Origin of the sequence: Sodalis sp. RH22 (assembly GCF_047324165.1) — a bacterium.
Classification (GTDB): Bacteria; Pseudomonadota; Gammaproteobacteria; order Enterobacterales; family Enterobacteriaceae; genus Acerihabitans.
The window spans coordinates 918,567-1,149,252 of sequence record NZ_CP178731.1 but is presented as its reverse complement, the minus strand read 5'-3'; the positions used below and the strand labels follow the sequence as shown (position 1 = coordinate 1,149,252).

The 230,686-nt window shown below is 56.8% G+C and carries 200 protein-coding genes, 3 tRNA genes, 1 other RNA gene, 6 pseudogenes and 1 other annotated feature (2 of these 211 only partly in view); of the genes and pseudogenes, 92 read left to right on the top strand and 118 right to left on the bottom strand.

Annotated features, from left to right (window positions below):
• Nucleotides 1–196, top strand: partial view of a YdgA family protein gene (locus tag ACL2XN_RS05245; protein ID WP_410015060.1) — the 3' portion only. The gene continues 1,322 nt to the left of window position 1, outside the view; the window shows 196 of its 1,518 coding nt (coding positions 1,323–1,518); its start codon lies beyond the left edge, outside the window; it ends in the stop codon at nucleotides 194–196.
• 93 nt (nucleotides 197–289) lie between these two features.
• Nucleotides 290–829: pseudogene (locus ACL2XN_RS05240) on the top strand (adenosine deaminase family protein); the annotation flags it as partial.
• Between the two features lie 232 nt (nucleotides 830–1,061).
• Here the strand turns inward: ACL2XN_RS05240 and ACL2XN_RS05235 are convergent.
• The 3 genes from ACL2XN_RS05235 to ACL2XN_RS05225 form a co-directional block, all read right to left on the bottom strand.
• Nucleotides 1,062–2,744, bottom strand: a complete 1,683-nt coding sequence (locus tag ACL2XN_RS05235; protein WP_410015059.1) for a S8 family serine peptidase — start codon at nucleotides 2,742–2,744, stop codon at nucleotides 1,062–1,064.
• Nucleotides 2,745–3,046: 302 nt separating this feature from the next.
• On the bottom strand, nucleotides 3,047–4,798 hold the full coding sequence (locus tag ACL2XN_RS05230) for a S8 family serine peptidase (protein ID WP_413730419.1): 1,752 nt from the start codon (nucleotides 4,796–4,798) through the stop codon (nucleotides 3,047–3,049).
• Between the two features lie 129 nt (nucleotides 4,799–4,927).
• Nucleotides 4,928–6,691, bottom strand: a complete 1,764-nt coding sequence (locus ACL2XN_RS05225) for a S8 family serine peptidase (RefSeq protein ID WP_413730418.1) — start codon at nucleotides 6,689–6,691, stop codon at nucleotides 4,928–4,930.
• A gap of 337 nt (nucleotides 6,692–7,028) precedes the next feature.
• Between ACL2XN_RS05225 and ACL2XN_RS05220 the strand changes: the two are divergent.
• A pseudogene (locus ACL2XN_RS05220) lies at nucleotides 7,029–7,568 on the top strand (YdgA family protein); the annotation flags it as partial.
• A gap of 230 nt (nucleotides 7,569–7,798) precedes the next feature.
• Nucleotides 7,799–8,794, top strand: coding sequence for an adenosine deaminase (add, locus tag ACL2XN_RS05215; RefSeq protein WP_413722883.1), 996 nt, complete (start codon nucleotides 7,799–7,801; stop codon nucleotides 8,792–8,794).
• Nucleotides 8,795–8,924: 130 nt separating this feature from the next.
• On the opposite strand, the gene ACL2XN_RS05210 is transcribed toward add, so the two are convergent.
• The 8 genes from ACL2XN_RS05210 to ACL2XN_RS05175 form a co-directional block, all read right to left on the bottom strand.
• Nucleotides 8,925–10,721, bottom strand: coding sequence for a S8 family serine peptidase (locus tag ACL2XN_RS05210; protein WP_413722884.1), 1,797 nt, complete (start codon nucleotides 10,719–10,721; stop codon nucleotides 8,925–8,927).
• A gap of 113 nt (nucleotides 10,722–10,834) precedes the next feature.
• A complete protein-coding gene (locus ACL2XN_RS05205; RefSeq protein ID WP_413722885.1) occupies nucleotides 10,835–12,613 on the bottom strand; it encodes a S8 family serine peptidase in 1,779 nt (592 codons plus the stop codon).
• Nucleotides 12,614–13,245: 632 nt separating this feature from the next.
• A complete protein-coding gene (locus ACL2XN_RS05200; RefSeq protein ID WP_413722886.1) occupies nucleotides 13,246–14,259 on the bottom strand; it encodes a bile acid:sodium symporter family protein in 1,014 nt (337 codons plus the stop codon).
• A gap of 66 nt (nucleotides 14,260–14,325) precedes the next feature.
• Nucleotides 14,326–15,372 (bottom strand): oxidoreductase, encoded by a 1,047-nt coding sequence (locus ACL2XN_RS05195; RefSeq protein ID WP_410015051.1) that lies wholly within the window; start codon nucleotides 15,370–15,372, stop codon nucleotides 14,326–14,328.
• 95 nt (nucleotides 15,373–15,467) lie between these two features.
• Nucleotides 15,468–16,403 carry an arabinose operon transcriptional regulator AraC gene (gene araC / locus ACL2XN_RS05190; RefSeq protein WP_410015050.1) on the bottom strand — a complete coding sequence of 312 codons (936 nt, stop codon included), beginning with the start codon at nucleotides 16,401–16,403 and terminating at the stop codon, nucleotides 15,468–15,470.
• Nucleotides 16,404–16,518: 115 nt separating this feature from the next.
• Entirely contained in the window at nucleotides 16,519–17,502 is a 984-nt protein-coding gene (araH, locus tag ACL2XN_RS05185) for an L-arabinose ABC transporter permease AraH (RefSeq protein ID WP_410015049.1), read from the bottom strand.
• Nucleotides 17,503–17,519: 17 nt separating this feature from the next.
• Entirely contained in the window at nucleotides 17,520–19,049 is a 1,530-nt protein-coding gene (gene araG / locus ACL2XN_RS05180) for an L-arabinose ABC transporter ATP-binding protein AraG (protein WP_410015048.1), read from the bottom strand.
• 156 nt (nucleotides 19,050–19,205) lie between these two features.
• Complete coding sequence (locus ACL2XN_RS05175) at nucleotides 19,206–20,195, bottom strand: arabinose ABC transporter substrate-binding protein (RefSeq protein ID WP_413722887.1); 990 nt, start codon at nucleotides 20,193–20,195, stop codon at nucleotides 19,206–19,208.
• A 377-nt stretch (nucleotides 20,196–20,572) separates the two neighbouring features.
• On the opposite strand from ACL2XN_RS05175, the gene ACL2XN_RS05170 reads away from it, so the two are divergent.
• Together ACL2XN_RS05170 and araA are read left to right on the top strand one after the other, a co-directional pair.
• A complete protein-coding gene (locus tag ACL2XN_RS05170; protein WP_413730417.1) occupies nucleotides 20,573–22,258 on the top strand; it encodes a ribulokinase in 1,686 nt (561 codons plus the stop codon).
• Nucleotides 22,259–22,331: 73 nt separating this feature from the next.
• The gene (gene araA, locus ACL2XN_RS05165) at nucleotides 22,332–23,837 is read left to right on the top strand and encodes an L-arabinose isomerase (protein ID WP_410015045.1); all 1,506 of its coding nucleotides are present in this window, start codon (nucleotides 22,332–22,334) and stop codon (nucleotides 23,835–23,837) included.
• A gap of 126 nt (nucleotides 23,838–23,963) precedes the next feature.
• Here araA and ACL2XN_RS05160 read toward each other — a convergent pair whose 3' ends face one another.
• Nucleotides 23,964–25,001 carry a S66 peptidase family protein gene (locus ACL2XN_RS05160; protein WP_413730415.1) on the bottom strand — a complete coding sequence of 346 codons (1,038 nt, stop codon included), beginning with the start codon at nucleotides 24,999–25,001 and terminating at the stop codon, nucleotides 23,964–23,966.
• A gap of 239 nt (nucleotides 25,002–25,240) precedes the next feature.
• Here ACL2XN_RS05160 and ydgT point away from each other — a divergent pair, with 239 nt between their 5' ends.
• From ydgT to gstA, 11 genes and pseudogenes are all read left to right on the top strand, one after another.
• Nucleotides 25,241–25,456 (top strand): transcription modulator YdgT, encoded by a 216-nt coding sequence (gene ydgT, locus ACL2XN_RS05155; protein WP_331120310.1) that lies wholly within the window; start codon nucleotides 25,241–25,243, stop codon nucleotides 25,454–25,456.
• Entirely contained in the window at nucleotides 25,453–25,896 is a 444-nt protein-coding gene (locus tag ACL2XN_RS05150) for a DUF2569 domain-containing protein (protein ID WP_413722889.1), read from the top strand. The genes ydgT and ACL2XN_RS05150 overlap by 4 nt, the downstream gene beginning before the upstream one ends.
• 109 nt (nucleotides 25,897–26,005) lie before the next feature.
• A complete protein-coding gene (gene rsxA, locus ACL2XN_RS05145; protein WP_410015042.1) occupies nucleotides 26,006–26,587 on the top strand; it encodes an electron transport complex subunit RsxA in 582 nt (193 codons plus the stop codon).
• Nucleotides 26,587–27,165 (top strand): electron transport complex subunit RsxB, encoded by a 579-nt coding sequence (gene rsxB / locus ACL2XN_RS05140; protein WP_410015041.1) that lies wholly within the window; start codon nucleotides 26,587–26,589, stop codon nucleotides 27,163–27,165. The genes rsxA (ACL2XN_RS05145) and rsxB overlap by 1 nt, the downstream gene beginning before the upstream one ends.
• Nucleotides 27,158–29,014, top strand: a pseudogene (gene rsxC, locus ACL2XN_RS05135) (electron transport complex subunit RsxC); the annotation flags it as partial. The gene rsxB and the pseudogene rsxC (ACL2XN_RS05135), both read left to right, overlap by 8 nt.
• Nucleotides 29,015–29,038: 24 nt before the next feature.
• Entirely contained in the window at nucleotides 29,039–30,091 is a 1,053-nt protein-coding gene (rsxD, locus tag ACL2XN_RS05130; RefSeq protein ID WP_413722890.1) for an electron transport complex subunit RsxD, read from the top strand.
• Nucleotides 30,092–30,100: 9 nt separating this feature from the next.
• On the top strand, nucleotides 30,101–30,736 hold the full coding sequence (gene rsxG, locus ACL2XN_RS05125; RefSeq protein ID WP_413722891.1) for an electron transport complex subunit RsxG: 636 nt from the start codon (nucleotides 30,101–30,103) through the stop codon (nucleotides 30,734–30,736).
• Nucleotides 30,729–31,421, top strand: coding sequence for an electron transport complex subunit E (locus ACL2XN_RS05120; RefSeq protein WP_410015038.1), 693 nt, complete (start codon nucleotides 30,729–30,731; stop codon nucleotides 31,419–31,421). Before rsxG (ACL2XN_RS05125) ends, ACL2XN_RS05120 begins: the two co-directional genes overlap by 8 nt.
• Nucleotides 31,422–31,425: 4 nt before the next feature.
• Nucleotides 31,426–32,070, top strand: coding sequence for an endonuclease III (nth, locus tag ACL2XN_RS05115; RefSeq protein ID WP_413722892.1), 645 nt, complete (start codon nucleotides 31,426–31,428; stop codon nucleotides 32,068–32,070).
• A gap of 306 nt (nucleotides 32,071–32,376) precedes the next feature.
• Complete coding sequence (dtpA, locus tag ACL2XN_RS05110; protein ID WP_413722893.1) at nucleotides 32,377–33,912, top strand: dipeptide/tripeptide permease DtpA; 1,536 nt, start codon at nucleotides 32,377–32,379, stop codon at nucleotides 33,910–33,912.
• A gap of 170 nt (nucleotides 33,913–34,082) precedes the next feature.
• Complete coding sequence (gene gstA / locus ACL2XN_RS05105) at nucleotides 34,083–34,688, top strand: glutathione transferase GstA (protein WP_410015035.1); 606 nt, start codon at nucleotides 34,083–34,085, stop codon at nucleotides 34,686–34,688.
• Nucleotides 34,689–34,729: 41 nt separating this feature from the next.
• On the opposite strand, the gene pdxY is transcribed toward gstA, so the two are convergent.
• From pdxY to anmK, 5 genes are all read right to left on the bottom strand, one after another.
• Complete coding sequence (pdxY, locus tag ACL2XN_RS05100; protein WP_410015034.1) at nucleotides 34,730–35,593, bottom strand: pyridoxal kinase PdxY; 864 nt, start codon at nucleotides 35,591–35,593, stop codon at nucleotides 34,730–34,732.
• Between the two features lie 82 nt (nucleotides 35,594–35,675).
• Nucleotides 35,676–36,950: a tyrosine--tRNA ligase gene (gene tyrS / locus ACL2XN_RS05095; protein ID WP_413728401.1), complete on the bottom strand. Its 1,275-nt coding sequence runs from the start codon at nucleotides 36,948–36,950 to the stop codon at nucleotides 35,676–35,678.
• A 65-nt stretch (nucleotides 36,951–37,015) separates the two neighbouring features.
• Nucleotides 37,016–37,666 (bottom strand): pyridoxamine 5'-phosphate oxidase, encoded by a 651-nt coding sequence (gene pdxH / locus ACL2XN_RS05090; RefSeq protein WP_413722894.1) that lies wholly within the window; start codon nucleotides 37,664–37,666, stop codon nucleotides 37,016–37,018.
• A gap of 72 nt (nucleotides 37,667–37,738) precedes the next feature.
• Nucleotides 37,739–38,047: an MliC family protein gene (locus tag ACL2XN_RS05085; RefSeq protein ID WP_410015031.1), complete on the bottom strand. Its 309-nt coding sequence runs from the start codon at nucleotides 38,045–38,047 to the stop codon at nucleotides 37,739–37,741.
• Between the two features lie 148 nt (nucleotides 38,048–38,195).
• Nucleotides 38,196–39,299: an anhydro-N-acetylmuramic acid kinase gene (anmK, locus tag ACL2XN_RS05080; protein ID WP_410015030.1), complete on the bottom strand. Its 1,104-nt coding sequence runs from the start codon at nucleotides 39,297–39,299 to the stop codon at nucleotides 38,196–38,198.
• A 331-nt stretch (nucleotides 39,300–39,630) separates the two neighbouring features.
• On the opposite strand from anmK, the gene slyB reads away from it, so the two are divergent.
• Entirely contained in the window at nucleotides 39,631–40,098 is a 468-nt protein-coding gene (gene slyB / locus ACL2XN_RS05075) for an outer membrane lipoprotein SlyB (protein ID WP_410015029.1), read from the top strand.
• A gap of 109 nt (nucleotides 40,099–40,207) precedes the next feature.
• Here the strand turns inward: slyB and slyA are convergent, their stop codons facing one another.
• Together slyA and ACL2XN_RS05065 are read right to left on the bottom strand one after the other, a co-directional pair.
• Nucleotides 40,208–40,642 (bottom strand): transcriptional regulator SlyA, encoded by a 435-nt coding sequence (slyA, locus tag ACL2XN_RS05070; RefSeq protein WP_162365814.1) that lies wholly within the window; start codon nucleotides 40,640–40,642, stop codon nucleotides 40,208–40,210.
• 574 nt (nucleotides 40,643–41,216) lie between these two features.
• The gene (locus ACL2XN_RS05065; RefSeq protein WP_410015028.1) at nucleotides 41,217–41,462 is read right to left on the bottom strand and encodes a DUF1289 domain-containing protein; all 246 of its coding nucleotides are present in this window, start codon (nucleotides 41,460–41,462) and stop codon (nucleotides 41,217–41,219) included.
• A gap of 226 nt (nucleotides 41,463–41,688) precedes the next feature.
• On the opposite strand from ACL2XN_RS05065, the gene gloA reads away from it, so the two are divergent.
• Nucleotides 41,689–42,096: a lactoylglutathione lyase gene (gene gloA / locus ACL2XN_RS05060; protein ID WP_413722895.1), complete on the top strand. Its 408-nt coding sequence runs from the start codon at nucleotides 41,689–41,691 to the stop codon at nucleotides 42,094–42,096.
• Nucleotides 42,097–42,215: 119 nt separating this feature from the next.
• Complete coding sequence (rnt, locus tag ACL2XN_RS05055; protein WP_410015026.1) at nucleotides 42,216–42,881, top strand: ribonuclease T; 666 nt, start codon at nucleotides 42,216–42,218, stop codon at nucleotides 42,879–42,881.
• A gap of 73 nt (nucleotides 42,882–42,954) precedes the next feature.
• On the opposite strand, the gene ACL2XN_RS05050 is transcribed toward rnt, so the two are convergent.
• On the bottom strand, nucleotides 42,955–43,302 hold the full coding sequence (locus ACL2XN_RS05050; RefSeq protein ID WP_410015025.1) for a Grx4 family monothiol glutaredoxin: 348 nt from the start codon (nucleotides 43,300–43,302) through the stop codon (nucleotides 42,955–42,957).
• A 411-nt stretch (nucleotides 43,303–43,713) separates the two neighbouring features.
• On the opposite strand from ACL2XN_RS05050, the gene ACL2XN_RS05045 reads away from it, so the two are divergent.
• Nucleotides 43,714–44,607, top strand: coding sequence for an NlpC/P60 family protein (locus ACL2XN_RS05045; RefSeq protein ID WP_410015024.1), 894 nt, complete (start codon nucleotides 43,714–43,716; stop codon nucleotides 44,605–44,607).
• Nucleotides 44,608–44,670: 63 nt separating this feature from the next.
• Here ACL2XN_RS05045 and ACL2XN_RS05040 read toward each other — a convergent pair whose 3' ends face one another.
• A complete protein-coding gene (locus ACL2XN_RS05040; protein WP_162365808.1) occupies nucleotides 44,671–44,760 on the bottom strand; it encodes a YnhF family membrane protein in 90 nt (29 codons plus the stop codon).
• Nucleotides 44,761–44,997: 237 nt separating this feature from the next.
• On the opposite strand from ACL2XN_RS05040, the gene purR reads away from it, so the two are divergent.
• Together purR and cfa are read left to right on the top strand one after the other, a co-directional pair.
• Nucleotides 44,998–46,014: an HTH-type transcriptional repressor PurR gene (gene purR / locus ACL2XN_RS05035; RefSeq protein ID WP_410015023.1), complete on the top strand. Its 1,017-nt coding sequence runs from the start codon at nucleotides 44,998–45,000 to the stop codon at nucleotides 46,012–46,014.
• Between the two features lie 445 nt (nucleotides 46,015–46,459).
• Nucleotides 46,460–47,611 carry a cyclopropane fatty acyl phospholipid synthase gene (gene cfa / locus ACL2XN_RS05030; protein ID WP_413730414.1) on the top strand — a complete coding sequence of 384 codons (1,152 nt, stop codon included), beginning with the start codon at nucleotides 46,460–46,462 and terminating at the stop codon, nucleotides 47,609–47,611.
• A 150-nt stretch (nucleotides 47,612–47,761) separates the two neighbouring features.
• On the opposite strand, the gene ACL2XN_RS05025 is transcribed toward cfa, so the two are convergent.
• Nucleotides 47,762–48,403, bottom strand: a complete 642-nt coding sequence (locus ACL2XN_RS05025) for a riboflavin synthase subunit alpha (RefSeq protein ID WP_413730413.1) — start codon at nucleotides 48,401–48,403, stop codon at nucleotides 47,762–47,764.
• Between the two features lie 205 nt (nucleotides 48,404–48,608).
• Between ACL2XN_RS05025 and ACL2XN_RS05020 the strand changes: the two genes are divergently transcribed.
• The 5 genes from ACL2XN_RS05020 to ACL2XN_RS05000 all read left to right on the top strand — a co-directional run bounded on the left by ACL2XN_RS05020 (nucleotide 48,609) and on the right by ACL2XN_RS05000 (nucleotide 52,864).
• On the top strand, nucleotides 48,609–49,982 hold the full coding sequence (locus ACL2XN_RS05020; protein WP_410015020.1) for an MATE family efflux transporter: 1,374 nt from the start codon (nucleotides 48,609–48,611) through the stop codon (nucleotides 49,980–49,982).
• A gap of 150 nt (nucleotides 49,983–50,132) precedes the next feature.
• Nucleotides 50,133–50,209 (top strand) — tRNA-Val (locus ACL2XN_RS05015).
• 8 nt (nucleotides 50,210–50,217) lie between these two features.
• Nucleotides 50,218–50,294 (top strand) — tRNA-Val (locus tag ACL2XN_RS05010).
• A gap of 576 nt (nucleotides 50,295–50,870) precedes the next feature.
• Nucleotides 50,871–52,283: a pyruvate kinase PykF gene (gene pykF, locus ACL2XN_RS05005; protein WP_410015019.1), complete on the top strand. Its 1,413-nt coding sequence runs from the start codon at nucleotides 50,871–50,873 to the stop codon at nucleotides 52,281–52,283.
• 341 nt (nucleotides 52,284–52,624) lie between these two features.
• The gene (locus ACL2XN_RS05000) at nucleotides 52,625–52,864 is read left to right on the top strand and encodes a major outer membrane lipoprotein (protein ID WP_410015018.1); all 240 of its coding nucleotides are present in this window, start codon (nucleotides 52,625–52,627) and stop codon (nucleotides 52,862–52,864) included.
• Between the two features lie 300 nt (nucleotides 52,865–53,164).
• Here the strand turns inward: ACL2XN_RS05000 and ACL2XN_RS04995 are convergent, their stop codons facing one another.
• The 7 genes from ACL2XN_RS04995 to sufA all read right to left on the bottom strand — a co-directional run bounded on the left by ACL2XN_RS04995 (nucleotide 53,165) and on the right by sufA (nucleotide 60,241).
• Nucleotides 53,165–54,235, bottom strand: a complete 1,071-nt coding sequence (locus ACL2XN_RS04995) for a L,D-transpeptidase family protein (RefSeq protein ID WP_413730412.1) — start codon at nucleotides 54,233–54,235, stop codon at nucleotides 53,165–53,167.
• A gap of 361 nt (nucleotides 54,236–54,596) precedes the next feature.
• Entirely contained in the window at nucleotides 54,597–55,010 is a 414-nt protein-coding gene (gene sufE, locus ACL2XN_RS04990) for a cysteine desulfuration protein SufE (RefSeq protein WP_410015016.1), read from the bottom strand.
• A gap of 25 nt (nucleotides 55,011–55,035) precedes the next feature.
• Nucleotides 55,036–56,262 (bottom strand): cysteine desulfurase SufS, encoded by a 1,227-nt coding sequence (sufS, locus tag ACL2XN_RS04985; RefSeq protein ID WP_413730411.1) that lies wholly within the window; start codon nucleotides 56,260–56,262, stop codon nucleotides 55,036–55,038.
• Complete coding sequence (sufD, locus tag ACL2XN_RS04980) at nucleotides 56,246–57,547, bottom strand: Fe-S cluster assembly protein SufD (protein ID WP_410015014.1); 1,302 nt, start codon at nucleotides 57,545–57,547, stop codon at nucleotides 56,246–56,248. Before sufD ends, sufS begins: the two co-directional genes overlap by 17 nt.
• A complete protein-coding gene (sufC, locus tag ACL2XN_RS04975; RefSeq protein WP_410015013.1) occupies nucleotides 57,522–58,268 on the bottom strand; it encodes a Fe-S cluster assembly ATPase SufC in 747 nt (248 codons plus the stop codon). Before sufC ends, sufD begins: the two co-directional genes overlap by 26 nt.
• A 79-nt stretch (nucleotides 58,269–58,347) precedes the next feature.
• On the bottom strand, nucleotides 58,348–59,853 hold the full coding sequence (gene sufB, locus ACL2XN_RS04970) for a Fe-S cluster assembly protein SufB (RefSeq protein ID WP_410015012.1): 1,506 nt from the start codon (nucleotides 59,851–59,853) through the stop codon (nucleotides 58,348–58,350).
• 13 nt (nucleotides 59,854–59,866) lie between these two features.
• Entirely contained in the window at nucleotides 59,867–60,241 is a 375-nt protein-coding gene (gene sufA / locus ACL2XN_RS04965; RefSeq protein WP_410015011.1) for a Fe-S cluster assembly scaffold SufA, read from the bottom strand.
• A gap of 757 nt (nucleotides 60,242–60,998) precedes the next feature.
• On the opposite strand from sufA, the gene ACL2XN_RS04960 reads away from it, so the two are divergent.
• On the top strand, nucleotides 60,999–62,204 hold the full coding sequence (locus ACL2XN_RS04960) for an MFS transporter (RefSeq protein WP_413722900.1): 1,206 nt from the start codon (nucleotides 60,999–61,001) through the stop codon (nucleotides 62,202–62,204).
• Here the strand turns inward: ACL2XN_RS04960 and ACL2XN_RS04955 are convergent.
• The gene (locus ACL2XN_RS04955; protein ID WP_413722901.1) at nucleotides 62,182–62,631 is read right to left on the bottom strand and encodes a hotdog fold thioesterase; all 450 of its coding nucleotides are present in this window, start codon (nucleotides 62,629–62,631) and stop codon (nucleotides 62,182–62,184) included. The genes ACL2XN_RS04960 and ACL2XN_RS04955 overlap by 23 nt on opposite strands.
• Nucleotides 62,631–65,753: an FAD-binding and (Fe-S)-binding domain-containing protein gene (locus ACL2XN_RS04950; protein WP_413730410.1), complete on the bottom strand. Its 3,123-nt coding sequence runs from the start codon at nucleotides 65,751–65,753 to the stop codon at nucleotides 62,631–62,633. The genes ACL2XN_RS04955 and ACL2XN_RS04950 overlap by 1 nt, the downstream gene beginning before the upstream one ends.
• Nucleotides 65,754–66,063: 310 nt before the next feature.
• Between ACL2XN_RS04950 and ydiK the strand changes: the two genes are divergently transcribed.
• Nucleotides 66,064–67,170: an AI-2E family transporter YdiK gene (ydiK, locus tag ACL2XN_RS04945; RefSeq protein ID WP_410015007.1), complete on the top strand. Its 1,107-nt coding sequence runs from the start codon at nucleotides 66,064–66,066 to the stop codon at nucleotides 67,168–67,170.
• 157 nt (nucleotides 67,171–67,327) lie between these two features.
• An RNA gene (rprA, locus tag ACL2XN_RS04940) (antisense sRNA RprA) lies at nucleotides 67,328–67,432 on the top strand.
• A 135-nt stretch (nucleotides 67,433–67,567) separates the two neighbouring features.
• Here rprA and ppsA read toward each other — a convergent pair.
• A complete protein-coding gene (ppsA, locus tag ACL2XN_RS04935; RefSeq protein ID WP_410015006.1) occupies nucleotides 67,568–69,943 on the bottom strand; it encodes a phosphoenolpyruvate synthase in 2,376 nt (791 codons plus the stop codon).
• Nucleotides 69,944–70,150: 207 nt separating this feature from the next.
• Here ppsA and ACL2XN_RS04930 point away from each other — a divergent pair, with 207 nt between their 5' ends.
• The 4 genes from ACL2XN_RS04930 to ACL2XN_RS04915 all read left to right on the top strand — a co-directional run bounded on the left by ACL2XN_RS04930 (nucleotide 70,151) and on the right by ACL2XN_RS04915 (nucleotide 85,042).
• Nucleotides 70,151–70,972 carry a pyruvate, water dikinase regulatory protein gene (locus ACL2XN_RS04930; RefSeq protein ID WP_410015005.1) on the top strand — a complete coding sequence of 274 codons (822 nt, stop codon included), beginning with the start codon at nucleotides 70,151–70,153 and terminating at the stop codon, nucleotides 70,970–70,972.
• 107 nt (nucleotides 70,973–71,079) lie between these two features.
• Nucleotides 71,080–72,126, top strand: a complete 1,047-nt coding sequence (locus ACL2XN_RS04925) for a 3-deoxy-7-phosphoheptulonate synthase (RefSeq protein ID WP_410015004.1) — start codon at nucleotides 71,080–71,082, stop codon at nucleotides 72,124–72,126.
• A 296-nt stretch (nucleotides 72,127–72,422) separates the two neighbouring features.
• A complete protein-coding gene (locus ACL2XN_RS04920) occupies nucleotides 72,423–78,266 on the top strand; it encodes a hypothetical protein (protein ID WP_413730409.1) in 5,844 nt (1,947 codons plus the stop codon).
• Nucleotides 78,267–79,183: 917 nt separating this feature from the next.
• The gene (locus tag ACL2XN_RS04915) at nucleotides 79,184–85,042 is read left to right on the top strand and encodes a hypothetical protein (RefSeq protein WP_413730408.1); all 5,859 of its coding nucleotides are present in this window, start codon (nucleotides 79,184–79,186) and stop codon (nucleotides 85,040–85,042) included.
• Nucleotides 85,043–85,093: 51 nt separating this feature from the next.
• Here the strand turns inward: ACL2XN_RS04915 and ACL2XN_RS04910 are convergent, their stop codons facing one another.
• The 16 genes from ACL2XN_RS04910 to thrS all read right to left on the bottom strand — a co-directional run bounded on the left by ACL2XN_RS04910 (nucleotide 85,094) and on the right by thrS (nucleotide 100,097).
• Complete coding sequence (locus ACL2XN_RS04910) at nucleotides 85,094–86,545, bottom strand: protein adenylyltransferase SelO (RefSeq protein ID WP_413722905.1); 1,452 nt, start codon at nucleotides 86,543–86,545, stop codon at nucleotides 85,094–85,096.
• 122 nt (nucleotides 86,546–86,667) lie between these two features.
• On the bottom strand, nucleotides 86,668–87,684 hold the full coding sequence (locus ACL2XN_RS04905) for a lipoate--protein ligase A (protein ID WP_413730407.1): 1,017 nt from the start codon (nucleotides 87,682–87,684) through the stop codon (nucleotides 86,668–86,670).
• A 35-nt stretch (nucleotides 87,685–87,719) separates the two neighbouring features.
• Nucleotides 87,720–88,178, bottom strand: a complete 459-nt coding sequence (locus tag ACL2XN_RS04900) for a C40 family peptidase (protein WP_410014999.1) — start codon at nucleotides 88,176–88,178, stop codon at nucleotides 87,720–87,722.
• A gap of 44 nt (nucleotides 88,179–88,222) precedes the next feature.
• Complete coding sequence (gene btuD, locus ACL2XN_RS04895) at nucleotides 88,223–89,029, bottom strand: vitamin B12 ABC transporter ATP-binding protein BtuD (protein WP_413722907.1); 807 nt, start codon at nucleotides 89,027–89,029, stop codon at nucleotides 88,223–88,225.
• 14 nt (nucleotides 89,030–89,043) lie between these two features.
• Nucleotides 89,044–89,595 carry a glutathione peroxidase gene (locus tag ACL2XN_RS04890; protein ID WP_413730406.1) on the bottom strand — a complete coding sequence of 184 codons (552 nt, stop codon included), beginning with the start codon at nucleotides 89,593–89,595 and terminating at the stop codon, nucleotides 89,044–89,046.
• A 54-nt stretch (nucleotides 89,596–89,649) separates the two neighbouring features.
• Nucleotides 89,650–90,651 (bottom strand): vitamin B12 ABC transporter permease BtuC, encoded by a 1,002-nt coding sequence (gene btuC / locus ACL2XN_RS04885; protein WP_410016822.1) that lies wholly within the window; start codon nucleotides 90,649–90,651, stop codon nucleotides 89,650–89,652.
• 241 nt (nucleotides 90,652–90,892) lie between these two features.
• Nucleotides 90,893–91,369 carry a DUF2502 domain-containing protein gene (locus tag ACL2XN_RS04880; protein WP_413730404.1) on the bottom strand — a complete coding sequence of 159 codons (477 nt, stop codon included), beginning with the start codon at nucleotides 91,367–91,369 and terminating at the stop codon, nucleotides 90,893–90,895.
• A gap of 181 nt (nucleotides 91,370–91,550) precedes the next feature.
• Complete coding sequence (locus ACL2XN_RS04875; RefSeq protein ID WP_413730403.1) at nucleotides 91,551–92,675, bottom strand: DUF2502 domain-containing protein; 1,125 nt, start codon at nucleotides 92,673–92,675, stop codon at nucleotides 91,551–91,553.
• A gap of 289 nt (nucleotides 92,676–92,964) precedes the next feature.
• Nucleotides 92,965–93,261 carry an integration host factor subunit alpha gene (ihfA, locus tag ACL2XN_RS04870; protein ID WP_011411244.1) on the bottom strand — a complete coding sequence of 99 codons (297 nt, stop codon included), beginning with the start codon at nucleotides 93,259–93,261 and terminating at the stop codon, nucleotides 92,965–92,967.
• Between the two features lie 4 nt (nucleotides 93,262–93,265).
• On the bottom strand, nucleotides 93,266–95,653 hold the full coding sequence (gene pheT / locus ACL2XN_RS04865; protein ID WP_410014994.1) for a phenylalanine--tRNA ligase subunit beta: 2,388 nt from the start codon (nucleotides 95,651–95,653) through the stop codon (nucleotides 93,266–93,268).
• 14 nt (nucleotides 95,654–95,667) lie between these two features.
• On the bottom strand, nucleotides 95,668–96,651 hold the full coding sequence (gene pheS / locus ACL2XN_RS04860; protein WP_410014993.1) for a phenylalanine--tRNA ligase subunit alpha: 984 nt from the start codon (nucleotides 96,649–96,651) through the stop codon (nucleotides 95,668–95,670).
• Between the two features lie 47 nt (nucleotides 96,652–96,698).
• Nucleotides 96,699–96,821 (bottom strand) — a sequence feature (Phe leader region).
• The gene (gene pheM, locus ACL2XN_RS04855) at nucleotides 96,772–96,816 is read right to left on the bottom strand and encodes a pheST operon leader peptide PheM (RefSeq protein ID WP_001386830.1); all 45 of its coding nucleotides are present in this window, start codon (nucleotides 96,814–96,816) and stop codon (nucleotides 96,772–96,774) included. It overlaps the preceding feature by 45 nt.
• A gap of 107 nt (nucleotides 96,822–96,928) precedes the next feature.
• Nucleotides 96,929–97,285: a 50S ribosomal protein L20 gene (gene rplT, locus ACL2XN_RS04850; RefSeq protein WP_162365778.1), complete on the bottom strand. Its 357-nt coding sequence runs from the start codon at nucleotides 97,283–97,285 to the stop codon at nucleotides 96,929–96,931.
• 43 nt (nucleotides 97,286–97,328) lie between these two features.
• Nucleotides 97,329–97,526 carry a 50S ribosomal protein L35 gene (gene rpmI, locus ACL2XN_RS04845; RefSeq protein ID WP_162365777.1) on the bottom strand — a complete coding sequence of 66 codons (198 nt, stop codon included), beginning with the start codon at nucleotides 97,524–97,526 and terminating at the stop codon, nucleotides 97,329–97,331.
• 96 nt (nucleotides 97,527–97,622) lie between these two features.
• On the bottom strand, nucleotides 97,623–98,165 hold the full coding sequence (gene infC / locus ACL2XN_RS04840) for a translation initiation factor IF-3 (protein WP_162365931.1): 543 nt from the start codon (nucleotides 98,163–98,165) through the stop codon (nucleotides 97,623–97,625).
• A 3-nt stretch (nucleotides 98,166–98,168) separates the two neighbouring features.
• Entirely contained in the window at nucleotides 98,169–100,097 is a 1,929-nt protein-coding gene (gene thrS, locus ACL2XN_RS04835) for a threonine--tRNA ligase (protein WP_410014992.1), read from the bottom strand.
• Nucleotides 100,098–100,541: 444 nt separating this feature from the next.
• Between thrS and ACL2XN_RS04830 the strand changes: the two genes are divergently transcribed.
• The 4 genes from ACL2XN_RS04830 to ACL2XN_RS04815 all read left to right on the top strand — a co-directional run bounded on the left by ACL2XN_RS04830 (nucleotide 100,542) and on the right by ACL2XN_RS04815 (nucleotide 104,334).
• Nucleotides 100,542–101,453 carry a glycosyltransferase family 2 protein gene (locus ACL2XN_RS04830; RefSeq protein WP_413722910.1) on the top strand — a complete coding sequence of 304 codons (912 nt, stop codon included), beginning with the start codon at nucleotides 100,542–100,544 and terminating at the stop codon, nucleotides 101,451–101,453.
• A gap of 134 nt (nucleotides 101,454–101,587) precedes the next feature.
• Nucleotides 101,588–101,764 carry a hypothetical protein gene (locus tag ACL2XN_RS04825; protein WP_410014990.1) on the top strand — a complete coding sequence of 59 codons (177 nt, stop codon included), beginning with the start codon at nucleotides 101,588–101,590 and terminating at the stop codon, nucleotides 101,762–101,764.
• A gap of 449 nt (nucleotides 101,765–102,213) precedes the next feature.
• The gene (pfkB, locus tag ACL2XN_RS04820) at nucleotides 102,214–103,155 is read left to right on the top strand and encodes a 6-phosphofructokinase II (RefSeq protein ID WP_413728389.1); all 942 of its coding nucleotides are present in this window, start codon (nucleotides 102,214–102,216) and stop codon (nucleotides 103,153–103,155) included.
• Between the two features lie 315 nt (nucleotides 103,156–103,470).
• Nucleotides 103,471–104,334: a fructosamine kinase family protein gene (locus ACL2XN_RS04815; protein ID WP_410014988.1), complete on the top strand. Its 864-nt coding sequence runs from the start codon at nucleotides 103,471–103,473 to the stop codon at nucleotides 104,332–104,334.
• Between the two features lie 40 nt (nucleotides 104,335–104,374).
• Here the strand turns inward: ACL2XN_RS04815 and ACL2XN_RS04810 are convergent, their stop codons facing one another.
• Nucleotides 104,375–104,920: a YniB family protein gene (locus ACL2XN_RS04810; RefSeq protein ID WP_410014987.1), complete on the bottom strand. Its 546-nt coding sequence runs from the start codon at nucleotides 104,918–104,920 to the stop codon at nucleotides 104,375–104,377.
• 125 nt (nucleotides 104,921–105,045) lie between these two features.
• Between ACL2XN_RS04810 and hxpB the strand changes: the two genes are divergently transcribed.
• The gene (hxpB, locus tag ACL2XN_RS04805; protein WP_410014986.1) at nucleotides 105,046–105,711 is read left to right on the top strand and encodes a hexitol phosphatase HxpB; all 666 of its coding nucleotides are present in this window, start codon (nucleotides 105,046–105,048) and stop codon (nucleotides 105,709–105,711) included.
• An 88-nt stretch (nucleotides 105,712–105,799) separates the two neighbouring features.
• Here hxpB and ACL2XN_RS04800 read toward each other — a convergent pair whose 3' ends face one another.
• Complete coding sequence (locus tag ACL2XN_RS04800; protein WP_413728388.1) at nucleotides 105,800–106,132, bottom strand: cupin domain-containing protein; 333 nt, start codon at nucleotides 106,130–106,132, stop codon at nucleotides 105,800–105,802.
• Between the two features lie 278 nt (nucleotides 106,133–106,410).
• On the opposite strand from ACL2XN_RS04800, the gene kduI reads away from it, so the two are divergent.
• From kduI to katE, 4 genes are all read left to right on the top strand, one after another.
• On the top strand, nucleotides 106,411–107,247 hold the full coding sequence (gene kduI / locus ACL2XN_RS04795) for a 5-dehydro-4-deoxy-D-glucuronate isomerase (protein WP_410014984.1): 837 nt from the start codon (nucleotides 106,411–106,413) through the stop codon (nucleotides 107,245–107,247).
• 81 nt (nucleotides 107,248–107,328) lie between these two features.
• On the top strand, nucleotides 107,329–108,090 hold the full coding sequence (kduD, locus tag ACL2XN_RS04790) for a 2-dehydro-3-deoxy-D-gluconate 5-dehydrogenase KduD (RefSeq protein WP_410014983.1): 762 nt from the start codon (nucleotides 107,329–107,331) through the stop codon (nucleotides 108,088–108,090).
• 1,241 nt (nucleotides 108,091–109,331) lie between these two features.
• Nucleotides 109,332–109,901 (top strand): metal-dependent hydrolase, encoded by a 570-nt coding sequence (locus ACL2XN_RS04785; RefSeq protein ID WP_413722913.1) that lies wholly within the window; start codon nucleotides 109,332–109,334, stop codon nucleotides 109,899–109,901.
• 165 nt (nucleotides 109,902–110,066) lie between these two features.
• Entirely contained in the window at nucleotides 110,067–112,340 is a 2,274-nt protein-coding gene (gene katE / locus ACL2XN_RS04780; RefSeq protein WP_413722914.1) for a catalase HPII, read from the top strand.
• Between the two features lie 120 nt (nucleotides 112,341–112,460).
• On the opposite strand, the gene osmE is transcribed toward katE, so the two are convergent.
• Nucleotides 112,461–112,793, bottom strand: a complete 333-nt coding sequence (gene osmE, locus ACL2XN_RS04775) for an osmotically-inducible lipoprotein OsmE (protein WP_410014980.1) — start codon at nucleotides 112,791–112,793, stop codon at nucleotides 112,461–112,463.
• A gap of 230 nt (nucleotides 112,794–113,023) precedes the next feature.
• Here osmE and nadE point away from each other — a divergent pair, with 230 nt between their 5' ends.
• Complete coding sequence (nadE, locus tag ACL2XN_RS04770) at nucleotides 113,024–113,848, top strand: ammonia-dependent NAD(+) synthetase (RefSeq protein ID WP_410014979.1); 825 nt, start codon at nucleotides 113,024–113,026, stop codon at nucleotides 113,846–113,848.
• A 50-nt stretch (nucleotides 113,849–113,898) separates the two neighbouring features.
• Here the strand turns inward: nadE and spy are convergent, their stop codons facing one another.
• The 4 genes from spy to ACL2XN_RS04750 form a co-directional block, all read right to left on the bottom strand.
• Nucleotides 113,899–114,390: an ATP-independent periplasmic protein-refolding chaperone Spy gene (gene spy, locus ACL2XN_RS04765; protein WP_410014978.1), complete on the bottom strand. Its 492-nt coding sequence runs from the start codon at nucleotides 114,388–114,390 to the stop codon at nucleotides 113,899–113,901.
• Nucleotides 114,391–114,793: 403 nt separating this feature from the next.
• Nucleotides 114,794–116,134: an N-succinylarginine dihydrolase gene (gene astB, locus ACL2XN_RS04760; RefSeq protein WP_413730401.1), complete on the bottom strand. Its 1,341-nt coding sequence runs from the start codon at nucleotides 116,132–116,134 to the stop codon at nucleotides 114,794–114,796.
• Nucleotides 116,118–117,218, bottom strand: a complete 1,101-nt coding sequence (astA, locus tag ACL2XN_RS04755; protein ID WP_410014976.1) for an arginine N-succinyltransferase — start codon at nucleotides 117,216–117,218, stop codon at nucleotides 116,118–116,120. Before astA ends, astB begins: the two co-directional genes overlap by 17 nt.
• A gap of 493 nt (nucleotides 117,219–117,711) precedes the next feature.
• Nucleotides 117,712–119,130, bottom strand: coding sequence for a YchO/YchP family invasin (locus tag ACL2XN_RS04750; RefSeq protein ID WP_413730400.1), 1,419 nt, complete (start codon nucleotides 119,128–119,130; stop codon nucleotides 117,712–117,714).
• Between the two features lie 240 nt (nucleotides 119,131–119,370).
• Between ACL2XN_RS04750 and ACL2XN_RS04745 the strand changes: the two genes are divergently transcribed.
• Nucleotides 119,371–120,666 (top strand): acyltransferase family protein, encoded by a 1,296-nt coding sequence (locus ACL2XN_RS04745; protein ID WP_413730399.1) that lies wholly within the window; start codon nucleotides 119,371–119,373, stop codon nucleotides 120,664–120,666.
• A gap of 140 nt (nucleotides 120,667–120,806) precedes the next feature.
• On the opposite strand, the gene ACL2XN_RS04740 is transcribed toward ACL2XN_RS04745, so the two are convergent.
• Together ACL2XN_RS04740 and chaB are read right to left on the bottom strand one after the other, a co-directional pair.
• Nucleotides 120,807–121,514, bottom strand: coding sequence for a gamma-glutamylcyclotransferase (locus tag ACL2XN_RS04740; RefSeq protein WP_410014973.1), 708 nt, complete (start codon nucleotides 121,512–121,514; stop codon nucleotides 120,807–120,809).
• A 259-nt stretch (nucleotides 121,515–121,773) separates the two neighbouring features.
• Nucleotides 121,774–122,004: a putative cation transport regulator ChaB gene (gene chaB, locus ACL2XN_RS04735; RefSeq protein WP_413722917.1), complete on the bottom strand. Its 231-nt coding sequence runs from the start codon at nucleotides 122,002–122,004 to the stop codon at nucleotides 121,774–121,776.
• A 414-nt stretch (nucleotides 122,005–122,418) separates the two neighbouring features.
• On the opposite strand from chaB, the gene chaA reads away from it, so the two are divergent.
• A complete protein-coding gene (gene chaA, locus ACL2XN_RS04730; RefSeq protein ID WP_410014971.1) occupies nucleotides 122,419–123,513 on the top strand; it encodes a sodium-potassium/proton antiporter ChaA in 1,095 nt (364 codons plus the stop codon).
• A 299-nt stretch (nucleotides 123,514–123,812) separates the two neighbouring features.
• Complete coding sequence (gene dauA / locus ACL2XN_RS04725) at nucleotides 123,813–125,507, top strand: C4-dicarboxylic acid transporter DauA (protein WP_410014970.1); 1,695 nt, start codon at nucleotides 123,813–123,815, stop codon at nucleotides 125,505–125,507.
• A gap of 497 nt (nucleotides 125,508–126,004) precedes the next feature.
• On the opposite strand, the gene kdsA is transcribed toward dauA, so the two are convergent.
• From kdsA to hemA, 6 genes are read right to left on the bottom strand one after another with little or no spacing between them, the layout of a single operon-like run.
• Nucleotides 126,005–126,859, bottom strand: a complete 855-nt coding sequence (gene kdsA, locus ACL2XN_RS04720) for a 3-deoxy-8-phosphooctulonate synthase (protein WP_410014969.1) — start codon at nucleotides 126,857–126,859, stop codon at nucleotides 126,005–126,007.
• 59 nt (nucleotides 126,860–126,918) lie between these two features.
• Nucleotides 126,919–127,728, bottom strand: coding sequence for an invasion regulator SirB1 (gene sirB1, locus ACL2XN_RS04715; RefSeq protein WP_410014968.1), 810 nt, complete (start codon nucleotides 127,726–127,728; stop codon nucleotides 126,919–126,921).
• The gene (locus ACL2XN_RS04710; protein ID WP_410014967.1) at nucleotides 127,725–128,123 is read right to left on the bottom strand and encodes a SirB2 family protein; all 399 of its coding nucleotides are present in this window, start codon (nucleotides 128,121–128,123) and stop codon (nucleotides 127,725–127,727) included. Before ACL2XN_RS04710 ends, sirB1 begins: the two co-directional genes overlap by 4 nt.
• A 31-nt stretch (nucleotides 128,124–128,154) precedes the next feature.
• Nucleotides 128,155–128,988 carry a peptide chain release factor N(5)-glutamine methyltransferase gene (gene prmC / locus ACL2XN_RS04705; protein ID WP_410014966.1) on the bottom strand — a complete coding sequence of 278 codons (834 nt, stop codon included), beginning with the start codon at nucleotides 128,986–128,988 and terminating at the stop codon, nucleotides 128,155–128,157.
• Nucleotides 128,988–130,070, bottom strand: a complete 1,083-nt coding sequence (prfA, locus tag ACL2XN_RS04700; RefSeq protein WP_410014965.1) for a peptide chain release factor 1 — start codon at nucleotides 130,068–130,070, stop codon at nucleotides 128,988–128,990. The genes prmC and prfA overlap by 1 nt, the downstream gene beginning before the upstream one ends.
• Before the next feature lie 32 nt (nucleotides 130,071–130,102).
• Complete coding sequence (gene hemA / locus ACL2XN_RS04695) at nucleotides 130,103–131,359, bottom strand: glutamyl-tRNA reductase (protein ID WP_410014964.1); 1,257 nt, start codon at nucleotides 131,357–131,359, stop codon at nucleotides 130,103–130,105.
• Between the two features lie 221 nt (nucleotides 131,360–131,580).
• Here hemA and lolB point away from each other — a divergent pair, with 221 nt between their 5' ends.
• The 3 genes from lolB to prs all read left to right on the top strand — a co-directional run bounded on the left by lolB (nucleotide 131,581) and on the right by prs (nucleotide 134,161).
• Nucleotides 131,581–132,204 (top strand): lipoprotein insertase outer membrane protein LolB, encoded by a 624-nt coding sequence (lolB, locus tag ACL2XN_RS04690; RefSeq protein WP_410014963.1) that lies wholly within the window; start codon nucleotides 131,581–131,583, stop codon nucleotides 132,202–132,204.
• Nucleotides 132,201–133,061, top strand: coding sequence for a 4-(cytidine 5'-diphospho)-2-C-methyl-D-erythritol kinase (gene ispE, locus ACL2XN_RS04685; protein ID WP_410014962.1), 861 nt, complete (start codon nucleotides 132,201–132,203; stop codon nucleotides 133,059–133,061). Before lolB ends, ispE begins: the two co-directional genes overlap by 4 nt.
• Before the next feature lie 152 nt (nucleotides 133,062–133,213).
• Complete coding sequence (gene prs, locus ACL2XN_RS04680; protein WP_331122568.1) at nucleotides 133,214–134,161, top strand: ribose-phosphate diphosphokinase; 948 nt, start codon at nucleotides 133,214–133,216, stop codon at nucleotides 134,159–134,161.
• A 366-nt stretch (nucleotides 134,162–134,527) separates the two neighbouring features.
• On the opposite strand, the gene ychH is transcribed toward prs, so the two are convergent.
• Complete coding sequence (ychH, locus tag ACL2XN_RS04675) at nucleotides 134,528–134,797, bottom strand: stress-induced protein YchH (protein ID WP_410014961.1); 270 nt, start codon at nucleotides 134,795–134,797, stop codon at nucleotides 134,528–134,530.
• Nucleotides 134,798–135,180: 383 nt separating this feature from the next.
• On the bottom strand, nucleotides 135,181–135,654 hold the full coding sequence (locus tag ACL2XN_RS04670; protein WP_413730398.1) for a GNAT family N-acetyltransferase: 474 nt from the start codon (nucleotides 135,652–135,654) through the stop codon (nucleotides 135,181–135,183).
• A gap of 262 nt (nucleotides 135,655–135,916) precedes the next feature.
• Here ACL2XN_RS04670 and pth point away from each other — a divergent pair, with 262 nt between their 5' ends.
• Nucleotides 135,917–136,501, top strand: coding sequence for an aminoacyl-tRNA hydrolase (gene pth / locus ACL2XN_RS04665; RefSeq protein WP_413722920.1), 585 nt, complete (start codon nucleotides 135,917–135,919; stop codon nucleotides 136,499–136,501).
• A 188-nt stretch (nucleotides 136,502–136,689) separates the two neighbouring features.
• Entirely contained in the window at nucleotides 136,690–137,781 is a 1,092-nt protein-coding gene (ychF, locus tag ACL2XN_RS04660; RefSeq protein ID WP_410014958.1) for a redox-regulated ATPase YchF, read from the top strand.
• 170 nt (nucleotides 137,782–137,951) lie between these two features.
• Here ychF and ACL2XN_RS04655 read toward each other — a convergent pair whose 3' ends face one another.
• Both ACL2XN_RS04655 and ACL2XN_RS04650 read right to left on the bottom strand, forming a co-directional pair.
• Nucleotides 137,952–138,551, bottom strand: coding sequence for an NADPH-dependent F420 reductase (locus ACL2XN_RS04655; RefSeq protein ID WP_413730397.1), 600 nt, complete (start codon nucleotides 138,549–138,551; stop codon nucleotides 137,952–137,954).
• A 170-nt stretch (nucleotides 138,552–138,721) separates the two neighbouring features.
• The gene (locus ACL2XN_RS04650; protein ID WP_410014956.1) at nucleotides 138,722–139,456 is read right to left on the bottom strand and encodes an SDR family NAD(P)-dependent oxidoreductase; all 735 of its coding nucleotides are present in this window, start codon (nucleotides 139,454–139,456) and stop codon (nucleotides 138,722–138,724) included.
• 151 nt (nucleotides 139,457–139,607) lie between these two features.
• On the opposite strand from ACL2XN_RS04650, the gene ACL2XN_RS04645 reads away from it, so the two are divergent.
• Nucleotides 139,608–140,183: a TetR/AcrR family transcriptional regulator gene (locus tag ACL2XN_RS04645; protein ID WP_413730396.1), complete on the top strand. Its 576-nt coding sequence runs from the start codon at nucleotides 139,608–139,610 to the stop codon at nucleotides 140,181–140,183.
• 113 nt (nucleotides 140,184–140,296) lie between these two features.
• On the opposite strand, the gene ACL2XN_RS04640 is transcribed toward ACL2XN_RS04645, so the two are convergent.
• Together ACL2XN_RS04640 and gcvA are read right to left on the bottom strand one after the other, a co-directional pair.
• The gene (locus ACL2XN_RS04640; RefSeq protein WP_413730394.1) at nucleotides 140,297–141,124 is read right to left on the bottom strand and encodes a DMT family transporter; all 828 of its coding nucleotides are present in this window, start codon (nucleotides 141,122–141,124) and stop codon (nucleotides 140,297–140,299) included.
• Nucleotides 141,125–141,204: 80 nt separating this feature from the next.
• A complete protein-coding gene (gcvA, locus tag ACL2XN_RS04635; protein WP_410016821.1) occupies nucleotides 141,205–142,110 on the bottom strand; it encodes a transcriptional regulator GcvA in 906 nt (301 codons plus the stop codon).
• 307 nt (nucleotides 142,111–142,417) lie between these two features.
• Between gcvA and ACL2XN_RS04630 the strand changes: the two genes are divergently transcribed.
• Entirely contained in the window at nucleotides 142,418–143,251 is an 834-nt protein-coding gene (locus tag ACL2XN_RS04630; protein ID WP_413731069.1) for an EamA family transporter, read from the top strand.
• A gap of 136 nt (nucleotides 143,252–143,387) precedes the next feature.
• Here the strand turns inward: ACL2XN_RS04630 and ACL2XN_RS04625 are convergent, their stop codons facing one another.
• The gene (locus tag ACL2XN_RS04625) at nucleotides 143,388–143,792 is read right to left on the bottom strand and encodes a winged helix-turn-helix transcriptional regulator (RefSeq protein ID WP_410014953.1); all 405 of its coding nucleotides are present in this window, start codon (nucleotides 143,790–143,792) and stop codon (nucleotides 143,388–143,390) included.
• 223 nt (nucleotides 143,793–144,015) lie between these two features.
• On the opposite strand from ACL2XN_RS04625, the gene ACL2XN_RS04620 reads away from it, so the two are divergent.
• The gene (locus ACL2XN_RS04620; protein ID WP_413730393.1) at nucleotides 144,016–144,354 is read left to right on the top strand and encodes a nuclear transport factor 2 family protein; all 339 of its coding nucleotides are present in this window, start codon (nucleotides 144,016–144,018) and stop codon (nucleotides 144,352–144,354) included.
• Between the two features lie 63 nt (nucleotides 144,355–144,417).
• On the opposite strand, the gene ACL2XN_RS04615 is transcribed toward ACL2XN_RS04620, so the two are convergent.
• The 4 genes from ACL2XN_RS04615 to ACL2XN_RS04600 form a co-directional block, all read right to left on the bottom strand.
• On the bottom strand, nucleotides 144,418–144,636 hold the full coding sequence (locus ACL2XN_RS04615; protein ID WP_413722925.1) for an alpha/beta fold hydrolase: 219 nt from the start codon (nucleotides 144,634–144,636) through the stop codon (nucleotides 144,418–144,420).
• Between the two features lie 259 nt (nucleotides 144,637–144,895).
• Nucleotides 144,896–145,489: an ATP-dependent Clp protease proteolytic subunit gene (locus ACL2XN_RS04610; RefSeq protein WP_413728379.1), complete on the bottom strand. Its 594-nt coding sequence runs from the start codon at nucleotides 145,487–145,489 to the stop codon at nucleotides 144,896–144,898.
• Between the two features lie 51 nt (nucleotides 145,490–145,540).
• The gene (locus ACL2XN_RS04605; RefSeq protein ID WP_413728378.1) at nucleotides 145,541–145,900 is read right to left on the bottom strand and encodes an SRPBCC family protein; all 360 of its coding nucleotides are present in this window, start codon (nucleotides 145,898–145,900) and stop codon (nucleotides 145,541–145,543) included.
• Nucleotides 145,897–146,211: an ArsR/SmtB family transcription factor gene (locus ACL2XN_RS04600; RefSeq protein ID WP_410014948.1), complete on the bottom strand. Its 315-nt coding sequence runs from the start codon at nucleotides 146,209–146,211 to the stop codon at nucleotides 145,897–145,899. Before ACL2XN_RS04600 ends, ACL2XN_RS04605 begins: the two co-directional genes overlap by 4 nt.
• A 189-nt stretch (nucleotides 146,212–146,400) precedes the next feature.
• Here ACL2XN_RS04600 and ACL2XN_RS04595 point away from each other — a divergent pair, with 189 nt between their 5' ends.
• Nucleotides 146,401–147,264, top strand: a complete 864-nt coding sequence (locus ACL2XN_RS04595; protein ID WP_413730392.1) for a helix-turn-helix transcriptional regulator — start codon at nucleotides 146,401–146,403, stop codon at nucleotides 147,262–147,264.
• Between the two features lie 36 nt (nucleotides 147,265–147,300).
• Here ACL2XN_RS04595 and btsR read toward each other — a convergent pair whose 3' ends face one another.
• From btsR to ACL2XN_RS04580, 3 genes are all read right to left on the bottom strand, one after another.
• Nucleotides 147,301–148,026 carry a two-component system response regulator BtsR gene (btsR, locus tag ACL2XN_RS04590; RefSeq protein ID WP_413722927.1) on the bottom strand — a complete coding sequence of 242 codons (726 nt, stop codon included), beginning with the start codon at nucleotides 148,024–148,026 and terminating at the stop codon, nucleotides 147,301–147,303.
• Complete coding sequence (locus ACL2XN_RS04585; protein WP_410014945.1) at nucleotides 148,020–149,711, bottom strand: LytS/YhcK type 5TM receptor domain-containing protein; 1,692 nt, start codon at nucleotides 149,709–149,711, stop codon at nucleotides 148,020–148,022. Before ACL2XN_RS04585 ends, btsR begins: the two co-directional genes overlap by 7 nt.
• 244 nt (nucleotides 149,712–149,955) lie before the next feature.
• Nucleotides 149,956–150,963: a zinc-binding alcohol dehydrogenase family protein gene (locus tag ACL2XN_RS04580; RefSeq protein WP_413730391.1), complete on the bottom strand. Its 1,008-nt coding sequence runs from the start codon at nucleotides 150,961–150,963 to the stop codon at nucleotides 149,956–149,958.
• A gap of 281 nt (nucleotides 150,964–151,244) precedes the next feature.
• On the opposite strand from ACL2XN_RS04580, the gene ACL2XN_RS04575 reads away from it, so the two are divergent.
• Nucleotides 151,245–151,925, top strand: a complete 681-nt coding sequence (locus tag ACL2XN_RS04575) for a GntR family transcriptional regulator (RefSeq protein WP_410014943.1) — start codon at nucleotides 151,245–151,247, stop codon at nucleotides 151,923–151,925.
• Nucleotides 151,926–151,945: 20 nt separating this feature from the next.
• Here the strand turns inward: ACL2XN_RS04575 and ACL2XN_RS04570 are convergent, their stop codons facing one another.
• The 6 genes from ACL2XN_RS04570 to ACL2XN_RS04545 form a co-directional block, all read right to left on the bottom strand.
• Nucleotides 151,946–152,677 (bottom strand): SDR family NAD(P)-dependent oxidoreductase, encoded by a 732-nt coding sequence (locus tag ACL2XN_RS04570; protein WP_413730390.1) that lies wholly within the window; start codon nucleotides 152,675–152,677, stop codon nucleotides 151,946–151,948.
• 110 nt (nucleotides 152,678–152,787) lie between these two features.
• Nucleotides 152,788–153,627 (bottom strand): ABC transporter permease, encoded by an 840-nt coding sequence (locus ACL2XN_RS04565; RefSeq protein ID WP_410014941.1) that lies wholly within the window; start codon nucleotides 153,625–153,627, stop codon nucleotides 152,788–152,790.
• An 8-nt stretch (nucleotides 153,628–153,635) separates the two neighbouring features.
• A complete protein-coding gene (locus ACL2XN_RS04560) occupies nucleotides 153,636–154,904 on the bottom strand; it encodes an ABC transporter permease (RefSeq protein ID WP_410014940.1) in 1,269 nt (422 codons plus the stop codon).
• 43 nt (nucleotides 154,905–154,947) lie between these two features.
• The gene (locus ACL2XN_RS04555) at nucleotides 154,948–155,976 is read right to left on the bottom strand and encodes an ABC transporter substrate-binding protein (protein WP_410014939.1); all 1,029 of its coding nucleotides are present in this window, start codon (nucleotides 155,974–155,976) and stop codon (nucleotides 154,948–154,950) included.
• Nucleotides 155,977–156,232: 256 nt separating this feature from the next.
• Nucleotides 156,233–157,690 (bottom strand): NAD-dependent succinate-semialdehyde dehydrogenase, encoded by a 1,458-nt coding sequence (locus tag ACL2XN_RS04550; RefSeq protein WP_413731068.1) that lies wholly within the window; start codon nucleotides 157,688–157,690, stop codon nucleotides 156,233–156,235.
• Nucleotides 157,691–157,711: 21 nt separating this feature from the next.
• Nucleotides 157,712–158,980, bottom strand: a complete 1,269-nt coding sequence (locus tag ACL2XN_RS04545) for a 4-aminobutyrate--2-oxoglutarate transaminase (protein ID WP_410014938.1) — start codon at nucleotides 158,978–158,980, stop codon at nucleotides 157,712–157,714.
• 129 nt (nucleotides 158,981–159,109) lie between these two features.
• Between ACL2XN_RS04545 and ACL2XN_RS04540 the strand changes: the two genes are divergently transcribed.
• Together ACL2XN_RS04540 and ACL2XN_RS04535 are read left to right on the top strand one after the other, a co-directional pair.
• Complete coding sequence (locus tag ACL2XN_RS04540; protein ID WP_413730389.1) at nucleotides 159,110–160,600, top strand: PLP-dependent aminotransferase family protein; 1,491 nt, start codon at nucleotides 159,110–159,112, stop codon at nucleotides 160,598–160,600.
• 428 nt (nucleotides 160,601–161,028) lie between these two features.
• Nucleotides 161,029–162,129, top strand: coding sequence for an ABC transporter ATP-binding protein (locus tag ACL2XN_RS04535; protein ID WP_410014936.1), 1,101 nt, complete (start codon nucleotides 161,029–161,031; stop codon nucleotides 162,127–162,129).
• 54 nt (nucleotides 162,130–162,183) lie between these two features.
• Here ACL2XN_RS04535 and ACL2XN_RS04530 read toward each other — a convergent pair whose 3' ends face one another.
• The 3 genes from ACL2XN_RS04530 to ACL2XN_RS04520 form a co-directional block, all read right to left on the bottom strand.
• Nucleotides 162,184–166,755: an Ig-like domain-containing protein gene (locus ACL2XN_RS04530; RefSeq protein WP_413730388.1), complete on the bottom strand. Its 4,572-nt coding sequence runs from the start codon at nucleotides 166,753–166,755 to the stop codon at nucleotides 162,184–162,186.
• Nucleotides 166,756–167,425: 670 nt separating this feature from the next.
• The gene (locus tag ACL2XN_RS04525) at nucleotides 167,426–167,674 is read right to left on the bottom strand and encodes a GlsB/YeaQ/YmgE family stress response membrane protein (protein WP_410014934.1); all 249 of its coding nucleotides are present in this window, start codon (nucleotides 167,672–167,674) and stop codon (nucleotides 167,426–167,428) included.
• Nucleotides 167,675–167,847: 173 nt separating this feature from the next.
• Nucleotides 167,848–168,528, bottom strand: coding sequence for a metallophosphoesterase (locus ACL2XN_RS04520; protein WP_413731067.1), 681 nt, complete (start codon nucleotides 168,526–168,528; stop codon nucleotides 167,848–167,850).
• A gap of 169 nt (nucleotides 168,529–168,697) precedes the next feature.
• Here ACL2XN_RS04520 and ACL2XN_RS04515 point away from each other — a divergent pair, with 169 nt between their 5' ends.
• A complete protein-coding gene (locus ACL2XN_RS04515; protein WP_413730386.1) occupies nucleotides 168,698–169,573 on the top strand; it encodes a DMT family transporter in 876 nt (291 codons plus the stop codon).
• 79 nt (nucleotides 169,574–169,652) lie between these two features.
• Here ACL2XN_RS04515 and hutU read toward each other — a convergent pair whose 3' ends face one another.
• From hutU to ACL2XN_RS04480, 7 genes are all read right to left on the bottom strand, one after another.
• A complete protein-coding gene (hutU, locus tag ACL2XN_RS04510) occupies nucleotides 169,653–171,338 on the bottom strand; it encodes a urocanate hydratase (RefSeq protein WP_410014932.1) in 1,686 nt (561 codons plus the stop codon).
• Between the two features lie 17 nt (nucleotides 171,339–171,355).
• Nucleotides 171,356–172,915: a histidine ammonia-lyase gene (gene hutH, locus ACL2XN_RS04505; protein ID WP_410014931.1), complete on the bottom strand. Its 1,560-nt coding sequence runs from the start codon at nucleotides 172,913–172,915 to the stop codon at nucleotides 171,356–171,358.
• A gap of 135 nt (nucleotides 172,916–173,050) precedes the next feature.
• On the bottom strand, nucleotides 173,051–173,836 hold the full coding sequence (locus tag ACL2XN_RS04500) for an ABC transporter ATP-binding protein (RefSeq protein WP_413730383.1): 786 nt from the start codon (nucleotides 173,834–173,836) through the stop codon (nucleotides 173,051–173,053).
• Nucleotides 173,833–174,609, bottom strand: coding sequence for an ABC transporter permease (locus tag ACL2XN_RS04495; protein ID WP_413731066.1), 777 nt, complete (start codon nucleotides 174,607–174,609; stop codon nucleotides 173,833–173,835). The genes ACL2XN_RS04500 and ACL2XN_RS04495 overlap by 4 nt, the downstream gene beginning before the upstream one ends.
• Before the next feature lie 91 nt (nucleotides 174,610–174,700).
• Complete coding sequence (locus ACL2XN_RS04490; RefSeq protein WP_410016816.1) at nucleotides 174,701–175,591, bottom strand: ABC transporter substrate-binding protein; 891 nt, start codon at nucleotides 175,589–175,591, stop codon at nucleotides 174,701–174,703.
• A gap of 428 nt (nucleotides 175,592–176,019) precedes the next feature.
• Complete coding sequence (locus ACL2XN_RS04485) at nucleotides 176,020–176,616, bottom strand: HutD family protein (protein ID WP_413722932.1); 597 nt, start codon at nucleotides 176,614–176,616, stop codon at nucleotides 176,020–176,022.
• A complete protein-coding gene (locus ACL2XN_RS04480; RefSeq protein WP_413730382.1) occupies nucleotides 176,613–177,986 on the bottom strand; it encodes a formimidoylglutamate deiminase in 1,374 nt (457 codons plus the stop codon). Before ACL2XN_RS04480 ends, ACL2XN_RS04485 begins: the two co-directional genes overlap by 4 nt.
• A 176-nt stretch (nucleotides 177,987–178,162) precedes the next feature.
• On the opposite strand from ACL2XN_RS04480, the gene hutC reads away from it, so the two are divergent.
• From hutC to hutG, 3 genes are all read left to right on the top strand, one after another.
• Entirely contained in the window at nucleotides 178,163–178,873 is a 711-nt protein-coding gene (gene hutC / locus ACL2XN_RS04475) for a histidine utilization repressor (protein ID WP_413723444.1), read from the top strand.
• 92 nt (nucleotides 178,874–178,965) lie between these two features.
• Nucleotides 178,966–180,186 carry an imidazolonepropionase gene (hutI, locus tag ACL2XN_RS04470; RefSeq protein ID WP_413730381.1) on the top strand — a complete coding sequence of 407 codons (1,221 nt, stop codon included), beginning with the start codon at nucleotides 178,966–178,968 and terminating at the stop codon, nucleotides 180,184–180,186.
• Nucleotides 180,187–180,225: 39 nt separating this feature from the next.
• Nucleotides 180,226–181,026, top strand: coding sequence for an N-formylglutamate deformylase (gene hutG / locus ACL2XN_RS04465; protein ID WP_410014926.1), 801 nt, complete (start codon nucleotides 180,226–180,228; stop codon nucleotides 181,024–181,026).
• A gap of 97 nt (nucleotides 181,027–181,123) precedes the next feature.
• Here the strand turns inward: hutG and ACL2XN_RS04460 are convergent, their stop codons facing one another.
• From ACL2XN_RS04460 to ACL2XN_RS04450, 3 genes are all read right to left on the bottom strand, one after another.
• Nucleotides 181,124–181,669 (bottom strand): nitrogen fixation protein NifQ, encoded by a 546-nt coding sequence (locus ACL2XN_RS04460; RefSeq protein WP_413730379.1) that lies wholly within the window; start codon nucleotides 181,667–181,669, stop codon nucleotides 181,124–181,126.
• The gene (gene nifB / locus ACL2XN_RS04455) at nucleotides 181,669–183,072 is read right to left on the bottom strand and encodes a nitrogenase cofactor biosynthesis protein NifB (RefSeq protein WP_410014924.1); all 1,404 of its coding nucleotides are present in this window, start codon (nucleotides 183,070–183,072) and stop codon (nucleotides 181,669–181,671) included. The genes ACL2XN_RS04460 and nifB overlap by 1 nt, the downstream gene beginning before the upstream one ends.
• 182 nt (nucleotides 183,073–183,254) lie before the next feature.
• Nucleotides 183,255–185,225, bottom strand: coding sequence for an ArnT family glycosyltransferase (locus ACL2XN_RS04450; protein ID WP_413730377.1), 1,971 nt, complete (start codon nucleotides 185,223–185,225; stop codon nucleotides 183,255–183,257).
• A gap of 292 nt (nucleotides 185,226–185,517) precedes the next feature.
• Between ACL2XN_RS04450 and rlmF the strand changes: the two genes are divergently transcribed.
• On the top strand, nucleotides 185,518–186,483 hold the full coding sequence (gene rlmF / locus ACL2XN_RS04445) for a 23S rRNA (adenine(1618)-N(6))-methyltransferase RlmF (protein WP_410016814.1): 966 nt from the start codon (nucleotides 185,518–185,520) through the stop codon (nucleotides 186,481–186,483).
• An 87-nt stretch (nucleotides 186,484–186,570) separates the two neighbouring features.
• On the opposite strand, the gene nifA is transcribed toward rlmF, so the two are convergent.
• Together nifA and ACL2XN_RS04435 are read right to left on the bottom strand one after the other, a co-directional pair.
• Nucleotides 186,571–188,154 carry a nif-specific transcriptional activator NifA gene (nifA, locus tag ACL2XN_RS04440; RefSeq protein WP_410014922.1) on the bottom strand — a complete coding sequence of 528 codons (1,584 nt, stop codon included), beginning with the start codon at nucleotides 188,152–188,154 and terminating at the stop codon, nucleotides 186,571–186,573.
• Nucleotides 188,151–189,662, bottom strand: a complete 1,512-nt coding sequence (locus ACL2XN_RS04435) for a PAS domain S-box protein (RefSeq protein WP_413730376.1) — start codon at nucleotides 189,660–189,662, stop codon at nucleotides 188,151–188,153. The genes nifA and ACL2XN_RS04435 overlap by 4 nt, the downstream gene beginning before the upstream one ends.
• 339 nt (nucleotides 189,663–190,001) lie before the next feature.
• On the opposite strand from ACL2XN_RS04435, the gene rsxA (ACL2XN_RS04430) reads away from it, so the two are divergent.
• The 8 genes from rsxA (ACL2XN_RS04430) (at nucleotide 190,002) to ACL2XN_RS04395 (ending at nucleotide 195,827) form a co-directional block, all read left to right on the top strand.
• Nucleotides 190,002–190,580: an electron transport complex subunit RsxA gene (gene rsxA, locus ACL2XN_RS04430; protein ID WP_162365699.1), complete on the top strand. Its 579-nt coding sequence runs from the start codon at nucleotides 190,002–190,004 to the stop codon at nucleotides 190,578–190,580.
• Between the two features lie 10 nt (nucleotides 190,581–190,590).
• A complete protein-coding gene (locus ACL2XN_RS04425) occupies nucleotides 190,591–191,133 on the top strand; it encodes an RnfABCDGE type electron transport complex subunit B (RefSeq protein WP_410014920.1) in 543 nt (180 codons plus the stop codon).
• Entirely contained in the window at nucleotides 191,126–192,574 is a 1,449-nt protein-coding gene (gene rsxC / locus ACL2XN_RS04420; protein ID WP_413730375.1) for an electron transport complex subunit RsxC, read from the top strand. The genes ACL2XN_RS04425 and rsxC (ACL2XN_RS04420) overlap by 8 nt, the downstream gene beginning before the upstream one ends.
• Nucleotides 192,568–193,545 (top strand): RnfABCDGE type electron transport complex subunit D, encoded by a 978-nt coding sequence (locus ACL2XN_RS04415; RefSeq protein WP_410014918.1) that lies wholly within the window; start codon nucleotides 192,568–192,570, stop codon nucleotides 193,543–193,545. The genes rsxC (ACL2XN_RS04420) and ACL2XN_RS04415 overlap by 7 nt, the downstream gene beginning before the upstream one ends.
• Complete coding sequence (gene rsxG, locus ACL2XN_RS04410; protein ID WP_413730374.1) at nucleotides 193,542–194,207, top strand: electron transport complex subunit RsxG; 666 nt, start codon at nucleotides 193,542–193,544, stop codon at nucleotides 194,205–194,207. Before ACL2XN_RS04415 ends, rsxG (ACL2XN_RS04410) begins: the two co-directional genes overlap by 4 nt.
• Nucleotides 194,204–194,908, top strand: a complete 705-nt coding sequence (locus ACL2XN_RS04405; protein WP_413730373.1) for an electron transport complex subunit E — start codon at nucleotides 194,204–194,206, stop codon at nucleotides 194,906–194,908. The genes rsxG (ACL2XN_RS04410) and ACL2XN_RS04405 overlap by 4 nt, the downstream gene beginning before the upstream one ends.
• A complete protein-coding gene (locus ACL2XN_RS04400) occupies nucleotides 194,908–195,168 on the top strand; it encodes an RnfH family protein (RefSeq protein ID WP_413728366.1) in 261 nt (86 codons plus the stop codon). Before ACL2XN_RS04405 ends, ACL2XN_RS04400 begins: the two co-directional genes overlap by 1 nt.
• A gap of 131 nt (nucleotides 195,169–195,299) precedes the next feature.
• Nucleotides 195,300–195,827, top strand: a complete 528-nt coding sequence (locus tag ACL2XN_RS04395) for a flavodoxin (RefSeq protein WP_410014914.1) — start codon at nucleotides 195,300–195,302, stop codon at nucleotides 195,825–195,827.
• 16 nt (nucleotides 195,828–195,843) lie between these two features.
• On the opposite strand, the gene ACL2XN_RS04390 is transcribed toward ACL2XN_RS04395, so the two are convergent.
• The 3 genes from ACL2XN_RS04390 to ACL2XN_RS04380 form a co-directional block, all read right to left on the bottom strand.
• Nucleotides 195,844–196,164: a PTS sugar transporter subunit IIB gene (locus ACL2XN_RS04390; protein ID WP_413722943.1), complete on the bottom strand. Its 321-nt coding sequence runs from the start codon at nucleotides 196,162–196,164 to the stop codon at nucleotides 195,844–195,846.
• Between the two features lie 149 nt (nucleotides 196,165–196,313).
• Nucleotides 196,314–196,937, bottom strand: coding sequence for a pyridoxamine 5'-phosphate oxidase family protein (locus tag ACL2XN_RS04385; RefSeq protein ID WP_410014912.1), 624 nt, complete (start codon nucleotides 196,935–196,937; stop codon nucleotides 196,314–196,316).
• 73 nt (nucleotides 196,938–197,010) lie between these two features.
• On the bottom strand, nucleotides 197,011–197,670 hold the full coding sequence (locus tag ACL2XN_RS04380; protein ID WP_413730371.1) for an O-methyltransferase: 660 nt from the start codon (nucleotides 197,668–197,670) through the stop codon (nucleotides 197,011–197,013).
• 106 nt (nucleotides 197,671–197,776) lie between these two features.
• On the opposite strand from ACL2XN_RS04380, the gene ACL2XN_RS04375 reads away from it, so the two are divergent.
• On the top strand, nucleotides 197,777–198,679 hold the full coding sequence (locus ACL2XN_RS04375; protein ID WP_413730370.1) for a LysR substrate-binding domain-containing protein: 903 nt from the start codon (nucleotides 197,777–197,779) through the stop codon (nucleotides 198,677–198,679).
• Nucleotides 198,680–198,748: 69 nt separating this feature from the next.
• Here ACL2XN_RS04375 and nifM read toward each other — a convergent pair whose 3' ends face one another.
• The 16 genes from nifM to nifH form a co-directional block, all read right to left on the bottom strand.
• Nucleotides 198,749–199,606, bottom strand: coding sequence for a nitrogen fixation protein NifM (gene nifM / locus ACL2XN_RS04370; RefSeq protein ID WP_413730369.1), 858 nt, complete (start codon nucleotides 199,604–199,606; stop codon nucleotides 198,749–198,751).
• 73 nt (nucleotides 199,607–199,679) lie between these two features.
• Nucleotides 199,680–200,123, bottom strand: coding sequence for a nitrogen fixation protein NifZ (locus ACL2XN_RS04365; RefSeq protein ID WP_410014907.1), 444 nt, complete (start codon nucleotides 200,121–200,123; stop codon nucleotides 199,680–199,682).
• Nucleotides 200,120–200,479, bottom strand: a complete 360-nt coding sequence (locus ACL2XN_RS04360; RefSeq protein ID WP_410014906.1) for a nitrogenase-stabilizing/protective protein NifW — start codon at nucleotides 200,477–200,479, stop codon at nucleotides 200,120–200,122. The genes ACL2XN_RS04365 and ACL2XN_RS04360 overlap by 4 nt, the downstream gene beginning before the upstream one ends.
• Before the next feature lies 1 nt (nucleotide 200,480).
• Complete coding sequence (gene nifV, locus ACL2XN_RS04355; RefSeq protein WP_413728359.1) at nucleotides 200,481–201,641, bottom strand: homocitrate synthase; 1,161 nt, start codon at nucleotides 201,639–201,641, stop codon at nucleotides 200,481–200,483.
• An 18-nt stretch (nucleotides 201,642–201,659) separates the two neighbouring features.
• Entirely contained in the window at nucleotides 201,660–202,868 is a 1,209-nt protein-coding gene (gene nifS, locus ACL2XN_RS04350) for a cysteine desulfurase NifS (protein ID WP_410014904.1), read from the bottom strand.
• 9 nt (nucleotides 202,869–202,877) lie between these two features.
• Nucleotides 202,878–203,750 (bottom strand): Fe-S cluster assembly protein NifU, encoded by an 873-nt coding sequence (nifU, locus tag ACL2XN_RS04345; protein WP_413730368.1) that lies wholly within the window; start codon nucleotides 203,748–203,750, stop codon nucleotides 202,878–202,880.
• A 68-nt stretch (nucleotides 203,751–203,818) separates the two neighbouring features.
• Nucleotides 203,819–204,139, bottom strand: a complete 321-nt coding sequence (locus tag ACL2XN_RS04340; protein WP_413722948.1) for a hypothetical protein — start codon at nucleotides 204,137–204,139, stop codon at nucleotides 203,819–203,821.
• 170 nt (nucleotides 204,140–204,309) lie between these two features.
• Entirely contained in the window at nucleotides 204,310–204,765 is a 456-nt protein-coding gene (locus tag ACL2XN_RS04335; RefSeq protein WP_410014901.1) for a NifB/NifX family molybdenum-iron cluster-binding protein, read from the bottom strand.
• Nucleotides 204,762–206,141, bottom strand: coding sequence for a nitrogenase iron-molybdenum cofactor biosynthesis protein NifN (nifN, locus tag ACL2XN_RS04330; protein ID WP_410014900.1), 1,380 nt, complete (start codon nucleotides 206,139–206,141; stop codon nucleotides 204,762–204,764). Before nifN ends, ACL2XN_RS04335 begins: the two co-directional genes overlap by 4 nt.
• Before the next feature lie 10 nt (nucleotides 206,142–206,151).
• On the bottom strand, nucleotides 206,152–207,534 hold the full coding sequence (gene nifE, locus ACL2XN_RS04325; protein ID WP_413730366.1) for a nitrogenase iron-molybdenum cofactor biosynthesis protein NifE: 1,383 nt from the start codon (nucleotides 207,532–207,534) through the stop codon (nucleotides 206,152–206,154).
• Between the two features lie 163 nt (nucleotides 207,535–207,697).
• The gene (locus tag ACL2XN_RS04320) at nucleotides 207,698–209,314 is read right to left on the bottom strand and encodes a carboxylesterase/lipase family protein (protein ID WP_413730365.1); all 1,617 of its coding nucleotides are present in this window, start codon (nucleotides 209,312–209,314) and stop codon (nucleotides 207,698–207,700) included.
• 250 nt (nucleotides 209,315–209,564) lie between these two features.
• Complete coding sequence (locus ACL2XN_RS04315; protein WP_410014897.1) at nucleotides 209,565–210,242, bottom strand: NifB/NifX family molybdenum-iron cluster-binding protein; 678 nt, start codon at nucleotides 210,240–210,242, stop codon at nucleotides 209,565–209,567.
• 24 nt (nucleotides 210,243–210,266) lie between these two features.
• The gene (nifT, locus tag ACL2XN_RS04310) at nucleotides 210,267–210,482 is read right to left on the bottom strand and encodes a putative nitrogen fixation protein NifT (RefSeq protein ID WP_410014896.1); all 216 of its coding nucleotides are present in this window, start codon (nucleotides 210,480–210,482) and stop codon (nucleotides 210,267–210,269) included.
• A gap of 48 nt (nucleotides 210,483–210,530) precedes the next feature.
• Nucleotides 210,531–212,102 carry a nitrogenase molybdenum-iron protein subunit beta gene (gene nifK / locus ACL2XN_RS04305; protein ID WP_413730363.1) on the bottom strand — a complete coding sequence of 524 codons (1,572 nt, stop codon included), beginning with the start codon at nucleotides 212,100–212,102 and terminating at the stop codon, nucleotides 210,531–210,533.
• Between the two features lie 62 nt (nucleotides 212,103–212,164).
• On the bottom strand, nucleotides 212,165–213,613 hold the full coding sequence (gene nifD, locus ACL2XN_RS04300; RefSeq protein WP_410014894.1) for a nitrogenase molybdenum-iron protein alpha chain: 1,449 nt from the start codon (nucleotides 213,611–213,613) through the stop codon (nucleotides 212,165–212,167).
• Nucleotides 213,614–213,688: 75 nt separating this feature from the next.
• Nucleotides 213,689–214,573 (bottom strand): nitrogenase iron protein, encoded by an 885-nt coding sequence (nifH, locus tag ACL2XN_RS04295; RefSeq protein WP_410014893.1) that lies wholly within the window; start codon nucleotides 214,571–214,573, stop codon nucleotides 213,689–213,691.
• Nucleotides 214,574–214,971: 398 nt separating this feature from the next.
• On the opposite strand from nifH, the gene ACL2XN_RS04290 reads away from it, so the two are divergent.
• A tRNA-Asn gene (locus tag ACL2XN_RS04290) sits at nucleotides 214,972–215,047 on the top strand.
• 202 nt (nucleotides 215,048–215,249) lie between these two features.
• A pseudogene (locus tag ACL2XN_RS04285) lies at nucleotides 215,250–216,047 on the top strand (tyrosine-type recombinase/integrase); the annotation flags it as partial.
• Nucleotides 216,048–216,167: 120 nt separating this feature from the next.
• Here the strand turns inward: ACL2XN_RS04285 and ACL2XN_RS04280 are convergent.
• Nucleotides 216,168–217,091 (bottom strand): LysR family transcriptional regulator, encoded by a 924-nt coding sequence (locus ACL2XN_RS04280; RefSeq protein ID WP_410014836.1) that lies wholly within the window; start codon nucleotides 217,089–217,091, stop codon nucleotides 216,168–216,170.
• A gap of 243 nt (nucleotides 217,092–217,334) precedes the next feature.
• On the opposite strand from ACL2XN_RS04280, the gene ACL2XN_RS04275 reads away from it, so the two are divergent.
• The 16 genes and pseudogenes from ACL2XN_RS04275 to ACL2XN_RS04200 all read left to right on the top strand — a co-directional run.
• Nucleotides 217,335–218,222, top strand: a complete 888-nt coding sequence (locus ACL2XN_RS04275) for an NmrA family NAD(P)-binding protein (protein WP_410014835.1) — start codon at nucleotides 217,335–217,337, stop codon at nucleotides 218,220–218,222.
• A complete protein-coding gene (locus ACL2XN_RS04270) occupies nucleotides 218,219–218,911 on the top strand; it encodes an SDR family NAD(P)-dependent oxidoreductase (protein ID WP_410014834.1) in 693 nt (230 codons plus the stop codon). The genes ACL2XN_RS04275 and ACL2XN_RS04270 overlap by 4 nt, the downstream gene beginning before the upstream one ends.
• Nucleotides 218,912–219,359: 448 nt before the next feature.
• Nucleotides 219,360–219,635, top strand: a pseudogene (gene tnpB, locus ACL2XN_RS04265) (IS66 family insertion sequence element accessory protein TnpB); the annotation flags it as partial.
• Nucleotides 219,636–219,818: pseudogene (locus tag ACL2XN_RS04260) on the top strand (IS66 family transposase); the annotation flags it as partial. It abuts the pseudogene before it with no gap.
• Entirely contained in the window at nucleotides 219,816–220,049 is a 234-nt protein-coding gene (locus ACL2XN_RS04255) for a TrbM/KikA/MpfK family conjugal transfer protein (RefSeq protein ID WP_413731065.1), read from the top strand. The pseudogene ACL2XN_RS04260 and the gene ACL2XN_RS04255, both read left to right, overlap by 3 nt.
• Nucleotides 220,050–220,136: 87 nt before the next feature.
• Nucleotides 220,137–220,409 (top strand): antitoxin, encoded by a 273-nt coding sequence (locus ACL2XN_RS04250; RefSeq protein ID WP_410014833.1) that lies wholly within the window; start codon nucleotides 220,137–220,139, stop codon nucleotides 220,407–220,409.
• Nucleotides 220,409–220,783, top strand: coding sequence for a type II toxin-antitoxin system PemK/MazF family toxin (locus ACL2XN_RS04245; RefSeq protein ID WP_413722955.1), 375 nt, complete (start codon nucleotides 220,409–220,411; stop codon nucleotides 220,781–220,783). The genes ACL2XN_RS04250 and ACL2XN_RS04245 overlap by 1 nt, the downstream gene beginning before the upstream one ends.
• Before the next feature lie 426 nt (nucleotides 220,784–221,209).
• Nucleotides 221,210–221,374: an IS66 family insertion sequence element accessory protein TnpA gene (tnpA, locus tag ACL2XN_RS04240; protein ID WP_413730362.1), complete on the top strand. Its 165-nt coding sequence runs from the start codon at nucleotides 221,210–221,212 to the stop codon at nucleotides 221,372–221,374.
• A gap of 599 nt (nucleotides 221,375–221,973) precedes the next feature.
• Complete coding sequence (tdh, locus tag ACL2XN_RS04235) at nucleotides 221,974–223,002, top strand: L-threonine 3-dehydrogenase (protein WP_410014830.1); 1,029 nt, start codon at nucleotides 221,974–221,976, stop codon at nucleotides 223,000–223,002.
• Between the two features lie 70 nt (nucleotides 223,003–223,072).
• Nucleotides 223,073–225,490: a GNAT family N-acetyltransferase gene (locus tag ACL2XN_RS04230; RefSeq protein WP_413730361.1), complete on the top strand. Its 2,418-nt coding sequence runs from the start codon at nucleotides 223,073–223,075 to the stop codon at nucleotides 225,488–225,490.
• Between the two features lie 395 nt (nucleotides 225,491–225,885).
• A complete protein-coding gene (locus ACL2XN_RS04225; RefSeq protein WP_410014828.1) occupies nucleotides 225,886–226,632 on the top strand; it encodes a GntR family transcriptional regulator in 747 nt (248 codons plus the stop codon).
• Between the two features lie 71 nt (nucleotides 226,633–226,703).
• Complete coding sequence (locus ACL2XN_RS04220; protein ID WP_410014827.1) at nucleotides 226,704–227,177, top strand: PTS sugar transporter subunit IIA; 474 nt, start codon at nucleotides 226,704–226,706, stop codon at nucleotides 227,175–227,177.
• A complete protein-coding gene (locus ACL2XN_RS04215) occupies nucleotides 227,174–227,461 on the top strand; it encodes a PTS sugar transporter subunit IIB (protein ID WP_410014826.1) in 288 nt (95 codons plus the stop codon). The genes ACL2XN_RS04220 and ACL2XN_RS04215 overlap by 4 nt, the downstream gene beginning before the upstream one ends.
• Before the next feature lie 75 nt (nucleotides 227,462–227,536).
• Nucleotides 227,537–228,895 carry a PTS galactitol transporter subunit IIC gene (locus ACL2XN_RS04210; protein WP_413722957.1) on the top strand — a complete coding sequence of 453 codons (1,359 nt, stop codon included), beginning with the start codon at nucleotides 227,537–227,539 and terminating at the stop codon, nucleotides 228,893–228,895.
• Complete coding sequence (locus ACL2XN_RS04205) at nucleotides 228,888–230,369, top strand: FGGY-family carbohydrate kinase (protein WP_413730360.1); 1,482 nt, start codon at nucleotides 228,888–228,890, stop codon at nucleotides 230,367–230,369. Before ACL2XN_RS04210 ends, ACL2XN_RS04205 begins: the two co-directional genes overlap by 8 nt.
• A gap of 144 nt (nucleotides 230,370–230,513) precedes the next feature.
• A protein-coding gene (locus ACL2XN_RS04200; RefSeq protein ID WP_410014823.1) for a class II aldolase crosses the window boundary here: on the top strand, nucleotides 230,514–230,686 show its 5' end (the start). The gene runs 688 nt beyond the window's last position; only the first 173 of its 861 coding nucleotides appear in the window; the start codon lies at nucleotides 230,514–230,516; its stop codon lies beyond the right edge, outside the window.

The following is a 230,686-nucleotide window of genomic DNA, read 5'->3' as shown; positions in this document are numbered from 1 at the left end:
GGCCATGGGCCAGATGTTTAAGCTGACCACCGTCAGCGATAATACCCTGACCAGCAGCTTTCAATATGCCGATAACCAGGTCAACCTGAACGGACAGAAGATGTCGCTGCAAAGCTTTATGGGCCTGTTCGGCCTGTTCGGTTTACCGGAAGGCGAGACACCACCGGCCCAGCCGCAGGCGATACCGCAACCTTAAACCTTTCAGCCTGATGACCGCCCCGGCGCCGGGGCGGTCTGTTTAATCCAGACGTTACCCTCCCTATCCGCCGCGCCGCGGGCGCGATCCTATTTGGAGGCCTTCCTGGCCTGCCGCGACGGTATCACCGCGCTGGATCTGGCCGGCGATGAACTGGGGTTTCCCGGCAGCCTGTTCCTGAGCCATTTCACCCGCGCCCGCGACGCCGGGTTGCACATTACCGTGCACGCCGGAGAGGCCGCGGGTCCCGAGAGCATCTGGCAGGCCATTCATGAACTGGGGGCGGAGCGTATCGGCCACCGTGTAAAGGCCATTGAAGATCCGGCGCTGATGGATTTTCTGGCGCAACATCGCATCGGTATAGAAAGCTGCCTGACGTCCAATGTGCAGACCAGTACCGTGCGCTCGCTTGAAGAGCACCCGTTAAAGCAGTTTCTTGAACATGGCATTCTCGCCACCATCAATTCGGACGATCCGGCGGTACAGGGTATTGATATCGATTATGAGTATCGAGTGGCCGCGCCGCGGGCCGGCCTTAACCCACAGCAGATCCAGACCGCCCGGCGCAACGGTTTGGTTATTGCTTTTTTAAACACAGCCGAAAAACAAGCGATTTTAAACCGCAACGGGTAAACCATAGCTTGACCACCCGACCATAAGCAACTTGCCTGCAGGTGCTTATGGTAATATCTGAATGATTGATATCTATAATTGAATAATCGAGCATTATATCCATGACGGTGACACTTAATTACTTATAAGTTGTTATGTGTTATTTAGCGGTATTAATCAATAACATCTGAAATTCTCACTAAACAATGATATGTTTCACTAATGTTTTTTAGACGCTCGTGATTATGCTTTATTATGGGATTCTCGTCCATAACGTTACCGCCAGCTGCGGTTGCCAGCCGATATTGGAAACATGGCGTGACCTGCAGACATAGTTTAATCCCAAATGGCTGACCCTGTCGCCCACTTCATATTGTACCCCTACCCGCCACAAGGGATATTGCGGCGGCGGCGGGCCGGCGATTTCATCCACCCGCGCCAGCGCGGCGGCGACGTTCGGCCGTACGCCGATATCTTGTCCATTCGCCTCCCGACCGCCGGTCTGGGTAATAATCTCGAATATTTGCCGCGCATTAAACGTAAGGTGGTGCCTGGCGCGCGCATAGCCCAGCACCAACGCCAAAGCGCCCGTCACCAGGGGCGTCGCGCTGGAAGTGCCGTTAAATGCAGAGGTGTAAAGCCGGTTAGGCGGGTCAAAATTCTGCAGATCCCCCCATCCTAGTGTAGTGACATTCCACCCCCAGGAGTTAAGGGTGGAGTAAAGATTATAATTCGAAAAAGAAGTCCTCCGGCCGGTCTCTGGGTAGCTGGCGCCAATCATAAACCCGCCGCTATCGCCAAAATCATTAAACAAAGGATGGTTCCTGACGCTTACCCCTCCGTTACCGGCGGCAAAAGCCACCGTCGCGCCGGCGCGCACGCACCAGTTTATCCGGTCCCACCATTCGATGACTAATACCATAGGGAATGGAATTGAATCACCCACCGAAAGATTGATGCCGATCACATCACCAGGTGATAAATCCCCCATGATCCGGTCCAGGCTGTGAATATCGTTATAATGGAAAAAGAATCGGCAACCGAAGGCAATGCCCGTCACGCCAAAACCGTTATTGGCGGCGACGATACATCCGGCCCCCGCGGTACCATGCTCCCTATTACCCTCCGGACGATTGGAATTTACGGTGATATTACCGATTAAATCTTCATGCTGGGGATTGACGCCAGAACCCATATACCTGACGGTGGCGCCATTGCCGGTGGCTCCCCTGGCCCAGGCATTCCTGACATTCATGCCGTTCCCCGGATTCAGGTAGCCTTGCAGCGGCGTGAAATCGGGCGTCGGACCATTCAAGGGAGTATCAAATGACGGGTCCTTGTCGCCGTACCAAGGTGCCGGCAGATGGGGCGAGGCATGGCGCGCTTCGTCATAAGGGCGCGGACCGTCGTCGTCGGGCCGCGGCGCAAATTTATTTTTACTTGCAAGCGCGCAATATTCCACATAGTCCAGGCATTCAAGCTCCTGCGCCAACGCCAGTAGTTCGTCATTGCAGAGTTCGCTATCAATCCGGTAGAAATTTCGCAATTCATTATAGATTGGCGATAATTTTCTTTTTTTATTTATCATCTCCCGGTCAAAACAGGGCAGGAAATGAATACATTTCCGATATTTATAAAATAATACGGCATTATGTTTTTTTTCCTCGAAAAGCTGTTTTTTTCCTTTATCATAAAACTTAATTTCTATATAGTTATCCACACCCTCGATAATTTTCAGCTTGCCTTTCGGGTTGTTGATTTCCCGTTTTTGCGGCTGAGGTTGCCAGTGGCACTCCGGGACAATAATAGGGTCTGTCCATAATACACCGCACTTATCGTACCCCGATAAGACTTCAGCGGAAATCCTGTATTCCGACGGAAAAGGGATGCTGAAGCCGACCAGTTCATCGCCTTCGGCCTCCTTGTTATCTATCATGCCATCCAGCCCATATAGGGTAAATTTCACTTTACATTCGGGCGCCGCACCTTCACAGCGAATATAGAGAGGGCCTTCAGGGGAATAAGCCCTGTAGTATTCGATAGTCAAACCCATGATTGTCACCTACATAAATTTATTGGATCTTAATCGGTTTTGGGCGTAAACACGGCATTTCCTCCCGGCCAGCACCGACATTTGGATATAAACACATCTCATTTGTCATGATTCTGATCTATTTAAGTCCAAGATCAATTTCCTACATTCACTAATATTTTTTAGACGTTCGTGATTGTGTTTTATTATGGGATTCTCGTCCATAACGTTACCGCCAGCTGCGGTTGCCACCCGATATTGGAAACATGGCGTGACCTGCAGACATAGTTTAATCCCAAATGACTGACCCTGTCGCCCACTTCATATTGTACACCTACCCGCCACGGGGGATATTCAGGCTCTGGGGGCGGCGTTCCGCCACCGGCCATTTCATCTACCAACTCCAGGGCGGCGGTGACGTTAGGCCGGACACCAATACCTTGTCCTTCCCCCTCCCGTCCGCCGGTAAGGGTGACGATTCTGAACATTTCAGCGGCGTTTAATGGACGATAAAGCCGGCGTATGGCATAACCTTGAACTACCGTTAAAGCTCCGCACACTAAAGGCGTGGCGCTGGAAGTGGCGCTAAAGGTAGCGGTATAAGTGCGGTTCGGCGGATCGAAATTTTGTAAGTCACCCCATCCGATCGTAACAACACTATCACCCCAGGAATTTAGCATTGAATAAAGATTGAAATTACTGCTATGTCTAATCAGACCAGAGTGTGAGTCAGCACTGCAAATCATAATACCGCCACTGTCGCCAAAATTATTAAATTGAGGAAATTGACGGAGATTGAGCCCGCCGTTACCCGCGGCAAATACCACCACCGCCCCGGCCCGGGTACATAAATCTATCCGATCCCACCAAGATGCCAGATGTACCATGGGCAACAAGAAACCATTGATGTTAAATTGATTATTTATAATGATCAAATCACCCGCCGATAATTCCACTAAAATGCGGTCCAGATTTTCTATACCGGTATCATGAAAAATCAATTTGCAGCCATAGGCTATACCTGTTATGCCAAAACCATTGTTGATACCCCTAACGGCGCCTACTCCCGCAGACCCATGATTCCGGGCACCTGGACGATTGGAATTTACAGTGATATTACCTATTAAATCTTCATGCTCTTGATAAACACCAAACCCCATATATCGTACTGTCGCGCCAACGCCGAATGCCCCCCGGCTCCAGGCATTTCTGACATTCATACCCAACCCAGGATCCAAATACCTTTGCAATGGCGTAAAATCAGGCGTCTGTCCAATAAATGGCGCTTGCGGTTGATAGCATTGGTGTTCAATATTATCAGGCGGTGGCGGGTATTTGTTTTTACTTAACAAACAGCAATATTCAACATAATCCAGGCTCTCCAACTCCTGGGCTAATGCCAGTAGTTGGTAATTATCGAGATTAATCTTTAGTCGGTAAAAATTACGCAGCTCATTATAAATAGGTAACAAACAACATTTTTTATCGATTTGATTTTTATCAAAACAGGGTATGAAATCCAGATGCCGTCTATATCTATAAAAAAGCGGTATCTTATACGATCTTTCCTCAAATATCTGTATTATTCCGCCATCATAAAATTTAACCTCAATGTAATTATCCTCTCCTGGAAAAATCTCAAGATTACCTTTCAGACTTTTAATATCCAGTGTTTTTTCACATTGCCGCTCGCGGAAATCGGGAATATCGATAGGGTTAGTCCACAATAAGCAGCACGCATCGTCTCCCTGGCTAATTTCAGCGGAAATTTTATACCATGAGGGAAACGGCACGGTAAAACGCGCCTGTTCATCTCCGTTGGCCTCTTTTTTACAAATAATATTGTCCTGCTCATACAGGCTAAATACCACCTTAGCCCCCGATTCAGCACCTTTACATCGAATAGAAATAGTTCTTTCAGGAAGATCTTCAGTTGAATAATTGAGCATTATATTCATGACGGTGCCCCTTAATCACTTATAAGTTGTTATGTATTATTTGGAAAGATTAATCAGTAATATCTGAAATTCTCACCAAATAATGATATGTTTTACTAATCTTTTTTAGACGTTCGTGATTATGTTTTATTATGGGATTCTCGTCCATAATGTTACCGCCAGCTGCGGTTGCCAGCCGACGTTGGAAACATGGCGTGACCTGCAGATATAGTTCAACCCCAAATGACTGACCCTGTCACCCACTTCATATTGTACACCTACCCGCCACAAGGGATATTCTGGCGGCGGTGGCGTCGGCTCGCCCGGTCCTAACAGGTAGTCCACATATTCCAGTGCGGCATGCACATTAGGTCTGGGACCAATTAAATCAGCTTCGCCTTCACGATGGCCCGTCACGCGGATAATCTGATACAGTTGGTCGCCACTAAAAATCACATGATAAGCCGATTTTGCATAGGATTGGATAAGGGCCAGAACGCCCGCGATTTGGGGGGCCGAGGCGGAGGTGCCGCCATAATTGGCGGTATAAGTCCGGTTGGGATGACCCAGGTTGAGCAAATCGCCCTCGCCGGTGGTAGCGACATCCATTCCCCAGGCGGCAATCATCCGGGTGAAATTGTAATTTGAGAACTCCAGCCGCCTCCTGTTGTCTGGATGACTGGCGGTGGCGAGGATAACGCCGCTATCGCCAAAATTATTAAATTCGACCGATTGACTCAGATCTAATCCTCCATTGCCGGAGAGTAGCACCACCACTACACCGCTGCTTACCAGCAAACGATACATACTCCACCAGGCTTGATGGTGCACCAACGGTAAAGCTGAATAATCCCAGCCTAAAGAGGCAGTAACAATATCCCCCGGAAGGGCATCACGTACAATCTTTTCAAAATCGGTGAATGTATTTATGTAGGCAAACAAGCGACAGTCGTAAGCGATCCCCATCATGCCGATCCCGTTATTGCTGGCGGCGATAACGCCGGCCGACCATGTGCCGTGATCTCTATTCTCATATGAATTGTTAACGACGGTAATATTACCGATCAAATCTTCATGGTCCGGCCATACGCCGGTATCCTGCATATGTACCGACACGCCTCTTCCCGTAACATTCCTGGCCCACGCCGCCCTGACGCTCATGCCTCTCGCTGTATTGTCAAGATATCCCTGATACGGGGTTAAATCCGGCGTTATGGTGGCAGTGTCTATCTCCTGCGGGTATGTCTCCCATTCAGAGGGTAACGATTCCGACGTCGGATCGCCCGATAAGCTGCAGTATTCCACATAATCCAGCCGTTCAATTTCTTGCGCCAGCTGCAGTAAATCATCATTTACCAGGTTTTGCCGCACCCGATAAAGTTCACGCAATTTTTTGCTCAACGGGAATTTTTTTATGATACCGCTTAGCGTTTTTTTATCAAAACAAGGCGCGAAATCAATATAACGCCTGGCTTTGAAAAACAAAGGAACGTTATGCCTGGCTTCACACTGAAGTCTTTTATATCCACCTGGATAAAATTGTATTATAAAATCCTGTCTACCCTCTGAGGTTATTTTCAGCTTGCCTTTTATGTCTGTCATATCTTCAATTTTGCAATTTGTCGGCGGTAGAAAATGCGAGGAGGGCAATGTGGAGATTATGTCAGAACATAGATCAACATCCTGTCCATTAGACAATTTTAATTGAGCATGTAAATAATAGTCGCAACCTGATGTAAGCTTAAAAGTCACCAACTCATCGCCATAAGCTTTCTTTTTTATAGAAAAATGCTCTTTTTCTTTCCCTTCGAATAAGGTGTAGATTATATCAAAATCAGACTCTTCACCAATGCATCGCGCATAAACATTGCCATCTGAAGCATTGTTTCTAAAGTAATCTAATTTTATATTCATAACAACCCTCTACGGTTTCTCACAGGATTATGTTATTTAAAATAGACGATATAGCGAAATGCCAGTGTAAAATGACATACAAAATGTAATAGACATCACCGATTGATTTATAATAGCCACCATTTTCCATACAGGCAATTGCCTATTTTAACTGGTATCATCCTATGTCTTGATACGGTTTATCTCATTAATACACTGAGTTAATGGAATGATATCCAGCTTTGACAAAGCTTGCCCCCTCTACTTTGCTAAAAATTGGCAATCTTGACCACAGAGTAAAGGCAGCATCCAACCTATATCGGTGGTTATTATAAAAACTTAGAAAAAATAACGGCATTTAGATCCTGCGACTCAGCAGCAGTTGATAAGCCAGGCGCTGTTCCAGAACCTGCCGCTGGCGCTGAAAGGCAGCCCGTACCTGACCATTGCGCCGTTCAGCTGGAAAAACAGCAAAGGAGAAAGCGCGTTTAACCTGACGCTCAATCTTAACGACCCGTCCCAAGCTCCCGCCACGCCGGCGACGCCGGATCAGCTGTGGGCGCGGTTTGTCAACAAGCTGGATGCCAAGCTGACCGTGCCGCTGGACATGGCCACCGAAACCACCACCCAGTTCGCCAGACTCCAGGGCTATAACGACGAGGATGCCCAGAAACTGGCTAAACAGCAGGTACAAGGACTGGCGGCCATGGGCCAGATGTTTAAACTGACCACCGTCAGCGATAATACCCTGACCAGCAGCTTTCAATATGCCGATAACCAGGTCAACCTGAACGGCCAAAAAATGTCGCTGCAAAGCTTTATGGGCCTGTTCGGCCTGTTCGGTTTACCGGAAGGCGAGACCCCACCGGTCCAGCCGCAGGCGATACCGCAACCTTAAACCTTTCAGCCTGATGACCGCCCCGGCGCCGGAGCGGTCTGTTTAAGACGTTACCCTCCCTATCCGCCGCGCCGCGGGCGCGATCCTATTCTTTTGCGCACGCTGCATTCCTCAATGTCTCCGTTTGTTCCTGAAGCGTAATCCCACCCAGGCCGGCTAACCAATCTCTGCTAACTCTTCGCAAACACGTTATAATCAGGCTATATTTCACCAGAATAAGACTGTTGCCGATGATTGATAAACACCTTCCCCTGACCGATCTCCATCGCCACCTTGACGGCAATATCCGTGCGCAAACCATCCTCGATCTGGGCCGCCAATTCGGCATGGCGTTGCCGGCCGATAATCTAGAGGATCTGCGGGCGCATGTGCAGGTCACCCAAACCGAGCCGGATCTGGTCAGTTTCCTGCAAAAGCTGGACTGGGGCGTGGCGGTGCTGGGTTCTCTGGAGGCTTGCCGCCGCGTGGCCTATGAAAACGTCGAGGATGCCGTCCGGGTGGGGCTGGATTATACCGAATTGCGCTTCTCACCTTATTATATGGCGATGAAACACCAGTTGCCGTTGCAAGGGGTGGTGGAAGCGGTTATCGCGGGAGTCAGCGACGGCTGCCGTGATTTTGGCACCCAAGCCAGGCTGATTGGCATTATGAGCCGCACCTTTGGCGAAGACGCCTGTTTGCAAGAACTGGAGGCCCTTCTCGCCTGCCGCGACGGTATCACGGCGCTGGATCTGGCCGGCGATGAGCTGGGTTTCCCCGGCAGCCTGTTCCTGAGCCATTTCACCCGCGCCCGCGACGCCGGGCTGCGCATTACCGTGCACGCCGGCGAGGCCGCGGGTCCCGAGAGCATTTGGCAGGCCATTCATGAACTGGGCGCGGAGCGTATCGGCCACGGCGTAAAGGCCATTGAGGATCCGGCGCTGATGGATTTTCTTGCGCTGCATCGCATCGGTATAGAGAGCTGCCTGACGTCCAATGTGCAGACCAGCACCGTGCGCGCGCTGGGAGAACACCCGTTAAAGCAATTCCTTGAGCACGGGATCCTCGCCACCATTAACTCGGACGATCCGGCGGTCCAGGGTATCGATATTGATTATGAATACCGGGTGGCGGCGCCGCAGGCCGGGCTGACCCCAAGCCAAATACAGACCGCCCGGCGCAACGGTCTGGAGATTGCTTTTTTAAACGCGACGGAAAAAAAGTTGCTCCTTGACAAGGTACGTTGAAACTACAGCCCTAGCCCTAGCCTTGGCATTGGCATGGTTTCTCCCCCTTAGCGCCTGTTTCCAGGAGGTGCTAAGGGGGTTCTGCCATAATTCATATCCCTAAAGATTAAAGCCCCAATCCGCAATTTCGTTAGATTATCAATTGCCATAATGAAACGGCTACCCCAGGCTCCCAGCTGATAATCGAACGATGGGCTTGTCTACACCGATAAACGCTCCAAAAATAGGACACCCGATCGTTTACCGCGTATTGCGTATTGGGAGCCCAGGCGGGATAAGGCAGCACCGGAGGGGGCGGCGGTGACGGCAGTGGCGGCGGCACAATGCCGCCGCTGACCAATTCATCCACCCGCGCCAGGGCAGCGGCAAGATTCGGTCGGAAGCCTATTCCCTGCCCCGCGGCTTCGCGCCCGCCGGTTTGGCTAAGGATATCGAAGATAAAATCCCGGTTAAAAATAATATGATACTGATTACGGGCATAGGCTTGAACGACCGCCAGGCATCCACCCACCATTGGGGTAGCACTGGAGGTCCCGCTAAATGTCCGGGTATAAGTGCGATTAGGTGGATTTAAATTTTGCAAGCCTCCGTAGCCGGTAGTAGTGACGCTATCGCTCCAGGCGTTTAACGTTGGATGATTTAAATTAAAATTGGTTCTGGTCCCCCGGAGGCCGCTAAAAGAATCACAACCGCCAATCATAATGCCATTACTATCGCCAAAATCATTGAACCGGGGAAACTGGCTCAGGTTAACCGAGCCATTGCCGCCGGCGAATATCACCACCGCGCCGGCCTGCGCGCACCAGCGGATCCTGTCCCACCAAATAACGTTATGGACAATTGGCAATACTATTGAAAGATCATTTTCAAGCATGGTTTGTGTATTAAGCACGACGATATCACCAGGAATTAACTCCATCATAATTCGGTTCATATCTGAAATGAGCGATTCATAGACAAATAGCCGGCTTTGATAGGCAATTCCAGTAACGCCAAAACCGTTGTTAACTCCCCGGATAATGCCCGCCGCCGCGGTACCATGGTCGCCGCCTCCGGGTCGATTGGTCCGTACGGTGATATTACCCCATAAATCTTCATGATTAGGATGTACCCCATAGTCCAATAAGCGAACGCCCGCACCATTGCCTGCGGCACCCCGACTCCATGCGCTCCTGGCATTCACCCCTAAACCGGCGTTTAGATATCCTTGCAAGCCAGTGAAATCTGGCGTTTGATTATTCAATGACGCCCCGTCATCCTGATGAATGCCGTCGTGCTCAGTTAGCGACGGCGGCGGTGGTTCAACCAGTGTGTTCGATAACCCGCAGTATTCAACATAGTCAAGCGCTTCCAGTTCTTGCGCTAATGCTAGTATTTCTTGATTATCAACATCAATGTTGAGGGTATAAAAATTTTTAAGCTCCTGATAGACCGATGAAATTTCGCATTTTTTTTCCACCCCTTGAGGATCAAAGCAAGGCGTCAATAAAATGTGCCGTCGGTATTTTTGAAATAAAGGCACTGTACACACCTCTTCATTGTACAGTTTATCAATACCTCTAGGATAAAACTTTACCTCAATATAATTCCCAGGAGCATTAATATACGCTAATTTACCTTTTAACCATGGTCTTGATGATTTTCTATCCTCCGCCTTCAAACTGAATTCCGACATAACAATATAGTCCGTCCAAAGCACATGACATTGACCTTGTGCCGAAGAGATTTCTGCTGCTATTCTATATACTGAGGGATAAGGTACGGAAAAAATTACCAGCTCATTTTCCTCAGCATACTTATGTTGAATGATATTATCCTGCGCATACAGCGAAAAATTAACGTTGCATCCACGTAAATCGCCTTCACATTTTATAAAAATGAGGCCGTCAGAACAATATTTACTAAAATAATCGAGAGTTATATTCACAATCATTATCCTTATGTCGTTAGCTGCTAATAATCACTCTATCAACACATTCCGTTTCACTTATTGAAATAAAAATTTTGAGTGATGTAATTTTCTTGCAAAAATAATCACTATTATTGTATCTGTCGCCATAATGTCGGAGCCAAGTTTGGCTGCCAGCCGATATTGGCAACATGCCTCGTTGTAGATACGTAAAACAATTCTAAATGAGTGACCCGATCGCCTACTTCATATTGCCGTCCGACCCTCCAGAAAGGATATCTCGGTGGTATTTGTGGGGGAAGAGGAGAGAGAGGCGGTGGCAGCAATCCTTGACTCAACAGGTTGTCAACATAGTTTATCGCAGCCTCTGCATTTGGCCTGGGGCCGATTAAATCAATTTCACCTTCGCGATGGCCCGTATCCAGGATGATCCGATACAATTGATCGGCGTTAAATATAATGTGGTAAACAGATCTGGCATAGGATTGTATCAAGGCCAGCACGCTTGCCACTTGAGGCGCCGCGGCAGAAGTGCCGCTATAATTGTCACGATAGGTTCGATTTGGCGATCCCAAATTGAGTAAATTACCACCTCCGGTGGTGGCGACATTTTCTCCCCAGGCGGCAACCACCCGGTGAAAATTAAAATTTGAAAATGGTAATCTTCTGCCCGTGGCGCGATGACTGGAGGTCGCCAGAATAACGCCGCTATCACCGAAGTCATTTATTCCAGATCGGAACAAATTTAACCCTCCGTTTGAGGCGGATATCACTACCACACCGCCGCTTTGAATCAATAGTTGGAAAAGACTCCAGCGATGTGGGTCATCTATCAGCGGGAAGTTTCCAGTACTTAAGGAAATTGTGACTATCTCCCCCGGTAAGGCGTCACGGATCATTCTTTCAAATTCATTCAGTTGACCAGCATAGGCGAACAAACGGCAGTCATAAGCGATGCCCGTCATACCAAAGCCATTATTAAGCGCAGCAATAATCCCGGCGGTTGAGGTTCCGTGTGTTCTATTGCCCGTTGAATTGGATACTACAGTTATATTTGTAACGAGATCCTCATGAGTATTATAAACACCAGTATCCTGCATGCGGACCCCCACGCCCCTGCCGGTGATATTTCTTGCCCAAACCGCCCTGACGCTCATGCCCCAGGGCGAGTTATCCAAATAACCCTGGTGTTGGGTTAAATTTGGCGTCACGTTGGCCGGCTCAATTTCCTCTCGCCAACTATCCTCATCATAGGAGGAAGCGTCTTCCTTCGCCTCGCCAGATAAACTACAGTATTCCACATAGTCCAGTTGCTCAAGTTCTTGCGCCAACAGCAATAATTCATTATTGTTGAGGTTTTGCTCCACCCGATAAAGTCCACGCAGTTTCTCAAACTGCGGCAATATTTTTATCTTTGCACGTATATCTTCTTCATCAAAACAGGGGATAAAACGAACAATCTCACTGAGTCCGTAAAAGAAAGGAACATTATTATCTTCCTCGCGCTGTAACTGTTCGAAACCGCAGGGATAGAATTGTATTCTAAAATTTTGTTTTTCATTTGTGGTTATGTTTAGCCTGCCTTTTAAATTATTTATATTTGTTATCCCACATCTTTGCTGGCTTGTAAATTCCGGCGTGTAAACGGTTGAGAATATATCCGACAATAATTCTTCAGTCCCATGCCCCTCCCCTTTTACCAACGCACGCAGCTGATAAAGCGTACCTGAGCACAGCTTGAATATTACCAGCTCATCACCCCATGCGCTTTGCTCAGCAGCAAGCTTGCCAGGTTCGCCACAGTCATAGAGGCTATATTCAATGAAAAAATGTTGCTCCCCACCAAGGCACCGAGCATACAAATTCCCGTCGGGCTTATAATCTCTATAATATTCAAGCTCAATATTCATATTATATATCTCCAAAATTCCTATTTTATTGAGAGGTCCGACTATAAATCGCTTGCACGCGGACGCTTAAGGTAATGCCTGATACATTAAGAGAGATGGGGTCGACACACGAAGTCTATTTAAAATAATCGATTTCTAAATTCATGCACGACGCCCAAGGTAAAACCCATGGCAAAATAGTGAGTTACCCTTGATATAACCCTCCGCAGGATGGCATATAATCATTCAATCAGACGATAGAGCGAAATACCTGTCTAAAATGACATACAAAATGTAATAGGCATCGCGGATTAATTTATACTAGCCAACATGTCCCATACAGGCAATTGCCTATTCTGATTAACCTCACCCTATGCCTATATACGGTTTATCTCATTAATACATTGAGTTAATGGAATGACATCCAGTTTTGACAATACTTGCCTCGCTAATTTGCTTAAAATTGGCAATCTTTACCACCGTGTAAAGGCAGCCTCCAACCTATATCGGGGGCTTATTATATAAACCTAGGAAAAATAACGGCATTTAATTTGAAAATGCCTGTTTCTGTATGGTTACAGCTTATGCCCACCAGACGGCATCATCGGCCCGGACAATGTATTGTCAAAGCCAATGAATGCTCATTACTAGTGTTATTTATTAACGGCGGGATTGGAAGGAATGTTTTTCATCTGCTGTGCCTGCCGGCGGGCATATCGCGCCGCCAGCACCGCGCACACCATCAGCTGCACCTGGTGGAAGATCATCAGCGGCAGCACCATGGTGCCCACCATGGCGGCGGGAAACAGCACGTTGGCCATAGGGATTCCGTTGGCCAGGCTTTTCTTGGAGCCGCAAAAGACGATGGTCACCTCGTCGGCGGTGTTGAATCCCAGCAAACGCGCGGTCCAGGTATTGACCACCAGGACGATGGCCAGCAGCACCAGTGAGAACACCAGGATGGAGACCAGCGACCAGCCGGTGATCTGATGCCAGATCCCCCCCACTACCGCCTCGCTGAAGGCGGTATACACCACCAGCAATATTGATGACCGGTCTGTAATATTCACCAGCTTTTTATGCCGCGCCACCCATTTGCCAATCAGCGGCCGCGACAAATGGCCCAGGACAAAAGGCACCATCAGTTGCAGGATAATGGAACCTATGGCATGCAGCGTATTGGTCGCGCCGCCCTCCTGGGTATGCATCAGCAGGCCCACCAGCACCGGCGACAAAAATACGCCCAGGATGCTGGAGGCCGACGCGCTGCAGATGGCGGCGGCCACGTTGCCGCCGGCCACCGAGGTAAACGCGATGGCCGACTGCACGGTGGCCGGCAGCGCGCACAGATACAGAAATCCCATATACACCGGCGAGGATAACAATGAAGGCACAAACACCTTCATGGCGATGCCCAGCAGCGGAAATAACGCAAAGGTACTGAGGAACACCACCAGATGCAGCCGCCAGTGGCTCATACCGCCTACGATCGCTTCACGCGACAGCTTGGCGCCGTGCATAAAAAACAGCAGCGCAATCGCCGCGGTGGTGAGATATTCAAAAAAGACCTTGATCAAACCCCGGCACGGAAAGAGTGACGCCAGAATCACCACGGTGACTAAAACCAGCAAAAACTTATCAATCTTTAAACGCTGAAACCACGCCATGTCACTGCCCTTACCACTGTAAAAACCAAAGGCGCCGCCGGGCGCCCGCAAAAATCCACCTTGGCATTAACCGTTCTTCACCGCCAATGTTTTTTTCTGTGCCGACGACAGCACGCCCAGCTCGATCAGCTCCATTACCTGGATGGCCGAGGCCGCGGTAACCGGGTTTTCGCCCACGCCGAGGATGGCGTCGCGAATGCCGGCATAATACGCGGGATAATTGCCCGGCTGGGTGCGCACCTGATGTTCGGTCAACGCATCGCCGTCGGCCAGCGTCAGCATACCGTCCTGGGCATCGACGCCCCATTTCGGCTGCGGCGGATAAACGCCCGCTTTCAGTTGCGCTTCCTGGGGGTCCAGTCCGAACTTGACGAAGCTGCCCTTGGTGCCGTGCACGGTAAAACGCGGTGTCGCCGCCGCCGCCAGCATGCCGCCGTGCAGCACCACGCGCCGCTGCGGGTAGATAAGCGTGGCATGGAAGTAATCATCGGTCAGCGCGCCGGGGCGCAACAGGGCCAGGTCGACGTTAACCGCCACCGGCATGCCGAACAGCTGGATGACCTGATCGACCAAATGCGGCGCCAAATCATACCAGATGCCGCTGCCGGCCCCCGGCTGTTCACGCCAGCGCGGCATCACCTGCGGCCGGAAACGGTCGTACTGCGAGGACAAATAGACCACGTCGCCGAGAACGCCGTCTTTAATCAGCTGCCGCACGGTGAGGAAATCGCTGTCCCAGCGCCGGTTGTGGAACACCGACAGCAGCACCCGCTGGTTTTCGGCCAGTTGTTTAAGCTCATAAGCCTGCGACAGCGTCACGGTAAAGGGTTTATCGACGACCACATGCTTGCCGGCCGCAAGCGCCTGTTTGGCGAGGGGAAAGTGGGTTTCGTTCGGCGTGGGGATAATCACGAGATCAACCGCGGGATCGTTAATCACAGCACCCGGATCGGCGGCGACCTTCATGCCCGGAAAGTCAGCCAGCACCTTGCCGGCGTCGCTCGATGAGACGGCTGCCAGGGTCAGTCCAGGCGTGGCGTTAACCAACGGCGCGTGCAATGTTTTGCCGGCAAAGCCGTAACCAATAAGTCCGATACCGATATTTTCAGCCATTGTCGTTCCTCTTTTTTGGCTAACACAGCAATGTCCCCACTGCCTTATATTAGCGCTGGGGACATTATTATCGGACTCACATTAACAATAAATTATCAGCCTCCGATAGCCTTTTCGCTTTGCAACTGCCAATTATGAGACGCCTGGATACTGCGGCCGGGATAATTAATCTCGCTGCTGCGGCGGCGGAAGTCGCTGGGGCTGACCCCGACGCGTTTACGGAATACCCGCGAAAAATAGAGCTGGTCGTCATACCCCACCACGCGGCCGATGGTGGCGATGGATTCCTGCGTGGTCTGCAGCAGCAGTTTGGCGCGGATTACCCGCTGGTCCTCGCGCCAGCGCAGGATATTGATGCCAACCTGCTCGCGAAAGAGATGCGCCAGCCTGGAGGGGGATAAACAGACATGCCGCGCCACCTCGTCGATGCGCAGTTCGCCGGAGAGATTGCCGGTGATAAACTGGCAGGCCTCGATAATACGCGGATCCATGATTTTGCTTGGGCTTTGCGGGTCCTCCTCCATGGCGCGCAGCAGCATGCGCTCCAGCAGATTCATGCCCAGTTCTTCCGAGAAACGGCGTCCGGAACGTTGGGTTTGCTCGATATTGGCCAGCAACCGGTCGAATTCGGTCAACAGATTATCATTGCCGAGCCGCAGGCGGCCGACGTCATGGATTTTGCTGTGCCATTCCAGCCAGTCGGCCCAGTACGCACGCGGGCGAAAATACACCCAACGATGATACCAGCAGTCGCTGTCCGGGGAGCGGCCGTAATAATGGGCGGATTTGGGTGGAAACAGCAGCAGGTCGCCCGGATTACAGACGAAGGAACGCTCGCCTTCAAAAATCTTACCCTGCCCCTTGATGGTCAGATTAAGAATATATCCCTTCATGCCGTCGGGCCGGTCGATAAAGAAGTCCAGCGGCCCGCCCGCTATAATCGGCGTCAGGCCGGCAACCAGATAGGCATTGAACATATAGCCCGGTAATAAGGGATTGGATTGCGTCTCGTGAGTCATTCGATGATACATCTCACCTCCGGACAGGTTGTCGTCTGATTGAGAATATCCTAAAGCGCGGACAATAGCGTGCCAGGGTCGTAAAACTGTGAGCGGGCCGGCCGCGATGCGACCGGTCCGCGTCGGTTTATACCGTACGTTTGGCTTTTTGTTTGTAGCGGTCGAAAATCACCGCCGCCAGCAGGATGACCCCACGCACCACGTATTGCGAGAACGGCGAAATATTCAGCAGATTCATGGCGTTTTCCACGGTGCCGAGGATCAGCACCCCGGCCACCACATAGGAAATCTTGCCAATGCCGCCTTTCATCGATACCCCGCCCAGCACGCAGGCGGAGATGACGATCAGTTCATAACCCAACGAGGTCATGGGCTGGCCGCTGGTCATCCGCGAGGCGAGGATAATACCGGCCACCGCCGACACCAGTCCGGACAGGATAAAAATAATGATCTTGGTGCGCACCACCGGCACCCCCGCCAGCCGGGCGGCTTCTTCATTACCGCCAATGGCCAGCGTGTTGCGCCCGAAGGTGGTTCTGTTGAGCAGGAAACCAAAGATGGCCATGCACAGCGCCATGATCCAGATGGGCGCGGGCAGGCCCAGCCAGTTGGCGTAGCCCAGCACGAAAAAGCGTTCATCTTCGATGCCCACCGCTTTACCATCAGAAATAATATACGCCAGACCGCGCACGATTTGCATGGTGGCCAGGGTGGTTATCAGGGCATTGATTTTCAGCTTGGCGATAACAAAACCGTTGACCAGGCCGCACAGTACGCCAAGCACCAGTCCCGCCGCCACGCCGAGCCACAGGCTTTCGGTGGAATTGATGACCACGGCGGTGGTGACGCCGGCACAGGCGATAACCGAGGCGACCGACAAATCGAAATCGCCGGAAGCCAGGCAAAACAGCATGCCGCAGGCGACGATACCGGACATGGAAATAGCCAGGCCGAGGCCCTTCATATTGATAAAACTGGCAAAGTTCGGCACAAAAAACGAGCAGGCGATAAACAGCACCACGAACACCACCAGCATGCCAAAATTATCCCAGACGCGGCCAAAGCCCAGCGTTTTTTTCGCTTTCGGGGAGGGGGTAGTAACAGTCGACATCTTAGACTCCTTCACAATCAGGCAACCGCGTCAGCGGGGCTGGTATCGGTTGTGTGCAACATTGCCAGACTTAACGCTTTCTGTTCAGTGGCATCGGTGTGGGTGAGCTCGCCGGAAATGGCGCCTTCGCGCATCACCACGATCCTGTCGGCCAGCCCCAGCACTTCAGGCAGATCGCTTGAGGCGAACAGCACGGCGATACCGCGTTTGGCCAGCTCATATATCACGTGGTAAATTTCGTGCTTGGCGCCGACGTCGATTCCGCGCGTCGGTTCGTCGAGCATGATGACTTTCATATCCTCCGACAGCCAGCGGCCGAGAATGGCTTTTTGCTGGTTGCCGCCGGACAGGTTCATGATCAGTTGCTCGGCGGAGGGCGTCTTGATATTCAGGGAGCGGATATGTTCTTCGGCGTTTTCCTTTTCCCAGCGGTCGTTAATCAGGAAACCGGCCTTGATGGTCTTGCGCCGGGCGCTGATATTGATATTTTCCCTTACCGAATGCACCGGTATCAGGCCGTCGGCTTTGCGATCTTCCGGGCACAGCAGCAACCCTTCGCGGATGGCGTCGATGGGCGAGCGGATATTAAGCGGCTTGCCGTCCAGCAGCAACTGCCCGCCGGTAATCAGCGTACCGCCGAACAGCCCCTTCATCAGTTCGCTGCGTCCTGCGCCCACCAGGCCGAACAGGCCGACGATTTCACCGGCGTGCACCGACAGCGTAATCGGCGTTTTCACGCCAGCGGCCTTGATGCTGTCCAGCTGCAGCCGTACCGCGCCATGATCGCGCGGCTGGTAACCGTAGATATCACCGAGATTGCGTCCCACCATGGCCTGCACCAGCTTGGTGTGATCGACCTGGGTCATATCGTCGAACGTGCGGACGTACTTGCCGTCCTTGAATACCGTGATGGCATCGCCGAGGGTAAAAATCTCCTCCATGCGGTGCGACACGTAGAGTATTACCCTGCCCTCGGCCCGCAGTTCGCGGATCACCCGGAAAAGCTGTTCGATTTCACGCGCCGACAGCGAACTGGTCGGCTCGTCAAAGGCAATAATTTTGGCATTGCGGGTCAGCGCCTTGGCGATTTCCACCATCTGCCACTGGGCGATGGACAAATATTTGAGCGGTGTGTCCGGCGCGATATCCAGCCCCAGGTGTTCCAACTGCAGTTTGGTTTCATAATGCAGGATGGCGCGGTTAACCATGCCGTATTTATTGGGCAACTGGCCGAGGTAGATATTTTCCGCCACGGTCATTTCCGGCACCAGGTGCAACTCCTGGTAGATAATGGCGACGCCGGCATCCAGCGCATCGGCGGTGGAATTAAAATGGACCGGCTGGCCTTTGATAAGGATTTCACCCTGGGTCGGCGTATAGCTGCCGCTGAGAATTTTCAGCAACGTGGATTTGCCGGCGCCGTTCTCGCCCATCAGGGCGTGGATCTGGCCCGGATAGCAGTCAAAACTGATATCATCCAGCGCCTTTACGCCGGGAAACGTTTTTCCGATGCCGCGAAACGACAGATAGGGTGTCTGAATTGTCATGAACACATCCTCGCGTTAACTGATACGAACGGTGCGCCGGCAATCCCACGGCTGTAACCATCAGGGGTCTTGGCTGACACGTGCACATCCTCTTGATGAATGACATCGTCATGGACAGGGACGGCGCATAGCCGTCCCGGGAAACAGGCGCCGCGGTTATTTACCGCCCAGCCCTTTCTTCGCCAATTCTTCTTTAAAGTTGTCGCGGGTAATGACCACCACATCGGTCACTTCGGTGAATTTGGGCGGTTCAACGCCTTTGGTTACCCAATCGTTAAGCATCTGGATGCTCTTGTAGCCGTGAACGTCCGGACTTGGCAGCAGAGACCCGTAGAAGCCGGTCGCATTGGCTTTGGAGAGTTCGCTTACCGCATCCACGCCGTTGATGCCGATGCCGATAACGTTGGGCGCCTTGAAGCCCTGGCCTTCGGTGGCGCGCACGCCGCCGAGCACGGTATTGTCGTTCATGCCGATGATCAGCCAGTTTTTCACGCCGGAATGCTGTACCAGCAGTGAGTTGGCTGCGTCAAAGGCGCCAGGGATATCGTTGGATTTCGTCGGGACGGTATAGATTTGTTTTGCCGGGAAACCGGCGGCTTTTAATGCGTCCATCGAACCGGTAGTGCGGCGGCGGGCGGTATCGAGCTCATCGGCGGTAATAGCCATGACGCCGGTGTCAGCCACGTTCCAGCCGCGCTTGTTCATTTCTTTCCACAGTTCCTGGCCCTGGCGTTCGCCAATCTTGGTGGCCGCCATCATGACCAGGGGAACGGTGTCCATCGGTTTGCCTTTGGCGGTGACGAACTGATCGTCAACGGCAATGACCTTCATATCATAGCTGCGGGCCTTGGCGACAATGGCCGAGCCCAGTTTTGGATCCGGGGTACAGATAACAAAACCCTTGGCGCCGCTTGCCGCCAGGCTGTCGATAGCGTTAAGGGTTTTCTCGCCATCGGGCACGGCGATTTTAATCACATCAAATCCCAGGTCCTTGCCGGCTTTATCGGCAAAACGCCATTCGGTCTGGAACCAGGGTTCTTCCGGCTGTTTAACCAGAAAACCCAGTTTCAGATTTTCCGCCATAGCCGATTGAGACATAACGGCAGCCAATCCGATTGCCGCCAGTGCCTTAGTGAATTTATGCATGTAACTCTCCGGTATTTTTTATCGCCTCGCTTCAAAATGCTGAAGCGTGTAAGCGTTATCAGTCGGGAAGATGAATCCGCTTGGAACGTCTAAGCGGCGGATTTATCGCCGTTAGTCCGACCAGGCCCTTTAGACGGGAGTAGTTTTAGCCTTAATGTGTTACTAAAATGTAGAGCGTTATCACAGTTCTCAATAACAGCTGATTTGTGCATAGATACAGCAAATTCCACCTCCCCGCGCGTTTTTGAACACCATCACATTTCAGCCATCAGCGACAGGAATGTGCATACTTCCAGCCAACCGCTCCTCACGGCCGGCCCAAAACCCCCTTATGGTTGTGCACATCATCCGTTTTCGGGTAAACAGGAGAGAACAGCATGAATGAAGAGGCCATCAGCCTCGGGCTTGATTTCGGCAGCGACTCGGTACGCGCCCTGGCGGTAGGATGCCAAAGCGGTAAAGAGCTGGCGACCGAAGTGGTCTGGTACCCGCGATGGCGCGAGGGCCAGTATTGCAAACCCGCGCACAATCAATTCCGCCATCATCCCAATGATTATCTTGAATCCATGGAACAGGCGATCCGCGCTGTGGTAAACGCCCTCACCCCGGCCCAGCGCCTGCGCGTCGCCGGCATCGGCGTCGATACCACCGGCAGTACCCCCGCCCCTATTGATGATGAGGGCCGGATACTGGCGTTGCGCCCGGAATTCGCCGACAACCCGAACGCCATGTTTATCCTGTGGAAGGATCATACCGCCATAGAAGAAGCCGAGGCGATAAACCGGCTGTGCCACGACGGCGCGCATCCTGATTACACGCGCTACATCGGCGGCGTGTACTCCTCTGAATGGTTCTGGGCCAAAATCCTGCATATTACCCGCCAGGACGCCCAGGTACGCCGGCAGGCGGTATCTTGGATTGAGCTTTGCGACTGGATACCGGCCGTGCTGTCCGGGACCACGCGGCCGCAGGACATCAAGCGCGGCCGCTGCGCCGCCGGACATAAATCCCTTTGGCATCCCGACTGGGGCGGCGTGCCGCCGCGAGACTTCCTTGAGGCGCTCGATCCGGTTCTGACCGAACGGCTGCAATATCCGCTCTTCACCGATACCTATACCGCGGAAGCGCCGGTCGGGCGCATCACCGCCGCATGGGCGCAGAAGCTTGGCTTGCCGGAGACCGTTACCATTGCCGGCGGCGCCTTCGACTGCCATATCGGCGCGGTGGGCGCCGGCGCGCAGCCCTATACCCTGGTTAAAGTCATCGGCACATCGACCTGCGATATCCTTATCGCCGACGAACAGCGTGTGGGCGATCGCACTATCGCCGGCATCTGCGGCCAGGTCGACGGCAGCGTGGTACCGGGATTTATCGGTCTCGAAGCCGGTCAGTCGGCCTTTGGCGACATTTATGCCTGGTTCGGACGTTTGCTGGGCTGGCCGCTGAAACAGGCGGTGCAACACAACCCGGCCCTGAAACCCGCTCTCGACGGTATCCAGGAACAGATGCTGAACGCGCTGGCGCAGGCCTGGGCCAGCGAACCGTCCCTTGAGCATCTGCCGGTGGTGCTGGACTGGTTCAACGGCCGGCGCACGCCTTACGCCAACCAGCGCCTGCAGGGCGTGATCACCGGCCTCAATCTGGGCACTGATGCGCCGGCGCTGTTCGGCGGACTGATTGCCGCCACCGCCTTCGGCGCCCGCGCCATCATGGAATGCTTTGAAACCCAGGGCATCCCGGTGGAAAACGTGCTGGTGATGGGCGGCATTGCCCGCAAATCGCCGATTATCATGCAGGTATGCGCGGATGTGATGAATCGTCCGCTGCAACTGGTGGCCTCCGATCAATGCTGCGCCCTCGGCGCGGCTATCTTCGGCGCGGTGGCGGCCGGCGTTTATCCGGATATCGCGGTGGCGCAGCAGGCCATGGCCAGTCGGATTGAACGCACCCTGCAGCCGGACCCGGCCAGGGTCGCGCAATTCGAGCGGCTCTACCAGCGCTATTTGGAATGGAGCGAGCTTGCGGAACCGGCTTACGCGGCGGCGGCGCACAGCGATCGCTGATTAATAATTTACCGGGCGGCACGCTACGCGCCCGCCCGGCCCCTCCCTTAAACGGAGACGCACAGGAGTCATCATGGATAATTTTAAGCAGCACGAAGTCTGGTTCGTCATCGGCAGTCAACATCTTTATGGCCCGGAAACCTTGCGCCAGGTCGCCGACCATGCACAAACGGTGGTCCAGGGTCTTAATAACGAGGCCGGCCTGCCGGTCAAGCTGGTCTTGAAACCTTTGGTCAAATCGCCCGATGAGATTCTCGCGCTGTGTCGTGAAGCCAATTACGATACCCACTGTATCGGCCTGCTCACCTGGCTGCATACGTTTTCACCCGCCAAGATGTGGATCGGCGGCCTGAGCATCCTCAACAAGCCCCTGCTGCAGTTCCATACCCAATATAACGCGCAGATCCCCTGGGAAACCATGGATATGGACTTTATGAACCTTAACCAGACCGCCCATGGCGGCCGCGAGTTCGGGTTTATCGGCGCACGCATGCACCTTAATCACCAGGTGGTGGTCGGCCACTGGCAGGATAAGCAGGCGCATCTGACCATCGCCAAATGGATGCGCGCCGCCGCCGCCAAACAGGAAAGCCAGCAGCTGATCGTCGCCCGTTTCGGCGACAATATGCGTGAAGTGGCGGTAACCGAAGGCAACAAGGTCGGCGCGCAGATCCAATTCGGCTACTCGGTGACCGCGTACGGCCTGGGCGACCTGGTCAGCGTGGTGAACGAAGTGTCCAAGGGGGATATCGATACCCTGGTGGCAGAGTACGAAGCGTCCTATATCCTTACCGATAAAATCAAGGTCAACGGCGAAAAACGTGAAAACCTGCTGGACGCCGCACGTATTGAACTGGGGCTGAAACGTTTCCTGGAACAGGTGGGCGCCAAAGCCTTTACCTCCAACTTTGAAAACCTGCACGGGCTGAAGCAGTTGCCTGGCCTGGCGGTACAGCGCCTGATGCAGCAGGGATATGGCTTCGGCGGCGAAGGGGACTGGAAAACCGCCGCGCTGCTGCGCATCCTGAAGGTGATGGCCAGCGGTCTGCCGGGCGGCACCTCCTTTATGGAGGATTACACTTATCACTTCCAGCCGGGTAATAACCTCGCCCTCGGATCGCACATGCTGGAAGTGTGCCCAAGCATCGCCAAGGAAGAAAAACCCACGCTGGACGTGCAGTTCCTCGGCATCGGCGGCAAAGCCGATCCGGCGCGGCTGCTGTTTTCCACCCCGGCCGGCCAGGCGGTTAACGCCTCGGTAATCGATATGGGCGATCGTTTCCGCATGCTGGTAAGCGTCGTGGACGCCATCGAACAGCCGCATCCGCTGCCTAAGCTGCCGGTCGCCCGGGCGGTATGGAAAGCGCAGCCGTCGCTGGAAGTGGCGGCCGAAGCCTGGATCCTGGCCGGCGGCGCGCACCACACGGTATTCAGCCAGGCGCTCGATCTCGACCATATGCGCTTATACGCGGAAATGAATAATATCGAGCTGCTGGTGATCGACAACGACACGCGCATCCCGGCGTTCAAGGACGCATTGCGCTGGAATGAGCTTTACTACAAGCTCTGCGCTAAATAGCGACGACGTCAGTCCTGCCGCGGCTCGCTCGCGGCAGGGTTTATATCGCCTCTGCGACGGTTTCGTCGGCGGGGTTGCGCCTGCCTGTTGTGTTATTATAGCGACTGCCTGGACGTGCCTTTTGACTTACAACTGCTGAGTGACTGAACTCCCCTTTTCAGTGAAAAGGACCGTGGCACTTGCGCCGTTGACCAGAGAAATTTGAGGCGGAATATGGCCTATATCCACGTCATACAGCACAGGAACGGCAAGGTCCCCAAGGGCGGCATGTAGGGCATCCAAATAATTTTGTTGTGTTGGGTCGTTCACGGCCGGCGCCGCACTTCTGCCTATAAGCACACCCTTTAAGTCACTGAACCAGCCATGCAAGCGTAAACTAAATAATGCCCGCGTTAACTCGCAGGGGCCCATTTCCACATTTTCAAAATACAGGATCACCCCTTCGTTACTATTTTGTGCCTGGAACAAGGGTAGATTACCGAAGGAGGTACCTGCTAACCTCGATATGATTTCCAGACATCCGCCAATCAGACGGCCTTGAAAACGGGCGGAAGAAGTGACGCCATCAAGGCGCTGCCACTGTGTTTTTTGTGTCAGATGAAAACCAGCATCTGATGCCGGGCCCAATTGATTTTCGTTCATTTGAAATGCTGCTGACGCGTGCTGTTCACATACAGCCCCCCGGTCACTCTCCAGAATGCTCCATATCGCTTGCGTGGTCGAATCTAACTCTTTCGCACCAAGATCCATCAGGTTTGGTCCATGCACTGTTGCCCAGCCAGAAAGCGTTGTCAGCGGGAAATGAAATGTACATAAATCTGAAAAACCGACAAACCATTTGGGTTCAGTCCGGGCTAACCGTTCGAAATCAAGTAACTCGAGTAATTCGATTGCCAGATCGCCTCCCCATGGGGGCATAACCGCCTTTACCTCAGGATGGGTTAGATAAAACATCAGTTCTTCCGCCCGCGAAATTTTGCAGGCGCTTTTATTTTTATACTGCGACCGTAAGCAATCGCCTTCAACTACCCTAAATCCTTTTTTTATAAGGTTATTTATGGCGAGGTCCAACCGAGGATGCAAATGCTGCGGCACCCCAGATGATGGGGCGGTTATAGCAATCAAATCCCCTGGAACCAGTTTGGGCGGAAAGCGAATCTTCATGTATTGATCCTTATTTGCAAAGTAAATCCATCGTCCACAGTTCGAGATTAAATGCCAAGCCTGGCTGGCTGGCAAAGTTCACATACTCATACAAGAAAGACGGGAGATTGCCAGCAGTCCCAGGCGTTGCCTATGCGCTTGCCGCCGCGTTTTTTCATATTTAACCCAGGAATATCTAGACACCCCGACAGCAGTGAATATACTACTTTGCTATTATTCCCTTCCCTGAACACCAAATCATGACTGCGTACGACTATTTATTAACATTCCGCCGTGTCAGCACGCCGGAAAGCCTGGAAAAACTATTCGATCATCTCAATTATTCGCTGGTTGACGATGCGGAAATCATCAATATGTACCGCGCGGCGGATCACCGCCGGGCCGAACTGGTCTCCGGCGGCCGTTTATTCGATTTGGGCCAGGTGCCGAAGTCGGTCTGGCGGTACGTCGTTTGAGCGCGATCAACACCGCGCCGCGTATCGGCGGCTGGTTATGGCTGCCGGCCGCCTACCTGCTGATGGCCCTGCTCAGCGCCAGCATAATGCTGGTGATTTTCCTGCTGGCCCTGCTGCAACGCCCGACGGCGGACAGCACCACCATCGCGGCGGTCTTTACCCTGCAGTGGTATGCGTCCATGGCCACCACGCTGGTCATGTGGGGGTTCACCTTTTGGACCCTGCGCCTGTTGTTTCGCCGTTCGACCCGCTTTCCCAAAATTTTTATCCTCTGGCTGCTGGCGGGCGTGCTGCTGGCGCTCAAGGCTTTCGCCTTTTCCCCGGTCACGGATGAACTGGCGCTGCGCATTTTATTCTGGCCGCTGCTGGCCGCGGCGACCATGGTGCCCTATATTAAACGTTCGCGCCGGGTTAAAAACACCTTTATCCACGCCTCATAGCACCGCCGTTGTCCTTATCGGTCTCCCGATAATAACCCTACAATTACTATGTTGTTGAAATGGACTTGATGCCGGATAATACGTCGCTTCTTTTTAATTAGGTACGGCAATGAATGGTTACCTGTTACTGTTTATCGGCACCATGCTGGTAAATAATTTCGTTCTGGTTAAATTTCTTGGGCTTTGCCCCTTCATGGGTGTGTCCAAAAAACTGGAAACGGCAATGGGTATGGGCATGGCCACCACCTTCGTCATGACGCTCGCCTCGATTTTTTCCTGGCTGATTAACAGTTTTATCCTGCTGCCCCTCGACATCACCTATTTGCGCACCCTCTCGTTTATTTTCATTATCGCGGTGGTGGTGCAGTTCACCGAACTGGTGGTGCGCAAAACCAGCCCGTCGCTGTATCGCCTGCTGGGCATTTTCCTGCCGCTTATCACCACCAACTGCGCGGTGCTTGGCGTGGCCCTGCTCAATGTTAACCTCAATCATAATTTTCTGCAGTCCGCCGTCTACGGATTCAGCGCGGCGGCGGGCTTTTCGCTGGTCATGGTGCTGTTCGCCGCCATTCGCGAACGCCTGGCGGTGGCCGATGTGCCGGCGCCGTTCAAGGGCTCATCCATCGCCCTGGTCACCGCCGGTCTGATGTCGCTGGCGTTTATGGGCTTTACCGGTCTGGTGAAATTCTGATGCTGTCGCTATGGTGGGCTATTGGATCGCTAAGCGTTCTGGCATTGGTGGCGGGCGCCCTGCTGGGCTACGCCGCCCGCCGCTTCAGGGTGGAGGGCGACCCGCTGGCCGGGCAGATTGATGCGCTGCTGCCGCAAAGCCAATGCGCCCAGTGCGGTTATCCCGGGTGCCGTCCCTATGCCGAGGCGGTGGCGGGCCAGGGTGAAAAAATCAATAAATGCGCGCCCGGCGGCGAACAGACGATGCTCAAGATTGCCGGACTGATGAACATCGAACCGCAATACCTGGACGACGAAACATCGGCAGGCCAGCCGGCGGCGACGGTGGCCTGGATCGATGAGGGCAATTGTATCGGTTGCACCAAATGTATCCAGGCCTGCCCGGTAGACGCCATTATCGGCGCTACCCGGGCGGTGCATACCGTGGTCAGCGACCTGTGCACCGGCTGCGATCTCTGTGTCGCCCCCTGCCCGACCAATTGTATCGAAATGCGGCCGGTGGCGGTTTCCACCGACAACTGGAAATGGGATCTGAACACCATACCGGTCCGCCTCATCCCCATGGAACAGCATGTTTAAGCTCTTTGCCGCGTTGCGTAAGGATCGCCTCTGGGATTTTCCCGGCGGCATCTATCCGCCGGAAATGAAAACCCAGTCAAGCGGCGTGCCGCTGCGCCGTCCGCCCCTGCCGGCCAAATGCATTATTCCCCTTAAGCAGCACCTGGGGCCGGAGGGTGAACTGTGCGTAACCGCGGGTGACCGCGTGCTGCGCGGACAGCCCCTGACCGAGGGGCGGGGTCGCACCCTGCCTATCCATGCGCCCACCTCGGGAACGATTGAGGCCATTACGCCCCATACCACCGCCCATCCGTCGGCGCTGGCGGAACTCAGCGTTATCCTCACCCCCGATGGCGAAGATCGCTGGTGCGAACGCCGGCCCGTGGCGGATTACCGTCAGCGGGACGCCGGCTATTTGCTTGAACGCATCCATCAGGCCGGCATCGCCGGCCTGGGCGGCGCGGGCTTTCCCACCGCGGCCAAGCTACAGGGCGGATTGGGCGCGGTAAATACCCTGATTATCAACGCCGCGGAATGCGAACCTTATATTACCGCCGACGATCGGCTGATGCAGGAGCACGCGCTTGAGATAGTCGGCGGCATCGATGTGCTGGTCCATATTCTGCGGCCGGCGCGGGTTATCATCGGCATTGAGGACAATAAACCGGCCGCCGCCGCCGCGATGGCCGCGGCCATTGCTGATGGCGCCGGCTACCTGCTGCGCGTCATCCCGACCAAATATCCGTCCGGCGGCGCCAAGCAGCTCACGAAGATCCTCACCGGCCGGGAAGTGCCGTTCGGCAGCCATTCAGCCGCCATCGGTGTTGTCATGCTGAATGTCGGCACCGTCTTCGCCATTAAACGGGCCATTATCGATGGCGAAGCCCTGACCGAACGGGTGGTGACGCTGACCGGCGACGCGCTTAAGCGTCCGGGCAACGTCTGGGGACGTCTGGGCACGCCGGTCGGTCATCTGCTGCGCGACGCCGGCTTTACACCGCAGCCGGGCCAGCTGGTGATCATGGGCGGACCGCTGATGGGTTTTACGCTGCCGGTGCTGGATGTGCCCATCGTCAAGATCAGCAACTGCATCATGGCCCCCGCGGCCAGCGAAATGGCCCCGCCGGAGCCGGAACAAGCCTGTATCCGCTGCGGCCTGTGCGCGCAGGCCTGTCCCGCCGGTTTGCTTCCCCAACAGCTCTATTGGTTCAGCCGTGGCCAGGAGCACGAAAAAGCCCGCGGCCATCATCTGGCGGACTGCATCGAATGCGGCGCCTGCGCCTATGTCTGCCCCAGCAATATTCCCCTGGTGCGCTATTACCGGCAGGAAAAGGCGGAAATACGCGCCTTGGATCTGGAAGCGCAGCGCGCGCGGGCGGCCAAGGCGCGCTTTGAAGCCAAGCTGGCGCGGCGCGAGCGGGAAAAACAGGCGCGTGAAGCGCGCCACCGGCAGGCCGCTGTCAAGCTTGACGCGCGGGACGAACCGATGATAGAAGCGGCGCTAAACGCCTTGCCCGACGCCGGCCATGACGCGGCGGCGGTAGCAGAGCCGTCGGGGCCGCCTGCGGCGACCGTCATGCCGGCTTGCGCCGAAGAGGCTACGCCGGATCTGCGCAAAGCGGCGGTAGCGGCGGCCATCGCGCGCGTGAAAACGCGCAAAGCCGTGTCCGGCGCGCAGCCAATAAGTGACAACGTAGCGAAAAATGCCGCAAGCGACAGTACCGGCGCAACCGCCCGTCCGGCGCAGGCCGGCGCAGACAACAGTACGGCGACGTCGCATCCCGCGACCGCCGATGCCGCCGATGCGCGCAAAGCCGCGGTGGCGGCGGCCATCGCCAGGGTCAAGGCCCGCAAGGCCGCAGCAGAGGCAACCATAGGGTCCCACGAGGAATAAATGGCTTTCAGGATCGCAAGTTCCCCCTTTACCCACAACCGGCAAAGCACCCGGCGCATCATGCTGCAGGTCATGGCGGCCTGCCTGCCGGGTCTGCTGGCCCTGAGCTATTTTTTCGGCTACGGCACCCTGGTGCAAATCCTGCTGGCCGCGTTGGCCGCCTGCCTGGCCGAAGCCGCAATGGTGGCGCTGCGCCGCCAGCCGGTCGGTCCGCGGCTTGCCGACGGCTCCGCGCTGCTGACCGCGGTGCTGCTGGGGCTGAGCCTGCCGCCGCTGGCGCCCTGGTGGATGATCGTGCTGGCTACGGCGTTTGCCATCATCATCGCCAAGCAGCTTTACGGCGGCCTGGGACAAAATCCGTTTAACCCGGCCATGGTCGGGTATGTGGTGCTGCTGATCTCGTTCCCGGTGCAAATGACCAGTTGGCTGCCGGAATCGGGGCTGCGGCTGCATACCGCTTCGCTTGCGGACACCTTATGGCTGATCTTCGCCGGCCACACGCCGGGCGGCCTGGATGTGCAGCAGCTGCGCGCCGGGTTCGACGGCATGACCCAGGCGACGCCGCTGGATAATTTTAAAACCGGTCTGCGCGGCGGGAAGGATGCGCTGGCGATGCTCGGGCAACCGCTTTACAGCGGCCTGATGGGCGGATTGGGGTGGCAATGGGTCAATATCGGCTTCCTGGCGGGGGGCCTTTATCTGCTCTGGCGCAAGGTGATCAACTGGCAGATTCCGGTCAGCTTCCTGGCGGTGCTGATGATTTGCGCCAGCCTGGGCTGGTGGTGCGATGCGCGCGCCAGCGCCCCGCCGCTGCTGCATCTGTTCTCCGGGGCCACCATGCTGGGCGCTTTTTTTATCGCCACCGATCCGATCACCGCCTCGACGACAGATAAAGGACGGTTGATTTTCGGCGCCCTGGCGGGTCTTCTGACCTGGCTCATCCGCACCTATGGCGGTTATCCTGAGGGCGTGGCCTTTGCGGTGCTGCTGGCCAATATCTGTGTGCCGCTGATTGATTATTTTACGCAACCCCGCGTATACGGCCATCGCTAAGGAGCGCCGATGTTCAGGATGATGCGCAAACACGGTATTACCCTGGCGCTGTTCGCCGCGCTCACCACCGGCCTGACGGCCCTGGTGCATGGGCTGACCGAACCCGGCATCGCCCGCCAGGCCGTATTGCAGCAACAGCAGCTATTGGATCAGGTTGTGCCGCCGGCGCTGCATGATAATGATATGCTGGCTGAATGCTATCTGGTGGTCGACGATGCCCTGGGCAACGCGCAACAGCACCGGGTCTATCTGGCGCGCAAAAACGGCAGGCCGGCGGCGGCGGCCATCGAATCCACCGCCCCGGACGGCTATTCCGGCGCCATCCAGCTCTTGGTCGGGGCCGACTTTGCCGGCAACGTGCTGGGCACTCGGGTTACCGAACACCATGAAACGCCGGGACTGGGCGATAAAATCGAGCTGCGCGTTTCCGATTGGATCACCCATTTCAGCGGGAAAAAGGTCGGCGCGGCGCAGGACAGGAACTGGGCGGTAAAGAAAGACGGCGGGCAGTTCGATCAGTTCACCGGCGCCACCATTACCCCGCGCGCCGTGGTAAACGCGGTTAAACGCACCGCTGACTATTTACAGAGTATGCCGGGCGACATCGACCAGTTGCCCCGCTGTGGAGAAAACGCCGATGAGTGAAGCCGGACGCCTGATGCGCCAGGGGCTGTGGACCAATAACTCCGCCCTGGTGCAATTATTGGGATTATGCCCCCTGCTGGCGGTGTCCAATACCGTCACCAACGCGCTGGGGCTGGGGCTGGCCACCACGCTGGTGCTGGCTTGTACCAACGGCTGGATTTCCGCTTTCCGCCGCTGGGTGCCCGCCGAGATCCGGATTCCTGTTTATGTGATGATCATTGCCGCCGTGGTGTCCATCGTGCAGATGCTGATGAATGCCTACGCCTTCGGCCTATATCAGTCTCTGGGGATATTTATTCCGTTGATCGTCACCAATTGCATCGTGGTGGGACGGGCGGAAGCCTACGCCTCCCACAATCCGGTGGCCCTGTCGCTGCTTGACGGGGCGGCCATGGGCCTGGGCGCGACCTGCGCCCTGCTGGTGCTGGGCGCCATGCGCGAGGTGCTTGGCAACGGCACGCTGTTCGACGGCGCCGACCTTCTGCTGGGCAGCTGGGCCAAAGGGCTGCGGGTGCAAGTGTTCCATTTGGACAGTCCCTTTTTGCTGGCCATGCTGCCGCCGGGCGCGTTTATCGGCCTGGGATTCATGCTGGCCGCCAAATACCTGATAGACCAGCGGATGAAGGCCCGCCAGCGGCGCGCGGCGGCGGAGCGCGTGCCAAACGCCGGACAGGCGCGGGCATAATCTGATGAATAAACTCAAACGACTGGCTATCCTGAGCCGCCTGCGCGCCAACGATCCCAACCCGACCACCGAGCTGAATTATACCTCGCCGTTCGAACTGCTGATCGCGGTGCTGTTATCGGCGCAGGCCACCGACGTCAGTGTTAATAAGGCCACCGCCAAACTGTTCCCGGTGGCCAATACTCCCGAGGCCATGCTGGCGTTGGGGGTGGACGGCATCAAGTCCTACATCAAATCCATCGGCCTGTTTAACAGTAAAGCGGAAAATATCATCAAGACCTGCCGGATGCTGATTGAGCTCCACCAGGGCCAGGTGCCGCAGGATCGGGCGGCGCTGGAAGCCTTGCCCGGCGTTGGCCGCAAAACCGCCAACGTCGTGCTCAACACCGCCTTCGGCTGGCCGACTATTGCGGTGGATACGCATATTTTCCGGGTGTGCAACCGGACGCGGTTCGCTCCCGGCAAGAACGTCGAGGAGGTAGAGCAGGCTTTACTGCGGGTGGTACCGGCGGAATTTGTCGTTAACTGCCACCATTGGCTGATCCTGCACGGCCGGTACACCTGCGTCGCCCGCAAGCCGCGCTGCGGCGCCTGCCTGATAGAAGACCTGTGCGAATACAAAGACAAGGTCTATGGCGACACCGCGTAAATATCCCGCCATCGGCCCAGGCCGGTGCCCTTAACCCGGTACACGCAGGCGCCTGTCTTCAGCACGATAAACCACTGCCTTCCCGTGGCGTTTCATGATGAAACGCCATTGCCAGGCCGCGTTCACCCGGCATCGTGCTTTTTTATTTAATTGTAACGGGATATTATTCAAGCCTTGCCTATTGAGCTGAAACCCGGAAGATCCCCCCTCAGACTAATCTTATAACAATGCAGACGGGGCGCGGGCAACGGCGTCACCCCTGCTTATTTTTGCCGCTAACGCGGTGAAAACGGCAACGAGGTATTTGTGTCTACGGCAAACCACACCGCACCACCGGAAAAAATCAGCGTCAACGCATTTAAACAGCCCAAATCGTTTTATCTTATTTTCTCCATTGAGTTATGGGAGCGCTTTGGCTATTACGGCTTACAGGTCATCCTGGCCGTCTACCTGGTCAAGATGCTCGGCATGTCCGAAGGACAGTCCATCACGCTGTTCGCCTCGTTCAGCGCACTGGTGTACGGTTTTGTCGCCATCGGCGGCTGGCTGGGCGACAAGGTGCTGGGGACCAAGCGCGTGATCGTCATCGGCGCGCTGGTGCTGGCGGTGGGCTATACCATGGTCGCCTATTCCAGCCATGCCGTCGCCTGGGTGTACCTGGGCATGGCGACCATCGCGGTCGGCAGCGGGTTGTTCAAGGCGAATCCGTCTTCGCTGCTCTCGACCTGCTACCGTAAAGACGATCCGCGCCTGGACGGCGCCTTCACCATGTATTATATGGCGATCAATATCGGCTCGTTTGTCTCCACCCTGGCGACGCCGTGGCTGGCGGTCCGTTTTGGCTGGGGGGTCGCGTTTTCGCTCAGCGTGGTGGGGATGTTGATCACGCTGGTGAATTTCCTCGTCTGCCGCAGCTGGGTGCGTGATTACGGCTCCAAGCCGGATTTCGCCCCGCTGCAATGGGGACGGCTGGCGGCCGTTATCGCCGGCATCGCCGCCGCCATCGCCCTGTCGAGCTGGCTGCTGCATCACCAGACCATCGCCCGCTGGGTACTGGGCCTGATTTCCGTGGGGATCATCCTGGTGTTCGCCAGGGAGACCTTCGCCCTGCATGGCGCGGCGCGCCGGCGGATGCTGGTGGCCTTTTTAATGATGATGGAAGCAGTGGTGTTTTTTGTGCTTTACAGCCAGATGCCGACGTCGCTGAATTTTTTCGCCATCCACAATGTGGGGCACAGCCTGTTCGGCTGGTCGTTCCAGCCGGAACAGTTCCAGGCCCTGAATCCGTTCTGGATCATGCTGGCCAGCCCGCTGTTGGCGGCATTGTACAACGCCATGGGCGATCGTCTGCCGATGCCGTTTAAATTCGCCGCCGGCATGGTGCTGTGCTCGCTGGCCTTTTTTGTCCTGCCGCTGGGCGCCCGTTTTGCCAATGACGCCGGTATCGTCTCCATGAACTGGCTCATTCTCAGTTATGCCCTGCAAAGCATCGGCGAGCTGATGATTTCCGGCCTGGGCCTGGCCATGGTGGCGCAGCTGGTGCCGCAACGGCTGATGGGTTTCATCATGGGCGCCTGGTTCCTGACCACCGCCGCCGCCGCGCTTATCGCCGGCTACGTCGCCAACCTGATGGCCGTGCCCGCCGACGTGACCGACGCCCGGCTTTCGCTGGCGGTGTATGGCCACGTGTTTATGCAAATCGGTATCGTCACCGCCGTGATCGCGCTGCTGATGCTGGTATTCGCCCCACGGCTTAACCACATGTCGCGCCCGGACGACGTTCCCGCCGCCGCCCCGCCCCACGGCCCACTGACGGACGATACCCCCGCCATCGTTGGCTGATCCCTATCGTATTATCGTTATCATCATGTTCCGCCATAGGGCGAAACATGATGATATTTTTTTGTCCCATCCCTGCCAAGACGCTATCTTGCCGCCATGGTTAAACGTATCCTGTCATGATGAAATATCCTGCGATATCACACCGCGCCCATCCCGTTAAGGAGTGCCCCATGAAACTTTTTTATAAGCCCGGCGCCAGCTCGCTGACCGTGCATATCGCCCTGCGTGAGGCGGGAGTGGACTTTACGATAGAAAAAGTGGATTTGGCCAATCTCAAAACCGAACACGGCGAAGATTACCGGGCGATAAATCCCAAGGGACAGGTGCCGGCCCTGCTGCTCGATGACGGCACCGTGCTCACTGAAGTGGTGGCCATCGTCCAATATCTGGCGGATTTGGTGCCGGATCGCCATTTGATCCCGCGGGCGGGCACCTTGTCCCGCTATCAGGCGATGGAATGGCTCAATTACGTGGCCAGTGAAATGCATAAAAGCCTTGGCCCGTTGCTGCAGCCCGATATGCCAGAGGATTACAAAAGCCTGCTGCGCCAGCAGCTGGACGCCAAATTGCTTTATCTGGATCGGGAGTTGGCCGATGGCGATTACCTGCTCGGCACCCGCTTCACGGTGGCCGACGCCTATCTGTTCACCATGCTGACCTGGGCGCAGGCCCTGAAGTTTGATTTACCGGCGACGCCGGCGGTGGCGCGGTATTTTAAACGGGTGGCGGCGCGTCCCACGGTGGACGCGGCGCTGGCGGCGGAAGGGCTGAAATAGCGTTCACGGCGGCATGACGCCGCCGGTAAAGATGACTAACCCTATTTGATCTCTTTGGCGGGAAAGTGATGCTGCGGCAAGGCTATCTGATCCTGCGCCGCCACCACCTGCAGCTCATACTCATTCATCTCTTTGGTCAGTTTCATGACCTCGTACACCGCGGCGGTAACATGCTCCAGCGCCTTGACGGGCGACAGCCCCTTCAGCAGGTTGACCAGCAGCAGGCCGCTGGTTAAATCACCGACGCCCACCGGCTGGCGATCGCCAAAATCCACCAGCGGACGGCTGGTATGCCAGGCATGCTCCTTGCTCACCAGCAGCATTTCAAAATTGTTTTTATCATAGCCGGCATAGCTGAGGTATTTTACCAGCACCAGCTTCGGTCCTTGGGCGCACAGTTCGCGGGCGGTGGCGATGGCTTCATCGATATTATTGACCGCATGGCCGCTGAGCTGCTCCAGCTCAAGCAAATTGGGCGCGATGATATCGGCGTTCGGCAGGCCGCGCTTGCAATGAAATTCCGCCACCCCGGGAGCCACGATACACCCTTTTTCCGGATGGCCCATTACCGGGTCAAGGAAATACCAGGCGTCGGGATTGGCTGCTTTTACCTGGCGCACAATCTCCAGGATATGTTCGCCCTGCTCGGGCGCCCCGATATAACCGCTCAGCACCGCGTCGCAGTTTTTCAACTGGTCCACGGCGGCAATACCTTTCACGATTTCGGTTAAGTGCGCGGCGGGCATCACGCAACCGGTCCAGTGACCATACTGGGTATGATTGGAAAACTGGACGGTATTAAGCGGCCAAACATTGACCCCCATGCGGCGCATGGGAAACACCGACGCGCTATTACCCGCATGCCCGAACACCACATGGGACTGGATAGACAGAATATTCTTCATTACGTTGCCTTAAAGCCCTTGGCCTGGCGGCCGCATCGACACAAAGCAGGAGGCCGGCGGCCTCCTGTAGCAGTTATAAAAATCATTCCCAGCAAATCAGGCAGTAGTTTTTCTTGCCGCGGCGCAGCAAGGTATAACGCCCATACAAGCGATCGGCGGCGCTGAAGACATACTCCGCCGAAGATTGTTTTTCGCCATTCACCGCGATGGCATTAGAGCCGATCAGGGTTCTGGCCTGGCCCCGGGACGGCACCAGTCCCGCATCCACCAGCGCCTGCTGCAGATCCGCGCCGTCGCTCAGGGCGATGGTGGGCATGCCGTCCTGCGCCAGTTGCGCCAGATCGTTGGCCGTCAGGGCCTGCAGTGAGCCGGAAAACAGGCTGTCGGTAATCCGCACCGCCGCCGCCAGCCCGGCTTCGCCGTGCACCATCCGGGTCACCGCCTGCGCCAAGACATACTGCGCGCGCGGCGCGCCGTCGGTGTTACGGTCTTCCTCTTCCAGGGCGTTAATCTCTTCCATGGGCATAAAGGTGAAGAACTTCAGGAAGCGGTAGACATCCGCGTCGGCGGTGTTAATCCAGAACTGATAGAATTTATACGGGCTGGTCTTGGCGGGATCCAGCCATATCGCCCCGCCTTCGGTCTTGCCGAATTTGGTGCCGTCCGCTTTGGTGATAAGCGGCACGGTCAAGCCGTAAACCTGCTTCTGGTTCATGCGCCGGGTCAGGTCGATGCCGGAGGTAATATTACCCCACTGATCCGACCCGCCGATCTGCAGCTCGACGCCGTATTGCTTGTTCAGCGACGTGAAGTCATACCCCTGCAGCAGGTTGTAGGAGAATTCGGTAAAGGAGATGCCGCTGTCGTCGCGGTTAAGCCGCTGCTTGACCGCTTCCTTGTTGATCATCTGGTTAACCGAGAAATGCTTGCCGATGTCACGCAGGAAGGTCAACACATTCATGCTGCCGAACCAGTCGTAGTTGTTGGCGGCCACGGCGCTGTTTTCGCCGCAGTCAAAATCCAGAAACGGTGACACCTGGCGCTTGATTTTATCCACCCATTCCTGCACCGTTTCGGCGGTATTTAATTTACGTTCGACGGCCTTGAAACTCGGATCGCCGATAAGTCCCGTGGCGCCGCCCACCAGCGCCACGGGACGGTGGCCGGCCAGTTGAAAACGCTTCAGGCACAATAGTGGCACCAGATGTCCCAAGTGCAAGCTATCGGCGGTCGGATCGAAACCGCAATACAGCGACAGCGGCCCCTGAGCCAGGCGCTCGGACAGCGCGGCCTCATCCGTGACCTGGGCAATCAGGCCCCGCTCTTGCAATTGTTGTATCAGGTTGCTGCTTGCCATCAAAAAACTCCATTATTGCTGTAAGTATCGGTGCCCAGGCACCCTAAAGTCATGTGCCGGCGGCGTCAGGGCGCCAGACGGTCTATCGCCCATCCCTCGTCCCGGCGCTGGTAGATAAACCGGTCATGGAGCCGGTGCTCGCCACCCTGCCAGAATTCCATTGTATCAATATTCACCCGGTATCCCCCCCAAAAACTGGGCAACGGCACTTCACCCTGCTGAAATTTCTGCTTTAACTCGAGAAATTTGCTTTCCAACACCCCGCGCGCGGATATCCGGCTGGATTGACGGGAAACCCAGGCACCGATTTGGCTGTCTTTGGGCCGGCTGTGAAAATATTTCATCACTTCCACCAGCGACAATCGCTCGGCGCGTCCCAGCACCATGACCTGGCGTTCGAGCGCATGCCAGGGAAAATGCAGGCTGATGCGGGAGTTATGCGCCAGGTGCCCGGCCTTGCGGCTGCCGAGGTTGGTGTAAAACACCATGCCGCGGCTGTCGAAATGCTTGAGCAGCACCATGCGCTGATAGGGCTGGCCGTGTTCATCCACCGTCGCCGCGCACATCGCGGTGGGGTCGGGAAGCTGCGCCTCGCAGGCCTGTTGCAGCCAGCGCTCAAACAGAGTCAGCGGTTCAGACGTCAGATCCGCGCGCCGCAAGCCCCCGCGGGTATATTCGCGGCGCAAAGCGGCGATATCGATTTTTTGTTCAGTCATAGTGATATTCTGCGTCGGGCCAGGGCGTTATTGTGCGCCGCGTGGCTAAAAATCTCAATCATTTAGCACCGTTCAACCGGCGATAATACAGTCGTTTATGATGACTTTACCTTCGCGTTCGACAAACGCGTTCGGGCCTTTCGACCAGAACGTATAGTGCCCATCGCTATAGCGCGTCCCGGAGGCGGACATCACCTGCGGCAGGTTAAGCTGTTTGCCGTCGAGAATAAAACTGACCTGCGCCGGTTCCGTGCGTTGGCGTACCGTCAGCGGCGTGGTGCCGCATTGATAACGCAGCGTTTGCTCGCCCGGGCCGCGATTGAACTGGCTACAGGCGGTAACGGTAATCACACAGGCAAATATAATAAGCCGATTAATCATAGTTTCCCCTTGGTTTACGCCGCCGTCATGCGGCGGGATAGGTCGTCCGGGCCGCGCGTCGTGCCGCGGCTCCTGGCCACCTTAATCAACCCGGCCGCGCCGCTGAAGCGGACCTGTCTGAAAAGCGCGGCGGCGGGGACGCAAACCTTTATACCGGATAAATGGCCCCCAGCAGCGTTTCCCTGCTGGCGCCGGTAACCGACGGCAGATTGCCCGGCAAACCCGATAAAGTGCGAAAGGCCAGCCAGGCAAAGGCCAGGGCTTCCATATCATCGCCGCTCACGCCGTATTTATCGGTGGAACTGACCTCCATACCGGGCAACAGCGCGGACAGCCGGGCCATCAGCAGCGGATTGCGCGCCCCGCCGCCGCAGACCAGAAGACGTTCGCAGCCGCCCGATAGCAGCACTTGTTCCGCAATGCTCATGGCCGTTAATTCCAGCAGCGTCGCCTGCACATCCCGGGGCGGTATCGGCACGAAATGGGTGAGCTGATACGTCAGCCAGCCAAGGTTAAAATATTCCCTGCCGGTGCTTTTCGGCGCCGGCTGGGCAAAATAACCGTCCGCCAGCAACTGCTGCAGCAGCCCCTGGTGCACCTTGCCCCCCAGGGCCCAGACCGCATCCTTATCGTAAGGAACGGCCTGGTGGCGCCAGGCCCAGGCATCCATCAGGATATTGCCGGGACCGGTGTCGTAGCCGCGGATCGGTTGGCCGGGCAGCAATAACGACAGATTGGCAATGCCGCCGATATTGAGCACCATGCGCCGCTCGCCGGGATGCGCCAGCAACGCGTGGTGGAAACCGGGCACCAACGGCGCGCCCTGGCCGCCGAAGGCCATATCGCGGCGGCGGAAATCCCCCACGGTGGTAATGCCGGTCAGGGCGGCGATGCGATTATTGTCGCCGATTTGCATCGTGCAGGGCGCCTCGGCGTCCGGCTGATGCCAGACGGTTTGTCCATGGTTGCCGATGGCGGTGATCTCGTGCGCCGCCACGCCGGCGCTCTCTAGCATGGCCAGCACCGCCTCGCTGAAAAGTATGCCCAGGCGGGTATCCAATTGCCCCACCTGTGACAAGGTCACGGATTGTCCCTGGCATATGGCCAGAATTTGATGTTTGAGTTCCTGTGGTATGGGATGCCCGTAACTGTATTGCTGCGCCACAGTATGCTCGTCGATGGCGGCAAGCACCACATCCACGCCGTCAAGGCTGGTTCCGGACATTACGCCTACATAGCGACCTGTTCTCATTGGCCTGCCCTTTTCCTTCGCAAAAATTTCATTTATCGATTCCGGATGTCTACGTTAAACAGGTTTGATGAATCAGGCTATGAAAAGCCGTCAAATTTTGGAAGTTGTTACAATAAAATAACCTGGCGGGCAAAAGCTTAGCGTTAAAATCATTGCTATAATTAAGAAAAGAGGTCTGTTGATTCATTGTTTATGAATTCTACAATATTATCGACTACAGTAGGCTATCGAAGTAGCGCCTGGAAACAGATACTATTGACGATTGCAACAACATTGGCATTTGTTCTGTCTCGGTTTGCCTTGACGAACGGCGTATAACAGGAGTTTTTCAATGATGAAACGTTTGCTCGTGGTCACCCTGGCTGGATTGACGCTGGCGGGCTGTGCCAGCAACAACAGTCTTTCCGGTGATGTCTATTCCGCCAATGAGGCTAAACAGGTACAAAGCGTGACGTACGGTACGCTGGTAGGCGTAAGGCCGGTACAAATCCAGGGCGGAGAGGATTCAAACGTTATCGGCGCCATCGGCGGCGCGGTCTTGGGCGGGTTCCTCGGCAATACCCTCGGCGGCGGCACCGGCCGCAACCTGGCTACGGCCGCCGGCGCGGTGGCGGGCGGCGTGGCGGGCCAGGGCGTCACCAGCGCCGCCAGCCGTTCGCAGGGCGTGGAACTTGAAGTGCGCAAAGACGACGGCAATACTATCATGGTGGTGCAAAAACAAGGAAATACGCGGTTCAGCGTAGGACAACGCGTGGCTATCGCCAGCAACGGGCGCAACGTGACGGTTTCTCCGCGTTAATTACCGCCCCGCCGCATAACGCAGCGGCGCAGGCGAAAGACCTTGGCATAAAAAAACCGGCGCTATTTGCCGGTTTTTTATAGAGAACATGTCGTTGAACCACGCTATGTCAGGACTTATTATAAAGCTCGAGGATATTCTTCTCCAGCCGTGCAATCATATTACTCAGAAAATGAATCTCCTGCTCTGAAATACCCGTCAGGATTTCATCCCGGGTACTATTGATGACATGGTTCACTTCTTTGATGATGGGCTCTGCGGACTCCGTCAATTTAATACGTTTCGCCCGCCGATCGTTCGCACAGGTATGGCGAGTGATCAGCTTTTTCTCTTCAAGCTGATCAAGCGTTCGAACCAATGAGGGCTGCTCAATGCCGATAGCCTTTGCCAACTGAATTTGCGACTGCTCCGGCGGAAGCTGGCAGATATTATGCAACGTGATCCAATGCGTTTGTGTCAGTTCTAGCGGTTTTAAGCGATGGTCAATCAAAGCGCGCCAAACACGAACAAGTCGCGCCAAATCAGATCCTAATGGCGATTCCAATTCTCTCTCCTTATAATTAAGCTGATTAAGCTTGTTCCCTGGATTCCCATCCATTCTAATGGGTGGAATGGCAAATTACAAATATATATATATATGAATAAGGTTGAAGTTAAGTTGAGCTAGATGTAATACCCATGTTGTTCCTTTGAAATATGGGACAGCACCGCTGAGCGCATTACTCCTTGCCGGTCGTCAGCCTTGACGAGGGTTGCGGCCCTTCATTGCGTAAAACTTTCCGCTTAGTATAGGGTAAGCGTTGGAAACCTCATATAATCCGTCCCTGGCACTGGTTGCCCCGGCATTCTCACATCAACGCCTATAGTATGCCAAGCGGATTATTCATGACTGTATCACTATTATTGTCATTCATCGTGATTTATTGTTAATTTAAGTTAAATGAAGACATAACAAATATCATTATGTCATGTATTCGGTCTAATAATGTAATAACAATATATAAATAACAAGTTATTAGCGTGCATATTAATAATTAACTATGAGTGCCGGGGTTGTGATAATCGCCATCCCGACGTTCAAGATACTCAGTGGAATAAGGTTGCACGCCTGCGGGGTGTTAAAAAAGCGAGGGCTGTTCCGGACCTGCGGGTTCTGCGGGCGTGCTCTTGCCGGCCCGCAGCTGGCGCAGGTAGCGTTGATGACATAGCCGCAGCACTTCGCGCTTTTGGCCGTCGTTCATCGTGATCCAGTCGAAACGTTCCTGGCGGGAGCGCAGGCAGCCACGGCAAAAGCCACGGTCATCGGATTGGCAGACGCCGCGGCAAGGACTGGTTATGATGAAAAACTCAAGCTGTTCCGGCACGTGCCCTCCTGTTTAACTTTTATTGAAGACGTTATTTCACCGGCTGGCAAGCTTATGACGGCAAAAATCGCTTGCCCGGGGGAAATCGACACGGTTATCCGGCTGCCAGGTCAAGCAAGGCAGGACTACTTTTCCTCCACCGCGCCGAAGGTCTGGGATATACTGTTAAACCACGATCTCACCAAAGGCGATGGATAAAACGTCGTCATTGTCTATAGAGGATATCATGCGCCTGCTTCATACCATGCTCCGCGTCACCGATTTACAGCAATCAATTGATTTTTATACAAAAATACTAGGAATGCGCCTACTGCGCACCAGCGAAAATACGGAGTACAAATACACCCTGGCCTTTGTCGGCTACACCGAGGAGACGGAAGGCGCGGTGATTGAATTGACCTATAACTGGGGCGTCGATAGCTACGAGCTGGGTACCGCCTACGGCCATATCGCGCTCGGGGTTGACGATGTGGCCGCTACCTGCGACCGCATTCGCCAGGCCGGCGGCAAGGTGACCCGCGAAGCGGGACCGGTCAAGGGCGGCACGACGGTTATCGCTTTTATCGAAGATCCCGATGGTTATAAAATCGAGCTGATTGAACAAAAACATGCCGGCAAGGGCCTGGGCAAATAAAGTACCAGCCCGGCCCCGCCAAATCCGCTATCCTGGGGAGAAGGGAGCGGATTCGCCATGCATCCGGCGCTAAAATTTGCCATAATGCGGGCTGTTTTCCTTAAAAATTAAGAACAGGCATGGCTGAACTTGATGATGTAAATACCCTTCGCGGCCGTTTTCGCGGCTTTTATCCAGTGGTAATCGATATTGAATCCGCGGGCTTTAACGCCGCAACCGACGCCTTGCTCGAAATCGCCGCCGTCACCCTCAACATGGACGATGAAGGCTGGCTGGTCACCGACCAATGCCTGCATTTCCATGTCGAGCCTTTTCCCGGCGCGCAACTGCAGCCGGAAGCCCTGGCCTTTAACGGTATCGACCCGACCAACCCGCTGCGCGGCGCGGTGAGCGAGTACGAGGCGCTGCATGAAATTTTCAAAATGGTGCGCAAAGGCATTAAGGATCGGGGCTGCAACCGCGCGATTATCGTCGCGCACAATGCCGGGTTCGACCACGGATTTCTTATGGCGGCGGCCGGACGGGCGGCATTAAAGCGTAATCCTTTCCATCCGTTTGCCACCTTCGACACCGCTGCTCTCAGCGGGCTGGTGCTGGGCCAGACGGTGTTGGCCAAAGCCTGCGCGGCCGGAGGCATCGAATTTGACGCCGGCCAGGCGCATTCCGCGCTCTATGACACCGAACGCACCGCTGAATTATTTTGTGAGCTGGTTAATCGCTGGAAACGTCTCGGCGGCTGGCCTGTTCCCCCCGTCGGCGAGCCTGCCGCCGGCGAGCACGCCTAGCCGATGCTTGCGTCCGGCGGTTAAAAACCCCCGCCGCAAGGGGCGGGGGTTATCCGCAGGCGTCCCGGGGAACTCAGGAAGGGGTCTGGTTTTCCTGGGAGTTGTATTTTACCGCGGTCTCTTTGATCAACGGTTGCAACTCGCCGTGCTGATACATTTCGATAATGATATCGCAGCCGCCGACCAGTTCGCCGTCCACCCACAGCTGTGGGAAGGTCGGCCAGTTGGCGAATTTCGGCAACTCGGCGCGAATATCGGGATTTTGCAGGACATCCACATACGCGAAACGCTCACCACAGGCGGAAAGCGCCTGTACTGCCTGTGCGGAAAAACCGCAGCCGGGCAATTTTGGCGAGCCTTTCATATAAAGAAGAATCGGGTTCTCAGCTATCTGCTGCTGAATTTTTTCAATCGTCGTCATTGTCTCGCTTCCTCAAGCCAGCATCTGGCCTTATCTGCACTGTGCGGGATTACACGCAGTCTCTTCATTTTAGCCACTACCGGCTAAACAAATAAACGTTTTTTTGCCGGCCCGCGCGGTAAAGGCGCGTCAATTCACTCCCGGCCCGCCCACGTAGGACAGGCAATACTATCACTGTAGCGGCTTTTACCCCCTGCCGCCGAACAAAACGGGCTGAAACATTCGGTGCACACCCTCAAAATATGTTGAATAAAGCGCCGCTGAACGCTGTTAAATGCAGCAAAATCGAACTTATTCACGTTTATACACAATAAGTAGTGAATTGATGATGCAATGACGAGGTAAATAGCTTAAATTCCTGTGAGGTGTTGATAACCCCCTATTTTGGGCCACATAAGGATAGCGTTTATCATGCGTTTATGCTTTACGCTTTTTGTGTTGCTTTTTACCCAGTTGTTTTTGAACCTGGCACATGCCGCGCCGAGCGCCGGCGTCAATGCCGATCAGCGCAAATCCCAGGCAGCGGCGGCAAAAACCGGCGACCGGCGCAAACGCAAACCGGTAAAAATAGCCAAGAAAAGCAAACCTGTCGCCAGCGCGCCCGCCGTCAGTGAAAAAGCCAGCATTAAAAAATCGCCGGAACCGGCGCATGAAAAAGCCGGCGTGAAACGGCCTTTGGAACCCGCGGTGGCGAAAACCGGCGCGAAGAAAAGCAAAACCTCCCCTCTTGCCAAGGCATCAAAAACCACGGCGACGAAAAAAATAGCCTCCTTCACTCCGCCGAAAAAAGGCTATAAAAAAGGTTACGGCCGGCACCGGATGATAAAAGATCAGGCGGCGGTAGAACTGGTGGCCAACGATCAGCCGATAAAGATGAGCGAGAGCCATAAGAAACGCTACCAGACCGCCAAGCTTACCGCCATGAATAAACTCCTCTCCCAAATGGGCAAGCCTTACCGTTGGGGCGGCATGTCGCCTAATACCGGCTTTGACTGCAGCGGCCTGATTTATTATGCCTACAAGGATGTGGTACGCATCCATATGCCGCGCACAGCCAACGAAATGTACCACCTGCGCGACGCAGCGCCGGTTAAGAAAGACGAGCTGGAAAGCGGCGACCTGGTCTTTTTCCATATTTCCAATCGCGGCGCGGCGGATCACGTCGGCGTCTATCTTGGCAATGGTCGCTTTATCCAGTCGCCCCGCACCGGCAGCGATATCCGTATCAGCTATCTGAGTGAGGATTATTGGCAGGATCATTACGTGGGCGCCCGCCGGGTGGTCACGCCGAAAAATATCCGCTGAAGGCGCGCCGGAAAAAAAAGAGGAGCCAAGGCTCCTCTTTTTTATATCTGAACCGAGAGGGTGTCAGTTCATGACGGCGGTAAAGCTGAAGACAATAATCACCAGCAGCGAGAACACCGTGGTCAGTAACGACATTTTTAAATCGCTGTCCATTCTATCTCCTTAACGTAAACCAGGGCGCCGGCCTTATCCACCGGCCCGCAGAGCAGTTATCGTCAGTTTGCCATAACAGCGATGAAAAAGCTTGCTCCCAACCTGTAGCCGCCACATTTAACACTTTCACTTTGGCGCGGGATGAACGAAAATTAACGGTTAATTCCACAGCGTCGGAAAGTGCTTGCGCCTTCGACAGACATTATTCCAGCCAGGGCGTACGGGAGTATCAAAGGCATGGCAACCATTAAAGATGTGGCAAAACGCGCTAATGTATCGACAACCACCGTTTCGCATGTGATCAATAAAACCCGTTTTGTTGCGCAAGACACTCAAATTGCCGTGCTGGACGCCATTAAACAACTGCATTATTCACCCAGCGCCGTGGCGCGCAGCCTGAAGGTCAATCGCACCAAGTCCATCGGCCTGCTCGCCAGCACCAGCGAGGCGCCCTATTTCGCCGAAATTATCGAGGCGATTGAGCACCATTGCTTTGCTCGCGGTTATACCCTGATATTGTGCAATTCGCACAATGATCTCGAAAAACAGCGCGCCTATCTGGCGATGCTGGCGCAAAAGCGCGTCGACGGCCTGCTGGTGATGTGCGCCGAGTATCCCGAAACGCTGCTGGATATGCTTGAGGAATATCAGCATATCCCCATGGTGGTCATGGATTGGGGTGAGGCCCGCCGTGATTTTACCGACACCATTATCGATAACGCCTTTGCCGGCGGTTATATGGCGACGCAATATTTGCTTAAACGCGGCCATCGCGCCATCGGCGCCATTCCCGGACAGCTGGCGCGCAACACCGGCGGCGGCCGCCACCGCGGCTATCTGCATGCCATGGCGGAGGCCGGCATCCCGTTAAACGACCGCTGGATTGTGCAAGGCAATTTCGAGCCTGAATCCGGCTACCTGGCGATGAAACAAATCCTGGCGCAAACGCCGCGTCCCACCGCGGTCTTCTGCGGCGGCGACATTATGGCCATGGGCGCACTGTGCGCCATTAATGAAATGGGCCTGAGCGTACCTGAGGATATTTCTATCATCGGCTACGACAACGTGCGCAATTCGTGCTTTTTCAGCCCGGCGCTGACCACCATCCATCAGCCTAAAGAGGATTTGGGCGAGGCGGCGCTTACCATGCTGCTCGATAGGATTACCAGCAAACGCGAGAACGCCAAAACCATCGAAGTCCATCCGTCGCTGATTGAACGCCGTTCGGTCGCAGACGGTCCCTTCCCCGCTTAAGGCCACGCGCCAGGCCCGGGCAACGGGCTGGCGCCTCCAGGGTCTGTTGCTATGTAAAGCGCCGTCCGCCTCGGACACAAGATTTTTCATATAATGATCTCTGTGCAAAGAGTTATTGTTTCAGCGAGAAATCATTAAGTTATAATGGGAAATACATTAGCGCGTTAGCTATTGTCTAAATTAAAATGCAGGCTTATACTCAATATCGTTAACAATTATAACGAGTTGTCTAATAAATTTGTATAAAAGTATGTCGTGTTTTCCAACATGACATCACCCTTTTATAAAGCGCCCGGCTAAGTCGCAGTCTAAGGTTTACTTTATATTCCTCTGTTGATGGTGATACTTCAGACACCACGGATAACCGTGGATTCTTATAAAGCCCGCAGGCATGGTGAGTGCTTTTCCTGACGGGGCACTGCAGAAGAAAGGTGATGGAGAAGCTATGAGTTCCTCGTGCGTTGAAGACCTGAGCTTTCATGATAATGATTGGTACCGTATCGTCCATGAATTGCTCTCTGAAGCCGGTATTGAACTCAATGGTTCAAGACCATTTGATATCCGAATCAAGAATCCGGGATTTTTTAAGCGCGTATTGCAGGATGGATCTTTGGGATTGGGCGAGAGTTACATGGATGGCTGGTGGGAGTGTGAGCGGCTGGACATTTTTTTCCAGCGTGTTCTCAGGGCGGGTCTGGAGAATAAACTTCCGCATCATTTAAAAGATACCTTACGCATTGCCGCCGCCCGGCTGATGAACCTCCAGTCGCGCAAGCGGGCCTGGATCGTGGGCAAAGAACATTACGATTTGGGTAACGATCTGTTTGAAAAGATGCTCGATCCCTATATGCAATATTCCTGCGGCTACTGGAAACAGGCGACCACCCTCGAGGAAGCCCAGCAGGATAAGCTGAAGATGATTTGCGAAAAACTGCAGCTGCGACCCGGCCTGACGCTGCTGGACGTGGGCTGCGGCTGGGGCGGGCTTGCCGCCTACGCGGCCAGGAATTATGGCGTATCGGTACAGGGCGTCACTATCTCTGCCGAGCAGCAAAAGCTGGCGCAAACGCGCTGCGAGGGACTGGATGTCACCATTTTGCTGCAGGACTATCGCGATCTGGATATGCAATTTGACCGTATTGTTTCAGTCGGCATGTTCGAACACGTAGGCCCCAAGAATTACGCCACCTATTTCAACGTTATCGATCGCAACCTGAAACGGGATGGCCTGTTCCTGCTGCATACCATCGGCTCGAATATCACCGATATGAATGTCGACCCGTGGATAAATAAGTATATTTTTCCTAACGGCTGCCTGCCGTCGGTACAGCAGATTGCCCATGCCAGCGAAAAGCATTTTGTTATGGAAGACTGGCATAACTTCGGCTCTGATTACGACAAAACGCTCATGGCCTGGTATGAACGTTTTGTCGCCGCCTGGCCGGCGCTGTCCAACAAATACTCCGACCGTTTTTACCGAATGTTCAGTTATTACCTGAATGCCTGCGCGGGGGCATTCCGCGCGCGCAATATCCATTTATGGCAGGTATTGTTCAGCCCGGAAGGCGTGGATGGCGGTATTCGCGTACCCCGTTAATACCATGGAACGCCAGGCCCTTTAACACCGCACTCAAGGCAGGCGTGTTAAAGGGAGAGCGCGCCGATGGGGTCGAAGCGGCCATCTCCTGGCCGCCAGAGCGCCCCATGGCACGCCTGGCTCGCCAACACCGCACTCAAGGCAGGCGTGTTAAAGGGTATTTAACGTCGCGGCAATCGCCGCCTCCCGCTGCGCCAGCACACGCTCCACCGTATCCACCACCGCCTGGGTCTGGGGATCGATTTCAATATTGATTTGCTGCCCCAGCCTTTTTTTACCCAACGTGGTGCGCATCAGGGTTTCCGGTATTAAATGCACGCAAAATTTATCGGCCGCCACCTCGCCGATAGTCAGGCTGATGCCGTCGATGCCGATATATCCTTTATACAGGACATATTTCATCAGCGCTTTGTCCGGCATTCTGAACCAAATCTGCCGATTATTTTCCGACGTCACGATTTTCACAATCTCGGCAGTGCACATGATATGCCCGGACATCACATGTCCGCCGATCTCGGCGTTAAAGGTGGCGGCGCGTTCTACGTTCACCTCATCCCCCACCTGCAGATCGCCCAGATTGGTCACCCGCAGCGTCTCTTTCATCAAATCAAACGCCACCACGTCGCCGTTAATGCCGCTCACCGTCAGGCAACAGCCGTTGTGCGCCACGGAGGCGCCCTCCTCCAGACCGGACAACATCGCCGCCGGCAGGGAAACGAAATGCGTGCGAAAATTCGCTTTTTCTTCAATTGCCACAATGGGCGCGGTGCCCTGAACAATACCCGTAAACATAACCTTGGCCTCTGTAAACCACCGCTGGAATCAGTCAGGCTAGTGTGCACGATTTCCCCAGGAAATCCAAATCCGCCGCCGCACGGATTTGTGTCGTCCCGCACTGGTATAACCGGACAAATGCTTTACACTATGCCGCAGATTTTTAACCTTTATGTTAACTTTCGCCTGCTTATTCCATACACATAAAACCATAGGTGCCTACGTGCAGAAGTACTTCCTGGAAGCGCGTACATTAATGTCCTTGGCCATACCGGTTATTTTCGCGCAAATAGCCCAAACGTCGATGGGCGTGGTCGATACCATCATGTCCGGCTCCGTCAGCGCGACGGATATGGCGGCGGTTGCCGTCGGCACGTCCATCTGGCTGCCCACCATCCTGTTCGGCCACGGTCTGATCCTGGCCCTCACGCCGGTTATCGCGCAGTTGAACGGGTCCGGGCGGCGCGAACGTATCGCCCATCAGGTACGCCAGGGATTCTGGCTGGCGGCGGCCGCGGCGATTTTGGTTATGGCGGTGCTGTATAACTGCCGCCTGGTCATCGAGAGAATGCGCCATGTCGATCCCGTGCTGGCGCAAAAAGCTGTCGCCTACCTGCATTACCTGCTGTGGGGCGCGCCCGGCTATTTGTTTTTCCAGGTGCTGCGTTGCCAATGCGACGGTCTGTCCAAAACCAAGCCCGGTATGGCGATAGGTTTTCTCGGCCTGCTTGCCAACGTGCCTATCAATTACATTTTCATCTACGGCAAATTCGGCATCCCGGCCATGGGCGGCGTGGGGTGCGGCATCGCCACCGCATCCGTCTACTGGCTCATGTATGTGGTGATGTGGCTTTATATGCGCCGGGCCGGCAGCTTTCAGGATTTGCATCTGCCGGGCGGGTTTTCCCGGCCCGACTGGACGGCGCTGCGCCGGCTGGCCGGCCTGGGTTTACCCGTCGCCCTGTCGCTGTTCTTTGAAGTGACCCTGTTCGCCGTGGTTGCGCTGTTGGTGACGCCGCTTGGCATCGTCGCGGTGGCGGGACATCAAATAGCCTTGAACTTCAGCTCCCTGATGTTCGTGCTGCCGCTGTCGATGGGCGTCGCTGCCACGATCCGCGTCGGATTCCGCCTGGGGCAAAATGATGTGGAACAAGCGCGGGTCGCCGCCTGGACCAGCCTGGGCATGGGCGTTATGCTGGCCTGCGTGACCGCGGTATGCACTTTCCTGTACCGGGTGGAAATCGCCCGGCTGTATAACGATACGCCGGCGGTGGTGGCGATGGCCTCCCATCTGATGGCGCTGGCGGCCATCTACCAGATCTCCGATTCGATCCAGGTGATTGGCAACGGCGTACTGCGCGGATACAAAGACACCCGTTCGATTTTTTTCATTACGTTTACCGCCTACTGGTTGCTGGGCCTGCCGTGCGGATATGTGCTGGCGCTGACGGATTATGTCGTGCCGGCCATGGGGCCGAGCGGTTTCTGGACAGGCTTTATCATCGGCCTGACGTCGGCGGCACTGCTGATGACGCTGCGTATGCTTTGGCTGCAGCGCCAGCCCTCACGGCTGATTCTCAATCGGGCGGCGCGCTGACGGCGCCCTGGCGGTTAAAAAACCGGCACGCTGTGTATTAGATGGGCAGTTGTCGGTCGCGGGCGGTAAAAAACGCTTTTTCCTCTTGCATGCGGTGATATTGCCCGTTAATATTCGTCCCGCTGTCAGGCAGATGGCGATGTGTAAAATGCGTTCTTAGCTCAGCTGGTTAGAGCACCACCTTGACATGGTGGGGGTCGATGGTTCGAGTCCATTAGAACGCACCACTTCTTGTGCGTCCGTAGCTCAGCTGGTTAGAGCACCACCTTGACATGGTGGGGGTCGGTGGTTCGAGTCCACTCGGACGCACCATATTATTTTCCTCCCTGGTCTGTACCCCGCTGGTGAACGCAGTTACCTGCATTTTCTTCTTTTTTTCTCTCCGTTACGTCAACCTAAAAGCGGCCGGCAAAACAAACATCCGGGATCCCGTGGTGTTAATCCCTCATGGCGTTATTGTTATCTGTTGCTGGTATTTACGTCCATTGTTGCGCACCGGTTACCGATTTTATTGTGCATCTGCGCAACACTTGATACTAAAAATTTGCATATTTACCACAAATGCACTCTTTTTCACGGCTTACGCATTATTTGTGCTGTTTTTATCTTGTTTCCGCCGGCCCAATAACTATAATACAAAACGTTATTTCAATTGAATGGCTTAAGCCCCGTTGATTTGCCAAATACTAATTAAAACAGACTTATCCACTACCGCTTGCCGGCACGTTCGGCCAGATAATTTAGCTATATTTTCATCATTTTCTCACTTTTGTCTCCTATCCTTGAACATGGGGAACAGGCTCGCAAGGCTGCACAATTTTTCGTCGTCGATATTCACCGGCGATATATCAGATTTATCATCCAACACAACTTGCAGATATCATTGTTATGAAAAAGACAAAAATCGTTTGTACCATCGGTCCAAAAACTGAATCGAAAGAAATGCTGTCAAAGCTGCTGAACGCGGGCATGAACGTCATGCGCCTTAATTTCTCCCACGGCGACTTTGAAGAACACGGCAACCGCATTACCAACCTGCGCGCCATCCTGCAGGAAACCGGCAAGAAAGCCGCCATCCTGCTCGATACCAAAGGGCCGGAAATCCGTACCATGAAACTGGAAAACGGCAACGATGTTTCCCTTACCGCCGGCCAGACCTTTACGTTCACCACCGACCAGACGGTAGTCGGCACCAAAGAACGCGTCGCGGTCACCTACCCGGGCTTTGCCAAGGACCTGTCGGTCGGCAATACCGTGCTGGTGGATGACGGCCTGCTGGGCATGGAAGTTATCGACGTTACCGATACCACCGTGGTCTGCAAGGTGTTAAACAACGGCGACCTGGGCGAAAACAAAGGCGTTAACCTGCCGGGCGTTTCCATCGCCCTGCCGGCGCTGGCGGAAAAAGACAAAGGCGATTTAATCTTCGGCTGCGAACAGGGCGTGGACTTCATCGCCGCCTCGTTCATCCGTAAACGCTCCGATGTCCTGGAAATTCGTGAACACCTGAAACAGCATGGCGGCGAACATATCCAGATCATCTCCAAGATTGAAAATCAGGAAGGCCTGAACAATTTTGACGAGATTCTGGAAGCCTCCGACGGCATCATGGTTGCCCGTGGCGACCTGGGTGTGGAAATACCGGTGGAAGAAGTGATCTTTGCCCAGAAGATGATGATCGAAAAATGTAACCGCGCACGTAAAGTGGTCATTACCGCCACCCAAATGCTCGATTCCATGATCAAGAATCCCCGCCCGACCCGCGCTGAAGCCGGCGACGTGGCCAACGCCATCATCGACGGCACCGATGCCGTAATGCTGTCCGGTGAAAGCGCCAAGGGGAAATATCCGTTGGAAGCCGTGACCATCATGGCCACCATCTGCGATCGTACCGACCGCGTCATGCCCAGCCGCATCGACAGCATTAACGACAGCCGCAAACTGCGTATCACCGAAGCCGTATGTCGCGGCGCGGTGGAAACAGCCGAAAAGCTGGAAGCCCCGCTGATTGTCGTGGCGACCGAAGGCGGCAAATCCGCCAAAGCGGTGCGTAAATACTTCCCTAAGGCGGAAATCCTGGCGCTGACCACCAATGCCATTACCGCGCGTCAGCTGCTGCTGTCCAAAGGCGTAACCTGCCAATTGGTGGATGAAATCGCCTCTACCGATGATTTCTACCGCATCGGCAAAGCCATGGCCATCGAAACCGGCCTGGCTAAAAAAGGCGAGATCATCGTCATGGTGTCCGGTGCCCTGGTACCGAGCGGCACGACCAATACCGCGTCCGTTCATCTGCTGTAAATCCGGGTTTACCCACCTGCGCCTCCGGCTTGCCGGAGGCTTTTTTTTGCCCGCAGAGAATGCCGCGCCCGGTAATTCTGTTGTACCGCTCCGACGGCGTGCAATAATTCTATCGCAATAGCACAAAAAGGGCCTGGTTTTTACCCCGACTTAATCGGAGTTTTCTTATGGAAGGTGATGGTTTATCCTTTTTTTTTAACCTCCCTGTAAAACAAGGTGTTTCTTTGAGCATTCAATCGAATTTAATCGCTTTATTGCTAAAAATTGTTCTCCTTAGAAAATACTTTGTGTAATACTTGTAATGCTACATGGAGATTAACTCAATCTAGAGGGTATTAATAATGAATCGTACTAAACTGGTACTGGGCGCGACACTTCTTGTTTTATCTATGGGTATGACTGCCTGTTCAAGCAACGCTAAAATCGATCAGCTGTCCTCTGACGTTCAAACTCTGAACGCGAAAGTTGACCAGCTCAGCAACGATGTCACCGCTATTCGTTCTGACGTTCAGGCCGCTAAAGACGACGCTGCCCGTGCTAACCAACGTTTAGATAACCAAGCTCACTCTTATCGTAAATAAGAGTCATAGACTTGTTTAGAAAATGGCGCACTCACGTGCGCCATTTTTTTTGCCTGAGAAACTGTACGCACAGCCCCCGTATCTTCCCCTCGCCGCCTTCCGCCAGCCATGCCATTCGTTTCTTGGCGCCCGGCGCTACCTTTCCGGTTCTGCGTCATCCAGTGGATGCTCCTGGGGCGGCGCACAGACCGTTTTCACCGCACACCGGGCGTACGACGGCGGTCCCCCGCCCATACCCGCTGAAATCATCTCTGTACCGCCGGCGACGGGCCGTTAATGCCGCCGGTGGACTCGGAGGCCTTATTGCGTCGACAGCGCGCTGTCGCCCGCACCAGCGCCATTTTGAGTGATGCTGGCGACAGGCGCGGCCTTAACCGGTGCTTTAGCGCTTTGTACCGCCGGCGCGTCGGATGGCAGGCTGGTTTGCGCCTCACCGCTGGAAATCAGCACCGGCATGCCGGAACGGCGCGCGATGGCCTCGTCGGCCACGGCGCGGTCGGTAGCGCCATCGGCGAGGAATTTCTTCACCTTGGCGCTGTAGGCGATGCGCATCGTCTGCGGATCGTCGCGATCGTTGCGCGACAGCGGCTGATGGACCTCAATATACCGTTTGCCATCCGGTTCCTGGGCCACCTTGATCGCATCGTTGACCACCTGTACCCGGGTTCCCACCGGCACCGTGTCGAATAAGGCCTGGATATCATCGGGCCGCAGCCGCATGCACCCCGAGCTGACGCGCATGCCGATACCAAAATTAGCATTGGTGCCATGGATGAGATAGACCCCTTTGCCGGCCGCCAGGCGCAGGGCGAACAGCCCCATGGGATTGTCCGGCCCCGCCGGCACGACGGCCGGCAGGGTGATGCCCTGCTCTTCCAGGTAATGCTTGCGGATATTGGGCGTCGGCGTCCAGGTAGGATTGGCGATTTTCTGGGTAATGGTGGTGGTCATCACCGGCGTGGTGCGTCCCAACTGGCCGATGCCAATCGGATAAACGATCACCTTGTTTTCGTCTTTTGGATAATAATAAAGCCGCAGCTCGGCCAGGTTGATGACAATGCCTTTGCGCGGGGTGTCCGGCAGCAGCATTTGCGTCGGTATGGTCAGGACCGACCCGGCCTGGGGCAGATAAGGGTCCGTGCCCGGATTGGCCTCCAGCATGGCAAGCAGGCCGATTTTGTGCGCCGCGGCGATGGCTTCCAGCGAACCGCCGTCATTGGCGACGGTGGCGGTAATATTTTCCCCGATTAAACGGCTGTTTTCCGCCGGCAGGGCATATTCGGTGGCGCCGGCGGAGGAGCTCCCCAGCAGAAGTCCCCCGGCGAGGCTGGTAACGAAAGCGAAGCATTTAAGGGTCCGCGCATAGTTCATATTGATTTCCCGCATTGTTTTTATCGTAAGCCGAAGACCCTGTTCCGTTGTCGCGGCGGCGACAGTCCGGGGTCCGGCTCCACGTTTAACAGCCAAACCTCGCGCTCGCTATCAGATAACGCTGATAATGTGAGTTTAGCAAAGGAACAAAATGATGGCGGGTTAAGCGCAGCGGCAAGGACATCTTTCGCCCGGGGGTAATAGGGGCGGCAGGCAATGCGGTGTCGCGGGCGGGGATGGGCGTAATGGCGCAGATGGCGCAACCCCAGGCGCGCGATTCTGGCTCACGAGACGGCGCAACCCGCCGCAGGCTATGACCGGCGGCGGGTTGCGGACGCGCAGGGGGCGGCGGCAATGGGTATTACAGGTTGGCAGCCTTGGCCCTGATGCTGCGCACCATGGCTTCCAGGCCCTGCGAGCGGGACGGCGTCAAATGCTGGCCGAGCGCCAGTTCGTTAAAAAATGGCCGCACGTCCAGCGCCACGACCTGCTGCGGCGTCAATCCCTGGTAAAGAATAAACACCGTGGCGATCAGGCCTTTGACAATGGCCGCGTCGCTGTCGCCCAGCAGCCGGACATTGCCCCGGTCGTCGGTGGCGATAACAATCCATACCTGGCTCTGGCAGCCGGCGATAAGGTTTGCGGCGCTGCGCGCGCCCTCGGGGAGCGGCGGCAACTGAGCGCCCAGCTCGATGATATACATGTACTTCTCTTCCCAGTTGCCGCAGCGGGAAAAGTTACGCAGCAGTTTCTCTTTGTCCGGCAAATTTGCCATCAACGGTTCTCCCTGGCTATCAGTATTAACCCAGCAATTGACGCACGCGGATCAAACCGGCCACCAGCCTGTCGATATCTTCCCGGGTGGTATAGAGCGCCAGCGAGGCGCGGCACATGCTAGGCACCTGATAATACGCCATCAGCGGCATTGCGCAATGGTGCCCGGTACGGATGGCGATCCCATACTGATCGAGGAAACTGCCCACGTCGTAGGCATGATGCTTGCCCAGATTAAAGGCGATCACCCCGGCCCGGTCGGCGGGACCGTACAGGATCAGATCCGGCACCTGCGTCAGCGCCTCAAGCGCGTAGCGCATCAGTTCCCGCTCGTAGACGTGGATATTCTCGATGCCCAGGCTCTCCACATAGCTCAGCGCCGCGCCCAGCCCCATCATCCCGCCGGTATTGGGGGAGCCCGCCTCAAAGCGCCACGGCGCTTCCAGAAAGGTGGTGCCTTCGCTCAGGCTGACGGTGCGAATCATCGAACCGCCCCCTTCCCATGGCGGCATCAGGTCCAGCAGCTGTTTTTTGCCATACAGTATGCCGATGCCGGTGGGACCGTAGATCTTATGGCCGGAAAAGACGTAGAAATCGCAGCCCAGCACCTGCACATCCACTTTCTGGTGCATAATGCCCTGGGCGCCGTCCACCAGCACCACCAGATCGGCGGCGGCGGCCCGCGCCCGGGCGATCAGGCGCTCAAGCGGGTTCACCGTGCCCAACACGTTGGAAACCTGGGTGATCGCCAGCAGCCGGGTACGGTCGTCCACCAGCGCATCCAGGCGCGATTCATCCAGCGTGCCGTCGGGCAGCAGCGGCAATACCCGGATTTCCACCTGTTTTTCCTCGGCGATAATCTGCCAGGGAACGATATTGGAATGATGCTCCATCTCGGTGATGACGAGGTTGTCGCCGGGCTTGAAAAAATGGCGTCCGTAGCTGTTGGCCACCAGGTTGATGCCTTCGGTGGTGCCTTTGACAAAAATGATTTCATCCGTCGAGGCCGCGTTGATAAAACGCGCGGCCTGGGCGCGGACATCTTCCATCCGGCCGGTGGCTTCGGCGCTCAGGGTGTGGATGCCGCGATGCACGGCGGCGTATCCCTGGCGGTAATAGTCACTTTCGGCATCGATGACAACACTGGGTTTCTGGGCGCTGGCGGCGCTGTCGAGATAGGTTAGCGGTTGTCCGTTAACCTGCCGCGCCAAAATCGGGAAATCCGACCGTACACGTTCAATGGGATACGACATTTATTCCCCCCTGCAATGAATCGGCAATACGCGTCAAGACCGTTTCCCGCACCGTCTGGTTATCAATCGCCTCGGTAATGGCGGCGGCGAAGGCATGGATAATCATTTTTTCAGCATCCTCCCGTTTAATGCCCCGGGATCGCAGGTAGAACATCTGCTCTTCGTCGATGCGCCCCACGGTGGCGCCGTGGCTGCATTTCACGTCGTCGGCATAAATTTCCAGCTGCGGTTTGGTATCCACCTCGGCGAGGCGATCCATCAGCAGATTGTTATTGGTCATCTGGCCGTCGGTCTTGATGGCGTGTTTGGCCACTTTGATCAGGCCGTTAAAGACCCCTTTGCCACGCTCGCGCGCGATGATCTTATGGAGCTGGCGGCTCAGGCAATAGCCTTTATTATGTTCAAGATAGGTACGGGTATCCGCCACGTCGTTGCCCGACGGCAACAGCAGGCTGTTGATAGCCAGATCGGCGCCTTCGCCGTCGAGGCGGGCGCTGGTCTGGTGGCGGGCCAACCCCGCCCCCAGCAGGAAGCTGCTGCTGCGCACCACCGCGTCGCGGCCGATATGGATATCGTTATGGGCGAAGTGGTAGCTCACACGGTTTTCAAACGCCAGCTTGATATGCGCCAACCGGGCATTATCGCCTACCGCCAGCGTCAACCGCGACCCGGTGAAATGGGCCAGGGTTTCGTCGACGCTTGCGAAATGCTCGATAATCTGTCCCTGCGCGCCGCCGCCCACATCGATATGGTGGCGATAGTGGAGAGTATTCAATTCTTCCGGGTTCGCCCCGCCACTGCTCAGGTGCAGCAGATACAGCGGTTTTTCGGCCGTTTTACCCGCCGGAAGGCGAATGCGCGTGGTTTCGCAACTCAGGCTCTCGGTCAGGTGCAGGAAGATTTCCGGCTGGATGGGCGCCGGCAACGGCAGGCGTTCGGCGCCCTGCTCGACCGTCACCTGCCAGAAGCCGGTGTCGCTATCGCTCAGATGCGGCGCAAAACGGCCGTTGACGAACACCAGGCGCACGGCATCCAGATCCAGACTCAGCCGGTCGCGCTCATCCAGGCTAAGGCGTTTGCCCGCCGCAAAGGCGAATCGGTGCGCTAACAGGCCGTCCAGCGGCGTGTATTTCCAGTGTTCGTGTTTACGCGTCGGCAGGCCGAGGCGCTCGACGCTTTGCCAGTGTTCATAAGCCTGGGCGGAGCGGCTCAGGCTCTGCCCTTCGAACAGATGGTGCCATTGTTGCAACGCCTGGGCATTATTGTTGTTCGGTAAGCCAGCCATAGCCTTGCTCCTCAAGCTGTTTCACCAGGGAAAAATCGCCGGATTTTACGATGCGGCCCTGGTAAAGCACGTGCACGTGATCCGGTTTTATATAATCCAGAATACGTTGGTAATGGGTGACGATAATAAAAGAGCGCTGTTCATTGCGCAGCGTATTGACGCCGTGCGCCACCACTTTCAGCGCATCGATATCCAGCCCGGAATCGGTCTCGTCCAGGATGCACAGGTCCGGCTCCAGCGCCGCCATTTGCAGAATATCGTTACGTTTTTTTTCACCGCCGGAAAAGCCGACGTTTACCGATCGGGTCAGCAGATCGGGGGGCATTTTCAACAAGGCGATTTTTTCTTCGATAAAATCGGCAAAATCAAAGCGGTCCAGGGGTTCTTGCTGCCGGTATTTACGCACCGCGTTCACTGCGGTCTGCAAAAAGAACTGATTACTGACGCCGGGAATCTCCACCGGATACTGGAAGGCCATGAAAATACCTTCGCCCGCCCGCTCTTCCGGCTCCAGCGCCAGCAGATCCTTGCCTTTGAACAGCACTTCGCCGTCGGTGACCTGATAGTCATCCCGCCCGGCAAGCGTGGCCGACAAGGTACTTTTGCCGGACCCGTTAGGTCCCATGATCGCATGCACCTCGCCGGGCCTGACTTCCAGGTTCACTCCCTTGAGGATGACGTTATCTTCCACACTGACGTTTAAATTGCGAACTGTTAACATATTTTTTCCTTTACCCGACTTTCGGTGCGCCCGTACGGGCAGCACATGCTGGTGCGCAGTCGGCAACTAAAAAGCGGGATTAGCCCACGCTGTGTTCCAGGCTGATAGCCAAAAGTTTTTGCGCCTCGACGGCGAATTCCAGCGGCAGTTCCGAGAACACATCCTTACAGAACCCGTTTACGATCATCGAGATGGCGTCATCCTCGCTGATCCCGCGCTGGCGGCAATAAAACAGCTGATCTTCACCGATGCGCGAGGTCGTCGCCTCATGTTCCAACTGGGCGGTATTGTTGCGCACTTCCACATAAGGGAAGGTGTGCGCACCGCAGTCCGCGCCGATCAGCATCGAGTCGCATTGCGTGAAATTACGCGCATTGGTGGCGCTGGGCATGATTTTCACCAGCCCGCGGTAAGTGTTCTCGCTTTTCCCCGCCGAGATACCCTTGGAAATAATGGTCGAACGGGTGTTCTTGCCGATATGGATCATCTTGGTGCCGGTATCGGCCTGCTGGCGTCCATTGGTCAGGGCCACCGAGAAGAACTCGCCCACCGAATTGTCGCCGCGCAGAATAACGCTGGGGTACTTCCAGGTAATGGCCGAACCGGTTTCCGACTGCGTCCATGACATCTTGGAGTTTTCGCCGGCGCACAGCGCCCGCTTGGTAACGAAGTTCAGGATGCCGCCTTCGGATTCGCTGCCGGCGAACCAGTTCTGCACCGTGGAATATTTCACCTCGGCGTTTTTGTGGGCGATAACTTCCACCACCGCGGCGTGCAGTTGATAGCTGTCGCGCACCGGCGCCGAGCAGCCTTCGATATAACTGACGTAACTGTCTTCGTCGGCAATCAGGATGGTGCGCTCGAACTGCCCGGTTTTCGCGGCGTTAATGCGAAAGTAGGTGGACAGCTCCATCGGGCAACGCACGCCTTTGGGGATGTAGACAAAGGTGCCGTCGGAAGCCACGGCGGAATTCAGGGCCGCGAAAAAGTTATCGTTGGGCGGCACCACGCTGCCCAGGTACTGCCGCACCAGATCCGGATGTTCATGGATGGCTTCGCCAAACGAACAGAAGATAATGCCTTCCTTCGCCAGCTTGTCGCGATAGGTGGTCGATACCGACACCGAGTCGAAAATGGCGTCGACCGCTACCTCGGCGCCTTCACGCACCGGTACGCCCAGTTGGTTGAACGCTTTTTCCACTTCATCGGTCAGGTAATTCTTGGCCGCGTCCTGGCCTGGCTGCTGCATGGCGCCGGGCTGGGAACCGCAGTTGTCGTCGCAGCTGCCGCAGGAAGGGGCGGAATAATAGCTGTAATCGTTATAATCCAGTTTTTTATAATGCGCTTTCAACCAGTGCGGCTCTTCCATTTCCAGCCAGGCGCGGTAGGCATTAAGGCGAAACTCCAGCATCCATTCCGGTTCATTACGTTTAGCCGAGATTGCCCGCACCACGTCTTCACTGATGCCATGTGCCAGCTCGTCGGTGACCAGTTGGGTAAAAAAGCCTTCTTTATAACGTTCGCTTTTTATCCAGGGCTGCGCGGCGTCAATCGCCTCGGGAGTTTCAATAGTGCTTCGTGCCATAATGGTTCATCGCTCAAAGGCCAAAACTTTCGCCACACCCGCAGGCATGTTGAGCTTTGGGATTGTTGAATTTAAATACGTGATTCAAGCCTTCCTGCACGAAGTCCACTTCCGTGCCGTCGATAAAAGGCATGGCTTTCAGCGGGACAAAAAGCCGCGCGCCGTCACGCTCATAAACCAGTTCGCTTTCTTCGGCCGCAGCGGTCGCCACGTCCATCACATAACCGAAACCGGCGCAGCCGGATTGTTTCACGCCAAGCCGTAACCCTTGCATGGCGGAATTTTGTTCCATCAGATGACGGATTTGCCTGGCGGCGCTGGCGCTGAGGGTCAGGCCTTGCCAGATGTTTTCTTCCAGTGAAAACGTTTCAACCGTGTCCATTTGCATAAAACTTACCTCTCAATGTTTCAAGACGATAAACAGCAATCTCTCTATGTTAGTGATATGAATATTCACTGCAACCTTGCACTTTGCATGGGAATAGCTAAAAACGGCGGTTAAAACAGGCATTAAGTTAATTATAGTCGCTATATTACTGCCCGGCCCGCCGCACCCTCGGCAGGCTGTTTTTATAATCCACTGAAATAAAAGGCATTTTATCTCGAATACCCCTATTAAAAATATCAGAACTTTTCGGCGCGCGAATATAAAAATAATCATCGAAAAAAACTATTTTTACGAGAGGTTTAAACAAAAATATCATTACCGCGTCAGGTTAGCGCAATTGTTACCCATTTTTTAATAGCCCAGCGCCGGTGGACGCGCCTCTATTTGCTGAAAACAGCGCCGCCCCAATTGATAATGATAACCATCTCGATTTTAATTAGCATTAATTGCGCATAGGTATTCATAATAATGCAATTTTGACGCCTAAAAAGGCCGGCCCCGCGCAACGATAATCGGGTTTACCATACCCCTGCGCAAGGGTAGCGGCACAAGCAATACGTGCGGTACGTCACACGCGGCAGCATCGTTCCATTCACATTTATTATACAATTATATCACAGTTAGAACCAGATATCGCCGGCGCTGTCGATCCGACGCAGGCGGGTCAACCCGCGATATTTTTTTACATCATTTCGCGCGCCTCCCGGCATGGCGGGCGGTATGCTAAGGCTCACGTTTTTTTCCGGAATAGTCCTTTATGCCCTCCCCAGCCGTTTCTCCCCCGGTCCTGTCCTCGCCGCAGCTGAACCGGCGGATATTTCCCATTATCTTTTTCACCTTTATCTGCTACCTGACCATCGGCATACCGCTGGCGATCATTCCCGGATTTACCCATAACACCCTGGGCTACAATCAGGTGATCGCGGGTTTTGCCATCAGCATCCAATATGCGGCAACCCTGCTCAGCCGCCCTTACGCCGGGCGTTACGCCGACCTGCTGGGGCCAAAAAAAGGGGTGCTGCTCGGACTGGGATGTTGCAGCCTGAGCGGGGTGTTTTGCCTGCTGGCCAGTGGGTCCGAGAGCCTGCCGTGGGCCAGCCTCGGCCTGCTGTTCGCCGGGCGCCTGATATTGGGCGTGGGCGAAAGTTTCGCCAGTACCGGCGCCATCTTATGGGGTATTGCCAGCGTCGGGCAGCGCCATACCGCCCGGGTGATATCCTGGAACGGCGTCGCCACCTATGGCGCCATCGCCATAGGCGCGCCGCTGGGCGTGTGGCTAAACGCCATCGGCGGCCTGGGCGTCATCGGCGCGTTTATCCTGGTCGCCGCCCTGCTCGCCTGGGTGCTGGCGCTGCGTAAAACCCCGGTGGCGATTGTTCCCGGTAAACGCATCGCCTTTGGCATCGTGGTCGGCAAGATCTGGCTTTATGGCGTGGGACTGGGATTGGGTACCCTGGGGTTTGGCGTCATCGTCAGTTTTATCACGCTTTATTACGCCGAATATGCCTGGGACGGCGCCGCCTTCGCGCTGACCCTGATGAGCGGCGCTTTTGTCGGCGTGCGCCTGGTGCTCGGCAATGCCATCTATAAGTACGGCGGGCTGAACGTCGCGCTGGCGTCGTTTACCGCCGAGGCGCTGGGACTCTTGTTGATATGGGCGGCCCCCGGCCCGGTGCTGGCGGGTCTGGGCGCCCTGCTGACCGGCGCCGGCTTTTCGCTGGTCTTCCCGGCCCTGGGCGTAGAAGCGGTCAAACAGGTCGCGCCGCAAAACCAGGGCACCGCCCTCGGCACCTTCTCGGCCTTTCTGGACCTTGGGCTCAGCCTGGCCGGACCGGCGGCGGGACTGGTGATGTCGCACCTGGGCATGTCGAGCATTTATCTGTGCGCGGCGGCGATGGCCGCCCTGGCCGCGGTATTGATGCTCAGGCTGAAAGCGCGGGTTAGCCCCGGGCAACCGGGTTAGGCAACTCTTCCCCGGCCCTGAGCACCACCGTGGTCAGGCGGGAAATACAGTTAAGCCTGCCGCGGCCATCGGATATCAGGATCTCCCATACCTGATGCGTTTTCCCCAGATGAATGGCCCGGCACACGGCGCGCACCTGGCCGTCGGTAACCGGGCGCAGGTGGTTGGCGTTGATATCCAGGCCCACCACGATGTCCTCGCCCTGCGTGCACAGATAGCCGGCCACCGATCCCAGGGTTTCGGCTAACGCCACCGAGGCGCCGCCGTGCAGCAGGCCGTACGGCTGGCGGGTGCGCTCGTCCACCGGCATCACCGCCTCCAGTTCATCCGCGCCAATACGGGTGAAGACGATGCCCAGATGCGCGGCCAGGGTGCCCGCGCTTTTCTGGTTAAGCGCGTCCAGGGACGCGGGACGTTTCCAAATCATCAGATAATCTCCAGCAAGGCTTGCAGGGGGTGGCGGATGCCTTCCCCTTCGATACGTTTCACCTGGCTGCGACACGAATAGCCGGTCGCCAGGCAGCGGGCGCGCGGCAAGCGCTGCAAGGCCTGCTGCCAGGACAGGGCGTAGATGCCCAGTGAATTATCCAGGTTGGCGCTTTCATGGCCATAGGTGCCGGCCATGCCGCAGCATCCGACGCCGACGGTTTCAAGACTGGCGCCGTAACGGGCAAAAATAGCGGACCACTGCTGACCGCTGACCGGCAGCTCGGTGGATTCGGTGCAATGGCCGAATAAATACCACCCCTGCGGGGGCTGAGCAACCGGCTGCGCGCCGCCGGCATCAGGTCGGCCAGCGGGTACCGGTAACCCGGCGGTATCTTGTGACGTTGTCACTGATACCGGCGGCGGCAGCGTCATCAGCCATTCATGTACCAGCTGTACCTGGAAGTCTCCGCGCCGGTCGCCGAGGATCTCGCGATACTCATCCCGGTAACACAGCACCAGCGCGGGATCCACGCCCACCATGGGCAGCCCCAGGCGCGCGGTGCGGTTAAGGAAATCGGCGGTTCTGGCGGCGGTTTTGGCGAAGCGCTGTAAAAAACCCTTGATATGCTGGGCCTTGCCGTTGGGTGAGAACGGCAGCAATACCGGAATCCCGCCCAGTTTTTCCACCAGACGGACAAAATCCGCCACCACGGCGGCATCGTAATAGCTGGTAAAGGGATCCTGTACAATCAGGACATGGCCCCGGCGCTGCGCGGCCGTCATCGCCTCCAGCTGTTCCAGGGTGATGCCGGCGGCGCGATGCCCCATAAGACGTGTGCGCAGCGAGGGCGTCGACAGCAGGGGTAAATCCACCATGCCGATGCGCGTCCGGCTCAGTTCGCGCAGCCAGGGCTGCTGCAGGAAAAAGTTAAACAGCCTGGGCGCGCGTGCCATCAGCGGCGCGTAGCTTTCGACGCCGGCCACCAGGTGATCGCGCGCCGGACGGAGATAACGGCTGTGATACAGCTGGAGAAAACGGGAACGGAAACCCGGCACATCGATTTTAATCGGGCATTGCGTCGAGCAGGCTTTGCAGGCCAGGCAACCGGCCATCGCCGCCTTGACCTCATGGGAAAAATCATACTCGCCCTGTTTCGCCCGCCGGCTGTTGCGCACCCTGCCGGCCAAATCGCGCAGCGTGGCGATACCGCTGGGCAGGTTTTTTTCCAGCAGCAGCGGGTCGACCCCCTGCACGGCCAGCAGCCTGAGCCATTCCCTGACCAGCGTGGCGCGGCCTTTTGGCGAGTGGATACGGTCGCCGGTGATTTTCATGGACGGGCACATCGGGCTGCGCGCGTCGAAATTGAAACACAGGCCATTGCCGTTGCATTCCAGCGCGCCGCGAAATGACCCGCGCACCGCCACCGGGATCTGCCGGTCGTAGGTGCCGCGTTTGACGGCATCGATTTGTTTCATCGGCGCGTCGCTGTCCACCGGCGCGCATATCTTGCCGGGATTGAGGCGGTTGCCGGGGTCGAAAGCCGATTTTATACACCGTAGCTCATGATAGAGCGTCGCGCCGAAAAACGCCGGGCTGTATTCGGCGCGAAACCCCTTGCCATGCTCCCCCCACAGCAGGCCGCCATATTTTGCCGTCAGTTGTACTATGCGATCCGACAACTGTTTCATTAATATTTCCTGGGCGGGATCGCACATATCCAGCGCCGGACGAACGTGCAACACGCCGGCATCCACATGGCCGAACATGCCGTAGCTGAGGTGATGTTCGTCCAGCAGTTGGCGGAACTCGGCGATATAATCGGCCAGATGCTCGGGCGGAACGCAGGTATCCTCGGCGAAAGGTATGGGTTTGGCCGCGCCCTTGCTATTGCCCAGCAGGCCCACCGCCTTTTTGCGCATGGCGTAGATGCGTTCGATGTCGGCCAGCCGATCGCAGATCTGGTAGCCGATGACACCGCCGCCGCCTTCAGCCATCAGCCGATCAAGGCCCTGGCATAACGCCGCCACCCTGGCGGCGACAAGGGACGCGTCGTCTCCGGCGAACTCAACGATATTCAGTCCCAGCATCTCCCGCGCTGGCACATCCCGGATCAGCTCGCGGACTGAATGCCAGACAATATCCTCGCGGGCCAGGTTCAGTACCGTCGAGTCCACCGTTTCCACCGACAACGCATGGGCCTGCAGCATAAACGGCGCGTTGCGCAAGGCGGAGTTGAATGAATCATATTTTACATTCACCAAGCGGCGCACCTTCGGCAAAGGCGTAATATCCAGCCGCGCTTCGGTGATGAAGGCGAGCGTTCCCTCCGAACCGGTCAGGATGCGCGTCAGGTCAAACGTTTGCAGGTCGTCGCTGTAGACATGGCGCAAATCGTAACCCGTCAGGAAGCGATTTAACTTGGGAAATGAGTCCAGGATCAGCTGGCGCCGCTCGCGGCAGCGATCCAACACCGTGCGGTAAATCCGCCCTGCCGCGCCCGCTTCCCCGGCTATCTTTTCCGCCTGCGCGGTAGGCATGGCGCAGGTATCCAGCACTTCGCCCGCCATCAGCACCGCGCGCAGGCCCAGGACATGATCGGACGTTTTGCCGTACACCAGCGACCCCTGGCCCGACGCGTCGGTATTGATCATGCCGCCAAGCGTGGCGCGATTACTGGTGGACAGCTCGGGGGCAAAAAAATAGCCCAGCGGGCGCAGATATTCATTGAGCTGATCCTTGATGACGCCCGCCTCGACCCTGACCCATCCCTGTTCGGGATTAACTTCGAGGATATGGTTCATATGTCGCGACATATCCACCACTACGCCGCTATTAAGCGCCTGGCCATTGGTGCCGGTGCCGCCGCCGCGCGGGGTAAAGGCCAACGAGGCAAAACGCGGCTCCCGCGCCAGCCGGCTGATTAACAGCACATCATCGGTTGAACGCGGAAACAGCACGGCGTCGGGCAACAACTGGTAAATACTGTTATCGGTCGCCATGGTCAGGCGATCGGCGTAGGACGTGGCGCTGTCGCCGGTAAAGCCGCTGCGTTGCAATTGGGCAATAAACTCGAGAACCGGTTGGGCAATTCCCGGCGCCTGGGAGATCTGTGGGATCATTAACTCTGAGCCTGCTTTTCAAGTGTAAAGGGGGCCGGCATAAGGATTTTTATGAAGGTCCGACCCGATTGTTTTATCATATTTTTTTTGGACGCGCGCGTGGACGGAGAAATTTTTTGCCCCAGGCGATGATACCCCGGCGCTGCCGGCAACGCCGGTTGGCCCTGGCGGGCGTTAAAATTGTTGTTATGGCCTGTTAAAAAACGGGGAAATAACGCATCATTAAGACTATTGCTGAACAACGGATCCCCTTTCTCCGATCGTTGCCTTACCCTATTTACCCGCTGTTTATTGAGGTGAAAACTTTTTCATGGATTACCCGCGTCAACTGCTTGATCTGCCAAGGATGCTCTTTAGCGTAACTTTTATCGCGCTGATGACATTAGCCTGTTTCTGGGTGGTGCAGCCTTTTATCCTGGGTTTTGCCTGGGCCAGCATGGTGGTCATCGCCACCTGGCCGCTACTGATCAAAATCCAGGCGTTATTATGGGGACGCCGTTCGCTGGCGGTGCTCGTCATGACCCTGTTGCTGGTATTGTTGTTCGTCCTGCCGCTGTCCGTGCTTATCAGCAGCGTCATTGACAACAGCGCGCCGCTGGTGGCGTGGGCGACCGAGCCAAACCGGCTCACCCTGCCGGCGCTGCACTGGCTGCGCGATGTGCCGCTGGTCGGCCATAAGCTTTATTCCGGCTGGCAGGCGACGATTTCCGGTGGCGGCGGCCCGCTGGTGGCCAAGATACAGCCTTACATCGGCCAGTCGGCGACCTGGCTGTTGTCGCAGGTGGCGCAGGTGGGCAGTTTTCTTATCCATTGCGCCCTGATGCTGCTGTTCAGCGTACTGCTGTACATCCGTGGTGAACGGGTGGCTCTGGCGGTGCGCCATTTTGCCATCCGCCTGGGCGCCGAACGCGGCGACGCCTCGGTCCTGCTGGCTGCGCAAGCCATCCGGGCGGTGGCGCTGGGCGTGGTATTGACCGCCATCGTGCAAGCGGTATTGGGCGGCATCGGGCTGGCGGTATCCGGCATCCCCTTCGCCACCATTCTGACCATCATCATGTTTATCACCTGCATAGCCCAGTTGGGTCCGCTGCCCATCCTGATCCCAGCCATGATCTGGCTGTACTGGAGCGGCGATACCACCTGGGGCACGGTGCTGCTGGTATGGAGCTGCGTGGTCGCCACGCTCGACAATATTCTCCGGCCGATCTTTATCCGCATGGGCGCGGATTTACCGATCCTGCTGGTGCTGTGCGGCGTTATCGGCGGCCTGCTGGCGTTCGGGATGATTGGCCTGTTTATCGGGCCGGTGGTGCTGGCGGTATCTTACCGGCTGATCTTTGCCTGGGTGCACGAGGCGCCTTCGCCGAGTGAAATGCACGACCCCGAGAAACACCTCAGTGATTTGTCGGAATTCTAAGCTTAAATTTAATTCGCCAATATAATTTTTCCAGATGAGATAAAACTCATCTGGAAATTAATATACCAACATCATTAATTGTTAGCTTCTTTAACTTTTAATTTACTTATTCGGAGGATTCTTAATGACTCCGCCTCATGTAATTAATATTATTAGCACATCAATTAACTCAACTCACTGATTTTACATCAAGGTTTCCCCTGAGTTAAACGAATTGCTGTGTGTAGTCTTTGCCCGTCTCATAGGATGGGCTTTTTTTTCGCCTTTTTCCCCGCGCAGATAAATCATTGCCTTGGATATTGTTGCCATAAAAGGTGAGCTATAAATCTTTGGCTAAAACAAAAAAGCCGGGGGCGTCCCCGGCTTTTTTTTTCGGTGTTTTTCAGCGAACGGAATATCAGAGTTCGGCCAGGCTTAGCCAGGTCTTTACCACGGTATCCGGATTCAGGGACAAGCTGTCGATACCCTGCTCCATCAGCCAGGCGGCGAAATCTTCATGATCCGAGGGACCCTGCCCGCAGATACCGACGTATTTACCTTGCCCCTTGGCCGCTTTGATAGCCATCGACAGCAGGGCTTTTACCGCCTCGTCCCGCTCGTCGAACAATTCGGAGACTAATCCTGAGTCGCGGTCCAGGCCCAGCGCCAACTGCGTCATATCATTCGACCCGATGGAAAATCCGTCAAAGTGTTGCAGGAACTGATCCGCCAGCAGGGCGTTGGAGGGAATTTCGCACATCATGATGATTTTCAGCCCCTGCTCGCCGCGTTTCAATCCCTGGCGCGCCAGCTCATCCACCACCGCCTTGCCCTGGGCGACGGTACGCACGAACGGCACCATGATTTCCACGTTGGTCAGTCCCATGTCGTTGCGCACGCGTTTAATGGCGTCGCACTCCAGCGCAAAACAGGCTTTGAAATTCTCGGAAACGTAACGGCCCGCGCCGCGAAAGCCCAGCATCGGGTTTTCCTCGTCGGGTTCGTAGCGCTCGCCCCCCACCAGGTTGGCGTATTCATTGGATTTGAAGTCGGACAGGCGCACGATCACCCGTTTCGGCCAGAATGCCGCGGCAAGCGTGGAAACGCCTTCGGTAAGGCGGGCAATGTAGTATTCCTTGGGGCTGTCATAGCCCTGGATCAAATCGTTGATTTCCTGTTTCAGCTTCGGCGTCTGATCATCGAACTCCAGCAGCGCGCGGGGATGGACCCCAATCATACGATTGATGATAAACTCCAGTCGCGCCAGGCCCACACCGTCGTTGGGCAGCCCGGCAAAATCAAATGCCCGGTCGGGATTGCCGACGTTCATCATGATCTTCAGCGGCAGCGCCGGCATCTTATCGATGGCGGAACTGTTAACGGCGAAATCCAGCCGTTCCTGGTAGACGTAACCGGTATCGCCCTCGGCGCAGGAGACGGTAACCTCCAGGCCCTCGGCAAGGCGCTCGGTGGCGTCGCCGCAGCCCACCACCGCCGGGATGCCCAGTTCACGGGCGATGATCGCCGCATGGCACGTGCGCCCGCCGCGATTGGTCACGATGGCGGAGGCTTTTTTCATGATCGGTTCCCAATCCGGGTCGGTCATGTCGGTGACCAGCACATCCCCGGCCGCGACCCGATCCATTTCGCTGATATCATGAATCACCTTAACCGGACCGGCGCCGATGCGATGACCGATGGCCCGCCCTTCAATCAGCACCTCGCCGCGGGATTTAAGCTGGTAGCGCTCCATCACCTGGCCGCGCGAGCGTACGGTTTCAGGCCGCGCCTGGACAATAAACAACTGGCCGGTATGGCCGTCCTTGGCCCATTCGATATCCATCGGCCGCTGGTAATGCTGTTCGATTTGCAGCGCCTGACGCGCCAGATCCTGCACTTCCTCATCGGTAAGGGCGAAACGGCGACGCTCGCGTTCGGGAACATCCTCGATGCGCACCTGTTTACTGTGTTCCTGGCTATCGGCATACACCATGCGGATTTTTTTCGAGCCGATATTGCGCCGGACAATCGCCGGTTTGCCCGCCGCCAGCGTGGGTTTATGCACATAGAATTCATCGGGATTGACCGCGCCCTGCACCACCATTTCACCCAGGCCGTAGGCGGCGGTAATAAACACCACCTGGTCAAAACCGGATTCGGTATCGATGGTAAACATCACGCCGGCCGCCGCCAGATCGGAGCGGACCATGCGCTGTACCCCGGCAGAAAGCGCCACGCCGCGGTGGTCGTAGCCCTGGTGTACCCGGTAGGAAATGGCGCGATCGTTGAACAGCGAGGCGTAGACGTGCTTGATGGCCGTCATGACGGCATCAATGCCCTGGACATTGAGAAAGGTTTCCTGCTGGCCGGCGAACGAGGCGTCGGGCATATCCTCGGCGGTGGCGGAGGAACGCACCGCAAACGACGCCTCGTCGTCATCCGCCGACAGCTGCCCGTACGCGGCGCTGATGGCGTTTGCGAGTTCCGGCTGGAAAGGGGTATCGATAATCCATTGCCGAATCTGCTTCCCGGCCTGGGACAATGCGCCGATATCGTCGATATCAGTATGATCCAGCAGATCATAGATACGCTGGTTGATGCCGCTCTGATTGAGAAAATCATTAAACGCTTTGGCCGTGGTGGCGAAACCGTTCGGCACGGAAACCCCCAGGGCGGATAAATGGGTAATCATTTCCCCCAGAGAAGCATTCTTACCACCAACGCGGTCTACGTCATGCATTCCGAGCTGGTTGTACCATAATACGCTATCTGAATCATTGTCAGTCTGAGACATCTGATCATCCTTTTATAACTTATAATGAAATAGGGTATTGCTAGTGATAATGCCGGGTGTTAACGATTATTTGACAGAGCGTAGCATAAACTTTATTGCATCTGCCTAGGATGAATCGTGCCAGCGCCAAAAATCAGAGTTTGCCGCAATGGATTTATCGATAAAAACACCCTTAAAGCAACATGCGTACTACATCAGGAGAACATCATGGAACGCAGCGTATTCTTTATTTCCGACGGCACGGCCATTACCGCTGAAGTGGTCGGCCACGCGGTGCTGTCCCAATTTCCCGTCTCCACCACCAGCTATACCCTGCCGTTTGTGGAAACCGAGACCCGGGCCATGGCGGTGAGCGAGCAGATCAATGCGCTCTATAAACAGAGCGGCGTGCGTCCCCTGGTGTTTTATTCCATCGTATCGCCGGTTATCCGCACCATTGTGGAAAACAGCGCCGGATTTTGCCAGGACGTAGTCCAGGCGCTGGTGGCGCCGCTACAGCAGGAACTGGGATTGGCACCGGATCCGGTGGCGCATCGCACCCATGGGCTGACCGCCACCAACCTGACCAAATACGATGCCCGCATCGCCGCCATCGATTACACCTTGGCCCATGATGACGGCATCTCGCTGCGCAACCTGGATCAGGCGCAGATTATCCTGCTGGGCGTGTCGCGCTGCGGCAAAACCCCCACCAGCATTTACCTCGCCATGCAGTACGGTATCCGCGCCGCCAATTATCCCTTTATCGCCGACGACATGGATAACCTGCGCCTGCCGGCGGCGCTGAAACCCTACCATGATAAACTGTTCGGCCTGACCATCGATCCGGAGCGTCTGGCGGCCATTCGCGATGAACGCATGAACAACAGCCAGTACGCCTCGCTGCGCCAGTGCCGGCTGGAAGTTAACGAAGTCCAGTCGCTGTTTCGCAACCATCAGATCCCTTTTCTCAACTCCACCAATCATTCAGTAGAGGAAATGGCGACCAAAATAATGGATTTACTGGGCTTGAACCGGCGCATGTACTAATGCAAATTGCATTATTTTTTTTGAATTCATCTGCTTTTGGTTTATTGTGATCGGCATCACTTCCCGGTATTTCCACCGTTGCGAAGAAGCCATTTTAGAGATTGTCCATGTTTAACACAGATGAATTGCGCACCAGGCGCATTGGTCGTCTTATTGAGCCGGCGAAGCTTGCCGAACTTTTGCCTCTCACCCCGCAGATAACGGATCATGTCAACGGCGCACGCCGGCGCATTGAAAATATCCTTCACGGCAACGATCCGCGCCTGCTGGTGGTGGTGGGCCCCTGCTCCATCCATGATACCGACGCCGCCATCGATTATGCGCGCCAGTTGAATACCCTGCGCGTTCGCTACCAGGATCGCCTGGAGATCGTTATGCGCGCCTATTTTGAAAAACCGCGCACAGTGGTCGGATGGAAAGGCATGATTTCCGATCCTGGCCTGGACGGCAGCTATCGTGTCAATGACGGGCTGGCAGCCGCGCGCCGCCTGCTGCTGGCGCTGAATGAAATGGGGATGCCCACCGCCACGGAATTTCTTGATATGGTGATCGGCCAGTATATTGCCGATTTAATCAGCTGGGGCGCCATCGGCGCCCGCACCACTGAAAGCCAGATCCACCGGGAAATGGCGTCGGCGCTGTCATGCCCGGTCGGGTTTAAAAACGGTACCGACGGCAACACACAAATCGCCGTTGACGCCATTCGCGCCGCCCGCGCTTCCCATATGTTCCTGTCGCCGGATAAGCAGGGCCAAATGACCATTTACCAAACGTCCGGCAATCCCTACGGCCATATCATCATGCGCGGCGGGCGCACGCCTAATTACCACGCCGCGGATGTGCAGCAGGCCTGCGCCCATTTGCAGGAGTTCGGGCTACCGCCGCATTTGCTGGTGGATTTCAGCCATGGCAACAGCCAGAAGCAGTATCGCCGCCAGCTGGACGTGGCCGAATCGGTATGCGCGCAGATACGCGGCGGCTCACGGCGGGTGGCGGGCGTGATGGCCGAAAGTTTCCTGGTGGAAGGCAGCCAGGCCCTGCTACCCGGCCAGGCGTTGACCTATGGCCAATCCATTACCGACGGCTGCCTGGGCTGGGAAGATACCGAAAGACTGCTGGCCATGCTGGCCAACGCGGTGGATACCCGCTTTTGAGCGCATGGACCCCGTCAAAATAGCGCCGAGCTTAGTTAACGCGCCAAGGCCGCCTGAAGGCGGCTTTTTAGATAATAATCCCCACAAAAAACGACGGCAATAAAATCTCATTTTTTGTTAAACCGCCACAAAGTATTAAGTTTTGATTCACCCGCGCAGTGATATGATAAACCCATGCTGGCAAATATTAACATCATTGCACCCGCACGATATATCATTCACCGATCACGACCATAATCTTGCCCGCATAATAACCCCATTAATCATTGTCAATCATAATGAATAAGGAAGAATTCATGCCTAACATGACAAATGCAATAGATATTAACTCTCATGGCAATATGCGGTGCATCGATCAAAAATTGATGACACATAGTTCAAGACATCCTTATACCGAAGCGGTTATGAATGTCAAAAATATTTACTTAGAAGATAAAATCAATAAAACTGAAATAAATGGACACAGCACTGCCCGATATGGTGATGCACAAGTAGAAAAGAACCATGAGAAAAATATCGACTATTTATTTTGTTGCGTCAATGAACTCCGAAATAACCTGGATTGTTTATTGCGCCCCGGCAATACAAAATATATCGCAATTGAATTAATGGGGAACAAAAAATCCATACCCGCAAAAAACATCTCATTGCCCAGCGGCAGGTCAATTTATGCTGGGTATGTTGAGGAAAGATTAATTGTTTCGGACGGCCGCAATTATCATATCGAACACTCCTGGCACACACCATTAACCTGGAAAGCAACTTTTGCCAATTTGCTTGCTCACCTTACCTACGCAAGCGGTTGGTCGAACGCAAAGGACCGGCCCGGCTGGATGCATAAAGCGTTTAACTGGCTTGGCAGCATGGGCGACCCGTTAATTTTCCCACAGGCCGACGGCAAGCCGTTAGTCCCTACCAATTTCACTTCCGGTAATGTTATTTACGCCGCGCAGGCTGATTTTTCGGCGCAGTTAGGCCCGGCAGACACGATTTCACGCGAGGAAAAAGACATTGAGACCACCACCTTATCACCGCCGGTCAAGCAGGCCTTGTCTTCTTCATCTGGGACCGATAAGGCAGTGAAGACCGCCGTTATTCCCAGTCAGTTAATATTTATTATCGATAGCCATGAGTTCAAAATTGCACCCGCGAATCTGGAAGCCAAGGCTCAGCTGCAAAGCCTTATACATTATTTTTTTCAGCAAAACGCAGCGCAGGTGGCCAATCCCCTGACCATGCTACTTGAATTTGACGCGTATATCGGCCGCGAAATGGCGATTATGTTTCATCAGGGTTTATATCTTAAAGAAAAAAACAACTCGCTTAATATTATTATTTTCAAGATGATTTCCGAAAACATTATTTCCACCATGAACATATTGGCGTTAAAAGGCTCACCCACTGCCGATGACATCGCCAAATATTCTGAAGATCAAATAAGAATTGGCGATTACATTACTGATTTAGAACAAAGAGTGCTGGATGCCACTCGGCGTGTTGATACTAAAATCATCAAAGAGTTGGTGTCGCACATAAGAAATAAAGACTTCCCCACAGCCAAAAAGGAAATAATCGATAATATTAAGCAATCTACATTTGAGATGCGTGTTTATTACAAAAGATTACTGCATTATTTCATATTATTCACTCAGGCCCTTGATGAATACCGACACCAAATGACCCTGGACGATTTCCCTTCATTGGAAAAAGCTTTGTACATTAATTCCCAAGATATTTACAGTGCGTTGATTAGCGGCAACTCTGAACATTTGACAAACAGTTTAATAAAGCTAAAATTCCTTTATATCTTCGAATATACACGTTCCAATGGCATCAGTATATTTACATCAAATTTTATCGTACCGGGAGAAATATCAAACCTGTGGCATATTTTTGTTGAAGATGAAATTGAATTCGACAAAGAGGGGATGAATAAATTATTTGCCGAGGAATTAATAAGTTTCATTTATCAACACAAAACGTCGCACCTGCATTTCGATCAAGCTTTGGATTTAATCGAAATTTCCCGCCTAGATGAAATAAACACAAACGATAAAAGCAATTGGATGGAAAATAACATAAGCTATTTTTATCGTGCACAGGAAATATTATCAAATATTATCGAAGCTAACCAATTTGAAAAAGAAAAATTCCTTGAGAATATTTTTTGGTATAATGACTTCGTCAGCAGGCTTCACAATGACAAAACGCTATTCATTATGATGACATATTTAATTAATTTGCAAAAGTTATTTATTAATGAAGTGGTTAATTTTCGAAGCAATAAAAGACATATAGTTGCAACAACTCAAGAACAACGTATCGCAGCTGCAAAAATTGAAGCGGCACGAAATATATCCCTAAAGGAAACGCAAGAAAAAGATGATTATAGCTTAATACTGGAATATAATAATCTCGAATCAAACGGTCACTTAGAAGTTCTAACCAAGGCCGCGGTTGCCTGGTATATGTCACAACAAAATAATATCGATGATGGTTTTTTAAGCGCTATCAATGTACTCTATATACTCAAACACTTTATCTCGGCTCAACAGAAAATCTCACATGAGCATCACATTCGGCAGCAACAACCTTTCACCAGTGTTTTCCAGCTCAAACCTTCATCACAGATAGATTCGGCTGATGGATATTATAATCAATTCAGATACTACAAAATTCATGATTCTTTTTCTGAAGCACAAAAACTCACCATGATTGCCTTAAATAACTCAACTTTGAATTATTTAGATGTTATTTATCCACCAAAAGACATTATCTGCTTCAAGATATTTTCCCGCAATTACGTTACTAACCATTTATCCCCCTTTACAACGGTATATCTCCCTGCGGAAAATCTTGGCTATCTATCCATTGCAACATTACATAGCAACCGGCAGGTATTATTATCCACATTGAATGGTTTCCCATTCATCGCCGATATCGACACACCGGAAAAAACCGACATTATCCTTCAAATGAAATCATATTGGGCTAATTGCGATAGTATTTTTTCGTTACGCAATCGGCCTCAGTTTCCTATTAATGAAACGACACTAGCGTCGCTATTCCCCAAAATCGACGCCAATAGTAATAGACTAACGTCCATGGTTGAAATACTGCTGCGTCCTCCCGAGGAGGAATCAATCGACATCGCCGCGCCGGCATATGGGTTGGTTGCCGTAAAAGATAATGATATAAATTTAATCATCACACCTTATACACCTCAGCAACAGAATACATTCCAACCCTTAAGCATCAACCACTCTTTACTAACAAATTTTGACTATATGAATCAGGCAACATTGATATCCATTGCTGATGAGTTGAAAGAAAAGTTATATGAAGCCACTTGGTTGGAATACATTGCCGCTTTTATCCCATTTTTCACCACGCTTTGCCGTCACTGGCATGATGAAGAGCATGAAATAAAATTTGAAGACGTTATTTTTGATATTTATGATCTAATGTTGACATTAGCTTCTTTTACCGGCCAGTTTAAAAAAATATCTGAAAACACATTAAAACATGCCTTACATAAGGCCATCGAGCAGAAAATACGGCATGATCTTTTTAAAAAATTTGTCATCAACGAGTTAATCAACGCATCCCCGGAAATAGGGATAAAGTTTACCAAAACCGCTCTAAATGAATTCTTTTCTTACTTTAACGTTATCCATCCTTCAGGTAAGGCTTTATCGGTCTTTGTAGATAATATACAAGTTAACATTCTAGATTCAATAGCGATCGCTAATCGCGCCTTAAAATCCGATAGTGCATTTAAAAAAAAACTCCGCCAACCTTGGAGAGCAAATGTAAGTGATAATATATTAGAAACATTAAACACAGGAGTTGCCACAACAAATTCAACATCGGCTGAATTATTTTACGTCATCAATAATAATGACTACTTCCCGGTATTTTGGGATAAATATAACGGTGAATGGAGAATCATCAATTCACATGGCCCCAATTATAAAAACTTTGCTATTCCCGTTGCCCGCACCCATTCTGGCAACTGGGTTGCGAGCGCGGGGCAATTAGTGGACTTGAAATTTTCATCCTTCAGCATAAGTCCAATGAATCACAAGAAATTTGATAATAAAATAATCTTCATGGAGCCTATAAAAACAAGTAGTTATCAAAACATTTCAGATAATTATTTAATTGATTTCCATAAAAAAATATTACATTTTTATCTACAAAGGCATTATTACTCACAAAGGATAATTGGCGCCGAGATAGACATTAATGTTTTTCTGGATCACTCTTTTCATTTTTTTTCCATCAAGCAAGAAATACTGGCTTTACAAGAATTTAATGGATTTACTTATGATATAAAATCAAGCGAACTTGTGATAAAAACGTTAAGTGGCATTGATGATAGCAAAGTGCAATTCCGAGCAGTATGCGGCTGGCGCAGCAAGAACGACATGATGGCAGAAACATATTTCGCCTTGGCCATTAAGATAGGAGAGATGAAATACATCCTTGATTTAAATGAAATCCGTTCTATTTTTGGCTTCAATGACACAAGAGATGTTTTCACAGAAAACGAATGGGTCATGATGATGAATAACTCACCGTCTCCCTTTGAACTGATAAAATTTAAAGATTTTGAATTTATTGGTGATGCCAAATATTTTAATTATCGTGAGGCGACAGCACCGCACACTTATATAAAAAATGGGTTTTTACTAAAAGAGCCCTCTTGGTATAGATCATTAACTATAAAAACAAATACCAGTTTAAAGAACCTCAATGTTTTTCAAGAAACTATTGTTAATCCTGAAATTCATTTAGTAGCAAGAGTATTGCGAAATCATTTCGAAAGTTATAATTTTAATGAAGAATTTATTTTATATGTGTTACTAAAATCTGCAATAATTGATAATGCGGGCGCCGCAAGATTATTAAATCTAATCACCCAGGCCAAATCCAACAGGGTGATGAGTCTAGCCATTTTAAGTAATCAGCAAATAATACCCTCTACCTCCGCCTTATTAAAAATCAATAAAGGTAAACTGATTGCTGTTTTTAATTATCTCGATCAGCTTGAGCATTTATTGCTATGTTTGGGTAATGGACGTTTCATAGGTTTGGGCAATGATTTTTTTGGTTTTGCACCCCAGGCAAGAGCCACGTTAATTATCGCCGAGCAGATGGGTACCTTCATCCATGGTCTGTTAAAACCTCATCATGTGGAACAAACTTTTACAGTATTCGCCGGTGATGCGTTCGGCGCGAAAGACGATGCCCCGGTAATGCTGGACGATGTTCCCAGAGAGAAAATCCCTGAATATTTTATCGATGGTCGCATAAAAAAATATCGGGAACAACATATTCCCCGGGAACAGGTACTGTTGGGTAAAGATTGCCATATATCCCGCATTAACGGAGCCACGCCGCGTTTATCTATAAAATTGCGTGGCACACCTTTTATGGTTAATCATATGGACGTTGTCGAGTTTTCCGACATCCTTAAAGGACTGAAATATTTAGATGGTGAGAAATTTGATTTGCGTAGTATTAACAGCATCGAGTTGACATCCTGCTTCAGTGGCTATGGAAGCCGCTATTCTACCGCGCAGGCCCTGGCTAATGAACTGGGGATTAGGGTTTATACTGTACCACCTTATATCAGTGATACTGTAAGGTTAAGAAGGCCTGAATGGTTTCATGACTATTATCCCGAAGAAGTTAGTATGAGCACGAAGGGCACTCCCAGCGAACTGCCGCATTGGACTCACCACCAGGAATATATCAAAGTGCAAAATATGCAGCGCGCAATGCACGAAATTTTGTATGCCATGCGCGACGTTATTCGCCGATTGGAATTCATACAACGCGGGCAAAATATTACAGACAGTCCCTTTCATGGTGTGTCCCAACACGTTCCTTTTATTTACATCGACATATTGCGGTTATTCTACCCACCTAACCCTCACCACCCTCTTATTGTAGGGGATATAATATTGCGTCCCGATTCTCTTAAATTGCTTAAAGAAATTATCGCGGATTATACTATTGTCGCCGGCAACGAGGTTTTCATTATCGAACAAGCCTTTATGGATATTATCCTATCAATTGATGAGTATAAATATTTATCCAATCAATTTAATACTACCTCTCTTCAAGACTAAGCGCACGAGCACACTGTCTTAGCTCAAGCACAGAATCACTCAATGCCGGTCTCAGTCAGGCGGCGGCGCGGGAAAGTCGTTAAACGCCGGTCCGTCGTCAAACGGACGGCGCGGAGTCTGGTGTGGCCCGGCCAAATGTGGCGTTGTTTTGTTCGGCCCAGCTGATTATTTGCTGGGCCAGAGAGTGGCGCAGGATAAGGTGGCGATTTTAAGAGGTCACGCCCATGTCGTGCCGCTACCCAATAAATGCAGCGTCTCAAACGCCTGAAACCCGCGCCCTACGCAGCGGGGGGCTGCCATGGAGAAAGGAGAACCCTGTAATACCGGTGTCTGTGCCACGGCGCTAAGACGTTCAAGTGTCGAAAGACTGGCGGCATTTTTTTACTGGCGACGACGTCAAATCAACAGGCTAAATACGCCGCGCCCGCCTATCGGCTTTATGCCAGTTGACATTGCATATGTCGTCATAGCTGTCCGATGCATGGATAAGCATAGGCGAAAGACTATTTACCAAACGACGGGTAACCGTAGCGGCCATATCATTATACGCGGTGGCTACCTGGGCTGACAGTGAATAGCCACCTGAGCGGCTGGCCGGTGCGGTTGATTTGCGCAGCCGACGGCAAAAAGCAAGTTAAGCCAGCCTTTATGGGCCGGCATCAAAGGTTGCCCTTCCCTGCGGCTTTTTTATGGCGGATTATCACCGCGTGTCCCCGACTTAACCTCTCAATCAATTAAACAAAATCTTATTAAAGCTTAATTAAGCTACCCGTTTATATTATGGTAGGTCACTAACTCCTTGCATAACCAATAATACCAGCCGGAAATAGGTCATACACCCTTTATCATTGACGTTATCTGGCCCGTACTCATTTCGCCCTCAACCTCGTGAGCATCAGCACAACTTAAGGAAATATATGGTTAATTTAATCAATTACGGCACATCCAATGCCCCATCGGCGTCATCTTTTTATTTGAAACCAATAAATAGTTTGCATTCATTTTCAAAAGTTATCATTAAAGCTAGAAATATTAATCACCCAAAAGAGCCAGATATTCGCCATCAAGGAAACCAGACGGTTATTGCCGGCGACAAACAGCGGTCCACGCCGGGCTCAGATGATAGAATTAATTATTTATATCAATGTGCAAATGAATTAATTCGCAACAAAGACTGCTTACTCACGGCCGGCGGCGTACGTTATATTAATATCACGCTAATGGATACAACAATTAATCTCCCCGTCAGGCATATTACTTTGCCGAGCGGCCGGGCTATTCTAGCGGGATATTTGGACAGCCGGTTGGTTGTGGTCCACGAAAATAATTATTATATTGAAGATCTGCTGCAGGCGCCCCTCACTGTCACCTCGGCGCTGGGCCAATTGCTGGCGCACCTGGCTCAGGGATATAACACGGGGTATATCCTGGCGCGCCCGGCTTGGCTGGATACGGCTTTAAACTGGTTCGCCAACGCGCGGGATCCGCTGATATTCCCCCAGACGAGCGGCCTGCAGCTCCATGAGCCCGCAGGGCGCCAAACCCTTTATTCAGCCGCTGCCGAGATATCAGCGCATCCGGCCCCCGCGGGCGATAGCCCACGCCCATTAGAAGTCAAGCCGGCTCCGGCGCTTCCAACAGACGCCGTGATGCCCCATCCGCTCGGTGCGCGCGCTGATGGCTCGCCTGAGCTTGGCCGCTTTTTCATTGATGACCAGGAATTCAACCTTACACCCGCCAATCCCGCCGGCCGGGCGGTGTTACATGAGCTGGGGCGGGAATTGCAGGCGACGGGCGTTAACCTTGCCAACGGCAATCGCGAGACTTTAATAGAGTTAGACAAGCTTATCGCCGCCAAGGCTGAAGATATATTTTATTATGGGCTTTATTTTAAAGACAAAGCGTATGTACTGCACGTACTGATCCTTAAAACGTTAACCGAAAAACTCTTGACGTCGTTGCTGGGTTTAAGCGCAACAGACACCGACGGTCATCGCCTGATCAAACAGCATATGGCTGATTATAAAACTCTGCACGACTATATTCCGGATATAGAAGGAAAGCTTGTCGAGGCTTATGAAGATATCAATATCGATATCATTAGTCATACTGTAGCTTTGCTGAAAAACAGGGATTTCGCCTCAGTCGTAAATGAACAGATATTAAAAATAAAAAATACCTCATTTTATGATCATGCCTTTCATGTCGAAATATACAACACGCTCAAAGTCATGAAAATAGCTCATGATGAATATACCGCACAGCTTTTCCAAGCCGACCATACCACTTTGGAACGGGTCACTTACACGACCAATCAGGACATTTACACCGCTCTGATTGATAACAATAAAAAAGCCTTAACCGAGAGCCTGCTGAAATTAAGGTTTTATTATATATTTGAGTATACCCGTTTTAATGAAATAAGCGTTCATACTAATAACTTTTTATTGCCAGGAGAAATGACCAATCTTGGATACCCTTTCGTCGCTGATGAAACTATAATTGATATTGCGGATATGGAAAGACTCTTTATAAATGAGGCGGAAAATTACATCCATTTTAGACATAATAATCATACCCATCTAAATTTTATACTTAAAATGGTAGAGTTATCTCGGCTGAACGAAGTTCAACCTGAAGATGAGGCATCCTGGCAAGAAAAAAACATTGCACCCTGGGACCAGGCATATGCTATTTTATCGGAAATACTGATTGCAAATTACCAAGAGCAAGAAAAATTCCACACAGAGCAGAAATGGTATAACGACTTAAAAATAAACTCACATGCATATAAGTCAACGCTTATATTACTTGCTTACTTCAAGAATTTGCAAAGAATATTTATTAACATCATTGATTATTTTAGGGGCAAAAATATAACACTTGTAGCGGATAATGCTGAACAATATATTGCTGCGGCAAAAATTGAGGCGATGAGAACCGAAACTAAAAAAACGCAAGGCCACCATACAGATTATCAGATGCTTTTGTCATATCAGCGACGGGTTTTGGAAGGTGATGTTGAACTTATGATGAAAGCCTCCGTATTTTGGTATCTAAGCACAAAAAACAATTTTGATGAAGACCTATTGTCTTCATTACAAGCATTGTATATTCTAAGAAGTTTTGTCAGCGAACAACAGCATTTTTTCATTGAGTATAAAACGCGCGAACAAGTGGGCCATTTAAGCATTTATCAATTGTCACCTTCAGATAAAAAAGATTCTTTAGAAGATTATTATAAACAATTTTATGATTATAAGCATTTTTACGCCGGTCATGAAGCCCGTAAAAGCAGCCTGGCGGCGATTAACTTGTCCGCAATCGATTATGTCGACGCCATATACCCGCCAAAAGAAATATTTTGCTTTGAAGTTTTCTCGCGAAACTATGTTTCTAACAGCCTATCCCCGTTTAATTATGTTTATTTCCCCCATAAAAATATTGGCTACCTCTCACTTTTGCGATTACAAAGCGGCAAGCTTTTTCTTTTATCAACCCTTAGCGGTTATGTCTTTATCCATGACATTGATAAATTTGATAACCAGCCTTTTGTGCAACAGATGATGGCTTACTGGCGCGGCTATAACGCGAATAAGCAATCGGGGCGCCCAGAGCCGCTGGGGTGCGGGGCTGATTTCCTGGCGGGACTGTTTCCTGATATCGACGCTAACAGCGGCGATCTTACCACCATGATCGACCTGGTGCTTTCTCCTCCGGAAGACGAGCCCATGGGTATGCATGCGGCGCCCTTTACGCTGGTTGCAGTCAATAGTAGCGATATCATATCATTGATCAAACCCTATATTTCACAACCGATTGACTCGTCACCGCCGGTAAGTCTTGATACGCCGCTGATTACCAATATTGATTATTTGTCTCATGCGACACTGCTTACCATTGCCGATCGATTGAAAGAAACGCTGCGTAACCATAGTTGGCCTGAATATATAGCCTCGTTTATTCCTTTTTTCGATACGCTTTGCAAACACTGGTATGATAAAGAGCATGAAATAAAATTCAATGAAATCATGTTCGATCTATTTGATCTCATCACCACGATTGTATTTATGGGGGGGCAATTTAAAAAAATCCCTGAAAACACATTAAAACATGCATTATACAAAGCCATAAAAAACAATACACCGCGAGAGATGCTACAACGATTTATTCTTAATGAATTAGTGCTATCCGCACCTGAAGTGGGAAAAAAACTCGCCGCGGCGTCGGTTAAGGAATTTGCTTCTTTCCTTTTTCCGCTACAGCCTTACGGCAGCTTACTGTTTTTTCTTACCTTGAACATTAAAAATAAAATCACCGAAATTGTTTCAATCGTCAACGAAGCTATCAGAGCAGAATCACGGCGCAAGAAAAATTTGCGGCAGGCATGGAAAACAGATATTGATGCCCGTCTACTGGAAATAAAATCAACGGGTGTTTTGGTTGATAAAATCACGCAAAACAAATTATATTATGTTGTAAATGATAATGACTATTTCAAGGTTTTCTGGGATAAACATTATGGAGGATGGAGGATTATCAATAAAAAAATGACTAATGAAAAAGATTTTGCTGTGCCGGTAGTACGCAGCAGCACCGGCAATTGGATAGCCAGTGTCGGTAGTCGTTCCAGTCATTTCATTGCCTCCTACGATTTTTATGAAGTAGCAAAAAAAAACCGCAATCATATTGAGATAATACAATGTGAAGCTGCGCCCACCTTGTCAAAAAAACCGGATATCGATAACAGCACCATAGATTTCTATAAGCGCGTGATACGATTTTATCTTTATAAAAATGATTATGTGCGTGATATCATTAATCAAAACATACAGCATGAAAATTTTATTGGCAGATTTCATCGCAGCTTTTTCTTTCGGCAGGAGATTATTGATTCTTTAAAGTTTAACGGTTATAGCCAGGATGAAGAATTTCTGGTTTCCGCTATACGGGCCTTGACTGAAAAACAAGAAGGGATTATGCGTTTCCGTGCTATTTGCGGCTGGAAAAACAAGCATTCAACAGTACCTGAAACCTATTTTGCATTAACACTTGATATTGAAAATTATAAATTTATTATTGATCTTAAAGAAATGCGTGGTTCATTCATTTTACTGGATACCATGGATGTTTTCACCGAAAATGAATGGTTGAGCATGTATAATAAATCGCCATTAGAATTCGAACTCATTAAATATAAAGATATCGACTCATTAGAGGATGTTAATTATCTGACATACCGGGAGGCTACGTCGCCGTCCAGTATTCTTAAAAACGGTTTCTTGCTTAAAGAACCAACATGGTATTTTCCTTTGATTATCAGAAGCAATAATGCTCCTGGCAAACTAAAATATTCAACCGGTTATGTGCAATCATCCGATTTTCGTCTGGCCGCACGGGCATTACGCCATTCAACTTATACCTATACGTTTAAAGAAGAATTCCCCCTGCATGTTTTATACAAAACCAAAAAATTGGATAATGAAAGCGCAATAAAACTGACCCGAATGATAAACCAGGCAAAAATAGATAATTTTAATAGCCACGCCATTCTTTCCGACAAATTCAGGATAACATCCATAGAGAACATGCTCAAAATTAACGAAGGCAACCTTTTGGCGCTCTACAGCACGGCCAATTTACTTGAGCATCTATTGCTTTGTCAGGGCCACGGTCGATTTATCGGCATAGAAAATCACTTTTTTGATCCCGACCTGCCGGCAAGGGTTTCCATCGTTATCGCCGAACAAATGGGCACGTTCGGGCAAGGGCTGCTGACGCTGCGCCACAACGGCAAAAACCTCTTCGTCATGGCGGGCAAGGCCTTTGGCTCGAAGATTGAGATCCCCACATTAATGGATGAACTTCCTCGTGAAAAAGTGCCTATTTATCTGAGTGACGGCCAGCAAAGAGGCTACAGGGAGCAGCAGGTTTCGCGCGAAAAAATCCTGTTGGGAAAAGATTGTCATATCGACCTGATCAGTGATGCCAAGACGCGCTTAAGGATAAAACTGCATGGCGCGCCCTTTAATGTGAATAACATGGATGCCATTGAGTTTTCAGACATTGTCCGCGGGCTTTCGTATCTGGATAATGCCAAATTCAGGTTTCAGGATTTGGAAAGCATTGAACTTTTTTCCTGCTACAGCGGCTATGGCCACCGCTATTCGACGGGGCAAATCCTTGCCAATGAGCTAGGTCTGCCTATTAAGGCTTACCCGTATAAAATCAGCGACGATATCCGCCAGCGCAGGCCGGAATGGTTTACCTGGTTTCGACCGGGTAAGCAGCATATGAGCCCGGCCCGCGGCAGCGTCGATTCCTCTCATGGTTCCGAGGATGGAAGCTTCAGCCAAAGCCAGAGGATACATCGCCGGTTGCATGATTTGATAAGCTTCGTACTGAATATGCATAAAAGAATTTTAGTCCAGCGCAACAAGCGCGATCGTGCGGCGGCGCCAAATAACACCACGGCGACGGGCCCTATCCCGGCATCAGCCCCAAATGCTGGTCAAATGCCGTTAATCTATCTGGATATTTTGCAGCAATTATATGGCTATGCCCCGCCCAACGCGGATATCCCCCGTCATATACAATCCCTTAGTCCGCAGTCCTTACATATACTGGATGCCATTATCGCCGAATATCACTTAACCGGCGAGGAGGATCGCTTTATTGTCGAGCAGGCTTTTCTGGATGTCATACTCTCGCTGGACGAATATCGTTATCTGTCCGATTGGTTTGCTAATGAAATCAACCCGGGCGATCGGCACTGATGGCATAACCGGACGGATGACGGATAAAGGGCGCGCGCGCAGGCAATCACCTCAACTTGAACAGGATATCTCCAAATGCCTGCCCCACTCCGGCGGCGGCGCGGCCAGGTCGTTAAACGCCGCATCGCCATCAAACGGACGGCGCAGGGCCTGGTGAAGCCTGGCTAAAAAAGCGGTGTCGTTTTGTTCAGCGCCGTCGATAGCCTGCTGGGCCAGATAGTTGCGCAGGATGATGTTGGGGTTTTTAGCCAGCATGGCCTGCCTGCGCCGATCGTTATCGACGTCTTCCTGCAGTAGCCGGCGGCGGTAAGACTGATACCAGCTGTCAAAACCCGCCAGGTCTTTCATTTCATCGCGTAGCGGCGAGCGCGGATTGCGAGCCTCGCTTTCACTTAACAAGCGAAACACCTGAGTGTAGTCGCTGCCTTCACGCGCCATGAGTCCAAGCAGGCCGGTGAGAATATCATTATCTTGTCGATCGCGCGTGGTAAAGCCCAGTTTGGCGCGCATCTCCTCGCCATAAGCGTCCATCAGCGCCGGTTCATAGCAAGCCAGCGCCCGCTCAAGAGAGTCGACCGGCATCAGGCCGGATAACGCCTGCGCCAGTCGATGCAAATTCCATAAACCCACCGCCGGCTGGTTGTCAAACGCATAGCGGCCCTGATGGTCGGTATGGTTGCAGATATAATCCGGCTGGTACGCATCAAGAAAACCAAAGGGGCCATAATCTATGGTAATGCCCAAAATCGACATGTTGTCGGTATTCATCACGCCGTGGGCAAATCCCACCGCCTGCCACTGGGCAATCATGCGCGCCGTCCTTTCCACCACATCCGTCAGCCATAAACGGTAGCGATCTTCCAGGCCCAGCCATTGCGGCCAGTGGCGGCCGATAACATAATCCGCCAACTGGCGTACCTTATCGGGTTCGCGCCGGTAGTAGAAATGCTCGAAATGCCCAAAGCGCACATGGCTTGGCGCCACCCGCAGCAGCATGGCGCCCGGCTCCGCTTTTTCGCGCCATACCGGCTCGTCGCTGGTGACGATGGTCAGTGCCCGCGTCGTGCCGATGCCAAGATAATGCAGCGCTTCGGACGCCAGAAACTCGCGTACCACGGAACGCAGCACCGCGCGGCCGTCCCCCATGCGCGAATAGGGCGTGAGGCCGGCGCCTTTCAGATGCCAGTCCATCGACCTTCCGTCCGCCAGTTGCTGTTCGCCGAGCAGTATGCCGCGCCCGTCGCCCAGTTGGCCCGCCCAGGCGCCGAACTGATGGCCACTGTAAACCTGCGCCAGCGGCTGCATGCCGGGCAGCAGCTGTTCGCCGGACCATATCGCCGCATGCCGCTCGTCGAACAGTTCATCGGCAAGAGCCAGCTCGCCGGCCAATGCCGCGCTATGGTAAAGCAATCGTGCGCCGCGCAGCGGGGTGGGCGCAAGAGCGGTATAAAAACCGGGCAACTGGTGGAAATAGCTATTCTTGAATATCGGGGTCTGTGCCATGGTGCCTCCTTACTCAAGTGTAGAACGTCCGGCGACATACCTGTAGTGCGACCACCGGTCTCCCCGTCACCGCTTGCCGCCGCATGAGCCATGGCCGGCCATGCCGCCGGGAAAACTTCCTTTTAGCGCACGGCGTCGCTCAACCACGCGCTGACGTCTTCCAGCGCGTCGCGGTCCTGCGCAAAATCGGCCATTATCCGCCGGCAAGCCAATGCCATATCGGCGGGACGATAGGTTACGCCGGGCAATGCCCTGGCCAATGCCTCCAGGGGACTGGGATTCAAACTGTCGGTAAAGAGTTGGCAGCGGGTTATCACGCCGTGTTCCATGTCCATATGCAATTCCACCCCGCCCCAGGCAAAACGCGCATCCAGCGTATGGCTGAAGGCCGGCGCCTGGCCAAAATTCCATTCCCAACTGCTTTGTTTGGCAAATTGCGCGGCAAACCCGGGCAGGTCCGGCACCTTGTCCGGCGAAATGATTTCGGGCATCACCGGTTCGCCATACCATTGGCTGAACGCGTCGCTCAGGTAGCGGCATAACAGGTGATGCTCGATAGCGGGCAGCACCTCGACAAGATTGGCCACCCTGGCGCGCACCGAGGAAATACCCTTTGCCTGTAATTTTTTCACATCGGGATTAAGGTATAGCGCCAGTCGGTCCAGATCGGCGTTGAGCAGCAGAGTGCCGTGGTGAAATCCCCGATCAGCCGTTTCGCGATAGGCGGAGCCGGAGATTTTACGCTCGCCGTCGGAGGTGCCCAGCACCAGGTCGTTGCGCCCCGACGCGGTCGCCGCGATACCCATATTGCGCAGGCCATTGAGGATGATTTGGGTGGAAATGGATTTATCATAGCCCGGCTTGCCGGCCATAAAAGTGAAGCACGTATTACCCAGATCGTGAAATACCGCGCCGCCTCCGCTGCTACGCCGGGCCAGTTTGATATGGTCCTGCGCCATGCGCCGGGTATTGCATTCTTTCCAGGGATTCTGCGCGCGGCCAATCACCACCGTATCCGCATTGCGCCATAAAAACAGCACGCGTTGGGTGGCCGGCATCTGGCGGAAAATACACTCTTCCACCGCCAGGTTAAACCAGGGATCGTAGGAATCGGACAAAAATAGCCGCAGGGATGACATACTTTCTCCCGTCGTGACGACGTTAAATCAGCCGGTTAAATACGCCGCGCCTGCCAATAGGCTTTGCGCCAGTAAACATTGTCCAGCGATGAGCGTATGACGCCGCGGCTGGTCGAGGCATGGATAAACAGATCGTCGGTATCATAGATACCCACATGCAGTCCGTTGGCGCCGCTGCCCGTTTTGAAAAACACCAGATCCCCCGGCAATAGATCGTCACGAGAGATGCGCGTGCCGACTTTAGTCTGCGCCTCTGTGGAGCGCGGTAATATGATGTCAAACCGGTCCCTGAAGGTGCGATAGACAAAACCGGAGCAGTCCACCCCGTCCTGGTTCAGACCGCCATAGCGGTAGGGCGTGCCGTGCCATTGGCGCAGCTGCGCATGGAGACGGGATTGCACCACGCTGGCGTTGGCCAGCCGCGGGTCGGGACTGGGCGCATGGTGGCTACAGCCGGTAATCAATAACGTTACTGCCAACAGCCAAAAGGACATCCGTCTCATTTTCTACTTATGACTCTTTATATTGACCATGCTGATTAAGAAGCGCCCGAAATCATCCGCTGCGACGGTAAAGACGGGCCCGATGCCACCAGCCAGGGGCGCTCGCCGGCCTGGAGCAGGGTAAAATCCACGCCGAACACCGGCGAAAGGATCTCGGGACGCATAACCTGCCCCGCGCTGCCCTGCGCCGCCAGGGCGCCGGAGGACATAAGCCACACCCGGCCGGCATGATGCAGGGTATGGTTAAGATCATGGGCGCAGATCAGCACGCCGAGCCCCGCGGCCGCGACTTCCGCCAGCAGCGCATCCAGGGCCACGCGCTGGGCGATATCCAGGCTGGCGGCGGGTTCGTCGAGCAGCAGCAGCCGGCCAAGGGGGTTCACGTCCGGCCAGATCTGCAGAAATACCGCCGCTAGCCTTACCCGTTGCCATTCGCCGCCGGATAGCTGGCTTAACGGGCGGTCGAGTTTATCCGCCAGCGACAAGGCCGCGGCCAGATATGCCACGGTCCGATCAATCGCGGCCTCGTCGGCGTTGCGCGGCTGATGCAGCATCAGATACTGGAATACCGGCATGGCGGTGGAGGGCAGCGCCTGCTGGCATAAATAGCCCCGGCGCAGGGCCAGGTCGGCGCCATGCCACTGTCCCACCGGCCGGCCGAGCAGGCTGACGTCCCCCGCCGACGCCATCAGGCCGGCGATACAGGCCAGCAGCGTGCTTTTCCCCGCGCCGTTAGGTCCGATGATATGGATCAGGCTGCCGGTCGGTACTTGGACCGATATCTTCGCCAGGCGCCGCGGCACCGATACGCGCCGCAGATCCAGTAATAACGGCGGCTGCATGGCCGGTGCGCCGTTTATTGCGCCAGGGCCCGTTTGACGGCATCGAGGAGAATGGGATCCTGAGGCGTCATATCCGGGGCAAAGCGTTCGAGGACGGTACCGTCGCGCCCTACCAGGAATTTTTCAAAATTCCATAAAATATCCTGCGGCTGCTTAGGCGCGCGCCCTTTTCCCGCCAGGCGCTCATAAAATGCGCTGCCCTGCGGTTTTATCGCCGTGGGTTTCGCGGCGATCAGCGCCCGGTAAAGCGGGTGGCGCTGCTCGCCGTTGACTTCAATTTTACTGAACATGGGAAATTCGACGCCGAATGTCCCGCGACAAAAGGCCAGTATCTCTTCATCGCTGCCGGGTTCCTGGCCGGCAAACTCATTGGAGGGAAAGCCTAAAACCTCCAGCCCCTGGGCATGCCAGGTTTTATAAAGCGCTTCCAGTCCTTCGTATTGATCGGTCAGACCGCATTTCGAGGCGACGTTGACAATCAGCAGTACCGAGCCCCGGTAATTTTCCAGGGTGGTAACTTCCCCGGTAATGGTCTTCAGCGGCAGGGTATAAAGGGTATCACTCATCTGAATCTCCTACGGGTTACAGTTAAAATCAGCAGCTTAACGCCATACACCAGCTTATCCTCTTATCCGGATTAATAGCCAGATAAATATCGGCGAACCAAGGGTGGCGGTTACCACGCCTATCGGCAGTTCCGCGGCATACAGCGCGATGCGGGCAATCACATCCGCCAGCAGCAGTATGCCCGCGCCGGCCAGGGCGCAGCCGGGAAGCAGCCGTCGGTGATCGGTTAATCCCCATAAACGCAAGATATGCGGGACCACCAGGCCGATAAAACCAATCACGCCGGCCAGGGCTACGCTGATGCCCACCATCCAGCCGAAGGCCAGTACAAACACATTGCGCCAGACAAACACCGGTAAGCCCAATTGCATCGCCTGCTGTTCGCCCAAGGCCTGCAGGTTCATCACCCGGCCCTGCAGGCACAGCCAGAGAATAAAGGGCAGCAGGGACAATACCAGCCATTTGTCGCGCCAGTCCACGCCGCCAAAGCCCCCCATCATCCAATATAATAATTGGCGCAGATCCAGGCTGGTACTGAAATAGACCGCCCAGGTCATCACGGCGCTGCAAACAATGCCAAGCGCGACCCCGACCAGCAGTAGCCGGGCGTTGGAGGCGCGGCGTCTGGCAAACCACAGCAGCAGCAGCGTAATCGCCAGCGCGCCGGCCACCGCGCACAGACCCAGGCCCCACACCGGTATCGTCCCCCGGCCAAGCAGTACGCCGAGGGTAAGCGCTACGCCTGCGCCGTTGGCCACGCCCAGCAATCCTGGCTCGGCCAGCGGATTTTCAAAAATATTCTGCATCGCGGCGCCGGCCAGCGCCAGCGCCGCGCCGACGGCCATCACCGCCAGGGCGCGGGGCAGCCTCAGTTGCCAGATGAACATGCGGGGCGTGTCGTCAAGCCATTGGGTCGGCCAGTACCAGACATCGCCGGCGCACAGGCTCACCAGCAGGGCAATAAACACAAACAGCGCCAAAACGCGGACGCGCGCGGCATCGCGACGGGATTGCCGATATTTCAGATCGCTGAAAAGTGGACTGTTTGACGGCATCATCACTTAAGGTCCGGTAATACAAGGTTATCTGGGCACGGAAAACGGGCTTTTATCCTACCGGGATTAACGGCAAAGCGGTAGCGCCAATGGCGGGAAAATGAAGGTTGTGATATCGACGGGATAAACGGCGTTTTACCGGCGGGGCGGGAAGTACTGAAAGAAAAAAAACCGGCGCCATAAGTGGGGAATCAGATGGCGCCGGGTAAGGTGACCCATAGGGTCAATATTAACTCTGTTGTTATTGTTGCGGCTGTTTTATCGGTTCACCGCCGCTTCCCTGGTGTTGGTTTTCCTGACTTTTGCTCTCATGGCCGCTCTGTGCCTGTCCCTGCTTGCCGTTATCACCATTGGGCTGGGCGTGGGTATTATGATCGTCGCCGGTATTGCGGGACGTTGTTTTATGCGCCACCGGCTGCTGGCGCGCCTTGGCGGTTTTACCTTGTCCCGCGGGCGGCTTGGGCGACCAGCGGCCGCCATCCCAATATTCGCCGCGGGTGTTGCGTTCGCCTACATGCTTGCCCTTGTGTCCACGCCACCAGGTCGGAGTACGCCAGTCATAGCCATCCCAGTAATAGCCCCGATCGTTACGCGCGCCGATTTGCACCGAGACGCCCTGGGCAGAGGTATGGACCAGCATGCCCGCCATGGCGCCCGTGGGGATGACGCAAGGCGTTGCCAAAAGAGCCATGGCCAAAAATACTGCTTTTTGTTTCATATTCTGTGTCCCTGAATCCATTTGCAGTGGTTATAACAGCCGCGGCAAAATGCCACTATCAGACAAGCACGGATTTGCATTACTCTTACGCTAACCTGACGAAATACTCACACTGAGCCCCGATGCTTTACGGCGAACTGCCGCCCACTGCCCCGCATCCCTAAACGGGCTTTGGCCGGGTTTAATGCGGCTTCGGCCTGATTATTTCATTGCCGCCCTGGTGCGGCTGACCGCCGCCGTTCTGCTGCGGCCGGTTATCATTGCCGCCCTGGTGCGGCTGAACGCCGCCGTTCTGCTGCGGCCGGTTGTCATTGCCGCCCTGGTGCGGCTGCCCGCCGCCGTTCTGCTGCGGCCGGTTATCATTGCCGCCCTGGTGCGGCTGCCCGCCGCCGTTCTGCTGCGGCCGGTTGTCATTGCCGCCCTGGTGCGGCTGCCCGCCGCCGTTCTGCTGCGGCCGGTTATCATTGCCGCCCTGGTGCGGCTGACCGCCGCCGTTCTGCTGCGGCCGGTTGTCATTGCCGCCCTGGTGCGGCTGCCCGCCGCCGTTCTGCTGCGGCCGGTTATCATTGCCGCCCTGGTGCGGCTGCCCGCCGCCGTTCTGCTGCGGCCGGTTATCATTGCCGCCCTGGTGCGGCTGCCCGCCGCCGTTCTGCTGCGGCCGGTTGTCATTGCCGCCCTGATGCCACTGTCCGCCGCCGTTTTGCTGCGGCCGGTTATCATTGCCGCCCTGATGCCACTGTCCGCCGCCGTTTTGCTGCGGCCGGTTATCATTGCCGCCCTGATGCCACTGTCCGCCGCCGTTTTGCTGCGGCCGGCTATCGTGCCTGTCGTTATGATCCCAGGTGGAAAATTCCTGCCGCCGGCTCGGTTCATGATAGTTGCGCCCGCGCCGGCCATAGCCTGGCGGCGGCGCTATGGTCCAGATACCGTTATACCAATACTGGCCCCGGTCGTTGCGCATGCCGTCAGGCATTTCCTCTATCCAGCGCCCGCCGTCCCAGTACCAGCCGAAATCATTACGATCGCCGATATCATCATCCTCATGTTCGTACCACCACTGTGGCGTACGCCATTGGTAACCATCCCAAAACCACCCGCGCTCGTTGCGTTCGCCGACATGCCGGCCGCGGTGATCGTACCACCAGTGCGGCGGACGCCACTCGTCGCCATCCCAGAAATAACCGCGCTGATCCTGGCTGCCCAGGTTAATCACCATGCCGGGATTATTGGTGCTGATAAATACATCCGCCAGCGCGCCGCAGGGCATCAGCAGCGCCAGCGCACATAATAAGGTGGTCTTTCTCATGATATCTACCTGTGATACAGATACGATTTGCCGCCGTTATAGCAGCGGCCAACGGCCGCCACTATCAGACAATGTCGCCTTTACGATAAACAGGCGATCCCCTTACCAAAACCTGACAATCCGCCATCCCGCGGGGCGCCGGTACGGATTTCCCCCGGGTGCTAAAAGAAGCGGGCATGATGATAATGCCCTGACGGGTAACGCATGCCGCCCCTTTCCCGCCGGCACCCGCCATGTTGACGAAAAAAAAGGCCGCACGGGGCGGCCTTTTCAGAGAGAGGACAATACATCACTCTTTAGGTGAGGCATTCTCGACACGGCTTTTCAACTTTTGCCCCGGACGAAACGTCACCACCCGCCGGGCAGTGATAGGAATATCTTCACCGGTTTTCGGATTACGCCCTGGACGTTGATTTTTGTCGCGCAGATCAAAATTACCAAAACCGGATAATTTTACCTGCTCGCCATTTTCCAGCGCTCGCCGGACTTCCTCAAAAAACAGTTCCACTATTTCTTTGGCATCCCGTTTGCTCAGCCCGAGCTTTTCAAACAGGTATTCTGACATTTCAGCTTTAGTAAGCGCCATAGGTTCAATCCCTCAAGGATGCTTGGAATCGCTGTTTTAGTGCCGCCACACATTTTGCTACGGTCGCGGCAATAGCCTCTTCTTCCAGTGTACGAGCGGTATCCTGTAGTATCAGGCTGATAGCCAGGCTCTTAAAACCTTCCGCTACGCCCTTCCCCCGGTACACATCAAACAAGTTTACGCCAACTACCTGATTTGCGCCAACTTTCTTACACTCTGCCATAATATCTGCTGCAGGGACACTTTCAGCCACCACAATAGCGATGTCGCGGCGGTTGGCCGGGAAGCGTGAAATGTCACTGGCTTCAGGAACTTTACGCGCTGCAACCTTATCCCAGCGTAGTTCAAAGACCAGGGTACGGCCATTTAAATCCAGCTTTGCTTCAAGTTCAGGGTGTATAACGCCAATAAATCCAATATGTTCCCCTGCTAAATACAATGCCGCGCTCTGGCCCGGGTGTAAAGCGGGATTATGCTCAGGTTTGAATTCAATATCAGCAAGTTTGCCGGTAAGTTCAAGTAATGATTCAAGATCGCCTTTCAAATCGTAAAAATCCACCGGCTGGCGCGCAAGATCCCAATGTTCGTCAAAACGCGGACCGGTAATGACCCCCGCCAGCATAAGATCCTGACGAATGCCGAGGTCCGCTGTTTTATCAGGAACAAAGCGCAGTCCACTTTCGAATAAACGAATCCGGTTTTGCTGGCGGTTCTGGTTATAAACCACCGCGCCCAAAAGTCCACTCCACAGGGACAACCGCATGGCGGACATTTCCACCGAGATGGGGCTGGGCAGCAGCAGCGGCTCCTGGTCAGGATGCAGCAGTGATTGTATCTTCGGATCGACAAAGCTGTAAGTGATCGCTTCCTGATAACCCCGATCCACCAGCAGCGTTTTTACGCGATTAAGCGGCAATGCCGCCTCCTGGTGCCGGGTCATTTCCAGATTGGCGCGCACGGGCACATTCGGAATGTTGTTGTAGCCAAACACCCGGGCCACTTCTTCCACCAAATCTTCTTCGATCTCCATATCAAAACGCCAGGTCGGCGCCACCGCTTGCCAGTTGTCTTGCCCTGCGGTCACGGTACATCCCAGCCGTGACAGGATATCACCGACATCGGCATCGGGAACGCGGTGGCCTATCAGGCGATCGAGTTTTTCGCGGCGCAGGGTGATGGTGGCCTGGCGCGGCAGCGCGGACGGTGCGCTCACGTCCACAACCGGCCCAGGCCGGCCGCCGCAGATAGCCAGCAGCAGGCCGGTGGCGCGCTCCATGGCCCGGTGCTGCAACGCGGGATCCACACCGCGCTCATAGCGATGCGATGCGTCGGTGTGCAGGCCGTAGCGGCGCGCGCGGCCGGCGATAGCTAAGGGGCTGAAAAAAGCGCACTCCAATACCACATCCTGGGTGTCGGCGCTGATGCCGGAGAATTCGCCGCCGAAAATACCGCCCAGCGCCAATGCCTTTTCCCGATCGGCAATGACCAGCGTATCGGCCCGCAGGCGGGTTTGCGTCCCGTCCAGCAGCGTCAGGCTTTCGCCTTCTTCCGCCATGCGCACCACGATGCCGCCGTCAATGCGCTGCAGATCAAACGCATGCATCGGCTGCCCTAGTTCCAGCAGGACAAAATTGGTAATGTCCACCACCGCGTCCACTGAACGCAGGCCGCAGCGGCGCAGCTTTTCCTTCATCCACAACGGCGTGGGCGCGGCGACGTTTATCCCCTTGATCACGCGGCCAAGATAGCGCGGACAGGCGTCGGGGGCATCGACGCGGATCGGCAACCGGTCCTCGATAACCGGCGCCACGACCTCGATGGCCGGTATGTTCAGCGGCAGGCGGTTGATTAACGCCACGTCGCGGGCTATGCCGATAAGTCCCAGGCAATCGGCCCGGTTAGGCGTAACGCTGATATCGATAATACGATCGTCAAGCTGCAAATAATCGCGGATATCGACGCCCAGCGGGGCATCCGCGGGCAGTTCGATAATGCCGCTATGGTCGTCCGCCAGGCCCAGTTCGGTGAAGGAGCACAGCATGCCTTCGGACGGCTCGCCGCGCAGTTTAGCGGCTTTTATCTTAACATCACCCGGCAGCACGGCGCCGATGGTCGCCACCGCCACCGTCAAGCCTTCGCGGCAATTGGGCGCGCCGCAGACGATATCCAGCAGCGCGTCGCCGCCGATATCGATTTTGGTCACCCGCAGTTTATCGGCGTTGGGATGCTGGCGGCATTGCGCTACCCGGCCCACCACCACGCCGGTGAAGGCGGGGGCGGCGTCGGCGACGCCGTCGACTTCCAGGCCGGCCATGGTGATCTGTTCCGCCAGCTCATCGCTGGTGATAGCGGGATTCACCCATTCACGCAGCCAAAGTTCACTGAATTTCATGTGCTCGTCCCGTCCTATTTAAACTGTTTAAGAAAACGCAGATCGTTTTCGAAGAATGCGCGCAAATCTGTGACACCGTAACGTAACATCGTCAAGCGTTCCATGCCCATGCCGAAAGCAAAACCGGAGTAGACTTCGGGGTCAATACCGACATTGCGTAATACGTTCGGATGCACCATGCCGCAGCCCAACACTTCGAGCCATTTGCCATTTTTACCCATCACATCGACTTCGGCGGAGGGTTCGGTAAAAGGGAAATAAGACGGGCGGAACCGTACCTGCAGGTCTTCTTCAAAGAAATTGCGCAGGAAATCGTGCAAGGTTCCCTTCAGGTTGGTAAAACTGATATTGGTATCAATGATCAGCCCTTCCATCTGGTGAAACATCGGGGTATGGGTCTGATCGTAGTCGTTACGATAAACGCGTCCCGGGGCAATGATGCGGATCGGCGGCTGTTGATTTTTCATGGTGCGGATCTGCACGCCGGAGGTCTGGGTGCGCAACAACCGCGTGGCGTCGAACCAAAAGGTATCATGATCCGCCCTGGCCGGATGGTGGGCAGGGATATTCAGGGCGTCGAAGTTATGATAATCATCTTCAATCTCCGGGCCGGTGGCCACAGAAAAACCCAGTTCGCCGAAGAAGTGCTCAATGCGGGAAATAGTGCGGGTCACCGGATGCAGCCCGCCATTCTCCATACGTCTGCCGGGTAACGATACATCCAGGGTCTCCTGCGCCAGGCGGGCATTGAGCGCCTGCGACTCCAGGCTTTCCTTACGTTCATTCAGCGCCTGCTGCACCTCCAGCTTAACCTGGTTGATCACCGCGCCCGCCGCCGGCCGCTCTTCCGCCGGCAAATCGCGTAAGGTGGTCATTTGCAGGGTTAAATGCCCTTTTTTGCCAAGATATTCGACGCGCACGTTATCGAGCGCCGCGCTGTCCTGGGCTTGTGCGATGGCTGCTTTGGCTTGCACAACCAAATCTCTCAGATGTGGCATTGCTTTCCTCTTTTTCCGGCCTTAATGGCTTAATCGTTAATGGCGAGCAAAAAAAAACCTCCACACCGGGAGGCTTTAGCGCTATTTTTCGTTTCTTTTCTTACGCGCAAGCCCCCGGGATCAGGTGCTAAAGTAAAAAAAGAAGCGGAAAATGGCAGCATTCATGCTTGCATTACCTTAAACGTTGTCGGGGAAGTATCCGTTAGGTGATTGATACTAGCGTAATAAATAAATCCAAAAAATAAAAGAGGGAGTTAAACTCCCTCTCTCATTCATATCACGCCAGCGCGCCTTTCGCTTTTTCGGCAAGGGCGGTAAACGCCACTTTGTCGAATACAGCGATGTCTGCCAGGATTTTACGGTCAATTTCAATAGAGGCTTTTTTCAGGCCGTTAATGAAACGACTGTATGATATGCCGTTCTGGCGGGCAGCGGCGTTAATACGCGCGATCCACAGTTGACGGAACTGACGTTTCTTCTGACGGCGGTCACGGTAGGCATATTGGCCTGCTTTGATAACCGCCTGAAAGGCAACACGGTAGACGCGTGAACGGGCGCCATAATAACCTTTCGCTTTTTTCAGAATCTTTTTGTGACGTGCACGAGCTGTCACACCACGTTTTACGCGAGCCATATGCTCTCTCCTAAAGTCTTATTCGAACCAGTTAAAATGACGCTTATGCGTACGGCAGACATGCGATGACCAAACCCAGATCGCCTTTGGAGACCATGGATTTAGGACGCAGGTGACGTTTACGCTTAGTGGCTTTTTTGGTCAGAATATGACGCAGGTTAGCATGCTTGCGCTTGAAGCCGCCGGAAGCGGTTTTCTTAAAGCGCTTGGCAGCACCGCGTACTGTCTTGATTTTTGGCATTATCTATTTCTCTACTGCGCATTGTTGATAAAATGAAGCAATGAGGCGAAGGCAACTTACCGCCGTTTGGCGCCAGGCTGCCCTACTTGTCAGGCCTTATTGTTTCTTCTTGGGTGCGAGCACCATGATCATCTGGCGTCCTTCGATTTTACTCGGGAAAGACTCAACTACCGCCAGTTCACTCAAATCGTCACGAACGCGGTTAAGCACTTCGATACCGATCTGCTGATGCGCCATTTCACGTCCACGAAACCGCAGGGTGATTTTGGCTTTATCGCCGTCTTCCAGAAAACGAATCAGGTTGCGTAGTTTTACCTGATAGTCGCCTTCGTCGGTACCAGGCCGGAATTTGATTTCCTTAACCTGAATAACTTTTTGTTTCTTTTTCTGCTCTTTGGTGGACTTGCTCTTCTCATAGAGGAACTTGCCGTAATCCATGATTCGGCAAACCGGCGGCTCGGCATTAGGGCTGATTTCAACTAAATCAACACCCGACTCCTCGGCTTTCTCAAGCGCTTCGTTGAGGCTGACTATGCCGATTTGCTCGCCGTCGATTCCCGTCAGACGAACCTCTGCCGCGCGAATTTCTCGGTTGATACGATTCGGACGCGCCGGTTGAACTCGTTTTCCGCCTTTAATACTTTATACCTCCAGTTGATGAAGATTACGGCTGCGTATCTCTTGCTGCAGCTTTTCAATAATCTCGTTAACGTCGATGCTGCCCAAATCGATGCCGCGGCGTGTACGCACGGCAACTTTGCCCGCTTCGGTTTCTTTATCACCGCAGACCAGCATATAGGGCACCCGACGCAAAGTATGCTCGCGGATTTTAAAGCCTATTTTCTCATTTCTCAAGTCCGCTTTTACACGAATGCCGGCTGCGGACAATCTTTCTGTCACTTTTGCGACGTAATCAGACTGATTGTCGGTGATATTCATCACCACAACCTGGGTCGGCGCCAGCCAGGTAGGATAAAAACCCGCATATTCTTCGGTCAGGATACCGATAAACCGCTCCATCGAACCCAATATGGCGCGATGGATCATTACCGGTACCAAACGCTCGTTGTTCTCGCCTATATAAGAGGCGCTCAGGCGACCCGGCAAGGAAAAGTCCAACTGTACCGTGCCGCACTGCCAGGCGCGATCCAGGCAATCAAGCAGGGTAAATTCAATCTTAGGACCGTAAAACGCCCCTTCACCCGGCTGATATTCAAACGCGATGCCGTTTTCAGTCAACGCGGCGGCCAGGTCTTTTTCCGCCCGATCCCAGGTATCGTCGGTACCGATACGCTTAGCCGGCCGGGTGGAAAGTTTAACCAGGATATTATCGAAGCCAAACGTGCTGTAAATATCATACACCATTTTGATGCAATTGTTTACTTCATCCCGCACCTGGTCCTCGGTACAAAAGATATGGGCGTCATCCTGGGTAAACCCCCGCACGCGCATCAGGCCGTGCAGCGAGCCGGACGGTTCGTTGCGATGGCAACTGCCGAACTCGGCCATGCGCAGCGGCAGGTCGCGGTAGGATTTCAATCCCTGGTTGAAAATCTGCACATGGCCGGGGCAGTTCATCGGCTTAATGCAGTATTCGCGGTTTTCCGAGGACGTGGTGAACATATGCTCGGCATAGTTTTCCCAATGGCCCGTTTTTTCCCACAGGACACGGTCCATCATAAAGGGACCCTTTACTTCCTGATAGTGGTACGCCTTGAGCTTCATGCGCACAAAGGCTTCCAGCTCGCGAAAAATGGTCCAGCCGTCATTGTGCCAGAACACCATGCCCGGCGCTTCTTCCTGCATATGGTACAAATCGAGCTGCTTGCCTATTTTGCGGTGGTCGCGCTTGGCGGCCTCTTCCAGGTGCTGCAGATAGGTGTTGAGCTGTTTTTTATCGCCCCAGGCGGTGCCGTAGATGCGCTGCAGCATTTTATTTTTGCTGTCGCCGCGCCAATAGGCGCCGGACGTCTTCTGCAGCTTGAAATGATGGCAAAAGCGCATATTGGGCACGTGCGGACCGCGGCACATATCAACATATTCTTCATGGTGATACAGGCCTGGCCGGTCGTCATGGCTGATATTTTCATCCAGGATCGCCACCTTATACTGCTCGCCGCGGGCGACAAACGTATCGCGCGCCTGCTGCCAGCTCACTTTTTCCTTAATGACGTCATAGTCTTTATCGGCCAGCTCGTGCATACGCTTTTCCAGCAGGTCGAGATCTTCCTGGGTCAGCGTCCGCTCCAGATCCACGTCGTAATAAAAACCTTTGTCGATTACCGGGCCGATGGCCATCTTGGTGTCGGGCCACAGCTGCTTGATGGCGTGTCCCAGCAAATGCGCGCAGGAGTGGCGGATGATCTCCAGCCCGGCTTCGTCTTTAGCGGTGATAATGGCCAGTTGGGCATCATCGGTAATCAAATCGACGGCGTCGACCAGTTCGCCGTTCACGCGTCCGGCAATACAGGCTTTCGCCAGGCCGGGACCGATATCGCGGGCCACATCAAGGGGTGATACGGGATGATCGAACTGACGCTGGCTTCCATCAGGAAGAGTAATAACAGGCATGGTGGTTTCCTTAATTTGCAGTGGTGATCCATACGCAAGACCACATACAAATTTAATTTATATAGTAAAATCAGAAGGTTGATTGTGCTATCTCGTTATACCTTACGAAATATGGACACAAAGGCGCGCACAATTTCTGTTAGCGCCGCTGTATGACACCGCAACCAGGGCCTGATAGTAACACCATGAACTTATTGGCATCTACAAAAATTTCCCTTGTTCCGCGCCCCCGTCCCCAGGCTCCCCCACTGCTTTAAGCGCCGGGATACGCCGCCGGGCCCGGCGGCGTGCGAAAATCCAGCGCCTGCCGTGATAGGCGTAAACAAAAGGGTGATAAGCGCTAAAAATCCATAACAATTGTGTCCCTTTGTATCGTCCGTGGTGCTAAGCTCCCGCGCGGCGACGTTTGTTCTTCAACATGCTCCGTTTCGTTGGAAATGATTCATGAAAATATCACTGGTTGTCCCTGTTTATAATGAAGCTGAAGCCATACCGCTGTTTTATAAAGCGGTGCGGGAATTTGAGCCCCTGCGGCAATTTGAAGTGGAAATAGTGTTTATCAACGACGGCAGCCGGGACAATACCGCTGAGATCATCGACGCGCTGGCATTGGCCGACAGCCTGGTTAAAAAGGTTGACTTTACCCGCAATTTCGGCAAGGAACCCGCCCTGTTCGCCGGGCTGCGTTATGCCGGCGGCGAGGCGGTCATTCCCATCGATGTCGATTTACAAGACCCGATCGACGTCATCCCCCGGCTAATCGATAAATGGCGCGACGGCGCGGATATCGTCCTGGCAAAACGCTCGGACCGCATGACCGACAGCCGGATGAAACGCACAACCGCCGAATGGTTCTATAAACTGCATAATAAAATCAGTTCGCCCAAAATCGAGGAAAACGTCGGTGATTTCCGCTTAATGTCCCGCGAGGTGGTGGATAATATTCTCACCTTGCCCGAGCGGAACCTGTTTATGAAGGGAATTCTTTCCTGGGTGGGCGGACGCACCGCGGTAGTGGAATACTCCCGCGCCAGCCGCGTGGCCGGCGAATCCAAATTCAACGGCTGGAAATTATGGAACCTCGCTATCGAGGGCATCACCAGTTTTTCCACTTTCCCCCTGCGCATGTGGTCCTACATCGGACTGAGCGTCGCCCTGTCCTCTTTTTTCTACGCTATCTGGATGGTCATCGACAAATTGGTCTGGGGCAATAACGTGCCCGGTTATCCATCCCTGATGACGGCCATTCTGTTTTTAGGCGGTGTGCAGCTGATCGGCATAGGGGTATTGGGTGAATATATCGGCCGTATCTATATGGAAACTAAAAACCGGCCAAGGTATATAATAAAGAAATAAGCACAGCCCGATAGATGCCGGCAATCATGCCGGCGCTACGCCAGAAACGGAGGGCTATCTGGTGAAAACGGCGGGCGGCGTTTTTGCTACAGAATGCAAACATCTTTATAATCGTGGCTCAACAGAACATTATCATGGCGTATAAAGTGTCAAGTAAAAAAAATGGTTTTGCACCAAAAAGCAGCAAACCCGCCGAAGCGGGTTTGTTTGAATCAGCATGTCATCATGAGGTAAATTATACCAAAGCAGTAACGACAGCGACCCAAAAAGCCATGCATATCAATACTATGCTGGGCAACGTTAAACGATAGAACTGATCCATAACCACCTCACATTTACCTGACATCTTTTAAGAATAATCCTACGCCAATTCTTGTATAAAAAACAGGATCTGGATCATTCTTTAATACATTTAATCTATCAAAAACGCTTACTGGATCACGTAACGGACACCCTTTTCCCTCTTTTCAGCATGCCTTGCGGGTCGCTGGGCGTCAGTGCGTTACATCTGGCCGTTAACCTGCATCAAGACGCCTGACAATCCGGCTAAAACGACCAGTAAAAGCAGGCTAATCCACTTCCAACGTTGTTCTGATTTGCTATTCATCGCGTTCCCCCTCAATCGTCTATGCCTATATCGTCCGGCGGGGCAGAAACTTGAGCGAAAAAATAAAAATAATGACGGCGCCGCTTTTTACGCGCCTGGGACGGGTGGCGATTGGTGCTATGCTGGGAGCCATTTCATTATAAGGAGATTGTTATGACCCAAATAACGACCCTGACCCTGGCGCCTTCGCTGGATAGCGCCACCACCACCGACCGCATGTATGCCGAAGGCAAGCTGCGCTGCTCCGCGCCCCAGTTCGAGCCGGGCGGCGGCGGCATCAATGTGGCGCGGGCGATCGTGCATCTGGGGGGACGGGCCACGGCGCTTTTTCCCGTCGGCGGCCCTACGGGACGGCACCTGGCCGATCTGTTGACCGCGGAGGGCGTCACCGCCGTCGCGCTGGAAACCCAGGACTGGACGCGGCAGAACCTGCATGTCCACGTGGCGAGCACCGGCGAGCAGTATCGCTTTGTCATGCCCGGCGCACGATTGACGGCGGATGAATTCCAGCGGTTCGAAAGCCATCTGTCGGGACTGCCGCAAGGCTCGCTGCTGGTGATAAGCGGTAGCCTGCCGCCGGGTGTGAGCGTGGAAAACCTGCAGCATCTGTTGCGCGAGGCGCAACGCCTGGGACTGCAGTGTATCGTCGACAGCTCGGGTCCGGCGCTGAAAGCCTGCCTGGATGTCGGCAGCCTGGCGCTGGTCAAGCCGAATCAAAAAGAACTGGCCGAACTGGTCAACCGTGAACTGAACGATCCCGACGCGGTAAGGCAGGCGGCCCTGGAAATCATCAGACAGGGCAAAACCCAGCGGGTGGTGGTGTCGCTCGGTCCCCAGGGCGCGCTGGCGGTGGATAAGGATAATGTGTTCCAGGTGGTGCCGCCGCCGGTTAAAAAAATGAGCACCGTCGGCGCCGGCGACAGCATGGTGGGCGCCATGACGCTGAAACTGGCCGACGGCGCGGATTTGCTGGATATGGTGCGCTACGGCGTCGCGGCGGGCAGCGCGGCCACGCTGCATAAAGGCACCCGCTTATGTACCCTGGAAGATACCGGACGTATCTATGATTACCTGCGTCGGGAAAGTATGATCTAAGACCCTAAGCCCACGCCGCCGGATATCGGTTGCAGAATTAGCAGTTGACATCGGCGGCGTTCGCAACAACACTCTCTCAACGCTTGACGGAACGGCGCCCTGCGCTAGCCGCTCGTCCGGCTTTTTATATTAAGCCCTTTCTTTTGAACCCGGTACGCGCCGTTTCAGGCCGTGCAGTTGCCGGTTCGCTCCAAGGCTCATCGTCGCCGCATCGCCGGCGGTTGCGCCGCGCTGCTTGTTTTTGCGAAGTTGTCACCGAGTTGTCATCAAAAAATTCATACCTTATCGGCAAAACGACTGTAGGGGGATATGACGATGTGGCACGCCATTAGCACCATGTTGGCAGAAAAATTTAACAGGGATGAAATCAGCGAACGGCGGGAACTGCCCGGCGGGGAGTTACACGCCGCCTGGTATCTCCGTTACGGCGAACACGCGGTGTTTGTAAAGTCCGATACGCGCGAGCTGCTGCAAAAATTCACCAACGAGGCCGATCAGCTGGCGATGCTGGCCCGTAGCCATACGGTGCGGGTACCGGAGGTGTACGGCGTCGGCAGCGCCAAGGATGAAAGCTTTTTGCTGCTCGAATTCCTGGTGGAGCGCCCTTTTGACGCCCACGGGGCCTATTGCCTCGGCCAGCAGCTTGCCCGGCTGCATCAATGGAGCGAGCAGCCGCAGTTCGGCCTGGATTTTGACAATGACCTCTCCACCGTAACGCAGCCCAACGCCTGGCAGCGCCGCTGGTCGGTGTTCTACGCCGAACAGCGTATAGGCTGGCAACTGCAGTTGGCGGCGGAAAAAGGGCTCTATTTTGGCGATATTGATAAGATTATCGCCCAGGTCGCGGACCGCCTGCACGATCGCCAGCCCCAGCCTTCACTGCTGCACGGCGATCTGTGGCCGGATAATTGCGCCAACAGCGCTCAGGGTGGTTTTTTATACGATCCGGCGTGTTATTGGGGCGATCGCGAATGTGATTTGGCCATGCTGCCGCTCTACGATCGGCTGCTGCCGCAAATTTACGACGGTTATCAGAGCGTGTGGCCGCTGGATAAGGGGTTTATCGAACGACAGCCGCTTTACCAGCTCTATTACCTGTTGAACCGGGCCAACCTGTTTGGCGGCGAGCATATCGCCATCGCCAACGAAGCTCTGGATAAAATACTGAGCAGTGATTAAGCGGAGCCATGCGGGCGGCCCTGCGGCTGCCCGCGCGTCTTCAGAGCATGCCGAGAAGCTTGAGGACAAAATAGCCCACCACCGCCAGGATAATGGGCAGGATGTATAAAGGAAAAAATTGCAGCAAAATCGTATGCCGCGGCATCACGATCTTTTCCTCCAGCTGGGTACGACTCAGCCCCTGGCTGCCGCGGGCCTGCTCCAGCACCATCTGATCCTCGACCCCTTCGCGCACGTGCCTGACCTGGCGCGACATGCGCGCGCCGGAAGCCTGCAGGGCCAGGCCGACAAAAATCAGGAAATAAATGAGCCAGAACATCAGGTTAGCGCTAAACCCCTGGCCATCGAACACCGGTTGCGGCGAGTTGTACCAGAAAACATTCAGAAATGAGGTGTTAAAACGCAGCATATCTATCATGACATGGAAAAAATCAGCCATGACCGCATTGATTCCCTTATTTTGCTCACTATGCTGATAGAGAAATTTCAGGATAGAAATCACGGTAGAAAGTAAAGCCGGTATAAAAATAATCCATCCCGCGAGGCGTTTGATCACGGCCAGGCGGCCAGCTTGTTGATACGTCATGCGTTCCCCTTGTTAAACGACGCCAACCATAGCCCTTAAGTTTATCTATAATTTACCTTTTCTGCTGTGTTTTATTGGTGCTACCCTCTTTCCTCGCCCTTTTTTTGCAAACAGGAGCCCAAGGTATGGCGTTAACCCTACCCAAGGAAGCTGTAATATTTGATATGGATGGACTGATTATCGACTCCGAGCCCTTATGGCATCAGGCTGAGCTGGATGTCTTCGCCGCCATGGGCATGGACGTGTCGGTGCATGACGCGATTCCGGATACATTGGGTATGCGCATCGATCAGGTGGTGAAGGCCTGGTATCAGTTAAGTCCGTGGCAGGGGGCTTCTCTGGAGGAAGTCAGCAACAGCATCATTCAGCGCGCGTTGGCGTTGGTGGATGAACGCCGTCCGCTGCTGCCCGGGGTCGCCCATGCGCTGGAGACCGCCAGGGATTGCGGCATGAAGATTGGCATGGCCTCGGCGTCACCGCTGTTTATGCTGGAACATGTGCTGGAGATGTTTGACCTGCGCCATTATTTCGACCATCTGGCATCGGCGCAGAACCTGCCTTACAGCAAACCGCATCCTGAAGTCTATATCCAGGCGGCGTTAAGCCTGGGCGTCGCGCCTGAGCGCTGTACCACCCTGGAAGATTCCTTTAACGGCATGATTGCCACCAAAGCGGCGCGGATGCGCTCGATAGTCGTGCCCGACATCGCCTTTCGTGCCGACCCCCGCTGGGTGCTGGCGGACGTCAGGCTGGCGTCGCTGGCGGAAATAACACCCGAACATTTCCGTTAACCCGGCGCCGGCATCGCCGTCACTTCCGCCGCGCAGGGAGGCCGCCTGAAAATTCACGTGCGGGCGCCACGCGGCGGGATGGCGTGCTTCAGAGAAAATCGTCGCGCTTGGGCGTAAAGGTATCAATCAGCACGCTATTATCTTCCAGCGCCACCACGCCGTGCATCTCATGCTTTACCGCGCGGTAGGCATCGCCGGTTTTCAGTACCCGCTCATGGCCTTCGATGGTCACCTTGAAGCTGCCGGCGGCGACATAGGCAATCTGATCGTGGATGTCATGCTGATGCGGCGTGCCGATAGCGCCCTTGGCAAAATGCACGCAGACCATCATCAGGTCGTCGCTCCAGGTCATGATTTTGCGTTTAACGCCCTCGCCCACGGCTTCCCATGGCGTTTCTTCGTCAATATAAAAAGTCTTCATGCTTTGTTCTCCATTAACCAACCCATTCCGGCGCGATCCTGACGAAGGACGCGACGGGATACGACGTATTTCCACCGCTTTATTTTAAGGTCCGGCTTCTGGAATGAAACCGAAAAACATCAAAAGCATGACGCTCCTCATAAAATAAATAAAACAATATTTCATTTTTATTGAATTCACATCCCGGTAGCACTATCATTTCAGCAATAAAAGGACAACGCTTTCCCCCGGGTCAAAGCCATACTACGTACATATTCTGAAAGAGAGGCATTACGACTATGCAAGTTCGCCAAAGCATTCACAGCGATCACGCTAAACAACTGGATACCGAAGGCCTGCGCAGCCAGTTCATGATCGAAAAGATCTTCGAAGAAGATGCCTACACCATGACCTATAGCCATATCGACCGCATCATCGTCGGCGGCATCAAGCCGGTCACCAAAGCGGTGACCATCGGCGGCGAAGTCGGTAAACAGCTGGGCGTGAGTTATTTCCTGGAACGCCGCGAGCTGGGTGTCATTAATATCGGCGGCCCCGGGGTGATTGTCGTCGACGGCAAAACCTACGAGATCGGCCACCAGGAAGCCCTGTATGTGGGTATGGGCGCCAAAGACGTGCAGTTCACCAGCGTCGACGCCGCTAAACCCGCGAAGTTTTACTATAACAGCGCCCCGGCCCATATGACTTACCCAAGCCGTAAAATCACGCTGGCCGAAGCCTCGCCGCAGACCATCGGCGACAACGCTACCAGCAATCTGCGCACCATCAATAAATTTATTGTTCCCGACGTGTTGCCGACCTGCCAGCTGACCATGGGTTTGACCAAGCTGGCTGAAGGCAACTTGTGGAACACCATGCCGTGCCATACCCATGAACGCCGCATGGAAGTCTATTTTTATTTTGATATGGACGAAGAAACCGCGGTATTCCATATGATGGGCCAGCCGCAGCAAACACGTCACCTGCTGGTGCATAACGAACAGGCGGTGATTTCACCGAGCTGGTCGATCCATGCCGGCGTGGGCACGAAAAACTATACCTTTATCTGGGGCATGGTCGGCGAAAATCAGGTTTTCGACGATATGGACCACGTAAAAGTCAGCGAAATCCGCTAATTATCCCCGGCCGGCGTGTTCCGGCCCTTTAAACACACTACGCTGGCGATGTCCTACCGCCGCCAGCAATGAGGTTCTGGTATGATTTTAGATTCATTCAATTTGCAGGGTAAAGTGGCGCTGATTACCGGTTGCGACACCGGCCTGGGTCAGGGCATGGCTATCGGCCTGGCGGAAGCCGGCTGTGATATCGTTGGCGTCAACATCGTCGACCCTGAAGAAACCATCGCCAAAGTGACCGCCCTTGGCCGTCGTTTCCTGAGCCTGACCGCTGATTTAACCAAAATCGACGATATCCCGGGCATCATTGAGAAATCAGTGGCTGAATACGGCCATATCGATATCCTGGTCAACAACGCGGGCATTATCCGTCGCGAAGACGCCATCGAGTTCAGCGAAAAGAACTGGGACGACGTCATGAACATCAATATCAAAACCGTGTTCTTTATGTCGCAGGCGGTTGCGCGCCAGTTTATCAAGCAGGGCAAAGGGGGCAAAATCATCAATATCGCCTCCATGCTGTCCTTCCAGGGCGGGATCCGCGTGCCTTCCTACACCGCGTCGAAAAGCGCTGTCATGGGCGTTACCCGCCTGCTGGCCAACGAATGGGCTAAGCATAACATCAATGTCAACGCCATCGCGCCGGGTTACATGGCCACGAATAATACCCAGCAACTGCGTGCCGACGAAGGCCGCAGCAAAGAAATCCTGGAACGCATCCCCGCCGGTCGCTGGGGTTTGCCGGACGATCTGAAAGGACCGGCCATTTTCCTGGCCTCCACCGCGTCCGATTATATCAACGGCTATACCATCGCCGTGGACGGCGGCTGGCTGGCGCGTTAAGCCCGCGCCCACCCGCCCCCAAGGCGTGGTAAAGGGAAGGCGCGCCTTAGGGCGTGTTTTTCCCGTCCGCCCGGGTCACAGTATTGCGGTAGCTTGCGGTAGGGCATATGTCATCTCGGGAAGGTTTCGCTTGCCGTGCGTGAGGGTGTTTTATGTCCTGCCCGGTACCGGCAAGCGACAAGAAGGCCGTACCGCGACGGCCTCCTTGACCTCCACGCGTCCGGCAGTGCGTGCGCCGCTGCGCGGTTCCCGGCATCGCCCATCACGGCTTGTGGACCGCACGGGACGCGCTCCCGGCGCGGCCCTTAGCTTTCGCCGCTCCCGGCGGCTCATCCAGCCGCGATGCGCGCTGCCGGCGCACTCTATGCCGGCACCACGTCAACACCATCGTCTGTGAGTAAAATGGCGTTTTGGGTTCCTTAGTGGTATGTATTTACCGGGAAATCATAACGGTTACATACCCGACACCAGACACTATCCCAAGCAACAGCGCCGCTGTCGTTTCATAAAACGCATTGCCAACAGCGACATGTGGACCGGCATAAAGCGCGCTGACGGCGTCTGTGACCCCGGCATGAGCCGCCGGGAGCGGCGAAAGGCCCGGTTGCGCCGGGAGCGCATACCGGGCCGGTGCATCACGGGGGCATGGGCGACGGAAGGCATCGCACAGCGACGCGCGACCTGCCGGGCGCGCGGAGGTCAAGGAGGCCGTCGCGGTACGGCCTCTTTGTCGCTTGCCGGCGCCCGGCAATACATATGAACACCTCACGCACGGCAAGCGAAACCCTCACCGCGGCCACATACACCACCCCGTAAACCGCCAGCAAAACTCACGCTGCGGCCACAGACATCACCCTGAAAACCGCCAGCAAAACCCTCACCGCGGCCACAGACATCACCCTGAAAACCGCCAGCGAAACCCTCACCGCGGCGACCGCCATCTGCACGGCTGTCCAATATCACCAGACCCTATCGGCCGCATAACACCCCAGGGCGGCGATCGCCAAATCGACACACAGCGGATGAAACGGAATCTGCCCCTATGGCGTTTTATCGGGTGGGGTTTCCCCGCCCGAACGAGGCACCATGGCGCAAAAGGCCCGCTATCACCCGCACTGGATAAACCCGGTGGCAAGACCCCGCGCCGCGGGGTTTTTTATTTGTTACAAGGTAACCTATTCCCGCCGCCGACGGATTCCTTTATACTGGACAAATGACCAGTTTAACCGATCGCATCCGCTATGACCGCTGAAGGGCATCTTATCTTCGCTCTGGCGAGCACCATTTTAGCCAAAAAAATGGAGCTCTCGCCCGCGCTTGCCCACGGCGACTGGTGGCATATCGTGGCCGGCGGCCTGGTAACCTGCCTGCTGCCCGATATCGATCATCCCCGCTCCTTCCTCGGCCAACGCCTGCAGTGGATCTCGCTGCCCATCGCCCGCGTCTTCGGTCATCGCGGTTTTACCCATAGCCTGCTGGCCATCATCGCCGGCATCGTGCTCTTTACCCTGAAACTCGACCCGGGAATGCTTATCCCGCTGGACGCGTTCCACGGCATGATCATTGGTTATCTCAGCCATATCCTCGCCGATATGCTGACGCCGGCCGGCGTTCCGCTGCTCTGGCCCTGCCGCTGGCGGTTCCGCCTGCCGGTATTGTATCCGCAAAAAGGCAACCAGCTTGAGCGGGTGCTGTGCGTGGCGGTGCTGATTTTCGCCGTGCAGCATCCGCAGGGCGCGCCGCTTGGCACCCGCATGCCCATCCCGGATTCCGTTGCGGCGTTATGGTCCAAGGTGCGCGGTAATTTCTAATAGCCGTTTTGCAGACAATATCATCTTTTCAGAAAATACCGGGCAATTGCGCGCCGCGCGCCGATTCCCCGAAAAAACTGTTCTATAGTTGATCTACCGCTCAGATAACCATAACTGCGGACCAGCCACTGTTTGCCATTACACTGGTAAGAGGAGCAATCGACTATGTCAAAACCCACCGATCCTTCACAAGGCAAAACCCCCCTAACCCATCAGGCCCCCGCCCCCGACGGCAGTTCGGCGCAGCCCGGGCTGGGCCATCTCGCGCCGGACGACAACAGCCATCTGGCGCAGCCCGGCACATCGGAGCCGGGTAAACAACCCACCGTCTCGGGCTCGGTTAAAAGCCCGCAAAACAGCAATGCCAAGCTTGACGCGCTGCAGCCGCATCGTAAATCAGGGTATCAGCAACCCCTGACCACCGATCAGGGCGTAAAAATATCCGACGACCAGAATTCGCTGCGCGCCGGCAAGCGCGGACCGACCCTGCTGGAAGATTTTATCTTGCGCGAAAAAATCACCCATTTTGACCATGAGCGCATCCCCGAACGTATCGTCCACGCCCGCGGCTCCGCCGCACACGGCGTGTTTGAGGTCTACCGTCCGCTGACCGAGATCACCAAGGCCGGATTTCTCAGCGATCCGGCGGTGAAAACGCCGGTATACGTACGTTTTTCCACGGTACAGGGTTCCCGCGGGTCGGCGGACACCGTGCGCGATATCCGCGGTTTCGCCACTAAATTTTATACCCAGGAAGGCAACTTCGATCTGGTGGGCAATAATACGCCGGTATTTTTTATCCAGGACGCGGTTAAATTTCCGGATTTCGTGCATGCGGTCAAACCCGAGCCGCATAACGAAATGCCCCAGGGCGGTTCCGCGCATGACACATTCTGGGATTACGTCTCCCTTCAGCCGGAAACCCTGCACAATGTCTTCTGGGCCATGTCCGACCGCGGCATTCCACGCAGCTACCGCACCATGGAAGGATTCGGCATCCACACCTTCCGCCTGATCAATGCCCAGGGCAAAGCCACCTTTGTGCGTTTCCATTGGAAACCCCTGGCGGGTAAAGCATCGCTGGTCTGGGATGAAGCGCAAAAACTGGCCGGTAAGGATGCTGATTTCCACCGGCGCGACCTGTGGGACGCCATCGAGGCCGGCGACTATCCGGAATACGAACTGGGCCTGCAGCTGATACCGGAAGCAGACGAGCATAAGTTCGACTTCGATCTGCTCGATCCCACCAAGCTGATCCCCGAGGCGCTGGTGCCGGTGGAAATCGTGGGTAAAATGACGCTGAACCGCAATCCGGATAACTTTTTTGCGGAAACCGAACAGGTGGCGTTTCACCCCGGCCACATCGTGCCCGGCATTGATTTTACCAACGATCCGCTGCTGCAGGGCCGGTTATTCTCTTATACCGATACGCAAATCAGCCGGCTCGGCGGGCCGAACTTCCATGAAATCCCGATAAACCGTCCGGTCTGTCCTTATCATAATTTCCAGCGCGACGGTATGCACCGCCAGGATATAGACACCAATCCCGCCGCCCATGGACCCAACTCCATCAATGACAACTGGCCGCGGGAAACCGCGCCGGCGGCGGAAAACGGCGGTTTCGCGTCTTATCAGGAGCGGGTGGACGGCCATAAAATTCGCGAGCGCAGCGACTCGTTCCTGGAATACTTCTCGCATCCCCGCCTGTTCTGGCTCAGCCAGACCCCGGCCGAACAGCAGCATATCGTCGATGCCTTCAGCTTTGAGCTGGGCAAGGTCGGCCGCGCCTATATTCGCGAGCGAGTCGTGGATTTGCTGACCCGCGTCGACGTGGAGCTGGCCAAACAGGTCGCCGCCAAACTCGGCATCCGGCTTTCCGACGATGCGCTTAACACGCCGCCGCCCAAACCGGTCAATGGCGTAGCGCAAGATCCGACCCTCAGCCTGTATGCCACCGGCAGCGGCGCGCTGAAAGGCCGCCAGGTGGCGCTGCTGGTCAGCGACGGCGTCGACGCCGCCGACGTGCTGGAGGCATTGCAGGCGCTGAAGGCGGAAGGCGTGCATGCCAAAATACTGGCCTCGCACGGCGGCAACGTGGTGGCGAACGACGGCTCTACGCTGCCTATCGACGCCACCTTTGACGGATCGCCCTCGATTACGGTCGACGGGGTTATCGTGCCGGACGGCAACCTGGACGCCTTGCTGCTCAGCGGCGCCGCGCGGCATTATATTCTGGAAGCCTACAAGCATCTGAAAGTCATCGGCCTTAGCGGTGACGCCAATCGGTTTAAACAGCCCCTGGGGCTGACCGATCTGCCGGAGGACGGCATTTGTGAAGGCGCCGCCACACAAGGCCGGCTGATGCAGGATTTTCTGGATCAGCTGAAGCTGCACCGGGTATGGTCGCGGATTAGCAAAATTGACGGCGTGCCGGCTTAGCGGGCGCGGTCACCGCCAGGCGTCCATCGCGCGCGCCTGGCGGTGAAAAACGAAATGGGCGATAAGTGAAAAAATTCACTTATCGCCCATCACTTTTCCTACCCGGCGATCATTACAGCATTATTTTTGCGGGTTGGTATCGTATTCCTGGCAGCTCTGGAAGCCCTTATTCAGGACAATATTATTTTGGTCGTAGCTGACGAAATAGTTAATCGGCTTGCCGTCGCGTGTGCCCAGGACATAGGAGTCGCAGGTACCACGGGCGTTAATCATGGTGGCGGAGGTGGACGGAATGCCCCCGATAGCACGGGCCTGCTGTTTAGTCATGCCTTTTTTGACATCACTCACTACAGGTTTTTTCATATAACTGTCGGCACGATCGTAAACGGTACAACCGGAAAGAATGGTAAGCGCGGTAGCGGCGGTAAAGGCAATAACAATTTTCTTATTCATAAGTGTCACCTCATTTTGATATGTATGGATAAGTGTAGAAGACAAAAGGCTTTTTTACAAATCTAAGCGCAACGGTAAGTCACCTTTTTTTTCGTTCGCCCACGGCGGGGCCGTTAACCGTTTTTAGCCATGCTGATGCTTTCGCTAAATTCCAATTCGTTTTACAATCAGGAAATTAATCTTTTTTTTTGCGTCGAACTCGTTGCGACGCCTGCGAGGGAAATAGACACATGACTCGGCAACAAGACATTATTGCAGCGCTAGGGGCAAAACCCGTTATCGATCCGGCCGCGGAATTTCGCGTCAGCGTCGATTTCCTGAAACGTTATCTGCAGCGCTATACCTTTATCCACACGCTGGTGCTGGGCATCAGCGGCGGGCAGGATTCGACGCTTACCGGTAAGGTTTGCCAGGCCGCCATCAGCGAACTGCGCGGGGAAACGGGCGATGAGCGCTACCAATTCATCGCCGTGCGCCTGCCCTACGGCGCGCAGCAGGATGAGGCGGATTGCCGGGATGCCATCGCCTTTATCCAACCCGATCGCGTATTGACGGTAAATATCAAAAATGCCGTCCTGGCCAGCGAGGCCGCGCTGCTGGAGGCTGGCATCACCCTGAGCGATTTTATTAAGGGCAATGAAAAGGCCCGCGAACGCATGAAAGCGCAGTACAGCATCGCCGGCATGAACGCGGGTATCGTGGTCGGCACCGATCATGCGGCCGAGGCGGTAACCGGCTTTTTTACCAAATATGGCGACGGCGGCACGGATATCAATCCCATCTATCGCCTGAACAAACGCCAGGGTCGGGCCATATTGGCCTATCTGGGCTGTCCGCAGCACCTGTATCTTAAAGCCCCGACCGCCGATCTGGAGGAGGATCGCCCGGCGCTGCCGGATGAATCGGCGCTCGGCGTCACCTATGAAATGATTGATGATTACCTGGAAGGGAAAACCGTCGCGCCCGAGGCGGCGAAGATCATTGAAGGCTGGTATGCTCGCACCGAGCATAAACGGCATCCGCCAATCACGGTATTTGATGATTTCTGGCGATAAAAAAAAGCGGCCCGCGGGCCGCTTTTTTAACGATGATTTCTGGCTATCTTTTATTTAGTCGCGTCGCGCTGCTGCATTTTTTGCGCGCGTTCCTGGAATTTTTTATTAAATTCCGCTTTTTGTTCCGGCGTTAACACATTATACATCTTGTTTTGCATTTCCAGATTGGCAAGCATTCTTTGGTTTTGTTCCTGCGCCATGCTATTTACCAGGGCCTGGGCCTTGGCGGAATCAAAGCTGTCGGCGGCGATCACGTCATGCATCTGCTGATGCTCGGCGGCCGATGGCTTTTTCATATCTTTCATGGAATCGCGCGCAATGTCATGCATTTTCTGGCGCTGTTGTTCCGTGAGTTTAAGATCCTTAAACATATGGTCCATCATAGGGCCGCGCTGATGTTGCATACCGCCTTTATGATGCATTTCGCCTTGCGCGGTATCGCCGGCTGGCGCCGCGGTAGCGCTGCTGTCCGCGGCGACGGCTAACTGAGCTGAACCTAACACCAGGGTAGTAGCCATAAATAAAGCAGTTAATTTGCGCATAATTTCCTCATATCTGATTATTGTCTGCCGCAAAATAATTTCGCCGGCAGGGTTCGTTACAGATATAAGTGTACTCGCGTTATCTTCAAGTAATGCGAGTAAAAGTAAATAACTTAAAGCCTGAAACTCACTTTTAAGGCAATCATGGAGAAAATATGGATTTTATGTGTGGAAAGCGTTATTTTTCGTGGCAATAAAATGAGGTTTTAGCCACGTCAATATGATAACTCTTACTTTACTCACCGCCAACGAATATTCAGTAATTTCTCTAGCCGCCACGCCGCAATGATTATTTTCTGTATTTAACGATGGCAAATATTATAAATCAAGCCCACCGGTTGCGGGCCCGTGCAAGGCTACTTAGGCAAACGCGCCCCATGGCGCGGTTGCCTGAGCCATGGATTTATTGCTGGAATGGATAAATCGCGCCCAGGTCCAGCAACTGCGTCAGTTCGTCCAGCGCGGTGCGAACCTCGTTAAGCAGCGAGGGATCCGCCAGATCGTCCTGATTCAGCCGGTCGCGGTAATGCCTGTCGACCCAGAGGTTAAGGCGGTCAAACAGCGCCGGCGTCATCAGCGTGGCGGGATTCACCGCGCCCTGTTCCTGCGGGGTAAGGATCACGCGCAAACGCAGGCACGCCGGACCGCCGCCGTTACGCATGCTCTCGCGCAAATCGACGACGCTCACCCGGTCTATCGCCCGGCCTTCGGCCGCCAGCTCACTAAGATATGCCCAGACGCCATCATGCTCGCGGCACTCCTGCGGCACCACAATAGTCATCTTGCCGTCCCGGCGGCTTAATAACTGGCTGTTGAATAAATAGGTCGCCACCGCGTCGGCCACGGACACGCGCCGCGCCGGCACTTCGAGCGCCGTCAATTCCTGGCCGAGCTGCGCCAGCGCGCGGCTTAGCCGCTCACGGACCCCCTCTCCCCCGGCGAACGCCTGTTGATGATAAAACAACACCTGTTCATTGCTGACGGAAATCACGTCATTATGGAATACGCCCTGGTCGATGACGGCGGGATCCTGCTGGACCATCAGACAACGTTCCGGCGCCAGCAGGTGCAGGCGCGCCACGGCTTCGCTGGCCTCACGCGTCTGCCTGGCGGGATAACGCCCCGGTTCGCTGCCCGCCTCCAGGCCGCTTTTGCCATACACGAACATTTGTACCCCCGGGGAATCATAACGTCCCAGGCGATTATGGTTTGCCGCGCCCTCGTCGCCGAACAGCGCGGACTGGGGCAACGCCTCATGGTGGCGGAAAAAGCGCGCGTCTCGAAACACCGCCCGCAGGATAGCCCCTGTGGTTTCGGCCTCTATGGCGCGATGGAATTTATTATGCAGGTTGGCGGGGGTAAAGTGCACCCGGCCGTCGGCGCTGTCCGCCGACGGGCTGACGGTGGCCGCGTTGGCGACCCACATTGCCGACGCGGAACTGAGTATCGACAACAATTGCCGGTGGTCGCGCGCCACCTGCGCCAGGATCTGCGCGTCGCTGCCGGTGAAGCCCAGACGCCGCAAATACGCTAAATGCGGCCGTTCATGGGGCGGCAATACCCCCTGCATAAATCCCGCGTCGGACAACGCTTTCATTTTGGCCAGCCCTTGCCGGGCGGCCAGCCGCGGATTGGCATCTTCGCGCCGGTGGCGCGTCGAGGCTTCGTTGCCGAAGGAGAGGCCCGCATAATGATGGGTGGGGCCGACCAGGCCGTCGAAGTTCGCTTCAACACAATGCTGCATGGGCACATCCTGTTTGCTGTGGTGAGGTTGAGCCCGCGCGCGTGCGGCCGTCCGCATACAGCGTCGCCGCCCGCAGCGCTTGCCCCGGCGCCAGGCCGAGCGCGGCGGCCGTGGCAAGGTCAATTTCCAGTGATTCGCGGCCGATTTCACACCGGCAGGCCACGGCGCGAAAACCCTGGTAGTCCTCATTGGCCAACAGGCACCAGGCGGCGTCTTGATTGTGGCGCCCGGCGTCGCCATCCGCCATGATTTGCGCCGTCACCCTGCGGCTGTCGCGCACCGTGCGAATCTGATCAATTTCGGCCTCGAGCGTCGGGCCGCCGTCGAAAATATCGATATATCCCTGGTAACGCAGCCCCTCGGATTCCAGCAGCGCCCTGGCCGGCTCGGTCTGCGGGTGTACCCGGCCGATGACTGCGCGGGCCTCCGGCGCCAGGAAATCCACGTACAGCGGATGCTTGGGCATCAGTTCGGCAATAAACGCCTTGTTGCCGGTACCGCTTAAATAATCGGCGCGGGCAAAGTCAATGGAAAAAAACCGCTGGCCCAGATTGGCCCAGAAAGGAGAATAGCCCTGTTCATCGCAATAGCCGCGCATTTCGGCGAGTACGCGCTGGCCGAAATAATCGCGGAAGGCCGCCATAAACATCAGCCGCGCCTTGACCAGCAACTGGCCGTTGGCGCCATGGCGATAGTCGGGATCGAGAAATAACGTACAGAGTTCGCTCAGGCCGGTATGATCGTTGCTCAGGTAAAGGGTCGGCACGGCGTTATAAACATTTAACGCCGTGGAGGCATGCACCAGGGTGCCGACGCGGAAATTATACCAGGGTTCCTTGAGGCCCACCGCCACCTCGATGGCGCTGACCCCGACCACCTTGCCCCGGTCGCTGTCTTCCAGCGCGAACAGATATCCCTGCTCGCCGCGCGCGAGGCCGCCCTGCCAGGTGCGCACCGATCGATCGATGCGGGCCGCCAAAACCTCCTCATTCGCCGGCAGGGAGGTCAGTCCCGCGCCGGCCTTGCCCGCCAGCGTCAGGATATCCAGCAGGTCACGGTGTTCTACCGGTCGGATGATCATCATAATTACTACTCCTCGCCACGCCATGGGGCATAAAACGGTTTTCAACCGATCGCACGATAAACGGGCACCTAAAAGGGCGCCGGGTTGCCAATAACGTGCCGGGCCTTTCCCTGCCTGCAAGTCACGGGCAAACACGCCAGCTGATAATGAGTATAGATTGCACACAACGTGCCAGCTATAGCCAGATAAATGAATAAAATTTATTGGTGTCTTTAAAAACAATAAGTTACACGACATCATTATTCATTTTTAATGAATAAAAAATGAATATTATGCATTGCCGGCGGGGTTGCGCGCTTAAAGGGAATAATTTATGCACCCCGTCGCAGCGGGTGACAGTGGGGCCGGAGAGACGGATTAAAAGTGCGAAACGCCGGCGCGGCATCGCCCTCTTGGCGCCAGCGCTTTAAAAAAGTGCAGTAACGCACCATAGCAGGGCGCCGGCCCTGTGTTCCAGGCGCGCAATAATGCGCGGGCGGTAAGCCAGGCCCGGCTAATCGAAGACCGCGCCGGCGGTTCCGAGCGCTAACGGCGGGTCGACTTTCAGCACAATCCAGTTCGAGGTGACGCGCTGCTGTTTTTCATCCTCCACCGTCAGCGAGAGATGATATTCGTTGCTGGCTCCCGCCTCGTCATGCCATTGCGGCATGATAATCGTCCAGCCGTCGGGCTGATTGCTGCGGGGGGGCGGCGTCAGGCTCAGGGCGTGGGTATCGCCTTGCCAACTGACGGCGGTAATGGTATTGCGGGCGACGACCTCGGGTTTAAGCTCAAGGGATTCACCGCTGTGTAATGACCAGGGCGGGGTGGCGAGAAAAACCGACAGCGTTTTTCGTTGCCGGAACGCCAGCACCGGGGCATTGTTGCGCGCCACCAAATCATAGCGGCTGCCGCGCAGCGTGTGCGCCTGGGCAACGTTGCGTGATGAAAGCTGTTGTTCCAGGGGCACGCCCAGGCGGTAATTGACCGTCAGGGCATAGTTATCCTGCGATTCGCCGCTGTCGCCCTGCGTATGGCTGGCCGTCAGGGTCATCAGCGGCACCGGGGTATAATTAACGCCAAATGCAAACGCCGCGGGGTCGTTACGATAATTGCCGCTATCAAACAAATCCACATTATCGCCGTAGTAGCGCTCATATTTGACCGAGGCGCCCAGCTGCCGGTAAAAGGGCAGGTAACCGCGCGTCGTCAGGTCATAGCCGCCGGCCGTTTGGCGCAGGAACCTGGCGGAATTTTGTTCGGCTTTCATGGCGGACAACGGATAATAGAAATTAGTGGACAGGCTGAGATAATCGCCGCTGGCCTCGGCGCCGACGGCGCCGCGCCGCAGGGAGTCATGGGCGAGAAACTGGTCGTAAAACAGGTTATAGCCCACCTGCCAGCGGCCGGCGTTCCAGCGCTGCCCGAGGCCGATATTCGCCACCGCGCCCTGCGCCGACCCCTGCACGCCGACCTGGCTGAACGTCAGCGCCCGGTTGGGATTATCCCACAGCGGCAACAGCAGTTGTCCTGAACTGCCGGCCAGATCGCCCTGGGGCGAGACATCGAGCGAGATGCTGGAATACCCCAGCGGCTGCAGCATGCTTTCGCTTTGCTGCTGCAGTTGCGTCAACACTTTTTCTTTTGCCTGTTCGACCAGATAAGAACGCCACGACCGATAGCTGGCGTCATTGTTCGCCTCGGCCAGCTGTTTTGCCAAAGTGGCGAGTTTCTTTTCCGTTTCACTTTCGTTTAAATTCCCGCCGCCTAAATCGGGTAGGCTCTGGTGTTCGGAATTTACTGCAACGGAATTATTCTGTGAGGTGGACGAATCCGTGGTCAATGCCGCTGCGCTTAAAGAGAGCCACCCCAGGCATCCAACCACCAGCGGCAGAAAATAAGCGCATACCTGATCCAGACGCACATAGGGCATAAGGACAATATCCCTCTCAGTTCACACCCGGTAAACAAGGCATGGTGCTTTGATGACCGGCTCAATGCCGGACTGCTCATAAAGTAACCCGAGAAAGGCACTATACCATAAACCCGTGACGGTCATGAACCTCCTATCCAGCTCAGTATTTTAAACTACAATTATTAAGCTGCTATGCTTTAATCGGCACCTGCCCGCCACAAAAAAAGTCATATAAGACTAAGGCCCGGAGATAACGATATGAAACCCTTAGAAAAGGAACGATTCAATGGCTTAGAATGGCTGCGCTTTTTGCTCGGTTGTTATGTCATGCTTTACCATACCGCCCATACCTATCCCCAGCTACAAAGCATCAGGGGAATAGGCGAACTGACCAGCATGGGATTTTTCGCCACCAGTTCTTTTTTTGTCTTGTCCGGTTTCCTGCTGGCGCATGTCTACGTCCGCGGCAATCAGCTGCGCGAGCCGGCCACCACGTTCTGGGCCAAACGTTTTTTTAACCTTTACCCGATTCATATCGTGGCGCTGGTGTCCTCCATCCTGGTCATCGCCCTGATGCAATGGCTGGCGATCCCGCCGGACGGGCCCGGCGCCAGCGTGCGCTTCGTGGTCTACGATACCAATGACATACTCGGGCAAACCAATCCGGAGCTGTTCCGCCATTATATGGATAACGCTCAACTGGCGTTCAACAGCGTTTTACAATTGCTGATGCTCCAGGCCTGGAACCCCTACTTCCTGACCTTTAACGCGCCGCTGTGGTCGCTTTCCACGCTGTTTTTCTTTTATATCCTTTTCCCCTGGTTTGCGCCGCGGCTGATGAACGCGCGCAGGACCTGGCTCTGGCTGGCGGTGATCTGGGCGCTCTACCTGCTGCCGCCGGCCTGGGTGGTATGGCAACATTTATACGGCATTCCTTATACCGGGCTGCTGCAGCGGGTGCCGATTTTTCGCGTGCCGGAGTTTTTTGGCGGGATACTCGGTTATGCCTTGTTCCGCCGCGCCCGGTTAAAAGAACAGGTTCTCAGCCGCTGGCAGCGTCGCGCCATGGCCTGTTTCATCCTGGTCTGCTTCCTGGTTGCCGCCGCGCTGTTTACCCATGGCCCCAAGTACTGGTATTTCCTGCTGCATAACGGCCTGCTGCTGCCGTCGCAAATCGCGCTGATTTATCTTTGCGCCCTGGCGCGCACGCCTGACAGCGAATGGCTGCGGCATTGGTCTACACGCCTGGGAGCGGCGTCGCTGTCCATGTTTGCGCTGCATGTGCCGCTGTTCAATCTCGCGCGCACCCTGGAACAATTTTTTCGCGGCGATCCCAAAGCCTGTTTCAGCGATTGGCCCGGGTGCATCGCGGCGGCCGGCGACGTAAAGCCCTCCCTGGGCGGCTACCTTATTTATATGCTGACGACTATCGCGCTATGCGTGCTGTTCCAGGAACAGTTTGTGGCGCGCATGCGTAAACGCCTGGTGGCACGCTACCTGACCAAAGAGGCGCGGGTCGGGCGTATCGGCTCCCCCGACCGGTCCCATTCCTGAGCACGGCGAGGCCCTCCCGGTCAATGCCGGCCGGGAAAAGGTAAGCCGGACGTCGTCAAGGTAAGCCCCCGTAGCCGGGAGTCGCGGTTTTTAATATGCAGCGGTTGCGTAACCGGCGCCCCGCACCGGGGGCGGTGATGTCACAGCGCCAGCGGGGAGCCGTCAAAGGGATGACGGTTTATAGCGGAGCGCGCCTGCAGCAGTTGGCGGACGTGTTTTACTAATTCAACCATACATTCATCATGCATCCCGTGGTTATTCAGCTCTTGTTCCAGCGCAAACAAATACTGCGCATTGGTCCCGAGCGGACCGCTGGCACAGGCAATTAGCGGGGCGATAATCTGCGAACGGGTATCCGCTTCAAAAAAAGGATGCTTTGGATCCATCACAAACGCCAGCGCCGTGACTTTTTCATCCCCTTCAAGTTGAAGCTCCGTCCAGGTGGGAATATAACAGCCGGTAAGCATTTCCCGCTTCCATAACAGTTCGAGTTCCTCATGCAGTTTGGCTTCCGGCAACCTGAAGGCCAGGCCGGTGGTCTGGCCGCCTTCTTTGAGCGCCAGCATCCTGCCGGGCTGAGTGGCGGTGCCGCGCCCGGCGGTAAGGCGCAGGCAAAAGGCGCGATGCCACCCCATCAGCGTAGCGGGACTGACTTTATCGGCTTCAAATATCGGGTTCCACATTAAGGAGCCGTAACCAAAGATCCACACCGGGCTATTATCCGGCCTGCGGGAAAGCGTACATTGCAATGAGGCATGACGTTGTTCAGGGGACAGTAACAGCGCCTCGTCTATAATGCCGAAGGCGGTTTTACAATCGGCTTTCTGTAAAAAGTCACGTGTTAACACTCGTTTTTCTTCTCCCGGCTGACGATCGCCACACACTAAGGTAAAGCCGTTCACCCGACACTAACAATAAGAATTATGTAAGAGTCAATTATTTTATTGTGAACATTATGACATTATTCGTTTATCGGGACGCTGGCAAGTTTGATCTTTATCACGTTTAAAAAAGCAGCGGCCCTACCCGGCGCTAAAATCCGGCGCTAGGCGTCCGCCGCTGTCGGGAAGGAAGGTGGCGGGAACGGATGACGGCCGTCAGGTCCGGTTATTTCTTGGGATGCCATCGATCGTCATCGCCCTTCTGGTAACCGTGCTTTACCGCCGCCCAGGCGACCTTGTGCGCGGTCTCCTCGCGGGATTCATCCCCGCGCCGCTCCGACTTATCGGCATATTGATCCCAGGCGTGGTTGAACGCCTCGCGATAAATATCCTGGGCATGCTTGGGTAAAACGTTGGTCACGCTGTCCGGTAAGTCTGAATTGCTTTTATAGGGCATGGTGCGTCTCCTTGGCGAACATGGCTAAGTGTCACTTAAGTATAGAAACTTTGCGGGCACGCGCCAGGCCGGCCGGGGGAAAAACGGGACACATAAATTTATTTATAGATATCTGATAGGCACACTGCCACGAAACAGGCGGATAAAGACGATTAGATGAATAACATAAGATGATTAAAGGGGATATTTTTTGTATTTTACTAGCTTATAATGTGACTTGCCCGATAAAAATCATCTTATAGCCTGTTTTTCCCATCGCTTCCGGATTATTTTCTTCAAGACGGATATTTATACATAACTTGACATTTTATACAGCCGTTTTCTGGTAGGCTTATTCCATAAATTTTATCGTTGGCGCCTGGTTATAATGATAACCGGTAGCAAGCCTGACTCTTTGCAAGGAGATTACCTATCATGAAATCCGCCGATCAGGGGATCAAAACGCGTCACAAGGAATATACCCTGCTGTTTCCCATTGCAGCGCTGGCGGTATTGATAGTATGGGGCGCCACGCCCACTTTCGCCGTGACGGTCATCATCAATCTTATCGCCCTCATCGCCATCCTTGTCAGCGCGTTTAACGTCGTGCGCCATGCCGACGTGCTGGCGCACCGGCTGGGAGAACCCTTTGGTTCGCTGATCCTCAGCCTGTCGGTGGTGATCCTCGAGGTGAGCCTGATTTCGGCGCTGATGGCCACCGGCAATGCCTCGCCCGGCCTGATGCGCGATACCCTGTTTTCGGTCATCATGATTGTCACTACCGGCTTGGTCGGTTTTTCCCTGCTGCTGGGCGGGCGTAAATTCGCCACCCAGTCGGTGAACCTGGCCGGCATCAAGCAATACCTGATGGCCATCATCCCGCTGGTGGTGATTGTGCTGGTGCTGCCCACGGCCCTGCCGGATGGCAATTTCAGCATCGCCCAGGCACTGTTTGCCGCCGCTATCTCCGCCGCCATGTACGGCGTATTCCTGTTGATACAGACTAAAACGCACCAACGCTATTTTATCTACGAGCATGAAGACGGCGACGACGATGATTCCCACGGCAAACCCTCCGCACACAGCTCCAAATGGCACGGCATTTGGCTACTGTTGCATCTGCTGGCGGTGGTAACCGTGACCAAGTTCAACGCCGGTCCGCTGGAACAACTGCTCGGTGATTTGCATGCGCCCCAACAATTCACCGGCTTCCTGGTCGCGCTGCTGATCCTGTCGCCCGAGGGCCTGGGCGCCATCAGGGCGGTGCTTAAAAACCAGGTGCAACGCGCCATGAATTTGTTTTTCGGTTCAGTGCTCGCCACCATTTCCCTCACGGTGCCCACCGTCACCATCATCGCCATCCTGACAGGCCATCCGCTGGCGTTCGGCCTGGGCATGCCGCAAGTGGTGGTGTTGTTAACCGCCATGATCCTGTGCCAAATCTCCTTTTCAACCGGCCGTACCAATGTATTGAACGGAACCGCGCATCTGGCGCTTTTCGGTGCTTATGTGATGACCCTCATGCTGTAGGGCCGACGGCATTTCCTCCCTCATATTGAAGGGGTTAGCGGGCGTCCGCCGTTCCAGGGCCCCGTACTCGTCTACCGGCGAGATAAAAAAATCGAACCGGTATTTCCCTTACCCGGCGCGATAAAACCCTTTCTTCCGCTGATAAGAAAGAATTTTAAGCAAAATATTCGCCATATCGGTTCTTTTTCACCTATTTGATGATGTAGCGCTGGTGTTCCGTTCATCATAACTGGTATTTTAGTGTCTCTTTACGACGGACCGCACGGCCCGCCCTGCTCACGTTTTGGCTCGTTGTTTTAATGAAAAATCATCTCTTCACCGGTCTTCGCCCGTTCAGCGCGCTTATTGACGCCTGCTGGAAAGAACCTTACACCACCCAGCGCTTTATCAAAGACATCATCGCCGGTATTACCGTCGGCATCATCGCCATTCCCCTGGCCATGGCGCTGGCCATTGGCAGCGGCGTGGCGCCCCAGTACGGCCTGTATACCTCCGCCGTGGCGGGTATTGTCATCGCCCTGTGCGGGGGTTCCAGGTTTAGCGTGTCGGGTCCGACCGCGGCCTTTGTGGTCATACTTTATCCGGTGTCGCAACAGTTCGGGCTTGCCGGTTTGCTGATTGCCACCCTGCTTTCCGGCGTGATCCTGGTGATTATGGGTTTTGCCCGGCTGGGCAAGCTTATCGAGTTTATTCCGCTCTCGGTCACACTGGGCTTTACCTCGGGCATTGCCATCACCATCGCCACCATGCAAATCAAAGACTTTTTTGGTCTTACCCTGCCCGTGGTGCCGGAGGAGTATGTCGGCAAGGTAGCGGCGCTTTTCGCGGCGTTGCCGACGTTCAATCCCGGAGATACGCTGATTGGCATAGGCACCATGGCGGTGCTGGTCTATTGGCCGCGCCTGGGCATCCGTTTCCCGGCGCACCTGCCGGCGCTGATAGCCGGCTCCGGCATCATGGCGGTGCTGTGGCTATTTGATATGCCGGTGGCGACCATCGGCACCCGTTTCGGTTATATCCTGGCGGACGGCACCCATGGGCAGGGTATTCCCCCGATCCTGCCGCAGTGGCTGCTGCCGTGGACGCTGCCCGATGTGCACGGCGTGCCGATGGGCTTAAACTGGCATACCGTTTCCGCCCTGCTGCCCGCCGCATTCTCGATGGCGATGCTCGGCGCGATTGAGTCGCTGCTGTGCGCCGTGGTGCTTGACGGCATGACCGGCAAAAAGCATCAGTCTAATAATGAACTTATCGGACAGGGAGTGGGCAATATCATCGCGCCGTTCTTCGGCGGCATTACCGCCACCGCCGCCATTGCGCGTTCGGCGGCCAACGTGCGCGCCGGCGCCACCTCGCCGGTGTCGTCGCTGGTACATTCCCTGCTGGTGCTGCTGGCGCTGCTGGTGCTGGCGCCGGCCCTGTCCTATCTGCCCCTGTCGGCCATGGCCGCGCTGCTGTTGCTGGTAGCCTGGAACATGAGCGAGGCGCGCAAGGTCATTTACCTGCTGCGCCGGGCGCCCAGGGACGATATCGTGGTCATGCTGCTGTGCATGTCGCTGACGGTATTGTTCGATATGGTGATCGCCATTACGGTGGGCATCGTCCTGGCCTCGCTGCTGTTTATGCGCCGTATCGCCGCCATGACCCGTATCAGCGAATTGCCGCAAAGCACCAGCGGCAAGCTCAGGGCGCTGCGGGTCAACGGTCCGCTGTTCTTTGCCGCCGCCGAACGCATTTTTGAGGAAATCGCCGTGCTGACGGCGCAGGATGACGTGATTATTCTGCAATGGGATGCGGTGCCGGTACTGGATGCCGGCGGCCTGCAGGCGTTTGTGCACTTCAGCGAAAACCTGGCGGCGGGCAAACGCCTGGTGATAACCGATATCCCCTTCCAGCCGCTGAAAACGCTGGCGCGGGCCAATATCCACCCTATTCCCGGCCGGCTGGCGTTCTACAGCACGTTGGAACAGGCGCTGGCGGAGGAAGCCAAATAAGCCGACACCGGACTTAAAGCAGCCGTGTTAAAGGGAGAGCGTGCCTATGGTGTCGAATCGGGCGTGGTGTTCCCGCCCGACCGAGCGCCCCATGGCACGGTAAGCCCGCCAACACCGGGCTTAAAGCAGCCGTGTTCAAGGGAGACCGTGCCTATGGGGTCGAATCGGGCGTGGTGTTCCCGCCCGACCGAGCGCCCCATGGCACGCTAGGCCCGCCAACACCGGGCTTAAAGCAGCCGTGTTCAAGGGAGAGCGTGCCTATGGGGTCGCATCGGGCGTGGTGTTCCCGCCCGACCGAGGCCCCATGGCGCGGTATGCCCGCCAACACTGAACTCAACGCAGACGTGTTCAAGGGAGAGCGTGCCAATGGGGTCGAATCGGGCGTGGTGTTCCCGCCCGACCGAGCGCCCCATGGCACGCTAGGCCCGCCAACACCGGACTTAAAGCAGCGGTGTTCAAGGGAGACCGTGCCGATGGGGGTCGATGCAGACAGAACGTTAACTGCCCGTATCCAGCGCCGGAAAGCTTTTCACCAAATCGTCAATGGCTTTCATCTGCACCAGAAACGGCTCGAGCTTATCCAGCGGCAGCGCCGACGGGCCATCGCATTTGGCATGATCGGGATCGGGATGGGCCTCGATAAACAGCCCGGCAATACCCACCGCCATACCGGCGCGGGCCAGCTCGCCCACCTGCGCGCGACGACCGCCCGAGGCGGCGCCGAACGGATCTCGCGTCTGCAGCGCATGGGTCACGTCAAAAATCACCGGACAACCGCCGGAAACGCGGTTCATCACGTTAAATCCCAATATATCCACCACCAGGTTATCGTAGCCGAAATTACTGCCGCGATCGCACAGGATAACCTGCTCATTACCGGCTTCACGGAATTTATCAACGATATTGCCCACCTGCGACGGGCTGATAAACTGCGGTTTTTTAACGTTTATCACCGCACCCGTGCGGGCCATGGCCTCCACCAGATCGGTCTGGCGCGCCAGGAATGCCGGCAACTGTATCACGTCCACCACCCCGGCCACCGTCTGCGCCTGAGCCGCCTCATGCACGTCGGTAATGACCTTCACGCCAAACTGCGCTTTCAGCTCCTGAAAGATCTTCATGCCCTCTTCCAGGCCCGGACCGCGATAAGAGTGAATAGATGAACGGTTGGCTTTATCAAACGAAGCTTTGAACACATACGGAATACCCAGTTTTTGGGTCACGGTCACGTAATGCTCACAAATGCGCATGGCCAGATCGCGCGATTCAAGCACATTCATGCCGCCGAACAGCACAAAAGGACGATCGTTCGCCACCGGGATATCGCCGATATTCACCACAAGTTGTTTCATACCTGTACCTTATACTTTTTATCGACCTGCCGGCCGGGGTAATACCGTCCGGCATCGGGTTAATGTAGGGTCACCGACTTCTGCTCGATGGAATGTATCTGAACCTTGATCATTTCACTGATGGGATCTTCCGGACACTGCTCGACAAAATAATTCAGGTCCGAAAGCGCCACGTGATCACACTCCAGCTGGGCATAAATCAAACCGCGATCGCGGATTTCATAAGGATCGTCGGGATCAAATTCCAGCATCGCCTCGCTGGCGCCCAGGGCCAGCTCCATCTGTTTTTCGTCCATCAGCGCCGATTTTAAGGTGTCGAGCAATTTACGCACCACGGTATTGTTATCCGCTTCTTCCAGATCTTCATCCGCCAGCTCGATACCGGTCCCGATATTGCCGCGCAGCCAAATATCCAGCGTATGCTCATCAAGGGTATCGCCGTTAATCGGGTTGATAAGCCACATCTCGCCGTCAAGCCAGCCCGCGCGCAGTATCATCTGGGTAGGGAAAATCACCGGCAGCAGGGGAATGCCCATGGACTGCGCCACATGCAGCAGGATAATGCCCAACGACGCAGGCAGACCCTGGCGGCGCTCCAGCACATTATCAAGCCACAGGGCGTCCGACAGGCGATACACGCCGCCGACGCCGCCAAATCCCCAGGTACGATAAAACAGCTTGAGCAAAAGCCCCAGCTGTTCGTCCTGGTTCAGCTCCACCGAGATCTGCTCCCGCGCGTCCTCGGCCAGCAAACGCAACTGCTGGCGAACGCTATCGGCGGGAAAATCCTCCCGGATGGCGAGGGAAATACGTATGACACCCTCGCTAAGCGGTGAAAGATTATATTCAAAATCCGCAATATTACTCATAGAAATCCTGTCAGCAGGGGAAGCTTACTGCTAGCCAGCCGGTAAATAGTGTACAGACACGCCAGCCCGCAGATAAATGCCAGCCAGCGGATTTTTTCGCGCCGCGTATTGTTGCCCAGCGCAACAGAGCCGAGCAGGATATAAATAACGACCAACACCAGTTTATCCAGCAGCCAGCGGCCGTCGGCGGTGAAGGGAGAAATGCCCGAGAGGATAATCAGCGTGACGCCGGATATCAATAACAGGGTATCGTTGATATGCGGGACAATGCGCACCCACCCTTTGCTCAGCAGGGTGGAACCGCGCCAGCGCCAATAAAAACGGATGATAAACAGCGTAATGGTGATCCATACCGTTGTTAAATGTAAGTACTTGATGGTCATGTAAGCACTCATCACTGCTCCAGCATCCTATAACCGGCGGGTCTTAACCCGGCCATTGTCCCATTGTTACGCGTTCATTGCCGCCATAATCCCGCCGGGAACCCACCAGGACGAAACCGGCGCGCGCCAACAGGCCGCGCACCGCCTCGCCCTGATGCCAGCCATGCTCCAGCGCCACCCAGCCACCGGGATGCAGGTGGTCGGCGGCGCCCACGACGATGGCCGTCAAATCGGCCAGTCCGTTATCGTCCGCCACCAGCGCGCTTTGCGGCTCGAAACGCACGTCTCCCTGATGCAGATGCGGGTCGTCCACGGCGATATAGGGCGGATTACTCACAATAAGGGTATAGCGCATTCCCTGCAATGATTTAAACCAACTTCCCGTCGCGAAGCGCGCATTGGCGATACCCAGCTGCAGGGCGTTCTCACGCGCCAATGCCACCGCCTCGGGCCGCAAGTCCACGCCGGTCACCCGCCATGACGGCCTTTCGCTGGCCAATGCCAGGGCAATGGCGCCGGTGCCGGTGCCCAGATCCAGCACCTGCGCCGGCTGGTCGGGCAGCAGCGCCAGCGCCTGCTCCACCAAACATTCGGTGTCGGGACGCGGGATAAGCGTGGCGGACGAAACCTTAAGCTTCAGGGACCAAAATTCACGCTCGCCGGTCAGGTAGGCTATCGGTTCCCCCGCCGCACGCCGCAACAGCAGGGCGTCGAGCCGCGCAAGCTCCTCCGGCGTCAGGGGTGTTTCGCCAAAGGCCAGCAGCCAGGTACGCGCACGTCCGGTGACAAAACCGAGCAGGATTTCGGCATCCCGTCTGGGGCTGTCGCCGCCGGCGAGCCGGCGCGCGGCGCCATCAAGCCACTGGCCGCACTGCATCAGGATTGCTCTGCCAGCGCCGCCAGCTGATCCGCCTGGTACTCCTGCATGATCGGCTGGATCAGCATATCCAGTTTGCCTTCAATCACTTCATCCAGGCGATAAAGCGTCAGGCCGATACGGTGATCGGTCACGCGCCCCTGGGGGAAATTATAGGTCCGGATACGATCGGAGCGATCGCCGCTGCCCAGCAGGTTGCGGCGGGTCGACGCCTCCTCCAGCTGGCGCCGGCGCACCTCGGCCGCGCGCAGCCTGGCGCCCAGCACCGCCAGCGCCTTGGCTTTGTTCTTGTGCTGCGACCGTTCGTCCTGGCATTCAACCACCAGGCCGGTTGGAAGATGGGTAATGCGGATGGCGGAATCGGTGGTATTGACGTGCTGGCCGCCCGCGCCGGAGGACCGAAAGGTATCGATACGCAAATCCCCGGCATTGATCACCGGCAATTCCTCTTCCGGGATTGCGGGCATGACCGCCACCGTGCAGGCGGAAGTGTGGATGCGGCCCTGGGATTCGGTTTCCGGCACCCGCTGCACGCGATGGCCGCCGGACTCGAACTTCAGCTGGCCATAGGCGCCGTCGTTGTCTATTTTAGCGATCACTTCCTTGTAGCCGCCGTGCTCGCCGTCGCTGGCGCTGACGATCTCTACCCGCCAGCGCCGGGTTTCGGCGAAGCGGCTGTACATCCTGAACAGATCGCCGGCAAAGATGGCGGCTTCGTCGCCGCCGGTGCCGGCGCGCACTTCCAGGAAACAGCCGCGTTCATCATCCGGGTCTTGCGGCAGCAGCAGCAACTGCAACTGCTGCTCCAGCTCTTCCTGCAATGCTTTTAACTCTTTCAGTTCTTCTTGCGCCATATCGCGCATTTCCGGGTCGTCGAGCATCGTTTCCGCGGTGTGGATATCCTCCTGTACCTGCTGCCAGCGCTTAAAGGACGCGGTAACATCGGTCAGCTGCGCATATTCTTTCGACAGCGCGCGAAATCTATCCTGATCGTTAATGATGCCGGCGTCGCCAAGCAACACCTCGACTTCTTCTTGGCGCTCTTGCAACGCTTCCAGTTTGGCAACGATAGAAGGCTTCATAGGTGATGGTTTTACCTTATTAGTATAATGAGCTAGTCCAGTCCCAGACTGTCCCGCAGGATTTGCAGCCGTTCGACATCACCGTCACGGGCGGCCTGTTGCAGTGATTTGGTTGGAGCGTGGATAAGACGATTGGTCAGGCGGTGGGCCATGTCGCGGATCACCGCCTCGGGGTCGGCGCCGAGCCTGATGGCCGCCACGGCGCGCTCCTCTATTTCCGCACGCAGGCTATCGGCCTGGGAACGGAAATCGCGAATGGTTTCCACCGCGCTTTGCGCGCGCAGCCAGCCCATGAAATCCAGACATTCCTGCGCGACGATGGTTTCGGCCTGGACGGCCGCCGACTGTCGCTGGGCGAGGTTTTTTTCAATAATGGCCTGTAAATCATCCACCGTATAAAGATAGGCGTTGGGGACCTTGCCCACGTCCGGCTCGATATCGCGCGGCACCGCGATATCCACCAGCAACATCGGCTGGTTGCGGCGCTGCTTCATAGCCCGCTCGACCATGCCCTTGCCGATAATGGGAAGCGTGCTGGCGGTGGAACTGATAATGATATCGGCACTGGCCAGGCGGTCGTCGAGTCCGGCCAGGTCGATGACCTGCGCCCCGACCTCGTCGGCCAGCAGTTGCGCGCGCTCGCGGGTGCGGTTGGCGATGATCAGCTGCTTGACATGGTGCTCACGCAGATGACGCGCCACCAGTTCGATGGTTTCGCCGGCGCCGACCAGCAGCACCGTGACATCGGCCAGGGATTCAAAAATCTGCCGCGCCAGGGTACAGGCGGCAAACGCCACCGATACCGCGTTGGACCCGATTTCGGTTTCAGTGCGCACCCGCTTGGCGACGGAAAAGGATTTCTGGAATAAGCGTTCCAGCTCGCCGGAAACGGTATGCCCGCGTTGGGAATCCGCAAAGGCTTTTTTTACCTGCCCGAGGATCTGCGGCTCGCCCAGCACCATGGAATCCAGCCCGCTGGCGACCCGCATCAAGTGGCTGACCGCGCCGTCGTCCAGATGCCAGTAGAGGCTTTGGCGCACCTCGTCCGGCTGCAAATGATGATAATCGCATAACCAGCCTACCAGCGATTCCTTGAAATTTTCCTGCTGCGCCACGCTTAGGTATAATTCGGTCCGGTTGCATGTAGACAGCACGACGCCGCCCCGCACCAGCGGTTGCTGGAGCAGGCTGACCAGCGCCTGGTCAAGGGTTTCGGGCGAAAACGCTATCCGCTCGCGTAACGCAACCGGCGCCGTTTTATGATTAATACCTAATGCGAGCAGGGTCATGGAATACGGCTATTAAATAATACGAGTGTTAGTATGGTTATGGTTTGAGTGCATTCTACTTGATGCGCGTGATCAAGAAAAGTCACACCGCATTTTCGACCTATCAGGGCGTGGCGCCGGTAATGAAATAAATGCCGCTTAGCGTGAAAATTGACGCTATCATGGTGTTAAACACCGGACAAAACGCCTTACCCACGAGAAAATTAAGGAAGCAGTTCCCTATGCCGAAGCGTATTCCCGCCTACTACCGCGTATTGCCGCTGGCCGGCCTGCTATTGGCCGCCTGTAGCGTCCACACGCCCTCAGGCCCCGCTAAAAGCCAAACCTCCCCCGAGTGGCAACAGCATCAACGCTCGGTGTCGCAGCTGTCCAGCTACCAGACGCGCGGCTCTTTCGCCTATATTTCCGGCCAGCAAAAAGTTTATGCCCGCTTTAACTGGCAGCAAACCGGCGCCGATCGCTACCGCCTGCTGCTGACCAATCCGCTCGGCAGCACCGAAATGGATTTGAACGTGCAGCCCGGCGTGGCCCAGATTACCAATAACCAGGGTAAGAAGTATGTCAGCAACGATCCGCAGCAGATGATCCAAAAGCTGACCGGCATGAATATTCCCCTCGACAACCTGCGTAAATGGATGCTGGGGCTGCCGGGCGACGCCACCGATTTCACCCTCGATTCGCGCGGCTTGCTCAAACAGGTCAACTACAGCCAGGACGGCCAGCAATGGACGGTGGTTTACCTGGGCTACCATGACGACAGCCGGCCGGTGCTGCCGGCCAATCTGGAACTGCGCCAGGGCGAGCAGCGTATTAAACTCAAAATGGACAGCTGGACCCTGCAATGATTCATCAATGGCCGGCGCCGGCTAAACTCAATTTATTTTTATATATTACCGGCCGGCGGCCCGACGGCTACCATCAGTTGCAAACGCTGTTCCAGTTTCTTGACTACGGCGATACGCTGACCATCGAGCCGGTCGCAGGCGGGGATATCCGGCTGCTGACGCCCCTTGCCGGCGTACGCGACGATGATAACCTTATCGTCCGGGCGGCGCGGTTGCTGCAGCGTCGCCGGTGGGGGGCTAAAAATAATTCCGCCCTGCCCGGCGCCGATATTCGCCTGGTTAAACGCCTGCCGATGGGCGGCGGGCTCGGCGGGGGATCCTCCGACGCCGCCACGGTGCTGGTGGCCCTTAATCATCTGTGGCGCTGCGGCCTTGAGCAGGAAGCGCTGGCCCGTCTGGGCCTCGAACTTGGCGCCGACGTACCGGTGTTCGTGCGGGGCCACGCGGCCTTTGCCGAGGGAATCGGCGAAATATTGACCCCGGCCGATCCGCCGGAAAAATGGTACCTGGTCACCCTCCCCGGCGTAAGCATATCGACGCCGGCGATATTCGCCGATCCGGCGTTAAAAAGAGACTCGCCGGTACGCGCGCTGGAGGCGTTATTAGCGCAGCCTTTTCATAATGATTGTGAGCCAATCGCAAGAAAACATTTTTACGAGGTTGAACAGCATCTTTCATGGCTGTTAGAATACGCGCCGTCGCGACTGACTGGCACCGGCGCTTGTGTATTTGCCGAATTCGATACCGAGTCCGCCGCCCGTCAGGTGCTGGAGCATGCCCCGGCGTGGATGCGTGGTTTTGTGGCGCGAGGCGTTAACGTTTCGCCGCTGCACCGCGTGTTGACCGGGGCGCATTAAGGTAACCGGACCGTTATGCCGCCGCTAGGTGACGGTTCCGCCAGGTTATCTCGATTTATCTTTACCCGTGTGGCATTGCCCTGTATGGCGCTCCGGTCCCGAGTGTTATGCTGTGCAATACCTTCTCTGGACGCAAGCCTGAGGTTCTTCTCGTGCCTGATATGAAGCTTTTTGCTGGTAACGCCACCCCGGAACTAGCACAACGTATTGCCAACCGTTTATATACCAGTCTTGGTGACGCCGCTGTAGGTCGCTTTAGCGACGGCGAAGTCAGCGTGCAAATCAATGAAAATGTACGCGGTGGTGATATTTTCATCATCCAGTCCACCTGTGCGCCAACCAATGACAACCTGATGGAACTGGTGGTCATGGTCGACGCGTTACGCCGCGCATCCGCCGGTCGTATCACCGCCGTTATCCCCTATTTTGGTTATGCCCGCCAGGATCGGCGCGTGCGTTCCGCACGTGTGCCCATCACCGCGAAAGTGGTGGCGGACTTCTTATCCAGCGTAGGGGTTGACCGTGTCCTGACGGTGGACCTGCACGCGGAACAGATCCAAGGCTTCTTTGATGTTCCGGTCGACAACGTTTTCGGCAGCCCGATTCTGCTGGAGGATATGCTGCAGCAGGATTTGGAAAATCCGATCGTGGTATCGCCGGATATCGGCGGCGTGGTACGTGCCCGCGCCATCGCCAAATTACTGAACGATACCGATATGGCCATCATCGATAAACGCCGTCCGCGCGCAAACGTTTCCCAGGTGATGCACATCATCGGTGATGTGGCGGGCCGCGACTGTGTGTTGGTGGACGATATGATCGATACCGGCGGCACCCTGTGCAAAGCGGCGGAGGCGCTGAAGGATCGGGGCGCAAAACGTGTTTTTGCCTATGCCACCCATCCGATTTTTTCCGGTAATGCGTTCGACAACATCAAGAATTCGGTTATCGATGAGGTCATTGTTTGCGATACCATTCCGTTGGATCCCAAGATTAAAGCACTGCCCAACGTCCGTACCCTGACCCTGTCGGGCATGTTGGCCGAGGCCATTCGTCGCATCAGCAACGAAGAATCCATCTCCGCCATGTTCGAGCATTAATAGCCGCCGACGTCGCCGCCCCGGCGGCGCGCCTTGCTCATTCCACGCCACGGCGATCGGCCGGCGTGTGGTTTAGCCCCCGGATACGGGCCGCCCGGCCCGCCCGTATTACTGTTTCCCGCTTTTTATGCAAAAAAAATCCCGAACCCGTAAGCAGGTTCAGGACAGGAAATAAAACCAGTCATCGTTGATATTAATCTATGTCGTTGTTTTTTCAATTGTTATCGCCCGCGTTAACGGACAGTGAGAGACACAAGCCGCTGTTTCGACGGCGGCGTTAAATGACCGGTTGCCAACCAGCGGCGCCAATAAAGACCTCCGCCGGATCAGTGCATTTGTCAAAAACCTGGCTCAAGGTGCCGGCGCTTAATGATGTCCGGTACGACGGCAGCGGGAATCAAACCTGCGATGCCACCAGTAACGATCGCTGATGCGTTCGTGCCCGCCCATGCGCGCCCCTGCAACCCATAACAAGGCGCCGATAAAAATACCCATGATGGCGCTATGCGCGACCAATGGCGTAAAGTGCAATTGCGGAAGCTGATTTAATACTGAACAGGCAAGCCCTGCGAGCATCATTATCATACCTACGCCCATCAGGCTGTTGCCACATAAGAGTGCTGATTTGCGTTTCATCGTTCACCTCCGGGTTACTCAATGAAATCGTGAATTGTTCATTCGTCGTCCTTATCAATCTGTGTAAAGTATAGTCAATATCTTGCTAAAGGCATCGTGCCCGCGATCACAGAGTTGACAATAAGTCACACAAATCATAATTCCCTGTCATTCTGTTTTTAAAAGAAATTGATCTCGATCAATGAGGCGCGCAATAGCGTGCCGGCACGCGGGATTGCAGCTTTTTTGAACGGCCGGTCACAGCCTGGCGCCAGGGATTACCTCATGATCGGATCAGACGAGAGGAGGTGACTATGTACACTGACGATCTGGAAGTGATAACCAGCCTCGGACTTGCACTGACGATTATCATTCTGTTTTGCGCGTTGCTGTAACGGGCGGGTTTACAAATCGAGGCTCATGTCGACGCAAGACAGATAGCGTTGCGCCGAGGCGGAATAATATTGCCCCTCGCCCAGGATGCTGAAACCGCGGCGACGATAAAATTGCACGGCGTTCGGCGTCGAGGCCAAGGTTAAACGGGTTAACCCCCGGGTTTTCGCCTCGCTGATAATCCGCGCCAGGATACGCGCGGCATATCCCCTGCCCTGGTACGCCGGCAGGGTAAAGATGGCCTCCACCGACGCCCTGGTGACATCCAGGAACCCCGTTGCCACAGGCCCGCCGGCGGCTGTCGCGGCAATGACGAAAAAAGGATTTTGCGTGATGCAGGCAACAAAGCCCGCCGGCATGATGTCCGGGGTAAAAGCCATGATGGTGTCGGCATCATAGACGCCCACACAGCCCGCCCGGACGGCCTGATTGCGGATTAGCCATAATGCCTGCGCCTCCTGGGCGCGCGCCAGCCGCAGTTCCATAATGCTCCCATGACGTTTTCATGCGTTACACATCATCCCATTATTGCCATCAATCCGCCGGCAACGAAAGCGTGTTTTCGCGCGCCAGGGCACCCGCAAGGCCATGAGGCTTGCCCGACGGGGTGATGACACTTCGCTAAGCCGCTGCGGCGCAAATCTGTTAACATGACCGCGGGATCACCGGCGCAGGACCACGGCCGCCTGATTTCCCGTTGTGCGTTGGTCTGTTTAATCGAGAGCAATAGTTGAGAATGAAACCGTAATGACTATCAAGTTGATTGTTGGCCTGGCGAATCCGGGCGCGGAATATGCCGCCACCCGCCATAACGCGGGCGCCTGGTATGTGGATCTGCTGGCGGAACAGTTTCGCCAGTCCCTCAGGGAAGAGAGCAAATTCTACGGGTATACCGCCCGCCTGGCGATTGCCGGACAGGACGTCAGGCTGCTGGTCCCGACCACCTTTATGAATCTGAGCGGCAAGGCGGTCGCCTCTGTTGCCACGTTTTACCGTATCCTGCCGGAAGAAATCCTGGTGGCGCACGATGAGCTGGATCTGTTGCCGGGCAACGCCCGCTTGAAGCTGGGCGGCGGCCATGGCGGCCATAACGGCCTGAAGGATATCATCAGCCGGTTGGGCAATAATCCCAACTTCCATCGTCTGCGCATCGGCATCGGCCATCCGGGCGACAAAAGCAAAGTGGTGGGTTTTGTGCTGGGCAAGCCGCCGGCCAGCGAGCTGACCTTAATCGATCAAGCCGTGGCTGAGGCGGTTAAATGCACCGAGATCTTAATCCAGGAAGGCCCGGTAAAAGCGATGAATCGCCTGCACGCCTTCAAAGCCGCCTGATGGCTCTCCGATCCGGAGCAAAAACGACCTGCCGCCGCGTGCGGACCTATACCAGGCTATGACTCCGGTCGCCCCGGCGCCAATCGAGTTATGCGCGGTTTATGTGTATAATGGGGCATTAACGTATTGATGGTACGGTAAGACTAATTTAACCATCTGATAATAAAGCTATTTAAGGTGATATAACCATGGGTTTCAAATGCGGTATTGTGGGTCTGCCGAACGTGGGTAAGTCCACGCTATTCAATGCATTGACCAAAGCGGGAATTGAAGCGGCCAATTTTCCGTTCTGTACGATTGAACCGAATACCGGCGTGGTGCCGATGCCTGATCCGCGCCTGGACCAGCTGGCGGCCATCGTCAAGCCGCAGCGTATCGTGCCGACCACCATGGAATTCGTTGATATCGCCGGCCTGGTCAAAGGCGCGTCGAAGGGCGAAGGACTGGGCAACCAGTTCCTGACCAATATCCGCGAAACCGAGGCCATCGGCCATGTGGTGCGCTGCTTCGAGAACGATAATATCATCCACGTTGCCGGCAAAGTCGACCCGGTGGATGATATCGACGTGATTAATACCGAGCTGGCGCTGTCCGATCTGGAAGCCTGCGAACGCGCTATCTTCCGGGTGCAAAAACGCGCCAAGGGCGGCGATAAGGATGCCAAGATCGAGCTGTCCGCGCTGGAAAAATGCCTGCCGCACCTGGGCAACGCCGGCATGCTGCGCACGCTCGATCTCAATGAGGAAGAAAAAGCGGCTATCCGTTATCTCAGCTTCCTGACGCTTAAGCCGACCATGTATATCGCCAACGTCAATGAAGACGGCTACGAAAACAACCCCTACCTGGATAAAGTCCGGGCTATCGCCGCCGGGGAAGGCTCGGTTGTGGTGGCGGTTTGCGCCGCGGTGGAATCCGATATCGCCGAACTGGAAGAAGAGGAGCGCGCGGAATTCATGGCGGAACTGGGGCTGGAAGAACCGGGCCTGAACCGGGTGATCCGCGCCGGCTACGAGTTGCTGAACCTGCAAACCTACTTTACCGCCGGGGTCAAGGAAGTGCGCGCCTGGACCATACCGGTCGGCGCCACCGCCCCGCAGGCGGCCGGTAAAATCCATACTGATTTCGAAAAAGGTTTTATCCGCGCCCAGACCATCGCGTTTGAAGATTTTATTGCCTATAAAGGCGAGCAAGGCGCCAAGGAAGCCGGCAAGATGCGCTCCGAAGGCAAGGAATATATCGTCAAGGATGGCGATGTGATGAACTTCTTGTTTAATGTTTAATTAAATAGGTCACTCAACTTCGACGCGTCACAGGGCATTTCAAATAAATGATTATCCTAAATCCACGCGGTTGCGTGGATTTTTCGTTTTTAACCGTCTCAACACAGTTATGCTCACTTCTTGATGAGTGGCTGGCTGACTGTCATAAGCAGCATAGCGTTGAGGCGCCGTTATGTGAACTTGACGAGATCCTTGAAGATCAGTTTACCCCAGGTATTGCCCCTGGCCTGGACGAGCAGGCCGCCATCCTTGAGCGGTCCTAGCGCAATCGGCGCGAAACCGAGCTGTTCCGCGAGAACCGCGACCGGCGCCAGCGCATTTTCGTCATCGCTCGACAAAAACACGACGCGGCTGCCGCCATTCACGCTCGGATCAGTGGCCAGAACGCCGGCGGCCAGATGGTTAAAACCCTTTACGAACCCGGCGTCGGTAAAGGCTTTGGCGACAACCGCGGACGACGGCTGATCTTGCAAGTCTTCAACGGCAACGCCGAAAGCATTGGTCATGTCGATGACGGTCTTGCTGCGCCAGGTGGTTTTCTGTTTCGCGACGTCCCGATGTTCCCAAAACGGCACCGCCAAAAAGATGATGTCGGACGCAATGGCATCCTGCAGCGTCCTGGGGACAACGGTGGGGCCGATCGCTTGTGCCCGCTGCATCAACGCTTCGGGAGGGCGACGGCTAGCGACGCTCACATTGATGTTCTTTCTTGCAAACGCCCGGGCGAGCGCCTGGCCTACCGCGCCAAAGCCAATAATCGAATAACTCATGCAAACTCTCCCTTCAGTAGGGGTGACCGGCAGCGTAAGCAGACATGGCAATACCCGCTGGACAATCACCGAAATCAGTCCCGTTAATGGAACGGGATGCGCCATTTATCGACATAACCCGGATCATCTTCGCCACGTTAGCGGGCCGCCACCCGCTTTCCAGCGCGATGTCAGATGGCCGAGGTGCCGCCGTCGACATACAATTCCACCCCATTCACGAAGCTCGATTCGTCTGAAGCAAGAAACAGCGCCACCGCCGCGATTTCCTCAGGCCCCCCCATCTTTCCCCGCGGCACCAGGGATTCGAAATACCGCTTCGTCTCTTCGTCGAAGAGTTGCTCTTGAATGGGGGTGGCGATCTGCCCGGGGCTCAGCACGTTCACCCGGATTTTGCGGCCCTTCAGTTCGTTGAGCCACCCGCGGGCGAATGCAAGCAACGTCGCCTTGCTCGCCGCATAGACGCTGAAACCAGGAAAACCTTTGATTGACGCAATTGACCCGGTCATAAAGATCGATCCGCCATCGTTAAACAGCGGCAACGCCTTCTGAACCGTAAACAGCGTGCCGCGCGTATTCAGGCCGAAGGTCGCATCGAAATGCTGCTCGGTAATCTCGCCGAGCGGGACGGCTTCCCCGGTGCCAGCGCTCGCGTACAAGACATCGATCTTGCCCTTTTCCCGTTTGACCGTCGCGAACAGGCGGTCGAGGTCGTCGAGATTGGACGCGTCGCCGCGCACGCCGGTCACGTTGCGCCCGATGAGCTTAACGGCCTCGTCCAACGTCTCTTGCCTGCGGCCCGTGATAAAAACATAGGCGCCTTCTTCTACGAACCGCTTGGCGCTCGCCAGCGCCATGCCGCTTGAGCCACCCGTGATAACTGCGACCTTACCTTCCAGCTTTCCCATGACGTTTCCCCTTCATTGTGTCGGACAGCGTCTGTATTGCCATTGGTATCAGGACGCTGTATCTTGTGGATCACCGGTCCAGATCATCACGCCAGTATCTGGACCACTGATCCAAATATATGGATCACTGATCCATTTGTCAAGGTACCCTATGCGAGCCGACGCCAGAAAAAATTACAGCCATCTCCTTACCGTCGCGCGTGAGGTCGTCACCGAGCAGGGCGCCGATGCGTCCATGCGCGAGATCGCACGCCGGGCCGGCGTCGGGCTGGCCACACTGCTCCGGCATTTCCCGACGCGCGAAGCCTTGTTCGAAGCGTTGCTGCGCACGAATCTGGAGGCTCTGACGCAAAAGGCAGGCGAAGTTGAGACGTCGAAGCCACCTGACGAGGCGCTCGTGTCCTGGTTTCACGCCGGGGTGGCGTTCGTTGATAGCTACAGCGGCGTAGTCGCCTTGATGGCCAGCGCCCACGCGGACCCGGAGTCCGCGCTTTACGCGCCATGCATCGCGGTGCGCTCGGCGGGCGCGCGACTGCTGCGCCGTGCCCAGGCCGAGGGAACGGCGCGCGCAGATATGGATGCGGACGACCTGTTCGCCCTGATGTCGGCGCTCGGCTGGCTCGTCGCCCAGCCCGGATTCGCGCCGCGGCGGGATCATCTCTTTCATCTTATTACGAGCGCCATCCTGACAAATCAGCCGGGCAACGCCATTAACAAGGCAACGTAGCAGAGCGCAACGCATGGCTGTTCGCATTGCGTGAGATTGTCCGTTGGCTGGGCGTGGCGGACTATTGTGGCGCGTCAGTCTGATAGCCTGCCACGCCACCCCGCCATGGGTCGTCAGCCGATGAGGATGGCGCCGGCGGCGATCACCGCGCACGCCAGCATCTTGCGCACCGTCAGCGCCTCGCCCAGGAAAAAATACCCCATCGCCGCCGCGAACAGGATGCTGGTTTCGCGCAATGCCGATACCGCCCCCATCGGAGCGCCCGCCATGGCGTAAATGACGATGCCATAGGCCAGCAGAGACACCAGCCCGCCGATAAAAGCCGCGATGAACCCGGGCCGGGGGGTTAATAAACTCGTTACGCCGCGCAGGCCGATGTATACCGCCGGCATCAAGATGCCCCACAAGGCGCACATCCATGCCGTGTATGCCATCGGCGCGCCGGACAAGCGCACGCCGATGCCGTCCGTTACGCTGTAAGCGGCAATGAAACATCCGGTTCCCAGGGCATACGGCAGGCTTGCCGGCGCCAGCCGGCGCCCGGTGAAGGTCAGGGAAATAATACCGCCCGATATCAGGGCAATGCCAACCAGAGCGCCCATCCCTATCCGCTCGCCGTCGAACACCGATGCCGCGACGGTGATTAACAAAGGCGAGGAACCGCGTGAAACCGGATAGGTTTGCCCGAGGTCTCCGGCTTGATAGCTCTTGACGAGAAACAGGTTATAACCCACATGCAGTCCCGCTGACAGCAGCGCATACATCCAGCTGGCTTTGGCTGGAGGCGCCAGGCACAAGGCGATGGCGGCGCTGGCAACCGCCACCGCCAGGCACATGACCGTCATCGACCACAGCCTGTCGGCTCCGCCGCGCAAAAGCGTATTCCAGCCGGCATGCAAGAGCGCGGCGCACAGTATCAGTAAAATAATATGAAAGGGCATGCGCCATAGTAAGCAGCCCCGCTCTTTGATGAAAGCAAAGTCTCCTCATTGCTGCATGAAGATATCCTCATGTATCGGTATCAGAGATAGCCTTGTTGGGCCTGGGCTGATTGCGCCATGAGCCAGTGGCGAAAGCTGACGATATGAGGCTGCGATTCGACAGCTTTTGGACAGACAAAATAATAAGCGACCGGCGAAGGGAACGGTATGTCGAACAGCCGGACCAGGCTGCCGTCGCGTAGTTCAGTTTCGACATGTCCGCTGCGGGCCAGGGCGATACCCTGGCCCAGCAGCGCCGCCTGGACCGTCATATTCGTGTCGGCGAACCTGACGCTTTCCCTGAGCGCGGAAACGCCGACCCCCGCCTGTTGCAGCCACAGCGCCCATTTCGGCACCAGATCCGCGCCGTCTCTTGTCAGCAGCGGGTAGCGCAATAATTCGGCAGGCTCATGGGGCGCGCCAAATCGATGCAAAAGATCGGGACTGGCAACCGGAAAGATCTGCTCCCTGAACATGAATTCCGAGTACAGGCCTGGATAATTGCCGGTGCCGAAACGGATGGCCACGTCCGACTCGGCGCTGGAAAAATTGATGGCTTTGTCCGTGGTTTCCAGCGTGACCAGAATTTCCGGATGCCGCTGGGACAAATCCGGCAATCTTGGCAGCAGCCATTTCAGGGCGAAGGAGTAGGTGGTACTAAGCCTGAGCCGGACCCTGCCCTTTTGCTCTCTCAGATCGCTGAGCGTCGCCTCCAGGTGCATAAAGAATTCACGCACGATGGGCGCCAGCGCTGCGCCTGCAGGCGTCAGGCTCAATGATTTGCCACGCTGAAATAGCGACAAGCCCCAGATCTCTTCGAGATGTTTAAGCTGATGGCTTACCGCGCTTTGGGTAATATGCAATTCGTCCGCAGCGGCGGTGAACGTTGCATGCCGCGTCGCCACCTCAAAGGCGCGCAGCGTGGCGGTGGGAGGCAGATCCCTCATCATGTTGTTTCCTCGGTGAACACACGCCATAGCGGCTTATATGAACAGAAGCTCATGGTAATATATTCTATGCCCCGGCTGAAAAATAGATGCCGGGGTCTTGCGGTGCTGAATTCATCGAAAATCTACCCCAGGGACGGACCGGGACGTTCAGGCGCCGCCCGTACGCGGCCAAGTCCCCGAAAATTTATATGCCTACAGCATTTGTATTTGATTTCCGTGCCCATCATGCGGCATGCTTTTTTTTAACATTCGCAAAACGCAGTATATCTATGACCCTATTTTGCTTCCCTCGACGCTGGTTCGCATGACCGCTTTTGCCTTTAGCGTAGTGCTGTTTGCCGCTGTGTTGCACGCCACCTGGAATGCCGTGGTCAAAGGCGGCGCCGATAAACTACTAACGACCATACTGGTCACCGCGTGCGCCGCGCTGATCGCCGCCCTGGCGCTGCCGTTTTTGCCCGCCCCCGCCAAGGAAAGCTGGCCTTTTATCGGCGCGTCGGCCCTGCTGCAAGTTCTGTATTTTTGCCTGGTGGCGAGAACCTATCGCATCGCCGATATGAGTCAGACCTATCCTTTAATGCGCGGCAGCGCCCCGCTTATCGTCGCGGCCATGGGCGCGCTATTTTTTGGCGTGCTATTAACGCCGACCGCCTGGCTGGGAATTGCCATAATTTGCGCAGGCATAATAAGCATGGCCATATTTGCGCACGGGCAAGACAAAAAAGGGGTGGTGTTGGCGTTGCTCAATGCCGCTGTTATCGCCGGTTACACCCTTATTGACGGGCAAGGCGTGCGGTTATCCCGCGCCCCCGCCGCGTATACGTTGTTGATTTTCCTGTTTACCGGCGTGCCCCTGCTTGCCTGGGCCATGTGCAGGCGACGCGCTGCGGTAAAAGGCTATTTCGCCGCCAATTGGCATCTGGGCATGGCGGGCGGATTTGGCACCGTCGCCTCCTATGGGCTGGCGCTGTGGGCCATGACGGTTGCGCCGGTCGCCGTGGTTGCCGCGCTGCGGGAAACCTCGATATTATTTGGGCTTATTCTCTCGGGCCTGGTCCTGCGCGAACGCATAAGTCCATCACGGGTCGTGGCGGCCTGCATCATAGCGATAGGCGCGGGAGTGTTGCGGTTGGCTTAAAATCCCGGCGCTAAAATTTCCCCCAGCCGTTAAGCAATTAATCTGGTTTACATCGCGTAGTACCGAAGGCGATCGCCAGCGCCGGCATTAGAAAGAGACAGCGACGAAAGGCCGTGCCGCAATGCCGTGATGACCACTACAGATTCATTGTTCCCTTATCGTAATCCATCTGGGCTTGCAGAACCTGGGCTGAATGAGTAACCGTCCAGTCAAATAATGCCCGAAACGGCACCTCCAGCGTGCGCCCCAGCGGCGTGACGCTGTACTCCACCGCGACCTGGGAAGCAGGAATAACCCGGCGGGCAAGGATGCCGCTGCGCTCGAGGCGCCTTAGGCTAAGGGTCAGTGATTTTTGGGAAATGCCGTCCAGGCAACGCCTGATTTCATTGAAGCGCAAGGGCTTATGGCACAGCGCCGCCAGGATCAGCACCGACCATTTATCCGTGATCTGATCCAGCAGTAAACGGCTTGAACCGCCGGCTCCCCCTGCCTCTATGGCCGGCTCGTCTTGAGCCGCCGTTTGCCCAGCCTGATTCAACATGCGGTTTCCTCCGGGATACCTAATGACATATTAGTGCCTAATTGACACCTAGTATACGTCATATACCATATGGATTCATAACCCACAAGGAGTTACCCATGTCATCTTTATATCCTGAGCAAACCGCCGATACGCTCGCCGTGGTCGAGGCGTTGTACCGGTTCGCCGCGGGCATCGATCTGCGCATACCGACCTGCTCGCCTCAGCGCTGGCGGAAGATGCGGTGTCCGATTTCCGGCCCGCCGCGGCAAAAGCCGGATTTGAATACCCGGTGCTGGAAGGCCGGGACACTATTGTCACGGCCCTGTCGAACGCACTTAGCCAGCTCGACACGACACATTCCGTGAGCAATCCGCGGGTCTGCATTAACGGCGATAAGGCGCATCTGGAGGCGTTGGTGGAGGCGCAGCACGTAGCGCGCAATGATAACTCGCGCCACTACCTGATGAAAAACCGCTATAACGTCGAGCTGGTAAGGCGTGACCAGGTATGGCTTATTCAGCGCAACACGGTCGACAACGTCTGGCGGACGGGGGATCCAACGGTGCTCGCGGGTGCTTAGGATCCTTTAACGTCCCGCGGCGCGCAGGAAGCCCGTCACCATCTGCGTGAATTCTTCGGGGCGTTACAGCATCGCCAGGTGTCCGCCGTCCAGTTCGGCATAGCGGGCGCCGGCTATTTGCGCGGCCAGCGCCCGCCCTTGGGCGGGCGGCACCATATAGTCATGAGTGCAGCCTATGACCAGCGCGGGTTGGGTAATGCGCCCGACCCGATCGCTTACGACCAGAACCAGGTCCAGTTCCACCTGGCGCCCAGTTACTTTCCCCGCCACCGCCGGTGCCATGTACCAATACCAGACCAGGACCCTCGCCATCAACCCGATAGGACACTGTCGTACCCTCGATTTTAACCATTGGCATGATATAAACTCTCACCGTAATCAAAGGAGGCTTTAGGCTAAACTCTGACCGTGCTGTCAAGGTCAAGAGAAAATTCAGGGGTAGCCTGGACGGCTTGCCGTGGTGGAGCGTTGCCGGACGTCATAAAAGCCCTGTTACGTTTTATAAGAACGCGCGCGATCGGTGCGCATTCAAAATATTCTCTTACGTCTTAATAAGAACGCGATCGATCAGCCCCCACTCAAGCGCTTCCTCCGCCGTCATAAAACGGTCGCGATCGAGCGTGCGCTCAACCTCTTCATAGCTGCGCCCGCAATGCTCGGCATATAATCGCGTAATCCGGCGTTTCGTTTGCCGCATTTCTTCGGCGTGGATAAAGATGTCCGAGGCCTGTCCCTGATAACCGCCCAAAGGTTGATGCACGTGTAAACTGGCGTTGGGCAGCGCCACCCGCTGGCCGGGCGCGCCCGCCATCAACAGAAATGATCCCATCGAGCGCGCGGTTCCCATGCAAAGGGTATAGACCGGCGCCTGAATAAACTGCATGGTGTCATACATGGCGAAACCGCTGGTAACTACGCCGCCGGGCGAATTGATATACAGATGGATGGGCTTTTCCGGATTCTCGGCTTCCAGGAAAAGAAGCTGCGCGCAGACCAATGCCGACATCGTATCGTCGACTTCACCATTGAGGAAGATAATGCGTTCGCGCAACAGCCGTGAATAAATATCGAAAGATCGTTCACCCCGGCTGGATTGCTCGACCACCATCGGGATGAGTTGCAGCGCTTCGCGCATGGGCGACTCCTTATGGTTATGGCAAAAATACGCTGTGGCCCGCCAGGCAGATCAGGCGGCAAGCATCAGAGAAGACGTGTCGTCGTTGGCCGCAGGGGGCACCGGGCTGCCCAGCCGCGCATCTGCCAGCCGGTGGATAATAGTCAGAATGGTCCCGCCCGCGTCATTCGGCCTGATATGCAATGTGACATGGCTTGCAAGGAAAGGCGGTTCTGCTTCCCGCAGGCGATAACGTATTTTGCCTTCCCGGGTTGATGAGAGGGGTGCGCATTGCCCCAGGGCCACGCCGGGTAGCCATTTCTCACGCAGCGCGGGAATACTGATGGCCCGCCAGACCTTTTCCGCAGGCGCATCAAGTTCATATTCGAATCGCAGCTCGTTGACGCGATCCCCGGTTTTAGGGTTTGTCATTGATCCATATCCTTCAGCAAAACCTTCAAATCATCCACCCGCGCGGGCCAGTAGGCCCGATACTTCGCCAGCCAGCGGGCGATAAGCGCCAAACCCTGCGGATTAATGTCGTAGTTGACAAAACGGCCCCGCCGCTCTTCGCGCACCAGACCGGCGTTGCGCAGTACCGCCAGGTGCTGCGACATGGCGGATTGGCTAATTTCGATGCCCACGCGCAGCGCGCTGGCGTTCATACTGCCGTCCGCCAGTTTTTCGAAGATGGCGCGTCGCGTCGGATCGGCTAACGCCTTGAAGATGTCGTTTTCTATCATAGCAAATACATTAGCACTTACTTATGTGTCGCGCAAGCTTCCACGCTATTTAAGCGCCCTGAACGCGTGATGGTGCGCGAAAAAGCATGGCGCTATACTGTTTATGTCGCACCTGTTCAAGGCGGTCTGTGACAAACCGGCCCGATATGGCGATAATACGGCAAAGCACCCGTGGGGAAAGGCAACGGCATGACGACAGCGCAGGATGACAATCTGCTGGGAAACTATCTCAGGTATCGCCGCACCAGGCTCGACGCGGCAAGCCTGGGCTATTCCATGACACGCAGGCGTACGCCCGGCCTGCGCCGCGAGGAGGTGGCGCTGCTCGCCAACGTCAGTACCACATGGTATACCTGGCTTGAGCAGGGCCGCGGCGGCGCGCCGTCGGCCGACGTGCTCGACCGCCTCGCCCGCGCGCTTGCCCTGACGGATGTCGAGCGCGAGCATTTATTCCTGCTGGCCCAGAACCGGCCGCCGGAGGTGGCTTATGCCAAGCGCCGCGGCGTGACGCCGCAGTTGCAACGTATGCTTGACTCGCTGGAATATTGTCCCGCGTATGTCAAAACCGCCGAATGGGACATTATTGCCTGGAATCGCGCCGCCACGGTGGTGCTGGCCAATTATCCGGCGCTGCCCGAATCCCGGCGCAATATTTTGCGCATCATTTTCTGCGATCCCGGCGTCAGGACAAAAATACCCAATTGGGAAAGCGTGGCGCGTTTCGTGGTCACCGCCTTTCGCACCGAAACGGCCAGGACCGGCGTAGGCGCGCATGCCAGGGCGCTGGTAGAGGAATTAAGCCTGGCCAGCCCGGAGTTCGCGGCCCTGTGGCGTGACCACGACGTCGGCATTTATGGCGAGGGAACCAAGTACATCCGGCATTCGACCCTGGGACTGATCACGCTCGAATATTCGGCGTTCTCCGTCGACGGCAAGCCGGATCTGGGCCTGGTTATCTATAATCCGGCAACGCCCGGCGATCGGGCCGGCATCCGGGCGCTGTTGGCGGCAACCCAGGCGCCTGCGCCGCTACCGCCGGCGATGCCGGAGTAGACGCCCAGGCCAGGGCGGCGGCGCATTGGCCCCCTGCTACGCTTTTAGCCCCAGGCTTTGCTTGAGGGATTTAAGGTAGCGCCGGCTGACCGGCACCGTCTGGCCGTTGCTCAGTACAATTTCCGCCTGGCCGGAATCTTCCAGGCGAATTTCGCGCAAATGCGCCAGATTGACCAGGAACTGCCGGTGACACCGCACCAGCGGGGTGCGGCTTTCCAGCAGTTTCAGCGTCAGCTCGGTGAAACATTCCCCGCCCTCGATACCTGTGACATACACCCCGCTCAGCCTGGAGTTGGCGAACAGCACGTCCTCGGTTTTCAAGAGATAGATGCGGCTGTGGCCGGTGCAGGGAATGTATTTCAGGGCGCTTTCCTGAACCGCCAGCAGGCCGATATCCTGCTCCGGGCGTTCATTGTGCAGACGGCCAAGCGTCTTGGCCAGGCGCCGCGACTCGATAGGTTTTAGCAGATAATCAAAGGCGTGTTCCTCGAACGCGCGGACGGCGTACTCATCAAAGGCGGTCAGGAAGACGATATACGGCATGCAGGCCGGATCGATCATGCCGACCATTTCCAGCCCGCTGATGCGCGGCATCTGGATATCCAGAAAGATGACGTCCGGATGAAGCCGGTGCACCGCCCCTATCGCTTCCAGGGCATTGGCGCTCTCGCCGACGATGGCAATTTGCGGATCCTGCTGGAGCAGGCAGCGCAGGTTTTCCCGCGCCAGCGGTTCGTCATCGACAATCAGCACGCTCAGCATGGGACCTCTTCCTCCAGCGGCAGGCTCAGGATAATACGGGTAAACAGCTCGGGACGGGATTCGACGCTGATGCCGTACTCCTCGCCATAGCGCACCCGTACGCGCTTATCCACCAGATTCATGCCAAGCCCGGTATTGCCGGCGACCAACCGATACAGACCGGCATTGTCCTCGATGCACAACAGCAGGCGGTGGTCATGCTGCCGCGCGCTCAGGGTCACGATGCCCTGACCCAGCAGTTGCGAGGTGCCGTGCTTAATGGCGTTTTCCACCAGGGGCTGCAGGGAGAAGGCCGGCAGATGCATGCCGAGCAATGCCTCGGGCAGATCAAAGCGGATTTGCAGACGGTCCTGAAAACGCGCCTTTTCAATTTGCAGGTAGGCATTGACATGCTCGATTTCGTCGGCGAGCGTGACCACTTCCTCCGAGCGTTTCAGATTCTTGCGAAAAAACGTCGAGAGATTCTGCACCAGTTGGCTGGCCTGATCGCTGTCGCGGCGGATCACCGCCACCAGCGTATTCAGGGCGTTAAATAAAAAATGCGGATTGACCTGGGCATGCAGCAGCTTGATTTCCGACTGCGTCAGCAACAGTTTATGCCGTTCGTACTGCCCGGCCAGGATCTGCGCGGACAGCAGGCTGGCGATGCCTTCGCCCAGGGTACGGTTGATGGAGCTGAACAGCCGGTTTTTGGCCTCGTACAGCTTGATTGTGCCAATCACCTCACCGTTTTCGCCTTGCAGCGGGATGACCAGCGCCGACCCCAGCTTGCAGTGACGTTGTAACGAACACTGGTACGGCGTCTCGTTGCCGTCGGCATAGAACACTTCATTATTATCAATGGCCCGGCGCGAATGCGCGGAGGAAATCGGCGTGCCGGGTACGTGGTGATCGTCGCCGATGCCGATAAACGCCAGCAGCTTTTCCCGGTCGGTAATGGCGACGGCGCCGATATCCAGCTCCTGGTAGATGACCTCCGCCACCTTCATGCTGTTTTCCTGGTTAAAACCCTGGCGCAGAAAACCTTCGGTACAAACGGCGATTTTCAGCGCGCGGGCGGAAAAGGCCGAGGTATATTTCTCGAACATCGCCCGCCGGTCCAGCAGGATGCGCATAAACATCGCCGCCCCGACGCTGTTGGTGACGATCATCGGCAAGGCGATGCTCCTGACCAGCCGCAGCGCCTCTTCATAAGGACGGGCCACCGCCAGGATAATCATCATCTGCAGCATTTCCGCCAGCAGCGTGACGCCGGCGGCGGTAAACGGATTAAACAGGCGATCGATACGCCCGCGCCTGATCAGCAGCCGGTGCGCCAGACCGCCGAGCAGGCCTTCCACCACCGTGGAAATCATGCAGCTGACGGCGGTCATGCCGCCCAGGGAATAACGGTGCAGCCCCCCGGTCAAACCGACCAGCACGCCGACCACCGGCCCGCCCAGCAGGCCGCCCAGCACCGCGCCGATGGCGCGGGTATTGGCGATGGAATCCTGAATATGCAGGCCGAAATAGGTGCCCATAATGCAAAACATGGAAAACATGACATAGCACAAGAGCTTATGGGGCAGTCGGACGGTAACTTGCATCAGCGGGATAAACAGCGGCGTTTTACTCAGCAGGTACGCAATAACCAAATAGACGCACATCTGCTGTAACAACAGTAAAACCAAATTGAACTCATGCATAAACAACGGCTCGTAAAATAACGCCCGTCATGCGCGGCGCGCGCGGGACTCAGTGGCGCTAACTTACCGAAAAACGCCGGCGTTGTCTTTGATGGTACTCACTAATTTGTATGCTGATTACATTAAAAGCGCTGTAAACGGCGGCGGTAGGTTTTGACCCCGCCGCCGCCGTTCTGTTACGCAGGCGCTAAGGCGTAAGCCCGGCCGGCGGCAATACCGTACGCGCGGCTATCAGTCCTTAGGATCAGAACCCTTCCAGCACTAACTTGCCCCGGGATTTGCCGCTTTCCAGCAGCGCGTGCGCTTTGCGCAGATTGGCGGCGTTGATGGCGCCGAAATGCTGGGCGAACGTGGTCTGGAGCACGCCCTGGTCGATAAGCGCGGCAATGCGTTCAAGCAGGTGGTGCTGGTTAATCATATCCGCGGTTTCAAACCGGGAACGGGTGAACATCAATTCCCAGTGCAGGGACAGGGACTTGGCCTTAAGCGGCAATGCGTCGAGCGCGGCCGGATCGTCAATCAGGGCCAGGCGTCCCTGTGGCGCCAGAGCCTCGATCAGCTGCGGATAATAGCTGTCGGTATGCGTCAGGCTCGCCACGTGGGTGACATTGGCGATACCCAACTGCGTTAACTGATCCAGCAGGGGACGGGAATGATCGATCACATGGTGCGCGCCCAGTTTCAGCACCCAGTCGCGGGTTTCCTGACGCGAGGCGGTGCCGACCACCGTCATTCGGGTCAGCCTTCGCGCCAGTTGGGTGAGTATCGACCCCACCCCGCCGCCGGCGCCGATAATCAGCAGCACGTCGCCTTCGCCGCCGTTTTCGGCCACGCCCAGCCGGTCAAACAACAATTCCCAGGCGGTGACCGAGGTCAGCGGCAGCGCGGCGGCATGGGCGAAGTCCAGCGAGGCTGGTTTGTGCCCGGCGATGCGCTCATCCACCAGGTGAAATTCGCTGTTGCAGCCCGGCCGTGTAATGGAACCGGCATAAAAAACCTCATCGCCGGGTTTAAACAGCGTGACGCCCGCGCCCACCGCCTCGACAACGCCGGCGACATCCCAGCCCAGCACGCGCGGTGCGCTGACCTCCGCCTTGGCGCGCACCTTGGTGTCGACCGGATTGACGGAAATCGCCTTGACCGCCACCAGCAAATCGCGCGCTCCCGGTGTCGGTTTGGGCAGGTCGATATCCACCAGCGCCTGGGGATCCTCAATAGGCAGTCCATGGCGGGTATAGGCAATCGCTTTCATCAGTTTTTCTCCCGTAGATCGTCTTAATAAAATGCGGCCCGGGCCATCTGGCGTTCAAGCGTGGCGCAACGCCGGCGCCGGGCGCAATGCGGATTCATCAACATTCTGAAAGTCTAGACTTTTTTTTTACCGCCACCTACCCATAAAATGCACTAACACCTACTCTGTAGAAGTGTAAATCAGCGGCGGCGGAAAGCGCATGGCTATTCTGACGCATCATGTTGTATATTTGATGCACTGTGTTTATTTGCCGCCGCGGCGGCCTTCAGGCGGGAAAAGCGGTGAGTTATCAACCAGGCCCAATAGAACACTCTTACCTCGGTTCCAGCGTATACGCCAATCTGCGCCAGGCATTGATTACCGGCCAGCTGAAACCTAACGATCGATTACGCATCCGCGAACTGGCGGCGCAGGTCGGCACCAGCGTAACCCCGGTCAGGGACGCGGTATTGCAGTTGGCCAAAGAACAGGCGCTGGAGATGCGCACGCCCAAAGACATTCGCGTGCCGTCCCTTAACCAAGAACAATACCTGGAGCTGAAAACCCTGCGCCTGGAGCTGGAAGGCATGGGCGCGCAGCGCGCGGCCATGCGCGTCACCCCCGCCGCCGTCCAGCTGTTGACCGTCAATATCCGGCGCAATATTCGCGCCATTACCGAAGAGGATTGGGTGTCCGCGCTCAGGCTTAACAGCGAATTTCATTTACTGGTGGCGCAAAGCGCCATGATGCCGGTGCTGAGCAGCTTTATCGACCGGTTGTGGATGCGCACCGGGCCGCTGATTGCCCAAGCCTACGCCCAGCTCACCCAACAGATGACCATCGGCCATCACCAGACGCTGCTGGCCGCGTTGCGCCAGCGGGACGGTGACGCGGCCGCCAACGCCATGCGCCAGGATATCCTGGACAGCGATGCGATGCTGGCCCGATTTACCGCCGCCAGCCAGACGGCGCCGCCGGGGTAAACCGGTAAACCCGCTCCCGGTCAGACGTGCTGCCCGCCGTTAACCGGAATTTCCGCGCCGTTGACATAGGCGGCGCCGTTGGTGGAAAGAAAATAAATCAGCGAGGCCACTTCCTCCGGCCGGCCCAGGCGCTGCAAGGGTACCTGCCGTTCGATAATATCCTGGGTGCCGGGTGAGAGGATGGCGGTATCGATTTCCCCCGGCGCAATGGCATTGACGCGGATGCCGAAACGGCCGAAATCATAGGCCATTTCGCGGGTCAGCGCGGACAGCGCCGCCTTGGAGGTGGCATAGGCGACACCGGCGAAAGGATGCACCCGGGTGCCGGCAATGGAGGTCACGTTAATGATCCCGCCCTGGGCCTGCCGCAGCTCCGCAAACAGGCCGTTGGCCAGCAGCGCGGTGGAGAACAGGTTGACATTGAACACCCGCATCCAGGTGGCGTAATCGGTTTCGCGCACCCCCAGCCTGCCGCCGTCGGCGGCCTTGGGCGAGATGCCGGCGTTATTGACCAGCGCGTCCAGCCGCCCGCCCAGTTTTTCTTTGATAAGCGGCAGCGCGGACTCGACGCCCGCGATATCCTCCAGATCCAGATGGATGTGATTGAGCATTTTTTCGGCCCAGGGACATTCTTCCACCCAGCTTTGGCGCGAGGCGGTAAAAATCCGCCAGCCGGCCGCATGGAAATGCTTGACGGTGGCATGGCCGATCCCGCGGCTGGCGCCGGTCAGCAATAAGGTTTTCTGGTCCAAGGCGTTCACTCCCCTGTGATGCGTGATGCAACAAAATCTACCTGAAAACCCTTGCCGGGGCATCCGCTTTTTTCCGCTTGGCGCCGCCCCCTAATCACCGTTGCGCCATCTTATCTCCCGCGCCCTTCCGAGCCGCGGATGCGTGCGGAACGGCGGCGGAGCATTTCCATCACCAATAATAATATCAGCGAGGCGCCCACCATCAGCGAGGCGGCGGCGGCAATGGTCGGATCCAGGTTTTCGCGGATGCCGGCGAACATTTGGATTGGCAGGGTACGCTGTCCGGGACTGGCCAGGAACAAAGTGACCACCACCTCGTCGAATGAGGCGGCAAAGGCAAACAAGGCGCCGGAAAACACCCCGGGGGCAATCAGCGGCAGCGTTACCCTGGCAAACACCAGCCACGGCGGCGCGCCAAGGCTGGCGGCGGCGCGGGACAGGTTACGATCGTAGTTTTTCAGCACCGCGGTGACGGTGATGACCACAAAAGGCACGCCCAGCATGGCGTGCGCCAGCACCAGGCCGAGATAGCTGTTCAACAGCGATATGCGGGCGAAAAAGAAAAACAGGCCCACCGCCACGATCACCACCGGCGCTATCATCGGCGAGACGATAATCGCCATCACCAGGGTCTTGCCGCGGAACTCGCCGCGCACCAGGCCCACCGAGGCCAGGACGCCGAGAATGGTGGCCAGCAGCGTGGCCAGCGGCGCTATCAGCAAACTATTGCCCAGCGCCCCCAGCCACTCGCGGGAATGAAAAAACGCCTGATACCAGCGCAGTGAAAATCCGTTTAGCGGATAGCTGAGAAACGAGCCGGAGTTAAACGACAGCGGCACGATGATCAGCACCGGCACCACCAAAAACAGCAGTATCGCCGCGCCGTAAAAATTAAAGGCGGTATGCCACAACCGCATCAGGAACAGGCCTTCCTGTCTTATCATCATCATTCTCCCGGTTAATGCGCGGCCAGCTCCGCCTGCGTCCGGGTAACCCGGATGTAGACGATATAGAGCAGGATCACGATGATGAGCAATTGGCTGCCGAGAGCCGCCGCCATGCCCCAATTCATCGTGGTATTGGTGAAGAACGCCACAAAATAGCTCAGCATCTGGTCGCCGGGGCCACCGAGCAGCGCGGGCGTGATGTAATAACCGATGGCCATGATAAACACCAGCAGTCCCCCCGCCGCAATGCCGGCATAGGTTTGCGGCACATACACCCGCCAGAAGGCGGTAAAGGGATGCGCGCCCAGCGAAATGGCGGCGCGCATATAGTTAGGCGAGATGCCTTTCATCACGGCATACAGCGGCAGGACGATAAAGGGCAGCAAAATATGGGTCATGGCGATATACACGCCGACGCGGTTAAACACCAGCACCAGGGGCTTGTCGATAATGCCGGCATACAACAGGGCGCCGTTGATCAAGCCGCCCGATTGCAACAGCACAATCCAACTGGCGGTACGAACAATTAACGAAGTCCAGAAGGGCAGCAGCACCATGATCAGCAGCAGGTTGGCGCGGCCGGCCGGCTGTTTCGACAGCCAGTAAGCCAGCGGGTAGCCCAGCGCCAGGCAGATAAGCGTCACCACCGCCGCCATCAGCAGCGTACGCAGCAGCACCCCGATATACAGCGCCTGCCCCTCGGGCAAACGGGTTATCTCCCCGGTCTGGATATCCACCTTGCGATCAAACACCGCCAGGACATAATAACCGGTAAAAGGCCGGCTGGCCCGCTGCACCGAGCGCCAGACGGTAATATCGCCCCATTGCGGTAAGGCCTGGATCAGCGCGGCGCGGGTCATGCCCGGCGCGTCAGGCGCGGCGCGCAGCGTACGCATAATCAGCCCGCGGTAAGCGGGGCTTTCGTAGCTCAGGCGTTTTGCCACCGTGGCAATCTGCCCGTCGGCGCGCGCCCGGCGCAGATCGCTGACCAGCGCCTGGAAAACGGCCTCATCCGGCAGCGCGGTGCCGTCCCACCGGGACAGCGCCGCCGTCACGTTGGGCAGCCCGTCGCGAACCTCGGGGTTCGCCACGCTTTTTATCAGGATAGAGGCGATGGGCACCACAAAACTTATCAGGATAAACAGCAACAGCGGAGCCACCAGCAGCCAGGTGCGGCGCTTGTAAATCCTTTGCGACTGAGACAACTGCTGCTTCAGCGTGGCGGTATTTAACGTGCCGTCGTCGGCATCCCGCGCCGGCATGGCTCTACTTGATGTCATTGTTTCGTCTCCGGAATGCGTGGCGATCCCATGCCGCCAACCCTTACTGGGCGGCCCAGGCGTTAAAGCGCTGCTCAAGATCTTCGCCATGCTCGATCCAGAACTGCGTATCCACCGCCAGGGCATTGGCCAGGTTATCCGGCGACGTCGGCAGGTTGGCGGCAATCGCCGGCGCGATCAGGCCGATGGCGTTTTTATTGGTTGGCCCGTAGGGAATATTTTCCGCAAAGACCTTTTGGTTTTCCGGCTGGTTGGCGAAGGCGATAAACTGTTCCGCCAGGGCCTTATGCTTGGATCCTTTGACGATGGCCCAGCTATCCAGATCGTAGAGGCTGTTGTCCCATACCATTTTGAAATCATGCCCTTCGGTGGCGGCGGCGGCCACACGGCCGTTATAGGCGGAGCTCATGACCACATCGCCGGAAACCAGCCACTGCAGCGGCTGCGCGCCGGATTCCCACCATTGAATATTCGATTTGATTTCATCAAGTTTGCGAAAGGCCCGGTCAACCCCCACCGGCGTCGCCAGCTGCGAATAGACATCCTCGCGCCTTACGCCATCCGCCAGCAGGGCGATTTCGAGGGTAAACTTGGCGCTCTTGCGCAGCGCGCGCTTGCCGGGGAAATCCTTCACATTCCAGAAGTCGGCCCAGCTGGTCGGCGCTTTTTTCAGTTTCTGCGCATCATAGGTCAGCACGGTGGACCACAGGAAAATACCGGCGCCGCACTCGGTGGCCGAACCCGGCACATACTCGCTTTTATCGCCCAGTTTGGACCAGTCCAGGGTTTCGAACAGGCCTTCGTCGCAGCCGCGACGCAGTTCCGGGCCTTCCACCTCCACCAGATCCCAGCCTACCTGGCCGGTTTCCACCATGGAGCGGATCTTGGCCATTTCGCCGTTGTATTCCCCAGCCTCGATGTCGCCTTTGCCCGATGCTTTAAACGGCTGGTAAAAGGCTTTTTCCTGCGCCACTTTGTTCTGGCCGCCGAAGGAAATCACGGTCAGTGTTTCCGCCTGGGCCTGGAAGGCCAGCCCGACCAGCAATGTGGATACCGCTAATTGTTTCAACATATCCTGTCCCCTAAAAAATGCGCCAACGAAAAGTTAAATGATGCATCATACATCAAGCATCTTTCGTGCCACTCTGGCATTTTTTCTTCAGGGAGTCCGCACGCGGTGAATACGGGGGTCTGGCGTGGAAGGGATGCCGGGTTGCACCCGGGTTATGCGTTAAAGCCGTGCAAAGTTGCAACAGGTTGCACCCTGGCGATGCAGCCGCGTTTGCTTCCCCGGCCTGTATCGGCGACAGGCCGGGAAAAGCGGGTTATCACGCTGAGGCGATAGCCACGCACAGGTATTTCATTTCCAGGTATTCGTCGATGCCGAAGCGCGATCCTTCACGACCGAGCCCTGACTGCTTAACGCCGCCAAACGGCGCCACTTCATTGGAGATAAGACCGGTATTCACGCCTACCATGCCGTACTCCAGCGCTTCGGGCACGCGCCATTGCCGGGCGGCGTCGCCGGTAAACACATAGGCGGCAAGCCCGAATTCGGTGGCATTGGCCAAAGCCACGGCCTCTTCTTCGTCGCTAAAGGGGAACAGCGGCGCCACGGGTCCAAAAGTCTCCTCGCGGGCAAAACGCATCTTGCCGGTGACGTCGCCTATCAGGGTCGGTTCAAAAAAGGTGCCGCCCAAGGCGTGGGGCTTACCGCCGGCCAGCAGCGTGGCGCCCTGGGACAACGCGTCGTCGATATGCGCGCGCACTTTGTCGACGGCATCCGCATCGATGAGCGGCCCCTGCGTGGTGCCTTCCGCCATGCCGTCGCCCACCTTAAGCCGCGCCACTTCGGCTACCAGCCGGGCGACCAGGGCGGGATAAATGCCCCGCTGCACATAGATACGGTTGGCGCAAACGCAGGTCTGGCCGCTGTTGCGGAATTTCGAGGCCATGATGCCGGCCACGGCGCTGTCCAGATCCGCGTCGTCAAACACGAGTACCGGCGCGTTGCCGCCCAGTTCCAGGGAAAGTTTTTTGATAGTTGGCGCGCATTGCGCCATCAGCAGACGCCCCACCTCGGTCGAGCCGGTGAAGCTCAGCTTGCGCACCACGGGACTGGCGCACAGCACCTGTCCCACATCGGCGGCGGGGCCGGTGACCACCTGCAAAACGCCGCGCGGAATACCCGCCTGTACCGCCAGCTCGGCCAGGGCCAGGGCGGTAAGCGGCGTTTGTTCCGCGGGTTTAACAATCATGGTGCAACCTGCCGCCAACGCCGGGGCCACTTTGCGCGTAATCATCGCCGCCGGAAAATTCCAGGGCGTGATCGCCGCGGTCACGCCGATGGGCTGCTTCAGCACCAGCAGCCGCTGCCGGGCCTGGGGCGACTGCAGCACGCTGCCCTCCACCCGTTTTCCCTCTTCGGCAAACCATTCGATAAAGCTGTTGGCATAGGCGATTTCGCCGCGCGCCTCGGCCAGCGATTTACCCTGTTCGGCGGTCAACAGCCGCGCCAAATCCTCCTGGTGCGCGACAATCAACATAGCCCATTTTTGCAGCAGCACGGCGCGTTGTTTACCGGTCAGCGCCCGCCAGGACACCAGCGCCAGCGCTGCGGCATCGATGGCGCGCGCCGTTTGGGCGGCGCTCACCTGCGCCACCTCGGCCAGTATTTCCCCGGTCGCCGGATTGGTGACGGCTTCGCGCGCGCCGCTGTCGCCGTCGCACCATTCACCGTCGATCAACGCCTGGTGACGGAGCAATTGCGGGTTATTAAGCTGCATCATCTTTCTATCCTTACGTATTTATGACTTGAGCAACCGGCTCAGCAGGTCCAGCGCCGCGGTGAACTGATCATCGGGGATGGTGAGCGGGTACAGAAAACGAATCACATTGCCGTGCACGCCACAGGTCAACAGCAATAATCCCTGTGCCAGCGCCTGTTTTTGGATACTCTTGGCGTACTGCGCGTCAGGCTTGCCGGTAGCCGGGTCGGCAAATTCGACCGCCACCATGGACCCCAGCCCGCGCACGGCGGAAATGGACGGACACGTCTGCCGGGCCTGTTGCAGCACTTCCACCAAATGGCCGCCAAGGCGCTGGGCGCGCTGGCAAAGCTGTTCTTCATCAATTACATCAAGCACCGCCAGCGCGGACGCCACGGCCAGCGGGTTGCCGGCGTAGGTACCGCCCAGCCCGCCCGGCGCCGGAGCGTCCATCACCTCGGCGCGGCCGGCGACGGCGGAAATGGGGATGCCGCCGCCCAGGCTTTTCGCCATGGTAATCAGATCCACTTTCACCTGCGGGCAGTGATCCATGGCGAACAGCCTGCCGGTACGGGCAAAGCCGCTTTGCACTTCGTCGGCAATCAATAAAATGCCGTGCTGGTCGCACAGTTGGCGCAGGCCGACGATAAACTCGGGCGGCGCGACGTTAAAGCCGCCTTCCCCCTGCACAGGTTCGAACAAAATGGCCGCCACCTGATCAGGACTGATATCGGTATGGAACAGGCTGTCGATGCTGGCCAGGGCCTGGTCGACCGACACGCCGTGCAGCGCATTGGGATAAGCCGCATGGAAAACCTGTCCGGGCAGCGGCCCGAATCCCAGTTTATAGGGCGCGACTTTACCGGTCAGCGCCAGCGTCAGCAGCGTACGGCCATGGAACGCGCCGCCGAAAGTAATGACGCCGGGGCGTCGGGTATAGGCGCGGGCTATTTTCACCGCGTTTTCCACCGCTTCCGCGCCGGTGCTGAACAGCGTGGTTTTCGCCGGGCCGGCCACCGGTACCCGGGCGTTGAGCTTTTCAGCCAGTTCGACATAATTGCCGTAAGGCACTATCTGATAGGCGGTATGGGTAAACAGCTCCAACTGCCCTTTGATCGCCGCGACGATTTTCGGATGGCGATGGCCGGTGTTTAATACCGCGATGCCGGCGGCGAAGTCGGTATACTCGCGACCCTCGACGTCCCACAGCGTGGCGTTTTCCGCCCGCGCGGCATAAAAATCACACATTACGCCGACGCCGCGCGGCGTGGCGGCCAGACGACGTTGGTTCAGTTCGCTGTTGTTCATGGTGCTGCTTCTCCCAAAATGGTGCGGCTAAACGTGCGCTATTACAGATCCCAGCCTAACTCCCGATTCTATTTATCCGCTTTGTGGCTCTATAATCCAGTGCCAGTTTTAATTTTTTGCAGGTGCCAATTGCGTTCGTTATTAACCGATATGCTGCTGCAGCATCTCTCCGCCCGCACCGGGGGGCCGCTGCACCGGCGTTTATATGACTGTATCCGCCTGGCGATCCTCGACGGCGGTATTCGCGCGGGCAGCCGCCTGCCGCCGACGCGCGACCTGGCGAAAGAACTGGCGCTGTCGCGCAATACCGTCAGCGCCGCCTACGAACAGCTGCTGGCCGAGGGCTATATATTTACCCGCGCCGGCAGCGGCACCTTTGTGACCGATCATATGCCCGACGGGGCCATGGCGCCGGTGAACGAGCAGCAGCCCGTCTGCGAGCGCCCGGCCGGGGAAGAATTTTCGGCGCGCGGCGCTAATTTGCTGGCCCGGTCGGGCGCCTCGCCCCATCAATGGGGGGCGTTTATGCCGGGGGTGCCTGATGTGTCCGGCTTTCCGCACGGTCTGTGGCGCCGTATCCATTCCCGGCTTATCCGGCGCATCAAGCCCGATTACCTCACCTATTCGCGCATGGGCGGCAGCCCGGAACTGCAGCAGGCGCTGGTGGATTATCTGCGGGTGGCGCGTTCGGTGAACTGTAGCGCGCAGCAGATTATTATTACCGAGGGCACTCACCAGGCCGTCGATCTGCTGGCCAAAATGCTGTGCAATCCCGGCGATCGCGCCTGGATTGAGGAACCCAGCTACTGGGGCATGCGCAATGTGTTAACCATCAACGGCGTCGACGTACAGCCGGTGCCGGTGGATGATCAGGGTTTAAACCCGCCGGACACGGCCGTTGCGTCGTCGCCGCGGCTGATTTGCGTGACGCCGTCACATCAGTACCCCACCGGCGCGGTAATGAGCCTGCAGCGGCGCCAGCGCCTGCTGGCGCTGGCCCAGGAACATAACGCCTGGGTGATTGAGGACGATTACGATAGCGAGTTCCGTTTTTCGGGCAACCCTATTCCCGCGTTGCAAAGTCTGGCGCCGCAGGCGCCGGTTATCTATATCGGCACCTTCAGCAAGACACTGTATCCGGGCCTGCGCATCAGCTATATGGTGCTGCCGCCGGCGCTGGCGCAGGAGATGCGCGTGGCCCACGCCGAACTGTATCGCGGCGGTCACTGGATAACGCAACTGGCCCTGGCGCAGTTTATCGCCGAGGGACATTACGCCTCCCATATCCGCCGCATGCGCCTGCTGTACGGTAAGCGCCGCGCCGTCCTGAGCCGCTTGATCCTTCAGCATCTGGGTGCGGACGCGCTGCGCGACGACAGCAATGCCGGCCTGCATCTGGTGATGTCGCTGCCGGACGATGTCGATGATGTCAAGCTGTCGCAGGCGGCGGGACGGCAAGGCGTTTATGTCAGGCCCCTGTCGACCTATTACCTCGGCCCGGCGCGCAAAAAAGGGTTATTGCTGGGATATGCCTGCGTGGACGAAGAGCGGATAGAAAGCGCCTTTATGACCCTGCTGGGCTGCATGGGACAACCGGTGTCCGTTGCGCCGCCGCGTTGATACGGCGCAGATAGTGGCGAAGCCGCCCGCGCGGCGCCTGAACGGTAAGGGTTGCAGTATTAACGGATTGCCGCTTTGTGGTGCGGTATGCCGGCGACATCAGCGCGGCAATCGTCAAGGCGCCCGACCTGCTGGGGGAACGGCAAAGAACGCCGGCGCGGTCTCTTGTTTACGGATAAAAAGCGCAGAAATTCATGAGCTTGCTTACCTTAAGCCTGCCCAGGATATTTGCCTTTTCAGCGTGGAAATCGCTTGTGGCGGTGCGGGCGCGATGGTAAATATACTCACCGTAAGCACAAAAACATGCCGCCCGCCTTAGGATAAGCATATTTCGTGCCATAACCTCGTCGGCAAACCGCTGCGCCTGCTTAACTCCCATTAACAGACGTCGTTTCCGAACCGGTCTAGTTACGAGGTTGGATTTTCTTATGCAAAATTACGTGAGTTTTAAAAATATTCAAAAGACCTACGACGGCGACAAGCTGGTGGTGAAAAATCTCAACCTGGATATTGGCGAAGGCGAATTTCTGACGCTGCTCGGCCCGTCGGGTTCCGGTAAAACCACCAGCCTGATGATGCTGGCGGGGTTTGAAACGCCCACCCAGGGCGAAATTTACCTGCGCGGCCAGCCGCTGCACCATCTTCCACCGCACCGGCGCGATATCGGCATGGTGTTCCAGAATTACGCGCTTTTTCCCCATATGACGGTGGCGCAGAACCTGGCCTTTCCGTTGTCGATTCGCCGCATGAATAAAGCCGATATCCAGGAAAAAGTGGATAAGGTATTGGATCGGGTGAAGCTGACCGCCCTCGCCGACCGCTATCCCGCCCAGATGTCCGGCGGCCAGCAGCAGCGCGTGGCCCTGGCGCGGGCGCTGGTGTTTGAACCCAAGCTGGTATTAATGGATGAACCGCTGGGGGCGCTGGATAAACAGCTGCGCGAGCATATGCAGATGGAAATCAAGGCGCTGCACCAGGCGCTGGAGTTGACCATCGTCTATGTCACCCACGATCAAAGCGAAGCGATGACCATGTCGGATCGGGTGGCGGTGTTCAACGACGGCATTATCCAGCAGATCAACAGCCCCAGCACGCTGTATGAGGAACCGCAGAACAGCTTCGTGGCCCAGTTTATCGGCGAGAACAACGGCCTGCTGGCTACCCAGGCAGGCAGCGAGGATGAATTTTATCGCGCCGTCCTGGATGACGGCACCTCGCTGCGCGCGCTGAAGGTACGTCCCAGCTCGCCGGGGCGCAAGATCATGCTGTGCATCCGGCCGGAGCGCGTCAGAATCAATGTGCCGGCCGGCCAACTGCCGGCGGGGTCGCAGCAAATTAGCGCCAGGATTACGCAGTTTATCTATTTGGGCGATCATGTGCGCATGATAACCGAGGTGGCGGGACAACCCGATTTTATGGTCAAACTCAGCGCCGCCGATTTGGACCCCGCCTGGGTGCCGGGCGGCGCGGTGACCCTGTCCTGGCAGGAGCGGCATCTGCGGGCGCTGGACGCCGTGACCCTGCAATAAATAAAGGCTGGCAATGCCAGCCTTTATTACTTTGGATATGCGCCAGGCGCCGGCCTACATTTTACATGCCGCTTCCCTGTACCTGGCGCCATCGGTGCGGCCCACCACTTGGTCTCCATTAAACAAGCTCACGACCGGGCGCCCGTTATAACTTCCATCCTTAGTCCAAAAACCCTCTGAATTCGCTTCCGTTACTGCTTCACCCGGCCAGCCGCCGGGACGCGCGCCCCATTCCCCAAACATACTGCCCACCGCCCGCTGATTGACGCCGGAGGTCAGATCTGCCGCCACCAGCATTGATTTACCATTGGAGGTACACAATGTTTGAGTATCATCCCACGAATACCTGTTGGTGGAATTAGGTCGATAATAGGTAAGCCATTTTCTTACAGTAAATTTATAAGTGTAATAATACTGATCACCACGCGCCATCAGGGTGACCTCACTGCTGGGGCGGGCATTAAGGGTAACAATACCGTTCTCATCTATTGGCGCGTTTACCGCATTCGAACTGCTCCAGGTCAAACTGCCATTGTCGCCGATGTTGCCCATAGGGTTGATCTGGAACCTTGGCTTGCTGCTGCCGGCATACGGCCCCGCATCAAAACCCACGTTGGGGAAACCCGAGTTTGGCCCAAAGCTGTGAGGATTAGCGACGGGCGAAACGGAATTGATCGCCCGGGGAGACAGGAAGATTGTATCTTGCGTGACGTCCACGCCGTCTACCTGAGCCGTCACGGTGGCGGTACCGCCACGAGTGTTGGTGAAGGTAACCTTGGCTTTTCCATCCGCGCCGGTGACGGCATTTGCCGGCGACGTCAGGCTCGCGCCATTGTTCACCGAGAAAACGACGCTCTTGCCCTCCATCCCGGCGCCCATGCCATTCTCCACCAACAGCTGTACTTCATTATATTCCGCGCCGTTGTCCAGCGACCGGTTACGCAATACATCAAGCGTCAGGATGGCCGGTGAGACAATAAAACTCAATGGCGCGCTGGCTTTGGTGAAACCCGCCACCGCGGCGTTAACCACGACCAGACCGGCCTGGTCGCTGGTGACGTCGACGGCCAGCGTACCGTCGGCGGCAGTGTCGCCGCCCTGCCGGGAAAAGGTGACGCCGGGGCTGGCGGAGGCAAAGGTGACCGCCTGCCCGGCAACCGGGTTATCGTGGGCGTCGCGCACCCGGACCTTGACCTGATGGGCCTCAAGGCCGGCCTCTTTATCGCCGGTGGTGATGACCTCTATCAAGGTGGTATTTTCCGCCGCCGCGCCGGCGACAAAAGTCATGCCGTCGCTGGCTAACGTAAAGCCCGCCACCGTGGCGAAGACCGTTACCGCGCCCGCGCGGGTACTGGTGACACCCACGTCGATAGTGCCGTCGGCCGCTGTCGTGCCGCCGGGATTGGACAGCGCGGCGCCAGGGGTGACGGTGGCAAAGCTGACCGCCTGCCCCGCAATGGGATTGCTGTTGGCGTCGCGCACCTGGACCTTCACCCGATGGCCGTCGCTGTCGCCGGCCACCTTATCACCGGTGGTCAATACCTCTATGGTGGAGCGGCTCTCCGACGTGGGGCCGGCGACAAACTGCATGCCGTCGCTGGACTTGGTAAAGCCCGCCACCGTAGCGCTGACCACTACCGTGCCCGCCAGGGTATTGATGACGCCGACCTCGAGGGTGCCGTCGGCCGCCGTATCGCCGCCGGGGCTGGAAAGCATGGCGCCGGGACTGGTGGTGGCGAAGGTGACCGCCTGCCCCCTGATGGGATTATCATTGGCGTCGCGCACCGTGATTTTCACCCGATGGCCGTCGCTGTCGCCGGCCACCTTATCGCCGGTGGTGACCACCTCGACGGCGGTGCGGGTTTCCGCTGCGGCGCCGGCGACAAAACCCATGCCGTCGCTGTCCCGGGTAAAGCCCGCCACCGTGGCGCTGACCACTACCGTGCCCGCCTGGTTACTGGTGACACCGACCTCGAGGGTGCCATCGGCCGCCGTATCGCCGCCGGGGCTGGAAAGTGTGGCGCCGGGGCTTGCGGTGGCGAAGGTCACTGCCTGTCCGCCAACCGGATTGTCATTGGCATCGCGCACCGTAACCTTCACCCGATGGCCGTCGCTGTCGCCGGCGATCTTGTCGCCGCGGGTGATCACCTCGACGACGGTGCGGGTTTCCGCTACGGCGCCGGCGACAAAACGCATGCCATCACTGGCTTTGATAAAGCCCGGCAACGCGGCGGAGACAATGACCACCCCCGCCCGGTTGCTGGTCACATCCACCGTCAGCGTGCCATCCTCACCGGTTTCGCCGCCGGGGATGGACAGATGCGCGTCATCGCCCGCCGCCACCCATTTCACCACCGCGCCGGCGACCGGGTTGTCCTGGGCGTCGCGCGCGGTTACCCGCACCTGATGCGCTTGTGAACCCGCAATCTTATCTCCCTGGGTCAGCACCTGGATAAGGGTATTAGCCTCGGAAGCTTTGCCGGCAATAAACGTCATCTCAACGCCGCTGGTGGTAAAATCGCCCACCGTGGCGGTAACCGTTTGCAGCCCCGCCCGGGAGGACACGACGGTCGCCATCAGGGTGCCGTCGTCACCGGTAACATCGCCCTCCAGGGGGGTTACCTGCGCGTCGTTGTCGGCGCCAAAGCTCACCGCCTGGCCGCCGATGGGATTATTAAGGGCATCGCGCACCGTCAGCCTGACCCGATGCGCGTCAATGCCATCCGCCGCCTTATTTCCCGTGGTCAGGACTTCAAGCTGTGTCTGGGTTTGGTCGGCGCCGCCGGCCACAAAGGCGACGGCGGCCTGCTGCGACGAGCCGTCCAGGCTAGCCCGCGCCATAACGGGACCGACGGTGCGGGAGGTAATACCGGTTTCGGTAAAGCCGTCGTCATCGCTCACCGCCGTGGGGGATAATACCGTGGCGCCGTTATCGGCGCTGAAAGCGACCGTCTCGCCGGGCACAGGGTTGCCGTTGCCATCGATAACCCTGGCCCGGACGCGAATGGCGGTTTGGCCATCGGCGACCGCGTTGTTGTTCTCTACCGCCAGGCTTGCCAGGGTAATGATTTCCGGTGCGGTCACATTCACCGTGGTCACCGCCCGATTGGAGAGATTCCCCCGGTTATCATGGGCTATCGCGTTGATGCGATAGGTATTATCCGCCCCCGGGGTACCCTGGTAGGCCGGCATGACAACGGTTATCGCCTGCGGAGAAACCTGGGTGATACGCCCGCCGCTCGCCAGCAGCGGCGCGCTGTCCCAATCAATGCGATCCAACCCGTGTTCGGCGGTGATGTCGGCGGTTAAGGTAACCGACGTGCCCGCCGCACCGGTGATTTGGGCCGGTAGCGCCAAACGGATCAGATCCCGCCGCTGATAATCGAGCACGATATTATAGTTGCGGTCGACCAGATCGTAGCGGCTGCCGGCCAGGGTTCTGGACGGTCCGACTTTAGAGGAATCGAGATGCGACTGCCAGGATTCGCCCAGCCGGTAATTCAGCTGGAAATTCAGGCTGCTGTCGTTCGCGCCGCCTTTGCCGGTCCGGTGCTGCGCGCCGACGGTGAACAAGGGGATGGGCGTATAGTTAATGCCGGCGGTCAGGGCATAGGGATCTTTTTGCCGACTATCCTTGCCGAACAACGCCACCTCATCGCCGCGGTATTGCTCAAACATCAGCGAACCGCCCAGCTGTGGGTAAGATGGCAGCCAGGCTTGGGCGCGCAGATCGAACCCGTTGGCCGGCCGTTCGTTATAGTCGGCGAAATCCCGCGACGGGTGCCAATCCGTCAGGCCGAAATAACTATTGGCCGACAGCCGCAAATAATCCGTCCAGGCTTCGGCCCCGACGCCGAGCCGGCGATTGTTGCCGGTAATATCGTTATCATAAAAAGTATTGGCGCCGTACAACCAGCCGTCCTTTTCGGTGCGCACGCCCAGGCCGAGATTCACCGTATTGCGCTGGTCGCTGTTACGCACCCCTAATTGCGAAAATACCGTCGAGCGTTCGGTATCCCGCAGGGGAACCAGCAAATCCACCGCGCTGTCGGTAAATCTGAAATTCCGGTCGGCGTTGAGCTGGACGCGGGCGGTGCCGAACTGGTTCAGCCATTGCTCGCCCGCCTGCCCGGCGCCGCCCACCACGCTTGAACGCGCCAAATCGGCGGCGGCGCCGCCGGTGTTGCCGCCCGAGAACAGGGAGCCGGCCGTCTGTGCGCCGCGCGCCAGCTTATCCTCTGCCTGCGAAGATGACTGGACCGGGATGGCTGAGTTAAACAAAGACGTGTGGCTGCGGGGAACGTCGATCTCGTCGCCGGTGCCCAGCGCGGAAAACGATTTGGCGAAATTGCGCAGTCCATTGAGCGTTTTTAGCTCTTCCAGCGTCAGGTTATAGCGTGTCGCCACCGACAATGTCGTCTCGCCCGGCCCCAAAACATAAGGAACCGTGGCGATGGCCATTAAGGGCGCCGCCGTTGACGGCAACGCTGCGGGCGCGGCTTTCGCCATGGCCGGCGTAAAAGACAGGCTAAGCGGAAAGACTATCTGGAAAGCAATATTCAGCCACGCCACCGCACGCCAACGTTGATGAATTACCGGCGGCGGCGTAGATTGGATTTTTTTCATTTGATAATAGCTAAAGAGATTCTTAAAAAGCATCAATTTATCCCACTGGTCAATAACTTCAATTCCCGGCCATATTAATCCGCCGTCGGCAAAGGTTATCCGGCGTAACAAGACCCCATTTAAATAGTGTTACAGGCCAGCATAACTGGCAGCAATATCGAAGAAAATAGCTTTAGTCGATAATATTGCAGACCATACCAGAAATGAAATTAAAAATATTCACTTGAACCATTAAATAGATAAAAAATTACAAATCCTTTAAATTCATTGAATTGCATTAACTTGGTCACTATTTAATTTTTTTAATTAATCTTTAATTTCCTGTAAACTCAATAAACATAACTCATAATATTTTATGGCCGATATACCTGAATATGGCCTGTATTAATGCTACTACGTGCATTAATTGGCAATCTGCATTCATCGTGGGATAACGGCGCTTAAAGGGATAATATTCATGAAGAAGATGACGTATCCTTGCTGGGACCTCGGGTTTATCCGGGTTAACAGGGGCCATTAAGGCAGCTTCATTTATTTAATAAATAATATGAATGAATCAGGAAAGCAGCAGGCGTGAAGGGGGAGAGAAGCGGGTATTCCCTGCCGACTGAGGCAGGAAAAGGGAATACCCTGATTATTGATTACGGCGTATGAGCGGTCATAACGCCGGTTATCTGCGTACCAACCGGTAAATCCACAGCACCACGATAGCGCCGATCACCGCCACGACAAAACTGCCGAAGTTAAAGCCGTCGACGCGTCCATAACCAAAGAACGTGCTGATATAACCGCCGACCACGGCGCCGATGATACCGAGAATGATGGTAATGATAAATCCGCCGCCGTCCCTGCCCGGCATGATGAATTTAGCGATAATGCCGGCGATAAGTCCAAAAATAATCCAAGATAAAATTCCCATAACAACACTCCTTTATAGCGATTGCCTGTACTTAAAAATCCGTGATGGATACCTAGCCTGAAAGAGCAGTACCAGAAACCTGTTTTATTATAGTCAATGCTCATGATTATGCTGGAAATAATACAGAGAACATCGAGTACCGGAATAGCAAACACCGGGCGCGATGTCCAGGCCTAAAACGGCAGGCTGGTGATGTCAACCAAGGTTAACGTCCCGCCGAAGACCGCGCCGGTATCAATATAGAACTGATTATAAAAATGCCTGACGCGTTCGAGCGGCGTATGGCCGAAAAAGAAGTGCGTCGCGCCGCTGATGGGCGCCCCGCGCCCGCGCTGGTTGCGGTTGATGCGCTGCCGGCTCCACACCACCAGCTCGGGGTCGACGGTCTGCTGGTAGCGATAATTGTCCAGGGGATAATCCGCGTGCGCGATCACAATATGACGCTGCGCCATTTCAAGGTCGATAATCAGCGGCAGATAAGCGCAGCGCTCAATCAATGCCGCCGCCCGCCGCCGCTGTTCCTCATCCAGGCGCCAAAACCATTGGCCGCCGTTGGCCAGCCACAGGTTCTCTTCGCCGCGGGAAAGGGCGTCGATGGCCATTTGCTCATGGTTGCCGCGAACCGCGCAGAACCAGGGTTGTTCAAGCAGTTCCAGGCATTGCAGGTTTTGCGCGCCGCGATCGATCAGATCACCGACCGAGATCAGCAAATCGCGCGCGCGATCAAACCGCTGGCGCGCCAGTTTCGCCAGCAGCAAATCGTAACAGCCATGCACATCCCCGACCACGAAGGTACGCCGCCAGTCGTCTGGGTTGATTTTGCGGTATATCTGTTCCGGCATCATCTGATTCATCATCCCCCCCGATAAGCTCAAGGCCATCATTAACAGCATAGCAGGCTGGGACACGCGGACATCAATAATCTCGCCATGGGGGAAATCGATGATAAAACGTCATTAAAAGCTGTTAAAACAGCCTGATAACGGGCAGCATGAAGGTCTGCACCTTTGTCCGGTATGCTGTATGAATAAACGCCACGCCCTGGTTTCGCTGAATATCGCGGCCTTCTTTTTTGGCCTTTCAGGCATTTTAGGTAAAGTCATTACCACCTCGCCCGCCGCCATAGTATTTGGCCGCGCGCTGTTCGCGGTGCTGGCGTTATCGCTGCTGATGCTCGGCGTACGCGGCTTTCGCTGGCAACGCATCAGCGGCGGCAGCGCTCTGGTGGTCATTGGCGCCAGCGCTATCCTGGCCGGGCACTGGCTCACCTTCTTCATTTCGGTCAAAGCCTCGGGCGTGGCGATTGCCACGCTTGGATTCGCCAGTTTCCCGGCCTTTACCACCCTGTTTGAAAGCATCGGTTTCCGGGAGCGCATTTCGCTTAACGAGATCCTGCTGATCGTCCTGATTTGCCTTGGCCTGATGATGGTCTGCCCGTCGTTTGATATCAGCAGCGGCAGTACGCGCGGGTTTTTATGGGGAATTTTATCCGGCGCGCTGCTGGCGTTGCTTATTATCTGCAACCGCATTACCGCCATCAGTATCCGGCCGGTACAGGCGGCGTTATGTCAAAACGCCGTTATCTGCCTGCTGATGCTGCCCTTCGCTTTCCACGCGTTGCCGCAAGCCTCCGCCGGCGACTGGTTTTACCTGATGCTGCTGGGGGTATTCTGTACCGGCGTGGCGCACAGCCTGATGGTCACCAGTTTACGTTTCGTCAAGGCGCGCGCCGCGGCGGTGTTTTTCGCCCTGGAGCCGGTCTACGCCATTCTTTTTGCCTGGGCATTGTTCGGCGAACGGCCGACCCCCGGCATGTTTGCCGGCGCCGCGGTGATTATTCTTTCAGTAACGGCGTTTTCACGTCACGATAAAAAAGCGCCGTCTGAGCGGCAAGCCTGACGGGCGAAGGCGCGGGGGAAAGCGCGGGGATTGCCGGCGAGGGACGGGGTTCCCCGCCGGTGGTTGCCGTGCCAGGCGGTTAGCGGATCATCGGCAGCTTAAGGCCGTATTTTTCCGCGCAGGCGATGGCCTCGGGGTAACCGGCATCGGCATGGCGCATCACGCCGGTGGCCGGGTCGTTCCATAATACCCGCGCCAGGCGCTCATCGGCCTTCTCGCTGCCGTCGCAGACGATAACCATGCCCGCGTGCTGGGAGAACCCCATACCCACGCCGCCGCCGTGATGCAGACTGACCCAGGTGGCGCCCCCGGCGGTGCTGAGCAGGGCGTTCAGCAACGGCCAGTCGGAGACGGCGTCCGAGCCGTCTTTCATCGCTTCGGTTTCACGGTTGGGCGAGGCGACCGACCCGCAGTCGAGATGATCACGGCCGATAACAATCGGCGCTTTCAGCTCGCCGGTGCGCACCATCTCGTTAAACGCCAGCCCGGCGAGGTGACGTTCGCCCAGCCCCAGCCAGCAGATGCGCGCCGGCAGGCCCTGGAAGGCGATGCGCTCCTGCGCCATATCCAGCCAGTTATGCAGCAGCCGGTTGTCCGGAAACAGCTCCTTGAGCTTGGCATCGGTCTTATAGATATCTTCCGCATCCCCCGACAACGCCACCCAGCGGAACGGCCCCTTACCTTCGCAAAACAGCGGACGGATATAGGCGGGTACAAAACCGGGGAAATCGAAGGCGTTCGCCACCCCCTCCTCCAGAGCCACCTGGCGGATATTGTTGCCGTAATCCACCGTCGGCACGCCCATTTCATGGAACGCCAGCATCGCCTTGACGTGTTCGGCCATCGACGCCCTGGCCGCGCTGATAACGCTTTGCGGATCGTCTTTTTTGGCCTGGTTCCATTGTTCCAGGCTCCAGCCGGCCGGCAGGTAGCCGTTGAGCGGGTCATGGGCGGAAGTCTGGTCGGTGACGATATGCGGACGGGCGCCGCCGCCGGCGGCGCGTTTGGCCAGCTCCGGCATGATCTGCGCCGCATTGCCCAGTAGCCCGACGGAAATTGCCTCGCCTTTGGCGCAGGCGTCTTCAATTAGCGCCAGCGCTTCGTCGATGGTAAACGCCTTGCGGTCGAGGTAGCGGGTGCGCAGGCGAAAATCTATGCGCGACTCCTGGCATTCAATGGCCAGCACGCAGGCGCCGGCCAGCACGCCGGCCAGCGGCTGGGCGCCGCCCATGCCGCCCAGGCCGGCGGTAAGGATCCATTTCCCCTTGAGATCGTTGTCGTAATGCTGGCGGCCCGCTTCGGCAAAGGTTTCGAAGGTGCCCTGCACGATGCCTTGGGCGCCGATATAAATCCAGGAGCCGGCGGTCATTTGCCCGTACATCATCAGCCCGGCCCGGTCCAGTTCATGGAAATGTTCCCAGGTGGCCCAATGCGGCACCAGGTTGGAATTGGCAATCATCACGCGCGGCGCGTCCACATGGGTGCGGAACACGCCGACCGGTTTACCGGATTGCACCAGCAGGGTCTCGTCTTCCTCCAGGTCGCGCAGGCTTTGCAATATGGTTTCGAAACAGGGCCAGTTACGCGCCGCCTTGCCGATGCCGCCGTAGACCACCAAATCGTCGGGACGCTCGGCGACATCCGGATCGAGGTTGTTCTGGATCATGCGGTACGGCGCTTCAATCAGCCAGTTTTTGCAGGTCAGCGTGGTGCCGCGCGGCGCGCTGACGGGACGTGAAACGGCATTGCTAAAATCGTATTTCATCAGGGGTTCCTTTATCTTTAGCGCGTTGACGCATAGCTGGGTAACAAGGATTGTACTTCCGCGGGCAGGGTGAATTCAGCGACCCAAAGACGCATCGCTTCGATATCCGGCGCCAGGAGCCGATCGCTTGCCAGGAAGGCGACACGGTTACGGATAGCCACAAGCTGTTGTTCGAGCGCCGCCGAGCTGTTCAGCGGCCGGTTAAAATCAATGCCCTGGGCGGCGGCCATGGCTTCGATGCCCACCACCACCGAGGTGTTGAAACACATATCCCCCAGCCGGCGGGCGGCAAAGGTGGCCATCGACACATGGTCCTCCTGGTTGGCGGAGGTCGGCAGGCTGTCGACGCTGGCCGGGTGCGCCAGGGACTTGTTTTCCGAGGCCAGCGCCGCGGCGGTGACCTGGGCTATCATAAAGCCCGAGTTCACGCCGCCTTCATTGATCAGGAACGGCGGCAGGCCCGACAGGCCGGTATCGAGCAGCAGCGCCAGGCGGCGTTCTGAAATAGCGCCGATTTCGGCTATCGCCAGCGCGAGGATATCGGCGGCGAACGCCACCGGCTCGGCGTGGAAATTGCCGCCGGAAATCACTTCGCCGCTATCGGTAAACACCAGCGGGTTATCGGACGCGGCGTTGGCCTCGATTTGCAGGATGCGCGCCGCATAGGTCAGGTTATCCAGGCAGGCGCCCATCACCTGCGGCACGCAGCGGATGGAATAGGGATCTTGTACCCGGCCGCAGTCGGCATGGGATACCACGATTTCGCTGCCGTCAAGCAGCGTAGATACCGCCCGCGCCACCGCTATCTGGCCGGCCTGGCCGCGCGCCTGGTGGATACGCGCGTCGAAAGGCTTGACCGAGCCTTTGATGGCCTCAAGCGTCAGGGCGCCCGCCACCAGCCCGGCGGCAAAGGATCGTTCCGCTTCAAACAGGCCGACCAGCGCCAGCGAGGTGGAAACCTGGGTGCCGTTCAGCAATGCCAGCCCTTCTTTCGGCGCCAGCACGATGGGACGCAAGCCGGCCAGCGCCAGCCCTTCCACCGCGCTTATCAGCGCTCCCTTGACCCGCACCTGCCCCTCGCCGATAAGCATCAGGGACAAATGCGCCAGCGGGGCCAGGTCGCCCGAGGCGCCCACCGAGCCTTTGGCCGGGATACAGGGCATGACGCCGGCGTTATACAAGGACAGCAGGGCCTCCACCACCGATAACCGAATGCCGGAATGGCCGCGCGCCAGGCTTATCACTTTGCAGGCCATGATAAGCCGCGTCACATTGTCTTCGAGCAACGCGCCGGTGCCGACGCTGTGCGACAGCACCAGGTTACGCTGCAGTTCCGCCAGCCGTTCGGCGGGAATGCGGGTTTGCGCCAGTTTGCCGAAACCGGTGTTGATGCCGTAGACCACGTCGCCGGTGGCCAGGATCTCCTCCACCGTTTGCTGCGCGGCGTTGATGGCGGTGAAGGCGGCGGGATCAAGCGACAGTTCCAGCTCGCCATGATAGATGGCACGCAGCGTCGCCAGGTCTACCTCGCCCGGCACCAGACGGCATGGGCGTAAAGATGTTACAGAAGATGACATAATCTATTCCTGTCTATACAAGTAAAACCGGCACTTGGGCGCATTACTGGGTTGCGCCCGGGTGCCGCAGTTGCGGCCCGTTGTTGTGCCCTGCTCCGCGAAACCTGGCGAACCATTGCGGTCCGGATTGCAAAGTCAAAGCGCCATGCTTTGCAGCGTTTCGCTGCGTATTTCCTCGGTAACGCGCGCCTTGAGCGCCATAAATTCCGCCGTGGTCTTTAAGGTGTAGTCACGGGGATGGGGGAAGTTTATCGCCACCTCGGTTTTAATCCGTCCCGGTCTGGCGCTGAAGATGGCGACTTTATTGGCCATAAAAATGGCCTCGTCGATATCATGCGTGACAAACAGCACCGTCTTGCGTGACGACTCCCATATTTTCAACAATAATTCCTGCATCAGCACCCGCGTTTGATTGTCCAGCGCGCCGAAGGGTTCATCCATCAGCAGGACTTTCGGATCGTTGGCCAGCGCGCGGGCGATGGCGGTGCGCTGCTGCATGCCGCCGGACAGCTGGCGCGGGAAATGATGCTCAAACCCGCGCAGGCCGACCTGATCGACAAAATAATCGCAGCGCTCGCGCTGCACGCCCGGGCTCAGGCCCCGTTCCCGCAGCCCAAAACAGATGTTCTGCGCCACCGTCAGCCACGGAAACAACGTATAGCTCTGGAAGACCATGCCCCGATCGGCGCCCGGGCCGTCTATCAGTCCCCCGTCCAGCCACACTTCCCCGGTGGTGGGCCGATCGAGACCGGCGACAATCCGCAGCAGGGTGGATTTACCGCAGCCCGACGGGCCGAGGATGGTAATAAAATCGTTTTCCTCCACCCGGTAGTCAATGGGCAGCAACGCCTGGGTCTGCTGGCCCTTGGGGCCGTTAAAGACGCGCGACACCTGGCGGATGGCGAGTTTTCCGGGGGTCATGAGGAAATGCTCCAGGCAAACAGGCGACGGTTCACCGCCTTGAACAGGAAATCGGAAATCAGGCCGATACAGCCGATAACGATAATGCCGAAAATAATCTGCCCGGTATTGAGCAGCGCCTGGCTGTCGACAATCATATGGCCGATACCGCTGGACGAGCCGATTAGCTCAGCCACGATCACATAGGTCCAGGCCCAGCCCAGCACCAGGCGCAGCAATTCGGCAATCTCGGGCGCCGCGCCTGGGATCAGCACCCGGCGCACGATACTGCGGTTCGAGGCGCCCAGGGTATAGGCGGCTTCCACCAGATCGCGCCGCGACGCGCCCACCGTGACCGCGATCATCAGCACAATCTGAAAAAACGAGCCGATAAAAATCACCAGGATTTTTTGCATTTCGCCAATGCCGGCCCACAGGATCAGCAGGGGAATAAACGCCGACGCGGGCAGGTAGCGGCAAAACGAGACACAAGGTTCAAGAAACGCCTCCACCAGTTTATACGACCCCATCATGATGCCGAGCGGCACCGCCAGTACCGCCGCCAGGATAAATCCGCCCAGCACGCGCATCACCGTCATGCCGATATCCAGCGAAAAATTGTACTCGGTAAACAGCAGGTAGCCTTCGTGCATCATGGTCAGCGGGTCGGCCAAAAAGGTCGGCGACACCCAGCCGGCGAACGTGGCCCAGGCCCAAAAGCCGAAAAACAGGATAAAAAACCCCAGCCCGAGAAACCAGCGCTGCCCGGTTGAAACCGCGCGCAGCGGCACCATCAGCGGGTTGTGCCGTACTTTCTTCGCCGCCGGCAACGGCGCCGGTTGCCCGGCGGCCGGCGAGGCCTTGTCAACGGACATTGCGCGCCCCTTATTGATTAACGTAGCTGGCGTCATACAGTGTCTTGATATCGGGGATCTTGCGGATCACCTTCATTTGCAGCAGCAGTTGCGCCGCCTCCCGGCTGAAGCTGTCGATTTCGCCATTAAAGAACTGGCGGTTCTGCGCCCGGTCCTGCCAGCGCAGGTAGCTGGCCGACTCGGCAAATTCCTTGCCCGATTCCTTAACCGCCGCGCCCATGATTTCATTGGCTTTATCCGGCTGGGCCTTGATCATATCCAGCGCGTCGAAGTAGCTGGCGACCAGCGCCTTGGCGGCCTGGGGATTTTGCTTGAGGAAGGCGGGCGTACAGCCCAGCGTATCCATAACCATCGGATAATCGAGGGTGGTGGCCAGGATCTTGCCTTTATCCGGGCTTTGCCGCACCGAGGAAAGATAAGGCTCGTAGGTCATGGCGGCATCGTTGCTGCCGGCGATAAACGAATGGGCGGCGGCTTCGGGCGAGAGCGTGGTGGTCTTGACGTCTTTAAGGCTCATGCCGTTTTTATCCAACATCCAGGCCAAGGCGAAATACGGCGAGGTGCCCGGTGCGTCGACGCTGATGGTTTTGCCCTTCAGCGCCTTGATGCTGTCGATGCCGTTGCGCACCACCAGGCCGTCGGCGCCGTAGGATTTATCCAGCTGGACAATCTGGGTGATGGGCACGCCGTTGGCGTTCCAGGAAATATAGGTTTCCACCGTGGTGGCGGCGCACTGCACGTCGCCGGAGGCAATAGCCAGGTGGCGGTCTTTTTGCGGGATCATTTTGACGGTGACATCCAGGCCGTGGCGTTTAAATATCCCCGCCTTGTCCGCCAGGGTCAGCGGCGCAAACCCGGTCCAGCCGGAAATACCGATGGCCAGCGGCGTGTCGGCCGCCATCGCCGGCAGGGCACCGGCCAGGCCGAGCGCCAGAATAAGGGCGGTCTTCAGCGGTTGAACGCGGCGTTGCAATGACGTACTGGCACAGGCGTTGCTCATATCCCACTCCTGAAATAACGCCGGCTAAATTAACCGGCAAAAATGTGTTCGCGGCCGGCTAAGGCGCCTGCCGCCCTGGCTAACAACTGTATAAGCTTGTCTATACAAGACTCTTTACCTAGGCAGGAACTAAGCAAAGCTTGTGCCATCTTGCCCGTGGCCGGTTATTTGACGATAAGCGTCGCCCTGAACGGGCGAGTCCCGCAATCACGGACGCGCCGCGTTGGCAGCGCGCACCCCGTGGCGCGGCCGATGAATCATTATGGCGCGCCATGCACCAAAATCATGCAGGCGATGCTTCTATCGGCCATAAGAGCCGCCTGGCGCGGCTAGCGACGGGAGATATCCGCCCATAGCGCCACGCCATCGCCGTCGGCGGGCCACAGGCGCAGCGGCGCGCCGAGTTGTCGCCACCAGATGCCCTCGCGTTGCGTCAGCGGCGTCTCGCCCTCAAGGTGCCAGCGGCCCGCCAGTACATAGATTACGCCGTCGCCGCCCGCGGGCAGGCGCTGCTCGCCGGTCAGGCGCTCTACTCGCGCCCGCCGGTCCTGGCGGCGGGTCATGATATTGAAATCCCGGCTCGGGCCGCCCGCCAGCCGCGCGCTGATGGCGTCCTCGCCGGCAAAGGCATGCGGCACGCCGGGCCGGGTCAGGGCATGGGATCCGCCGGCGGCGTTATGCAGCGTCACGCCGTCGCCCTCCAGCAGGGCGATAATCCGATCCACGCCGGGGAAGGAGGAAAAGGCCCCGTCGCGGTCGATGGTGGCGATGCTGGCGCGCCAGGCAAACGCCGCCGGGTCGCCGCCCGCCGGCAACGCAGCGGGCGCATCAGGCGGGCAGCTGATAATTTCGCGCGTTTCGCCGCCGCCGTTGCGCCAGGGGGACACCGGCAGGCCGGTGAACGAAAACCTGACCGGCCGGCTCACAGCGCCTCCCGGCGCAGGTCGCGCAGCACGCGGGCGAAAGACTGGGCGCTTTCCCGTTCCAGGGCATGGTGCCCGTCGCTGATTACCCGGCGGCCGGCGACGAACACATCGCGGATTTGGCCGGGGCCGCCGGCAAACAGCCAGCGATTGAGCAGGTCGCCGTCGTCGGCCGAGGCGATATAGGGATCTTCGCCGTCCAGCACCAGCCAGTCGGCGCGCATACCGACCGCCAGCGCGCCCAGCGGTACGCCGCAGGCCTGCGCCCCGCCCCGCAGCGCCGCGCGGTAAAGATTATCGCCGAGCGTGGGGTGCAGCGCGTCGGCCAGACGGTTGCGCCGCCGGTCGCGCAGGCGCTGTCCGTATTCCAGCCAGCGCAGCTCTTCCACCACGTTGAGCGAAACATGGCTGTCGGAGCCGATGCCCCAGCGGCCGCCCTGCCGAACATAGCCGTCGGCCGGGAAGATACCGTCGCCCAGGTTGGCCTCGGTGGTGGGACACAGCCCCGCTACCGCGCCGCTGCGCGCCAGGCGGGCCAGTTCTTCCTCATCGAGATGGGTGGCATGGATCAGGCACCAGCGTTCATCCACCTTAACCTGATCCATCAGCCAGCGAACCGGACGGGTTCCCGACCAGGCCAGGCAATCCTCCACCTCTTTTGTCTGCTCGGCCACGTGGATATGTACCGGCAATTCCGCCGCCGAGGCCTGCAGGACCTCGTGGATTTGCCGCGCGCTGACGGCGCGCAGGGAATGGAAACACAGGCCCAGGCGCTGATGCGGCTGCGTGGCCAGATGGGCTTGCAGCGCCTGCTGCTGGCGCAGGTAGCTGCCGGTATCCTGGATAAAACGCCGCTGCCCGGGGGCCGCCGCCTGTTCGCCGAAACCGCCGTAGGAGTACAGCACCGGCAGCAGCGTCAGGCCGATACCGCTCTCGGCCGCCGCCTGGCTGACGCGTAGCGCCATTTCCGCCGGATCGGCGTACGCATGGCCCTGGGGATCGTGATGCAGGTAATGGAATTCCGCCACCTGGCTGTAGCCGCCCTTTAGCATCTCGATATACAGCTGGCGGGCGATAATGCCCACCTGCTCCGGCGACAGCCGTTGCACCATGCGGTACATCACATCGCGCCAGGTCCAGAAGCTGTCCTTCGGATCGCCGAAGACTTCCGTCAGTCCGGCCATGGCGCGCTGAAAGGCGTGGGAATGCAAATTGGCCATGGCGGGCAATACCGGCCCGGCGAGAGACTCGGCGTCCTGTGCGCCGGCATCTGATTCAATAGCGACGATCGTTCCCTGGGCGTCGATCTGCAGTCGGACATTGTGGGTCCATCCCTGCGCCAGCAGCGCACGGGGGGCAAAATAAACGGGCATGGCGGTTTCCGGTTAAAGTGAGAGTGATAGGAGTGTCTATCCAGACGAAATGCTTATCCACTTGTCTATACATATACATACGCTGAATTGAACAGTAAACTGTTTTGTTATTATCCCTGTCATCAGAGGTCGGAAACGTGTCTGAACTACTGTCAGCGGCGCAACTGTCCGCCATCATGAGCGATACGCCGGCGCCCATTTATCAACGGGTTAAACAGGCGATCGTGCAGCAGATACGTTCCGGGGCCTGGGAGCCTCATCGGCGCATCCCGTCGGAAAGCGAACTGGTGGCGGAGCTGGGGGTCAGCAGGATGACCATTAACCGGGCGCTGCGCGAGCTGACCGGCGAAGGTTATCTGCTGCGGATGCAGGGCGTCGGTACCTTTGTCGCCGAGCTCAAGCCCCAGACCGCCATGCTGGAAGTGCGCAATATCGCCGATGAAATCGCCGCGCGCGGCCATCGCCACAGCAGCACCCTGCTGACCCTGGAAGCGCGCCAGGCGACCGGCGAGGAAGCGTTATCGCTGGGCATCCAGCCGGGTGAGCAGCTGTTCCATTCGCTGATCGTGCATTACGAAAACGATATTGCCGTACAGCTGGAAGACCGCTGCGTCAATCCCTTGACCGCGCCCGATTATCTGCGGCAGGATTTCAACCTGATTACGCCCTATTTCTACCTGACGCAGGCCGCGCCGCTTACCGCCGGCGAGCATCGGGTCGAGGCGGTAAACGCCAGCAGCCGCGAACGCGAGCTGCTCCAGCTGGCGGATAACGAACCCTGTTTGCTGATTCACCGGCGCACCTGGTTCGGCAAACTGGTGGTGACTTCCGCGCGCCTGCTGTATCCCGGCACGCGTTATCAGCTGTTTGGCAGCTTTATCGCCTAGCGCGGGGTGCGCCGCGGTCCAGGGCGGCGCGTTGCCTGAACGGCTGTGGGGTTTCAATAGACTTTTTTATCAACCTAGCGGGAGATCAATCCATGCCGGTAACGGAACATTTTGACGCCGTCTGGTCGGGGGCCGACGTCGCGACCCTGCGCAACGGCCGCTATGACATCATCAGGGACGGCGCGATTGCCGTCAGGGGCGAACGCATCGCCTGGGTCGGACCCAGGGACGAGCTGCCGGCGGCGGACGTGGCGGCCCGGCATGATTTCGGCGGCGGCATCGTCACCCCCGGCTTTATCGACTGTCATACCCACCTGGTATTCGGCGGCAATCGCAGCCATGAATTCGAACAGCGGCTTAACGGCGTCAGCTATGCGGACATAGCGGCCGCCGGCGGCGGCATTCTGTCCACGGTCAACGCCACCCGCGGCGCGTCCGAGGATGAACTGATGGCCGCGGCCGTTCCCCGGCTGGCGATGCTGATGGCCGACGGCGTCACCTGTATCGAGATAAAATCCGGCTACGGACTGACGCTTGAGAGCGAAATAAAAATGCTGCGCGTCGCCCGGCGCATCGCGCAGGCCTATCCGGTCCAGGTCAGGACCACGCTGCTGGCGGCCCACGCGCTGCCGCCGGAATACCGGGGGCGCGCCGACGAGTATATTACGCTTATCTGTGAACACTGGATTCCCGAGGTGGCGGCGCTGGGACTGGCCGACGCGGTAGACGGTTTTTGTGAACACCTGGCCTTCTCGCCCGCGCAGATAGCCCGGGTATTTACTGCCGCCCGGCAGGCGGGCCTGCCGGTCAAACTCCATGCCGAACAGCTCTCATCCCTGGGCGGCAGCAGCCTGGCCGCGCGTTTCGGCGCGCTGTCGGCGGATCATCTGGAATATGCCACCGACGACGACGCCCGCGCCATGGCGCAGTCCGGCACCGTGGCGGTCCTGCTGCCGGGCGCCTGTTATATGCTGCGGGAAACCCAGCTGCCGCCGGTGGCGCTGTTTCGCCGGCATGGCACGCCGATGGCGCTGGCCAGCGATATCAATCCAGGCACCTCGCCCGCCTGCTCCCTGCGTCTGATGCTGAACATGGGCTGCACCCTGTTTCGCATGACGCCGGAGGAGGCGTTGGCCGGCGTGACGATTAACGCGGCGCGGGCGCTGGGACTGGCGGAATCGCAGGGCACCCTTGAAGCCGGCAAGCTGGCCGATTTTGTTCACTGGCCGGTGGCGCATCCGGCGGAATTAGCTTACTGGCTGGGCGGGCAACTGGCCGGCAGCGTTATTTACCGCGGCGTACGCCGCGCGTAATCCTTCTTTTCAACAGGGTTTTCCAGGAGGGCATCCGCGATGAGCATTACCGAACCCTATACTTTTGAAGCTGGCACCATTCCGTTGTTATTGAGCATCCCCCATGCCGGCACGCGGCTGACGCCCGCGGTGGCGGACGGACTGAGCGACGCCGCCCGGCCGCTGCCGGATACCGATTGGCATATCCCCAGGCTGTACGATTTCGCCCGCGCCCTCGGCGCGCATATCCTCATCGGCACCTACTCGCGGATGGTTATCGATCTTAACCGGCCCGCCGACGATAAGCCTCTGTACACCACCGCCACCACCGGCCTGTATCCCGAAACGCTGTTTGACGGCACGCCGGTGTTTAAACCGGGCGCCACGCCCGATAAGGCGGAACGCCGGCGTTACCTTGATGAAATCTGGCATCCCTACCATCGCAAACTGCAGGATTGCCTGAGCGACATCAAGGCGCAGCATGAATATGCGCTGTTGCTGGACGCCCATTCCATCGCCTCGGTTATCCCGCGGCTGTTCGACGGCACCCTGCCCGATTTGAATTTCGGCACCAACGACGGCATGAGCTGCGCGCCGTCGCTGGGCGAGGCGCTGGCCGCGTTTTGCCGGCAACAGCCGTTTACCCATGTGATTAACGGCCGTTTCAAGGGGGGATATATTACCCGCGCCTACGGTCAGCCCCACGCCCGCCAGCATGCGGTGCAACTGGAACTGGCGCAGTGCAATTATATGCGCGAGGAACAGCCGTTCGACTACCTGCCGGAGCGCGCCGGCCAGCTGCAGCAGGCGCTGCGCTCGCTGGTTGCCACGCTGCTGAGCTGGGGCCAGCAACCGCGCTAGCGTTGTGTCGCGCCGGTTACCGAGGCGCGCGCACGGCGTTGTACGGCGCGGCCCTTTGCTGAGCGGACGGCTGAGCGGACGGCGGGCCGTCGCCCGCTCAGTCGTCGGGGGCGAAACAGAGGGTATATTCGCAGCAGCCGTCGCAGCTTGGCGATCGGCAGGTTAACTCGCCGGTCTGCGCCAGGCAAACCTGGCGATAAAAAAACTTCTTCCAGCGCATATTGCGATCGTTCATCGCCACCAGCGCCGGAAAGCAGGCCTGCATCAGTTCCCGCAGTTCGCCGCGCGACGCCAGGCCCAAATCCTGCCATAAATGGTTAAATCCCAGCGCGGCGACGGCAAGCAGCCGGTTCAGCGGTTCGGCGCCGGCGCACATATATTGCGCCAGCCAGTCGCCGAGCGCCTGGCATTCCTGCTGGCGGGTGCGCGCGAGCAGGGCGAGCAGCGCATCCTGTTGCTGCAATACCGCGCCGCGGGAACCGGGATCCAGCCGTACGCGCCGCGCCAGTGCCTGGTATTGTTCGGGGGACAGTCCCATGGCGGCGGGAAAACGCGCGCTTCCCGCCAGATGGTTGGCCAGCAGCCGGCGCAGCCAAATGTCCGGCGGCGCGCTAAGCGGTTGATGCGCGGGACAGGCGACCATCAGGCGACCCCCTTGACGGCGGCGGCAGTCTTTTGGCCGCGCTGTCGCCACCATTGGCCGAGCGTGGCGGCGACAGGCTGCCAGGCGCCGCCGACACAAGGCTCGATGCCGGCCTGTTCCAGGCGCTCCCAGGGTCCCATGCCGATACGGGCGCAGAACACCGCCGCCATGTCCGCCAGCAAATCCACCACGGCGTCCAGGCGCAGCTCCGGCTGGAGCGCCTCGTCGTCGCAGTCGGTTTTACCGCTGCAAAACGGCGGGGTAAAACGTTCGCCGATGGGAATCACGCCGGCGGCGGATACGCTGTAAATCTGGAAGCGCCGCGCATGGCCGAAATGCTCGTCGATGGCGGTTCCATGGGCGGTCGCCACCGCCACCAGGCAGGCGCCGGCGGACTCAGACTCGCCCTGCGAGGCGATGCCGGCCTGGATTTGCGCGCGCTGGCGCATCACCGGCAGGTAGGATCCGGCGTTCTGTGGTATCGCCGACAGCGGGAAGCTCTGGCTGCGATCCTCCCCGAGCATGCCGATGGCATCGGCGCGGCACTGCTGGCAATGCGCCATTTGCGGCATGGATCCGCCGCATAAACCGCGCACCGCCTCGACTTCCCCGGCGGTAGGTTCCGGCTGGCCGCGCAGGCCGTATACCGTGCCATGCTCCGGACGGGAAATCAGCGGCATGACATTATGCAAAAACGCGCCCCACTCCCGCGCTTTTTCGCTGACCGCCGGCAAATGCCGGTCGTTAATGCCGGGGATAAGCACCGAATTGATTTTCACCAGCACGCCGCGCGCGGTGAGACGGCGGATGCCTTCCTGCTGGCGGTCCAGCAGCAGGGCCGCCGCCTCCCGGCCCTCCAGGCGCTCGCCGTCAAACCAGAGCCAGGGATAGATCCGCGCCGCGATATCCGCATCCAGCGCATTCACCGTCACGGTAACGTGATCGACGCCGATATCCACCAGCCGGTCGACCACGTCCGGCAGCCCCAGTCCATTGGTGGACAGGCACAGTTTCATGTCCGGCAGCGCCAGCCGCAGTCCTTCCAGGGTTTTAAAGGTACGGGCAATATTCGCCAGCGGATCGCCGGGACCGGCGATGCCAATCACCGACAGCTGCGGCAGCGCCGCCGCCACATGGCGCGCCTTGGCGATGGCCTCGGCGGGGGACAGGACCTCAGATACCACGCCGGGGCGGGATTCGTTGCTGCAGTCGTATTTGCGATTGCAGTAATGGCATTGCAGATTGCAAGCCGGCGCCACCGCCAGGTGCATGCGGGCGTAGCGGTGATGGGCAAAGCGCGAATAGCACGGATGCTGCGCCGCCTTATCCGCCTGAAGCGGAGTCAGGGAAGCGCCGGGGCCGGAAGAGCCGCAGCCGCTGGATGAGGACTGACAAGATGCCATGTGAACCGCCTTATGCAAAACGACATGACAGGAGTGCTGCAATCGCCATGCCCAGACAAAAGCAGAATAAAATTCTTTTTTTACAAGCCATTACGCCTCTGCAGCATTTACCGTCCCCGGCGTATGACAACATGGCGTGCCGACATTGTCTTAAACCCGACAACACGCCAAAGGCGCCGGGCTTAGCGTTGGTCCGTCATCCGTTCGTCCTGGCTGGCCAGGCGGTAAAGGGTAAAGCTATTGTCGTCGGCCGGCCGGCCGCCGCGCCATAACGGTAACCACCGGGGTCCTGGTTTTTTCTCCGGGCGGGTCAGGCTGTCCTGCACCAGCAGGAGCGTGCAGAGTCGGACGGCCGAATTTTTTGTGACACCGTCACCCTGACCGGAATGACCCGCATAAAGGCGCCGGCCCGCCATACCGGTGACATAATGCAGCATACCCAGTTCCGACTCGCCCATGCCATCGGTGGCCAGGCAACCGGCATCACCCACCCAATTGGCCAGGGGCGAGAAGGCTTCTTTATAGCTGCGCGCCGCGTCAAACCAGGGCATCAGCAGAACAAAGGCCACCCCCCACAGGGTCGACAGACCGGAAGTCCACGCCAGGAGCAAGCCGGCACCGCGGCGGGCGCGCAATATCAGCCACCATAGCGACACCAGCCCACAGGCGGCCATCGCCGCCAGCGGATCGGGGCGCAGCGTAAAAGGCAACGGGAAAACGTGATCCACCCCGGGCCATATGATGCGCAGCAACACCGGTTCGATGCCGTTGGCCAGCGCAGACCAGGTGGCGACGACCACCATCAGCGCCATGCCGAACAGAGCGTCCAATGCCCGCCGCGCGACGGCCCATCCCTTGCCGTCCCGGCACGCCAGCCCGGCTGCCGCCGGCAGGGCCAGCAACGCCAGGGCGGGATAAACCGGCAACAAATAGATATCGCGCGCCGATCCCGAGGCGCACAGCACCGCCACGCCCACGGCGGAAAAGAGCGCCGTCACGCCATAAGCCGGCCGGTGCGCCAGCCAGGCCGATAGTCCAATCCGCCCCGCCGGCGGCACGGCGTTCACGGCGCGGGCCGGGCGCATCTCCGGCCCGGCCGCCTTGTGCCATAAGCGTCCCGTCGCCAGCCGGCCTAGCCCTCCGCGTGCGGCCCGCATCAAGCCGGCAAACACGCCCGCCAGTACGATGACGGAGGCGGGGGCGCCGCCGATCAGCACCGCCCTGATCCTGTCCTGGAATGGATTATCATGCCCGCCAAGCAGGGTGTTCCCGGTGAAACGGCCGATATTATTAACCCAGAACCACTCGGCGAATAAATCCGGGTCCGCGCGATACAATGCCCATGGCCATGGCAGCGCGAAAGGCAGCGCTGCCGTCGCCGCGCCAAGCCAAAACCGCCGCCCCGCGCGCTGATGGAAGCCGGGTATCAGCGCCAGGCACAGCATCAGCGTCACGCCGGCAATACCCGGCACCAGCAGCCCTTTGCTCAAAAAGGCCACGCCGGCGCCCAGCCCGAACAGCAGGCCATAACGACCGCCCTTTCCCGGCGATGCGGCATACCCCGCCGGGCCGGAGATACCTGGCCGCGCACCCGCCAACGCCAAGCCGGCCAGCGCCACCGCCGCGCCCGCCATCTGTCCCAGGTCGGCGGTAAATTTATGCCCGTGTTCGGTAAGCCCGGCGGTGCCCGCCAGCAGACAAACCGCCGTCAGACGCCAGTCTTGCCGTGTGATAACGCCCTCTTCCCGCCGCGTATCATGCCTCTCGTCATATAAACGCCGCGCCACCCGGCAGCAGGCCCAGAACGTCGCGACAAGGCATACCGGCACCGCCAGCCGGGAGGACTCATGGGGCGGCAGCCAGGGAATCAGCCTGGCGCACAGCGCCCCAAGCCAGAACATCAGCGGCGGTTTTTCCAGAAAGGGATCCCCGCCCACATGCGGCACCAGCCAATGCCCGTGGGTCAGCATATTCCAGACAATGCTAAACGAATACGGCTCATCCGCCTTCCAGGGGAAACGACCGAAGGTACCCAGCAAAAAATAGGCGGCAAACAGCAGGTAGGCCCCCCGGCGCAGCAGGATCCGGCCGTGCGCGCCGTCGCCGGTGGCGTCAGCCCGGGAAAAACGGCATTTTATGGTCTTTAACAACATTTAATCTTCTATCCCTAACAATTACGATGTGCATTCTTTTACACATAACTATATGAATATATACACTTTTATTCGCCAGAGGCCGCCCATCATCCCTTTTTCCTGCCGCGATGCCAAGCCTGTGCCACCACAATTTTCCCTGCGGTGCGCGGCCGGCTGGGGCAACGCTGGCAGCCCGGGCCGGCGAAGGCGCCTGGCGGCCTTTTAGCCCGCTATGTGTTATCTTAAGCGCCGGAAAAGCCCGTCAGAACATGACGGCTTATGGATGGATCACTAGGTGGTGGAATTTATGATGGAAAAAAAGAAGACCTTCCCGCAGCAGAAAAATCACCTGCATCCGCGCAACCGTCATCGTTCACGCTATGATTTCACCGCGTTGATAGCCAGCCTTCCGGCGCTGGAACCCTTTGTCAAACCCAACGCCTGGGACGATATTTCAGTGGATTTCGCCGATCCCAATGCGGTAAAAATGCTTAATCGCGCGCTGCTTAAGCATTATTACGGCATCGAGCATTGGGATATTCCCGCCAATTATCTCTGTCCGCCGATCCCGGGGCGCGCCGACTATCTGCATTATCTCGCGGATCTGCTGGCGGAAAGCAACGGCGGGGAGATTCCCACCGGCAAGGGTGTGGCCGTGCTGGATATCGGCATCGGCGCCAACTGCATTTATCCCATTATCGGCCAGCGCGAATACGGCTGGCGCTTTACCGGTACGGAAAACGATCCCCTGTCGCTGAACGCGGCGAAAATGATCGTCAGCATGAACCCGACGCTTAAAAACAGCGTGCGGTTGCGCCAGCAAAAAGACAGTAACGCCATCCTTGACGGCATGATCGGTATTGCCGAGCGTTTTGACGTCACCCTGTGCAACCCGCCGTTCCATGCCTCGGAGGAAGAAGCGATCGCCAGCACGCGGCGTAAATTGCATAAGCTGGGTAAAGGCGAGGTGGCCGCCAAGCCGGTGCAGAACTTTGGCGGCAAAAGCAGCGAACTCTGGTGCGAAGGCGGTGAACTGGCGTTTGTCGGCAAAATGGTGGCGGAGAGCGTGGGCAAAAGCAAAAATTGCCTGTGGTTTACCTCGCTGATTTCCAAGCACACGACGCTGCCGCCGCTCTATGAGGCCCTAAAGCAGGCCGGGGCCGCCGACGTGCGCACCGTGGAAATGGCCCAGGGCCAGAAAATCAGCCGCTTTATCGCCTGGACCTTCCATGACGCGCAACAGCGCGCGCAATGGGCCGCCGAACGCTGGCACTGATGCCGTCGTCGTACCGGCCTGCGGGCAAACGGCCCGCCCTGGCCCGTGAGCATCCCCTTTGTGCCCGCCGACACGTCTCCGTACCGCTTACAAACGGTGCATATTGATATTGAGGATCTGGATGCGATAGGCGACCTGGCGCGGAGTCATGCCCAGCAACCGCGCCGCCTTGGCCTGCACCCAGCCTGATTTTTCCAGCGCCGCGATAAGCTTTTGCCGATCGTCCATATCGCTATCCCCCGGCGCCTCCGCATGCGGCGCGGGCGCCATGCCGCGTGGTATCGCCGCCGGCGCCATGGCGGACGCCTCGCTGTGGTTGAACAGGATCACGTCGCGATCGATAAGCCCTTCTTCCGACATTACCGACGCCCGCTCCAGACAGTTTTCCAGTTCACGCACATTGCCCGGCCAGCCATACCCCATCAGCAGGCGCAGCGCGCCGTCGCTGATGCGCAGGTCCCGTCCCTGCTTTGCCGCCAGCTTGGCGATCAGGAACTGGGCCAGACCGACGATATCGTCCTGGCGCTCGCGCAGGGGCGGCAGGTTGATCGGCATTACGTTAAGCCGATAGTACAGATCCTCGCGAAAACGCCCCGCGCGCACCTCTTCCTCCAGGTTGCGGTTGGTGGCGGCGATGATACGCACGTTGACCTTAATGGTGGTATCGCCTCCCACGCGCTCCATTTCGCCTTCCTGCAAAATGCGCAGCAGCTTGGCCTGGAACGACGCGCTACTCTCGCCGATTTCATCCAGGAACAGCGTGCCGCCGTCGGCCAGCTCGAACCGACCTTTGCGCTGGCGCACCGCGCCGGTAAAGGCGCCCTTTTCATGGCCGAACAGTTCGCTTTCCAGCAGGTTGTCCGGCAGCGCCGCGCAGTTGAACTTCACGAACGGCTCAAGGGTGCGCGGCGAGTTGTAATGAATGGCGTTGGCAATCAGCTCTTTGCCGGTGCCGCTTTCGCCGCGCACCAGCACGGTGGTATCCCATTTCGCCACCTGGCGGATCACGTCGAAAATCTGGCGCATCGGCTGGCTGTTGCCTACCATGTTGTCAAAGCCGTACTGATGCTTGACCTTGCGGCGCAGGGTGTCGCGTTCCTGGCGCAAGGCCTCGGTCTCGACGCTCATATGGCCGACCAGGCGCACGGTCTGGCAAATCAGATTGGCCACCATTTCCAGAAAGCGGGTGCTGGCCGGCAGCCGATCCTCATGCAGTTCCATCGGCTGCGCCGCCAGCACGCCCAGCGGCACCCCGTCCGGTCCCGGTATCGGCACGCAAATAAACGGCAGCCCGTAATCATACAGGTTCAGCCGGTCGAGAAAGCGCGGGTCGTCGGACACGCGCGGCAGCACCAGCGAACGCTGCTGGCTCATCACCGTGCCCAGAATGCCTTCGCCGATGCGATAACGGACATTCTTGCATCCTTTCACCACCTCGGTATCGGCGCCATACAGCGCTTCGATAAACAGGGCGCTGCGGGATTTGTCAAACAGGCACACCATGCCGTACTGCATATAGGCGTGTTCATACAAGGCCTGGATCATGGCCTCCAGGGTCTGTCCCAGGTCAAGTGAACGGCTGAGCGCCACGCTTATTTTATGCAGCGCGGTAAACTGCTGGGAAAGATCAAAACGCCGTGAAGCCTGCGTGGGAGTGGGGAATTGGCTCATTTTGATTCTCCTGTCATCACCGGACGCCGGAATGGCATAGCGGGCAGCGGCAGGCGCAGGGTCAATAAGGTCCCGCCCTCCGCGTGGATATGAAGATCGATCATGCCCTGATGGTTGCCGATCAGGGTTTGTATCAGCCGCAGCTCCATACCGTGCCCCGGCAGGGTAAAGGTTTGCGCCGGCACGGCGTTTTGCACCGGATGCAGGGACAGATTGTCCTGAAGCGCAAAAAAGAACGCATTATCCTGCGTGTAGGCATGCAGGGTCAGGAGCAGCGGCGAGGCCGGACGTTCACCGGCGAGGATCAGGCAGCGGTCTAGCCACAGGCTTAACGACGCCAGAATCTGGTGGCGCTGTCCGTAGCCCAGCAGCACTTCCGGTTCGCACCGCCATTGCAGTTCGCCCAGTGAGCGGATGCGCGGCAGGTACAGATCGGTCAAATCCTGCAGCAGATCGCCTATCGACCAGAAATCGCTTTCTTCTTGTTCCAGGGACGGCCGGCAAGCCTGCAGCCGCGCCAGCGCCTGCTGCCCTTCCTGCCAGGCGGCGTCCAGCCCGGGATGCACCAGGCCGGCGGGGCTCAGGCGGCGCGCGGCGGCCAGCATATTCAGCGGACCGCTTAACTGTACCATCGCCGCGTCCAGTGATTCGCGGATTGCCGCCAGCAGTTTGCCGGAGACCAATTTCTGCTTAAGCTGGTCCAGCCGTTGCTGCGCGCGCTGTCGCTGCCGTTCGCTGTCATCAATCAGGGTCACCAGGGTACGCGGCGGCGCGATATCGGAAAAATAACGGCTGACCTCTTCATTGACTTCCGACAGCGGCCAGATACTCAGCCCGAATACCCGCGGCACGCCGCCGATATGCACGGTAACGCGCTCGCCGGACGCCAGCCGCGCTTTATTTTCCGGATACCCTATTTCCGCCAGCAGTTCCCGGCCGCCGTAGTCGGCGCACAGTGTTTTATAGGCCAGGTTGTCCATCACGATGGCGTCATGTTCGTCCAGCACCACCACCGGCGCCGGCACGTTGTTCAATACCGCGGCGATCAGGGACATCTGGTTGCGCAGGCGCTGCATCAGGGCGTAGCTGTCGGAGATGTCCTTATGCATGCCGAGGAAATGCTCGATCTGGCCGTCGGGGCTGAAAATGGGCGATATGCTGACCTCGGCCAGGTACAGGCTGCCGTTCTTGCGCTGGTTAATCAACTGCCCGACCCAGGGCAAACCCTGGATGAGGGTGCTCCACATTTCCTGGTAATGTTTTTTCGGCGTCTGGCGACTGGCCAATATATTGTGGTTCACCCCGGTCAGCTCAGGTTCGTCATAACCGGTCAATTGCCGGAACGCCAGATTGGTATAAACGATGCGCGCGTTGGGATCGGTTATCGAAATCGCCACCGACGACTGTTCCACCGCCGTATAAAACAGCCCGGGACGCAATGTTGACAACGCCGGGGCACAAACGGGGGTAGCTATCAACGATGCATCATCAAATAAAGGAATACGCATAACCTCTCCTGCGGGTCGGGATAAAAACAGGCTGTGCGATTCACGACAATTTGTCTGATCTTCCGACAGGATGATGTGAACCGCAGTAACCCGATAAATTGTGCAAGATTAATACCGCATGTTGAAAAACCGGCGAAAACCTTGATCTGAACAGGGGTTTTGCGGCCAAAAAAGGCCGCCGGCGCCCATCATCATTCCCCTGCCGCGCCCCGGCCGGCGGCGGCGCGCGCCGTTATGATCCCTTTACTGCACCGTATTTGCCCATTTTTTGCCCAGCCCACATTGGCACAGCTTTCGCAATACCCCCTATGAACAGGTATCGCGTCGTCGGGGATCCGAATGAAAGAAATATTGCTGATAGTGCTGGCCAACGGCCTGGTGAACAACATCGTGCTCGCGCGCTTTCTCGGCCTGTGCTCCTTTATGGGCGTCACCAATAAAGTGGATTCGGCGTTGGGCATGTCGATGGCCACCACCTTTGTCATCACCCTGTCCGCCGGCCTGGGGTGGGTTATCTATCACTGGATCCTGGTGCCGCTGGGCATGGAATATTTGCGCCTGCTGTCGCTGATTATGGTGATTGCCTCGCTGGTACAGCTGCTGGAGCTGTTTATCGCCAAACAAAGCCCGGCGCTGTACCGCACGCTGGGCATCTTCCTGCCGCTTATCACCACCAACTGCGCGGTGCTGGGCGTGGCGCTGCTGGTGCTGGACGACAATCTGAGCTTCCTGCACAGCGTGGTCTTCGGCTTCAGTTCGTCGCTGGGGTATTCGCTGGTGATGGTGATTTTCTCCGGCCTGCGCGAGCGCCAGGGCAACGCGTCGCCGCCGCTGGTGTTTCGCGGCGCGCCGATTAACTTTATTACCGCCGGCATACTGGCGCTGGCGTTTACCGGCTTCGCCGGGCTGGCCGGATAAGGAGAACAGCGTGGAGAGTATCTTACCGGTGCTGGCGGTTCCCGCCATCGGCACCCTGATCGGTTACCTGCTGGGATATGCCGCCATCTATTTTAAGGTGGAAAAAGATCCGCGCATCGAAGCGGTCATCGCCCTGCTGCCCAACGGCCAGTGCGGCCAGTGCGGTTTTCCCGGCTGCGCCCAGGCCGCCGGCGCCATGGTGCGCGGCGAAGCGCCGGTCGGCGCCTGTACGCCGGGCGGGGCGGCGCTGGCGAAACGCATCGCCTTGCTGTTGGATCGGCCGGCGGACGACGGCGCCGAAAGCGTACCGCAGGTGGCGGTGATCGACGCCCAGGCCTGCGACGGCTGCGGCCGCTGCCAGAAAAAGTGTAATTTCGACGCTATTATCGGCGCGACGCGGCAACAGCACGGCATCCTGGGCGATGATTGCACCGGCTGCGCCGCCTGTCTCGCCGTCTGCCCGCGGCAGGCCATCGCGCTGCGGGCCGACCCGCAGCTCACCCCATCGGCCGCAAAACCCCGTTTTGACGTCCGGGAGGCATCCTATGTTTAGCGCCCGCTTAAAACCCCACGGCGGCATCCGCCCCTATAGCCATAAATCCCTGACCCGCGATATCGCCATTCGCCCGCTGGTCATGCCGCGCCAGCTGATTATCCCGCTGCGCCAGCATACCGGGCCGGCGGCGGTGCCGCTGGTCGCCTTGGGTGACAGTGTCACCGCAGGCCAGCGGATCGCCGAGGCGCGCGAAAGAATGTCCGCGCCGGTGCACACCGCGCTGGCCGGCGTGGTCACCCGCATCGTTGAAGGCGAACAAGGCGCGGTTACCGTCAACGTGTCCGCCCACCAGCCGGCGGCGCCCCGCCTGCTGGCCGCCGCCGGCCTGGACGAAGCGCAGGCCATGCTGTCGCTGATTGAACAGGCCGGCATTGTCGGCATGGGGGGCGCCATGTTCCCGGCCGCCGATAAAATACGCATGAGCCTGCGTTATCCCATTGAAACCCTTATCGTCAACGGCGGCGAATGCGAGCCTTATCTCACCACCGACGATCGTTTAATGCGTGAGCAGGCGGAATTTATCATCGGCGGCATCCGCTACCTGCAGGCCATAACCCACGCCAGGCAGGTTTATATCGGCATCGAGGATAATAAAACCGAGGCCATCGCCCGACTGGACGCGCTGTGCCGGCAGGAAGAGCATATCGAGGTGGTGATTCTGCCCTCGCTCTATCCCATCGGTTCGGCCAAACAAATGATAGAAGCGGTGACCGGGCGCCAGATTCCGCAAAACCGCCGTTCCACCGAAATGGGCGTGCTGGTGCAAAATGTCGGCACCTGTATCGCCATCTTCCACGCCATCCGTTTCGGCAAACCGGTTACCCACCGGGTCATTACCGTCAGCGGCCGCGCCATTGAACAGCCGGCCAATCTGCTGGTGCCCATCGGCACGACGATTAAGGATATCATCAGCCAGTGCGGCGGCCTGAAATCCCAGCCGGCGCGCATGGTGCTCGGCGGACCGATGATGGGCCGGGCGGTGGAATCGCTGGATACGCCCATCACCAAAGGCACCAGCGGGCTGCTGCTGCTTAACGGCGACGAATTGCCGCAAACCCGCCCCAGCGCCTGCCTGCGCTGCGGCCGTTGCCTGGATGCCTGCCCGATGAGCCTGGCGCCGCAGGCCATGTTTGCCGAACTGAAAAACGACGGTTTCGCCAAGGCCCGGCAGCAAGGACTGGATGCCTGCCTGTTGTGCGGATCCTGCGCGTATGTCTGCCCGGCGGCGCTGCCGTTGACGCAGTTTTTCGACTGGGGTCAGCAGCAGTTGCGTCTTATCAAGCGCCAGGAAGACAAACTGGAGCGCACCCGGCACAACAGCGCCAAACGTCAGGAACGCCTGGCGCGGGAAGCCGCCGATAAAGCGGCCGCCCAGGCGGCGAAACCCGCCAGGCGCGCCAGGCGCGCCGCACCGCCCTCGGAGGAAACACCATGTTAACCGCGCCACATGCCCATCAGGGACTCAGCGTCGACCGGCTGATGTACCGGGTCAATATTTCCCTGTTCCCGGTCGTGATCCTGGCCTTTTTGCAATTTGGCGCCCAGTCGGTCCTGCTGATTTTTTGCTGCCTGCTGACCGCGCTTATCTGTGAGGCCCTGTGCCTGAAACTCAATCCGGCGGCCCAGGGTCATACCTTCGACGGCGCCGCCATTCTCACGGCGCTTATCCTGGCGCTGAGCCTGCCGCCCCATGCGCCGCTGTGGCTGGGCGCTTTCGGCAGCGCGGTGGCGATTATCTTCGGCAAACATATCTACGGCGGCCTGGGGCAAAACCTGTTTAACCCCGCCATGCTGGCGCGGGTGGTATTGCTGATCGCCTTCCCGGTGGAGATGACCCGTTGGGTCAGTCCCGCCGCCTTTTACAACGGCGCCTTTTACCACCTGGGCGTGGACGGCATGACCGGCGCCACCCTGCTGGGCGGCTTCAAGGAAAGCGGCCGCGCCCATCTGGAGCTGCTGTCCAACCTGCTGGGCAACCGCAGCGGCAGCCTGGGCGAAACCTCGTCGCTGCTGCTGCTGCTCGGCGGGCTGTGGCTTATTCAGCAGCGGGTATTCAGCTGGCATATCCCGGTGGCGACCCTGCTGGGATGCCTGGTCCCCGGCCTTATCCACTGGCTGATCGCGCCGGCGGGCATCGTGCCGCCCCTGGCCCAGCTCACCAGCGGCGGGCTGCTGCTCGGGGCGTTTTATATCCTTACCGATCCGGTCACCGGTCCGGGCAGCGTGCGCGGCCGGCTGATCTACGGCCTGCTGGCGGGGTTTATCACCTATTGCATCCGCGCCTTCGGCAATTTCCCCGAGGGTATGGCTTTCGCCGTGCTGCTGGTGAATGCGGTCACGCCCCTGATTGACAACTATACCCAGCCGAAGGCCTACGGCTACGTGGGCGGCAAGGAGAAATCATCATGAGCAATCTGCCTGGCCGCGCGGCGGCGCACTACCTGCCGGCGCGGGAAAGCCCGTTTACCCAGGGGTTTTTACTCGGATCCTTTACCCTGATCGTTTGTCTGCTGGTGGCCGGCTGCTGGTGGCTGACCCACGAACAGATCGTGCAGCGCAAAAAGGAGGATACCCAGGCCATGCTGTCGCAGGTGTTCCCCGCCAGTCATTATGACAACGCATTGGCGGACGCGCAGCGAAGCCTGGTTATCGACGGCCGGACGGTGAGCTTTTTCCGCGCCAGCCTCAACGGGCAACCCAGCGGCATCGTCATGACCAGCGAAACCCAGGGCTACGGCGGCCCGATCCAGCTGCTGACCGGCATTGACGCCAAGGGCGCCATCACCGGCGTCAGGGTGATTAGCCATAAGGAAACCCCGGGCTTGGGCGACGCCATCGAGCTCGGCCATAGCCCGTGGATCCGCAGCTTTGACGGCAAGTCGCTGACTAATCTTACCGAGCAGCAGTGGCATGTCAAAAAAGACGGCGGTCAGTTTGACGCCTTTACCGGCGCCACCATCACGCCGCGCGCCGTGGTCAGGGGCGTGCATGAAAACCTGGTGCTGTATCGTGAAAAACAGACGGAATTCTTGGGCGGCCAAGGCGCGCCGGAAAACGGGGAGAACGAATGATGAGTGAAAACAGCCAGCCGCAGCTGCGGGATATTTTGACCTCTGGCATATGGACCAATAACGTCACCTTTGTGCAAATCCTCGGGCTGTGCCCGCTGATGGCCATCACCACCACCGCCACCAACGGGCTGGGCCTGGGCCTGATGACCGCCATGGTATTGGCCTGCTCCAATTTTATCGTCTCGGCGCTGCGCAAGGTCACGCCCAACCAGATCCGTATTCCGGTCTACATTTCCATTATCGCGTCGCTGGTGACCATTCTCGATCTGACCATGAATGCCTGGATGCACGATTTGCATAAGGTCATGGGTCTGTTTATTCCGCTGATCGTCGCCAACTGCGCCCTGCTTGGGCGGGCGGAGGCGTTTGCCGCCCACCATAAAATCCTACCGGCGGCGCTGGACGGCCTGGCCACCGGACTGGGGTTTACCCTGGGCCTGACCAGCGTCGGCGCGGTACGTGAGATTCTCGGCAGCGGCACGCTGTTCAGCGGCGCCGCCCTGCTGCTCGGTCCCCATTTTCATTTTCTCGAACTGCATCTGCTGCCCGGCTACCGCGGCTTTTTGCTGATGCTGCTGCCGCCCGGCGGGTTTGTGGTGATGGGCATGCTGCTCAGCGGCATCCGTCTGGTAAAGCGCCTGACCAGCCGGGAAAGCGCATCGCTTAAGCTTGCCCGTCAACCCACCGGAGGTTGTCACTGATGAAATTTTCCGTGGCTCACGTCAACGGCGCGCAGGGCCGCTGTATTGAAATGAAACTCGATGCGCCGGTCACGGTGCGCCAGGCCATTCTGGCCTCGCCGCTGCCGCAGCTGTTTCCTTATCTTGACCCGGATACGCACCGCATCGGCATCTACGGCCGGCTGTGCCCGCCGGATACGCAGGTCGGCGAAGGCGATCGGGTGGAGATTTATTTACCGGCGACGCGCCGCGCCGAAGATGAGGAAGATGAGCAGGACTAACGCCGGCCGGGATCATCCTCTGGTGCAAGGCACGTTATCCGCCCGGCGCCCGCTCCCGGCGGGGTGCGTCGGGGCGCGGGTTATCCGGCCAGGGCTTTTTTTGACAAAGTTAACAATTGGGGAACATTCTTATGGCTAAGATCGGCATTTTTTTTGGTACCGACACCGGCAAAACCCGCAAGATCGCCAAGCTGATCCATCAGCAGTTTGACGGCGAGGCGGACGAACCGAAAAACATCAACCGCGCCACCCTTGAGGATCTGCTCGCCTACCCGGTACTGATCCTCGGCACGCCGACGCTGGCCGACGGCCAGTTGCCGGGCCTGGACGCGGAATGCCAGAGCGAATCCTGGGCGGAATTCGCCGATACCCTGGCGCAGGCGGATTTAAGCGGCAAAACCGTGGCGCTGTTCGGCCTGGGCGACCAGGAGGCCTATCCGGATAATTTCGTCAGCGCCATGGGTGAACTTTACGATATCGTCTCGGACGCGGGCGCCAACGTCGTCGGCGCCTGGCCCCGGGAAGGCTATGTCTTCAGCGCGTCGGCGGCGCTGGAAGGCGACGAATTCGTCGGACTGGCGCTGGACCAGGATAACCAGGCCGACCTGAGCGCCGATCGGGTGGCAACCTGGGTCAGCCTGGTGAAAGCCGCGCTCTAGACCGCCGGGATCCCGGCTACGCCGGGGTCGACTCGTCCAGCATCACCAGGGCGTCGTGCAGGATTTTCTCCACGTCCATCATGCCGTAGTCAATGCTGCGGATAATGGCGACGGGCTTGGACGGCGAGTTGTAGATGCCGACGATTTCATTCAGTTTGTACTGAATATGCGGCCCCAGCAGCAGGCAATCGTAGTCGGCGCAGGTATCGCCGATATGCTCCAGATCGACAAAGCTGACCTGGACAGCAAGGCCCTTGGCCGCGGCCAGCGCCTGCATCCTGCGGGCCAGCACCGACGAGGAGGTGCCGGAAACGCAGCATAAGAGGATTTTTTTCATGCTTAACCCTTATCTTTATGAGGTTAAGCCTAGTATGCACCGGCGACCGGGAAAAATTGTGCCTCATCTCCCGAATTACACTTCGGGTTAATCCCGGACCACCGCCCGCCGTGCGGCGTGTCGGCCGCTACGTCCCGTGTGCGGCTGATTCAGTAAAGCGTCTTTTTCAGCCGGTCCGGCAAGGCCTGGTCGTAGGCGTCGCCATCAATGCCGGCGTTGGAAATCGCTTTCAGCACCGCCCCTGCGCTGGGCAGCCTGTCGCGCGCGATTTGCGTGGCGGGATCCCACAGGCGCGCGCGGATGACGGCGCGGCTGCATTGGAAGAACACGCTTTGCACCCTGATGCGCAGCACCGTGCGCGGCGGGTTACCCGCCATGGCGAAACGCGCCAGCAGCGCCGGTTCAACGCTGATGTCGGCCGTGCCGTTGACCCGCAGCGTTTCGCCGATGCCCGGGATCAGGAATAATAACGCGACGCGCGGGTCCTCGACGATGTTCCTGAGGCTATCGATGCGGTTATTGCCGCGCCGGTCGGGCAAGAGCAGCGTGCGGCTGTCCTCGATATGAACAAATCCGGCCGGATCGCCGCGCGGCGACGCATCCAGGCCGCTGCCGCCCGCCGTTGCCAGCACCGCGAACGGCGCGGCTTCGATAAACGGCCGGTAGGCCGGATGAAGATAATCCGTTTCCTTGACAATCGAGGGGGGCGCTACCGCGCCGTATATCGCCTCCAGCTGTGCAGCCGTGGTGAGGCGAAAGTCATCTTGTGGCATAGGTTTCTCCTGCGGGATAATGCGGGCGCAGCGGTAAAAGCGTCATCCATACCTGGCCCGGGACCCTGACGGCTTAATTGACGATGGAGAGGGAAAACCCGTCCCATCCTTTGCATCCCACGGTTTGCAGGGCTGTCGACGTCAGATTGATATTAGCAGACAAGGCGGCAAAAAAGCGCCGCACGCCGATCACGCTCGCATCCTGGCTGGCGCTGTCCAGTATGGCGCCGCCGCGGATCACATTATCGGCGATAATGACCGTGCCGGGATGGGACAGACGCAGCGACCAATCCAGGTAAGCCGTATTATTCACCTTATCGGCGTCGATAAAAATCAGGTCGAAAGGGGCCATGTCATCCCAGGCCGCAAGCGTCGCCAGCGCCGGCCCCACCCGCAGGCTGACCCGTGCGCCAAGGCCGGCGCGCTTGAGATTGTCGCGCGCGACGGCCGCATGTTTTTCCTGGCATTCCAGCGTTATCAGCTCGCCGTCCTCAGGCAGCGCCCTTGCCAGCCAAAGGGTGCTGTACCCGCCCAGCGTGCCGATTTCAAGAATCCGCCGCGCCCTGACCATGCGGGCAAATATAAACAGCAGTTTGCCCTGGTTAGGGGCGACATCATGGGGCGGCAGGCCCGCCCGGCGGTTTGCCGCCGCGACCCGCCGCAGGATCGGATCTTCCGGGACCAGCAGGCGGTTAAGATAATCATCCACTGCCTGGCACATTTGTTGTTGCATACGGCCTCCTGTTGTCATTGCACCTTTCTTTTGCATACCACCCTACTTCCTGATTAGATGGCTGTTAATCGACTTTTGCTGACAAGCTAAGTGAGAAAAAATCACCATGAGACGCCGCATCCCCTCACTGAACGCGCTCAAGGCCTTTGAAGCGGCCGGGCGGCTGGGACTGATGAAATTGGCGGCTGAGGAGCTGTGCGTCACGCACGGCGCCGTCAGCAGGCAGGTTAAACAACTGGAAAACTGGCTTGGCGTCGCCCTGTTCGCCGGCCCGAAACATGCGCCGGCGCTGACGGAGGCGGGATACCGGCTGTTGCCGGCCTTGACCTGCGCCTTTGATCAGGTGGATTTGGCCGTGCAGCAGATTGCGGATACCGATGAGGGCACGCTTGATGTTTCATGTCCCGGCACCTTTACCATGCGCTGGCTGATACCGCGCCTGCATCACTTTAACGCGCATCACCCCCGGGTCGAGGTACGCCTGAACTCGGCGGGCACCTCGGCGGATCCCATCGGGGATAATGTCGACGTGGCGATCAGGGTGGGCCGCGCGCCCTGGCCGCCGGGCGTCGACGTCATCCCCTTGTTCAGCGAGAAATTCGGCCCGGTCCATGCGCCGTCAATCCGGCTTGCCGCCGGAAAGCCATGGCCGGCGGCGCTGTTGCACACGGTTTCCCGGCGCAACGCCTGGTCTGACTGGAGCGCGCGCTCGGGCATCGCCGCAGCCGGTGAAGGCGCGGCCGAGTTCGAGCATTTTTATTTTATGCTGGAAGCGGCTATCGCGGGGCTGGGCGTATCGATATCCCCCTGGCCGCTGGTGGCGGAAGATGTGGCGGCGGGACGACTGATCGCCCCCTTCGGCTTTATCGACAGCGGTCTCGGCTACGTGGCCCTGCGTCGCCAAAAGCAAAACCGCAAGGCCGACATTTTTTGCCGGTGGCTGGAAACCGCAGCGCGGGAGTATGTCGCAGGCGCGCGATCCAGACCGCCGGAGGCGACACAGCCATAACGCCGTGCCGCGCATACTGCCTTGTCGGCGATGCTCTGGTTGCCCGCCAGCGGCGGCCCGCCTGCCGGCTTAGCGCGCCGCCGCTGGCGGGCGGCCGTCCCGCGCCAGCGTTTCCAGCCACTGGCGCTGGTAAGCCTGACGCGCTTTGGCGCGGAGCCGGGTTTCAACGGCATTCATGGCCTCGTCCTGCGGTATCGGCGCGGCCGGGCGGATATCCCGGCAGTAAAGGATATGCAGCCCCATGGGACTGGTGACAACGTCACTGATATGCCGCGCCGGCAGGGCAAACAGGGTTTCATCAAGGGAAGCATACAACAGGCCGCGGCTGACCCAGCCCAGGTTGCCGCCGTCAAGGGCGGTGGGACATTGCGAATGACGCTGCGCCAGCACGGCGAAGTCGCGCGCGTCGCGGCGCAGGCGCCGGTGCAGGATAGCGATGCGCCGCGCCGCCTGGTCCGGCTGGCAGCCCGGCTGCTCTTCATCCACCGTCAGCAGTATATGACTGCATGCGCGCTGCTCCGGACGCATAAAGTTGTCCCGATGGGCAGCGTACCACTGCGCCACGTCCGCCGCCGAGGGCGCCGGAGCCTGCTGCGCCACGTGTTCAAGGACCTTGTCCAGCAGGACTTCATGGGTCATGGCCTCATAGAGGCCCCTGGCGTCCAGCCCTATGGCCGCCAATTGCCGCGGCTGCAGCGCGGCATCCGGCAGGCGCCGATCGAGATCGGCCACCGCCGCGCGGATATCGTTTTCCGTGGCGCGCAGCCCAAGCGCCTCGGCCTGGTCCACCACCCGGCTTTCAAGCCGCAGCTGGCGGGCATAGCGTGGTTCGAACTCCGTCAGCTGTTCGGCGGTTAATAGCCACGGCGGCGTTTCATACAAAGCCAGCGCCAGTTTTAAGCGGGAAAATACCTGCCATTTTTCCATTAGGGTTTCCTGTGGGTTGATGCGTTTGCCCGCGGCGCGTCCTGTGCCGCCGTGGCGCCGCCAGGAGCCTGGCTCAGCTTTCGCAGACCCGGGGGGTCAGCGCCACCTCCGGCACCCGGAACAACCTGCCTTCGAACAGCACCACATAGGCCATGGGCTGGACATCGCGGATTTCATCCATAATCTGGCCCACCTGGCCCTCCGTCACCACCGGATCGCCGTTAATCGCCAGCGGCAGCGCGGCGCTCACCCAGTCGCCAAACTGGAATTGCCCGGCAATCCAGGGGGCCGAGCCTGAAATCAGCTCATGCTCGCGACAGCCCACGATGCAGTCCTCCGCGACGAAATGCACCTGGTAGATAATCTCATCCTGTAAAAACGTGCCCCATTCCCGCACGTAGCCAATACTGCCCTTGCGGACCAGCTTCTCGCCCCGGGCCTTGCCGGGAAAGGTGCCGTCATTGCGCAGCGATCGGATAACCCGTACCCGATCGCCAAAGTCATAGGTCGGTTTCAAGGATGCACCTCCATTAATCCGCTCCAGGGGATAAAACAGCGTTTGTGGCGTTGATACACCGATAGCCCCGACTGCGCCGCCACCTCGCCTTGCAGAAAGTGCCGGTAGCTGTCGTTCAGCAGGCTCCTGGCCAGCGACCAGTACGCCTTGTTTCTGCGCAGTTCTCCGGCGTCCCCCGGCGGCAGATCGGCCAGCGGCAGGCTTATCACCCCCGCCAGGCGCTGGTGGAAATCATGCATGATATGCAGGCGTTTCGCGCGGATCACCGCCGGGTCGCAGGGCAGCTCGAAATAAGCGAAAAACGCCTCGGCGGATTCCAGCTCATCAACGCCGGGTAATGTGCTAAACCACTCCATTCTAGCCTCCCGCGCAACGGGCCAAACCGAAGTCCGGTCCGGGCAAAGCGAATAATTCGCTGTAAAGATCGCGCAGCCGCTCGTCGCTTGGAATCTGCTTCCACTCCTCGGCGCGCGCGCGCAAGGCGTGCAGCAGTTGCTCCACCTGGCCGCCGGTAAGCCGGTATCCCAGCTCGCCGTAGATACGCTCGACCGCGTGCCGCCCTGAATGCTTGCCCAGCACCAGGCGGTGGCCGCGCCCCAGCCGGGCCGGATCGATGCTTTGATAGCAGGCGGGATTTTTCAGCAACCCGGCCACGTGGATACCCGATTCATGGGTAAACACCTGTTCCCCCACCAGCGGTTGCTGGGGGTCGATCGGGCGCCGCGCCGCCTGCGCCACCTGCGCGCATAAGCCGGGCAGATGGTCGAGCCGGATACCGGTGTCGACCTGCAGGCAGGCCTCCAGCGCCATCGCCACGCTTTCAAGCGCGGCGTTGCCCGCGCGCTCGCCCAGCCCCGAGACCGTGGTATTGACATGGGTCGCCCCGGCCCGCACCGCCGCCAGGGTGTTGGCGGTCGCCAGCCCCAGGTCATTATGGGCGTGCATTTCGGTTTCGCCGTGCCAGTGACAGCGTAACGCCGTGATGCGTTCAAAGGTCACGAAGGGATCGAGCACGCCCAGCGTGTCGGCAAAGCGCAGCCGCAGCGCGCCGGCGTCGCCGGCCACCAGGGCTATCTGCCGCAGTTCCTCGTCGCTGGCGCGCGAGGCGTCCTCGCAGCCGACGCTGACCCGCAGCCCCAAAGTTCGCGCGTAGGCAATATGGCCGGACAGCTCCCGCGCCAGCTGCGGCCAGCCCATATGCAGCTTGTAAGCGCGCATCGGCCCGGACGCCGGCAGCGATATATCCACCCAGTCCAGCCCCAGGTCCGCCGACAGCCGGATATCATGGCGGTTCAACCGGCACCAGGACATCAAGGTCTGCCGCGGCAGCGCCCGGCGCACCAGCGCGATGCGCCGGCATTCTTCATCGCCCATCGCCGGCGTGCCGACCTCCAGCTCGCCCGCCCCGGCCCCGGTCAGGGCGCGGGCGATGGCGACCTTTTCCCCGGCGCTGAACGCCACGCCGGGGCTTTGTTCGCCGTCGCGCAGCGTAGTGTCGTTAATCACGATAGCGGTCATCGGCCTGGCTCCCCCGGGTTAACCATAGGTCGGCGCAAAGGCGGCGTTTTCCACCGCCAGCGGACGATCGCCCTGCCAGTACGGCGATAAGGCGCGCAATTGGGCTATGATCGGCGGCAATTGCTCAATGACATACTCAATCTCTTTTTCGCGGGTATAGCGGGATAGCGAAAAACGGATGGTGCCGTGGGCGGCGGTATACGGAATGCCCATGGCGCGCATCACATGGGACGGCTCCAGGGAACCGGACGTACAGGCGCTGCCGCTGGAGGCGGCGATGCCGACATGGTTTAGCAACAGCAGGATGGCCTCGCCCTCGATATATTCGAAGGCGATATTGACCGTGTTCGGCGTGCGCGGCTGCCCGCCGCCCATCACCAGGGTATGGCCGACGGCGCCGAGAATGCCGTCCTGCAGACGATCACGCATGCGGGCAATCTCGCTGTCCATCATCGGCAAATGGATATCCGCCAGCGCCGCCGCCGCGCCCATGCCGACAATGCCGGCAATGTTCTCGGTGCCGGCGCGCCGCCCGCGCTCCTGGTGGCCGCCGCGCAGCAACGGCCGGAACCGGGTGCCGCGGCGCAGATAGAGGCAGCCGATCCCCTTGGGACCATGAAATTTATGGCCGGAGCAGGACAGCATATCAATGGCGCTCGCGCCGACGGCCACCGGCAATTTACCCACCGCCTGCACCGCGTCGCAATGGAACAGTATCCCTTGTTCATGTGCAAGCTCGGCCATGGCCGCCACCGGATACACCACGCCGGTTTCGTTATTGGCCCACATCAGGGTAACCAGCGCCACGCGGTCGCTGAGCGCCGCCCGGTAGGCGGCCATATCCAGCGCGCCCTCGCCGTCCACCGGCAGGCGGTGGATCAGGTAGCCCTGCCGTTCCAGGTATTCGCATACCGCAAGCGTCGCGGGATGTTCCACAATGCTGGTAATGATTTCCCGCCGTTCAGGGTAGGCCGCCACGGCCGACAGGATGGCGGTGGACGTGGCCTCGGTGGCGCAGGAGGTAAAAATGATTTCACTGTCGTGGCGCGCGCCCAAAAGGCTCGCCACCTGTTCCCGCGCCTTGGCCAGCGCAATGCCAGCGGGCTGGCCGAAATCATGGATAGACGATGGATTGCCGTAGTGTTCGCTGAGAAACGGCATCATCGCTTCCAGGACCATCGGGTCCAGACGTGTCGTGGCGTTATTATCCAGATAAACAGCTTTCATCGGCTTACCTCATTCAACTTCGCTGGTGGAGACCGTGGCCGGGTCGGCCACCACGTGCATAAACCGGCCCAGGCGTTCGATAAGCTTCTGCTGCAGCCAGGCCAGGGTCATATCGGTCATCATGCAACCGCTGCAACTGCCGGACAGCGAGACGGTCACCTGTTTATCGTTCACGCTCAGCAGGCGCATATCGCCGCCGTCGGCCTGGATGTGCGGACGCAGGCCGGCGATGACCTCTTCCACCGCCAGCCAGTTTTCATCGCGGGGCTGCGGCTGCGGCGCGGGCTTGCCTACGGCCTGCGCCACTGCCGGCCTGGCGCTCAATATCTGCTCGAGGGTTTGCTCGATTTTTTCATGGCAGGAGGTACAGCCGCCGCCGGCCTTGGTGTAGTTGATCACATCCTCAAGGGTGGTGAGGCCGTTTTCCAGCACCGCGCGGCGGATATGGCCTTCGTCGACGCCGAAACACTTGCAGATAAGCGCGCCTTCTTCGTGATCGGCGTCCGGCGCCTCGCCCCTGAACTGGGCGATGGCGGCGCGCAGCGCTTCCTGCCCCATCACCGAGCAATGCATTTTTTCCGGCGGCAGGCCGTCGAGGTAATCGGCAATCTGCTTATTGGTCAGTTGCGCCGCCTCGGTCAGGGTGCGGCCGATAATCAGTTCGGTCAGGGCCGAGGAAGAGGCGATGGCGCTGCCGCAGCCGAAGGTCTGGAAACCCGCCTCCTCGATAATTTCCGTCTCGGGGTCGACGCGAAGCATCAGGCGCAGGGCGTCGCCGCAGCTCAGCGAACCGACGTCGCCTATGGCGTTCGCCTGCTCGACGACTTTGGCATTGCGCGGATGAAAAAAATGATCTTTAACTTTTTCTGAATAATTCCACATACATTTTTCTCCAGTTCACGGGGCGATGCTTGGCGATACCCCGGGTGAATGCCTTAGCTGAATGCCGGTTATGATGCGCAGGTCTGGTGGTCGCACTGGCAGGCCGACGCCTGAAGATCTATCCAGAGTCCCGGCTCGCCGTCCCGGGCGCCCGCCGCGAGCGTCGCGCCCTGCAGATAGGGCCAGTGCGTAACGGCCGCCAGCAGCACCAATCCCTGATACTCGACGCGATACTCCTCCTCCCGCTGCGCCGCGCTCCACTCCAGGGAAACCCGCCAGCCCTGGCAGGCATCGCCCTCAAGCCAAAGGCGCAGGCCGGCACAGGGCGCGGTCAATTGCCGGCGCAATAAAAGCAGCTGTTGCAGGGCTTCCGCTTCAATCTGAATCATGATGTCGCTCCGCGTGGGGGGTACTTAATCATGAGCAAATGTGATGCCAGTCACATCTTTATCGTTATTTCAATAAGATAGCGCCGCGCGGCGCACTAAAAACCCCGAACATGTCGGGGTTGGTTGTCGGTTTTGTCAGGGAATTGACACAAATCAGCGCTGTTCCCGCGCTACTCTTCCTCCCAGCGGCTCTCCTGCCGGAAACGCTCGAAGCGCCTGGGATCGCGTTTTTCCTGATGGCGCTGTACCGTCGGCGCATCCCAGTTTTGCTGGATTTCCGTCAGCAGATGGACGATGGAGGTGGCGGCGGGCACGCTCACCGCCCGTACCCCGACGCGCAGCAGCTGCCGGAACACGCTTTCGCCCACCGCCACGCAGTACAGCGAGAGGCAACCCTCCAGCGCCGCGATACGACAGCCCAGCTTATCCAGGTCATGTCCGGGCTGGACGATAAAATCCGTGACCTGCAGCAGCGTCACCCGATCGGGTTTGACGCCGTAAATCGCCAGCCGGGGCGTCGAGCCGAAATGCTGGTTGACCTGGTGCAGGTCGGTGCTGGCGAACGCGACCCGCAGCGCCCAGTCGGAGGCGGTGGTCACCGTAAGATTGCGCTGGAAGTTGTTCATACGCCGGCGTCCTGTGCAAGTGAGACGGCAGGAAATTGCTGTTTCAGCGGCGAGTGGTACACCGGCTGATGATGATGGCGATGGCGCATCAGGTTGCCCAGTTCGAACAGGGTGTCGCGGATGCCGGCATACCCCTGCCGGGTACGGCGAAATTCGCCCAGACGGTCGTAGAGGGGGAAACCGGTGCGCACCAGCGGCATATCCAGGCGCTCAGCCAGGGAGGCGGCGTGGGAGTTGGCAAAAATCATGTCGGCGGGGGTCTCGGCCAGCAGATCCGCCAAATCCTCCAGATCGCCGATGATGACTTTTTCCACCGGCAGCGCGGCCAGCCCGGGCTGGTTGACCGGCGCCACCGCGTTCACCACGCTCATGCCCTGGCTGACGGCGAAATCGCACCAGCCGCGCAGCAAATCCGCCTCGGCGGCCACCGCCATGCGCCCGCCCTGCAGCTCGCCGTGGCAATCGATCATCGCGTCCAGCATCTGCCCGCGCTGCCGCTCTATCCAGGCCGGCACCTCGCGACCGGAAATCTGGTGCAGTTGTCCGATAAACGCATCCATATGCGCAAGCGTCATCAGATGCGGCAAACGCACGCAGATGCCGCGTCCGCGCGGCTCAATCAGCGCGGCCACGCGGGTGAGCGAAACGCCGATCACAAAGGTGGCGACGCTTTGTCCCAACTGTTCCATCAGGCGCAGCGGTGTGCCGCCCTGGGTCAGCGAGCTGTAATCGCCCGCCGCCAGATGTCCGTCCATGGACTGCGTCAGGTCGGGCAGGATCACCGGCTGCAGGCCGAAAGCCTCGACATAGCTGCGGATCAGCTCCTGATCGCCCGGGGTAAACATATGGCTCAGAAAAATATTCACCCGTTTGCCGCGAATCCCGGCCGCGGGCTCAGCGGGCACCCACTGCTGCACCACGCTTTCCAGCAGCGCGGCATAGCCGTTTTCCATCGAGCCGTAAAAATCCGGCGTGCTGACGGTCAGGATGCCGACCTGCCGGTGCTTGGGATGGCTTGCGCGGAACAGCGCCACCGCCCGCCCCAAATCACTGCCCTGCGCTTCCGACAGGCCGGTGCTGAGCAGGACGATGATGCGCGGCGTATTGCGCTCGCACAAGGTCTCCAGTGCGGTAAAAATATTGTCGTCGGCGCCCATGATGGTGGTGATCGGCTCCATGGCGGTGGATTGCAGCGGCACCGGCTCGTGGAAATGCTGGATAAAAAACACTTTGGCGAAAGCGCTGCAGCCCTGGGCGCCGTGCACCAGCGGGATACAGCTTTCCAGCCCCATGGCGGCCAGGATGGCGCCCAGCGGCTGACCGCTCTTGATCGGGCTGGTGGCCAGCGGTTTTACCGAACGGACAACGTGCGTCATGATCTTCTCCTCAGGCTTTTATCTGCCAGGGCGCCGGCTGGTTAACCTGCGTCCAGACCGGGCTTTCCAGCGTGCGGCACACCGCCTCGGCCAGGTTAACCATGCCGCCGTAGCCGGCGAAGGCCTCTTCGCGCTCCTGGTTGATATCCAGGAACGGCAGCCGGGCTTTATAGGCGGTATACATATTCCTGCCGCCGGCGATCATCATGTCGGCGCGGAAACGATAGGCGGTATCCAGCAGCAGGCGCGGGTTGCCCTCGTCAAGCATCAGCGCGTCCTCCCCCATCAGGGCGCGGATGCGCGCCTTGTCCTCCTCGGTGGATTTGCGCGTGCCGGTGGCCACCACGTCCAGCCCCAAATCCTGCAATGCCGAGACCACCGACCAGGACTTAACGCCGCCCGTGTACAGCAACACCCGCTTGCCGCGCAGCCGGTCGCGCCAGGGCTCAAGGCGCAGCTGGGTCGCCGCCTCCTCGCGCGCGATAAGCCGCTCGGTGCGCGCGGTGAGATCCGCATCGTCCAGCAGCTGCGCCAGCTGGCGCAGCGAGGCCGACATTTCACGCATGCCGTAAAAGCTGCCCTCGAACCAGGGCGTGTCGTACCGCTCCTCCAGCCTGCGCGCAACGTTAATCAGGGCGCGGGAGCAGACCAGCATATTGGCCTCGGCGCGGTGCATGGTCTGGATTTCAGCGAAACGCGCGTCGCCGGAAAGCGTGCACAGGACGCGCACGCCCAGCTCATCAAGCAGCGGCAGCACCTGCCAGAACTCGCCGGCGATATTGTATTCGCCGATAAGGCAGATGTTATGGCCGCGCGCCGCGGGCACCGGATAATCCGCCGGCCAGGGCGCGGGCTCGCGTTGCCCTACGACCTGGCGCAGCATCACATCGCCCGCGATGCGGTTGCCCAGGTTTTTGCTGCCGTAAAAACCGGCGGCGTCGACGGCCACGACCGGAATGCCGGCCGCCGCCGAGGCCGAGCGGCACACCGCCTCGATATCGTCGCCCTCCATGGCCGGCACGCAGGTGTTATAGATAAAGACCGCCGCGGGGTGGTAGCGCTCGGCGATATGCTTCACGGCGTGGAACAGCCGGCGCTCGCCGCGTCCCATGATCACATCCTGCTCGCTTAAATCGGTGGTGAAACCCAGCCGGTTAAGGGCCGGTCCCGAGCTGCGGCTGCCCCGGTTATCCCAGGAACTGCCGGCGCAGCCAATCGGCCCGTGCACCAGATGCGCCACGTCCGCCACCGGCAGCAGGGTAATCTGCGCGCCGTCAAAGGCGCAGCCGCCCGCGGTGGATCCCGGCTTGGGCGGTTTGCACCCGGTTTTATGCTTGCCGTTATGCTCGCAGGCAGGCTCCACGAACAGGGCGGCGATATCAGTATTTTTCATCAGGTTCTCTCCGTAACCGGCAATAGTCTTGCTATGACTCTGGTTTGCAAATCACGGGCCAGCGGCTACCCGCTGTTTTGAAAAGAATTTTTATTGTCGTGAACGCGACAAAACAGACAACCGGCCTGACAGGGGAATACCTGCCCGGCGACATAAGCTGCCCTCAGTAGCCCCTGGCGTTCCAGAATGCGCAGCGATGCCTGAGGGCGAAGTCCTCCAAAAAACCGGTATGCTGTACGGCAAGCGCATAGGGCCGCGCGCCGTCGAACACCGGCCAGGCCGGCATAGCCGCGGGCTGGCCGGTATGGGCGAAGGTCCCCCACGCCTGCTGAATACGCGCGGCCAGATCCTGCTGCCGGGCGTCGAAGTCGCGCGGGTCGGCCAGCGCCCAGGGCCGCTGGAAAACATAGGCGATTTCCGCGGCATGATAGGATCCCATGGCCGGGGTAAACGGCGCGCGCGGCAATGACATCGGCGCGTGGGGATCGTCGAACTCGTAGGCGTAGAAGGCCGCCCGTGCGCCCAGCAGCCGGTGCATCGTCAGGATCGGACAGGCGAAGTGCGAGTCCGTGACAATATCGGCGAAAGCCTGATAGTACGACCGGGCGGCGACGTCCGCATACGTCTTCAGCACGGGGGCGGTATCGCCGGGCAAGGCGCGCGCGACGGCGTCCTCAAACCCCCGGCGGTGACTCATGGCAAAGGTGAACGCCTTGAAATTGGCGAACAGCCGCCCTTCGTCGCGGTTGCTGCCCATCAGCACCGGCACCGGTGCGCCCTTGCCCGCCGCAAACGCCTGGTACGGCGGCTCAGGCAGCGCATCCCCTCCCGTCATCGGCGCCCAGCCGTCCCTGCCGCTATTGCCGCGCCGATGGCTGGTCGCCTGGTAAAGCTTTTTCGCCGGCACGCGGCGCAAACACGCCAGCGCGGTCCGCTCATCGCCGCAGCCGAGGTCGCGCGCCATTATCAGCCCGCCGGCTTCCGCCTCCGCGCGCGGTAATGACGTGTCCGGCTGCGCGCAGCTGTCGCTTTGCAGGATCGCCCGCTGGAACAACCCCCGCGATCCCGGCGACAGGAGATGAACGCAGGTGCTGAGCGCCCCGGCGGATTCACCGAACACAGTGACGTTGTCCGCATCGCCGCCGAACGCGGCGATATTACGCTTTACCCAGCGCAGCGCGGCCTGCTGATCCAGCACGCCATAATTTCCCTCCCCCGGGCCCCGCAGCGCCGGATGCGCCAGGAAGCCCAGCGCGCCGGTGCGATAGTTGGGCGCGACGACGATCACGCCCTGCCGTTCCGCCAGTACGCTGGGGTCATATTGCCCGTTGGAGCCCAGTTCGAGCGCGCCGCCATAAATCCATACCATCACCGGGAAAACCCCGCCCTTGCCGGCATTATGCGGCGCGTAGATATTCAGCGTCAGGCAATCCTCGGCGCTATTGCCGGCCACCGGCAAGGCGGGCTGCGGACACGCCGGCCCGATGCGATCGGCGCTTCGCACCCCGCGCCAGGGGATCGCCGGCGCCGGCGGTGCGAAGCGCAGCTCCCCCACGGGCGGCGCCGCGAACGGAATCCCCAGGAAGGCTTGCCCGCGCGCCGAGACGACACCCCGCACCGGGCCGTCCGCGGTAGCAACAATCCTTGCGGATGCGGCGGGATCGTTGACGATTTGGGGCACTTTCCCCGGCATGTCCATGCAGCCGCACAGCATCCCCCCTAACAACGCCAGCCAGACGCGCCGCCAGATAAACGCGCCGTTACTTTTTTTACCGACCATCCCTTAGCCTCTTAATCGCCAGATACTATGAACAACAGCCCATCACCGTCGTCAGCGCTGAATCGCCCATCCTGACTATATTAGCCGCCGCGTTAAAGGATGGCCGCTTTTCACCCTACTTTCGTCAGGATAAAAAAAACGGCGCCCACAGGGGCGCCTAAACGGACTGACGACGGGATTGGCCAGGGCGGCGGCGAGCCGCCGCGCCCCGCGCGCCCCTGTTATACCCCCGGGGCAAGCCCGCGGGACGTCACAGCGAAAACTGGTGCTGCGCAAGAGGGTGGGTTTTTCCCAGGCGTTTCGCCAGCCAGGGCGGGATACGCCCCGCCAGCATGGCGCGCAACGCCTGTAATTGCTGTTCAATGGTCATCGGCGGCTTAATCTTGATGGGATGGATATTATTGCGGATCACGCGAGCGGCGGCCGGGCCGCCTATCGCCTCGCAAAACAGCAGATGACAATCGCTTAACATGCGCGCCCGCGCTTCGTTGCCTTCCTCCAGCGCGTCGGGATCGTCGCGATAGCGCCTGACCTGTTGCAGGTAAGGCCCCCGATCGTCAAAAGCATAGATAAAAAACAGCTTGGCCTGGCCGAAATGGCCGTCGATCGCCAGGCCGTCGCCGGAGGCGAAGGCGGCGCGTAATTGCAACGGCTCCGCCCGCTCCGGCTGGGTGGTCAGATGCTGCGGCAGTTCTCCGGCCAGGCAGGACATCACCTGTTGCCACAGCGCCACCGTCGGCTGGCCGGCGCCGGCGGGAAACGCCCGCGCCAGTTGATCAAGGCTCAGCCGGGCCAGCCGCGCCGGCGTCAACGGCTGGCCGGACGCCTTCTGCAGCCAGAGGATCATCTCCCGGGGCGGCAGCTGCGGCAGGGTCTGTGCCAGGGCGAACAGACGCCAGAATAAAGGATCGTCGGTTGCGACATTCATCGGTAGGCTCCTGTGGCCATGGGGTTATCCGGCATTTTTACTGGCGCGTAAACGCACCGGGAACGGCGGTTTCCCCGGCTGTGGAAAGATGTAATACGACTTGCCGCCCTCCAGCTCGAACATGCCGCCCCAGCAGGCGGCATCGTCAAATTCAATGCGCACAACCCGCGCCTCCAAATCCTGTTTGGCGATATAGCAGTACAGGTCGGCGCCTTTTTCACTGAATAACACACTCGGCATAGCGGCTTTCTCCCGTAGGGCGGCCCAGGACGCGCCTGGGCCGGTCGGTCAGCGGATCAGGTCGAAGTTATAATCGGTCTTGCCGATTTTCATGGTGTCGCGGTCCAGTTTTTCCAGGGTGGCGTTGACCAGGGTGGTCAATACCGTCATGGCGCCCTCGTAGCCCCAGGTGGCGATACGATGCAGATGATGCCGGTCGAAAATCGGGAAGCCGATGCGGATCAACGGCACTTCAAACTGCTCCCCCAACGCCAGGGTATCGCGCTGGATAAACTTGCCGTAGGAATTGCCAATCATAAAATCCGGTTTGCGGGTAAACATCAGCGAACGGAAATGCCACAGATCGCAGTTGATATACACCTCGCTTTCCTGGCCGTAAGGCGACGCGGCCAGCACCTTCTTCAGCTCTTTCTGCCAGCGTTTATTGGCGTTATGGCACAGGATCACCGTCGGTTCGCAACCCAGCTCCAGCAGGAACTTGGTCATGCCCATGACAAAATCCGGATCGCCGTACAGGCCGTAGCTTTTACCGTGGATCCAGGTATGGGAATCGAGCATCATATCCACCAGCCGGCCGCGCTCAAGCGTCAGGGCGTCCGGAATCGGTTTGCCGGTCAGTTGGCTTACGGTCATCAGCAGCCGGTCGGTGGCTTCCAGTCCCAGCGGCACATCCACCGGCGTGGCCGGCTGCTGCCAGTTCTCCTGCACCATTTTTTTGGTTTTCAGCAGGTGCCAGGGTTGCAGCAGCAGGGTATCGATGGCGTTCGGCGCGTCGCGCATTTCGTCCTGGGTGGTGCCGCCGGCATACATGCGGTATTCGCCGTCCGCCGGGGTATCCAGCACCTCGGAGGGATCGGACAGCAGGCTGTAGCCGACGCCCATCTGCTCCATCATGCGTTTCAGCACCCGGAAATTGCCGAGATAGGTTTCAAAACCGGTCACCAGGTTGATTTTGCCGTTACGGCCGGGCTGGTAATCCCGGGCGTCGGTTTTATCGGTGTATTCGCGGGCGAAACCCTCGAACATATTATCCCAGCCGGTGATATGGCTGCCGATAAAGCTCGGGGTATGGGCATAAGGCACCGGCACCGCGGGGTCGATAAAGCCGTCTTTCTTGGCATTGGCGATAAAGGCGCTCAGGTCGTCGCCGATCACCTCCGCCATACAGGTGGTGGAGACGGCGATAGCCTGCGGCTTATACAGCGCATGGGCGTTCTGCAGGCCGGTATTCAGGTTGTTATTGCCGCCGAACACCGCCGCGTCCTCGGTCATCGAATCCGACACGCAGGCCACGGGTTCCTTAAAATGGCGGTTGAAATAGGTACGGAAATACGCCACGCAGCCCTGCGAGCCGTGCACATAGGGCAGCGTATTGGCGAAACCGAGCGAACAAAGCACCGCACCCAGCGGCTGGCAGGCCTTGGCGGGGTCGATGGTCAGCGCCTCGCGCTTAAAATTCAGCTCCTGGTATTCCCGGGTGGTGGTCCACTCGAAGACTTCCTTGACCCGGGCTTCGCCGTGGGCCTCTTCCAGCTCGCGTTTGCTGGTAAACAGCGCCTGGTATTCCGCTTGCTCGAACAGCGGATAGCAGGCCTTGGTTTTTTCTACACTCTGACTCATGATTCTCTCCTCCCGCGCCACAAATCTGTGAACTGACGGGTTCAGGCTTCAGGCAAACAATCTCAGGCGGTTTTCAGCCAGGGCGCGGTCAACTGGGTCCAGCTCGGGTTATTCAGGGTCATGTCCATATCGCGGGCGAAGACGGCGAAACCGTCGTAACCGTGATAAGGGCCGGAATAATCCCAGGAATGCATCTGGCGGAACGGGAAACCCATTTTCTGGAAGATGTATTTTTCCTTGATGCCGGAGCCGATAAGATCCGGTTTCAGCGCCTTGATGATTTCCTCCAGCTCGTAACTGCTGGCGTCATCGAACAATAGCGTCCCTTTTTTCAGGTCCGGCAAGGTGCGGTCATAGTCATCGTTATGGGCGAATTCATAGCCGCTGCCGATGATTTCCATCCCCAAATCCTCATACGCGCCGATCACATGGCGCGGGCGCAGACCGCCGAGATACAGCAGCACGCGCTTGCCCGTAAGCCTGGGGCGAAATTTAGCGATAATGGCGTCGGTCTGGGCCTGGTATTTGGCGATAACCGCCTCGGTATTGGCCTGAATGGTCTCGTCGAACAGCGCGGCGATTTTGCGCAAAGACTCGGCAATTTTGGTCGGGCCGAAGAAGTTATATTCCATCCAGGGAATGCCGTATTTTTCTTCCATATGGCGCGAGATGTAGTTCATGGAGCGATAGCAGTGCACCAGGTTTAGCTTCACCTTGGGGGTATTTTCCATTTCCACCAGGGTGCCGTCGCCGGACCATTGCGCCACCACGCGCAGGCCGATTTCCTCCAGCAGGATCCTGGAGGCCCAGGCGTCGCCGCCGATATTGTAGTCGCCGATAATGGCGATATCGTAAGGGGTGGTTTCAAACGCTTCGTCATCGCGATTGGATAAAATCCAGTCGCGCACCACGTCGTTGGCGATATGATGACCCAGCGACTGGGATACCCCGCGGAACCCTTCGCACCGCACCGGCACGATCGGTTTATCGAGTTTTTTCTGCATTTCCCGCGCCACCGCCTCGATATCGTCGCCGATAAGGCCCACCGGGCACTCGGACTGGATGGAGATGCCTTTGGTCAACGGGAACAGGGTTTCCATTTCTTCAATCAGTTTGGTCAGCTTTTTGTCGCCGCCGAACACAATGTCCTTTTCCTGGAAATCCGAGGTAAAGTTCAGGGTGCCGAAGGCGTTGACGCCGCTGACGCCGGTATAGTAGTTGCGGCGGCCGGCGCGGGAATACTGGCCGCAGCCGATGGGGCCATGGGAGATATGGGCCATGTCCTTGATAGGTCCGAACACCACCCCTTTCGAGCCGGCGTAGGCGCAGCCGCGCACCGTCATCACGCCGGGCTGGGATTTACGGTTGGAAGTAATGCATTTGCCAACGCTTTCCATTTCCGGATCGCTCAGCATATAGTGCTTGGCACGCTCTTTGCGGGCTTTTTCAGGAAAGACTTCCAGAACTTCCTGAATCAGCGCCAGCGTTTGTTCGCCGGTTATATCGGTCATGGCGATGTCCTTACATAATAAATGGGATAGTGACCTAAGCCAGCCGTTGCCGGCTCAGGGCCCCGCGCGGCCGGATCAGGCTGACTGCGCTTCTTCCGCCGCGGTTTTGCCGATGATGGTTTCGTCTTCCACATCCATGATGCCAAATTCCATCAACAGTGCTTCCAGCTCGTCCATGGTGACCGGGGTGGGCACTATCATTTTTTTGTTGTCGACGATTTTGCGGGCAAGCGTGCGGTACTCTTCGGCCTGGCCGCAGGTTGGATCGTATTCGATGACCGTCATACGGCGGATTTCAGCCCGCTGCACGATGTTATGGCGCGGCACGAAGTGGATCATTTGCGTACCGAGCTTGTCCGCCAGCGCCATGATCAGCTCGTCTTCGCGATCGGTCTGGCGCGAGTTGCAGATCAGGCCGCCGAGGCGCACCTTGCCGGACTTGGCGTATTTGACGATGCCTTTGCAGATATTGTTGGCGGCGTACATCGCCATCATTTCGCCGGAGCAGACGATATAGATTTCCTGCGCCTTGTTTTCGCGGATCGGCATGGCGAACCCGCCGCAGACCACGTCGCCCAGCACATCGTAAAACACAAAATCCAGATCTTCCTCGTACGCGCCCTCTTCCTCCAGGAAGTTAATGGCGGTGATAACGCCGCGGCCGGCGCAGCCGACGCCCGGCTCAGGGCCGCCTGATTCGGCGCAGCGCACGCCGCGATAACCGATTTGCAAAACGTCTTCCAGCTCCAGATCTTCTACCGAGCCGACTTCGGCGGCCAGTTCCATAATGGTGTTCTGTGCTTTGGCATGCAGGATCAGACGGGTGGAATCCGCTTTGGGATCGCAGCCGATAATCATCACCTTTTTGCCAATCTCGGCCAGAGCGGCAACGAGATTTTGTGTCGTAGTGGATTTACCTATGCCACCTTTGCCATAAATGGCGCATTGACGGATAGCCATGTGCATTCTCCTGTTAGTCGGTTGACCCTTTCTATTAAGCAGGGAACGTACCAGAAGCCGTCATATTTCAACTCCATGAAATTGCAGAATATTTTTTTAATGAGAAGATTTATCGCCACCGGGTTATGAACAAAGTTCAAACCTTTTGTCATAAAGCAGACACAGCCGGTGCGCACAACGGTCGGCCGCGCGTCAGATTGGCATCGCCATTAAAGGGAACGAACACGCCCCACCTCTTGCCGCCCACGCGATAAACGAGCGGATAAGCTGCCGCGAATCAGCGAAAATTGTGCGGATTATCAGCAAACTGGCGATCTCCTGGCCATCCGGCGGGAAATGCTGAAAAGAACTTTGACAAAACGGGCCGGCGCCTTTAGTATTCGCCCCGTTCTCGCGATTCCTCTGTAGTTCAGTCGGTAGAACGGCGGACTGTTAATCCGTATGTCACTGGTTCGAGTCCAGTCAGAGGAGCCAAGATTTTAGAAAAGCCCGCGTCAGGGATGACCTGACGCGGGCTTTTTGTTTTTCATGCAATGGCGCGAATTCCTATATAATTTTGAGGCGATAGGTTAACGTGAAAAATCTTCCCGATGCGTTTTCAGTTTTCCCTCTGCATCGGGAGAATTTAGTGGTCAGATTTAGGGTCATGTTGGTTCGATGACGGAGTGACCCCCAAATGTCTCTCAACGACACGAAAATCCGCAGTCTCAAGCCCTCTGATAAACCTTTCAAAATCTCCGATTCACACGGTTTGTATCTTTTGATCAATCCAGGCGGTTCACGTCTCTGGTATCTCAAGTACCGTATCAACGGTAAAGAATCCCGCCTTGGTTTAGGTGCTTATCCCGATGTATCTCTGTCTGGCGCACGGCAGCAACGCGACGGTATCCGCAAGTTGCTGGCGCAAAACATTAACCCCGCTCAGCAACGTATCGCCGAAAGGGCCGCCCGCTCGCCGGAAAAAGTCTTTGAGACCGCGGCACTGGGCTGGCATAAAAATAATAAGAAGTGGTCGCAGAATACCGCAGACCGCCTGCTTGCCAGCATGAGAAATCATATCTTTCCGGTAATTGGTCATCTGCCGGTAACAGAACTGAAACCCCGTCATTTCATCGATCTGCTGAAAGATATCGAGGCGAAAGATCTGCTGGAAGTCGCGTCCCGCACGAGGCAGCATCTCTGTAACGTCATGCGCTATGCCGTGCATCAGGGGTTAATAGAAAATAACCCGGCGGCGAATCTGGATGGCGTGACAGCCCCACCCGTTACGCGCCACTACCCTGCCCTGCCACTGGAGCGTCTGCCGGAACTGCTGGAACGCATTGATGACTATCAGCAGGGACGGGAATTAACCCATCTGGCCGTTCTGCTGACGCTTCACCGGTTTATCCGCTCCAGTGAACTGCGTTTTGCCCGATGGTCAGAGATTGATTTCAGAAACCGAATCTGGACCATTCCCGCCACCCGCGAAGCTTTTCTGCCATATTTGACATAGAGTTCAACAGCACGGATACGCTCTTCGAACGAATACATGGACTACCTCCAAAGCAGTCCAAGTTTCGTCCGCACTCCCCAACAGATGTGGTGTCCTTTGTCAGGATTGTGTAACAGGGCAAGCAACCACCGAAGAGACAAAATCCAGGAAAGCACGGGTTTTCGCCGGTAGATGATTGCGTGACGGATATAGTGCGTAAAGTGGAAAAAGTTCATCAGGCCATTCAGGGAACAGATTAACCAGTTTACCCTGTGCTAGTAGATGCTCAGCGCCCAACTCCATGACCTGTGCAATTCCATATCCTGCAAGACAGGCGCCATGCATAGTACCGACATTATTCACAATAAGCTGACCACTCAAATTCAGCGATTTTATCTCTTTACCACGTTGAAATTCCCAGGTAAAGAGTTTGCCCGTTTCGGGAGATCGAAACTGAATGCATGAGTGTTCGGGTAAAGCCAAATCATCAGGCGTCACTGGCTTTCCATGCTGCTTAATATATGCAGGTGAAGCAACCGTGAGAATACGGGTGTTTAGTAGTTTACGCGCTACTAACGTCGAGGATTTATGTTCACCAAAACGAATTGCCAGGTCAAACCCCTCTGCAACCAGATCGCCCAGCTCTTCACGAGTAGAAAGCTCAACCTGCAATTCAGGATATTGTTTTAGAAAACTTCCTAACCGAGGCCCAAGTATCAGTCTTGAAAAAAACGGATGCACATTGACCCGCAGGCGTCCGCGTACGGAAATACGACCATTGATCGCACAAGCTGCGGCCTCTTCCAGTCCGGCCAGTAACGGGGCGATTTGCTGATAGAAACGGTGCCCCTCATCAGTTAAAGATATTGCTCGGGTAGTACGTTCAAACAGACGGATACCAAGCCGACCTTCCAGCCGGACGATCGCACGACTTACGCCTGATGGGGACATATCCAATGCTTCAGCCGCAGCGGCAAAACTCCCACCATTTACCACAGCAGATAGTACGCCCATACCCTTTAACATGCGCTCGTCGAATGCCATTTTTTCTCCCTTTATTCTGACTGGTAAAGGCCTCGAACTCTATATAACCATGACATTTTGTCATGAGTTATCAGTTATTCATACCCTTTCGCGTTACATAATCCGGTGAGATCAATACCAATATACCGCCATAATTAATGACTTTTTGTCACTTCAAATGTGACATTGATGATATGGATTAACTAATTTTTGTACCGTAAACTTTCCACCATTCATTATTAATACACTCATAGAGGATCACCTATGTTCGTTATTACTGGTATTACTGGCCAGGTTGGCGGTGTGATTGCTCGCTTATTACTTTCAAAGAACCATGAAGTGCGTGCTGTTGTTCGCTCTGTGAAAAAGGGTCAGTACTGGGCCAGCCAGGGTTGTGATGTGGCGATTGCAGAAATGAATGATGCGGTAGCCCTGAGCAAAGCATTCACAAATGTTGAGGGTGTTTTCATTCTTTTACCGCCTAATTTTGACCCGTCTGCGGGTTTTCCAGAAAGTCGTGAAATCATTACTGCTTTACGTATCGCGCTGGAGGAAACTCGTCCTCAAAAGGTGGTGTGTTTATCCACCATTGGTGCACAGGCCACGCAGCCGAACTTGCTAACCCAACTGGGAATCATGGAAGACGTATTAGGCACATTACCACTGCCTACCGCATTCATTAGAGCTGCCTGGTTTATTGAAAATGCCGCATGGGATATCCCCTCAGCACAGGAGCAGGGAGAGATCCCGTCTTTTTTGCAACCGCTGGACCGGGCTATTCCTATGGTGGCTACTGCTGATGTTGGCTGCACTGCGGCTGCATTGTTGCAGGAAACATGGTCCGGAAAGCGGATCATTGAGCTTCGCGGACCAGAGAGTATCAGTCCAAACCAACTGGCCGCCAGCTTTACACGGCTATTGGGACGGAAGGTAAAAGCATATGCCGTACCTCGCTACGACTGGAATGCCCTGTTTCTTGCTCAGGGTATGCAAAACCCGTTACCAAGAATACAAATGCTTGATGGCTTCAATGCTGGCTGGATTACATTTTCAGGCAGTCAAACCGAGCAGCGGGTGGGGATACTTGGATTGGAAGCCGTATTGAGCACATTGATTAAAAAACATTTTTCTGAACAACCGGAGATTTTATGAGTACGTCGGAAAATCAACCTACCGCATTAATTATTGGGGCCAGTCGTGGCCTGGGGCTGGGGTTAACTGAACGCTTTCTGGAACGTGGCTGGCAAGTCATTGCTACTGAACGTGAGGGCTTAACCCGCCCTGAACTGCGTCAGCTCGCCGCGCGCGACTCACATTTGTCTGTTGAAACACTTGATATGAACAGCGATGAGTCACTTGAAGAATTGTATACTCGCCTGGCAGGAAAAACGCTGGATCTGCTGATGGTGAACGCCGGAACGGTGGGCTCTCCTGATGAATCTTTCGCTCAGCGGCTACTAACAGTAATGCGCACCAATGTCGTAGGTGCAATGTCTGCCTTACGCATTCTGTCACCGACGGTCCGGGCCGACGGTGTGGTCGCCGTTATGTCATCAGAACTGGCAAGTATTGCGGCGAATACGCAGGGTGGATGGGAACCTTATCGTTCCAGTAAATCGGCGCTGAATCAGTCACTGCGCAGTTTTATCGCAGAAAACCCGCAGACACCTTGGTCATTGACGGCGGTAGCGCCCGGTTGGGTACGTACTGAAATGGGTGGTCCTGATGCGCTACTGGATATCGAAACCAGTACACGCGGCGTAACAGAAATGCTGATGACCCGTTTTAACCAGCGAGGTATCGCTTTCCTTAATTACCAGGGCAAAACGCTGGAATGGTGAGTCATCAGCGCCATTAATGGCGTTGGCAGTTCATTACACTTTAAAGCTGAGGAACACTATGTCGACCCCTTCTTCCGACAATACTGCATTATCTGCACAACGGACCGTAGCAGAGAGTTTGCCGGACCGCGCTACCGCGCGCACCTAGCTGGCAATTCTTGCGCTAGCCGTCGGCTGTTTTACCTTTGCGAGTTCTGAGATGTTGCCCATCGGGCTACTTGGCCCGATTTCCGACAGCATCCATAGCCGGTCACACCCCGCCCGCCCCCACGCTTTTACCTGTCCATATCACCGAAAATCCCGTGACGCCTGCGGCCCCGCAGAGATCTCAGCTGGAGCACCCCTGTTCCTGTGAAATCACATTTCCCCGGGGACGGATGATGTTGACGTCACCTTCGGCCGAGTTGCTGACCGTCCTGGTTCGTGAACTCATGCAAGGCCCGCAATCATGATCGGCTTACCGGCGGGCACCCGTATCTGGCTGGTCGCCGGCCAGACTGACATGCGAAAGGGCTTCCAGGACCTGGCCGGCCAAGTCGTGTCCGCCCTCCGGGAAGATCCATTGTCCGGCCATGTCTTTGTCTTCCGGGGGAAACGAGGCAACCTGATAAAGGTCCTGTGGTCAACCGGTGACGGCCTGTGCCTGCAGGCAAAACGCCTTGAGCGCGGCCGCTTGGTCTGGCCGCAGGTCAAGGAGGGTAAAGTCTTCCTGACGCAAGCCAAAAGCGCCTTCAAGGTGATAAAAACCCGGCGTAAAAAGAAAGCCTGCGCCCGCTGCGATGTCATCGTCCAGGCGCCGGCGCCGTCGCGTCCCATCGAGCGCGGCATCGCCGGACCGGGCCTGCTGGCGCGCGTGATGACGGCGAAATACGCCGAGCACTTGCCGCTATATCGCCTGTCGGAAATGTCATCTTCTGTGATGGCCGCTGATGCCTGTGAAGTCGTTTTATGTATGTACGGTAAAACGACGGGAAACGGCGGAGGAAGTCAAGGTCATCCCGCTGAACGCTCTTTCTTTCATATCGTAAAAAAGAACATACACGGTTTTATCCCCAGCCATACAGCCGATGCCCGTAAAGCATTTTTGCTCGAATGCGAATCAGCGGACCCGGAAATTATCAGCCTAATCATCAGCTAATTTCCGATGATGAAATGTGTGACTTTATGAGATTTTATGCTAGAGTGCATATGAGATAAAGTTACACTGATAGCTTAGGAGAAAACTATGTCACTTACTCGTTTACGCCAGCAGGGGGGCGCCGTGGTTCTTACAATCCCTAGCGACATCGCCACTGATATGGGATGGCAAGTAGGTATAAAACTCGATGTAAAAGCTTCCGGGGACACGATCAGCATTAAACCGGCAGGCAGGGTAGCGCGCGGTCGCAAATCGCTCGCAACGTTGTTGCAGGGCATTGATGAGGAAGAAGTACGTGCGTTCAACGAAGCATCTTATGACGAGCTGAATTCTCATCCGGTCGGTAAAGAGGTGATTTAATGGTTCGCAGAAGAAGCGCCCCGGCGAAGGGTGAAATTTGGCATGCGAGCGGCGATCCGGTCAGCGGAAGAGAGTTTAAAGGCCCGCATTTTTACCTGATTATCACTGAGCAGGCGCTTAACAAAAAGTTGGGTACGGCTATTTGTGTACCTATCACCGGTGGTGGCGGGTTGGCTCGATCAGAAGCGGTTACCGTTTATTTTGATGGTGCAAGTACCGATACCGGCAAGATTACCGGTGTAGCGCTATGTTATCAGGTTCGATCCTTAGACCTGATTGAGCGTCAGGCAAAATATGCTGCAACGGCCGAATCTAGTATCGTTGACGAGGTTTTGGCAAAAGTTATTGATATTCTGGACCCTCAACTGAATTAATCTCAGCCAGAATATATCCCATTATAATACAATTTCCTCAGGCATCCACCTGGGGAAGCATGCATCTTCCACTGATTTAAGTGGGTTGCGCAACATCATGCCGCTGCCTAGCTTGTAAATGGCGCGTTCCACCGGAAGCGGTCATGTTTACTGCCTTGATCTGTCTTTATGGGAACGATTATGTGCTTTCACATACCCTATTCCAATCTTCGCTACGTGGTGGTCACTTTGGGGGTCTTGATAAGAGCAGTGTCCTGCTTTATATTATTTATTAGACACTTACTGACAACGGCGATCCTAGTCAGAGGAGCCAAGATTTTAGAAAAGCCCGCGTCAGGGATGACCTGACGCGGGCTTTTTGTTTTTGATTTAGTAGCGATTTCGCGTAAGGGATCGGGCATATCGCCTCGCTGATAGATAGTCGCTATGAAATATTCATTTCACTCATTTACCAGCGTGAATTCAATCATGATAAAGCGGCACACCCGGACTGAACAGCAGCAGCATATTGATGCTTGGCAACACCGCGGATTAACTAAACAGCCTTATTGTGAACAGCAGGGTATGACATTCAGTCATTTTTATTGTTAGGTTCATATCTGGCAATGTTATGGATAAAAATTACCGCAGTGGGACCAACCGCAAAATACTTCCCCCACTCCATGCGCCTAACACAATATTTTTCAACTGATTTATATAAGAAATTCGGTGATTTCATAAAAAGAAATCTATAAATCGCTAATTTCATCCCTGACAATGCAGCGTATTGGTGTCAAAAAATTATTTAGTTATCAAACGCGCCGTCGGAGATATGGATTTTCATGCCTTGAGTGCTAAATTAATTTTATATAGCAATATATTTCAATGGATTAAACCAATCTTCCTATTGAGCTCTACCATGAAGAAACCACCTGTAAATATACATAATTAGTATTATATACTGAGATAAATGGAAAGGACCCATTACAGCGCAAGGCAAGAGGAAGAAGTTGATAATAGAAAATGACGTTCTAGTTTTTAGAATTGGCGATGCTGATCAAGAACCACATGACATATATTTGCTACAAAACATATCCATTGCATCACAAAATCCACCAGCCTATTTAAAGCAACATAATGTTGCGATATTCGACAGCGGTAGTTTCAAAAAAATATGTCCCTTGTATCACAATGACTGTAGGAGACAGTATATGCGAGCGTTAGTTAAAGCAAATCCTCGCGCTGGGCTCTGGTTACAGGACGTACCGATCCCACAAGTTCGCGATGATGAGGTGCTGATCAAGATCCGCAAGACCGGTATTTGCGGAACGGATCTGCATATATGGAACTGGGACGAATGGGCCCAAAAAACGGTACCCGTTCCTCTGGTAACAGGCCATGAATATGCCGGAGAAGTTGTAGAAGTAGGCCGTAATGTCACGCAAATAAGCATTGGCCAGCGCGTCAGCGGTGAGGGACATCTTGTCGATCTCGGTTGCACCGCAGCCAGGGCAGGAAATTTTCATCTGGATCCTCATAGCTTGTCAGTAGGAGTAAACCACCCCGGTGCCTTTGCGGAGTATCTGGCGCTGCCTGCATTCAATGTTATTGCTCTCCCCGATGAGATTGACGATGAACTGGGGGCTATTCTCGACCCGCTTGGTAATGCGGTTCATGTCGCTCTGTCATTTGATTTGGTGGGCAACGATGTATTGATCATGGGTGCGGGGCCTATTGGGATAATGGCGGCCGCGGTTGCGCGATTTGTCGGCGCGCATCGTATATTCATCGCCGATATCAATGCCGAGCGCCTAGCGCTTGCGAACCGGATAGTCGACGCGATTACCCTGGATCCGGACAACACGTCGTTAACAGAAGTTGCTCAGCGTTACGGTTTGTCTGATGGATTCCCTATCGGTTTTGAAATGAGTGGTAGTAATGAAGCGCTGGAATCATTAATCGGTGCCATGACTTCCGGTGGCCAGATAGCCTGTCTGGGATTGCCTACGCGTAAAGTGACATTGGATTGGAATACAGTAGTTTGCAAGAGCCTGCGTATCAAAGGGGTTTATGGGCGAGAAATGTTCGAGACCTGGCGCAAGACCCTCAACATGCTACAAAGCGGTTTGAACGTTAGGGATATCATCACTCACCGCTTGCCTGTCGATGACTTCCACGCAGGTTTCCAGGCGATGCAAGCAGGGACAGCCGGCAAGGTTATTTTGAATTGGTCTACTTAAGGACAGAGTCGTTACGGCTCTGTTTGTCAGAAAAATTATTTGCCAGTCCGATAAGCCAACGGAGGTTGCGATGACCATTACCCTTGATATTATCAATACCGTTAAAGACCTGGATCCGGCTGAGTATCGCGCGTTTTTTCTTCAAAGCAAGGCGCCCATGTTTTACGATCTGCGATTTCTTATCGCGGCTGAGCAGTCACCCTTGTTAAATGTCAGTAAAATCTTCTATGTGCTGGCGCGGGAGGAAAGGCGGCTGGTTGCGCTGGTCCCGATTTATCTGCAAGACTTTAAGTCTGTTGATCCGTTAGGGTTATTGGTTTCCTCCGCTAAGCTCTCGATAATACCTGAAGAGCGCGGACTGTTCAGTCATATCATGCATTGTACGGACACCACAATCCCGATGCTGGGCGATGCCCCTAGTCTGTATGCCCTAATATTCGATGCTCTTACGAGTATCGCACTGGCTGAGAAGGCGCGCTATTTCTGTTTTCTCAATGTGCAGGATGGCGTGCTTCTGCGTGAAGCTCAACGTTATGGGCTGAATATAAATTACATGGTGGATAAATATACACTCGAACTGGATGCTTTTGCGGATTTTGACAGTTTTGTGCAGGCTTTGCCAAAGGACGGGCGTCATGAAATGGTACGCCAGCTTCGTATCTTTAAACGCGGCGGTGCGCGAGTTCGAATACTGGCTCCTCCCTTTGATAATGAAATTGAGAAACTGGCCCGGTTGTGTTATTTGACAACCAAACGGCTGGGGACGCCGCATTATTGGCCAGAAGCACAATTGGCTGTTTTTTGCCGTCTTTGCGGCGATCTGGTTCGCCTTAGCGTCGTTGAACAGAACGGGCAAATTGTCAGCGGCATTATCTGCTTCGAGGAAGACGGAACTCTCCATGCCTGGTCGGCCGGCATGGATTACGAGCAATCCGAATTCAGCCCTTATACCCTGGCCTTCGCTGCCTTGTACCGCTATGCATTCGAAAGCGGAATTAATCTTATCGAGGGCGGCCGCTTGAATGCCCGCATCAAGACTCGCTTAGGATTGAAACCGAAACGGCTGTATTCCATCGTCAGCCAGGACTTGGGGATACCCGCCGCTACGCAGACTTCTGTGTCTCGACTGAAGCTGGCATCGCAACTGGATGGCGAGGTTCGTCTTGCTTCGCATCCCGCCTTTGATGAGTGGTACCTCACCAGCACCTGGAACGGTCGAGGCCCAACGCGTAGACCTGCCGGAATAGTACGCGCCGCGACTGAGGCCGATGTGATTCGCGCGATTGCATTTGCCAAGGAGCGAGGCATGGAAGTGAGCGTGCGTGGAAATGGGCATAACTACGCCGGTTGTTTTCTTCGCTTTGATTCGCTGATGTTGGATGTTTCCGGCTTGAAGGGACTTGATATCGATAGCCGGCGCAAGCGCGCCATCGTTGAACCTGGGGTCAGTAGCGGCCAATTGAGTCATGCACTGGCGGCTAAAGGTTTGGCTTTTCCCACAGGGCATGTAAAAGAAGTGGGTATCAGCGGATTCCTGTTGGGTGGAGGGCTTGGGATCAACTGCAGCCAATGGGGAGGAATGAGCGTGTTCAACGTACAAGCCCTGGACATTGTCACCGCGGACGGTCGTCTACGACATGTTTCCGAAACCCAGGAGCCAGACTTGTTCTGGGCCGCTCGTGGCGCCGGGCCCTGTTCGTTTTTTGTCGTGACCCGCTTTTACCTCAGTTGCTACTCGTTGCCTCGGGCAATAACCAACAGCTTATACACGCTACCTTTCACGCATTTGCACGATTTATTGGCGGGGCTTGACGTCGCATCTCCCCCTGCAAATCTTCAGGTGACGCTGTCTGTCAGCCCCACGACGACGGGTGGCATACCGGCAGTGCAGTTAAATATCTTGGCGTTCGCCGCTAGCCCGCAAGAAGCGCAGGCGCTACGCGAATCTTTTGAAGCCAGCCTGGAACTGCCGCTCACAGCCTTGGCCATCGACCAGCCCTCAAACTTCGAGGCCATTTACGAGCAGTTCAACGGCATGGTGTTATCAAAAAGGTTTTATGCCGACAATATCCTTACAGATAACACGCAGGAATTGGTTTCCATCCTATCCCGGTATTTATCAGGCGCGCCTTCTCGGAGTACCCTTACAGCGATTCTCTGGCGGGGTGTGACCACCTATCCGCAAGCCGCATTTTCGGCACAGGGCAAGTTTTTTGTATCTACATACGCCCAATGGAACGATGCAAAAGATGACAATATCAATCGATATTGGTTAAAACAGATGTATGACGAGCTTCAGGAGATTGCCCGTAGCAGTTATATCAACGAGTACGATCTTGAGACAAGGGCGGCCGAGACCAGCAGGTGCTTCGCCGCTGAAAATTGGGAACGATTGCAAAGGCTCAGGCTTGAATACGACCCTGACGGCGTATTTGTTGACGTGCAACAATTGGGGGAGCATGGCGATCTGCCAGGAGCGAAAAACTAAATGGAATGTCGTCGCCTTGGTTCGCCGCGATGGCGTGGCTGATAAAAAGGGGTCTGCAACGCCCTATCGGCGTGTACATCAGCGCCGCCCGGTCGCCACCGCTGTCCGAGCCCATGAACAAATACGCGGGAGGCGCCCAGGCCTCCCCCGGCCGTATTTATTTCAGCGCAATGCGCGCGACACTATCATTCATGCGTTATTGGGGATGCTGATCCGAGTATTTTTCTGACAGCTGCCTTTCTGAATAAATGTGACTTATATCACCTTTTTTCGATCCTGATCCGGTCCCTGAAAATGTGACCCCTCTCCATCACATCATTCGCCGTTTTTCATATTATAGTCGTGAAGTTGTACATAATTGTCTATAGACAACTCAGGATGTTCAGGTGCGCGCCATGAAAGCTTTAAGTAAAAATTCCCAGATCCCACTTTACCAGCAGGTGGCGGAGTGGATAAGAGAAAGTATCTACACCGGAGAGTTGGTCGAGGACGACCGTATTCCCTCTGAATTCCAGATTATGGACATGCTGGAAGTCAGCCGGGGCACCGTAAAGAAGGCGGTCGCCCAGTTGGTGAAAGCCGGGACGCTGGTTCAGGTCCAGGGAAAAGGCACTTTTGTCAAAAAGGAGAACATCGCCTACCCGCTGGGTGAAGGATTATTGTCGTTTGCCGAATCGCTGGAAAGTCAAAAAATCAGCTTCAGCACCTGTGTGGTAACTTCACGAATTGAATCAGCAAATCGTTTTGTTGCTGAGAAGCTGCAAATAAAACCGGGGCAGGACATTTTATACCTTGAACGTCTGCGTTCTATTGGCGATGAAAAGGCCATGCTGATTGAGAACCGTATTAATATTGAGCTTTGTCCGGGCATTACCGAAGTGGATTTTAACAAGGAAAATTTGTTTCCAACGATCGAGCGCCTTTCTCAGCAAAAAATCCGCTACTCAGAAAGCCGTTACGCCGCCCGGTTGATTGGTAATGAGCGTGGTCATTTCCTGGATATCAGCGAAGAAGCGCCGGTATTACACCTGGAACAGCTGGTTTTTTTCTCCCGGACTTTGCCCGTAGAGTTCGGCAATGTCTGGCTGAAAGGTAATAAATACTACCTGGGCACCATCCTGCAGCGCCGGGAGGTGAGTTGAGGCGGTTTTGATAATTATCCAATCGTCATCAATCCAAGCCATTGTCGAGTAACGTGATTAATGAGGAATTTATGCAGGGCATTGAATTCAAATCCGAGTACGTTCAACGCATCCCTGCGGGAATGAGTGTTGATGCGCTCATCCGCCGACTGGCGCAACCGCTGATTGCCGATGGACAGGTGGTCGGGGATTTTGCCGACCATGTCCTGGCGCGTGAAAAGAAATTCCCTACCGGCCTGCCTACAGATCCGGTTGGCGTAGCAATACCGCATACCGATCATCGTTATGTGCGCCGCAACGCCTTCGCCATTGGTATCCTGCCGGAGCCGGTGGCGTTCGCGGATATGGGCGGTGAGCCAGACCCGGTGCCGGTGCGCGTGGTTTTCTTACTGGCGCTGAGTGAAAGCAACAAGCAACTCAATGTGCTGGGCTGGATAATGGATCTGATTCAGGATGACGGGTTTATGCAGAAATTATTCGCCATGAGTAATGAACAAATTCACCAGGCTATTTTAGATAAACTCAATGAACGAGGTGAAATATGAGCCAGACTATTTTATTTGTATGCGCCACCGGCATCGCGACCTCCACCGCGGTGGCCGAAAAGGTAATGGAGTATTGTAAGGAACAAGGACTGGATGTCAATTATTCACAAACTAATGTCGCGTCCCTGCCGAGCAATACCGACGGGGCGACTTTAGTGGTATCCACCACCAAAGTGCCTTATGAACTGGATATTCCGGTAGTTAATGGCCTACCTATAATTACGGGCATAGGCGAGGATAAGGTGCTGGAGAAAATAGCATCGATCCTGAAAGACCAAAAATAATTAATTTAAACTATTCCGATTAATTTATAAAGGCGCTAACGCGAGGTCCCGTTACGTCTGCAACAGGGGTTTGCCATGAATGAAATAGCCCATACCCTATATACGGTCGTGCAATATATCCTGGGTTTTGGCCCGACGGTATTATTGCCGCTGGTATTATTTATTCTTGCTTTGTTCTTTAAAGTAAGACCGGCCAAAGCGCTGCGTTCATCCCTCACTGTCGGTATCGGCTTCGTGGGAATCTATGCCATTTTTGATATTTTGACCAGCAACGTGGGACCCGCGGCCCAGGCCATGGTGGAACGTACCGGTATCAACCTGCCGGTAGTGGATCTTGGCTGGCCGCCGCTGTCCGCCATTACCTGGGGATCGCCGATCGCGCCTTTCGTGATCCCGCTGACCATCCTGATTAACGTGGCGATGCTGGCGCTTAACAAGACGCGTACCGTCGATGTGGATATGTGGAATTACTGGCACTTCGCCTTGGCCGGTACCCTGGTTTATTACAGTACGGGCAGTTTCGTGTTTGGTCTGCTGGCCGCCGGCATCGCCGCGGTGGTGGTACTCAAACTGGCGGACTGGTCTGCGCCGATGGTGCAGAAGTATTTCGGTCTGGAGGGTATTTCATTACCGACGCTATCCGCGGTGGTGTTCTTCCCAATAGGGCTGTTGGTGGACAAAATCATCGAAAAAATCCCGGGGCTTAACCGTATTCATATCGATCCGGAAACTGTGCAGAAGAAGCTCGGCATTTTCGGTGAACCGATGATGGTGGGCACCATCCTTGGCGTGCTGCTGGGCGTTATCGCCGGTTATGATTTCAAACATATCCTGTTATTGGGTATCAGTATCGGCGGGGTAATGTTTATTCTGCCGCGTATGGTCCGCATCCTGATGGAAGGCCTGTTGCCGCTGTCAGAGGCCATCAAAAAATACCTCAACGCCAAATATCCGGGGCGCGATGATTTATACATCGGGCTGGATATCGCGGTGGCGGTAGGTAACCCGGCAATTATCTCAACGGCGCTGTTGCTGACGCCCATTTCGGTTTTCATCGCTTTTGTTCTGCCGGGAAATAAAGTGCTGCCGCTCGGGGATTTGGCGAATCTGGCGGTGATGGCGTCAATGATTGCGCTGGCCTGCCGCGGCAACATTTTCCGCACCCTGCTGGGGGCGATTCCGGTCATTGCCGCGGACCTGTGGATTGCCACCAAAATCGCGCCGTTTATCACCACTATGGCGAAAGATGTCAACTTTAAATTTGCTGATGGCTCTAGCGGGCAGGTTTCCAGTTTCTTGGATGGCGGCAACCCATTCCGCTTCTGGCTGCTTGAAATCTTTAACGGCAACATTATCGCTATCGGTTTGGTGCCGGTAATCGGCCTGGTGCTATATGGGGTGTTCCGAATGACGCGGAGAACCGTATATGCCTGATTCCAGCGCGGCTATCGTCATTGATATCGGTACCACCAATTGTAAAGTCACCTGTTTTTCCTGCCAGGATGCCACGCGGCTGGGGGCCAGAAAATTTGTTACTCCCAAACTGATATCGACGCAGGGCGCGGTTGATTTTGACGTCGACCAGCTGTGGCTGGAGATTAAGGCGGCAATGTCCGGCCTGGCGGCGGAATCATCGCTGCCGGTGGGACGCATCAGCATTGCCAGCTTTGGCGAATCCGGTGTGTTCATTGATGATAAGGGAGAAATACTGACGCCGATGCTGGCTTGGTATGATCGCCGCGGCGAAGAATATCTGGCGGCGCTGAGCGAGGTGGAAAGCGCAAGGCTGTATGCCATCACCGGGTTACCTCCGCACAGTAACTACTCCGCTTTCAAAATGCGCTGGTTGCTGGATCGCTATCATTTACACGGACGGGAAGACATCTGCTGGCTGCATGCCCCCGAGTTACTGCTGTGGCGGCTAACCGGACAACGACGCACCGAGATCACGCTCGCCAGCCGCACACTTTGCCTCGATGTCAGCCACGGCGCCTGGTCGCGGGAAGCAGCCGATATTATGCAACTGCCGTTTGCCGCCTTTGCGCCGCTGCTGACGCCGGGGGAAGTTGCGGGCTGGGTCGCTCCCGAACTGGGCCGCGATCTGGGTTTCTGCGAACACGTCAGCGTCACGCTAGCCGGACACGACCACATGGTGGGCGCCCGGGCCCTGCAAATGAAGACGGGGGAAATATTGAACTCAACGGGGACGACAGAGGGCATTTTGCTGCTCAACTCCCGCCCCGCCTTGAGCGTACAGGCAAGCCGGGACAAACTGGCCAATGGCCGTTATTCGTTGCCGGATCTTTATACCCTGTTCGCCTCTTTGCCGGTCGGCGGTTTTGCCCTGGAATGGCTGAGCAACACCTTTCGTTTTACCTTCGGCGAAATCGAAGCTGCCCTGGAGCGCGGCTACCGGCATTATCTGGACGAGATGTGGACACTAGAGGATGTGCCGGTATTTATCCCCCATTTGCGCGGCTCGGGGTCCCCGCATAAGAACCGTCATACCCGGGGACTGCTGTATGGCCTGGGCGACAGTCTGTCCATCGATACGCTGGTCGCTGGTATTTCGCTGGGGCTGGCGATGGAATTCGCCAACTGCTTTGCCTGCTTTGGTGTCCCTGCGGGGCAAACGCTGAAGGTGATTGGACCGGCCACAGGCAATCCGCTCTGGTTGCAATTAAAAGCTGATATTTTGCAGCGCCCGGTGGACGCCATTGCATTTGATGAAGCCGTCTCGGTAGGGGCGCTGCTCACCGCCTGTCCGACGCTGGCGCCGCCGGAGGTGACCGTCGCCGCGCGCTATCTTCCCAATATGCGGCGATACCGGGCGCTGCAAGGTTATCAATTACGCTGGCAGGAGTTTTATCGCTACAAGCTTCAACAGGAAGGTGTTATTGCTGAATAAGCCTAGGTGGCGCGAAGTACCTAAGCAAATAACTTGAATAAAATAATGCCTTGAATAGTGCATTATTTTATGAGCCAGGAGAGGAATTGGGTTAGTAAATTAAAATTTATCTCTATGTTAGCAACACTAAATGAGGAAAATACTATGCCATTAGTTAATGGAAAGATCCTGCTCGACCGAATTCGCGAAAAGAAAGTGCTGGCGGGTGCTTTTAATACCACGAACCTGGAAACCACAATTTCTATTCTGAATGCCATTGAACGATCGGGATTACCTAATTTTATTCAGATCGCGCCGACCAATGCCCAATTGTCAGG

Bases quoted from the DNA above. Each gene is read 5' to 3' on its own strand.
- gloA (WP_413722895.1), top strand. From the start codon at position 41,689: ATGCGCCTGCTTCATACCATGCTCCGCGTCACCGATTTACAGCAATCA.
- kdsA (WP_410014969.1), bottom strand. From the start codon at position 126,859: ATGAAACAACTTGTGGTGAATATCGGCGATATCCCGGTGGCGAACGAT.
- rsxB (WP_410015041.1), top strand. From the start codon at position 26,587: ATGCTGTCGCTATGGTGGGCTATTGGATCGCTAAGCGTTCTGGCATTG.
- ACL2XN_RS04255 (WP_413731065.1), top strand. From the start codon at position 219,816: ATGTCATCTTCTGTGATGGCCGCTGATGCCTGTGAAGTCGTTTTATGT.
- ACL2XN_RS04655 (WP_413730397.1), bottom strand. From the start codon at position 138,551: ATGAGTTATTCGATTATTGGCTTTGGCGCGGTAGGCCAGGCGCTCGCC.
- nadE (WP_410014979.1), top strand. From the start codon at position 113,024: ATGACTCGGCAACAAGACATTATTGCAGCGCTAGGGGCAAAACCCGTT.
- anmK (WP_410015030.1), bottom strand. From the start codon at position 39,299: ATGAGAACAGGTCGCTATGTAGGCGTAATGTCCGGAACCAGCCTTGAC.
- btuC (WP_410016822.1), bottom strand. From the start codon at position 90,651: ATGCCGTCAAACAGTCCACTTTTCAGCGATCTGAAATATCGGCAATCC.
- cfa (WP_413730414.1), top strand. From the start codon at position 46,460: ATGAGTTCCTCGTGCGTTGAAGACCTGAGCTTTCATGATAATGATTGG.
- ACL2XN_RS04810 (WP_410014987.1), bottom strand. From the start codon at position 104,920: ATGACGTATCAACAAGCTGGCCGCCTGGCCGTGATCAAACGCCTCGCG.
- ACL2XN_RS04525 (WP_410014934.1), bottom strand. From the start codon at position 167,674: ATGGGAATTTTATCTTGGATTATTTTTGGACTTATCGCCGGCATTATC.
- ACL2XN_RS04530 (WP_413730388.1), bottom strand. From the start codon at position 166,755: ATGAAAAAAATCCAATCTACGCCGCCGCCGGTAATTCATCAACGTTGG.
- ACL2XN_RS04385 (WP_410014912.1), bottom strand. From the start codon at position 196,937: ATGCCACAAGATGACTTTCGCCTCACCACGGCTGCACAGCTGGAGGCG.
- pdxH (WP_413722894.1), bottom strand. From the start codon at position 37,666: ATGACTGAACAAAAAATCGATATCGCCGCTTTGCGCCGCGAATATACC.
- ACL2XN_RS04515 (WP_413730386.1), top strand. From the start codon at position 168,698: ATGAATAAACGCCACGCCCTGGTTTCGCTGAATATCGCGGCCTTCTTT.
- nifS (WP_410014904.1), bottom strand. From the start codon at position 202,868: ATGAAAGCTGTTTATCTGGATAATAACGCCACGACACGTCTGGACCCG.
- slyB (WP_410015029.1), top strand. From the start codon at position 39,631: ATGATGAAACGTTTGCTCGTGGTCACCCTGGCTGGATTGACGCTGGCG.
- ACL2XN_RS04890 (WP_413730406.1), bottom strand. From the start codon at position 89,595: ATGAGTGATACCCTTTATACCCTGCCGCTGAAGACCATTACCGGGGAA.
- astB (WP_413730401.1), bottom strand. From the start codon at position 116,134: ATGCAGCATTGTGTTGAAGCGAACTTCGACGGCCTGGTCGGCCCCACC.
- ACL2XN_RS04580 (WP_413730391.1), bottom strand. From the start codon at position 150,963: ATGAAAGCGATTGCCTATACCCGCCATGGACTGCCTATTGAGGATCCC.
- ACL2XN_RS04395 (WP_410014914.1), top strand. From the start codon at position 195,300: ATGGCTAAGATCGGCATTTTTTTTGGTACCGACACCGGCAAAACCCGC.
- ACL2XN_RS04220 (WP_410014827.1), top strand. From the start codon at position 226,704: ATGCAGGGCATTGAATTCAAATCCGAGTACGTTCAACGCATCCCTGCG.
- ACL2XN_RS05235 (WP_410015059.1), bottom strand. From the start codon at position 2,744: ATGATAGATAACAAGGAGGCCGAAGGCGATGAACTGGTCGGCTTCAGC.
- araC (WP_410015050.1), bottom strand. From the start codon at position 16,403: ATGTATCATCGAATGACTCACGAGACGCAATCCAATCCCTTATTACCG.
- rsxA (WP_162365699.1), top strand. From the start codon at position 190,002: ATGAAAGAAATATTGCTGATAGTGCTGGCCAACGGCCTGGTGAACAAC.
- chaA (WP_410014971.1), top strand. From the start codon at position 122,419: ATGAAATCCGCCGATCAGGGGATCAAAACGCGTCACAAGGAATATACC.
- ACL2XN_RS05175 (WP_413722887.1), bottom strand. From the start codon at position 20,195: ATGCATAAATTCACTAAGGCACTGGCGGCAATCGGATTGGCTGCCGTT.
- nifD (WP_410014894.1), bottom strand. From the start codon at position 213,613: ATGACCGATATAACCGGCGAACAAACGCTGGCGCTGATTCAGGAAGTT.
- ACL2XN_RS04205 (WP_413730360.1), top strand. From the start codon at position 228,888: ATGCCTGATTCCAGCGCGGCTATCGTCATTGATATCGGTACCACCAAT.
- ACL2XN_RS04710 (WP_410014967.1), bottom strand. From the start codon at position 128,123: ATGAGTGCTTACATGACCATCAAGTACTTACATTTAACAACGGTATGG.
- araH (WP_410015049.1), bottom strand. From the start codon at position 17,502: ATGTCGACTGTTACTACCCCCTCCCCGAAAGCGAAAAAAACGCTGGGC.
- pdxY (WP_410015034.1), bottom strand. From the start codon at position 35,593: ATGAAGAATATTCTGTCTATCCAGTCCCATGTGGTGTTCGGGCATGCG.
- ACL2XN_RS05225 (WP_413730418.1), bottom strand. From the start codon at position 6,691: ATGAATATAAAATTAGATTACTTTAGAAACAATGCTTCAGATGGCAAT.
- ACL2XN_RS04210 (WP_413722957.1), top strand. From the start codon at position 227,537: ATGAATGAAATAGCCCATACCCTATATACGGTCGTGCAATATATCCTG.
- hutU (WP_410014932.1), bottom strand. From the start codon at position 171,338: ATGAAATACGATTTTAGCAATGCCGTTTCACGTCCCGTCAGCGCGCCG.
- nifE (WP_413730366.1), bottom strand. From the start codon at position 207,534: ATGAAAAATACTGATATCGCCGCCCTGTTCGTGGAGCCTGCCTGCGAG.
- ydgT (WP_331120310.1), top strand. From the start codon at position 25,241: ATGACTGCGTACGACTATTTATTAACATTCCGCCGTGTCAGCACGCCG.
- sufS (WP_413730411.1), bottom strand. From the start codon at position 56,262: ATGTCGTATCCCATTGAACGTGTACGGTCGGATTTCCCGATTTTGGCG.
- ACL2XN_RS04495 (WP_413731066.1), bottom strand. From the start codon at position 174,609: ATGGTGCCGCTGCGCGCGGTTTCAACCGGGCAGCGCTGGTTTCTCGGG.
- ACL2XN_RS04785 (WP_413722913.1), top strand. From the start codon at position 109,332: ATGACCGCTGAAGGGCATCTTATCTTCGCTCTGGCGAGCACCATTTTA.
- hutC (WP_413723444.1), top strand. From the start codon at position 178,163: ATGAGCGATACGCCGGCGCCCATTTATCAACGGGTTAAACAGGCGATC.
- rsxG (WP_413730374.1), top strand. From the start codon at position 193,542: ATGAGCAATCTGCCTGGCCGCGCGGCGGCGCACTACCTGCCGGCGCGG.
- chaB (WP_413722917.1), bottom strand. From the start codon at position 122,004: ATGCCCTATAAAAGCAATTCAGACTTACCGGACAGCGTGACCAACGTT.
- ACL2XN_RS04315 (WP_410014897.1), bottom strand. From the start codon at position 210,242: ATGAATGTCGCAACCGACGATCCTTTATTCTGGCGTCTGTTCGCCCTG.
- ACL2XN_RS04215 (WP_410014826.1), top strand. From the start codon at position 227,174: ATGAGCCAGACTATTTTATTTGTATGCGCCACCGGCATCGCGACCTCC.
- tyrS (WP_413728401.1), bottom strand. From the start codon at position 36,950: ATGGCAAGCAGCAACCTGATACAACAATTGCAAGAGCGGGGCCTGATT.
- ACL2XN_RS05120 (WP_410015038.1), top strand. From the start codon at position 30,729: ATGAGTGAAGCCGGACGCCTGATGCGCCAGGGGCTGTGGACCAATAAC.
- pfkB (WP_413728389.1), top strand. From the start codon at position 102,214: ATGACCCAAATAACGACCCTGACCCTGGCGCCTTCGCTGGATAGCGCC.
- btuD (WP_413722907.1), bottom strand. From the start codon at position 89,029: ATGCAGCCGCCGTTATTACTGGATCTGCGGCGCGTATCGGTGCCGCGG.
- ACL2XN_RS04930 (WP_410015005.1), top strand. From the start codon at position 70,151: ATGGAACGCAGCGTATTCTTTATTTCCGACGGCACGGCCATTACCGCT.
- ACL2XN_RS04340 (WP_413722948.1), bottom strand. From the start codon at position 204,139: ATGATTCAGATTGAAGCGGAAGCCCTGCAACAGCTGCTTTTATTGCGC.
- pth (WP_413722920.1), top strand. From the start codon at position 135,917: ATGACTATCAAGTTGATTGTTGGCCTGGCGAATCCGGGCGCGGAATAT.
- ACL2XN_RS04280 (WP_410014836.1), bottom strand. From the start codon at position 217,091: ATGGCATTCGACGAGCGCATGTTAAAGGGTATGGGCGTACTATCTGCT.
- ACL2XN_RS04955 (WP_413722901.1), bottom strand. From the start codon at position 62,631: ATGATTTGGAAACGTCCCGCGTCCCTGGACGCGCTTAACCAGAAAAGC.
- prfA (WP_410014965.1), bottom strand. From the start codon at position 130,070: ATGAAGCCTTCTATCGTTGCCAAACTGGAAGCGTTGCAAGAGCGCCAA.
- ACL2XN_RS05230 (WP_413730419.1), bottom strand. From the start codon at position 4,798: ATGAATATAATGCTCAATTATTCAACTGAAGATCTTCCTGAAAGAACT.
- ACL2XN_RS04880 (WP_413730404.1), bottom strand. From the start codon at position 91,369: ATGAAACAAAAAGCAGTATTTTTGGCCATGGCTCTTTTGGCAACGCCT.
- sirB1 (WP_410014968.1), bottom strand. From the start codon at position 127,728: ATGAGTAATATTGCGGATTTTGAATATAATCTTTCACCGCTTAGCGAG.
- araA (WP_410015045.1), top strand. From the start codon at position 22,332: ATGGATAATTTTAAGCAGCACGAAGTCTGGTTCGTCATCGGCAGTCAA.
- ACL2XN_RS05205 (WP_413722885.1), bottom strand. From the start codon at position 12,613: ATGAATATTGAGCTTGAATATTATAGAGATTATAAGCCCGACGGGAAT.
- tnpA (WP_413730362.1), top strand. From the start codon at position 221,210: ATGAAATATTCATTTCACTCATTTACCAGCGTGAATTCAATCATGATA.
- ACL2XN_RS04555 (WP_410014939.1), bottom strand. From the start codon at position 155,976: ATGTTGAAACAATTAGCGGTATCCACATTGCTGGTCGGGCTGGCCTTC.
- ACL2XN_RS04545 (WP_410014938.1), bottom strand. From the start codon at position 158,980: ATGAACAACAGCGAACTGAACCAACGTCGTCTGGCCGCCACGCCGCGC.
- ACL2XN_RS04625 (WP_410014953.1), bottom strand. From the start codon at position 143,792: ATGTTGAATCAGGCTGGGCAAACGGCGGCTCAAGACGAGCCGGCCATA.
- hutI (WP_413730381.1), top strand. From the start codon at position 178,966: ATGCCGGTAACGGAACATTTTGACGCCGTCTGGTCGGGGGCCGACGTC.
- ACL2XN_RS04800 (WP_413728388.1), bottom strand. From the start codon at position 106,132: ATGAAGACTTTTTATATTGACGAAGAAACGCCATGGGAAGCCGTGGGC.
- ACL2XN_RS04595 (WP_413730392.1), top strand. From the start codon at position 146,401: ATGACGACAGCGCAGGATGACAATCTGCTGGGAAACTATCTCAGGTAT.
- lolB (WP_410014963.1), top strand. From the start codon at position 131,581: ATGCCGAAGCGTATTCCCGCCTACTACCGCGTATTGCCGCTGGCCGGC.
- ACL2XN_RS04230 (WP_413730361.1), top strand. From the start codon at position 223,073: ATGACCATTACCCTTGATATTATCAATACCGTTAAAGACCTGGATCCG.
- ACL2XN_RS04745 (WP_413730399.1), top strand. From the start codon at position 119,371: ATGAAACCCTTAGAAAAGGAACGATTCAATGGCTTAGAATGGCTGCGC.
- ACL2XN_RS04415 (WP_410014918.1), top strand. From the start codon at position 192,568: ATGTTAACCGCGCCACATGCCCATCAGGGACTCAGCGTCGACCGGCTG.
- btsR (WP_413722927.1), bottom strand. From the start codon at position 148,026: ATGCTGAGCGTGCTGATTGTCGATGACGAACCGCTGGCGCGGGAAAAC.
- ACL2XN_RS04565 (WP_410014941.1), bottom strand. From the start codon at position 153,627: ATGATGATGATAAGACAGGAAGGCCTGTTCCTGATGCGGTTGTGGCAT.
- add (WP_413722883.1), top strand. From the start codon at position 7,799: ATGATTGATAAACACCTTCCCCTGACCGATCTCCATCGCCACCTTGAC.
- ACL2XN_RS05200 (WP_413722886.1), bottom strand. From the start codon at position 14,259: ATGGCGTGGTTTCAGCGTTTAAAGATTGATAAGTTTTTGCTGGTTTTA.
- gstA (WP_410015035.1), top strand. From the start codon at position 34,083: ATGAAACTTTTTTATAAGCCCGGCGCCAGCTCGCTGACCGTGCATATC.
- rsxC (WP_413730375.1), top strand. From the start codon at position 191,126: ATGTTTAGCGCCCGCTTAAAACCCCACGGCGGCATCCGCCCCTATAGC.
- ACL2XN_RS04480 (WP_413730382.1), bottom strand. From the start codon at position 177,986: ATGCCCGTTTATTTTGCCCCCCGTGCGCTGCTGGCGCAGGGATGGACC.
- ACL2XN_RS04500 (WP_413730383.1), bottom strand. From the start codon at position 173,836: ATGACCCCCGGAAAACTCGCCATCCGCCAGGTGTCGCGCGTCTTTAAC.
- ACL2XN_RS04920 (WP_413730409.1), top strand. From the start codon at position 72,423: ATGCCTAACATGACAAATGCAATAGATATTAACTCTCATGGCAATATG.
- ACL2XN_RS04520 (WP_413731067.1), bottom strand. From the start codon at position 168,528: ATGAATCAGATGATGCCGGAACAGATATACCGCAAAATCAACCCAGAC.
- nifB (WP_410014924.1), bottom strand. From the start codon at position 183,072: ATGGCATCTTGTCAGTCCTCATCCAGCGGCTGCGGCTCTTCCGGCCCC.
- ACL2XN_RS04400 (WP_413728366.1), top strand. From the start codon at position 194,908: ATGAAATTTTCCGTGGCTCACGTCAACGGCGCGCAGGGCCGCTGTATT.
- ACL2XN_RS04815 (WP_410014988.1), top strand. From the start codon at position 103,471: ATGTGGCACGCCATTAGCACCATGTTGGCAGAAAAATTTAACAGGGAT.
- ychH (WP_410014961.1), bottom strand. From the start codon at position 134,797: ATGAAACGCAAATCAGCACTCTTATGTGGCAACAGCCTGATGGGCGTA.
- sufB (WP_410015012.1), bottom strand. From the start codon at position 59,853: ATGGCACGAAGCACTATTGAAACTCCCGAGGCGATTGACGCCGCGCAG.
- ACL2XN_RS04645 (WP_413730396.1), top strand. From the start codon at position 139,608: ATGCGAGCCGACGCCAGAAAAAATTACAGCCATCTCCTTACCGTCGCG.
- ACL2XN_RS04245 (WP_413722955.1), top strand. From the start codon at position 220,409: ATGGTTCGCAGAAGAAGCGCCCCGGCGAAGGGTGAAATTTGGCATGCG.
- ACL2XN_RS04605 (WP_413728378.1), bottom strand. From the start codon at position 145,900: ATGACAAACCCTAAAACCGGGGATCGCGTCAACGAGCTGCGATTCGAA.
- nth (WP_413722892.1), top strand. From the start codon at position 31,426: ATGAATAAACTCAAACGACTGGCTATCCTGAGCCGCCTGCGCGCCAAC.
- nifV (WP_413728359.1), bottom strand. From the start codon at position 201,641: ATGACCGCTATCGTGATTAACGACACTACGCTGCGCGACGGCGAACAA.
- tdh (WP_410014830.1), top strand. From the start codon at position 221,974: ATGCGAGCGTTAGTTAAAGCAAATCCTCGCGCTGGGCTCTGGTTACAG.
- ACL2XN_RS05170 (WP_413730417.1), top strand. From the start codon at position 20,573: ATGAATGAAGAGGCCATCAGCCTCGGGCTTGATTTCGGCAGCGACTCG.
- nifK (WP_413730363.1), bottom strand. From the start codon at position 212,102: ATGAGTCAGAGTGTAGAAAAAACCAAGGCCTGCTATCCGCTGTTCGAG.
- osmE (WP_410014980.1), bottom strand. From the start codon at position 112,793: ATGAATAAGAAAATTGTTATTGCCTTTACCGCCGCTACCGCGCTTACC.
- ACL2XN_RS04925 (WP_410015004.1), top strand. From the start codon at position 71,080: ATGTTTAACACAGATGAATTGCGCACCAGGCGCATTGGTCGTCTTATT.
- ACL2XN_RS04460 (WP_413730379.1), bottom strand. From the start codon at position 181,669: ATGGTCGCCTGTCCCGCGCATCAACCGCTTAGCGCGCCGCCGGACATT.
- spy (WP_410014978.1), bottom strand. From the start codon at position 114,390: ATGCGCAAATTAACTGCTTTATTTATGGCTACTACCCTGGTGTTAGGT.
- ACL2XN_RS04490 (WP_410016816.1), bottom strand. From the start codon at position 175,591: ATGGCGGCCGACACGCCGCTGGCCATCGGTATTTCCGGCTGGACCGGG.
- ACL2XN_RS05050 (WP_410015025.1), bottom strand. From the start codon at position 43,302: ATGACGACGATTGAAAAAATTCAGCAGCAGATAGCTGAGAACCCGATT.
- ACL2XN_RS04560 (WP_410014940.1), bottom strand. From the start codon at position 154,904: ATGACATCAAGTAGAGCCATGCCGGCGCGGGATGCCGACGACGGCACG.
- nifA (WP_410014922.1), bottom strand. From the start codon at position 188,154: ATGAGCCAATTCCCCACTCCCACGCAGGCTTCACGGCGTTTTGATCTT.
- ACL2XN_RS04650 (WP_410014956.1), bottom strand. From the start codon at position 139,456: ATGGGAAAGCTGGAAGGTAAGGTCGCAGTTATCACGGGTGGCTCAAGC.
- ACL2XN_RS04535 (WP_410014936.1), top strand. From the start codon at position 161,029: ATGCAAAATTACGTGAGTTTTAAAAATATTCAAAAGACCTACGACGGC.
- purR (WP_410015023.1), top strand. From the start codon at position 44,998: ATGGCAACCATTAAAGATGTGGCAAAACGCGCTAATGTATCGACAACC.
- ACL2XN_RS05025 (WP_413730413.1), bottom strand. From the start codon at position 48,403: ATGTTTACGGGTATTGTTCAGGGCACCGCGCCCATTGTGGCAATTGAA.
- ydiK (WP_410015007.1), top strand. From the start codon at position 66,064: ATGGATTACCCGCGTCAACTGCTTGATCTGCCAAGGATGCTCTTTAGC.
- ACL2XN_RS04335 (WP_410014901.1), bottom strand. From the start codon at position 204,765: ATGAACAACTTCCAGCGCAATCTTACGGTGACCACCGCCTCCGACTGG.
- ACL2XN_RS04950 (WP_413730410.1), bottom strand. From the start codon at position 65,753: ATGATCCCACAGATCTCCCAGGCGCCGGGAATTGCCCAACCGGTTCTC.
- ACL2XN_RS04750 (WP_413730400.1), bottom strand. From the start codon at position 119,130: ATGCCCTATGTGCGTCTGGATCAGGTATGCGCTTATTTTCTGCCGCTG.
- ACL2XN_RS04390 (WP_413722943.1), bottom strand. From the start codon at position 196,164: ATGAAAAAAATCCTCTTATGCTGCGTTTCCGGCACCTCCTCGTCGGTG.
- ACL2XN_RS04250 (WP_410014833.1), top strand. From the start codon at position 220,137: ATGTCACTTACTCGTTTACGCCAGCAGGGGGGCGCCGTGGTTCTTACA.
- ACL2XN_RS04910 (WP_413722905.1), bottom strand. From the start codon at position 86,545: ATGGCACAGACCCCGATATTCAAGAATAGCTATTTCCACCAGTTGCCC.
- ACL2XN_RS04320 (WP_413730365.1), bottom strand. From the start codon at position 209,314: ATGGTCGGTAAAAAAAGTAACGGCGCGTTTATCTGGCGGCGCGTCTGG.
- sufE (WP_410015016.1), bottom strand. From the start codon at position 55,010: ATGGCAAATTTGCCGGACAAAGAGAAACTGCTGCGTAACTTTTCCCGC.
- prmC (WP_410014966.1), bottom strand. From the start codon at position 128,988: ATGCAGTGCGGCCAGTGGCTTGATGGCGCCGCGCGCCGGCTCGCCGGC.
- rpmI (WP_162365777.1), bottom strand. From the start codon at position 97,526: ATGCCAAAAATCAAGACAGTACGCGGTGCTGCCAAGCGCTTTAAGAAA.
- astA (WP_410014976.1), bottom strand. From the start codon at position 117,218: ATGATGATCATCCGACCGGTAGAACACCGTGACCTGCTGGATATCCTG.
- ACL2XN_RS04875 (WP_413730403.1), bottom strand. From the start codon at position 92,675: ATGAGAAAGACCACCTTATTATGTGCGCTGGCGCTGCTGATGCCCTGC.
- pheS (WP_410014993.1), bottom strand. From the start codon at position 96,651: ATGCCACATCTGAGAGATTTGGTTGTGCAAGCCAAAGCAGCCATCGCA.
- hemA (WP_410014964.1), bottom strand. From the start codon at position 131,359: ATGACCCTGCTCGCATTAGGTATTAATCATAAAACGGCGCCGGTTGCG.
- rplT (WP_162365778.1), bottom strand. From the start codon at position 97,285: ATGGCTCGCGTAAAACGTGGTGTGACAGCTCGTGCACGTCACAAAAAG.
- ACL2XN_RS04830 (WP_413722910.1), top strand. From the start codon at position 100,542: ATGAAAATATCACTGGTTGTCCCTGTTTATAATGAAGCTGAAGCCATA.
- thrS (WP_410014992.1), bottom strand. From the start codon at position 100,097: ATGCCTGTTATTACTCTTCCTGATGGAAGCCAGCGTCAGTTCGATCAT.
- ACL2XN_RS04435 (WP_413730376.1), bottom strand. From the start codon at position 189,662: ATGCGTATTCCTTTATTTGATGATGCATCGTTGATAGCTACCCCCGTT.
- ACL2XN_RS04360 (WP_410014906.1), bottom strand. From the start codon at position 200,479: ATGGAGTGGTTTAGCACATTACCCGGCGTTGATGAGCTGGAATCCGCC.
- dauA (WP_410014970.1), top strand. From the start codon at position 123,813: ATGAAAAATCATCTCTTCACCGGTCTTCGCCCGTTCAGCGCGCTTATT.
- ACL2XN_RS04640 (WP_413730394.1), bottom strand. From the start codon at position 141,124: ATGCCCTTTCATATTATTTTACTGATACTGTGCGCCGCGCTCTTGCAT.
- ACL2XN_RS04915 (WP_413730408.1), top strand. From the start codon at position 79,184: ATGGTTAATTTAATCAATTACGGCACATCCAATGCCCCATCGGCGTCA.
- nifM (WP_413730369.1), bottom strand. From the start codon at position 199,606: ATGGAAAAATGGCAGGTATTTTCCCGCTTAAAACTGGCGCTGGCTTTG.
- ACL2XN_RS04375 (WP_413730370.1), top strand. From the start codon at position 197,777: ATGAGACGCCGCATCCCCTCACTGAACGCGCTCAAGGCCTTTGAAGCG.
- ACL2XN_RS04270 (WP_410014834.1), top strand. From the start codon at position 218,219: ATGAGTACGTCGGAAAATCAACCTACCGCATTAATTATTGGGGCCAGT.
- rsxA (WP_410015042.1), top strand. From the start codon at position 26,006: ATGAATGGTTACCTGTTACTGTTTATCGGCACCATGCTGGTAAATAAT.
- ihfA (WP_011411244.1), bottom strand. From the start codon at position 93,261: ATGGCGCTTACTAAAGCTGAAATGTCAGAATACCTGTTTGAAAAGCTC.
- ppsA (WP_410015006.1), bottom strand. From the start codon at position 69,943: ATGTCTCAGACTGACAATGATTCAGATAGCGTATTATGGTACAACCAG.
- ACL2XN_RS04905 (WP_413730407.1), bottom strand. From the start codon at position 87,684: ATGTCATCCCTGCGGCTATTTTTGTCCGATTCCTACGATCCCTGGTTT.
- ACL2XN_RS04670 (WP_413730398.1), bottom strand. From the start codon at position 135,654: ATGGAACTGCGGCTGGCGCGCGCCCAGGAGGCGCAGGCATTATGGCTA.
- ACL2XN_RS04225 (WP_410014828.1), top strand. From the start codon at position 225,886: ATGAAAGCTTTAAGTAAAAATTCCCAGATCCCACTTTACCAGCAGGTG.
- ACL2XN_RS05045 (WP_410015024.1), top strand. From the start codon at position 43,714: ATGCGTTTATGCTTTACGCTTTTTGTGTTGCTTTTTACCCAGTTGTTT.
- hutH (WP_410014931.1), bottom strand. From the start codon at position 172,915: ATGTCATCTTCTGTAACATCTTTACGCCCATGCCGTCTGGTGCCGGGC.
- ACL2XN_RS04275 (WP_410014835.1), top strand. From the start codon at position 217,335: ATGTTCGTTATTACTGGTATTACTGGCCAGGTTGGCGGTGTGATTGCT.
- kduD (WP_410014983.1), top strand. From the start codon at position 107,329: ATGATTTTAGATTCATTCAATTTGCAGGGTAAAGTGGCGCTGATTACC.
- ACL2XN_RS04550 (WP_413731068.1), bottom strand. From the start codon at position 157,690: ATGCAGCTTAATAACCCGCAATTGCTCCGTCACCAGGCGTTGATCGAC.
- ispE (WP_410014962.1), top strand. From the start codon at position 132,201: ATGATTCATCAATGGCCGGCGCCGGCTAAACTCAATTTATTTTTATAT.
- ACL2XN_RS04900 (WP_410014999.1), bottom strand. From the start codon at position 88,178: ATGTCCTTTTGGCTGTTGGCAGTAACGTTATTGATTACCGGCTGTAGC.
- ACL2XN_RS05000 (WP_410015018.1), top strand. From the start codon at position 52,625: ATGAATCGTACTAAACTGGTACTGGGCGCGACACTTCTTGTTTTATCT.
- nifN (WP_410014900.1), bottom strand. From the start codon at position 206,141: ATGACGCACGTTGTCCGTTCGGTAAAACCGCTGGCCACCAGCCCGATC.
- ACL2XN_RS05195 (WP_410015051.1), bottom strand. From the start codon at position 15,372: ATGGCTGAAAATATCGGTATCGGACTTATTGGTTACGGCTTTGCCGGC.
- nifU (WP_413730368.1), bottom strand. From the start codon at position 203,750: ATGTGGAATTATTCAGAAAAAGTTAAAGATCATTTTTTTCATCCGCGC.
- ACL2XN_RS04450 (WP_413730377.1), bottom strand. From the start codon at position 185,225: ATGTTGTTAAAGACCATAAAATGCCGTTTTTCCCGGGCTGACGCCACC.
- ACL2XN_RS04380 (WP_413730371.1), bottom strand. From the start codon at position 197,670: ATGCAACAACAAATGTGCCAGGCAGTGGATGATTATCTTAACCGCCTG.
- nifH (WP_410014893.1), bottom strand. From the start codon at position 214,573: ATGGCTATCCGTCAATGCGCCATTTATGGCAAAGGTGGCATAGGTAAA.
- ACL2XN_RS04630 (WP_413731069.1), top strand. From the start codon at position 142,418: ATGACCGCTTTTGCCTTTAGCGTAGTGCTGTTTGCCGCTGTGTTGCAC.
- sufA (WP_410015011.1), bottom strand. From the start codon at position 60,241: ATGCAAATGGACACGGTTGAAACGTTTTCACTGGAAGAAAACATCTGG.
- pykF (WP_410015019.1), top strand. From the start codon at position 50,871: ATGAAAAAGACAAAAATCGTTTGTACCATCGGTCCAAAAACTGAATCG.
- ACL2XN_RS04405 (WP_413730373.1), top strand. From the start codon at position 194,204: ATGATGAGTGAAAACAGCCAGCCGCAGCTGCGGGATATTTTGACCTCT.
- ACL2XN_RS04960 (WP_413722900.1), top strand. From the start codon at position 60,999: ATGCCCTCCCCAGCCGTTTCTCCCCCGGTCCTGTCCTCGCCGCAGCTG.
- rnt (WP_410015026.1), top strand. From the start codon at position 42,216: ATGGCTGAACTTGATGATGTAAATACCCTTCGCGGCCGTTTTCGCGGC.
- rsxG (WP_413722891.1), top strand. From the start codon at position 30,101: ATGTTCAGGATGATGCGCAAACACGGTATTACCCTGGCGCTGTTCGCC.
- ACL2XN_RS05160 (WP_413730415.1), bottom strand. From the start codon at position 25,001: ATGAAGATTCGCTTTCCGCCCAAACTGGTTCCAGGGGATTTGATTGCT.
- sufD (WP_410015014.1), bottom strand. From the start codon at position 57,547: ATGGCTGGCTTACCGAACAACAATAATGCCCAGGCGTTGCAACAATGG.
- araG (WP_410015048.1), bottom strand. From the start codon at position 19,049: ATGACAATTCAGACACCCTATCTGTCGTTTCGCGGCATCGGAAAAACG.
- ACL2XN_RS04825 (WP_410014990.1), top strand. From the start codon at position 101,588: ATGGCGTATAAAGTGTCAAGTAAAAAAAATGGTTTTGCACCAAAAAGC.
- ACL2XN_RS05085 (WP_410015031.1), bottom strand. From the start codon at position 38,047: ATGATTAATCGGCTTATTATATTTGCCTGTGTGATTACCGTTACCGCC.
- hxpB (WP_410014986.1), top strand. From the start codon at position 105,046: ATGGCGTTAACCCTACCCAAGGAAGCTGTAATATTTGATATGGATGGA.
- pheT (WP_410014994.1), bottom strand. From the start codon at position 95,653: ATGAAATTCAGTGAACTTTGGCTGCGTGAATGGGTGAATCCCGCTATC.
- ACL2XN_RS04585 (WP_410014945.1), bottom strand. From the start codon at position 149,711: ATGCATGAGTTCAATTTGGTTTTACTGTTGTTACAGCAGATGTGCGTC.
- katE (WP_413722914.1), top strand. From the start codon at position 110,067: ATGTCAAAACCCACCGATCCTTCACAAGGCAAAACCCCCCTAACCCAT.
- gcvA (WP_410016821.1), bottom strand. From the start codon at position 142,110: ATGAGGGATCTGCCTCCCACCGCCACGCTGCGCGCCTTTGAGGTGGCG.
- ACL2XN_RS04615 (WP_413722925.1), bottom strand. From the start codon at position 144,636: ATGGCACCGGCGGTGGCGGGGAAAGTAACTGGGCGCCAGGTGGAACTG.
- rlmF (WP_410016814.1), top strand. From the start codon at position 185,518: ATGGAAAAAAAGAAGACCTTCCCGCAGCAGAAAAATCACCTGCATCCG.
- ACL2XN_RS05040 (WP_162365808.1), bottom strand. From the start codon at position 44,760: ATGGACAGCGATTTAAAAATGTCGTTACTGACCACGGTGTTCTCGCTG.
- rsxD (WP_413722890.1), top strand. From the start codon at position 29,039: ATGGCTTTCAGGATCGCAAGTTCCCCCTTTACCCACAACCGGCAAAGC.
- ACL2XN_RS04995 (WP_413730412.1), bottom strand. From the start codon at position 54,235: ATGAACTATGCGCGGACCCTTAAATGCTTCGCTTTCGTTACCAGCCTC.
- ACL2XN_RS04610 (WP_413728379.1), bottom strand. From the start codon at position 145,489: ATGCGCGAAGCGCTGCAACTCATCCCGATGGTGGTCGAGCAATCCAGC.
- kduI (WP_410014984.1), top strand. From the start codon at position 106,411: ATGCAAGTTCGCCAAAGCATTCACAGCGATCACGCTAAACAACTGGAT.
- ACL2XN_RS04600 (WP_410014948.1), bottom strand. From the start codon at position 146,211: ATGATAGAAAACGACATCTTCAAGGCGTTAGCCGATCCGACGCGACGC.
- nifT (WP_410014896.1), bottom strand. From the start codon at position 210,482: ATGCCGAGTGTGTTATTCAGTGAAAAAGGCGCCGACCTGTACTGCTAT.
- ychF (WP_410014958.1), top strand. From the start codon at position 136,690: ATGGGTTTCAAATGCGGTATTGTGGGTCTGCCGAACGTGGGTAAGTCC.
- sufC (WP_410015013.1), bottom strand. From the start codon at position 58,268: ATGTTAACAGTTCGCAATTTAAACGTCAGTGTGGAAGATAACGTCATC.
- hutG (WP_410014926.1), top strand. From the start codon at position 180,226: ATGAGCATTACCGAACCCTATACTTTTGAAGCTGGCACCATTCCGTTG.